Consider the following 225,688-nt stretch of genomic DNA (forward strand, 5'->3'; position numbering starts at 1 on the left):
AATCCACACCGAACCCGGAAGGCCCTCACTCGTTCAAGATCCCTCAGCCGAGACCTGCATCACCCGTCCACAACCTCCCTGGACAGAACACCTAGCTGTGCTTCGACTGTCCGGCAGGCCTGCACTGGAACCCGCGGATCAATGAATGCGACTACCCGGCCTCTGTCTGCGTCGACCCGCTGGAATGCGTGGATCAGCCCGCGGCCGCCGAGCCACGTCGCAGGGCTTGCGCGCTGGTCGTCGCGAAGCGCTGCCGGCGCCGGGTCGAGCGCCTGGTTGCAGTTCCGCGGCCCCACCGCACGCTGCGGGCTGGCGCGATCCGCGTTGGACAGGCCGGGCCTGATCAATTCTGCTGCCGGGGCAGGTGCCTGTCACGGATCATGGGCCATATGAGCATGGGCGAAGGACTCTGGGTGGCTGGGCATCAGATTCATCGGCTGCGAGACGGGTGGGGACCCGAGCTAGTGGCCGCCTTCACTGACGAGATGCTCTGCGCGCGGCATGTGTCGGCAGCCATGGTCTACGGGGAAGGCGCTGGTGACGACGCCTGGGTCGAGTACTCGCTTGAGGGGCCGGGCCCGGTCGTTTCGCAGCGATTGAGTCTGCTCGGATACACCAGGGCCGCAACGATGAGCTTCCTGGACGGACTGCTGGATGGAAGCTACTTGGCGTGGGGTATCCCCTCGTTCTTGGAGGAGGAACGCCAGCGGCAGGAGGCTGAGCGCACCCTGCTGGATACCAGCACTGCGGACGATTGGATTGCAGCGGTAGCGGCTGGTCCGGATGGTCTGTCTCCGCTGACACCGGGCGGATTCACCTGGTTCCTTCGCCTCCTCGATTACACGGAGCCCGGCTTTGCTCTGCAGGCTGCCCTCATGGCCTTTCCGGACGCCGAGGTGACGTTCATCCTGGACGCGGACGATCCCGACCTGGTGGGTGAAAATAGCGAGCTGAACAATATGTGTGTGGATGCATTGGATCAGGTACACCAAGCCTCAGCCGCGCACGCCCCTGTGATCGTCCTGACCGAGGGCAGCAGTGACGTGGCCATTCTGGAGCCAGCCCTCGCACTGCTCTACCCGCACCTGACAGACCTCGTACGCTTCATGAACTACGCCAATAACGCACAAGGCGGAGCCGGTTCCCTCGCCACAACAGTACGAGCCTTCGCTGCGGCTCACGTCGCCAACCCCGTCATCGCGTTGTTCGACAACGACACAGCGGCCGCTGACGCGCTTCGTCCCCTCTATCGTGACAGCGCTCTGCCGAGCAGCATCAAGGTGCTCCGATACCCGCCCATTGCGCTGGCCACCCGCTATCCCACCCTGGGGCCCCCTAGCGAGCAAGCCCCGGATGGACGGATCTCTGCAGCCGATGTCAACGGACTCGCCGGTTCGATCGAGCTCTACCTCGGTGAAGACGTTCTCGTAGGCTCTGACGGTGCGCTCCGCCCTGTGCAATGGAGCAGTTACAGCAAGGGCAGCAAGCAGTACCAGGGCGAGATCACCGATAAACGCGACCTCCAGGTGGCATACCAGACCAAGCTGGCTAAGGCCCGGGAGAATCCGGACATCATGAACGAGCAGGACTGGAGTGGAATACGCGCCATCCTCGACATGATCATCCGTGTATTTGACTAGGCAATGCAGCCCAAGGGTGCGTAGCCGTAGGCCGCCGTCAACGATCCTGATGCCGAGTCACCACAGTTGGCTCGAGCGCCGCGCCGGGGTCTGACGACTGTCAGAACGGTGGCTCGGTGGGGTAGGCCGATTGTGCAGCCCATGCGCCCTGTGGAAGTGGCAGGTTGGTGACGACGAACAGATTCAGAATGTCGTCGCGGTCCATGAAGATGATCTGGCTGCGCTTCAAGGCGTCAAGGTGGTTTCCGAGCCAGTTGCGGGCCGCCTTCGTGATCTCACCACCTGCGACGATGAAGGCGTGGTCGACGAGGACTCGCCTTCCGACCTCGGGGTCGAACACCTCGTGCCCGAGCATCATCGTCGCCTGATTCAGGATCTCGGCGACGTTGGCGTTCGAGCCCCGCGTGACCCCCGATGCGTCGAGCTTTCCCTTCTTCACCTGTATGCCGAAGTAGAGGACATGCTGCGTCGGCAGGGTGTATTTCATCCAGATGTCTTTGCCGTATTCGAGCGCCTTGTCTCGGTGGCCTGCCGCGGTGACGCGATGGAAGCCAAGTTGCCGGAAGAGGGGCAGCAGCACCTCTTCGATCATCGAATCCTCGGAGGCCGACTGCAAGTACGACAACAGCTGTTCGCGGCGTTCCTGCTCCGCCTGCGGGAAGGGGCGATGCGGGTTCGGAGATGGTGCTGCGATCATGCTCGTCGCTACGTGCCGCAGATAGCACTGCTGGTCCTCCGCGTAGAACGCTTCGAACCCTTCTCGGGCCAGGGCGGCGTTGAGCATCGCCAAGGCGCCTGGTCTGCCGGCTTCGTCGTTCAAGGCTTCCGACTTGTCCATCAGGCGGGTGATCACGCGGGCGAAAGAGTCGGGTACGGTTGTCGAGCTTGCGCGAGGCTCCTTCAGGACCAGGGCGAGCGTGTCCGCCACCCACTCCCTGCGGGTGGTGCCGTCGTGCCTGTAGTCGGTATCGGCCTCTTCGAAGAACTCCGTCAGGTACTTGCTGCTGCGGTAGACGAAATGGGACGTCTCCTCCGGGAAGTTGCCGCAGATCATGTCGCCGATCTGAGTAAGTGTTCGCCGCCTGAACTCCATCACACCTCTTTCGCCTGCGCGGATCCCGACTGTAGTCCTCACCACTGACAGTCGTCCGGGCTTCGCGTGGCCAAGCCTCAGTCTCGCGCTGCTCCAGCGCTACCACGCCGAGTACGCCCTCACTGCCCCCTGGGAGAACGACAGCACATCATGATCGCCTTGACCGATGCTCCGGAGAGCAACACACACCGATCCGCTGCGCAGCCCCGGTCACTGCCCAGATTCCTGGCAGCGCGCTGCTGCCGTTGCAGGCCGTACTGAGCAACGCCTCGTCCGTGGCGATCAAGCATGGTGGCTGGGATGCTATGCGGCCAGGCCGACGTCCAGGATCTTGGCGGCCTTGCCGATGGAGCCGGGCATGAGGTGGCGGTAGATCTTGAAGGTGATGTCGAGGCTCTTGTGGCCCATCCACTCGGCGACGTCGGTGATGGGGATGCCGTTGGTGAGGCAGTTCGAGGCGAAGAAGTGGCGGAGGCTGTAGATCACCATGCCCTCGGGGACATCGACCTCACCCGCGCGCTTGATGCGCTGCCACTGGTTCTGGAGGTAGTAGGCCAGGAACGGCCTCGTAGGGTCCATGGGGTGGCGGAGGAGGTAGCCGTCGACCGTGCCGTGTTTGTCGGCGTACCACTCGATCGTCTCGCGGACGCGGGCCGGGAGGGGGACGTCGCGGTAGTCGGTGGGCTTGCGGTGCTTGAGACGGCCGTAGGTCTTCGTGGTCTGGTTGACCTGCTCGGTGATGCGGTAGACGTCGCCGGCGACGAGGTTGTTGAGGTTGACGGCGAAGGCTTCGCCGTTGCGCATGCCGCAGCCGCTCATGAGGTCGGCGATGAGGAGGAAGCGGTCGTCGCCGGCGGTGCGTATGTCGCGGAGCTGGGCGGGGGAGGGGATGACCGCGCGTTCGGGGTCGTACTGCGGGGGCTTGACGCCCAGGACGGGGTTCTCGGTGTAGATGCCGAGGCGGTAGGCGTCGAGGAGGACGGACTTCACCTTGTCGAAGGCGTTGGACTGGGTGGCCAGGCCGGCACCGTTGCGCTCCATGGTCCGGATGAAGCCGTCGACGACCTTGTGGTCGAAGGTGCTCATCCGGCGGCTGCCGAGGGTCGGGAGGATGTGGTGCTCGAGCAGGGACTGCAGGGTGCGGAGCGAGGACTCGGCGAGGTCGCGCTGGCCGGCCTTCCACTCCGCGGTGTACTCGCGGAACTGCATCGCGCCGTACTTCTGGATGCGCTCCGCCTTGCTCTGGTTCCTGGGAGCGGCCTTCTTCTCCTGGTAGATGGTGGTGAGGCGGTCGATCGCCTTCTCCTGGGTGGAGAAGCCGGCCTCCTCGGTCTGCTTCCCGGCCGCGCTGCGGTAACGGATCGTGTACTCGTGCGGGCACTTCGACCAGCGGGACTGCGGGTGCTCGCAGTCCTTGTAGAAGGTGCCCATGCCATGGGCGAGCGACTTCGTTGCCATGCGGTGCGGGACTCCTCGGGCGCCAATGCTGACCTTTTGCTGACGCCGGAGGGTCCAATACGTTCCTGACCTGCACGAAGACGGATATCTCGTGTTACGTTCTGGAACTGGATCGGACGCTCCCAAGAGGACATCGCAGGCTTCCGCGAAGACTGGATGAACGGCACCCGCTACGGCGAGGTGAAGGGCTACGACGGTGCTCCGATTCCGGCTCCGGAACTCCCCCCAACTCGCTTGAAGCCCAGGGGTAGAACGCGCTGAACAGCGCTGATGTCATCAAAGGTGCGGGCTGCACGTGGCGGCTCGCATCGTTCCGCTTCTGAGGGCCCGGCGGGAGTCGACGCGATCTCGGCAGTGGCATTTTGATCTTGGCGCCGAGTCTCATGTGGATCAGGGTGTGGTCAGGTCTAGTCGAACGAATGCTGACACTTTGCTGACTCTACTGATGAGTAGTTAGATGTCTGTAGGGAGAGTCGGACGCTTCCTCGTTGCAGAGGCGCGTCACGCAGAGGTGCCGGTCGCGAACCGGTTGGCTGCCCCGGACAGGGCCGGTTCGCCCCCCCCTTCAGGGTCGAAGGCCGCAGTTGGCCCGCGGCGGAGGCGGCCTGCGAGGTTGTAGGCAGTCAACAAGGCGCCGTGCTGGAGCCGCCGCGGTCGCGCCGGCAGGGCCCCATGCCTGGGGGCGTGTTCAGCGGGTGCTCACGGGTGCGGTTTGGGGAGGTCCGGATGTGGCCGGCACGGGACGCCCTGGAGCGGCTGGAGGAGGCTGAATACGACGCCCAGTTCAAGAAAGGGCCGACCGGCCGGTTCAAGAACCTCATCTTCGCGGCGGACGGCCCGAAACCCAAGATCGTCTTGCGTGACGCGGTCAACAACGATGCGGAGATCGTCTCGAACGCCGACAACTGCCTGGTGTTCACTGATCCCTTCTCGCCGTACGGCCTCACATGGCGTGAGATGGTCACATGGTGGGCCGACCGGCAGCAGGCGGACCCGAACGACCGCCGTACCGCGCACGCGCTGTACGCGAGGCTCGCGGCGTCACTGGACTCGGAGCCCGAGCGGCTCCTGTTCCGCACCTACTGTGCGCGCTACGGCGCAGCGGGAGGTGATGAACTCCCCGCCCTCATACCGCAGGTCTACCTCCACTACGACCCCTACACGCGCAGGACTCCAGGCCACACCTCGGCCCTCGCGCGGCAGCGCATGGACTTCCCCCTCCTTACCCCGGACCGGTCGCGCATCGTCATCGAGGTCGATGGCGTGCAGCACTACGCCGACGCAACCGGGAAGGCGTCGCCCAGGATCTACTCGGAGATGGTCGCCGAGGACCGGCGGCTCCACCTCATGGGCTACGACATCTACCGTTTCGGCGGTCACGAGCTTGCTCGTCCGAATGCTTCCACCATGCTGCACTCGTTCTTCGGCGAGCTGCTCTCACGGCACAAGCGGCCCGGCGCTTGAGGCGGTTCGCGCTGCGCAGGCGGTCTCTCCTTCCGGGAGATTTCTCGAGGTGCGCGCCGCTGGTGTCCCACGCTGTACTCGGCTGACCAGCTCCGGAGACATCTCGGCGATGAGGCCCTCGATGAGCTTCTTGATTTCGTCGTGGATCGCCCGGACGGCCTCGACGCCCTGGGTGGCGGGGTCTTCGAGCTGCCCGTCGAGGTCGAGGCCGTTCGCGTGCCGTCTCGTCTTCAGGTCCGCGACGCCTCCCACCACGAGTGTCAGACGATACGGAGTATCGGTCTCGTGTCGGGTGAGCCCAGCAGGCAGCGGACGCGCTCGGGATGCCATCCCGACTCGTCGGCCGGACGGGGGATCGTGAGACCTTTCTCCCGCTCGGCGAGTTCGTATGCCTGACTGAGCAGAGCGGGCTGTTCGCCGGGGAACCCGTCCCGGTCGACCGGCTCGGGGGTGAAGCCGGGGCGAGATGTCGCGGTCGCCAGGGCCGCAATTCGCCGCACGCCGGCTCGGACTCATCACGCGCCGAGGTCAGCCCTCCCCAGCCGTACGGCTCCTGCGAACCGGGCTCCTCGCTGCAAGCGGAGCAGGTGTGCATGTGTCGAATGGTGGTCAATCTGCCGAATCGCGTTCAACTACGCCGTTCTCCTGCTTGTTCGCCCAGCACGATCTTCCACACTCGGGTCGCCACCTGGAGGTTGAGCCGGTCCTCGACGTTCGCGAGGTCGTTGCCGCTGATGTTGCGGATGCGCTGGAGCCGATAGCGCAGCGTGCTGCGGTGGATCGCGAGGGATTCGGCGGTCTCGTCGTAGTTGCCGCCGCAGTCGAAGTAGTGGGACAGCGTCTCCACCATGGCCGTGTGGTGCCGGGAGTCGTAGTCGATCAGCTGCCCGAGCCACTCGTGGACGAACGTCTCCAGTTCCCGGTAATCGTTGCCGGGTCCCAGGATGCGGTAGAGGCCCAGCTCGTCGAAGAACGTCGTGCCGTAGTGCTCGCGGGAGTGGCGGCGCACTTCCAGGGCGCGCTGCGCCTCCTGGTAGCGGTGGGGGATGTCGTCCGGGGAGTCGCAAGGGGCGCTCACCCCGATCGTCCCGGACCGTGTCCCGGTCTCCCGGACGAGCGCCTCGTACAGCGCGCGGGCGTGCGGCCTGTCGTCGGCGACCAGGACCACGTGGTCGGAACGCCGGGTCAGCAGCGAGTGCATGCCCACGGCAGAGGCCGCCCGGCCCACCGTCTGCGCGAAGGAACCGTCTGCGGTCTGGTTCGACCACTGCACCACGACGACGTAGTGGCGGCGGTGCAGGTCGTGTCCGACTGCCTCGGACCGGGCGTAGGCGCTCGCCTCGTCCGTCCCTGCCAGGAGGTCGTCGGCCAGCTCGCGGTGCAGCCTCGACTCCACTTCGGCCAGATTGCGCAGGTGCGCCAGCTCCGGGGCGAGCGACGCGGCGGCGTCTTCCAGCGCGCGCAGGGTGTGCTCGTCGGCCTCGCCCCGGACGTCGACCAGGGCCAGCACGCCCAGGATCTCGCCGTGCGCGCGGACCAGGGTGACCAGCCGGTCCTTCACCCGCACCGGCCCGGCCTGACGGGCGACGGCGTACAGCATTTCGTCCTGGCGCACGGGGTCCGGTTCGGGATAGGGGTCAGGGCGATCGGGACCGATCCAGGACCTCAGCCGACCGAAGCGGTCCTCGACCAGCGCGGGGAGTCCAGTGAGCCCGTGCAGTGCGCGGGTGAGGGCTTCCTCGCCGCCGCCCGAGGCGGCGACGTCGGCCATGAGCGCGTGAACAGCCTGCTGGTACCCCAGCTCGGCCACGACGGCAATCAGCCGACCCTGGAGGGCTGTCCGTTCCTCCCTCAGCCGGTGCAGCTCCAGCGGGTCCTCGCGTTGGCGGCGGTCTGCGAAGGCGACCGACAGTGCAGCGGCGGTGTGCCGGACGAGCGTGGCGAGCAGGGAGCGCTCGGCCTCGGTGGGCCGGGAGCGGGACGTCACCACGAGGTAGCCGTAGAGTTTCTCAGGCCCGCGTAGCCCCAGGGCCCGGCCCCAGGGCCAGCCGGGCACGGTCACAAGGCCGTCCGCCCCGGCCAGCTCCCGCACCCTCCGGTCCACGGCCAAGGCATGGACCTGCCCATTCCTCGGGCTGGGGACCAGGTCGCCGTCCACCTTGAGGTATCCGGCCTCGGCGCTGTACGGCCCTGCGGCGGCTATGTGGTCCATGGCCAGGCTCAGGATCTCCCCTTCGTCCAGGGTGTCGAACAGGGCGCTGGAGAGCACCATCAGTTCGTGGGGGAAACGGTCGGCCGGGGTTGGAGCGAGTGGGCGGGGCCCTCGCCGCGCGGCCATGAGGAGCCGCCCGCCGCTGCCCCGCGGAAGGCTGCGCTCCCGGTCGCAGCGGCGGTGGTACGGGTTGTGCGCCCGGCTGCTGGCCATGGGATCACTCCGTTCTCTTCGAGCCTACAGGCGAGCGGTGGTGCCTGCTCGGGCCGGCTCATCCGAGGTGTTCGGATCCTTCCTCTCGTACTCGTGGGGCGACCGGCCCCGTGCGTCTCTGACTCGCCAGGCGCAGGCGTGGAGCCACTCGGCCCGCCACCCTGGGAAGTGTTCGAAACCGTCCGTGCGCACCGGCAGGAAGGGCCGGGCGGTGACCGAGCAGCTACGCAGGCCGATTGCCTCGTACAAGACGTACCGGGAAGCCGGACGCGCCGTTGACCACCTCTCTGGCCACGGGTTTCCCGTGAAGAGGGCCCCGGCGTCCTGTTCGGCTGGCTGTTGTGCCTGGTGAACCGGCTCGACCCCGTCGTCTCCGCCCTGCTCCTCGTCCTGTACGGGCTGGTCTTCGGAGCGATCGTCGGCGCGCTGTCCGGCACGCTGCTGCACGCATTGCAGGGCGGTCGCCGGGATTTCGCCTCGATCCGCTCGATGCGGCCGAGCCGGTACGAGGTCGTGGTGGACGAGGAGGTCGCCGACGAGGCTGTACGGCTGATCGGCGGGCTGCAGACCACCGGCGCAGGTCCCACCCGTACCTGAACGAACGTGATTCGGAGAGTCGGCGCAGGCGCCGTACCGGGAGGAGTTCCCCATGGCCAAGGCAGTGGGCATCGACCTGGGCACCACGAACTCGGTGATCGCCGTGTGGGAGGGCGGCGAGCCGTCCGTCGTGCCCAACAGCGAGGGCAACCGCACGACACCGTCCGTGGTGGCCTTCACCGACACCGGGGAACGTCTGGTGGGCCAGCTGGCCCGGCGCCAGGCGATCCTCAACCCCAAGGGCACCATCTACTCGGCCAAGCGGTTCATCGGCCGGCACTTCGACGAGATCTCCGACGAGGCCAGGGCGGTGGCGTACGACGTCGTCGAGGGCGACGGCGGGGCCGCCCGCTTCAAGGTGCGCGACAAGTTGTACGCGCCTGAGGAGATCAGCGCACAGGTGCTGCGCAAACTCGCCGACGACGCCTCCAAGCAGCTCGGGGAGCGGGTCACGGAGGCGGTCATCACGGTCCCCGCCTACTTCAATGACGCCCAGCGCACCGCCACCAAGGACGCCGGACGGATCGCGGGACTGGAGGTGCTGCGGATCATCAACGAGCCGACGGCGGCCGCCCTCGCGTACGGCATGGACAAGAAGGGGCACGAGACCGTCCTCGTCTTCGACCTGGGCGGCGGCACTTTCGACGTGAGCATCCTCGACGTCGGCGACAGCGTGGTGGAGGTGCGCTCCACCGCCGGCGACAGCCACCTGGGCGGCGACGACTTCGACCGGCGTCTGGTGGATTACCTCGCGGACGACTTCCAGAAGGAGAACGGCATCGACCTGCGCAAGGACCCGCAGGCGCTGCAACGACTGTTCGAGGCGGCGGAGAAGGCCAAGACCGAGCTCAGTTCGGTGACGCAGACGCAGGTCAGCCTGCCGTTCATCACCGCAGACGCCTCGGGCCCCAAGCACCTCACCGACTCGATCATGCGGTCCACGTTCGAGCAGATCACCGGCGACCTGGTGGAGCGTTGCCTGGGACCGGTGCAGCAGGCGATGGCCGACGCCAAGGTCGGCGAGAGCGACATCGACGAGGTCATCCTCGTCGGCGGTTCCACCCGCATCCCCGCTGTCCAGACCCTGGTCCGCCGGCTGACCGGCGGCAAGGATCCCAACATGAGCGTCAACCCCGACGAGGTCGTGGCCCTGGGCGCCGCGATCCAGGCCGGGGTGCTCAAGGGCGAGGTCAAGGACGTCCTGCTGCTCGACGTCACACCCTTGTCGCTGGGCGTGGAGACACGCGGCGGAGTGATGACGAAGATCATCGAGCGGAACACCACCATCCCGGTGCGCCGCAGCGAGACCTTCTCGACCGCCGAGGACAACCAGCCGGCCGTCGACGTGGTGGTCCTCCAGGGCGAGCGGGAGCGGGCCGCCGACAACCGGGTGCTGGGCCGGTTCCAGCTCACCGACATCCGGCCGGCGCCGCGGGGCGAAGCACAGATCGAGGTCACCTTCGACATCGACGCCAACGGCATCCTCAACGTCAAGGCCCGGGACCGGGACACCGGCAAGGAACAGGGCATCACCATCAGCGAGAGCTCCAACCTGGACCGCAGTGAGGTCGAACGCATGGTCCAGGAGGCCGATCGCAACCAGGGCCAGGACAAGGCACTCCGCGAGGCCGTCGACGCCCGCAACGAACTCGACGCCATCGCGTACCAGGTCGAGAAGCGTCTCGCCGAACTGGGCGACACGGCACCCGCGCACGAGAAGGCACGCGCCGAGATGCTGGTGTCGGATGCCCGGGCGGCGGTCAAGGAGGAGGCAGGCGTGGAGCGGGTGCGGCCCCTGTCCTCCGAACTCCAGCAGGTGCTCGCCGGGCTGGCGGCCCATCAGGGCGCCGCCGCTACGGGCGGAGGTCCCGGCCAGGACGCCGCCACCGGCGGTCCCACGAGTGGCAGTGGCGGTGACGATGATGTCATCGACGCCGAGTTCGACAAGGGCTGAGGCGCGCCATGCCCACCTACCCCCAGGAACCCGACCGGGCCGCGTCGGATCCGGTCGAACCGGTCCCGGGAGGCGCCGGACGCCCTCCTCGCGGGGATCTGCCCCAACCGGGCCCGCCCCGGCCCGAAGCGGCGAACGGAGAACCGGGACCCGACGCCGCCGGCCCCGAACGTGCCGAGGACGAGTACACGACCGCGATCCAGGAACTGGAGGACCGTTGGCGGCGTGCACTCGCCGACCTCGACAACCTTCGCAAGCGTCACGCCAGGGAACTGGAGCGCGAACGGGCGGTAGAGCGGTCCCGCACGGCGGCCGCCTTCCTACCCGTCCTCGACAACCTCGAACTCGCCCTGACCCACGCGGGCGCCGATCCGGGCGCGATCGTGGAGGGCATCCGGGCCGTACGCGACCAAGCGGTGAACGTCCTCGAACTGCTCGGCTACCCGAGGCATGCGGAGACTGGCGTCGCCTTCGACCCGGCCCGGCACGAGGTGGTCGGCGTCGTCCAGGACCCCGACGCCCCACCGGGCACGGTCGTCGAGGTACTGCGCCCCGGCTACGGGGACGGCGAGCGGCAGCTCAGGCCGGCCGCGGTGATCGTTGCGAAGCGGGAGTGACCGGTCATGGCGCGGGACTTCTACGAGGTGCTCGGCGTGTCGCGGAGCGCGAGCCAGGACGAGATCCAGCAGGCATATCGCAAACTCGCCCGCAGACACCACCCCGACCTCAACAAGGACCCGGGGGCGGAGGAACGCTTCAAGGACCTCAACGAGGCATACAGCGTCCTGTCGGACCCGAAGACCCGGGCCCGTTACGACCGCTTCGGCGAGGACTTCCGCAAGATCCCCGAGGACTTCGACGAACGGGTCGCGGCCGGAGCGGGCGGCGGCTTCCGCGCTCGGAGGACAGCAGGCGGGGGCGGTCCTCGCGTTCGGTACACCACCGGCTTCGGCGATGACTTCGGAGCGGAAGGCATCGACATCGAGGACCTGCTCGGTTCCATGTTCGGAGCCGGCGCCGCCCGAGGCGGCGTCCCCGGAGCGGACCAGGAGGCCGAACTGCCGCTCACCGTCGAGGAGGCGTACCGAGGCGGCCGTCGCACCGTCACACTCGCCGGTCCCACCGGGCAGCCGCGGCGGTACGAGGTCGACGTGCCGCCGGGCGTCACCGACGGGCAGCGCATCCGGCTGGCGGGCGAGGGCGGCCAGGGCCGTGGTGACGCCTCCGCGGGCGACCTGTACCTGCGGGTGCGCATCCAGCCCCACCCCCGGTTCCGGCTGGACGGCCGCGACGTGCACGTCCAGGTCCCGATCGCACCTTGGGAGGCGGCCCTGGGTGCGACCGTGCCGGTGCCCACCCCCGGCGGTGGCACGGCCAAGGTCACGGTGCCCGCGGGCTCGTCCAGCGGCCGGCGGCTGCGGCTGCGCGGCGAGGGCATGCCGAACCCGCGCGGCGCAGGCGGCGACCTGTACGCCGAAATCCGCGTCATGGTGCCCCCCACCCTCGGCGACCGGGAGCGCGAACTGTTCGAGGAGCTCGCCGCCACCTCTTCGTACGACCCCAGGAGGACGCGATGAACGACCGACCCGCGGGAGCAGCAGGCATCGGCCGGGCCGGCATGGGCGACCGTCCGGTACGAACGGGCGCCGACGTCACCGCCTGGACGGCTGTCCGGTACGCGCTCGTGCCCGCCCCCAGGCTCTCCCTGGACGCCGCGGCCCGTCGCTCGGGCCTCCACCCCGATCTGATCCGCCGGTTCGTCGCCCTGGGCCTGGTCGACGCCGAGCGCGACGCCTCCGGAGAGCTGGTGTTCGACCCCGCGGCCCCGGCGGTCCTCGCCCGCATCCAGCGGCTGCGCTCCGGACTCTGCCTCAACTACGCATCCATCGGTCTGGTGCTCGACCTGCTCGACCGCATCAGCCTGCTCGAAGCCGCCCTGCGCGGCCGCGGCACGAGGAGTGAAACACCCCCATGGACATGAACCGTCTCACCCAGAAGTCTCAGGAAGCCCTCCAGGAGGCCCAGACCGCCGCCGGCCGCATGGGGCACACCGAGGTCGACGGGGAACACCTGCTGCTCGCACTTCTCGATCAGGAGGACGGTCTGATCCCGCGGTTGCTGCAACAGGCCGGCACCGAGCCGAAGGAACTGCGCGCGGCCGTGCGCGAGGAACTCTCCCGCCGCCCGAAGGTCACCGGCCCCGGCGCGGCACCCGGCCAGGTCTTCGTCACTCAGCGCCTCGCCCGCCTGCTCGACGCCGCCGAACGGGAGGCCAAGCGCCTCAAGGACGAGTACGTGTCAGTGGAGCACCTCCTGCTGGCTCTGGCTGAGGAGAGCTCTTCGACCGCCGCCGGGCGACTGCTCAACCAGGCCGGCATCACCAGGGACTCGTTCCTGAGCGCGCTCACCCAGGTCCGCGGCAACCAGCGCGTCACCTCCGCCAATCCCGAAGTGGCCTACGAGGCTCTGGAGAAGTACGGCCGCGATCTCGTCGCCGAGGCCAGGGCCGGCAGGCTCGACCCGGTCATCGGCCGGGATGCCGAGATCCGCCGTGTCACCCAGATCCTGAGCCGAAAGTCCAAGAACAACCCCGTCCTCATCGGCGACCCCGGCGTCGGCAAGACCGCCATCGTCGAGGGCCTCGCCCAGCGCATCGTCCGCGGCGACGTGCCCGAAGGACTCCGCGACAAGATCGTGTTCGCCCTCGACATGGGCTCCCTGGTCGCCGGCGCCAAGTACCGCGGTGAGTTCGAGGAACGCCTCAAGGCCGTGCTCAGCGAGGTCAAGGCCGCCCAGGGGCGCATCCTGCTCTTCGTCGACGAACTGCACACCGTCGTCGGCGCGGGCGCCGCCGAAGGGGCCATGGACGCGGGCAACATGCTCAAGCCGATGCTCGCCCGCGGCGAACTCCACATGATCGGCGCCACCACCCTCGACGAGTACCGCAAGCACATCGAGAAGGACGCCGCCCTCGAACGCCGCTTCCAGCAGGTCCTGGTCGAGGAGCCCAGCGTGGAGGACACCATCTCCATCTTGCGCGGACTGCGTGAACGCCTTGAGGTCTTCCACGGCGTGAAGATCCAGGACAACGCGCTGGTTTCCGCGGCCACCCTCAGCCACCGCTACATCACCGATCGATTCCTGCCCGACAAGGCCATCGACCTCGTCGACGAGGCATGCGCCCGGCTGCGTACCGAGATCGACTCGATGCCCGCCGAACTCGACGAGATCACCCGCCGCGTCACCCGCCTGGAGATCGAGGATGCCGCCCTCTCCAAGGAGACCGACCCCGCCAGCAAAACCCGCCTGGAGGAGCTGCGCAGGGAACTGGCCGACCTGCGCGGCGAGGCAGACTCCAAACACGCCCAGTGGGAGGCTGAACGGCAGGCGATCCGCCGCGTGCAGGAACTGCGCCAGGAACTGGAGCAGGTCCGCCACGAGGCAGAGGAGGCCGAACGCGCCTACGACCTCAACCGCGCCGCCGAACTCCGCTACGGCCGACTCCAGGACCTGGAGCGCCGACTCACCGCAGAAGAGGAACAACTGGCCGCCAAACAAGGGCAGAACCGGCTGCTGCGCGAGGTCGTCACCGAGGAGGAGATCGCCGAGATCGTCGCCGCCTGGACCGGCATCCCCGTCGCCCGCCTCCAGGAGGGCGAACGCGAGAAACTGCTGCGCCTCGACGAGATCCTGCGCGAGCGCGTCATCGGCCAGGACGAGGCCGTCAAGCTCGTCGCCGACGCCATCATCCGCGCCCGCTCCGGCATACGCGACCCGCGCCGCCCCATCGGCTCCTTCATCTTCCTCGGCCCCACCGGCGTCGGGAAGACCGAGCTGGCCAAGACCCTCGCCCGGACCCTGTTCGACTCCGAGGAGAACATGGTCCGCCTCGACATGAGTGAGTACCAGGAGCGGCACACCGTCAGCCGGCTCATGGGCGCACCGCCCGGATACGTCGGCTACGAGGAAGGCGGCCAGCTCACCGAGGCCGTACGCCGCAAGCCGTACTCGGTCGTACTGTTCGACGAGATCGAGAAGGCGCACACCGATGTCTTCAACACCCTGCTGCAGATCCTCGATGACGGCCGCATCACCGATGCTCAGGGCCGCACCGTCGACTTCCGCAACACCGTGATCATCATGACGTCCAACATCGGCTCCGAGCACCTCCTCGACGGCGCCACCGCCGAAGGTGAGATCAAGCCCGACGCCCGCGCCCTGGTGATGGGCGAGCTGCGCGGGCACTTCCGCCCGGAGTTCCTCAACCGCGTCGACGACATCGTGCTGTTCAAGCCGCTCGGTGAGCGGCAGATCGAGCGGATCGTGGAGCTGCAGTTCGACGAGCTGCGGCAGCGGCTCGCCGAACGCCGCATCACCGTCGAACTCACCGACGCCGCCCGGGAAGTGATTGCCCACCAGGGCTACGACCCGGTGTACGGGGCCCGGCCGCTGCGGCGTTACATCTCCCACGAGGTCGAGACGCTGGTCGGGCGCGCCCTGCTGCGCGGCGACGTCCAGGACGGCGCGACGGTGCGCGTCGACGCCGAGCACGGAGAGCTGGTGGTCACCTACGACCAGCAGGAGGGGGCCCGGGAAGCGAGGGCGGCGTGAACACCACCCGGACGACGACGGTGACCTGCCCGAACTGCGGGCGCGGCAACCGGATTCCCGTGGCCGCCGAGGGACGGCCCAAATGCGGCCACTGCAAGCAGCCCCTGCCCTGGATCGTCGACGCGGGCGACGACGACTTCGCCGAGGTCGCCGACAACGCCAGCCAGCCTGTCGTCGTCGACCTCTGGGCCACCTGGTGCGGCCCCTGCCGCATGGTCAGCCCAGCCCTCGAACAGGTCGCCCGGGACCTCGCCGGACGGATCAAGCTCGTCAAGGTCGACGTCGACAAGAACCCACGGCTCAGTCGGCGGTTCGAGGTGCAGGCGGTGCCGACCCTGCTCGTCGTGGACCAGGGCGAGACGGTCGCCCGGCAGGCCGGCGCGGCACCCGCGCACGTCCTGCGCTCGTGGGTCGAGCAGGCGATGGCGGGCCGGTAAACCACTGCTGGAGGGTGAACACGACGGTGCGATGACCTGGGAGCCCCACGAATCCGCAACCCCGGCATCGACCGGTCGCCGCGCTCGCTCAGCGGATCCATCGGCGGCCGCGGCCGATCAGGCCCGTTCAGGGAAGGAAAACCCTCATGGCCACGATTCCCGACCCGCACCTGGCGATGGTGCGCCCAGTGACGCCGCGTACCCCGGAGGGCTGCGAGGAGTGCCTCAGAGAGCAGTCCCCGTGGGTGCACCTGCGCCTCTGTCTCACCTGTGGGCACGTTGGCTGCTGCGACTCCTCTCTCCTCAAGCACGCCAGGCGGCATGCAGGGAGCGTCGGTCACCCCGTCGTGCAGTCCTTCGAGCCGGGAGAGGACTGGCGCTGGTGCTACGTCCACGAGGTCCTGGTCTGATGAGCACGGCCGAGAACAAGAATGGTGCGGTCCGCGAGACACCTGACCGGTACGGGGCGTTCCCGCGCCTCACGCCGGAGCAGCTCGAGGACCTGACCGCGCACGGTGAGCGCCGCAGGACCGCCGAGGGCGAGGTGTTGTACCGCGAGGGCGATCCGTTCCGGGAGTTTCTCGTGATCCTCAGCGGGACCGTCGAGATCCTCCACGACCAGGGCGGTCCCGACGAGCGGACGGTGGCGGTCCACGGACCCGGCAGGTTCCTGGGCGAACTCGGGCTGCTGGAGGGCCATGCGGCGTTCGACACCGCCGTGGTGCGCGAGGCCGGCGAGATCCTGGCCGTACCGGTGGAACGGCAACGTGCGCTGGTCGGCAGCGACCCCGTCCTCGGCGACCTGATCCTCCGCGCCTACCTGGGCCGCAGGTACCTGCTCATCGGCCTCGGTGCCGGCTTCCGGATCCTGGGGTCATGCTATTCACGGGACACGCTGCGGCTGCGCGAGTTCGCTGCCCGCAACCGGCTGCCCCACCGCTGGGTGGATCTGGAGAAGGACGAGGAGGCTGAGGCACTGCTGCGCCGGTTCGCCATCCGTCCCGAGGAGACACCGGTGGTCCTCTGGAAGGGAAAGCGGGTGCTGCGCAATCCGAGCAACGCCGAACTCGCCCGGCTCATCGGGCTGCCCGCCCCCGCCCCCGCCCCCTCGCCCGATGCCGGATGGTGCGACGTGATGGTGGTCGGTGCAGGCCCCGCGGGACTCGCCGCCGCCGTGTACGGTGCCTCCGACGGCCTCACCACGGTCACCGCCGACGCGGTGGCCACCGGAGGCCAGGCCGCTACCTCGTCACGCATCGAAAACTACCTTGGCTTCCCGTCGGGCATCTCCGGGGGCGAGCTCATCGAACGCGCGGTGCTCCAGGCGCACAAGTTCGGCGCCCGCCTCATGGTGCCGGCGGAGGTCAGCGCGCTCACCCCGCAGGACGATGATGAGTACGTCGTCACGTTCACAGACGGGTCCCGGTCCCGGGCCGGCGCCGTGGTGCTCGCCTCGGGCGTGCGGTACCGCAGGCTCGAAGTGCCCGGCATCGACCGCCTGGAAGGCATCAGCGTCTACTACGCGGCGACGGTCCACGAGGCCAGCCTCTGCCGGGCGGACCCGGTCGCCGTGGTCGGCGGCGGGAACTCCGCCGGGCAAGCGGCGCTGTTCCTCGCCGACCACGCGTCCAGGGTCCACCTCCTCGTCCGGGGCAGCGACCTCAACGCGGACATGTCGCGCTATCTGGTGGACCAGGTGGAACAGCACCCCAAGATCGAGGTGTCGCTCCACACCGAAGTCCAGGGCGTCGCTGGGGAGGAGCAGCTGGAGTCGCTGACGGTGGAGGACAACGCAAGCAATGAGCGCCGCGAACTGCAGGCCGCGGCGCTGTTCGTGTTCATCGGGGCCCGCCCGCGCACGGAATGGCTCAAGGGCGTGCTGGCCCTGGACGAGAGGGGCTTCGTCCTCACCGGCGCCGACGCCCAGGCGGTGGCCGACACGAACCGGTGGGCCTCGCTGGGCCGCGATCCGATGCTGCTGGAGACCACCCTTCCCGGGGTCTTTGCCGCCGGCGACGTCAGAAGCGGCTCGGTGAAACGGGTGGCCTCGGCGACCGGTGAAGGCGCCATGGCGATCCGCCTCGTGCACGAGCACCGGGAAAGGAGGGGAAACCTGCTCACCGTCGGCTCCGAGGGACGTCGGCCGGTAGCGGGCGGGTCCGTGTCCTCGCGCTGACCCTGCCCCTGACGGACCCCACAGGTGGCGCAACCCACCACCACGGTCGTCCTCCCAGCGGGCGCCCCGCGCACCGCGGACGGTTCCCCTGGACGGGATGAACCGGGGCGAGGGAGAGGTACTAGCCGACATGGGGCTGGTGCCCGCCGGGCGCAACGACGCCGGAGTGAGCAGCAATGCGCTGACATGGACGAGCACGAACAACGTGGCGTAGATATCGCCGGTCGATCGGTGCGTGGCCGTTTCGCTGCGGGGGCCGAGGGGGAGTCGGACGGCGCGCCGCCGGCCCTGCCGAGGCTCCGCTGCAGCGGGCCGGCGGCACCACCGTTCCACCTGAACCGGCTGAACGGCCCGCAGAGGCGTGCCGGAGCCACGGACTCCGTCGCACAACTTCCGGGAGTCGGGCGCCGACAGTGGCTGTGAATGCGTCGGCTACCGGGCACACGACCCCGAGGCACACGAGGACCCCAGCCTCATGCTCAACGGACGGATCGACTCTGGACCGAGGTGATCCTGGATCCGCACGGACCGGGGAAGGGGCACAAGCGGCGAGGGATCCGAGGGCAGGAGGCGGCGGCGTGGCCGGCGCGACCCGGCAGGGGGTCCGGCTAGGCTCCTATCCGTGACGTGGCTGCGGGCCCTCCGGGAAGTCGTGCGATCCGGGCTCACGATCGAGGAGGCGCGACTGGAGCCCCTGCTCGCGCTGCGCACTGCTGTTGGGGTGGCGATCGTCATCGGGTCGGCGCTGTGGCTGGTTTCCCCTGCGTACGCCGCGTCCGCCGCCCTCGGTGCCTACTCCGCGGGCGCAGCCACATTCCAGCGCACCTGGCGTCCACGCAAAGTGATCGCGCTCGGCGCGGGCGCCGGTCTGGCGCTCAGCACCTTCGTAGGCTACCTGGCGGCGGGGCGACTCGTGACGTTCCTCCCACTGCTGGCCGTATGGGCCTTTGCCGCGGGGATGGCGTGGGCCGTCGGATCGACCGCCGGGATCGTCGCAGCGACGACGGTCGGCAGCATGCTGGTGACCGTCACGCTGCCCACGAGCGTCGGGCGAGCCCTGGAGCACGCCGGGGTCATCGCGCTCGGGGGCGTGGCGCAGGCCGTGCTGATCTTGCTGTTCCCGATCCGCCGTTGGGGGGCGCATCGTGACGCGCTCGCCGACGCCCTGGCCGCCGTGGCGGACTACGCCCGCCGGCTGCGGCACGACCCGACCGCCCCGTTCGACCCGGAACCGTTGATGACGGCCCGGGACGCGGCCGCCGTGACGCCATCACAGGCCCGCACCCGTCCCCCCGTCCTGCACGGCCCCCGGGGACTCGCCGAGCGCATTCGGCCCGTCGTCGCCGCACTCGCCGACCCGGACGTCGGCGCCCCGGCGGAGGGACCCGGGCGGGACCGCGCGCGGGAGTTGCTCGACGCGGCCGCCGACGTCCTGGATGCGGCCGCCCGTGCGATCCGCCGCGGCATTCCCGCCGAGGTGTCGCCCGGAAGCACGGACGCCCTGCACGTCGACGAGGAGCACGAGGTGTTGGAGGGCCCCGCGCGGCAGGCAGCCGAGCGGCTCGTGGAACTGCTCGGCGAGGCGTTGGAGATCGCCGGGAGCGGCGGCGCGCGCGGGAGGACGCCCACGCCGCCCGGCCCCGCGGGCGCCCAGTTCCTGGTGCGCCCGACCATGTTCCGGCTGGTCCCGGTCGTAGTCCGGGCGGTCCGCCGTGAGCTCCGCCAGGACTCGCCCGTGTTCCGGCACGCCGTCCGCCTGGCGGCGGTGGCCACGCTCGGCTACCTGATCGCCGCCCGGCTACCAGTGGGCCACGGCTACTGGGCGCCCATCGCCTCGGTGATGGTGATGCGGCCGGACTTCCACCGGACGTACGCGCGCGCGGTGGCCCGTCTCGCCGGGACCCTGGCGGGGGTCGCGCTCGCCACCGGGATGGTGCAGGCTCTGGGCCCGGACGCCCATGTGTTCGGCGTGCTGGCGGTGGTCTCGGCGGGCCTGTCGTTCACGCTGATCCGTACCGGCTACGCCTACTCCCAGTGCTTCACTGCCGCGTACGTCGTCTTCCTGCTCGGCATGGGCGGCCAGGCATGGGAGCAGACGGTCCCGGAGCGGGTGGTGCTCACCCTGCTCGGCGGGGCCCTGGCAATGCTGGCGTACGTGGTGTTCCCCGCATGGGAGACCCCCCGGCTGCCGGGCCGGCTTGCGGACTGGCTCGCCGCCGACGGCCGTTACGCGGCCGCGGTGCTCCGCAGCTACGCCGAACCGACCCGGGAACAGTACGCCGACATGCGCAGGGCACTGCTGGCGAGCAGGGCGGCACGTGCCGCCTGGCAGGAGGCATACGACCGGGCGAGGCAGGAACCGGTCCGCCCCAGGGGCCTGACGTCACGCGAGGCGGAGGAGGCGCAGGAGGCGCTCAAGGGGTTCGGCCGGGCGGCGATGCTCATGGAGAGCCATGTCCCGCGGGCCGACAGCCGTTTCGTCCCCGAGGCGGAGCGGTTCGCCGAGGCCCTGGAGGCGGACACCGCGCAGGCGGCAGTGGACGTGCGCGAGCACAGGAATCCGGACTGGGGGCGCGTGGAGGAGGCGCTCCACGCGTGGGAGGGCGCCGCCGCCGGGGACCGGAGCCCGGTGGTGCGGCGCGGGGCGGAACTGCAGAAGCAAGCCTTGGAGGACCTCGCAACGGCCGTGAGCCGTACACCCCTGGAACGGGACGTCGGCTCCGCTCGCGAGGAGCAACGGGTGCGGGCGGCCGCGGCGGCGGAAGGTGACGGATCAGGACTCGCCCACCGGGGTGGGTGACGGCTCCGGCGACGGGGAGCGCCGCGCCTCCTGGAGCGGGAAGTAGTCTCCCGGCCGCGTCGAGCGACGCCACACGTACGCCGCTGTCGCCATCACGAGGATCAGCCCCGCCAGGATGAGCAGTTCGATCCCCTCGACGTTCCACCGGAAGGACTTCTCCGCCTCGGCCGTCACGATGAGCACCTTGCGGATGCCGGCAACCAGGCCGACGACGAGGAACGGCTCCGCGTCGAGGGTCTGGTTCCTGATGGTCAGGCGGACGGTGTGGAGCAGCTCGGCCACGATGAACAGCACAAGGCTGTTGTCCAGGGCGGAGAGAACGACCGTCTCCTCCCGGTACGGACCTTGGATCGACCTGACGATGTCCTGGACGACCCCGACGGTCAGGAGCCCCGCGAGCAGTACGAGCAGCGCCGCGACAATGAGGTGGATGCCGTCCTCGAGGAGCTGCAGGAGGCCCTGTACCCGGCCCCCGCCCTCGGTCTTCGGGAGTTTGGGTCTCACAGTCGGCATCCTAGGGGCGCCCCAGGCCAGCAGGCGCGGTGCGCTGTGCTGCCAAACGGGTGGACGAGGGGATTCCTCCCTGGTGGCAGCCTGGGGAAGGGGCGAGGTACGACATCACCGACCGAGTCCTACCCCGCGGCAGGAGAAGGCAGGGCCGAAGCCCGGCCTCGTTCCTCGCCGCCGCTGCGGCCCTGCACGCCACAGACGACGCCCTGCACGCCGCCGGGCAGGAGACCTCCGACACCCCCGCCGCCGGCCCGGGCGCGGAGCAGGCGGTGGCTTCCCCGCTGCTGCGGCAGGCCCGCGAGCAGCTCGCCGGACGGGAGACCGGCCTGATCGAAACGGCCAGGCACGCGGGAGCAAGCTGGGCCGCCCTCGCCCGTCCCCTCGGCGTTCGCCAGCCGCCAGGCCGCCGAACGCCGCTACCTGCGCGACCGACCGGGCCCCGCCGGAGCCACCGGCGAACAGCGCGTCCAGGCCACCCGCGACCGCCGCGCCGCCGACCGCACCCAAGCCGAATGGGCCCGCCGCAACGCCACCGACTTGCGCCGCATCGCCGGCCAGATCACCGCCCTCACCGACCTACCCACCGTCGCCCTCCACTCGCTCGACCAACTCCGCGCGGCCCTCGCCACGACGACCCCGCTTGACCCGCTGCCAGGGCGCCGACTCCCCGTTCGGTCTCGTGGACGGCCTCGACGTCGACCGTGACATCGACCATGGCGCTGACGACCACTCCGCCGCGGTCGACCACATCGTTCCAATTCACTCCGAAGTCATGCCGATCGATACGCGTCGTGGTGACGAAGCCGGCGCACCGCCTGGGCCCGAGGTTCCGCCCCACCAAGGGTGTCCCACGGTTCCAAGTACGTGAGGTCGAAGGTTACGGGGCGCGTCACGCCGCATACCGTGAGAACTCCAGTGACCTCGAACTCGGTTCCGCTCACCTGGTGAATGCGCGACCCGACGAACGTCCACGTCGGGTGGTGCTCGACGTCGAAGAATTCGGCGCTGCGGAGGTGGGCGTCACGCTGGGGCTGATCGGTGTACACCTGGGTCGCGTCGACCGTCGCCTCGACGCACACCTCCTCCGGCTTCTCGGGATCGGCCTCCAGCCAGCCGTGCACGTTCTGGGTCAGACGGTAGGTGCCGGTTGCGGTGAGCGCGGACAGGTCCACAGTGTGCACGGAAGCACGGTCGCCTTCGCGGGCCGAACGCGGAATCGAAGGGGCGGCAGTGCGTGGTAGGCACGAGCAGATACGGCGCCCCTGAACCTAAAGCGGTTCAGCCGGATCATCCCCAGGAACCGCCGGCCGGTACCGAAGGCAAGGGGGATGCCCTCGTCGCGGCTATCGCGGATGACTCCGGTGCGACCGGTTCGGGCTCTGCCGGGGGACGGAGTTGGCGATGACCAGGAGGTGGGCCGAGGCGTCGGCGAGTGCGGGGTGTGGGTCGGCGATCCGTGCTGCGGTGAGGGCCGCGTCGTACAGGTTCGCGCCTAGTAAATTGGTATCGGTGCACTCGCAAGGGCGTGAACGAAGAGGGGCGTGGAAAGCCTGCTTCGTGCGCCGCCGATGACCTTGTCGAAGGCGTTGGACTGGGTGGCCAGGCCGGCGCTGTTGCGCTCCATGGTCCGGATGAAGCCGTCGACGACCTTGTGGTCGAGACTGTAAGGCATGCCGCGCCGCGCTCCCGGGGCGTCGGCGACCTCACTCGCGAGGCCGTCTCGGGCGCGACGGCGCCATGGGCTCGGGTGGCGGCTTGTGGCGTCGTTTCGTGACGGGCGTGTAGCCCTCCGCTCTGCCGTTTCGTCGGCGGTTACTCGGTGTCCGGCGGCCAGGTGGCGCGGTCGCGGAGGTGGTGGAACTCCGTCAGCTCGGAAGCGAGGACGTCGAAGTGCGGGAGCGGGGCCCACAGGCTGCGCTCGCCGATGACGTAGAGGCGGCGTTTGGCGCGGCTCGCGGCGACGTTGAGCAGGTGCGGGGTGCGGGCCGCCCAGTCGCGGGCGCCGGGCCGGCCGCCGCCGAGCACGAGGACGACGACGTCGGCTTCCTTGCCCTGGGCCCGGTGGACGGTGGCGCAGCGCTCCTCGATCAGTTCGGACGTCCAGACGTCACGGCCGCGGCAGATCTTCTGGCATTCGGCGACGAGGGCCCGGAAGGGGGCGATGACGCGCACGCGTTCGACGGCGACGCCGTGCCGGTGCAAGTGGTCGAGGACGAACTCGAAGGCTCGGCGGTCGCGTTCGCCCCACGGCGCATCGGACGGCCGGGCCGGGTCGTCGGTGTTGAGCCAGCGGCTGGGTAACAGGCCGTCCCGTGCCACATCGGGGAACGCCTTGTGTTCGGTGCCGTGGACCATGAGGCCGCCGTACGCGACCTCGTTGCTGACCGTGAACATCGGCTCTTCGCAACGGCGGTGCACGCGCAGCGGCGAGCCCACCCAGACGTGCTCGTCGCCGGCGTCCGGGGCCGGCAGGTACGTGCCGTAGCGGTTGGTCCGGTCGGCGACGGCCTGGGCCGAGGTGGCCGAGGGCAGCCAGTGCTCGTCGACGCCGTAGGCGCGCAGCAGACGGCGCTGGAGGGCCTCGGGCATGGTGACGACGGGTTCGAGCTGGAGCGGATCGCCGACGAGAACGGCACGTCGAGCGCGCCACAGCGCGCCGACGGCGGCCTGCGGGGTGGCCTGCCCGGCCTCGTCGACGAGGACCCAGCCGATCGACTCACGGCCGAGGCGGGCGAACATGCTGCCGACGGAGGAGAACGTGGTCGAGACGACGGGCACCAGGAGGAAGAGGGTCTGCCAGGCGTCCTCGACCTCCTCGTCGGGGACGGGCCCGTTGGTGCCGGCCATCAGCTCCATGAGGACCTGGAGGTTGCCGCGGACCTTCTTCGCGGCCCCGGCGACGAAGGCGCGGTGCAGGTCGAGGGCGCGCAGGAACAGGTCGCTGCGCGCGGTGGACCACGCCTCGTCGGACCAGGGCGAGCCGAGTTCCTGGTCGGCTTCGTCGAGGTGAGGCCAGCCGAGGGGCAGGGACGGCAGCGTCCGGGCCGCCTCCCGCAGTTCGCGGTGGCGGCTGTCGAGTTCGGCTACGGCGCTCCGCAGGTCGCGGCGGGACGAGTCGGCGGTCTGTCGGGCCTGCCGGAGGGAGGTGGCTGCCGCGGACTCCCGTGTGCTCGCGGCCCGTTCGTAGGCGAGGGCGGCGCTGAGGCTGGCGGCTGCCTCGTCGACGGCGCTGCCGTGCCGGGCGTGCAGGTCGGCGGCCAGGGACTCGGCGCGCACGGCTGCGGCGACCTGCTCCAGGGAGTCCTCGAGCGCGGCGCGCTGCTGGACGAGCAGGTGCGCGATCTCGGCCTGGGTGTGCTCCTGCTGCCGTTCGGCGGCCTGCCGGTCGGCCGCGCTCCGCAGCAGGCGGCGCAGCCCGCCGCGCAGGCCCCGCTCGACGGCCGGGGGCGCGTCGTGGCGGGCGGTGAGCGCGGTCACGTACTCGCGGTGGTGCGCGGCCAGTTCACGGGCGGCCGACAGGTCCGCGCGGGCGGTGGCCAGCTCCTGGCGGGCCCGCGGTACGTGCTCGGAGGCCGTCCCGAATCCGGCCTCGGCCACCACCGTGGCCGTCCGGGCGGCGGAGGTGACGGTGGCGGCCCGGTCCAGGACCGTTGTGGCGGCGGCGACCTGCTGGTCGGCCCGGGACACGGCGGCTTCCAGGTCCGCGATCCGCTGCCCGGCCGACGGGGACTCGACGGCCGCCAGGACCCCGGTCAGCCGGGCGCGCTCGGCGCGCAGCCGCTCCACCTCGGCCTGGGCGGCACGGAACACCGCGATGGCATCGGTCCACGAGGGCACGGGTCGGGCGGGCCCGGCCGTCGCAGTCGGGGCCTGGCCCGCCGCGACGACCGCACGCCGGCCAGCGGTCGGGGGCTTGGGCGGAATCCAGTCGCGCAGGACGTTCTCCATGCCGCGCAGTGGTGGCAGTCCCGCGTCGGAGCGGGCCTCGGTCTCCTTCTCTGGCAGCCGGCCCCACCAGAACCGGTTTCCGAACTCCTTGCGGTTGGTTTTGTTGCCGAGCACCGCCGCGACCAGACCCCAGGCTGGCCCGCCGAGGAGCGCGGAGGCGAGGTCGGAGAAGTGGTCGGGGCCGCCGTGCCAGTGCTCGCCGAGCGCGCCCATGCCGGGCAGTTCGGCGGTGATGTTCTCCACGGCGCCGTTGTTGGAGGAGGTGACCACGATCTCGAACCCGGTCAGCCGCGGGTCGAGCCGCGACACGGTGCGGGGGTACGTGCCCTGGCGGTCCCTGCCCTGCCAGGCCGGACTGGTGAACGCCTTCTCGGGCCGGTCGAACGTGGCCAGCACCGCCGCTCGCTCGACGATCAGTGCGGCGACCAGGTCCCGCAGCATCGTTGTCTTGCCCGTGCCCGGCGGGCCGTTCACGGAGAACATCCCACCCGCGGTTCCCGCTCGGTCGGCGAGCATGCGGTCGACCGCGAACTGCTGGCTCAGCGCGAGCGGCTGATCCGCCGGTGCGGGCCAGCGGCCGTCCGGAACGAGGCCCGGAGCCACCCCGTCGAGGACGACCCCGCGCTCTTGGCGGACATCCGTCCGCGCCCCCACGGCGACGGAGTCGAGCTCGGTCAGGTACGCCTCCAGCGCCGGGCCGATGCCCTTGCCGACCGCCGCGGACACCCGGGCGAGGTCCGGAGGAAGCAGACTGTTCAGGAACGGCGCTGCGGCGGCGACCTTCTTCCGCGGGTCCGTCGGCCGGCGGACCAGCCTGCTGCGCACCCGGACCACCTGCGGCCGCAGGTGGTCCCGTACCCCGCACAGGTCGGCGATCTGCGCGGTCAGGGCGACTAGATCGGCGAACCCGAGCGCACGGGCACCGGCACCGTAATCCGCCTCGGTCGACATGTCAGGACCGTCGGCCGACGACTCCTCGGGGACGCCCCGGGTGCCGTCCGGCCCCCCGGACTGCACTTGCTCCTCGGCGGGGCGGCGGGCGGCGACCCAGTCCGCGGCGCGGCGCACCAGGGGTTCCGCCGCGCCCTGCAGGGCGGCGCCGGCGACCTCGCCGAACAGGGCCCCGACCGCCCCGACGGCAGCGCCGCCCAGGATCTCGGCGAGCAGCCGTTGCCAGCCGCCGCCAGCCGCGCCCGGCGCTCCCGCAGCACCCTCGGAGCCGGGCCACCGCTCGTACGCCGTTCCGGCGGCCGGTGCGGTGGGGCCGTAAGGGATCGCGGTGGCCGTGAGCTCGTCGATCGCCCCGCCGAATGCGTCGTCGAGCTCCTCGAATCCGTCCAGCCACCCAGGTGTGGACGGCCCCGGATCGAAGAGGCGGCCGGTCGCCCAGGCGCACGCAGAGATCACGGACGTGTCTTCGAGCGGTCGGCCCTCGTCGTCCAGGACCAGTGCGAACATCGCGCTCTGGCCCGACAGCACCAGCTCGGTCTGAGGCACGCCGGGGTCGGGATCGGTCCCCGCGGGCAGTACGGAGATCATTGCCTGGCGGAGCAGCTCCAGATCGAAGACCCCGCAGTAGACCTCGTGCCGCCACATACGTCCGTACGGTGCCCGCCGTGCCCCCGTCTCCGGATGGTCCGGAGCCCACGGCAGGAGCGGTGGTACCCGGCCCGGCTGCGGCGTCAGGTCGGTTACGTACTCGTCCCTCGGCCCGGAGCGGGCGGCGGGGCGTCGGCGGGGTAGCGCCGGGATGGTCGGCGGGCTGAACAGCTCGATCGCGCGCCAGCACTCCAGCAGGGCCTGCCGTCGACGGTCCTGCGCGTGTCCGTTCCGCACCCACTGCCCCCGTGTCGCACGCGCGGCATCCTGCCGCTCCCCTGAAGATCAGCCGTGTCGCCGAATCTACCGGACCGTCAGCGGGCCGAGTCCCGATCAGCGGGGGCCTACGGCGCCGGAACGCCCAGGGACACAGGGCCGGTTCGGCCGACTCGGGCCCGGGGCGGGAAGGCGCCAAGGGCGTGGTGGAACTCCTGTGGGCCCCGACTGTCGCGAGCAGTCAGGGTCGGTGCGTGCATGCCTGACGCGAGGGCTACTAGCGCCGACAGGACTGGGGGCTACGGCAGGACATGCTCTTCGCGCACCCCACGCCGGAGAAACTGGCCTCACACATCGCCCGCCTGTCGGGCTGACACCCGAGACACGACAACGGGGGACGGCCGGTGGGCCGGGGCACGGCCCACCGGCCCGCTGGCCGGGGAGAGCTCGCCGTCTGCCGCCGCCCATCGGTCGATCACTCCGGGGAAGCCGCGCCGTTCCAGGCTTCTGAGGTCGTCCTGCCGATCGGACCACCATGCCGCGAAGACTCCGGTCAACTGATACCGGTCCATGATCCCCAATGGCAGGAGTTCCTCACGGAAGGAAGCCATGAGGTGGGAGCGCCACTTGAACAGCTCGCCCCGCAGCGGCTGATCGAGCGGGTCGTGGGCCTCGACGAGGCGGAAGCTCTGCTGCCTGGCTTCGACCGGGCCTTCCCCGCCGGGATGACGATGATCGATCCGCTCCACGGCTGAATCCACGGCGGACGCGGCCGGGGCAGCGGGCGTTGCGGCGGGATTTGTACGGGTTGTCGGGTGATGATGGCGCAGTGCGACTTGATCACGTGTCCTATGCGGTGGCCCGCGACAGCTTCGTCTCGACCGTCCAGTGGATCGGATCGGCCCTCGGCGCCGGGTTCGTCGACGGGGGCGTGCACCCGCGATTCGGCACCCGCAATTTTATTCTCCCGCTGAGCGGCGGCACCTACGTCGAGGTCGTCACCACACTCGATCACCCCGCCGCCGACCGCGCACCCTTCGGCCAGGCGGTCGCGCGCCGCGCCGCCGAGGGCGGCGGCTGGCTCGGTTGGGTGGTCTCCGTCGACGACATCGCCCCGGTCGAGGCCCGCCTGGGCCGCACCTCGGCCGAGGGCCACCGTGTCCGCCCCGACGGGTTCGACCTGAGATGGAAGCAGATCGGCCTGCTGGAACTGCTGGAGGACCCGCAACTGCCCTACTTCCTCCAGTGGTCGGTCCCCACCGAGGAGCGCCCGAGCGCCGACCCGCGCACCTCCACCACCATCCACGGGGTCTCCATCGCCGGCGACGCCGCCTCCATCGCCGAATTCCTCGGCGAACCGGCCGACCACCCCCTCGAACAGATCGACGTCACCTGGGTCGAGGACGAGGAACCGGGCCTGGTCTCGGTCGAGTTCGCCACCGCCCACGGCCCGGTCACGATCTGACCAGGGACCGACCACCCCGCGGGAGCAGCCGGCTGGGGTCTCCTGGCCAGCGCGTGTCTCTTCGATGGGTTGGTCAGTTGATCGGATGTGTCTGCCCGATCAGTGATCACTGATGCGATGTGGGGCCGGATCGAGCCGCTGATGCCGGCCGATCCGGTCCGTGGACGGCGCTGGGCCGATCACCGCCGAACGCTCGAGGCCATCGCGTGGAAGTACCGCACCAACTCGCCCCGGCGGGACCTGCCCGACGAGCTCGGCCCGTTCCAGACCGCCCACAAACGGCTGATCAGATGGGCTGTCAACGGAACCTGACAGAACATCCTGACCGCCGTGCCGGCGGCCGCGGACGCCGGTGACGACATCGGCTGGACCGTCTCGGCCGACTCCACCGTCGTCCGCGCCCACCAGCATTCCGCCGGAGCACGCAAAAAGGGGCCGAAGGCCGCAGCGAGCCCGCCGACCACGCCCTCGGACGCTCACGCGGCGGCCTGAGCACCAAGGTCCACCTGGCCGCCGACGACCGTGCACGGCCCCTGGCCCTGACCGTCACCGCGGGCCACGCCGGCGACGCACCCGCCTTCGAAGCGCTCATGGCCCGTATCCGCGTGCCACGAAGCGGGCCCGGCAGGCCCCGAACCCGGCCGTTGGCCGTGCTCGCAGACTGGGCCTACTCCTCCCGTGCCATCCGGTCCCACCAGCGACGACGTGGGATCCGCGCGGTCATCCCGCAGCCGTCCGACCAGATCGGCCACCGCCTGCGGCGAGGACGCCGAGGCGGGCGCCCGCCCGGCTTCGACGCCGAGATCTACAAGCAGCGGAACAGCGTCGAGCGCTGCATCAACCGCCCCAAGCAGTGGCGCGGCCTGGCCACACGATGCAACAAACTCGCCATCGCCTACCAGGCAGCACTCCACCTCGCCGCCATCCTCATCTGGGCACGACGCTGACCAAAGAGACAGAACTTAAAGGGTGTTGCAGAAGGCTGAATCTTGGGCATTTTGCCTTTATGGGTGGGGTGTTGCGGGCTGAGCCGGTGTGGGTGGAGACGTTCACGGGCTTGCGGATCGAGCGGTCGCGAAGCTGGTGAAAGTGGTGCGGGAGCGGGGCGGAAACGGGCCCGGCGGTGGCCGCCCCTGGTGCCTGCCACTGCCTGACCGGGTGCTGCTGGTGGCGGTGTACTACCGGACGAACCTCACCATGCGCCGGCGCGCCCCGCTCTTCGGGATCTCCCCGGCCACGGTCTGCCGCATCATCCAGCGGCTGAGCCCGCTCCTCGCGCTGGAGCCGACGCCGCGGCCCGTCGCCGGCGTGGACCGGCTGTGGATCGTGGACGGCACCCTGATCCCGGTCCGCGATCGGACCGTTGCCGCGTCGTCCCGCAACTACCGGTTCTCGGCGAACGTGCAGGTCATCATCGAGGCGGACAGCCGACTGGTCGTCGCGAGGTCACGCTCCGGCGGATGAACAGGGAATGGTTCCCCGGTGTCGGGCGACGTGGTGAGTCACTACGTCGCCCGACACGCCTCGGGTGAGCGCTTCAGGAGCTCGAAGACTTCGGCTGGACCGACGTGGTCGAACTCGGGCTTCAAGTCCCTGCGCTGCCTCGCGATACCGATATGCCGAAGGATCGCTCAGGCGTGCCGCGTATGCCCTCCTGGCTGTTCGCCTACCCCCCCGGCGGCGAGGCCCGCGGCCTGTGGCTCGGGCTGCTGATCGGCCTCGCCACCACCGCACTCCTCCTCCTGCGCCGCTACGGCCGAGCCCTGAACCAGACCGCGCCCGTCCTGGCAGCGGCCGGCAACTGACCGCGCGCCCCTGGTCTATCCCCAGGAGTTGGCGATGAGGCGGGTGCGGAAGGTGACACCGTCCGAAGTGTCGTGAACGGTGATCGTGCCGCCGTGCAGAGCCGCGATGTCCAGGGCGATGGACAGGCCAAGACCGGTGCCGCCGTCGTCGCGGCTTCTGGCGTCGTCGATGCGTGTGAACCGCTCGAAGATCTTCTCTCGGTCGTCGGAGGCTATCGGGAGGCCGTCGTTCGCGACGTCCAGGACAGCGTCGCCGGTTACCGGGTCTGCCGTAAGCCGTACGGTGACGGAGTGGCGGGCGTGCCGCTGGGCGTTGTCCAGGAGATTGGTCAGGAGGCGGCCGAGCCACAGTGCATTGCCGGAGATGACGATGTTGCCGGACGTGTGGAGGGCGACCTCATGAGGGTCCGTTGAACGTGCTGCCACGGTGGCACGGACGAGTTCGGTGAGGTCGACGGGTTCGCCGGGCCGGCTCTGCCCGGTGGCGTCGAGGCGGGCGAGCAGGAGCAGGTCGGCGGAGAGCGCCTGAAGGCGTTCGGTGTCCTGGAGGGCGCCTTCCACCAAGGTGTCACGCACCTTCGGGTCGGGGTGGGTGTGCGCGACCTCGAGCTGAGTCCGGAGTACCGCGAGAGGGCTGCGCAGTTCGTGCGAGGCATCGGCGATGAACCGGCGCTGCCGGATACCCGCGGCTTCCAGTCGTTCCAGCATGGCGTTCATGGTCTCGGCGAGGCGGGCGATCTCGTCGTCGCCGCGCGGCGCGGGGACCCGGCGGTCCAGGCCGCGATCGCTGATCGCGGCGACCTCGGCGCGGATGGCCTCGACGGGCCGGAGCGCCCGGCCGGTCGTACGCCAGGTCAGGGCGCCGACGGTGAGGAGCAGCAGGGTGCTCAGGGCTGCGAGGGCTGCAGTGGTGATGTCCTCGGCCGTGTCGGCGGTGCGCAGCGAGGCGCCGACGTGAATGGTCACCGGTCCGGTGGGGGTGGCTGTGGTGACGGTGCTGACGCGCTGGTCGTGCTTCTCGCCGAGGGCGTCGAGGTTGTATGTCCTGTGGCCCTCGTGGGTGCCAGTGGGGGTGAGGGCGGGGCGGCCGGTGAGGTTCTGGCTCTGTGCGACCACCTTGCCGTGGGTGTCGACGACCTGGATGAAGTCCGTTCCGGGGCCGAGCGGCAGCTGAGGGGTGAGGTGACCGGCGGCGGCGAGGCGTGAAACGGCCTGGGTCTCCTTGCGCGCCCCGGTTTCGACGGTGCGTTCCAGGTTGATGCGCAACAGCATCTGGACGACGGCCGAGGCGGCGAGCATGACGACGGCGACGCTCACACATGCGGCGAGGGTGGTCCGGGTACGGACCGAGCGCGGCGCCAGCCGCTGGATCAGTGCAGCCGCCCTACGATGACCAGCCAGAGGGCGCAGGAGCGCACCGGCCCGGCGGCGTGCAGCGCGGAGGATCCCGGGGTGCCCCGGTTCGGGTGCGATCGTTTGCGGCTCAGCCACCGTCAGCCGCCAGCCGGTATCCGGCGCCTCGGACGGTCTGCACCGCGGCCCGACCGAACGGGGCGTCGATCTTGCGTCGCAGGGCGCTCACGTGGACTTCCACGGTGTTGGGGTCGCTGTCCGTGTTGCTGTCCCAGACCTCGTCCAGGATTTCGCGCTTGGAGACGGCCTCACCGGCTCTCCGTGCGAGGTGGTCCAGGACGGCGAACTCGCGCGGGGTGAGAGGGATGGACAGGCCACCGCGGCTGCACGTGCGGGCGGCGGAGTCGATGACCAGGTCGCCCAGGACGGTGCGCTGCGGGGCACGGCTGCCGATCCGGCGGGCCAGCGCGCGCAGGCGGGCGACGAGCACCACGAAGGAGAACGGCTTGGAGAGGTAGTCGTCGGCGCCGGTGTCCAGAGCCTCGGCCTCGTCCCACTCGCCGTCCTTGGCAGTGAGCATGAGGATGCCGACATTGCTGCCGCAGGCCCGTAGGCGCGAGCACACACGGTAGCCGTTCAGGCCGGGCAACATGATGTCGAGCAACACCACGTCGTAGGTGCGTTCCGTGGCCTTGGCGAATCCGGACAGGCCGTCGTGAGCGAGGTCCACGCTGAATCCCTCGGCGGTCAGCCCGTGCTGAAGCGCCAGGGCCAGCCGGCGCTCGTCCTCCACCACCAGTACACGCATGCCCCAAGAGTGGCACGCCGCCCGGCGCCGGAGCCGCCAAGCTGAAGGGGCCTTCAGGTCTTCAGCATCCCTTCAGCGTGCCCGGACCATGCTGTGCCCGGATGTCCGGGCACAGGGCCCCGGACCTTGCCAAGAGGTAGGGGTGGTCACAGTGAGTGAATCCGTGGGTAAGTCCGTGGGCGCCGACGAGTCGCAGGAGCAGACGGGTGAGGGTGGCTCCGGCACGACGGCTGAGAAGCTGGTCGGCGGGCGTCGGCCGCGTGGCCGCAGAGCGCGATGGGCCGCAGCCGGTGCGGCTGCCGTGGTGGTGATCGGCGGCGGCGCGGCTGCGGCGGCCATCCACCATCACGAGGAAGAGGGACGCGGCGAGCACAAGGTGGCGGCTGCGGGAGACCACGAGCGCGGCGACGATTCGCGCGAGGACTCCGAGGGCCGCGATGGCCGCGATGGCCGCGATGGCCGCGACGGGCACGACGGCCGGCACCGGGTCGGTGAGCGCGGCCCGCGCGCTGACGACTTCCGCGCCCCCTCGACCGACGGCGCCCCGGCCCCACTGCCTTCGCTTTCCGCAGCGGACGCCGTGGGCAAGGCAGCCACGGCGGTCAACGACGGCAAGGTCGAGTCGCTGGCACCGGTCACCGAGCAGGGCGGCGGCCGCGCCTGGCGGATCGTCGTCGTCGGCCCCGACGGAGTGCGGCACGCGGTGACCGTCGACGGCACCAACGGCACGCTCACCGGCAACACCGTCCTGGGCGGCTGAACCGGACCGACCCAGCGGCGCGGCCCCGGCCGCGCCGCGCAGAAAGGAGTGCCGCCGTCTTGGGCGCCACGACAACCCCTCGGGCGCACCGCCGCGCCCAGGCCCAGGCCGTTCGTTCCGCGGCAAGCAAGGTCCCCGAGGTGACCGCGGTGTTCTGGATCGTCAAGATCCTCACCACCGGCATGGGCGAGACCACCTCCGACTACCTCGCACGAGCCCTCGGGCCCGTCCCCGCGGTCGCTGCGGCTGGTCTCCTGCTGGCCGCCGCCCTGGTCACGCAGGCCCGCACACGCCGCTACGTCCCGGCCGTGTACTGGTCCGCCGTGGTCATGGTCAGCGTCTTCGGAACCATGGCCGCCGACGTCGCGCACGTCGCCCTCGGCGTGCCCTACACGGTGTCCGCGTCGGCGTTCGCCCTGGCCCTGGCCCTGGTCTTCATGGTCTGGCGGCGGACCGAGGGCACCCTCGCGGTGGAGACAGTGGCCGGCGGACGCCGCGAGGTCTTCTACTGGACCGTGGTCATGGCCACCTTTGCCCTCGGCACGGCCGTCGGCGACCTGACCGCGGCGACCCTGGGCTGGGGATACCTGCCGTCGGGACTGCTGTTCGCCGCTCTGATCGCCCTGCCGGTACTCGCTCACCGGCTGTTCGCGCTCCCGCCCGTGCTCGGCTTCTGGTGGGCGTACGTGCTCACCCGGCCACTCGGAGCCTCCTTCGCGGACTGGGCCGGCGTCGGCGCCGAGCGCGGCGGCCTCGGGCTGGGCACCGGGCCGGTCAGCCTGGTCCTCGCCGTGATCATCGTCGCCGCGGTCCTGTGGCTGAGCGCCGCCGACCGACGCGCGACACGGTCTCCGTCCTGACGCCCGGCCCCTGTCGCCGTACTCGACTGCGTGCACCACCGAGTACGGCGAGAGGGGCATCGCTGTCGTCATGCCCGGTGAGATGGTCAGGATGCGTTCAGGTTCCCGATGACACAGTCGGGCCGCATGACCTACGAAACGTCTGAGAGTCCCACGGCTCCAGGGGCAGCCGCCCACCCAGGAGACCAGCTGCGCATCGGCGAGAGCGTTCGGACGCCTGCCGGGCAGATGCTGAACAAGGTGCCCGAGGTCACGATCTGGTTCTGGATCATCAAGATCCTGTGCACCACGGTCGGCGAAAGCTTCGCCGACTGGATCAACATGAACCTGGGTGTCGGCCTGCTCAACACCGCTTTGATCTTCACCGGCGCCCTGGCAGCCGTCCTGGCCTGGCAACTCAGCACCGAACGCTACATCCCGTTCGCGTACTGGCTCACCGTCGTGGTGGTCAGTGTGACAGGAACTCTTTACACCGACATCCTCACCGACAGCCAGGGAGTGCCCCTCGCCCTGAGCAGTGGCGTGTTCGCCGGCGTGCTCGCAGTGGTCTTCGGCATCTGGTACGTGAGAGAGCGGACCCTGTCGGTCCACAGCATCACCACCCGGCCCCGTGAGCTCTTCTACTGGCTCGCGGTCCTGGTCACCTTCGCGCTCGGCACCGCCACCGGAGACTGGACCCTCGAGCTCACCGGCTGGACCGCGGGAGTCTCCGTGCTCCTGCCGCTCGGCCTGATCGTCGCGATCATCGTGGGCCGGCGCCTCGGAGCCAATGCCGTGCTCTCCTTCTGGCTGGCCTACATCCTTACCCGTCCGCTCGGTGCCAACCTCGGCGACTGGTTCGGATCGCCCAGCGGCGACGGCGGCCTGGGCCTTGGCACCGCTTTGACGAGCGTGATCTTCCTGGTAGCCATCCTCGCCACGGTCGTGTACCTCTCCCGCAGCCGGAGTGATGTCATCGAGACCCAGGAACCGACCCGCACCCCGCGGGCACTGAGCCCGGCACGTGAGCGGGGCATGCTGGTCTACTACGCCGTCGTAGCGGTCGCGGCCGCAGCGCTTCTTGTCTGGGCGAACCACCAGCCGCACGCCGCTGCGAGCGAAGAAGCGGACACCCCCGCGCCGGTGACCGGCCCCATCACACCGCAGGAGGCGACGGCGCCGTTCCCTCCGGCCAAAATCGCGAAATTCCGCGCCATCGCGGCCGACACGCTGGCGAAGGTCAACTCGGGTGATCAGCGAGCCGCGACCAGCCGCGTTACCGACCTGGAGACCGCGTGGGACGACGACCAGTCCACCCTTGAGCCCAAGAGCGAGAAGGCGTGGAGCTTCCTCGACGGCGAGATCGACCAGGTACTGAAGGCACTGCGCGCCCCACACCCCGACAAGGCCACCGAGGTCGACGCGCTCAACAGGCTCCTCGCCTCTCTCGGCTGAACAACCTGACGGACGGCGGACGCCCCGGCGCATTCCCATGCGTCGGGGCAGGCGGCCAGTGAGCAGTGCCTGCCGGGACGGGACCGCCTGCACACAGGGGGCCGGGTTCCCGTGGCTTGCCGGGCGAGTGAACTGGGCGTTTACCGTCGCCTCACCGTGAGCGGGCCGGACGCCAACCCGCCGCTGCCTAGCGTCAGAGGAGACCTCGTTCCGCTTCGTCTCCGGAAAGGCGCCATGATCATGCGACGTACCACCGCTCCCGCCCCGGTGCCCGCCGCAGACGGCCGAGCCACCCTTCCCTTCGGCACCATCGGAGCCATCGGGGCGGCCTACCGGGTCGACCGGCCGGGACGTCGAGGGGGCCTGCCGTGACCACCGCCGACCTTCGGCGCCACCGCGGGCGACTACCTCACCAAGCCCACCGCCAAGGGAGGCCTCGACCTGGGCACTGTCGGCTCCTCGGCGGTACTCCTGACGGTCCTCTTCGCCTTCATGGCCTACGGCCACTTCCGTGACCGGGCACGCGGCGGAGAGACGCAAGGCAACATCCCGCAGGCAGTGGAATAGCTGGTCGGTGGCGCGGACACCGGCCAGGGAAGCAACTCGCTGTGCCGGGTCGCTGAATGCACCTTCAGGTCTTCAGCGACCCTTCAGCCGAGTTCCGCCATGCTCGCCGTATCGCCCGGGGAAGGCCCGGGGCGGAGATCACACCACCGTACCTGGCCAGCCACGGCATCCCAGGGCCCCGGCCCGGCGACTTCACGAAGAGGGGAACTCCGTGCCACATCTCGGTGGTCCGACGGACCGGCGCGCGGCGAAGCCCACTCTCGTACACCAAGGCTGCAGAGACGGTCGGTTGCGTGTCAGCATCGTTTCCGCCTCGATAGGCGCCGGACACGACGGAGCCGCCGCCGAACTCGCCCGTCGCCTCACGGCCGATGGCCACACGGTGGACCGGTGGGACCTGCTCGACTTGTTTCCCGCCCGAGCCGGACGAGCCGCCAGCAGCCTCTACCACCGTCTGCTGGACCATGCGCCGTGGGCCTACCAGCGGATCTACACCGGCACCGAGCGCGCCGGGGGAGCGGGTCCGGCCGCCCGGGCCCTGCTGCGCACTGTGCAGAACCGGGTGCTGCGGGCCCTGCCGGCCGATACCGGGGCGGTTGTCTCCACGTACCCAGGGGCCAGCCACGTGCTCGGCCGCCTGCGGCTGGCCGGCGAACTCACGATCCCGGCCCTGACCTATATGACGGACTTCTCGGTCCACCCGCTCTGGGTGGCACGCGGTATCGACCAGCACCTGGCCGTGCACGAGGTGCCGGCCGCACAGGCACGCGCCCTTGGAGCGGCCGAGGTCCAGGTGAGCGGGCCCGTCACCGATCCGCGGTTCCGTCCGCCACGTGACGGCGAACGGGCAGCAGCTCGAGAGCAGTTCGGTCTCCTGTCGGGCGTTCGATACGCGCTGCTGGTTGCGGGATCCTGGGGGGTGGGGCCAGTGCGTCAGGTCGCGGCCGAGATCCGCGCCTGCGGTGTTGCGGTCCCGGTCGTGGTATGCGGCCGCAACCAGGCTCTGGCACGGCAGCTCGCCGCTGACGGCATCGAGCACGTTCATGGGTGGACGGACGATATGCCGAACCTGATGTGGGCCTGTGACGTGATGGTTCAGAACGCCGGCGGGCTGACCTCGCTGGAGGCGTTCGCGAGCGGCCTCCCCGTAGTCAGCTACCGGTGCATACCCGGCCACGGCGCAGCCAACCCCGCAGCCTTGGATGAGGCAGGGGTCGCGCTCTGGATCCGCGACGCGGCAGGTCTGCCCGCCGCGCTGGAGGACCTGATGGAGGGAAGGGCAGGGATCCGGCACAGGGCATCGGGCCTCTCGTTGTTCCCAGCCGACCCTGCGCTCGGGCCGGCCGCGGCGATCGCTGGCGCCCGCCTTTCTGCGGGGCGTCCAGCCGTGTCCGCTCCGAGGCCGGCGCCACACGCCCCGGGCAAGCCGGGCGCACCAGCTCGCCGACCCGTCGTTCGGCTCGCCGCCACATGCGCCGCCGCCACCGCCGTCTGGGCCAGTGCGGTCGGCACAGCCGTTGCTACTGGTCACCACGCTCCTGTGCTCCTGCGGGCCCTGGAGCACCGCATCGACCCAGACGCCCGGAACACCTCCGGGCCGGGCGGGGGTTCAAGCCGGGTGCGGATGCCGTGACGCCGTGGCCGGGGCCTCGCCCCCCTCTCCCTGGCTCGCCGCCGGACCCAGGTCATCACGAGGACGAGGGCCGCTGCTGCGCCGTACGCGATGTTGCTCAGCGACGGCTGGAAGTGGAGCGTCGGGGCGAGGACGTAGACGGCGGCGCCCGCGAGGGGGATGCCGAGCCATTCCCAGCGTCCGTCCAGGGCTACGAGGGCGATCAGGAGCAGCGCGTACCAGGAGTAGCCGGGGGTGAGGAGGACGAAGGACCAGCCGGTGACCAGGAGGGCGCCGCTCCAGGGGCGTCGCGGGTCTCCGCGCCACATCACGTACAGGGACACTGCCGCGACGATGACGAGTAGCACGGGGAAGGCCCAGGCGTCTGGCAGGACCAGGCGCAGGAGCGAGTAGCGGGATCCGGCCGAGGCGTCGTCGTAGCCCTCCTCCTCGACGTAGCCGCCGAGGTAGCCGAAGACCGAGCCGTGCGAGAGGAGGACGTACGGGAGGTAGGCGAGTACGACGATGGCAGCGGCGGGCAGCAGTACCGCTGCCGCGTCGCGGACGCGCCGGACCCCGGACAGTGCGCCGGGGAGGACGACGGCCGGCATCAGCTTCGTGGCGATGGCGGTGCCGATCAGCGCTCCGCCCGCTGCCCGCCGGGTCAGGGCCCGTGAGGCGACGAGACCGAGGGCGGTGACCGCGAGGAGCACGCCCAGGACGTCGGCGTGGGCGTTGTTGACCGCCTCGATGGGAACGGCCGGGCACCAGGCCCAGTACGCGGCTTTGCGGAGGTCGTCGCCGCGCCGTCGCAGGATCAGGAGGAGCGCGCCGGTGACGCCGAGGGAGAGCAGGGCGGCGCCGATCTGGAGCGGCTTGTGGCGGGAGTTGGCGGGGGAGAGGCGGTCGACGGCCAGGAAGTACGCCTCGGCGACGGGTGGGTAGATGGTGTGGACGGCGGGCCTGTTGAGGCGGGTGCAGTGGGGTGTGCTGCCGGTGTGGGGGATCGGGGCGAGGTCGGGGCCCGTGCAGGCGGCGCCGGTGGGGAAGAGCCAGGGGTCGCGGAGTCGGGCGAGCGCCGGGTCCTGTGGGGCGTGGTCGTACGGGGAGATGCCGGCGGACTGGACGCGGCCGTCCCAGGCGTAGCGGTAGGAGTCGGTACTGGTCCGCGGCGGCCCCATCAGCCCGGTCAGCGTGATGGTGACGGCCCCCGCAGCGATCAGCCACGCGGCGCGGCGGGCCGGGACCCGGCGCAGAGCCAGCAGCGCGACGGTGAAGAACACCCAGCAGGCCGCGTACCAGCAGAACAGGCCGACGGGGTCGCTGAAGTAGCCCCCGTACATGATGGTGTGGGCGAGGAGCGCCGTGAGTGCGGCAAGGGCGAGGGCGGTGAACAAAAGCGCGGTGCGAGGAGTGAGGGCGGTCGGGGGTTTCACCTGCGGAATCGTTCCAGGGATCAGCTCTCCTGTAGGCCGTGCCGTCGCGGATGTCCGTGCTTCGTAAGGTGTTCCGGCAGCCTGCGCGGGCCTCGGCGGGGGTGTGATGGGGGCATCCGTTTCACCCTGCCCGGGCCGCCCGTCAACTTCAAGGCGCGCCTGCACGATGCCCGTACCGCGACCGCGATCGGCCGCTGGCTCGGCCTGGCCATGGCCGTCTGCTGCGGGCGGACTTCCCGCAGTTCTTCGCCTGGCCGCCGGTGCGATCGGTCCTCCACGCGCTGGAGCGGATCTCGGTGGCGGCCCTGGTCGCGGCAGGACGGTTCGAGCTGTTCACCGGGCTGCTGAACACCTTCCAGTGGTACCCGTCGCGGGCTCCCTGACCGCGATCGCCCTTCCCCCGCTCCTGCGTCCGGGAGGCGTGGCCAACCCCACCGTCCTGCCGCTCGACTACCTGCGCAACTGGCTGCTCGCCCTGGCCGCCATCGCGCTGTTCGCCCTCGCGCACGTCGGTGTGCGTGCCGTGGCGCGCCGGGTGGGCCGGGAGAGCCGTCGAGCCTGATCGGGGCGCCGCTGCGGAGAAGCGGTCACTTTCGCCAGAACAGGTGGTGCGTCACCCCGCTCGGGCTGGGGACGACGTCCAGGTTGAACCGGTCGAGCAGCTCATCGGGCGACTCCCAGAGTCGTACGCCGGATCCGAGCTTCACCGGCGAGACCGCCACGTGCAGGGTGTCGACGAGGTCGGCGTCGAGGAACTGCCGGATGGTGGTGGCTCCGCCGCCGAGTCGGACGTCCTTCCCCTGCGCCGCGTCCCGGGCCTGCTCGAGGACCGCGGCGGGGTCGCCGTCGACGAAGTGGAACGTGGTGTCGGAAAGGGTGAACGAGGGGCGCTTGTGGTGGGTCATGACGAATACCGGGGTGTGGAACGGGGGCTCGTCACCCCACCAGCCCTGCCATTCATGGTTCTGCCAGGGCCCGCGCTGGGGGCCGAACTTGTTGCGGCCCATGATCTCGGCGCCGATGTTGCGGGCGTAATCCCGGGTGAGGTAGTCGTCCAGGCCCCGGCTCCCTCCGGGGGCGGTGCGCATGGGCCAGCTCGCCGTGGCGCCGGCCCACGCGAACAGCTTCTCGGGCTCGACGTGACCGAACGGCCTCTCGAGGGTCTGGTCCTCACCGGCACCGATGCCGTCACTCGAGACGTTGAAGTTCTGGACTCTCAGCAGCTGAGCCACGCGTTCCTCCTGTGATGGGAGCGATATCGGTAGTGAGACCTGCCGGGCCGGGAAAACTCATCGCTGCGTCCGCGAATGGTCCGAAATCGGGCCACTCAGACTCTCCCTTATGAGGTTCACGTGGCTTGGAAGGGCCCAAGCGGAGTCCGGCCCGCCGCAGGTGCCCTATCGAGGGTCAGCGACTCCGGGTGGGATCCTAATGCTGCGGATCCCACCCCGGCGGTTCGCCGCTCGGCAACCGTCAGTGCGTGAGGTGTACGAAGTGCCGGCCCGCCCTCTGCCAGCTGTCGTACGGGGTCCAGCCCGCGGCCCTCGCCTCGGCGCGCAGGGCGCGGGTGCCGAGCCGGGCCCACCAGAAGGGGGCTCCGCGGCCGCCGTTGCCGTCTTCGACGTAGACCTCGACGCGTTCGTCGACGTCGGCGGCGGCCACCTCGACCAGCAGGGAGCCGTCGGGTGCGGTCAGTTCGGCGGTCCGGCGCAGCAGGGCGGCGGGGTCCCCGCCGATGCCGATGTTGCCGTCTATGAGGAGGACCGTGCCCCAGCCGCCTTCGCGGGGAAGCGGGTCGAACACCGACCGGCACAGGGCGCTGCCGCCCGCCCGCTCGGTACGGGCCACGGCCTCGGGGGTGACGTCCACGCCGAGTGCCGTATGGCCGAGCCCGGCGAGGGCGGCGACCAGGCGGCCCGGTCCGCAGCCGATGTCGAGGACGGGCCCGGTACACCGGGCCAGGACCGTGTCGTCGGCCGCGTCGGCCTCGGCGCACCACCGCTCGACTTCGAGCGGCAGCAGCCAGCCGTCGCGCCGACGGAGGAACAGCGGCCCCTGCCCGGTACGGAGGGCGTCCGCGTACGGGTCCGCCTGCCAGGTACGGGTGGCGGGCTCGGCGAGCTGGGCGGTCATCGGGTCACCGCGCACAGGCCGTGGTGCAGGGCGGCGAAGCGCGTCCGCGGGGCTGCGGCCGCGACCCGTTCCGCGTCGGCGGGCGTGTCCACGTCGCAGAGCTCGGGCAGGTCCCGTACGGAAAGCCCGGCATCGGTCAGGCGCTGCCGCTGCACCTCGCCGGTGTGTGCCACGGACATGGGGACGCCGAGCAGCAGGGCCGGGTCGGCCTCGGCGAGGCCGAGGGCCCAGAACCCGCCGTCGGCGGCGGGCCCGAACCATGCGTCCGCCTCGGTGAAGTCGAGCCCGGGCGCGAGCAGGCCGGGGGTGACCTGCGGGGTGTCCATGCCGATCAGCAGGGCCGGTCCCTCGGCCAGGGCGAAGGCGGCGGCCAGCCGGACGTCCAGGCCGCCCGTACCCTGCGGGGCGACCTCGATGCCGTCCGGGATCCAGGGACCCGGCTGTCCGTCGAGGACCAGGACACGCCGTTCGGCCGGGGTCGCCAGGACCGCGGTGAGGGTGTCCTGGAGCGAGGCGAGGGCCAGGTCGGCTGCCTGCTGCGGGGTGAACTGTGTGGTCAGGCGGGTTTTCACACGCCCGGCGACGGGGGCCTTGGCGATGACGAGGAGGGTGCTCATGCGGAGATCCCCTCGGTCGGTGCGGGGCGGGCGCTCGGCGGCTCGGCCAGGACCCGCCGCATGTCCCGTACGGCGTGCCAGGTGCCCCGCCAGGTCCCGGTGACCTTGGACTTCCCGGATCGGGGGAGGTACGGGATGTCCGTCTCGGCCACCTTCCAGCCCGCGTCGGCGGCCCGTACGACCATCTGGAGCGGATAGCCGCTGCGCCGGTCGGTCAGGCCCAGGCCGAGCAGTGCCTCGCGGCGGGCGACCCGCATGGGGCCGAGGTCGTGGAGCCGCAGACCGGTGCGGCGGCGCAGCATCTGCGCGAGAGCGAGGTTCCCTGCCCGGGCGTGCACGGGCCAGGCGCCGCGGCCTTGGGGGCGGCGCCGGCCGAGCAGGAGGTCCGTGTCGCCTGCCGCGACCCGCTCGGCCATGGGGGCGAGCAGGCCGGGGTCCATGGACGCGTCGCAGTCGCAGAAGCAGACCAGCTCGGCGCGTGCGGCGAGCAGCCCGGCGTGGCAGGCGGCGCCGAAGCCGCGCCGGGTCTCGTGTACGACGGTGGCGCCGAGGGAGCGGGCGATGTCGGCCGAGCCGTCGGTGGAGCCGTTGTCGACGACGATGGCCCGCCACCCGGCCGGCACCCGCGCCAGCACCCAGGGAAGGGCTTCGGCCTCGTCGAGGCACGGCAGTACGAGGTCCGCGTGGGGCGGACGACAAGCAGAAGGAGTCACCCTCCACACCGTAGGAACCGAAGGGCGAAGAAAGGCGCCGGAAGACCTTACGAAACGCGGACACCGCGTCCCGGGGCGGCAGGCCCAGCTCCGCGCGGCACCGCGCGGCGTCACTCCGGCGGCATGGCATCCAGTAGCGAAACCGACCGCGGCCCGGCCTCCGGTGACGCCACGGGCCGGGTCCTGGTGGTGGACGACGATCCGACCGTCTCGGAGGTCGTGGCCGGCTATCTGGAGCGGGCCGGGTTCACCGTGCACCGGGCCGCGGACGGCCCGGCCGCGCTGGAGACCGCCGCCCGGCACCGGTCCGACCTCGTCGTCCTCGACTTGATGCTGTCCCGCATGGACGGCTTGGAGGTTTGCCGTCTGCCGTCTGCCGTCTGCCGTCTGCCGTCTGCCGTCTGCCGTCTGTCGTCTGTCGTCTGTCGTCTGCCGTCGGCTGCGGGCGCAGGGGGACGGGAGGCGTTCTGTGGCCGTGGTCATGCTCACCGCGCGCTGCGCCGCTGCGCCGACCACGGTCGTCGCGACGGCCGCCACCGTCTCGCTGGGCACGGCGCTGCTGCTGGGGCGTCAGGTCGTACGGCGCTGCCGGGAACTCGTCGTTGCGGCACGTGAGCACGGAGTGCGCCTGGCAGGTGCGGGCGTGGCCCCGCTGCCGGTCGAGGTCGACGGCGAGGAGATGACGCCGGTGCTGTCCAACCTGCTGGGCAACGCCATCCGCCACACCCCGTCCGACGGAACGGTCGCGATCGCCGCGGAACGCCGCGCGGACGCGGTGGTGTTGTCCGTCACCGACGCCTGCGGCGGCATCCCGGAGGAAGACCTGCCCAGGGTCTTCGACACCGGCCGGCGGGGCAGTCAGGCCCGCACCCCTCCCTCGGGTGCGGGCCTGGGCCTGGCGATCGTCCGGGGCATCGTCGAGGCCCACTCCGGGCGCGCGGACGCCCACAATGTGCCCGGCGGCTGCCGCTTCGAACTGACCCTCCCCGCACCCGCGCGGGCCGCGCGGAACCGGCCGACGACGTGGGCCGGTTCCCAGGATCAGCCGATCACACCCGCCGAGTCGCGCTGACCTGCCCGGGCGAACTCGGCCATCCCTTCGGCGAATCCGACCATCGGACGCCAGCCCAGCTCATCGCGCAGCCGGGCGGAGTCGGCGGTGATGTGCCGTACGTCGCCGAGGCGGAACTCGCCCGTCACCACCGGGGCGGGTCCGCCGTGCGCCGAGGCGAGCTCGGCGGCCATCTCGCCGACCGTGTGCGGTTCCCCGCTGCCGGTGTTGTACGCGGTCAGAGCCCCCGCCTGCCGGGTACCGACCGCCTCCAGCGCCACCGTGTTGGCCGCGGCCACGTCCCTCACGTGGACGAAGTCCCTTCTTTGAGCGCCGTCCTCGTAGACCCGAGGGGCTTCGCCCCGGGCGAGCGAGGAGCGGAAGAAGGAGGCCACCCCGGCGTACGGGGTGTCGCGCGGCATGCCCGGTCCGTACACGTTGTGGTAGCGCAGCGATACCGCACGACCCTCCACGCACCGGGCCCAGGATGCCGCCAGGTGCTCCTGGGCCAGCTTCGTCGTCGCGTACACGTTGCGCGGATCCGTCGGGGCGTCCTCGCCGACCAGACCCGGAGCGAGCTCGGCTCCGCAGTCGGGGCAGAGGGGCTCGAACCGGGCCGCCGCCAGGTCCTCGGTCCGACGCGGCCCGGGGCGTACCGTTCCGTGCCGTTCACACGTGTACCGGCCCTCCCCGTAGACCACCATCGACCCGGCGAGCACGAGTTTCCTCACCCCTGCGGCCGCCATTTCCGCGAGCAGTACCGCCGTCCCGAGGTCGTTGCAGCCGACGTAGTCGGGGGCGTCCGCGAAGTCCTTGCCGAGACCGACCATGGCCGCCTGGTGGCACACCGCGTCCACTCCGCGCAGCGAGGCCCGGACCGCGTCGGCGTCCCGTACGTCGGCGCGCACGAACTCGGCGTCGGGCAGGGGCGGTGTGCCGGGGTGGGCGGCGGGCAGCAGGGCGTCAAGGACGACGGGCTCGTGCCCGCGGGCCGTGAGGGCGGTGACGATGTGGGAGCCGATGAACCCGGCCCCTCCGGTGACGAGTACGCGCATGCTCCGGACGCTACGCAGTGCGGAGCCTGCGGAGGGTCTCCCACGCGTGCACGTAAGACTTCCGTCATACGTGAGCGCTGGAAACGGCGACGGGGCGTGACGGCCGGGGGCTTCGCACGGGAAGTCAGTGGTGACTGAGGTGGTCGTGGTCCTTCCAGATGCCGTTGCCCGGCATGTCGAGGCGGGCGGTGAGCGGTCGGCGCCACGGGGGAGTGGCGGTGGGTTCGCCCCAGTAGTCGGTGACCCGTACGGCCCGGCCCTCGCGGAGCTCGGCGATGGTGACGTTGCGGTAGAGGCGGCCGTCGCCGTAGTCGCAGGTCCATTCCACGACGATGACGTCGTCGTCGAGGCGCAGCCGTCGTCCGACTTCGAGCGTGAGCTCGGGGAAGTTCCCTTCGACCTTCCCGATGAGCTCGCTGCCGCGGACGACCTCGCCCATCTGGGGCCATTGCCGCTCGACCTCCGGGGCGAGCGGCACGCCGAGGATGTAGGCGAGGCGGGTGGGGCCGTTCGATTCCGGTGTCGGCTCGTTCATGGCCATCAGTCCTTCCCATGAGGTGGGCGGTGGTCAGTGGTCCGGATGCGGCGTGTGTCGCGGTGCGCCGGAGCCGTCGACCACGCTGCTGATGTGGAAGCGGACGCGGCGGCCGGTGCCGCCCCCATCGTCGTCGGAGCCTTCAGGAAACCACTCCAGGACCGCGGCGCCGGACAGGTGCACGGTGTGCCCCGTGACGAAATCGGCGAACAGCAGGGCCGCGGCGCTGTCGACGGCCGGATTGCCGAGGCTGTTGAACATGTTGTTGCCGGGATAGTCGGGCCACCACAGGCTGCCGCCCTCGACGCGGACGAATCCGGGCAGCCCACCGCGGTGCGAGGCGTCGTTGCCGCGTTGCGGGTGGGTGGTGCCCAGGAAGAAGGTGTCAGCGGCACGGATGAGGCGGGCTTGATCCGATGCCAGGGAGGTTGCATGGCGCACCGGGAAGCCGTCCCTGCCCTCGGCGGCAGCGGGTCCGGGTCGGAGGTGACGCCGCTGGATGTACGGGGGACAGTTGCCGTATGCCTGATCGACTTGGAGCGTGAGACCGTCCTCGTCCGCGGTGGTGAGCGTTCCGTTGATGCGGAAGCGACGCCGGGTGGCGCGCCGTGATCGCGGCGAGTGTGCGGTCGGCGAGGAACCTGGCCGCCCCGCCACGCAGGTCGGGCGGGCGGAGCATGCCGCAGAGCCGGGCGGCCTCTGCGCGCACGCCGGCCTGCTGCTGTACGGCGATCTCTCCTGGGTGGAAGCCCACGGGAGGCGTTTGCTTCGATCTGTTCATGACCGTCTCCTGATCGTGGCGGGACGGATTGCCGGTGGTACGGGGTGGCGGGTGTCCCGGCCCGCCCGTCCTGCCGGGAGGGCGGGCCGGGCTCCGCATCAGGCGACGTGCAGGTGCGGCGTGATGACAGGCCAGTCGTTCTCCACCCCTGCGAGCACGTTGAAGTAGTTCGTCAGGACGTTGAGCGCGACGTGGCCGACCACCTCGCCGATCTCGGCGTCGGTGACGCCCGCGTCCCGCGCCGCCTGCACGGCGCCGTCGTCCACCGCACCCCTGCCGCGGACGATGGCGTCCGACAGCGCCAGCAGGGCGGCGGTGTGGGAATCGGATGCCCCGGCTCGGCGGGCCAGCTCGAGTTCACCGGAGTCGACCTTGGCGATGTTCGCCCTGATGTAGGTGTGGGCGGACAGGCAGTACTCGCACCCGTTGTACTCGGCGGTGGCGATCGCGAGCTGCTCACGGACGCCTGCGGGCAGGGCGCCGGAGAGTGCCAGGTAGCCCTTGAGTAGGACCGGGCTGTTGGCCATCACCTTGGTCATGTTCGGGGTGAGGCCGAGGGACTTCTGCACCTGGGCGAGGAGCGGGCCGGACAGCACAGACCCCGGTACGAGCGCACCGCTGCTCGGCGAACCGCTCCCGATCGAGCTGATGAACACGATCTGGGCCGATCGGGAAGGCGTACACGACGCGATCGCCGACCCCGACCAGGCCGTCGCATGGCTGCGGGCCGTCGGCCCCCGACTGACACCCTCCGCTCCCGCGGTCGGTGCCTGGCTCGACGCCGAACGGCCTGCCGGAGCGGGAGAGACCGCTGCTCGGCTGCGCGACTTGAGGAACGCATTGCGCAGGCTCGCCGCCGAGGCGACCGAGGACCCGAGGCCGGACGCGCAGTCGGCCATCGCCACCCGGGACGCCGCACTCGCGGCACTGAACGAGGCGTGCAGCGCGACGCCGGTGTGGACGACGCTCCACTGGCCTTCCGGCGGGGACCCGACCCGCATCGTGCGCACCGGCGACCTCGCAGGGCAGGCGGTGGTCGCCATGCTCGCCGGACAAGCCGTCGACGTGTTCACCGGCGACATGCGGGCGCAGCTGCGTGGCTACCTGGCGCCGGGCTGCGTGCTCTACTTCGTGAAGCAGCACCCCCGCCGCGAATGGTGCTCGGCCGGTTGCGGCAACCGTGCCCGTGTCGCCCGCCACTACCAGCGCCACCGGGCCACCAGGACCAACCCCGAGTCCTGAGCGGAGGCTCTCCGATGAAGGTCGACGTGCTGACCGAGGCCGTGATCGCCGCCCCGTGCGACAGGGTCGCCGCCTACGCGGCCGACCCCACGCACGCACCCGAGTGGTACGCGAACATCACCTCCGCCGACTGGCAGAACCCGCCGCCGGTGGCGGTCGGCTCCAAGGTCGCCTTCGTCGCCCGTTTCCTCGGCCGGCGGCTGGCCTACACGTACGAGATCACCGCGTACGAGCCCGGGCGCCGGCTGGTGATGCGCACGGACGAAGGCCCCTTCCCGATGGAGACCACCTATACGTGGGAGCCGTACGGGGAAGGCTCGGACCGCACCCGCATGACCCTCCGCAACCGGGGCGAGCCCAGGGGATTCGCCTCCCTCGGCGCCACCGTGATGGCGGCGGCCATGCGCCGCGCCCAGCACAAGGACCTGGCGGCACTCAAGGCGCTGCTGGAGCAGTGAGTACGGATCTCACTTGGGCGGCAGCGTATCCGCGAACGCCACTGCCGTCGTGATCCAGTGGTCCAGCACGGCATCATCCGCCAGGGCCGGGCCGCTGACCGTCACCCAGCCGCGCATCGGGCGACCGGTGAAGTCCTTGGCGCAGTTCGCCGACCGCGGTCCCCGGCCACCATGTCCATCCCGGAGGTGATCCCTGCGCAGGTCCACAGCGCACTGGACCTGACGAAGATCGCATCGGAGTCCACGCTGATCTCCGGGTGCGCGTGGGCCGGTTGCGCGGCCGTGAGCCAGTGCGTCGTGGCGGACCGGCCGTCCAGCAGTCCCGCCGCGGCCGGCAGATGGGCGCCGGCGCACACCGACCCCGTGCACAACCCCGGACCGGCCACCTCGCCCCTCCCCGGAGGCGTACGCTCAACCGCCCGCAGCGGGGGGCCGTCGGCCTGGACCACCTTGCCGGTACCCGCGGCGGCACCGGCCACCCCCGCCGCGGCCGGCACCTCCTCGTCCGGCTCCGCCGTATCCGTCACCCGCAGCTCCCGCACCGCCGGCCGCTCCCCGCCCGCGTACCGCGCCCGCGCGAGCGGGACCCGCCCCAGCAGCCCGCCCCCCACCGAGCCAGGGACGCGGCCCACGATGGGCTGAGTACCGCGGGCGACGGGCGCCAGGAGCGTCACCCGCTCCTCGTAGACCTCCCGCAGCTCGGAGGCCGGCCGACGGGCCGGACCGTCGTCACCGCACACGACCATCCGCCGGTCGTGGCCCGGCTGTTGAGGCTGCGCCGATATCGAAGACACCGCCGAAGGATGCCCTGATGGGCAGGTTGCCCCGGCCCCCGCCACCCGGCCCGCACGCGGCGCGAGGCCGTTCGGGGGAATCAGCCGCCTGGAGGGGGCCACGGCCGGGGTGCGCGGCGACACATGAAGGATGACCGATCCTGAACACCGGGCCTGGAGCAGCGGTTCCTACGCGCGGGCGATCCACACTCCACAGCACACCCTGTCCTTGTGCGACGGGGAGGGTTGGTGCTTCCCCCTCGACCTGGAACGGTGGTGTGCCAGGGCGGACGAGGCCGACCGGACAGTGCTGCGCCGGTGCACCGGCGGGGTACTGGACATCGGATGTGGCGCCGGCCGGCTGGTCGAGGCGCTGACGGGGCGGGGCCGCCAGGTTCTCGGCGTCGACGTCTGTCCCTCCGCGGTGATCACGACCGTGTGCCGGGGCGGCTCGGCCTTGAGCCGGTCGGTCTTCGATCCGCTCCCCGAAGAGGGCCGGTGGGGAACGGCGCTACTGATCGACGGGAACATCGGCATCGGCGGTGACCCCCGACGGCTGCTACGCCGGGTCCGGGACCTGGTACACCGGGAAGGCCTCCTCCTGGTGGAGACCGCCGCTGCCGAAGTGGACGAGCGCCGCCGCGTCCGGATCCACGCCGGGCAGCGGCCCGTGAGCGCCGTCTTCCCGTGGGCCCTGGTCGGCACCGCCGCCCTGAGCCGCCACGCGGCCTCGTCGGGATGGATCGAGGCCGAGCGGTGGACCACCGCCGGAGGCCGTCACTTCGTCGCACTGCGCGCTTGCCGCTGAGGCCGGTTCCGGTTCCGGGTCCGGGTCCGGGTCCGAACGATGAGTACCGCTGCCGAGGCCGCGAACAGCGCGGCCGTGATCAGGAGCCACCGCGCGAGGAAACCGTCCGCGGGGAGGGCCGTCGCGGCCGTGTAGTGCCCCACCTGGCCCAGCACCAGCGGCCACCAGACCAGCAGCAGGACGCCGGAGACGAAGGCGGGCACCCGGACGTAGTTCACGCTCACCCGCGGCGCGGGCCGCTCTTGGTCCCCGTCTCGGCCCCGGGTGAACAGGAGCTGCATCGCACGGTCGGTCACCGAGTACAGGGGAAGCAGTACGAGGTCGTGCAGGAGGGCCGCCCCGACGAACCACACGGCCACGCCGACGGTGTCCCCCTCGAACAGGCGCACGCCGGCGTACAGCGCGAGGGCGAAGGAGGCCAGGACGAGGAGGAGGTGCAGCGGGGAGGCGCCGTAGCGGCGACGGAACGCGGTTGGAGCGTTCATGCCGGCTCCCCGAACGTCAGGCGGGTGACCCATTTGGTGTTGTGCACGCCGGGCGCCCCCGGGAGGATGAGCCGCGCTGGATAGCCGTGGTCGGGTGAGAGGACAGCGCCGTTGACCCGGACGGCGAGGAGCGAGCGGCCGTCGCGGACCTGGTGGTCGCTCAACACGGCGGAGCGGAACGAGCCGCCGCGCTGCACCGACTCCACCAGGACTTCGGGCGTGTGAATGCCGAGCCCGACGAGGGCGGCCAGATCGGTGAGCCGGACCCCACGCCACTGCTGGTCGGTGGTGGACCAGCCTTCCACGCAGGCGATGGGCAGGGCCGCCTCGCGTTGTGGCATGGCCAGCAGCTGCTCGTACGTCAGATCGACCTGCCGGCCGGCGCCGCGTACGGTCAGCCGCCAGGCGGGGCCGACGTCGCTGGGGCGGATGCCGACCGAGGCGGCGGTCTTGTTGATCTGGAATCCGTTCGGGCCCGGGCCCGGGTTCCGGCCGTGCGGTGCCAGCAGGGCGGTCCGCCGCCACCATCCGCCGATGCTCTGCCCCGCCGTGACCGCCAGCAGGGCCACCGACCCGAGCCCCACCATGGCCAGGGCGCCCCGGCGGGAGATGGTCGGCTCCGCGGGGCGCGGCGAGACCAGCCCGATCGCTTCCTCGGTACCCGCCGCCGGCTCCCCGAGCCGTGGTCGTACGGCCCGCAGGGCCCTGGGCAGTCGGAAGGCCACGTGCAGGACGAAGGCGCCGATGAACACCCAAGCCCCGTAGAAGTGCAGGGTGTAGAAGGAGCCGGGGAAGATGTAGTGGAGCTGGACGTTGAGGATGCCGGTGACGAACTCGAAGCCGGCGCCGCCGACCAGGAGGAGCAGGGACAGCCGCTCCAGAGCGTGGCTGATCGAGCGGATCGGCGGCCACTCGAACAGCTTCGGAATGACCGACCACAGCTTCGCCAGCAGTACGGGTACGAGGACGATGCCCAGCGTCACGTGGACGCCCTGCGTGAGCCGGTAGAGCCAGTAGGGAGAAGTCGGCCAGGAGAACAGGTAGAAGCCGAGCCACCCCTTGTTCGGAGTCTGGTCGTTGACCGCTGCCAGATCGGGGTTGTACGCCGCGTACGACAGCAGACCCGTCACGAAGAGCGCCGTGATCCCGAACAACAGGACCAGGCCGAACACCGCGGTCAGCCACGGACCGCGCAGCGGACTCCGCCAGAACTCCGGACGGGCCGGCCCCGGGGGCGGCCCCGTTCCCAGGGCCGTGCTCCCGACCTCTCGCAGCCGCGCCAGCGGACTGGACCGGGCCTTCGCCGGGACGGGCTTGCGGGCTCCGCCAACCCGACCGGGCGGAGATCCAGCCGCAGGCGGGGCGGCAGGCTTCCCCGGCTCCTTGCCCGTTGGCGGTGGCACGTCGTCCGGCTGGCCCTGCCCGATGCCACTCGCGCCCATCGGGCACCTCCATCGACCGCTGATTTCTACTATTTCTTCCTATTTCGCCAGCTAGAAGAACATGCCGCACCGGTGCCGCACCTGCTCCGGCGACACGCCAGGTGTGAGGAATCCCCGCCGAGCTCTCACGCGGCGAAGCCCACGTCGAGGGTGCAGTACGGGCGCAGGGGCCTGCGCGCCGACCTCCCCGGGGTCGTCTCCATGCTGCCCGAGCTCGTGACCCGGTGAGCCCTTCCGGTCACGGCACTCGCTCATGCGGTGGCGTCGGGGAGTCCGTCCAGGAGGGTGGCGGCTTCGGCGTGGCGGGGGTGGTTGAGCTCCGTCAGGGCTCGGTGGGCCGCGGCCAGGGTGGTACGGGCCTCCTCGGTGCGGCCGAGGTGGTGCAGGGCGATGCCCAGGTCGAGCCGGGCCGGTTCGCTCCAGGCCGGCATGTCCGCTGCCTCGAAGGCGGTGAGCGCCCGGCTCAGGGCGGTTTCCGCCTCGGACCAGCGGGCGAGTGCGGCCAGGTCGCAACCGAGGTGGTGGAGGGTGGCGGCGTGGTAGACGGCGAGCAGATCGGGTGACTGGCCCGGGATTCCCGCGCGGCAGATGGCCTCGCTGCTGCGGTGGATGGCGAGTGCCTGGCCCGCGTGGCCGCTCTCGCGCAGGACGACGCCGAGGGTGTTGAGGGTGGTCAGTTCGGCGAGACGGCCCTGGGGGGTGGTGTTGTCGCGGTGGCAGGCGGCGGAGTCGTGCAGCCAGGCGATGGCCTCGCCGGTGCGGCCGAGGCGTTTCAGCGCACCCGCCCCGTAGCCCAGGGCCCAGCCCGTCTGGAGCAGGTCACCGCGCTCACGGGCCGCGGCGAGGGCCGCGTCGGCGGTCTCCAGGGCGGCGTGGTGGTCGTAGGTGCACATGTTGTAGGCCCAGGCCAGATAGTTGAGGTGGACGGCCTCCTCCGCCCGGCTGCCCAGCGCGCGGGCCGCGGTGACGGCGAGTCGGAAGACCTCGACCCACTGCTCCCAGTGCTGGGTGCGGTCGGAGAACCAGTGCATGGCCTCGGCGGTGTCGATGACCTCCCGGTGCCATCCGGCGGCCTGGGCGTGGTGGAGCGCCCAGAGCCACTGGGCGCGTTCGGCTTCCAGCCAGGCCCGGGCCGGTTCGCGGCCGGTGGGGGCGGTCGCGGGGTCCGGGTCACCGTCGCGGGCCCGGCAGTGGTCCGCGTCGAAGTGGAGCGCCGCCGCCGTGGCCCGGCTCAGCATCCAGCGGGCGGTGCGGTGACGGGCGCTCACGAGGGCGGCGGGGTCGTCGTCGTCGGCGAGTTGCTCGGTGGCGAACAGTTTCAGCAGGTCGTGGAAGCGGTAGCGCTCGGTTTCCGGGTGGGGTTGGAGGAGTCCGCGGTCGGCGAGGTCCTCGATGCACAGCCGGGCCCGGCGCAGTGTGGTGCCCGCGAGCAGGGCCGCGGTCTCCGGGCTGAAGTCGGGTCCGGCGGCCAGGGCCGCGCGCCGCAGCACGGTGCCGGCGGCCTGGGGGAGACGACGGTAGGACAGTGCGAACGCGGCCCGCATTTCCAGGCTTCCGGCCCTCAACGCGTCCAAGCGGCTCTCCTCCCGGGTGAGTTGGGCGACCAATTTACCCAAGCGCTCCTGCGGTCGGACCGCCAGGCGCTGTCCGGCGATCCGGACGGCCAGCGGCAGGTGGCCGCACAGGTCGGCGAGGTCGCGGGCGGCCTTGGCTTCTCGGGCGACGCGCGGTGCGCCGATGATGCGGGTGATCAGCTCGACGGATTCCTCGCGGTGCAGCAGGGTGAGGTCGACGCGGTGGGCGCACTCCAGACCGGCCAGGGCGTGCCGGCTGGTGACGACGGTCAGCGAATCGCCGCGGCCCGGGAGCAGCGGGCGGAGCTGGTCCTCGTCAGCGGCGTTGTCCAGCAGCAGGAGCAGCCGGCGGGTGGCGGTGAGGGAGCGGAGCAGGCCCGTGCGGTCCTGGGTCTCGTGGGGGACGCCGCGCTCGCTCACGCCGAGGGCGCGCAGCAGCCGGGACAGCACCTCGCGCGGGTCGGCGGGCCGCTCGTCCATGCCGAGCAGATCGACGGCGAACTGGCCGTCGGGGTAGTGCGGGGCGAGGCAGTGCGCGGCGTGGACGGCGAAGGCGGTCTTGCCGAGGCCCGGTTGTCCGGCGACGATCGCGACGGGTGCCCAGTCTCCCGGGGGGCGTTCGGCCAGGGTGCGCAGGTGGGCCAGGGCCTCGGTGCGGGCGGTGAAGTCACTGAGGTCGCGCGGGAGCGGCAGCGTGCCCGAGGGTACGGCGGCCGGGCGTGAGCGGGGGCGGCCGAAGGCGGCGACCCTTTCCAGGTCGCCGCGGTCCGCGGTGTCCAGTGCGAGTGCGCGGGCCAGGGCCTGCACCGTACGGCGCTGCGGTCCGCGCGTACGGCCGCGTTCCAGGTCGACGAGGGTGCGGATGCTCACTCCCGCGGTGTGGGCGAGCCGCTCCTGGGTATGGCCGGCGCGCAGGCGCAGGCTACGCAGGAGCTCCCCGAACCCGTCTGGCGCGGATCCGCCGCCGCTCATGAAGGACCGGCCGCTGGTGGACGCCCGGTGACAGGGGCTCGGCAGGGCTGCCGCACGTGGAACGCTCCTCGTGGTGCTGCGCTCCCCCGGGCGCGGCGCGAGCTGTACGGCAGAAGTATGCCGGACTCAGTCCTGCGGGCTGAACCGCCTGGTCCGCGCTGCCGGGCGCGTGTTCGACTGGGTCCGGCCGCACCTGCCGGGGCACGACGTGCGCGACACGGCACGGCACAGCACGGCAGGCGTCCGGCCTCCCCCCCCCACACACACACCGCACGCCCCTCTCGCGATGCGGTGCGCCCACCTCATCGAGATCACCACGGCGGCACCACCTCATGGCCATAGCCATCGCCTTGACCACGGTGCCGGCCCGTGGAAGGACACACCATGACATCGAACCCCCTGTCCCTGACGAACCCGGATCGTCCGGCCGCCCGCTACACCGTGGAGGAACTCTCCCGGATCGTCGGCATGTCGCCGAGGAACGTCCGGGCGCACCAATCGCGCAAGCTGCTGCAGCCGCCGGTCCGCAGGGGGCGGGTCGGCTACTACGACGACACGCACGTGCGCCGACTGGAGCACATCGTTTCGCTGCAGCGACAGGGCTTCAACCTGGTGTCCATCGGCGCCATCCTCGGTGCGGAGGGCCGCGATGACGACCGGGAGCAGCTCACCACCGCCCTCCAACGCACGATCCGGGAAAGGCCGGGCGTCTTCCACTCCCTGAACCGGCACGGCGTGGTCGGCTGGGACGAGGAGGGCGCCGTGCGCATCGCCCGGCCGGGTGTCCTGCGCGCCGCCCTCGACCTCGTCCGGGCCGGGATCCCCGCGGCGGTCACCCTGCAGTGCCTGGCGCGGTTGTTGGACCGGATCGACGGCGCCGCGGCCGAGCTCATCAAGGTCGTCGGCTCCGACATCCTCTCGCTCGACCTTCCCGGCCGCCCGCGGAATGCGGTCGCCGGGATGGACGACCACAGCACCGGCACCTTCACCCAGGGGTTGGTGGAGCTGCTGGCGAGCGCCTTCCGTGCGGCTGCCGAGAACCACGGGCGGGAGCTGGCCGCGGACCTACTGGCGAGCAGTTACGGGGCTGCGCCCTGGGTCGAGGAATCCGTCGTCGTCGAGAACGGATGAGCAGGCCGATGACACGATTCCGTGCCGTGGTCGCCGCGGTGTTGGGCACGGGATCGATCCGTTCGCCGAGGACCGGACCCATCCGCCCTACGGTCGGTAGCGGCCGGTCCTTGCGCAGGAATTGCGGGACGGACGGCCAGCCCCCCGACTGCCGCGAGCCGCACGCCCCCGAACCGATCCGCCCGGATCCGCCCCTCCTCGCCCCGCCCGCCCACCGCACGACCGTCCCCGTATCAGGATCGTGAAATCCCATGAAACGCACCTCCCCGTTTCCGGGCGCCATCAAGGTCGAGAGCTATCGGCTGCGCGTCGACGCACGGTTGACCCACGAGCCGGGCGGGTCCCTGGTGTTGGAGCAGTCCCGGTACCGGCTGCGCCTTCCGGACCCGGAGGCCGGCCGGCGCGCGCTGCTCCTGCGCATGGCCGAGGGCTGGCTGAGCGACCTCCAGATAGCCCAGCTCGTCACCGGCCTGGAGGGCGAAGCCCGGATCCTGCCAGCCCAACTCCTGGTACGTCGCCTGCTGTTGCACTGCTGGCTGGAACGCCGCGTCTCCGCCGGGGCGCGGGCCCTGCTGGATGTGGTGCCCCGTGGGATCGGGGCACAGAGCGGCCCCGTCCGACGACTGCACGGCGCCGGGGTGGTCTACCGGCTGTCCCGCTTCGCGGTGCTGCGCACCGATCGGGGCCGGATGCTCGCCCATTCCCCGCTGAGCACCGTCGCCATCGCCTGCACGCACGCCCAGTTGGGCGCCGTCCTCGTCGGCGCCGCCGCGGACGGGGTCGGCCGGCTCGACGTGGCCAAGGCACTGGAGGTGGACGAGCCCACCGCCGGGTACGTGCTCGACGAACTGCTCTCCGCCCACGTGCTGGTGACGTCCGAGGAGGCCGAGGCAGAAGTCAGCACCGCGCCGATGGGCCTGTGGTCCCCGGAGGAACTGTGGCTGCACGACCGGACGCGGCCACAGCGCCACGCGGCGCCGATCGGCGCCACCAACCGCTTCCGCGGCGTCCTGGAGCCGGAGCCGGAGCCGGGCCCCGAGCCGGAAGCGGAGCCCGAGCCCGCACGGCCCGGCGGCCCCACCGCGCGTCGTACGATCGCGCTGCCCGGGCCCGCCCCACACCCGGCCGGAGCGACACCGGACTCGCTGGCCGCAGTCATGTCACGCCGCCGCAGCATCCGCCGCCAGGACGACGAGCGGCCGATCACCGCGGCCCAACTGGCCGAGTTCCTGCACCGGGTCCAGCGTCTGGGACCCGCCGCTACCGGTGGCGCAGCAGGCCCGGAGGGCGGCAGGCGCCCGTACCCGGGGGCGGGTGGGATCGGCGAACTGGAGATCTATCCGCTGGTCTCGCGCTGCGCCGGCCTGGAGAGCGGGCTCTACCACTACGACTCGGCGCGGCACCGGCTGGCGGCCGTCGCCGCCACGGGCCCCGAGACCGCGAAGATGCTGTCGTTCGCGCGCGCCACGGCCACCATGCCGGCCCCGCCGCAGGTGTTGTTCGTGATCACCGCGCGGATCGGGCGCCTGATGTGGAAGTACGAAGGCATTCCGTACGCCCTGGCGCTCAAGGACGCGGGAATCCTGACCGCGTGGATGTACCTGGTCGCCACCGACATGGGCCTGGCCCCCTGCGCGCTGGGGGCGGGGGACGTCGTCTCGTTCGCCGCGCTGTCGGGACTGGACACGCTGGTCGAACCCGCCATCGCCGAGTTCACCCTCGGCTCTTGCCCGCCCGACTGCGAGGAGCAGCCTTGAGATTCCGCAAACAAGCCCTTCGAAAGCTCGAATCGCCCGAGCAACTCGACGAGATCGCCCGACTGGCCTCGATACCCACCTGGTTGACGACGGTGGCGCTCCTGGTCGTGGTGCTCTCCATCGGCACCTGGTCGGCGTTCGCCACCGTACCGAAGACCGTCGACGCCCCCGGGGTGCTCACCCACGCGGCGGGGGCCGTCACCCTGGACGCCACCCGGCAGGGGCAGGTGGCCTCGGTCCTGGTGGCCCCGAACCAGCGGGTCGGCAAGGAGCAGCCGCTCTACACCCTGGTCGGTCAGAACGGCGTGACCGAGACGGTCACCGCGCCGTGGACCGCGCACGTGGTCAGTGTGCGGATCTCCGAGGGAGAGATGCTGCTGCCCGGGAGCAAGGTCGCCGTGCTGGAGCGGTTGGACACGCCCGGCGACCGGTTGGAGGCGATGGTCTACGTCCCGGCGGCCCACGCTCCGCTGCTGCGCGTCGGCATGCCGGTACGGCTGTCGACCGCGGTGGCGCCGGTGAGCGTCTTCGGCACGCTGTCCGGAACGGTTTCGGCCGTCGGCTCCCTGCCGGAGACCGAGGAGTCCCTGCACGCCTTCCTCGGCGCCGGCCGCGACGTGACGCCGTTCCTCACCACGGGTTCGGTGGTCGCCGTGACCGTCCGCCTCACCCCCGACACCGAATCCCCGAGCGGCCTGAAGTGGTCGCGCGCCTCCCCGTCGTTCGCGTTGAACTCGCAGAGCGCGGTGACGGCGACCCTGACCGTGGCTCAGGAGCGCCCGCTGAACTGGCTGGTGAAGCGATGAGCCTGACCCTCCCCAGGATGACCTTCCACAAGCGCGCCACCGACCGGCCGACCGCCAAGCGGGTGCGCACCCCCACCGTGATCCAGATGGAGGCCACCGAGTGCGGGGCGGCCTCGCTGGGGATCGTGCTGGCCCACTACGGGCGCCACGTCCCGCTCGAAGAGCTCAGGCAGGCCTGCGGGGTGAGCCGGGACGGATCCACCGCGGCCAGCGTCGCCAAGGCGGCGCGCCGCTACGGGCTGACCGCACGCGGGCGGCAGAGTCCCGTCGCGGACCTCGGCTCGGTGCAGCTGCCGGCCATCCTGTACTGGAACTTCGAACACTTCCTGGTGCTGGAGGGCCTGGGGCGCAAGGTGAGGCTCAACGACCCAGCCACCGGCCCCCGTACGGTGAGCTGGGAGGAGTTCGACGACGCGTACACGGGCATCCTGATCGCGGTGGAGCCGGGCCCCGAGTTCGAGCGCGGGGGGCACCCGTTCAGCCTGGTCCGCACGCTGCGCGAGCGGTGGCGCAACCTCGGCTCGGTCGTGCCCCAGACCGCGATCCTCGGCCTCCTCGTCGCTCTGGTCGGCATCGCGGTGCCCGCCCTCACCCGGGTCTTCGTCGACCGCGTGCTGCTCGGCTCGGAATCGGCCACCTCCGTCGCGCTGGTCGCGGCGATGGCCGTGGCCACCGTGATCACCCTCGTGGCCGGATGGCTCCAGCAGCGCCTGCTCGTGCGCGCCGAGACCGCGGTGGCCCTCGGCAGCGCGGCCCGCCTGGTGCGGCACATGCTCCGGTTGCCGTTGGGCTTCTTCAACCAGCGCATGGCGGCCGATCTGGCGCGGCGGGTCCGTACCAACGACGTGGTGGCCGACATCTTCACCCGGCGTCTGGCATCCACCGCGGTGGACATGGCGCTGGCCCTGTCCTACGCCGCGCTGCTGTGCCAGTACGACCTCGTCCTGGGGTTGTGCGCGCTGCTCTTCTCCGGGCTCAACGTGGTCGTGCTGCGCTGGTTGTCGACCATCCGCGCGACCGCCATCGCGGGCCTACAGGCCGAGCGCGGGCGGCTCTTCGCCGCCGTCTACACCACCATCTCGATGATCGAGACCGTCAAGGCCAGCGGGCAGGAGGAGTTGAGCTACCAGCAGTTCGCCGCGCGGCAGGCGGCGGTGACCACGGGACAGCAGAAGGCAGGCGTGCCCGCCGCCGTCGTGGCGGCGGTGCCCGCGCTGCTCGCCGCGCTGAACACCGCCGTGCTGATCGCGCTGGGCAGTCACCTCGTGCTGACCGGCACCCTGACCGTCGGAGTGCTCGTCGCCATGCAGGGCCTGGCCGTCGCGATGAACCGTCCCGTCACCAGCCTCACCACGGTCAGCGCCCAGGTCGAGGAGATCGGCGCGGACCTGCAGCGCCTCCAGGACGTGGAGCGCTATCCGCTGCCACCCGCACCCGCCGCCTGCGCCGCGCCCGCGCCGTTGGAGGGCCACGTGGTGCTCGACCGGGTCACCTTCGGCTACAACCCGCTGGTCCCGCCCCTCCTGCAGGACTTCTCGCTCGAACTGCCCCCCGGGGCGCGGATCGCGCTCGTCGGCGGCTCCGGCAGCGGGAAGTCCACCGTCGGCCGGCTGCTCGCCGGCCTGCACCAGCCCTGGAGCGGGCGGATCACCGTCGACGGGTGCGAGCCGCACGCGCTCGACCCCGGGCTGTGGGCCGCCACCATGGCGATGGTCGATCAGGACAAGATCATGTTCGAGGGCACGGTGCGGGACAACATCACCCTGTGGGACCCGACCGTCCCCGACGAGGACGTCGTGCAGGCCCTCAAGGACGCCTGCATCCATCAGGAAGTGGCGGCCCGCCCCGGCGGTCTGGCCAGCCCGGTGCACGAGGGCGGACGCAATTTCTCCGGCGGCCAGCGCCAGCGCCTGGAGATCGCCCGCGCCCTGGTCCGCAACCCCCGACTGCTCATCCTGGACGAGGCAACCAGCGCCCTGGACACCGAGACGGAGCGACTGATCGACTCCAACCTGCGCCGCCGCGGCGCCACATGCCTCATCGTGGCCCACCGCTTGTCCACCATCCGCGACTGCGACCGGATCATCGTGCTCCAGCACGGCCGGGAGGTCGAACGCGGCACGCACGACGCCCTGATGGAACGCGACGGTTCCTACGCGGCACTCATCCGGCACCAGGCGAAGGCAGCGGGGGAAACCACATGAGCAGCACCACCGTCCCGCCCCAGGACTGGGACCTGCTCGCCGGGCTGGCGGCCCCCGCCTCCACCACGACCCGTCGCATCGACGGGCGGCACACCGTCTACCTGGTCGAAGGCGGGCCGGCCGACATCTTCGCGAGCCGCCTCGTACCGGACGGCGACACCTCCCGGCAGCACTTCGTCGCGCGCTGCCCCGCCCACAGCGCGATCCCCTCCTCGACCGCGACCGGCGAATGGCAGCTCACCGTGGTGCCGCTGCCCGGCGGGCGGCTGCGCGACGTCGACCACGACCAGCTCTCCCGGCTGGTCCGCCGGGTCCAGCCCGAGGAGCCGGACGGCGGCCGGCCGCCCGGCCGTGACGACCGGATCGCCGATGTGATCAGCGACGCCCTCGACCGGGCGCTCCAGGCCGTCTCGGACGCCGTACGCTCCACCAGCGCCCCGCGGGACGCCGAGGTCCTGCGCTCCCGGCAGATCGTCTCGCTCGCGCGCGGCCGTACGGTCGTCGGCGGCGGGCGGCCGTGCTGGATCCGGTTGGCGGACGGCCGCATGAGCAAGAACGGCCTGGCCGACCACGTCGTCTCCGCCGGACGCGAGGCGCTCTTCCTCGGTCTCCAGGACTGGACCCGTGCGGAATCGGACTGTCTGGTCGAGCTCCTGAACACCCCGGACCTCCTGCGCTCCGGAGCCCTCTTCGAAGCGGTCGACCAGCAGATGGCCCATCTGGTGCGGTCGCTCGGCGACCGCGCCCTGGCGACCGACAGCGCGTTCCTGCACGCCCTCGACGTCCGCAAGCGCGCCGCCGAACAGATGGTGGCGGCGAGTGCCCGGCGGGCCCTGGGCGTGCTCGGCGCGAACAGCGCCCGCGGCGGGCGGCTCGCCACCGACGGCGCCCAGGACGCCCGGGCCTGGGCGGTGGAGACCTTGCAGGTGGTCACCGAGGGCGCGGACATCGCCGTGACCGAGCCGCCCACCCATACGCCGGGGACCAGCAACCACGGTGACGAGCTCCGGGCGGTCGCCCAGAGTTCGGGGCTCCACCTGCGTCAGGTCCGCCTGTCCACGAAGTGGTGGCACAACAACGTCGGACCGCTCATCGGTTGGTGCCCGGCCCCGTCGATCGGCCCGGCATCCGCAGACCGGCCGACGGACCCCCCGACCGGCACGGGCACCCCCGCCACCGGCACCGCCGCGGCCGGAGGGTCCGGCGACGACGCGGCCGGCGGCGAGGCCAACCTGATCCCGGTTCCGCTGCTGTTCGCCCGCGGCCGGTACTGGATGGTCAACCCGCACACGCGGGCGCGCACCCCGGTGGACCGCAGGCGCGCGGACACCTTCGGCCAGAACGCCACCCTGGCCCAGCTGCCCCTGCCCGCCGACACCAGCCTGCGACAACTGCTGCGCCGGGGGGCCTTCGGCACCGCGGCGGAGTTGCGTTCCATGCTGGCCACCGGAGTCGCCGTGGCGTCGCTGAGCCTGGCCACCCCGCTCTTGATCGGCCGGGCGCTCAGCTCCCTGACCTCCGGAGGCCTCCAGGACCTGCCCTGGGCCACCGGGCTGTACCTGGTGAGCGCCGTCGCGGCGGCCCTGTTCACCGCGCTCCTCAACCTGCACGCGCTGCGGCTGGAGGACCGGCTGGAGTCGGGGATCCAACTCGCGCTGTGGGACCGGCTGATGCGCCTGCCGTCCGACTTCTTCACGCAGACCACCAGTGGCGTCCTTGCCAGCAAGATGCTGGGCACCGCCTACGCCCGCCAGGCCCTGAACGGCCTGGCGACCCGGACCTTCCTCGCCCTGCTGACCGCGGCGGCCGGGCTGGGCCTGACCCTGACGATCAACCCCGTCGTCGGTCTGTACACCCTCGTACTGCTGGCGGGCACCAGCGGCCTGGGCGTCCTCTTCGGTGTGGTGGTGATCCGCCGTCAACGCCAGGCCCTGCCCGCAGAACACCACGCTGCGGCCGTGACCAACGAGATCTTCGGCGGCATCATGAAGATCAGGCTGGCCGCTGCCGAGAACGCCATGTTCAGCCGCTGGGCGCAAGCCACGGTCGTGGCCCGGGCCCGGCTGCAACGGGTGCACCGGGTGCAGGGAGCTCTGACCGCGGTCGCCGTCACCGTCCCCATCGCCGGACAACTGATCCTCTTCGCCCTGCTGGCCGGCCCCTTGCGGGGGCAGGTACCGGCGAGCGGCTTCTTCACGCTCAACGCGGCCTTCGCCCTCCAACTCCAGTCCATGATCCTCCTGGTGACCAGCGGCGCCGAGTTCGTCGCCGTACTGCCGCGCCTGCACGGCCTCGCCGAGGTGCTGAGCGCGCGGGCCGAGCGCGAACCCAGTCACGTCCAACCGCTGGAACTCCGGGGCGAGATCGAGATCGTCAACGCGACCTTCGGCTACCCGGGGCTGGACACCCCGGTGCTCGACAAGGTGACGCTGCACGCCCGGCCCGGCCAGTTCGTCGCGATCGTCGGTCCCAGCGGCTCCGGCAAGTCCACCCTCCTGCGCTTGCTGCTCGGCTTCGAGCGCCCGCGCAGCGGCTCAGTGCTCTACGACGGGCAGGACCTCGCCGAGCTCGATGTGCAGGCCGTTCGCCGCCAGTGCGGCGTGGTCCTCCAGGACGGGCGGCTCTTCAGCGGCACCATCCGGGAGAACATCTGCGGCGCCCAGCCCTACTCCATCGAGCGGGTATGGGCGGCCGCCGCCATGGCGGGGCTCGACGAGGACATCCGCCGGATGCCCATGGCGCTCAACAGCCTGCTGTCCTTCGGCGGCGGCGCCCTGTCCGTCGGACAGCGGCAACGCGTCCTCATCGCACGGGCGTTGATCTCCAAACCGCGCGTCCTCTTCTTCGACGAAGCGACCAGTGCGCTCGACAACCACACCCAGGAGATCGTCACCGCGAGCACCCAGCAACTCGCCGCGACCCGGATCGTCATCGCACACCGGCTCTCCACCGTGATCAACGCGGACGTCATCCTGGTCATGGACCAGGGCCGGATCGTCCAGAGCGGCACCTATCACGAGTTGCTCGCGGACACCGGTGGACTGTTCCACCGGCTCGCCCAGCGCCAGCTGTGGGCGCAGCCCGCGCACCCGAGCGGCGCCGCCCACTCTCCCGCTCCTTGACCGAAAGCGAAGGTCCGCACGATGGAAGAAGCCGAGCGCAGTGAATTCGCCGCGCGCTACCACGCGGTGGTCGCGGCCACCTGGTCGGATCCCGACAAGGAGCGGATGCTGCTCCGCGATCCCGGGGCCCTGCTCGCCGAACACGGCATCGGCGTGCCGACGGGCACCGTCATCGAGGTGGTCCGCGACCGGCCCGTGACGTCCGAGGCCCTGGACTCCCAGATCCGGGCCTGGGAGGCGATCGCCGACGGCGGCGCCCTCAGGCTCCTGGTCCCATACCCGGAGCGGTTCGAGGCCACCGACCTCACCGAGGAGGAGCTCGACTCCCTCGTCGCCGGCCTCGGCCATCCCGCACTGTCCGACGTTCCCCGCTGAACGCCGTCGCACATCAGCAATCCGAAACCCGCAGGAAGCACAACAGAGGAGAAGGACCGTGAACGAGGAAGACGAGACCTACGCCGCCGATCTCTCGGACGACGACCTCCAGGCACTCGTGGCAGGACTCAAGGGCCTGACCGTCACGACCGACGAATAGGCACCACACCATCCGGAGCCCACGGCGGCCGACGGGGAGGACGTACCGCGTCCTGCCCGTCGGCCGCCGCAGCACTTTCCGGCGTCGCCACCAACGCTCGCGGACCGCAGCCCGCGAACGACAGAACGACAGAACGACAGAACGACAGAACGGCCGCGCCGCCAGCGGCACGACCGTTCCTCACGCCCGCGCCCGCGCGGGGTTCCTGCTCCTCAGCCGTCGAGAGCGGCCGCCAGCGCCGCCAGCGAGGGCGCCACCGGCGCGTCCGCCACCGGGTCGCCCGGAGCGTCGGCGCCTGGCCTGCGCACCGTCAGCGACAGGTGTACGGACAGACCGCCGCTCCGGCCGACGGCCGAGTGCGGTGCTCCGCGCGGGATGTAGAGCACCTGCCCGCGCTCCACCGTGGTCTCCAGTGCCACCGGCCCCGGTTCCGGCGCGTATCCGACCTCCCACGCGTCGTCCCCCGGGACGCCGTGCACCTGCCACCGCTTGCTGCCGTGCAGTTGTACGACGAAGACGTCCGCATCGTCGCGGTGTGAACCGAGCCCCTGTTCCCCCGAGGGCGTGACGAAGACGAACGCCTCTACGGGACGGCCGAGTTCAGCGCCCAAATGATCGGAGAACGCGGCGACCCCCGGATGCCAGTGCTCGACGTTGCGCATCAGCAGGGTGGCTCCCGCGGAGATCCTCCGCAGCACCTTGTCCGGGTCGGCGTAGCCGGGGAACTCGTGTTCACCGACCCTTCGCGGGGTGGTGAAGTCACCTAGTTCCAGGTTCCGCCCGCCGTGGACCATTTCCAGATAGGGCCTGCGGAGCAGGCCGCCGGCCAGTGCGGCGTCCAGGTCGGCCAGCGTGACCGGGCGGGCGTACGGCACGCCCGGACCGAACACGCGGGCCTCACGTCGCCACGCGGCCGCGAGGAACGGCTCGGGGTCTCCCACCAACGAGCGGAGGGTGTCCATCAGGGGCTCACTTTCTCTCACGAAACACTGCGGAGGGGACGGGACTCGGCGCGCAGCGCCGCCACCGCGGCGATCACCGTGGAGCGCAGGTCGCCGTGGACCTCCAGGCCCGGCCGCGCGCAGCGCAGCTGCGCCAGGACGTCCGGGCGGCGCCGGTACCCGTCCTCGACGCCCACCGCGATCATCCGCCCGGTGGCGGCTGCCGCTCCCAGTTCGTAGAGCGCGATGGGCTGTTCCGGCCGCGCGGCATTTCCGCTCGGAAACCAGAAGAGCACCAGGTCCGCCAAGGCCAAGTGCCGGTGCTCCCAGGTCACCATGGCCTCGTTGAAGCCGGACGCGTCGGAGATGACCCGGCGCGGACTGAGGAGGGCCAGTGAGCACCGGTCGGCGCCGGCGCCGGGCCAGGTCCGACGGAAGGCGGATATCGCGTCGTGGCGCCAGTCGGGGCAATTGTGCATTCCGCCGGCGAGGAAGATCCTCCTCTCCTCGGCCCGGGGCGCGTATTCCTGCATGGACTCGATGACTCGCACCTGTGCGGCCTTCATCATGCGCTCTCTACTGGTGGCGGGGACGCGGGGAATTCAGGAAGGGAAGCCCTGCCCGCACCACGGCACGCAGGGCCCAAACGGAACTGGTCGTGTACCCGCGGCACTCGCCGCCGGTACACGACCAGGAACGTGACGGTCAGATGACTTCCAGACCGCCCGAAAGCGCCTCCAGGTCCTCGTCGTTGACCTCGGGGGAGGTCTCCTGCGACGCGGTCTCAGGCGTGATCTTCTGGGTGTCGCTCATGTCTTTCTCCTTCTGACGGGAAGAGCATGCTGAATTCCGAAGAATCAGTTCTCTCGGGTGGGATGGGTTGAACTTAAGGGCGTCCTGAAGTGGCCGACAAGGCCTTTCCGACAGTTACTCCATTGCTTGCACGGCCATGGCTCCACCGTTTCACCGATCCGTGCAATTGCCCCGGCCGCCTCGGACGGATGCGCTGCCCTTCTCCCGGAAAGCCCGGTCGGCCGGCGCTCCCGGCCTAGGCTGCGGGCCCAGCGGCAGTCCCCGATCGACGGGGCGCCCGTCCGCCAACCACCAGCCCGTGACCCGCTCTTCGAGAGGAGCTCCCCGATGTTCCTCGGCATGGCCATCGACGCGACCGGCTGCCATCCGGACTCCCGGTGGCATTCCCCCGGCGACCCACTGGACCCCGAGCGCCAACGACGGCTCGCACAGCAAGCCGAACGCGGTGGTCTCGACTTCGTGACGCTGGACGACTCCATGGTGATCCCGGAGGGGCCCTGCGCCGCCCTGGGGCGCCCGGACGCGGTGACCGTGCTCGCCGGAATCGCTCCGCTGACCACCACCATCGGCCTGCTGGCCACGGTGACGACCACGTACTGCGAACCCGTCCACGTCTCCAGGGCACTGGCCACGCTCGACCACATCAGCCAGGGTCGGGCAGGTTGGCGCCGGCGCGTGGTCACCGCGGCGGCGGAGGCCGCGCACTTCGGACCCGAATCCGCGGCCGGGGCGGATGAACTCCACGCGGAACAAGCCGAGTTCACCGATGTGGTCACCAAACTCTGGGACAGCTGGGAGGACGGTGCGGAGATCAGGGAGGTGGCCACCGGGCGCTTCCTCGACCGGTCCAAGCTGCGCCACATCGAACACGCCGGACCTCACTTCCGCATCAAGGGCCCGGCGAACGTACCGCGGCCGCCGCAGGGCCATCCCGTCCTCGCGGTCGACTTCGACCCGCGCGGACACCGGGCCCCCGCCCCCGAAGCCGACATGGTGTTCGTCGAGGTCCCGGACGCCCGGGAAGCCCGGGCACGGGTCGGAGCGCACACCCTGGTCATCGGCGAGCTGGAGGTGCTGTTCTCCGGCGACCACGGCGTGTCCGACTGGGACGGTCGCACCGGGGACGCCGCGTCGCGCCGCTCCGGGTTCGCCGGCACGCCGGTCGAACTCGCCCAACTGCTCGGTGACATGTGGGATTCCGGGGACGTCGACGGGTTCCACCTGCGCCCCGCGTTCCTGCCCACCACGCTGTCCCGGTTCGCCGCGGAGGTCGTCCCGGTCCTGCGTCAGCGGTCCTGGCTCCGCCCGCACCGGGGAACGACCCTGCGCGCGCGGCTCGGCCTGCCCGCCAAGGCCCCGAACGTGTTCTCGGCCTGAAAGGTGGCCCCTCGATGAACAAGCCAGTCAAGCAGGTGCACCTCGCCGCGCTCTTCCCCGTCAACCACATGACCACCTGGCGCGATCCGCGCGCCGGGAGCCAGGTCGATTTCGCTTCGTACTCCCACCTGGCCCGCACCGCGGAGCGGGGCAAGTTCGACGCCTTCCTCCTCGCCGACTTCCCGCGCCTGGTGGAGCACCGCGGCCAGGTCTCCGACGTCGGCGTCGCGGGTCAGCTGGACCAGATCACCGTGCTGTCGGCGCTGGCGTCCGTAACGGACCGGATAGGGCTGGCCGCCACCGTCAACGCCACCTTCAACGAGCCCTTCGACGTGGCCCGCAAGCTGGCCACCTTGGACCATCTCTCCGGTGGTCGGTGCGGCTGGAACGTCGTGACCACGCCGGACGCCTGGACGGGCGAGAACTTCCGCCGCGGCGGCTATCTCCCGCACGCGGACCGCTACCTGCGGGCGGCGGAGTTCGTCGACGTCGCCAGGACCCTGTGGGACGGCTGGGGGCCGCGCGGGGCCACCCGGTTCCACCACGAAGGGCCGCACTTCCGCATCGAAGGACGCTTCACCGTACCGACCTGCCCCCAGGTCCACCCCTTCACCATCCAGGCGGGGGACTCCGAGCAGGGCCGGGAGTTCGCGGCCGCGACGGCCGAGATGATCTACAGCCGTCACCTGGGGCTGGCCGGTCAGGCCTTCTACGCGGACGTCAAACGCCGAGTGGCCCGCCACGGTCGCGCCCCCGAGCACGTGAAGATCATGCCCGGGGTGTCGTTCGTCCTCGGCGACTGCGACGAGGACGCCAGGGCGAACGCCGCGCTCGCGCAACGCCGGGCGGTGAGCCCGCAGCTCGCCGTCTGGTACCTGGAGCGCACCTGGGGACGCGACCTGTCGGCGTACGACCCCGACGGACCGCTGCCGGACATCGACCCCGATCCCGAAGCGGCGCCGCCCGAGTGGCCGGGGCTGGCCGACGCCGCGGTGCGCTCGCGCCGGGCGGAGAAGTGGCGGGCCCTCGCCGCCGAGCAGAACCTGGGCATCCGGGAGCTCGTGATGAAGCTGACCGCGGGCCGGCCCTTCATCGGCACGCCCGCCCGCGTGGCCGAGCAGATGAACGACTACGTCCAGTCGGACGGCGCCGACGGGTTCGTCCTGGTGCCCCGGTACGCCCCCGGCGGACTGGACGAGTTCGTCGACCGGGTCGTGCCCGAGCTCCAGGACCGCGGCGTCCTGCGCACCGAGTACTCGGGCCGCACCCTGCGCGGACACTTCGGGCTCCCGGCGCCCACCGGGCATCAGCCCAGCAGTATCTTGTCGACCATCCGGGTGGTCGACCGCCCGTCGACGTAGGGCAGGATCACGGTCCGGCCGCCCCAGCCCTCGACCAGGGCCGCCTCGGGCAGGTCGTCCACCCTGTAGTCGCCGCCCTTGACGTAGACGTCGGGCCTGATCCGGCTCAGCGCCTCGGCCGGAGTGGACTCCGCGAAGACCACCACCCCGTCCACGGAGGCCAGCGAGGCCAGCACCGCCGCCCGGTCCGAGGCCGTGACGACCGGGCGCTGCGGTCCCTTCAGCCGACGGACGGAGTCGTCGTCGTTGAGGCACACCACCAGGCAGTCGCCCAACGAGCGGGCGCTTTCGAGGAGGGCCACGTGGCCCGCGTGCAGCAGGTCGAAGCAGCCGCCGGTCGCCACCACCGTGCCGCCCGCGGCGCGCACCCGGGCGACCACCGCCAGCGGGTCGGCCGGTTCGGCGTCCGCTCCTGCGGCCGCGGCACCCGCCGTCCAGGCGGCCGCGCCGCCTGCCGCCACGAACTCCCCGGCGGCCCGGACCGCGCCGGTCACCGCCTCCGAGAGCAGCGCGCCGCCCGCGAGCAGTGCGGTGGCCGCTGCGGCGAAGCAGTCGCCGGCACCGCACGTGTCGGCCCCGGCGATGGGCCGCCCGGGTACGGCGAGGGGCGAGGACTTCGCCGAGTCCAGCAGGAGGGCGCCGTCCGCTCCTCGGGTGACGGCGACGCCGACGGCCCGCCAGAGGTCGACGAGCCGGCGGCCGCGGTCGATGTCCGACCCCACGTCCGTGCCCGCCGTACCGGGAGCGAAGCCGCTCGCCTCCCTGCGGTTCGGCGTGACCAGCCGGGCGCCGGGGACGGGCCGGGCACCGCGCGCGTGCGGGTCCCAGACCATCGGCGTCGCGGGAGCGGCGGCGGCGAGGGCCGCCCGGACGGAGGCGTCCGCGGTGATGCCGCGCCCGTAGTCCGAGACCAGGACGGCGCTCGCGCCGACCACCAGGGCGCGCTCCTCGTCCGTGAGGGTGCGGCGCAGCGCGGGCCCGGCGTCGGGGGCCTGGCTGATCATCAGCACCGTCCGCCCGTCGGCCCGGACCCGGCTCTTCACCGGCGTCGGCCCGGCGAGGCCGAGGTCGACGACCCGGACCCCCGCCTCCCGTAGCAGCCCGCCCAGCTCCCGCCCCTCCCGGTCGGCGGACAGGGCCGTCACCAGGGTGACCGGCCGCTCGCCGCGCGCGGCGAGCACCGCGGCGAGCGCGGCGCCGCCGGGCCGCGCGCGGACCTCGACGTGGTCGACGACGACGACCGGTGCCTCCGGGGATACCCGGTCCACCCTGCCCACCAGGTCCCGGTCCAAGAGCGCGTCGCCCACCACGACCAGCCCGCCCGGAGTCGCAGGGGTGTCCGGCGCGGGGGTCAGCGGCGGGCAGACGCCGAGCGCGATGTCGACGCTGGCGCACAGGACGTGCACGGCCACCAAGTGGCATTCCTGCACGGTTGCGGTAGGACCGTGCGCGCGGACGGCCTCGTCGGCGAGTTCGCCGAGCGGGTTGGGTGCGGCGCCGGTGAGGGCCCAGACGGTCATGCCCCGCTCGCGGGCCGCCCCGGCCGCCCGCAGGAGGTTCCCGCTGCGGCCGGACGTCGACAACAGCAGCAGGACGTCGCCGGGGCGGCCGTGGGCCCGTACTTGGCGGGCGAAGACCTCGTCGTACCCGTAGTCGTTGCCGATGGCCGTGACCGCCGAGGTGTCGGCGTGCAGGGCGATCGCCGACAACGGCTGGCGGTCGTCCCGCAGCCGCCCGACCAGCTCCGAGGTGAGGTGTTGGGCCTCGGCCGCCGAACCGCCGTTGCCGGCCGCCAGCAGGCGCCCGCCACGCTGGAGGCGCACGGCCAGCTCGCTACCCCACGCCTGGAGCCGCTCGACCTCCAGCAGGCCGAGCGCCCGGTGGAGGTGCTCGATGTGGTCGGTGCCGTTGGCGAGCGGCTGCGGCTGGACTTCGGGCGCGCCTGTCACTGGGGATCTCCAAATCGTTCGGACGGCGACCGCTTGGGGCGGAGCGGAGCGGAGCCGGGTCGGGGCGGGGGCGGGGCCGGTGCGGCCGGTGGCGTCGGTGGTCCTGCCCGGCCGACACGTCCTTCAGGAGTGGATGTACCGGGTGCGTTCCGGGGCCTGCGCGACCTCCAGGCGCTGGACCACAGGGTTGCGCTTGCCGCCCGCGGTGAGCACGAACCCGGCCTCCGGCCGGTGCCGGAGGCGGAACCCCCCGCAGGTCCCGAAGTGCTCGCCGAGCCGCGCGTTCACCGATCGCGCCGTCACCGCCGCGTCGGCCCGGGCACCCACCGTGACGAGGTCGAGCAGCCCGGGTTCGTGCTGCACCACCTGGAAGTCCGGCAGCCCGGCCGCACAGAGCGCGGCGAGGAGCGCGTACGGCGAGTACGCCGCCCCGTCGATCCCGACGAGGCTGCTCCCGGTCCGGCCGAGCAGGCCGTCGGTCACCGTCCCCGGGAGTCCGCAGTCGCAGCTGGTGGGCCGGGGCGCCAGGTCGCCCGTGACGTATCGGATCACCGGCATGGGGGTGGAGAGCAGCTGGGTGAGGACGATCTCGCCCGCCTCGTCGTCTCCCGCCGGAGTGATCTCCGGCAGGACGAAGTCGTCCTGGAAGTGCATCCGCCGCTGCCCGCATTCGAAGGCCGCGTATCCGGTCTCCGACGTGGCGTAGAGCATCGTCACCTTGCAGTCGAGGGTCTCCTCGACCAGGCGGCGGCCGCTGTCGGGCATGTGCTCGTAGGTGGCGACGACGCCCTGCGGCCGGAGCCTGATGCCGCGGTCGGCGCAGTAGCGCGCCAATGCGATCACCCGGCTCGACGAACCGGTGACCAGGTCGACCGGCAGCCGGCCCACCACGGCCTCGTAGTCGGCGACGATCCCGGGCGAATCGGGGTCGAAGCCACCGAGGTTGCACTTGACGTAGGGGCGCGGCAGCATCATCGGTTCGAGCAGCGGCGTGCCGCCGAAGAGCAGTCCCACGTTGAGGACCGTTCCGCTGTCCGGGAGGCCGAGGTGGGCGCTGAAGCGTTCCCGGACCACGTCGTTCGAGAGGCCGCCGGTCTCCGCGGTGGAGAGCAGGGCGACAGGCTGGCCGGTGCTGCCGCTGGTCTGGGTGAGGAAGAAGCGACCGGGCTCCATCAGGCCCGTCGCGTCACGGCTGATGGAGTCGAGGAAGTGGGCGCGCAGATCGCTCTTGCGGGTCAGCGGGAAGTCGCTCAGCTCCACCTGCTCCCGGTCGCGCAGCGCACGGTAGCGGGGCACCCGCTCCTGGGCGGTGGCCAGCAGCCGGCCCAGGCGCTCGGCGCCCCGGTCCCGGTCGTACGCGGCCAGCTCCGATATCTCCTGACGCTTCTCCCGGAACCAGGAGGATCGGGTTTTGCGCGCCATCCGTGCACGCATGTCCCGTACGTCGTGGACGAGGTCGTTCGGCGAATTCAACGCGGCCCTCCAAATAGGTTCTTCGCGAATTCGTCTCTCGGCGAGACGAGCCGAACCTAGGCCGCCCGGGGAAGCGTCGACAAGGTCCTTCTCGCACTTGCTCCGGAGCGTGCCGCACAACGGGAGGAACATGTCATCGATTCATGCCAAGGATGCCCGGACGAGGCCCTGGACGAGGCCCTGTTTCGCCGCCGACCCGACCGGGCGATGGGTCAACGGCTCGTGCACGGCGACTCCGTAGGGGAGGTGGTCGCGTGGATCGGACTGCCCCGTGTCCAGGAACTTGCGGAAGGGGCCGCCCGGTTGGGCCCACAGGACGGCGGTGACGCGCGGGTTCGCCATGAGCATCGGGCATTCCACCCGCTGCCAGGTGTTTCCCCTCCTGACGGCGTCGCCGAAGACGATCCGCACCTCGCCCTGCGCGGCCTCGGAGAATCCCACGGAGGCGCGCCGCCAGAAGGCCGCGGCCCTTTCGGAGTAGTCGCAGTAGTACGGGGTGGGCAGGCCGAGCTCTTCGATGAGCATCATCATCGTCCGCCCGCCGTACTTCTCGGCCGTGGCCTTCGCCACCCCTTCGACCGACTTCCCCCGATAGGTACCGCTGTAGTACCACAGGGCCGTGGGGTCGCCGCGTTCCACGGCGCACCGCATCTGTTGTCTCGTCACCCATCTGGAAACGTCGTCGGTCTGCCCGGGAAGGACGACGCCGCCGCCGTTGGTCGGCCCCTCGTGCGCGAAGGGAACCGACTCCCCGACCGGCTCGGCCCAAACGGCCCGGGTGTCACCGCGGGCCATTACAGATAGGCCGAACGTTCGGGAGTGTCCGGCAGTTGCAATTGCTGCACCACGGGGTTGCGCTTGCCGCTCGCGGTGAACCGGAAGGCGTGGTGCGGTCGGTGGCACAGGCGGAAGCCCCGCCGGGCACCGAAGTGCGCGTCGAGCCCCCTGTTGACGTCCCGCACGCAGGCCGCGGCGGCTTCCACCGGGCCGACGGTCACGAGGTCGAGCATGCCGGGTTCGTGCTGGACTACCTGGAAGTCCGGCAGGCCGGCGGCGGCCAACGCGGCGAGCAGCGCATAGGGCGAGTAGAGCGATCCGTCGAGGCCGACCAGGCTGCTTCGGGCCCGACCCAGGAGGGCGTCGGTCGCGGTGCCGGGCAGGCCGCACCCGCAGTCGACGGGCCGGGGCGCGAGGTCGCCCGTCACGTAGCGGATGATCGGCATGGGGGTGGAGAGCAGGGACGTCAGGGCGATGGAGCCCGCCCCCTCGTCGCTGACCGGCTCGATCTCGGGCAGGACGAGGTCGTCCTGGAAGTGCATCCGCCGCTGCCCGCATTCGAAGGCCGCGTATCCGGTCTCCGACGTCGCGTACAGCATGGTCACCGGACGGCCGAACGCTTCCTCGATGATGCGGCGGCCGCTGTCGGGCATGTGCTCGTAGGTGGCGACGACGCCCTGCGGGCGCAGGGTGATGCCCCGGCCCAGGCAGTACCGGGCCAGGGCGATGACGCGGCTGGAGGAGCCGGTGATCGCGTCGACCGGGAAGCGACCGACCGCGGCCTCGTAGTCCGCGACGACGTCGGGCGCGTCGGGATCGTAGCCGCGCAGGTTGCACTTGACGTAGGGGCGGGGCAGCATCACCGGTTCGAGGAGCGGGGTGCCGGGGAAGAGCAGCCCCATGTTGAGGACGGCCCCGGTGTCCGGTAGGCCGAGGAAGGCACTGAACCGCTCGCGGACCACCCTGTTCGAGAGGCCGCCGGTCTCCGCGGTGGACAGCAGGGTGACGGGCTGGCCGGTGCTGCCGCTGGTCTGGGTGAGGAAGAACGCGCCGGGGGCCATCAGACCCGTCGCGTCGCGGCTGATGAAGTCGACGAAGTGCGCGCGCAGATCTTCCTTGCGGGTCAGCGGGAAGTCACCCAGACTCAGCCGTTCGCGCTCGTGCAGGGCGCGGTAGTACGGGACCCGCTGCGCGGCGGTTGTCAGCAGGTGGTCGAGGCGCTCGCGCCCCCGATCGGGGTCGTAGGGGGCCAGGTTCTCGATCTCCTGACGCTTCTCCCGGAACCAGGCGGACGACGCCTTGCGGGTGATGCGCTCGCGCAACTCCTGGAAGTCGCGCGCCAGATCGCTCGGCAGGTTCGACACACGGTCCTCCTTGCGGACGAGGGCCGGGTGCCGGCGGCGTGCGCCGGCACCCGGCCCGGACGGACGTCAGATGCGCTCGAGGCCGCCCGAGACGACCTCCAGGTCCTCGTCGCTGACCTCGACGTCGAATTCGTCCGACGTGGTCGCCGCATCGGCCTTCTGGATGTCGCTCACGATTCCTCCAAGCAGGGTGACAGGTGAATTCCGATGGAGACCGTTCGGGTGTGCGCCGCCCCGGCCCGTTGGAATTTCGTCTCTCGGTCGAGACGATTCGAAGCTAAGGCGCCCGGCGCAATGCCCACAAGAATTTCCTGACGCTTACTCAGGAACGTGTACGGACCGGCCCGGAGCGTTTCACCGATCCGTGTCATCGCCGTCGACCTCGATCTCCGGCTGGAGTACCAGAGTTCCGTCACCGCCTGCCGGGCGACGCGAGCGGCGTGGGCCGTCAGGTAGAAGTGGGCGCCATCGTGGACCTCGCTGGAGAAGGGGCCCGTGGTGGCCGTGGCCCAGAGGGCGGCCTGGTCCGGGATGATGCGGGATGGGCGTCGCCCGAGAGGGCGAGGACCCCCGCGCGCGGCGGCGGGGTGCCCGGGTTGCGGCGGTAGGCGTCGATCAGGCGGTGTCGTTGCGGATGACCGGGAGCGGGATCTCGCTCAGCTCAGCGTCCTGCCGGACCTCTGCGTGCGTCCCGCCCAGGGCCTTGACCGAGGCGATCGGTTCGGCGTCCGTCACCTCGCCGGCGCCGACTGGGGCGCGTCCAGGGCGCGTCCCGGAGCGCAGAGCCGGGTGAAGTGCGTGGCACCCGAGGCTTCCAGGAGCAGGAGGGTCTCGTAGGCCACCACCGCCCCCATGCTGTGCCCGAACCGCACGGTGGGCAGCAGGGGTTCGGCCGGCAGCTCGCGGAGCTGGTCGGGGAGGGGATGACCGCGCGTTCCGGGTCGTACTGGGGGGCTTGACGCCCAGGACGGGGGTTTTCGGTGTAGATGCCGAGCCGGTAGGCATCCAGGAGGACTGACTTGACCTTGTCGAAGGCGTTGGACTGGGTGGCGAGGCCGGCCCCGTTGCGTTCCATGGTGCGGATGAAGCCGTCGACGACCTTGTGGTCGAAGGCGCTCATCCGGCGGCTGCCGAGGGTGGGACAGGGTGCGCAGGGAGACTCGGCGGGGTCGCGCTGGCAGTTGCCATGCGGTGCGGGACTCCTGGGGCGCCGATGCTGACCTTGCTGACGCAGGAGGGTCCAATACGTTCCTGACATGTACGAAGACGGATATCTGTAGTGTTACGTTCCGGAACTGGATCGGCCGGAGCAACGAGGCCTGGATGGAGGGCACTCGCTACGGCGAGGTGAAGGGCTACGACGGTCCTCCCGTCTGACCAGGTGGGGTCAGCTTTGCCAGGAGCAATGCTGACCCGATGCCGACCTTGGTGACGGTTCGTCAAGTCATCTTGAGCTTGGTGGCGGTGAGCTCCGTGGGCCGACGCTAGATGCGCCGACGACGGCCCACGCGAGGTGTGACGGCCGCGGCCACGACCGCGGTCTTCGCAATAGGCGCGTTGCGTCCAGGTGTGACGGCCGCGGCGACTACCGCGGTCTTCGCGACGGGCGCGCCGATGACACCGACCCTTCCAACACGTGCAGGTCGCAACGGCATTTTCAGTCTCCTACGGTTTCATTTGCTACGTCGGCCTCGATCGAGGCGATAATCGCCTGGATCGGAATACGCCCATTGGCGATCAGCTGGCCTCCCGAGTGCCGCACCGCTGATGCGAACGGTGCCGCCCACAGGTTCTCCCAGATGAGCACTCCAGCCGTGCTTCCCGGCTCCATGGCGGCGGCAAGATGCCCGACGTCCTCCTCGGCCAGGAGCTCTGCGAGCTGGGCCTCGATGGCCTCCAGCTCCCCGAGACCGTCCATGTCGGAGAGTTCTGACGCCTCGACGGTCCCATCCTTGTCCTTGGTGAGGATCAGGACATCGATCACGCGAATCGTGCCGGATTTTACCAATTCTGCAAGCGCTGTCGCCATTTGGCCCGTGAAATTGCTTGCTCCTGCCGGGAATTCGACAACGAGATAATCGACGGGACCCAGTTCGTCGAGGGATGCATCTGTCATCATCGGTCCCCTTCCTCAGCCAAACTGAGTGGTCTCGGCTTGAAATATCGGGACCTTCTCAGCGTATCCCCGACTCCTGCACGGCGGCGCGCCGACGACCGGGCGGGCGGGGGCGGGAGGCCCAGGACGCTGCGCGTGAGAGGCGCCAGGACGCGGCGAGGCGCGGTGTGGACCTGCGACTGTGCCCCGCTGCACAGCGACGATTGCGGGGTGTGATGGCTGCCGAACACGTCGAGCCCGGCCTCGCTGTCGCGGTGTGGTCTTGCGGACCGCGGCTCGTTGGAGGTGCCCCGCAGACCGCCCCCGGCGAGTAGCCGCCTCGTTGCGTCGTTCGAGGGGCACCGCTGCTCCGAATGGCCGCGCGGGGCGAGCCGCCCGCGCTCGCGCAGGTCGACACCGAGGAGTGTTGCCCCCGGGGCCTGCTTGCGGCCGGCGACGGGAGAGATCAGTGAGCTCAGCTGTGGACGAGGGGCGACGGCCGGTGCCGGCGATTCTCCGGGGCCAGAAGGCGCTGGTGACCGGGGCGAACTCCGGCATCGGCAAGGCGACCGCGATCGGGCTGGGCCGGGCGGGCGCCGACGTGGTCGTGAACTACGTCTTCGGCCGGGAGGCGGCCGAGGAGGTGGTGAAGGAGATCGAGTCCTTCGGCGTGCGGGCCTACGCGCATGAAGCGGACGTCTCCCAGGAGGACCAGGTCGTCGCGATGGTCGACCGGATGGTCGAGGAGTTCGGCACGATCGACATCATGGTGGCCAACGCCGGGCTGCAGCGGGACGCCGCCGTCACCGAGATGACCGTCGCGCAGTGGCAGAAGGTGCTGGACGTCAATCTCACCGGCCAGTTCCTGTGTGCCAGGGAGGCGGCGAAGGAGTTCGTCCGCCGCGGCGTCGTACCGGAGGTGTCCCGCTCGGCAGGGAAGATCGTCTGCATGAGCTCGGTCCACCAGATCATCCCTTGGGCGGGCCACGTGAACTACGCCGCGTCCAAGGGCGGTGTCCTGATGCTGATGCAGACCCTGGCGCAGGAGCTCGCGCCGCAGGGGATCCGGGTGAACGCGGTGGCGCCCGGCGCCATCAGGACCCCGATCAACCGCAGCGCGTGGGACACCCCGGAGGCCGAGGCCGACCTGCTGCGGCTGGTGCCGTACCGCCGGGTCGGCGACCCCGAGGACATCGCCGACGCGGTGACCGTCCTGGCCTCCGATCTGATGGACTACGTCGTCGGCGCCACCCTGTACGTCGACGGCGGGATGACGCTCTTCCCCGGCTTCGCCACCGGAGGCTGACCGCACCGTGGACGATCACGTCACGCCCCGCCGGGTGGTGATCCTCGGCGGTGGCTTCGCCGGCCTCTTCGCCGTGCGGGCTCTGCGCAGCGCCCCGGTCGCGGTCACCCTGGTCGACCGCTGCGCCCACCACCTGTTCCAGCCGCTGCTGTACCAGTGCGCCTCCGGCATCCTCTCGGAGGGGCAGATCGCCCAGCCGCTGAGGGCGGTTCTGCGTCGCCACCCCCAGGTGCGGTGCGTGCTGGCGACGGCCACCGGCGTGGACGCGGCCGGGCGGGTCGTCCACGCGCTGAAGCCTGACGGCGGCGCGCTGGAGCTGCCCTACGACGATCTGATCGTGGGGATCGGCGTGCGGCAGTCGTACTTCGGGCACGACGAATTCGCGTCGTACGCGCCCGGTATGAAGACGCTGGCGGACGCGCTGACGGTGCGTACGAAGATCTACCAGGCCTTCGAGGCGGCCGAGGCGAGCGAGGACCCGCATGAGCGGGCGCAGTGGCTCACGTTCGCCCTGGTGGGCGGCGGCCCCACCGGGGTCGAGCTGGCCGGGCAGATCCGGGAGATCGCCGGCCACACGCTCGACCGGGAGTTCCGGGCCGTGGACCCCGGTCGGGCGCGGGTGCTGGTCTTCGAAGGCTCGGACGGTGTGCTCGGCGCGTTCGGCCCGGTGCTCTCACGCCGGGCCGCCCGCACGCTGGACGCCCTCGGCGTCGAGGTTCAGCTGGGGTCGATCGTCACCCAGGTCGACGACCGGGGTCTGACGGTACGCCGCAAGGACGGTGGCACGGAACGGGTGGAGGCGCGCACGGTGCTGTGGACGGCCGGGGTCGAGGCACCACCGCTGGCGACGGCACTGGCCCGGGCGACCGGCGCCGAGCAGGACCGGGCGGGACGCATCCGCGTCGAGCCCGACCTCACCATCGCCGGGCATCCGGAGATCCGGGTGGTCGGCGACCTGATGAGCCTGGACAAGCTGCCCGGACTCGCCGAGGTGGCCATGCAGAGCGGCGCCTACGCCGGACGCCGGATCCGCCACTCCGTCGAGGGACGGACCCGCACACCGCGCCCCTTCCGCTACCTGGACCTGGGCAGCGCGGCGTACATCTCGCGGGGCAAGGCCGTCGTGAAGATGGGCCGCTTCCACGCCTCGGGGCTGATCGGGTGGCTGATCTGGCTGTTCATCCACATCGTCTTCCTCACCGGTTTCCGCAGCCGGATCGGCGCGCTGGTCAGCTGGGCGGTGGTGTTCGCCTCCGGTTCGCGCCGGGAGCGCGCCTTCACCCCGACGGTCTCGGACAGCCCCGTCGCGCAAGCCGTCCCCCCGTCCGGTCCACCGGCTGACCCCCTCATCCGCCACGAGCCACCGAGGCCCGCATGAACACCGCAGCACAGCTCCTGGCGGACGCCCCCGCGCAGCTGTTGCCCGCCCGGGAACTCATGGCGTTCACCCTGGCCTCCCACATCATCCTGGTGCCGCTCGGGGTGGCATTGCCCTTCATCACCCTGGTCATGCACTACCGGGGCCTGCGGAAGAACGACCCGGTCGCGCTGCTGCTGGCCCGCCGGTGGTCCGCGGTGATGGCCGTGCAGTTCGCCATCGGCATCGTCACGGGCACGGTGCTCTCGCTCGAATTCGGTCTGCTGTGGCCGGGCATGATGGGCCGCTGGGGCGACGTCTTCGGACTCGGCTTCGGCGTGGAGGCCTGGGCGTTCTTCCTGGAGGCGATCCTGATCGCCATCTACCTGTACGGCTGGCGCAGGCTGAACCCCAGGACGCACTTCTGGCTGGGCGTCCCGATGCCGTTCGTCGCCCTGATGGGCGCGTTCGGCATCATCGCCGCCAACTCCTGGATGAACACTCCGCGGGGCTTCACCCTCGACGCGTCGGGCAAGCCCGTGAACGTCAGCGTCCAACAAGCGGTCTTCACCCCGATGTTCGGCCCGCAGTACTGGCACTTCGCGGTGGCGATGTTCCTGACTGCGGGCTACGTCGTGGCCGGCGTCTATGCGGTCGGCTGGCTGCGCGGGCGGCGCGACCGCTACCACCGCCTGGGCTTCACCGTGCCGTTCACCGTCGCGGCGATCCTCACGCCCGTGCAGTTCGTGCTCGGCGACAACATCGCAAGGCAGGTCTTCCACAAGCAGCCGGTCAAGTTTGCCGCCGCCGAGCTGGTCTGGGACACCGACACCCACGTGCCCGAGTACCTGTTCGGCCGCCTCCAGGAGGACGGCACCATCAAGGGCGGCCTGAAGATCCCCCAACTCGACTCCATCCTCGCCGGGTTCAGGCCCGACACCCAGGTCACCGGGCTGACCTCGGTACCCGCGTCCGACCGGCCCACCGCCACCCAGGCCACCATCGCCCACTGGGCGTTCGACATCATGGCCATCTTCGGCAGTGTCCTCATCCTGCTCGCCCTCTGGTACGCCTGGTGCTGGTTCCGCCACCGCGACCTGCCCCGCTCCCGGTGGTTCTTCCGGTGCGCCGCCCTCGCCGGGGTCGCCAGCGTGATCACCGTCGAGTGCGGCTGGATCACCACCGAGGTGGGCCGCCAACCCTGGATCGTCTACGAGAACATGCGGGTCTCCGAAGCGGTCACACCCACCGCTGCCTCATCGTTGTGGACCATGTTCGGCCTCGTCGTCGCGGTCTACGTGCTCGTCTTCGGCGCCTTCCTCGCCGTCGTGCTGAAAATGCGCACCGGCTGGCGCCTTGCCGACGCCGGCTCCGCCCGGGCGCTTGCCGAGGGCCCCGAGACGGACACCCCGTACGGCCCGCGCCCGGAACCGGCCGTCGGCCCCGGTCCCCGCCGGGCGCCCGGGAGCGAGCTGTGACCGCGGACATCGTCGCCTTGATCCTGCTGCTCGCGATCGCCGCGTACGCCTGCGGCGGCGGCGTCGACTACGGCGCGGGGTTCTGGGACCTCCTCGCAGGTGGCGCCGAACGCGGGAAGCGCCCGCGGTGGCTGGTCGACCATGCCATGGCACCGGTCTGGGAGGTCAACAACGTCTGGCTGATCTTCGTCCTCATCCTGATGTGGACCGGCTTCCCGGTCTTCTTCCAGACGGTCTTCACCGCCCTGTGGCTCCCGCTTGCGCTCGCGGCCGTCGGCATGGTGCTGCGCGGCGCCGGGTTCGCCCTGCGCAAGCCCACCAGGCGGCTCGCCGCACGCCGGTTCTACGGCGCGGTGTTCGCCGTTGCCTCGCTGCTCACCCCGTTCTTCCTGGGCACGGTGATCGGCGCGGTGGCCTCCGGGCGAGTCGCACCGGGCACCACCGCTTCGGCGGACGCCTGGGCCAACACCACCTCGATCATGGCCGGACTGGTCGCCGTCGCCGCCGTCGCCTTCCTCGGCGCGGTGTTCCTCACTGTCGACGCCCGCCGCTTCGACGCCCCCGACCTCGTCCGGTACTTCCGGATCCGCGCCTGGGCCGGCAGCGCCGCCCTGCTGGTCGTCAGCGTGATCGGTCTGACCGTGACCGACCCGCACGCCTCGTACGTCCACCAAGGGCTCACCCACGGCGCCGGGCTCGGCCTCCTCCTCGCCTCCCTGGTGGCGCTGGTGGTCACGGCCTGGCTGGTCGCAGGCCAGGCCGCCGGATGGGCGCGGTACAGCGCGGTCGCCGTCGTGGCGCTGGGGGTCGCGGCCTGGGGCTTCGCCCAGCACCCGTACCTGGTGCCCACCTCGCTGACCGTCCAGCAGGGCGCGGGGGCGAGCGCGCCGCTGCAGTGGATGCTCATCGTGGCCGCCGTCGCCCTCGTACTGATCGGTCCTGCCCTCGTCGTCCTCTACCGCCTCGACACCCACGGCGTGCTGGAACCCCTCACCGACGAGGACGTCAACCGGTAGCGACCCTCTGGCGAGTCGGCAGGAGGACCCGCCAACTCGCCGGGTAGGACGGTCTCCACGGAAGGGCCGCAATGACATCGAGTCAGATCCTGATCGGCGCCGGACTGATCGTGGCCCTCGCCGTCGGCTCCCAGCTGGTCGCAAGCCTGCTGCGCGTCCCGGCGATCCTCCTGCTGCTTCCGGCCGGGTTCATCGCGGGCACGCTGACCGACGACGTCAACCCCCAGAAACTGCTCGGTCCCGCATTCTCCCCACTGGTCTCCCTCGCCGTCGCGGTCATCCTCTACGACGCAGGCCTCGGACTCGACCTTCGCCACCTCAAGGGCCACACCCGCACCGTCGTGGTCCGGCTGGTCTGGCTCGGGGCCCTGGTCACCTGGGTGTCCGCGGCCCTGCTCGCCGTCCCCATCATCGGCATGTCGCTGAGCGCCGCCGTGATGCTGGGCGCGATCCTCGTCGTCAGCGGTCCGACCGTCGTCGGGCCACTGCTCAACTTCGTCCGCCCGACGGAGCGCCTGCAATGCGTCCTCGTCTGGGAGGGCTCCCTGATCGACCCGCTCGGAGGCATCCTCGGAGCGTTCGTCTTCCACGGCGTCCTGGCCAGCGGACAGCACGGCCTCGCCGGCCAGTTCGCCATGTTCTGCGGCAGCGCGGCAGTCGGGCTCGCCGGCGGCGCCGTCGGAGCCGCTCTGCTCTGGCTGCTCCTGCGCCACCTCACCCTCGACGAGGTACTCGGCACGACGGTGCAGCTCGCCGCAGTGGTCTCGGTGGCAGCAGCCTGCGACGCCTTTCGCGACGACACCGGCCTGATCGCCGCCGTCGTCATGGGGGTGGCGCTGGCCAACCTGCCCGGTCTGGACATGCCCGCCCGCCGACCCTTCTTCGAGGCGCTGGTCTCACTGATCATCGGCCTGCTGTTCATCTCCATCTCGGCCACGGTGACCCCGCAGTCCCTGCGCCACGTGGCGCTGCCCACCCTCGGCCTGGTCGCCGCCCTCGTCCTCGTGGTCCGGCCTCTGGTGGCGATGCTCTCCACCGCCCGAACCGACGTTCCCTACCGGGAGCGCTGGTTCATCGGCTGGATGGCGCCGCGCGGCATCGTCGCCGCGGCCACCGCCTCCACCTTCTCCGTCTCGCTCGTCCAGGCCGGCATCGGCGGCGCACAGAAGATCCTTCCCGCCACTTTCATGGTGATCGTCGCCACCGTCATGGTGTACGGCCTGACAGCGATCCCGGTGGCCCGTCGGCTCGACGTCCGCCGCTCGGCCCGCTCGCGACCACTCCTGGTCGGCGGCGACCCCTGGGTGATCGAGCTGGGGCGCGCCCTGCGCTCCGCGGGCCTGGACGTGCTCATGTGGGCCGGCCCCGACGGCCAACGCCGCAGCATCACCAATGCCGACCTCGACCTGGCCCCCGGTGAACTGCTCGCCGCCGCCACCGGCGCCGGCGCCGAACGCGAGGGCATCACGGACGTCCTACTGCTCACCGACGAGGACGACTTCAACGCCCTCGCGTTCATGACCCTCAAGGAGACTGTGGAGAGACCCGTCCTCTGCCTGGCGCCGCCCACCCGCAGCCACGGCGTCGCCGCCCCCTGCACGGGCAGCGAGGCGCTGTTCGGGGATGGCCTCAACCGGCCCGAACTGGCCCGCCGGTACGCGGGCGGCGCCCGCATCGTTGTCCACCGGGTCGACGAGGGCGTCCCGGCCGGACACGACATGCTGTTCCTGGTGCGGCCGGACGGACAGCTCACCGCAGCCACAGAGACCGGCGCGCCGACGCCGGGCGGCGGCGACATCGCCATCCTTCTGACACCCGCGGCCAAGTCCCCGCCGTAGGTACGGCCACCGTCAGCCCCCGGCCGAGGCGGACTTCGACCGCCACCCGAGCCGTACGGGACGGTCCGGTTCGCCGGTTCGCCGGTGCGCCTGCACGGCCCCTGCTCCCAGGGCCGTCTCAGCCGCGCTGGCGGTCGAGGGCTTCGTCCAGGGTGCACGCCGCCATGATGAGCGACAGGTGGGTGAACGCCTGCGGGAAGTTGCCGAGTTGCTCGCCGGTGGGGCCCACCTCCTCGGCGAAGAGGCCGACGTGGTTGGCGTAGGTGTGCATCTTCTCGAACGTGTAGCGGGCGGGCCGCAGGCGTTCGGCGCGGGCGAGTGCGTCCACGTACAGGAAGGTGCAGAGGCTGAAGGTGCCCTCGGAGCCGCGCAGGCCGTCGGGGGAAGCGGCCGGGTCGTAGCGGTAGACGAGGCTGTCGGAGACCAGAGTGCGGTCCATGGCGTCGAGGGTGGAGAGCCAGGACGGGTCTCTGGCCGCGACGAAGCCGACCCGGGGCATGAGAAGAAGGGAGGCGTCGAGGACGGCGTCGCCACCGTAGTGCTGGACGTAGGCCTGGCTGGACTCGCTCCATCCGCGCTCCATGACCTGCTTCAGGATGGCGTCGCGGGTCTTCGTCCAGCGGTCGGTGTCCGCGGGCCGGCTGAACTCGGCGGCCAGCCGCACGCCGCGGTCGAAGGCGGCCCAGCACATGACCCGGCTGTAGGTGAAGTCCTGGCGGCCGCCGCGAGTCTCCCAGATTCCCTCGTCGGGACGGTCCCAGGAGTCGGCCAGCCAGTCCAGCGTCCGGGCGAGCACCTGCCAGCCCCGGTAGCCGGACTGGATCGCGATCTCGCGCCCTTCGGACAGCGCGTAGAGGGCCTCGCCATAGATGTCCAGCTGCAACTGATCGGAGGCCGCGTTGCCCAGCCGTACCGGCGCGGAACCCCGGTACCCCTCCAGATGGCCGAGGATCTCCTCGGTCAACAGCGGTTCGCCGTCGACCCGGTACATGATCTGGAGCGGTTCGCCGCCCTTGCCCGCGGACTCGCGCAACCGGTCGCCGAGCCAGCGCGTGAAGTGGGCGGCCTCCTCGACGAATCCGAGGTCGAGCAAGGCGCGTACGGAGAGCGAGCCATCGCGTACCCAGGTGTAGCGGTAGTCCCAGTTGCGTTCGCCGCCGACCTGCTCGGGCAGGCCCATGGTGGCCGCGGCGACCGGCGCGCCGGTGGGTGCGTAGGTGAGGAGCTTGAGGGTGATGGCGGAGCGGTTGACCATGTCGGGCCAGCGGCCACGGTAGTTGGAGGCGTGGACCCAGTGTTGCCAGAAGTCGGCCGCATCCCAGAGCTGCTGGGTGATCCCGTCGACGGTGGGCGGTGGCGGGGCCTGGCCGTCGGCGTCGCAGACGGTGAAGATGACTGCTGCCGATTCGCCCACGTTCAGCGTGACGGAGCCCCGCAGGTCGTCGCCGTCACGCTCCACCGGAAAGGTGCTCTGGAGGTGCGCACAGACTCCCGGCGCCCGGAAGACGGCGCCCTCGGGGCGCAGGTCGAGGTCATGGGAGGCCCGGCCGTAGTCGAACCGGGGGCGGCACTCCATGTCGAACCGGACGGTGCCGCGGACGCTGCGCACGGTCCGGATCAAGGTGTGCCGGTCGGTCGGGGTGCGGATGGTGTTCGGCGGCATCCAGTCGATCACCTCGCCCACCCCGTCGGGGGACATGAAGCGGGTGACCAGGATGGCGGTGTCCGGGTAGTACAGCTGTTTACAGCTGGCCTCCGGGTCCTGCGACGCGAGCCGGAAGTAGCCGCCGCGGTCGTGGTCCAGCAGGGCGGCGAAGATGCTGGGGGAGTCGAAGCGGGGCGCGGCGAACCAGTCCACGACGCCGCGCGAGGTCACCAGCGCGGCGGTCTGCAGGTCGCCTATGAGGCCGTGCTCGGCGATGGGCGGATAGCGGTCCATGAGTCTCCCCAGGTCAGCGTAGTCCCTTTGGGATCACTATCGGCCAGGACCGCCGGTGGTGCCCGTCGAGGCGGGCGCGGCCGGCCGACGGCCCGGTCTCTGCGGGCCCTCGCCGGATGCCGGCACCCGACGCGCGGCGTTGCCGTGGATGAGCGGTCCGTATGAGCGATCCTGCAGAGGCCGGCGGCCGGCCGGGATCCCGTAGGACGTGGAGGTTCACGATTGGACATGATCCATGTCCGCGCGGTGAGCCCGCCGGACCTCACCGGCCGGGTCGTCGATCTCCTTTCGGGTGACCCCTCGGTCCTGAACCTGATCGTGCAGCCCGGCGCAGTGCGTCACCCGGACGGCGACGCACTCGCCTGTGACGTGCTGACCGGCGCGGCGAACGACGTGTTGCGCGCCCTGCGCGCGCTGCACCTGGACAGTCGCGGCTCCATCGTCATCGAACCGGTGGACATGGCCTTCGTCGGCGAAGGTGCTGACGCCGGGGCGGGCGGGCACGGCGCACTCACCCACGCACCCGTCTGGGAGCAGGTCGAGGCACGGATCCGGGCCGAGGGGACGTATGCGCCGAGCTTCTACCTCTACCTGGTCGTCGCCGGACTCATCGGTGCGGTCGGAATCGTCACCAATTCCCAGATCCTCATCGTCGCCGCCATGGTCGTCGGCCCCGAGTACGGGGCCATCGTCAGCATCGCGCTCGGTCTCGACCGCAGGAACCGGTCCCGGGTCCGGCAGGGGCTGCGGGCGCTGCTTTCGGGCTTTTTCCTGGCCATCGTCGTGACCTTTCTTTTCAGCCTGCTGATCCGCTGGTGCGGCTTCGAGTCGAAGGCGTTCAGCCTGGGCATCCGGCCGGTTTCCCATCTGATCTACTCGCCCGACTTCTTTTCGTTCGCCGTGGCGGGGTTGGCCGGCATCGTCGGCATCGTCTCCCTCACCGAGGCGAGAACGAGTGCGCTGCTGGGGGTGTTCATCTCGGTCACGACCATTCCGGCCGCCGCGGACATCGCGGTCTCCTCCGCTTTCGCGAGCTGGAGCGAGGCCCGTGGCTCGTTCATTCAGCTGGTCGTCAACATCGTGGTGCTGATCGTGGTGGGCACGGGCACGCTCCGCTGCCAGCGGGAGATCTGGCGCCGGGTCGGTGCACGGCGCGCACTCGCAGCCCGGCGGTAGGGGTGCTCCCCGGGGAACGGTCGTGGAGGCAGCCGCCGCCACCCGCCTTCACCTTCGAGGAGCCGCAGATGAGCGCGACATCATGGGCGACCGCCGCCTCACTCGCGCGAGAGCATGGCGGCGGCTTCGCGTTCGAGGTCGACGAACGCCGCGCCACTGACGTCGACGACCACCCGCTCGATCCTTCCGCCGGTGAAGGCCCAGGGGCGGGTGCCGGAATAGTCGTCGGTGACGGCGTCGCCGCCGTCGCGGCCGATGTTGAGGCCCTCGCCCGCGACGCTGAACTTCCCCGGCTGGGTCCTGATCCGGCGTTCACCGACCTTGCGCTCGCCGTAGTAGAGGCTGAGGGTGCCGTGGGAGGTGCCGGGCGGGTCCTCACCGTCCTTGTCGAAGGACGCCGCGAGCAGCAGATCGCGGCCGGTCGGCAGGTCCTCGGCCGCGCTGATCCGCTGCTCCTCGCTGCCAAGGAAGTTGTAGACGTAGTGCAGCCGGTTGTCCTTGACGTAGAGGGCGTGGCCGCCGAAGCGGCCACCGTGCGAGAACAGCACACCGGACGCGCCCGGGCCGGGCAGGTCGACCAGCGCGCCGATCGAGTAGGAACGCCCGCGGATGGAGACCGCGACCGACTCGGGCACCTCCGCGCCGCCGGGGCGGTACACGTAGCGGTCGCGCGGCGGTGCGAGCTGCGGCCGAGGGTTGGTGATGATCTCGACGCCGGAGCGGTCGTCGAGCGGGAACGCCTGGTGGGCGCCCGCCTCGTGGAACCACAGGCCGATGAGTTCGGCGAGTTTGCCGGGCTCCTCCGCGGCGAGGTCGTGGAGTTCGGCGCGGTCCTCCATCGTGTTGTAGAGCTCCCAGGTGTCGTCGGGGAAGTGGCTCCATCCGCTGAGCGTGGGGTGGGTGGTGACGGCCTTCCAGCCGTCGTGCCAGATCCCCCGGGAGCCGAGCATCGAGTAGAACTGGGTGTGCTTGGCGGTCGGGATGCTGCCGGTGTCGAAGCTGTAGCGCATGCTCACACCCTCGATGGGGTGCTGGGTGTGGCCCTTGACCGTCTCGGGGAGTTCGATGTCCAAGCAGTCCAGCAACGTCGGGACCAGGTCGACGGCGTGGTGGTACTGGTCGCGTGTCTCGCCGCGGGCCTTGATGCCGGCCGGCCAGGAGATCACGCACGGGTCGCAGGTCCCGCCGTTGAACGAGTAGCGCTTCCACATCTTGAACGGGGCGTTGAAGGCCATCGCCCAGCCGTTCGGGTAGTGGCCGTAGGACTTGGTGCCGCCCAGCTCGTCCAGCATGGCCAGGTTCTCGGCGAGGTCGTCCGGGACTCCGTTGGCGATCTTGTTCTCGTTGACCGAGCCGTTCGGACCGCCCTCGCCGCTGGCCCCGTTGTCGGAGACCACGACGATGATGGTGTTGTCCAGCTGCTCGGTGGTCTCCAGGTAGTCGAGCAGACGGCCGATCTGGTCGTCGCAGTGCGAGAGGAACCCCGCGTACACCTCGGCCATGCGGGCGAAGAGGCGCTTCTCGTCGTCGGACAGGGTGTCCCAGGGCCGGGTGAAGTCCAGAGGCGGGAACGGTTCGCCACCAGGGCCGGTGCGGGTCTCGGGGGTCCCGATCGGGTTGAGCGGAGGCAGCTCGGTGTTCTGCGGGATCAGGCCCATCTCCTTCTGCCGGGCCATGGTCTCTTCCCTCATCGCCTCGTAGCCGGCGTCGAACCGGCCCCGGTAGCGCTCGACCCACTCCGACGGCACCTGGTGCGGCGCGTGCGCGCACCCGGGTGCGTAGTAAAGGAACACCGGACGCTCCGGAGCGATCGCCTTCACGTCGCTGATGAACTCCAGGGCCTTGTCGGTGATGTCGACACCGAAGTGGTAACCGTCCTCGGGCGTGGACGGCTGCTCGACGGGGTGGTTGTCGTGCACCAGGTCCGGATACCACTGACTGGTCTCAGCCCCGAGGAAGCCGTAGAAGCGTTCGAATCCCCGGCCGATCGGCCAGTTGCGTTTGGTGGACGCCAGGTTCATCTCGTCCTCGGCGCACAGGTGCCACTTGCCGACCAGGGCCGTGCTGAATCCCTGCTCGACGAGGATCTCCGCGAGCGTGGCGCACTCCGGGGGAACGTGTCCGTTCGCGCCGGGGAAACCGACCGCGCACTCGCTGATGCAGGCCATGCCGTTGGTCGTGTGGTTGCGGCCGGTCAGCAGGCACGAGCGGGTCGGGGAGCACAGCGCGGTGGTGTGCCACTGGCCGTAGCGCAGGCCATTCGCCGCGATCCTGTCGATGTTGGGCGTCTCGATGGGGCCGCCGTAGCAGCCCATGGCACCGAAGCCCACGTCGTCGAGCACGATGTACAGCACGTTCGGAGAGCCGGCCGGGGCCTTGGGTTGCTCGTAAGGTCCCCAGTCCGGGACCGAGTCGCGGATGTCGAGGTTGACGACACCGCGAAATGGCTTGGCCATGGCAGGTCTCCTCACGCTGGTCCTTTGCCCAGCGTCAGTGACCGTCCCGATGCCTGCAACCGGTGATGGCTGCTGGCGGCAGGCAGGTCGTCGTTGGTTCCTGAGGGCCTCCGGACACCCCCTAGGGCTCGGGCGGCCCGGCGCAACGGAAGCCGATGTTGCCGGTGGAGGAGTCGGGGGTGTTGGCCATCCGTGCGGAGACACGGTAGCGGCGGCAGTAGGAGGCGTGGCAGAGGTAGGAGCCGCCGCGCAGGGAACGGGCGGTGCCGGTGGGCGGGCCGGTCGGGTCCTGTCGGGGGCCGGTGGCGTGCCAGGTTGGGTGGAACCGGTCGGCGGTCCACTCCCACACGTTGCCGGTCATGTTGTGGAGGCCGTACGCGTTGGGTTCGAAGGCGTCGACGGGACAGGTGCCGAGGTAGCCGTCCTCGCGGGTGTTGTGCCCCGGGAACGTGCCATTCCAGACGTTCATCCGGTGCTGGCCGTCGGGCCGCAGTTCGGCGCCCCAGGGGAAGGGCATGCCCCGCAGGCCGCCGCGTGCGGCGTACTCCCACTGTGCCTCGGTGGGCAGGCGCCGCCCGGCCCAGGCGCAGTAGGCGGCGGCGTCGTTCCAGGAGACGTGCACGACGGGGTGGTCGTCCCGGCCGGTGAGGTCGGAGTGTGGGCCCTCGGGGTGGCGCCAGTCGGCGCCGGGGACCTCGCGCCACCACGGCGCGGCCGCGACCGCCCGTGTCGGCGGGAAGGTGTCGGGGAGCAGTCCGCCGAACACGAACGACGCCTGGTAGCGCTCGGCATCGGTGACGTGGCCGGTGGTGTCGGCGAAGGACCGGAAGCGGGCGTTGGTGACGCAGTGGGGGTCGATGCTGAAAGGGCTGAGTGTGACCTGCCGTACCGGTCCTTCGCCGTCCTCGGGGTAGGCGAGGGCGTCGGCGCTGCCCATGGCGAAGGTGCCGCCTTCCAGGCGGACGGCCGGTCCGCAGAAGCCCGCGGCGACCGCGGGTGCGGGTGTGTGCCGGGTCGCGGCGTTCTGTGCGTGCTCGGCGCGGCCGGGGGTGCAGCAAGCGGGCCTGTCGTGCTTCATCCTGGGCGACTCTCTGACTGGGGGAGCGCCCGGCCCGAGTACGGGGGCAGGGCACATCCGCGCTTGCGGATCATCGTTCGGGCTGGGCGTCCTCTACCAGGGATTGTCCGTCGGCAGCCGGTTTCCTTCCGGCCGGACGCGCGCTCACCGGCGTACGCGGCGAGAGCGACGCGAAGCAGATCCGCGTCCACGAGCAGGGGCATCCTGGCTTCGTTGATCTCTACGGATCTCGATGAGAAACGACGGCACTGTCGTGTCCACGAACGTGGGACGGCCGGCCTCTCGTCAGAGCGGCTGGCCGTCGATGGGGCCGCCGGAGCCGGGCTTGAACGTCGTGCCGAGGTCGTACTGCGCGATCCCGAAAGGTTGGAAAACGGCATCGGCAAGGATGCGGTAGAGGAACTCAGAGGTGGACATGTCGTACCGGTGCCATCCGCCGACGTCATTGGACCGCGCAAGGACGGGGTACTCGCCCGGCCGCTCGGCATCGATCAGCCAGAAGTACTCGTCGGCCCATTCGGTGGAGCCCCACTCAACCAGCCCCTTGCCGCCCGGCGCGTAGATCGCATAGGGATCGACGGCGGAGACGCTTCCGAGCCTGCTGCCCTGGTCGGTCGACAGGGAGACCCGCCACTGTGTCAGGAAGTCGAACGAGATGCCCTCGTCGCGCCCCAGAATGTAGACGCAATCACTGAAGACGCCGCCGCTGAACGCCTCGTAGAGCTCCTTGTAGTCCGCCGGCAGCGGAACCCCCAGCTCTCCCTCGATCGCCGCCCAGTCGACGGAGATCCCGAGCGGCTCCCACCCGGTCAGTTCGATCACTCGCTGAACCCACATACAACAATCTTTTAGCACCGGTCTTCGTTCCGATGTCCCTCAACCCCCTCTTCGCTCACGTCAAGGCGAGGGTGTAGCCGATGCGGTAGCCCAAGCGCCCTTCAGCCGTGGCTCCGGACCGCTGCGCAGGTGTCGCGGACGGGTGAGCTGATTGGGCTGCGGGCTCGTTGCCCTCTCGTGGTTACCATGGGCTTTTGATCGGTCGCGTGCTGTAACGGAGGCCTCATGCGCGGTCCATTGCCCGGAGCGGAGTTCGAGCGGGGGGTTCCCCCTCTGGGACTCGACGAGATCACCTCGCGGCCCACGGTCTTGAAGTGCATGGGCCGCAGCTACAGCGCGGCGAGAGCCGACGGCGCGATCGTCATCCAGGACGTCACGGACATCACCCACCCGCTCCCCCTGGGCAGGGCCGAGCAGTGTTCGGGCGCCCTCTGGAGCGTTCACACCCCCCGGGGCCTGCTCGCCGGTCGCACGGACGGGATGCTGCACGCGATCGCGGCGCTGCGGGAGGTGACCTGGCCGCCCCGTGACCCCGGCCCGCAGGGAGGGCAGGGCCACGGGGCCGACGACGCCGCGGCAACGCGCTGCTGACTCGGCGGCCGCTCAGCCGGCTCGTGCTGCCTCCCGGTAGCCGCGGGGGGCCAGTCCGGTGGTGCGCTTGAAGGCGTTGCTGAAGGCGTTGCCGAAGGCGCTCTCGGTGCTGTAACCGGGGGATGAGCCGATGACGGACACCGGGGTGTCCCCGCGGCGCAGGGTGTGCCGGGCCAGGCGCATCCGCCAACCGCAGAGGTAGGTGAGGGGCGGTACGCCCGTCACCTCCTTGAAGGGCTGCGCGAAGCTGGTGCGGACATGGCGGCGGCGCGGGCGAGTTCGGGCAGGGTCCCGGGGTGGGCCGGGTCTCCGTGCGTGAGTCGTAAGGCGGGAGCGATACGTTCGTCGGCGAGGGCCCGCCGCCATCCGGTGGGGTAGGAGTCGGAGTTCGCGTCGGTCGGGAAGGCGCGCAGGACCTGGACGAAGAGCAGCTGCGCGAGGTGGTCGGCGGCGAAGGTGGCCCCCGGGGCGTCCGACCGCATCTCGCGCAACGGCTGGTCCATGAGCCAGCAGGCCGCCGGCGCCTCGGCCGTGGTGGCTCTGACGTGCATCAGTGGCGGGAGGGCGCTCAGCAGGAGGTCCCTGCCGGTGGTGTTGAGGTCGATGTGCCCGCCGATCGTGACGGTGTCCCGTCCCGCCGCGTCCACCGTGTGGAGGAAGGACTCGGTGCTCGCCTTGAGCAGGGGCAGCGCGTCAACGGGTGGCAGGGCCGGGTCGCTCGACAGGGTGTAACTCCGGTCGCCCGCGAAGACGGCGATGTCTCTCGCCTCCAGGCGTACCGGTTGGTGGCCGATGCCCTCTATCACCAGCCAGACGACACTCCGGAGCACTGCCTGGATCTTGAGCGACCCGGCGCCGGGAAGGCCGGGCGGCCGTGCATCCAGTTGGCGTCGGGTCACCGGTCGGCCTGCCCGGGCCCGGGCGCGCCTGCTGGCGCAGGAATCGGTTGCGGCCTCTCCTTGATGGGTCATCACTCCAGTGGGGCCGCCCCGTGACTTTGGCCGTGCGGTCAAGGCATCACCGAACAGAGGGAGCAAACGCATCGTGAGTACTGCTTCGGAAGCAAGGAACGTCGTCCTCGTCCACGGCGGATTCGTCGACGGATCGGGCTGGAGGGGGGTGTACGACCTGCTGCGCGCGGATGGGTACGCCGTCACCGTCGTCCAGAACCCCACCCTCTCCCTCGAAGGCGACGTCGCCACGACCACGCGGGCACTCGACGCCCAAGACGGCCCCACCGTCCTGGTCGGACACTCCTACGGCGGCGCCGTGATCTCCGAGGCCGGCAATCACCCGAACGTGACGGCGCTCGTGTACGTCGCGGCGTTCGCGCCCGACAAGGGCGAGTCCGTGAACACCCTCATCGCCGACCCGCCGCCGGGAGCCCCCGTCCCGCCGATCCTGCCGCCCGAGGGAGGGTTCCTCTTCCTCGACCGGGAGAAGTTCGCCGCGGCCTTCGCCGGAGACCTGCCGGCCGAAGACGCCCGGTTCCTCGCCGACTCCCAGGTGCCGTGGGGCCTGGAGGCGCTGGGCGGGCCGGTCAACCAGCCGGCCTGGCACACCAAGCCGAGCTTCTACCTCGTAGCCACCGACGACCACATGATCCCGCCCCCGGCCCAGCGCGCCATGGCGGAACGGGCAGGAGCGACGGTCACCGAGACCGGCGGCAGCCACGCCGTGTACGTGTCCAAGCCCGGCGAGGTCGCCGCGCTCGTCAAGAAGGCCGCGGCCGGAGCCACCGCATGAGCAACGCCCGCAGGCGTTCGTACGCCGTGCTCACCGCATTGTGCTGATCCCTGCGCCCGCGGATCCCGTGCCCGCCACGGGATCCGCGGGGGACCCCACGACGCCCCTGGAGTTCCGACGGTCGGTTCCTTCCGATCCTTCCGATCCTTCCGATGCGCGCGGTGGCGCTGAGCCTGCTCGGGTACGGGCCCGACGCGGAGGACGCGGTGCAGGAAGCCGCGTTGATCGCGCTGCGGCGCATCGGCGACGTACGGGACCCCGCGGCCGAAGGCCTGCGCATCCCCGGCGGCCACTTCGCCGTGCTCGAAGGCCGCCTCGACCTCCCGGGAGTTGGACACCCCGTTCCCGTACACACTCGCCCTGCCGCAGGCCCGGACCGAGGAGCTGCTGGAGGGACGGGCGCTCGCGCTGGGCGCCCGGATCGTGCGCGGACACCGCGTCACGGGGTTCACCGAGCAGGCGGAGTCGGTGACCGTGCGGGTGCAGGGGCCGGACGGACCGTACGAGCTCGGTGCGGCGTACGTCGTCGGCTGCGACGTTTCCCGCAGTACGGTGCGCACCGCGGCCGGCATCGAGTTCCCGGGCACTCCCTCCGCCGTGCTCGGCTGGCTGGGCGACGTCGCCCTCGACCGGCCGCCCCGGCCCGGTTTCAGCAGCGCTTGCGGCCGTAGCGGTCGGTCAGCCCCCCGCCGGGGATCATCAGCGCGGCCATGACGAGCAGGAAGATCGTGATCGCGATCAGCCCGCCGACCGCGAGCACCTCGTCCAGCGCCGGCCGGCCTGGGCCCGTCCGTAACCCGCGGAAGTGCGCAGCCTCCGGCAGGGTGCTGCAATGGCTGTGGTGGGCTGTCCGTCGCCGTGTGTCGTGGCGTGCACCCCTTGACCAGGGGCTGTGGGCACGGCCCGGACTGCAATCCGCTCGTGAGGAGTGGCCATGAGCGTCGACATCGAAGACATGGGTCCCATCGACTACCTGATCGTCGAGTTCCGGGGCAACCGCATGACGGGCGAGGGCCTGCCCCTGCTCGTCGACCTCGTCGAACGCGGCCTCATCCGCATCCTGGACTTGCAGTTCGTCCGCAAGGACATGGACGGCTCGGTCGTCGCGGTCGAAATCAGGGATCTCGGGGACGAGGCCGATCTGACCGTCTTCGAAGGTGCGTCGTCCGGACTGCTCGACCAGGGCGACTTCGACGAGGCAGGGGCAGCGCTGGAGCCCGGCAACTCCGCCGCGATCCTCGTGTACGAGAACGTGTGGGCCGCCCCCTTCGCCCGGGCCCTGCGGCGCAGTGGTGCGCAGATGGTGGCAAGCGGACGCATCCCCGTACAGGCCCTGCTGGCCTCGCTCGAGGCGGGCGAGTCGACGTGACGGCCCCCGGCGGTCCGGCAGCCGCTCGAAGACCCGGGCCGTGCCATCAGGTTGCTCCGGCCCACCCGTACACCCCTGGGAGATGAACGAACATGCCCGGACTTCTTCGTGGCGTCGCCCGTACAGCCGTGGTGGCCGGAACAGCCACCGCGGTGTCGAACCGCGTCTCGCGGCGGCAGGCGGGCCGATGGGCACAGCAGAACGAACCGCAGCAGGCGGCTCAGGAGCCGCCCCCGCCCCCGCCCGCCCCGGCGCCGCCGCCCGCCGCAGCCCCCGGCGACGACATGAGCACCAGGATCGAGCAGCTCAAGCAACTGGGCGACTTGAAGGCCCAAGGTCTGCTGACCGACGAGGAGTTCGCGGCCGAGAAGGCCAAACTCCTCGCTTGACACGGACGTCCGGAACCGAGACGGGACACACCCCATGACGCCGTCGGATCCACACCCGGCAGGGCCGTCCGTAGCGACACAGCCCGAAGAGGCGGACCGGCTGCGTGAACTGCTGCGCAATCCCGGCTACTTCAAGGCACTCGTGTTCTGCGCCCTCATCGGTATTCCGGTGTCGCTGGTCGCGTTCTGGTTCCTGGTCGCACTCCACGAGCTGGAGCACCTGATGTGGGGCGGCTTGCCGCAGGCTCTGGGGTGGAACGTCCCGCCCTGGTGGTGGCCGTTGCCGTTGCTGCTCGTGGCCGGCACGACCGTCGGGCTCGTGGTCACCCGCCTGCCCGGCGCGGGCGGCCACGTCCCCGCCTCGGGACTCCACACGGGCGGCATCTCGCCCGGAGCCCTGCCCGGCGTGATCCTCGCCGCGCTGCTCAGCCTTCCCCTGGGCGCCACGCTCGGACCGGAGGCCCCGTTGATCGCCCTCGGCGGCGGTTTGGCCCTGCTCTTCAGGGACCTGGCGCGGGTGCCGGCGACCCCCCAGAGCACGGCACTCCTGGGCGCGGCGGGAGCAGCGGCAGCGGTCGCGGTGATCTTCGGGAGCCCCCTGGTCGCGGCGGTGATCCTCATCGAGGTGGCCGGGGTGGGCGGGCCGCAGCTGTTCGCGGTCATGCTGCCCGCGCTGCTGTCGAGCGGAGTGGGCGCACTCGTGTTCACCGGCATCGGCCGCTGGACCGGCTTCGATGCGCCCACCCTTTCCGTGAAGGTGGGCGTGCCGGTTCCGCAGCTGGATGTCGCGGACGTGTTCTGGGCGGTGCTGATGGCCGTGGCCATCGGTGTCCTCGTACATCTGATCATGGAAGGCGGGCGGCTGATCGCGCGGTTCGTCGCGAAGCACACCGTCGCCCGCACCACCCTGTGCGCCCTGGCGGCCGGCGTCTGCTCCGCCGTGTACGCGCTCACCACCGGCCGGTCGCCCGCGGATGTGGCGTCCTCCGGCCAGCACACGCTGAGCGAGCTGGCGGCCGATCCGCACCAGTGGGGGGTCGGGGCCCTGATCGCGGTGGCGCTCTGCACCAGCGGCGCCTATGCCCTGTGCCTGGGCAGTCTGCGGGGCGGCCCCGTGTTTCCGTCGCTGTTCCTGGGTGCCGCCGTGGGTGTGCTGCTCGCGCCCCTGCCGGGCCTGGGGGTCGTACCGGCAATGGCCGCGGGCATGGCGGCCTCCACGACCAGCGCTTTGCGGCTGCCGGTCAGCAGCATCGTGCTCGTCGTCCTGGTGCTCGGCAGCGTCGCCATGACCCCCGTGGTGATCCTGGCGGCCGTCGTGGCCTTCGTGACGACCCAGTTGCTGCCCCGCGGTCCCGCGGGCGCGCCCGCGGAAGTACCCGGCCGGCGGCCGGACGGGTCCGTTCGTACTGTGTGAAGGAGGCCGTATGGCGCGTCACCACGCGAGGGCTGAGCCGCAAGCCCGCACGGCGGGAGCGCCGGCATCCGTGGTGCTCGTGACCGGCGTGGCGGGGTCGGGGAAGTCCACGGTGGGGCTGCTGCTGGCCGACCGGCTCGGCTGGGCCTACCAGGACGCGGACGATTTCCACACACCGGTGAACCAGGCCAGGATGGAGGCCGGCGAGGCCCTGTCCGAAGAGGACAGACGCCCGTGGCTGGCTGCGGTCGCGGCATGGATCGACCGGCGGATAGCTACGCGGGAACCCGCCGTCATCGCCTGCTCCGCGCTCAAGCGCGCCTATCGGGACCAACTGGCCGCAGGACGCCCCGCAGTACGGCTGGTGTACCTGCACGGTTCACGGCAACTCATCCGGTCCCGGCTGCTGTCCAGGCGCGGCCACTTCTTCCCCGCACAGCTGTTGGACAGCCAGTTCGCCGATCTCCAGGAGCCGGAGCCCGACGAGCACGCCTGCGTCGTGGATGTCGACCAGCCCCCGGAAGCCGTGGTCACAGCCGTCGTCGCACTGCTCGGCACCGGCACCGGCACCGGCACCGGCACCAGTACGGACGCCCCTTCGGATCCTCCACCCAACACCGCGGCGGCCTCCCCCGCCGCACCGACCGAGGAGCCACACATGCCCCCCACGGCATCAGGAGAACAGTGGCGGCTGCGCCACGGCGCGCACGAGGCGGTGGTGGTCGAGTTGGGCGGTGCTCTGCGCCACTACGAGGTGGCCGGGCGGCCGCTCGTCGACGGATTCGCCGCCGACGAGCAGATCACCGGCGGTCGCGGGCAGCTCCTCGTGCCCTGGCCGAACCGGGTGGCCGGCGGGCGCTACCGGTTCGGAGGCGCCGGGGACCTGCAACTCCCGCTGACCGAACCGGAGAACGACAATGCGATCCACGGCCTCCTGAGGTGGGTTCCGTGGCGGCTGCTCGCCCGCAGCGAGGATGCGGTCACGGTGGGGACCACCCTCTTCCCGCAGCCGGGATATCCGTACCGGCTGGAGGTCCGCGCCGAGTACCGGCTGGGCCCGGAGGGGCTGGAGACCACCGTCACCTCCACCAACCCGGGAGACACCGCCGCGCCCTACGGCGTGGGCCAGCACCCCTATCTGACCGTGGGCACCGACCTGGTGGACACCGCACTGCTGACCGTGCCGGCCGGCCACCGGCTCAGCACCGACGAACGCGGCCTGCCGATCGGTGCGGAGCCGGTCGAGGGCACGGCGTACGACTTCCGCACCGCCCGGCCCATCGGCGAGCAGCGCCTGGACACCGCGTACACGGGGCTCGACCGGGACCCCGCCGGCCACTGCGCCGTACGGCTCGCGCACCCTTCGGGGCGTCACGGCATCGACGTACGGCTCGTCGAGGGCATCCGCTACGTGCAGGTGTACACCGGGGACACGCTGCCGGAGCCCGGGCGGCGTCGGCGCGGTGTCGCCATCGAGCCGATGTCCTGTCCGGCCGACGCCTTCCGCAGCGGCACGGCGCTCACCGTCCTGCAACCGGGCGACAGCCACGTCTTCCGGTGGGTCCTGGCCCCGTGGGGATCCTGGTGACCCCGCACACCGGGCCGTCGAGGCCGCGGCGCATGACCGGTGACGCCTTTCGCGCGTTGTACGAGGAGCTGCGCGAGCGCAGCCCCCGCGCCCCCGACGACCGGCGCGGTGCGCTCGGCCACCTGACGCCCGAGCGCGTCGTGGCCGCCGCCGCCGAGGTCCGCTCCGGACGTACGGTGTCCCTGTCCGCGCCCATCGAAACCCTGCCCGGCCCGGACAATCCCGACCCGGCACGCCACCGGATGATCGCGCCCGCTGCCGGTGAGACCGGTGAGACCGGCGGCGACGGGCTGCACTTCGCACGCGACCGATTCTCGATGAACGTGCACGGGGACGCGGACAGTCATCTCGACGCGCTGTGCCACGTGCTGTTCGACGGGGAGCTCTACAACGGCGTGCCGGCGAGCAGTGTGACGTCCGAGGGCGCCGGTGCGCTCTCCGTCGAGGTCGTCCGCAACGGCATCGTCGGCCGTGGCGTGCTCCTGGACGTTCCGCGGCTGCGCGGCGTGCCCTGGCTGGAGCCCGGAGAGCACGTGCGCGCCGCCGACCTCACCGCGGCGGAGGCGGCCCAGGGGGTCCGGGTCGGGCCGGGGGACGTGCTGTTCGTACGGGTGGGGCACCGCCCTCGGCGCCAGGAGCGCGGGGCGTGGAACGCCGCGCAGGCCCGGGCCGGCCTCCATCCCGAGGCCGTACGGTTCCTGGCCGATCGGCAGGTCGCCGCGCTGGGGTCGGACGGCAACAACGACACCGCGCCCAGCGCGGTGGCCGGCGTCGACTTTCCCGTGCACGTGCTGGCGGTGCACGCCATGGGACTGCATCTGATGGACTACCTGCAGTTCGAGGAGTTGACCCGGGAGTGCGCCCGCGAGGGCCGGTGGTCCTTCCTGTGCATGGTGGCGCCGCTCAGGCTCCCGTCGGCCACCGGCTCGCCCGTCAACCCGATCGCCGTCCTGTGACGGCCCCGTACGGGCCGCCCGCACGGTCGCTTCGTGCGGTCGCCGTACCCGGGATGGAGGGATACGTTCGAAGGGGTGGGGTGGCTGCCGTGTCCCGGCAGCGCGCAGAGAGAGGACCCGGTGACAGGGCGGGCCCGCGAGCGCAAGGACGGTGGTCGCCGTGGGCGACTCCCCGCACTACGACGTCGTCATCATCGGCACCGGCGCCGGCGGCGGTACGCTCGCCCACCGGCTCGCCCCGTCCGGAAAGCGGGTACTCATCCTCGAACGCGGTGACTACCTCCCCCGCGAGCGGGACAACTGGGACTCCACCGCGGTGTTCGTGAAGGGCAAGTACCGTGCCCCGGAGTTCTGGCTGGACAAGCACGGCGACGAGTTCCCGCCCGAGGTCAACTACTACGTCGGCGGCAACACCAAGTTCTACGGCGCCGCCCTCTTCCGGCTGCGGCCCGAGGACTTCGGGGAGCTCCGCCACCACGACGGGCTGTCGCCTGCCTGGCCGATCCGGTACGAGGACCTGGAGCCGTACTACACCGAGGCCGAGCACCTCTACAAGGTGCACGGACGCCACGGGGAGGACCCGTGGGAGGGTCCGTACAGTGCCCAGTACGCCTGTCCGCCGGTCGAACACGAGCCGCGGATCCAGCAGCTGAGCGACGACCTGGAGAAGCGCGGCCTGCACCCGTTCCACCTGCCCATCGGCGTCGACCTGAGCCAGGACGAGAACGGGCGGGCGACCAGCTCCAGCGTCTGTATCCGCTGCGACCGGGTGGACGGCTTCCCCTGCCTGGTGCGCGCCAAGTCGGACGCCCAGGTGATCTGCGTGGAGCCCGCCCTGCAGCACCCGAACGTCGAGATGATCACCAATGCCCGGGTGGTCCGGCTGGAGACCGACCCGACCGGACGCAGCGTCAGTACGGTCGTGACCCGGAGCGAGGACGGGGTCGAGACCCCCTATTCCGCGGACATCGTGGTCGTCGCCTGCGGGGCGGTCAACTCGGCGGCGCTGCTCCTGGCCTCGGCCAACGACCGCCACCCCGGCGGGCTGGCCAACAGCTCCGACGTGGTCGGCCGGCACTACATGCGCCACAACAACCTTGCGCTGATGGCCATTTCGAAGGAGCCCAACGGTACGAAATTCCAGAAGACCCTGGCCCTGCACGACTGGTACCTCGGCGCCGACGACTGGGACTACCCGCTGGGCGGCATCCAGATGCTCGGCAAGTCGGACGCCGACCAGATCCACGGCCAGGCGCCCCGCTGGGCGGGCGCGGTGACCCCCGACATGCCCTTCGAGGTCATGGCCCACCACGCGGTCGACTTCTGGCTGTGCGGCGAGGACCTTCCGCTGCCCGACAACAGGGTCACCGTCGAAGGCGACGGCACCATCCGTCTCGTGCTCGACGAGAAGAACAACATCGAGGGGCTGAAGCGCCTGCGGCACAAGCTCCAGGGCATGCTCGGCCATCTGGGGATGCACGAGCACCATCTCCTGTCGCGCAGCCTCTACCTCCACAAGGGCATGCCGATCGGCGCCACGGCGCACCAGGCCGGCACCGTACGGTTCGGCGACGACCCGGCCACCTCCGCCCTGGACGTGAACTGCAAGGCCCACGACCTCGACAACCTGTACGTGGTCGACACGAGCTTCTTCCCGAGCATCGGCGCGGTCAATCCGTCCCTCACGGCGATCGCGAACGCCCTGCGGGTGGGCGACCACCTGGTGGAACGGCTGGGCTGACCCCGCAGGTTCCTCCGACCGGGCGTCGGTGCTCGGCCGCGTGGCCCAAGACCGTCTCGCCCGGGACGCCGATCTCCCCGAGGGGTGCTTTGGTGGCGTTCGGGCCCTGCCGGGCCGCGGTCCGGCGCACCGGACCGGGCATTCGAGGAGGCAGTCGATCGTGAGTTCCACCGAGGGTGTACCGCGGGGAATGATCCCCGCTCACCTGCTCAGGGGCCAGAAAGCACTGGTCACCGGCGCCAACAGCGGGATCGGAAAGGCCACGGCCATCGGCCTGGGCCGGGCCGGCGCCGATGTGGTCGTGAACTACGTGGCGGGCAAGGAGGACGCCGAGAAGGTGGTCGAGGAGATCACCTCGTTCGGCGTGCGCGCCGCCGCGTACGAGGCGGACGTGTCCCAGGAGGACCAGGTCGTGGCCATGATGGACCGGATGGTCCAGGAGTTCGGCACGATCGACATCCTGGTCGCCAACGCCGGACTGCAGCGCGACGCCCCGATCGAGGAGATGACCCTCGCTCAGTGGCAGAAGGTGCTGGACGTCAACCTCACGGGCCAGTTCCTCTGCGCGCGGGAGGCGACGAAGGAGTTCCTGCGGCGCGGCGTCGTCCCGGAGGTGTCCCGGGCGGCCGGAAAGATCATCTGCATGAGCTCCGTCCACCAGATCATTCCCTGGGCGGGGCACGTGAACTACGCCTCCTCCAAGGGCGGCGTGCAGATGATGATGGCGACCCTGGCCCAGGAACTCGCGCCCAAGAAGATCCGCGTGAACGCGATCGCTCCCGGAGCCGTCAAGACGCCGATCAACCGGAGCGCGTGGGAGACGCCACAGGCCCGGGAGGATCTGCTCAAGCTGATCCCGTACGTGCGCATCGGCGAGCCCGAGGACATCGCCCACGCGGCCGTGGCCCTCGCCTCCGACCTCATGGACTACGTCGTGGGCACCACGCTCTACGTGGACGGCGGGATGACCCTCTTCCCCGGCTTCGCCACCGGCGGCTGAGCGCCCTCCGAGCCTCGTCGCCGTGCTGCTCGTCGCCCCGGCCGTCTTCCTCCTCTACTGGCTGGACACCCAACCCCTCGCCGAGTCCGACCTGCGACGGGCCCGATCGGCGCCATCCTGTTCGGCGGCTCACTCGTCGGACACGTCCTGGCGGCACGGTACGAACAGGGCGCCCGGTTCCTGGTGCGGCCCGCCTCCGATCCCGTTCCGCCGGGGCACGAAACGCTGTTCGTGGTCACCGCCGGCGGCCGGCTGGATCCGGTCGACGAGACGCAGCCCGTGACCCCGCACGACGCCGACCTCCTCGTCCTGCTCAGCCCCGTTCCACGGCCTAATCACGGCCCTGTTGCAAGCGGTTCAGTGTCCCGTCCAGCGTGATGGCCGCATCGATGAGCGCGAGATGGGTGAAGGCCTGCGGGAAGTTGCCGAGCTGGCGGCCCGTCAGGGCGATCTCCTCGGAGAACAGGCCCAGGTGGTTGGCGTACGTCATCATCTTTTCGAACACCAGCCTGGCCTGATCGGCCCGACCGGCCCGCGCCAGGGCGTCGACGTACATGAAGGTGCACAGGGAGAAGGTCCCCTCGGATCCTCGCAACCCGTCGGGAGAGGCCTCGGGGTTGTAGCGGTAGACCAGGCTGTCGGTGACCAGCTCCCGGTCCATCGCATCCAAAGTGGACGTCCACATCGGGTCCTCGGGCGTGATGAACCCGACCGTCGGCATCCGCAGCAGCGAGGAGTCGAGCACATCGCTCCCGTAGTGCTGGACGAACGCCTTGCGGCCCGGGTCCCAGCCCTTCGCCAGGACCTGCTCGTAAATGTTGTCGCGCTCGGCGGCCCAGCGGCCGCTCTCGGCCGGCCGGCCGTGGGCGACCGCCAGCCGCAGCGCGCGGTCGAACGCGACCCAGGACATCACCCGGCCGTAGGTGAAGTGCTGGCGCCCGCCGCGGGTCTCCCACAGCCCCTCACCGGCCTGGTCCCAGTGGTCCACGAGCCATTCGAGCAGCGTGCGCAGCGATGACCAGCCGTGGACGTCCAGGTGGATGCCGTGCTGGTGGGCGAAGGAGATGCTGTCGAGTGCCTCACCGTAGATGTCCAGCTGCAGCTGTGTCGCCGCCCCGTTGCCTATGCGCACGGGGGCGGATCCCTGGTACCCCTCCCAGTGCTCCAGGGTCTCCTCGTAGAGATCGGAGGAACCGTCCACCCGGTACATGATGTTCAGCGGTCCCGTGTCGGTGTCGCGACCGGCTTTCTCCTTCACCCGGTCACTGAGCCAGCCGATGAACGCCCTCGCCTCACCGGTGAACCCGAGCCCCAGCAGGGCGTACACGGAGAAGGACGCGTCACGGATCCAGGTGAACCGGTAGTCCCAGTTGCGCTCGCCGCCCAATTGCTCCGGCAGCCCCGCCGTGGGGGCCGCCACCAGGGCGCCGCTGGGTGCGTACGTCATCAACTTCAGCGTCACGGCGGAGCGCTCCACGGTCTCGCGCCACCGGCCCGTGTACCGGGACTGGCGCAGCCACGACCGCCAGTACTCCCGGGTTTCGGCGAAGAGCTCCTGGAACTCGGCGACCTGGATCTCGCGCGGCGGCCCGTCCGCCGCCGACTCCATGACCAGCCCCCGCTGCTGTCCGGCCACGAGCCCGAGCTCGACGCGCAGGTCATGCTCGCCGGTGACGGTGTGTACCAACCGGTCGTCCTCGGGCTCCCGCACCACGCTGAGGGTGAGTTCCAGGTCCTCCGAGGCGAAGACCGCCCCGTTCTCGGTGACGTGCAGCGTGTGGGGCTTACGGCCGTAGTCGAACCGCGGTGCGATGTCGACCTGGAAGGTCATGCTGCCCCGTACGCAGCGGAGCATACGGACCAGGCGATGGCGGTCGGTGGCTGTCGTCCCGGTCACCGGCATGAAGTCGACCACCTCGCCGGCACCGGTCTCGGTCATGAACCGCGTCACGAGAACCGCGGTGTCCGGCAAGTACAACTGCTTCGTGGTGTACGTGCTTTCCGTCGGCTTGACGGTGAAATGGCCACCCTTCTCCCAGTCGAGAAGAGCACCGAACACGCTGGGCGAATCGAAACGCGGACAGCAGAACCAGTCGATCGTTCCGTCCGTGGTCACCAGTGCCGCAGTCTGCAGATCACCGATCAGGCCATGGTTTTCGATCAGCGGGTAGTCAGCCATGGGGGAACCCCTTCCGACGCCACCCCATCAGCGTAAGCACAGGATTCCGCGAGAGCCTCCCGAGCGGTCGGCCTCTGTACCCGCCGGGAAGCGGCCTTATCGTCGGAACGCACGAACTGGCTGTTCAGGCCGCATCGCACCGCCGAATCCGGAGGCTGGAGACCCAGTCGGCCGGGCGTCTGCCGGCCGTACCGGCACGGCATCGGCGGTGGGCGGCGTCCCCGGAGCGAACCCTCCCGATGAGCCGGCCGTTCGCTCGTTCGGACGCGCAACGCTCGCGCCCGGCCGCTCCGCGAGGTCCGCTGCAATGTGAACCCTCATGGGCAGGAGAGGACGTGTCATGACGGACGAAGGTGCCACCGCCCCCGGCGGGGAGCCCACACGCGAGCCCGGCGCGGACGCGGAGCGCTCTGAACTCGAACGGCTGCGCACCCGGGTGGCGGTGCTGGAGGCCGACAAGGCGGCCCGCGCGCCCCATCATCGGTGGAAGTCGTTCTTCGCCGCCCTGCTCATCGTCATCGGCTGTGTGCTCGCCCCGCTCGCGGCCGTCGCGGCGTGGACGTCGAGCGTGGTCGGCGACACGGACCGCTACGTGGCGACGGTCGCCCCGCTCGCGTCCGACCCGGACGTCCAGGCCGCGGCGGCCAACCGGGTCACCAACGCGGTGATGGAGCACATCGACCTCCCGGCCCTGCTGGAGGGCGTGGGGCCCGACGACCGGCCACTCGTGGAGAAGGCACTCGGCAAGCTCGGCGACTCGCTGGAGAACGCAGTCCGCAGCTTCGTCCACGACAAGGCGCAGGACGTCATCGCCTCCGAGACCTTCGAGCGGATCTGGACCGAGGCCAACCGCCGTATCCACACCGCGGTGGACAAGGCCCTCACGGGCAGCGGCGGGGGCGCCGTGAAGATCAACAACGACTCGGTGACCGTCGACCTGGGCCCGGTCGTCGAGCAGGTGAAACAGCGCCTCGTCGACGATGGAATGAAGGTGGCCGCGAAGATCCCCGCGGTGCACACCGACTTCACCGTCCTGCGGGCGGACGACATCGGCAAGGTCAAAACCTATTTCCGCCTCCTGCAGATCGCCGGCAACTGGCTGCCGGTGCTCTCGGTGCTGCTGATCGCCGCCGGTGTGCTCCTCTCCCGTCACCGCCGCCGCGTTCTCGTGACGGCGGCACTCGCCTTCGCCTTCGCCGTCCTCATGCTCGGCGTCGCGCTGACCATCTTCCGCGTGGTGTACCTGAACGCGCTGCCGGACAGCGTCTCGCAACCCGCGGCCGGAAGCGTGTACGACGCGTTGACGCACTACCTCCGTACGACGGTCCGGATGGCCGTGGTGCTGGGCGTGGTGATCGCGCTGGCCGCCTGGCTGACCGGCCCCGGCCGCTGGGCCACGTTCGTACGGCAGATGTGGCACTCGGGCATCGGCGCCGCCCGTTCCACGGCGGACCGCGCGGGCCTGCGGACCGGCCCGGTGGGCCCGTTCGTCCACCGCTACCGCAAGTGGATCACGTGGATCCTGGTCGCCGCGGCCGTGCTGACCTTCGTGCTGTGGAGCTACCCGACCGGCTGGGTCATCGTCGGCATCGCACTCGTGTTCCTCGTCGTGATGGCGCTGGTGGACTTCCTCGGGGAGAACGGGAGCGACAGGCCCTCCGGGCACGCGGCATGACTACAGTCCGAAGAGCGCGGACAGGGTGCCGGCGGCGAGTTCTTCCGGAGGTTCGTCCATGCCGAAGCGCTGGTGGGGCTGACGCAGGCTGAGCACCGCCAGGCCGTGCAGGGTGGCCCACAGGGACCGGGCCATCAGCTCCGGTGACGGCTTCGCGGGAATGAGCGCGGCCGCCTGGGCGTCCACGACGGCCCGCAGGAGTACCTCGAAGGAGTCATGGCCGACCGGGTCGGCGCCCGGCTGGCTGCGGAACATCGTGACGAACAGATCGGGATGGTCGTGCGCGAAGCGCACGTACGCCCCGGCCAGACGCAGCAGCCGCTCGCGCGGCCCTGCCGTGTCCGCGACCGCCTTCTGGAGGGTGTCGAGCAGCGTGGCGTAACCCTGCCCGGCCACCGCGTCCAGCAGCTCGTCCTTGCCGCTGAAGTGACGGTACGGCGCGGCGGTACTCACGCCGGCCCGCCGAGCCACCTCGTTGAGGCTGAACTGCTCGTGCCCCCGTTCGGCAAGGATCTCCCGGGCTCCGTCGATCAGCGCCTGCCGCAGTGCCCCGTGATGGTACGTCGCGCGTGTCACCTGCTGTCCTTTCCTGCCGCCTCCGCGGGCCGGGAGCACCTCCGAGGCGGTACTGCCGACTGCGGCCGATTTCATGTTACCGATTCTAACATTCGCTGTTATGTTAGAGCCGTTCACATCGGCGCGGCATGAGGACATGAGGACTTCGGATGACTTCCATCGCACCCCCCGCACCCGTCAAACGGCCTTCCGGGAACAGACGTTCGCAGTGGAGCTGGGCCTGGGTGGTCCTCTCCTCACTGGCGATCACCGGGTATTTCGTGGGCCAGTACGCCCAGGGCACGCTCGACTCCCTGGCGCAGCAGCACGTCGGGCTCGCCGACACCTACGCCTCCCGGGCCCTGCCGATCCGCATGGCCTTCTACGTCCACATCGTGTCCGCCGGGCTGGCGCTGGCGCTGGGCCCCTGGCAGTTCTCCCAGCGGCTGCGCCGCCGCATACGGGTCCACCGCGGCATCGGCCGCGCGTACCTGGCGAGCGTCGCCGTCGGCTCGCTCTCCGCCCTCGTGATGTCCTTCTTCAACTCGGTGGGACTGCTGGGCTTCTTCGGCTTCGGTGCGCTCGCAGTGCTGTGGGGGTGGACGGCGTGGCGCGGCTACAAGGCCGTCCGCGAGCGTGACATCCGCAGCCACCAGGCGTGGATGATCCGCAACTTCGCGCTCACCTACGCGGCGGTCACCCTCCGGCTGTGGTTCGGAGTGCTGATACTCGCCCAAGTGCCCTTCGCGCACGGCCCGGACCCGTTCGACGCCATCCTGGCGCAGGCTTACGCCCCGCTGCCCTTCCTGTGCTGGCTGCCCAACATCGTCATCGCCGAGTTCATGATCCGCCGCCGCGGCCTGCCGGCGCTGCACCTCATGACGCCTCCCGCGACCCGGCATGCAACGCCCTGAACCAAAGCTCGGACCCGCCCCATGCCCTCGTACTCCGAGGACGTCACCCTTCCGGGAGAAGCCATGACCGTCTACACCGTCAAGAACGTCGCCTCGTCCGCCTTCCTCGTCACCGACGGGAAGGGGGCCATGATTGTGGACACCGGCGTCGCCGGGCGAGCCCCCGCGATGCTCCGCCAGATCGCCGACGCGGGCCTGCGCCCGGCCGATGTCAGACTCATCCTGCTGACCCACCACCACGCCGACCACAGCGGCTCCGCGCTCGAACTGCGCGAGGCCACCGGAGCGCCCGTCGCCATCCACCGCGACGACGCCGACCAGCTCCGACGCGGCGGCCGCGTCGATCTGCGGCCCACCAGCCTGGTGCCCCGGCTCATGAAGGTCATGCTGGCCAAGGCCGAAATCCCGGCCATCGAGCCCGACATCATCCTCGGCGACGAAGAGGACCTGACCCGGCACGGAGGAATCGGCCGGTCCTTCGTCACCCCGGGCCACACCCCCGGATCCACCTGCGTCCTGCTCCCCGACAACAGCATCCTGGCCGGCGACGCCCTATCCGGAGGCATGATGCGAGCGCGGATCGCCCGCAAGCCGATGTTCGCCACCGACCCGGACGCCGCCGCACGCAGCATGCGCGTCATCGCCGGCCACGCTCCGGTCACCGTCTACGTCGGTCACGGCGGACACCTCACGGCCTCCTCCGTCGGGGCGCTCCAGTGCCCCTGAGGTAGCCGCCCCGGGAGGGGCGGCCGCCTCACGTGCGGGCGACGTTCGCTGTGATCAGGCGGAGTAGGTGTTTGGCGGTGGCGTCCTGTTCGGGGGTCAGGTTCATGGCGTCGCCGATGGCGAGCGGGACGGTGTGGGCCCTGTTCTGGAGCTCCGCACCCGCCTCCGTGAGGTGGACGGCGACCGAGCGCTCGTCGTCGGCGCGCCGCTCGCGCAGGACCAGGCCGTTCGCTTCGAGGCGCTTGAGGAGCGGGGAGAGCGTGCTGGACTCCAGCTGCAGCGCCGCGCCCAGGTCCCGTACGGAGAGGGAGTCCCGCTCCCAGAGGGCGAGCATCACCAGGTACTGCGGGTAGGTCAGGCCCAGCGCGTCCAAGAGGGGCCGGTAGCGCACCGTGACCGCACGCGAGGCGGCGTAGAGGGCGAAGCAGAGTTGGTCCTCCAGCCGGAGCGAGCCGTAATCCGGGTTCTCGGTCGCCGCGTTCCGCATACGCCGTCCCTCTGCTCGTTCCGCTGCCGCCGCCGGCGGACTACCGGCTCCTGATCCTACCTCTCAGGTTGTGCGCGACCGTAGCGTGCGCGATTAAGTTGTGCACGACTTAGTCGTGCAGTACGTTTCTGGTACGCCCTGCCGGACGGCGGGTACTGCGATCGTCGAGGACTGCCGCCTGCCCTCGACGTCCCACGAACTGGAGAGCCCGACATGACCGAGAAGAGTGCCCCTCCTGTCCTGGAGCCCGCTGCGACCGCGCTCGCGGAGGCCACGGCGAAGCCGCCGTTCCTGTTCCAGCTTCCGCCGGCCGAGGGCCGCAAGGCCGTGGACGACATCCAGTCGGGTGAGATCGCCGAGCCCGAGGTGCACGAGGAATGGGTGACCGTCCCCGGCGGCCCCACCGGCGAGGTCAAGACCCGGATCGTCCGCCCGGCAGGGGCGTCCGGCGCGCTGCCGGTGATCGTCTACATCCATGGCGCCGGCTGGGTGTTCGGCAACGCCCACACCCACGACCGCCTCGTCCGCGAGCTCGCGGTAGGAACCGGCGCCGCCGTGGTGTTCCCCGAGTACAGCCTCTCGCCCGAGCACCGCTACCCGGTCGCGATCGAGCAGAACTGGACCGTCGCCCGCTGGGTCGTCACCGACGGAGCGGCGCACGGCCTCGACGCCACCCGGATCGCCGTCGCAGGCGACTCGGTCGGCGGGAACATGAGCATCGCCCTGACCCTGATGGCCAAGGAACGCGGGGGACTGGACCTGCGTCAGCAGGTCCTCTTCTACCCCGTCACCGACGCCGCCTTCGACACCGGCTCCTACCAGCAGTTCGCTTCGGGCTACTACCTGCGCCGCGACGGCATGCAGTGGTTCTGGGACCAGTACACCACCGACCCCGCCGAGCGGGCCCAGATCACCGCCTCCCCGCTGCGCGCCACCACCGAGCAACTCACCGGCCTGCCCCCGGCCCTGGTCATCACCGCGGAGGCCGACGTCCTGCGCGACGAGGGCGAGGCCTACGCCGACAAGCTGCGCAGCGCCGGCGTCCCCGTCACCGCCGTCCGCCAGAAGGGCGTCATCCACGACTTCGTCATGCTCAACGCCCTGCGCGAGACCCACGCCGCCGAAGCCGCCATCAGCCAGGCCGTCAAGACCCTGAGTACCGCACTCGGCACCGCCTGATCAGTCCGGATCGCGCCCGGCACACCGTTCGCCGGGTTTCCGGTCCGGCGGGGCAGCCCTGGACGGAGGGCCGCCCCGGGGGAGGGGAGGGGAGGGGCTTACTGGCCGGGCTTGCGGCCGTGGTTGGCGCCCGTCTTGCGGCGTGACCTCTTCTTGCGTGCGCGCTTGGACATGGAGGTACGGGATCCCTTCAGGCGGTGTGGCCGACGAGGAGGTCGGCGAGCTTGTTGAGGCGCTTGACCGTGCGGTCCTCCGTGGCGGCCGGGGCCGGGGCGACGCGCCGGCCCCGGTCGTAGTACGCGCCGTTGACGATCTCGGTCGCCGGGTCGCAGAGGCGTACGACGTGGGCCGCGCCCTCGGCGGCCGGCGCGCCTTCGTGTCCGTAGAGGGGGAGAAGGCCGGTCTCGCAGATGCCCGGGTTGACGGAGACAGCGGTGACGCGCGGTTCGGCGGCGAAGACGGTCAGCGCGAGCTGCGACTGCGCGTACGCGGCGAGGCGGGCGTAACGGCGGATGCGCTGCGGGTCGTTCCACTGGATCGCGCCGGTGCGGTGGAGCGAGGAGGAGACGTTGACGACCCGGCCGCCGGGGTCGCCGGTCAGCGCCGGCTCCAGCAGGTTGGTGAGGAGGTAGTGGGCCAGGAAGTTGACCTGGAAGGCGATCTCGTTGCCGTCGGTCGTGAGCGTGTGCCGTTCGGGGGCGGCCATGGCCGCGTTGTTGACCAGCGCGTGCAGCAGGGGGTGGCTCCGTACGACCGCGTGGGCCATGTTCTCGACCTCCGCCAGGCGGGAGAAGTCGGCGGCGAGCGGGTGCAGGAGAGCGCCGTCGATGCCCGCGGTGGCGATCAGGCGGTCGGCGGCGGCCCGGGCCTCCTCGGGGGTGCGCCCGTGGAGGAGGACGCAGGCGCCGCTTTCGGCGAGCATGCGGGCGGCTTCGAAGCCGATGCCGGAGGTGGCCCCGGTGACGAGGACGGTACGGCCGGACAGGGTGGAGGACATGTGTGATTCCTGGATGCAGGCATGACGGATGCGCCCGGCACCCGGCGCGGAGCGCGGGGCGTGGGCTCAGGCCATGCGGGGAAGGGGTGGAAAGACTCCTGTGCCGCTGTCGCTACGGGCTTCATCGCCCCGCAGTCAGGCACGTGGAGTGGATGACGCGCGGCCGGATTCAGACGGCCGGGCGGGCAGCGGGCGCTGCCGGCTGCACCGGATTCGGTGGCCGGTCCTCGTGGCGCGGACCGCTGTTCATGGACCCATCCCAGCGCATCGCCATGGCTCCGGGCAAGAAGCCGAGCCCGGCTTTGACGGGCTTCTGACGGGCCCCTGACGTGCGGTGATGCCGCAGGCAGGTGGCCTCGTTTGACCTTGACACGGTGACAAGGTCTTCATTGAGGTCGGGTGCGGCCCCGCAGGGCCGGCCGTGAGGGGAGCAGGCGTTGCTGATCGGTGAGGTGGCCAGGCGGTCGGGGGTCAGCGCCCGCATGCTCCGGCACTACGACTCGCTGGGCCTGGTGCGGCCGACGGGGCGCACCGGGTCCGGGTACCGGGAGTACTCCGACGAGGACATCCGGCGGATCTTCCACGTCGAGAGCCTGCGCTCCCTCGGCCTGTCGCTGCGCGACGTCGCACGCGCGCTGGACGACCCGGGCTTCCGGCCCTCGGACCTCGTGGGCGACCTCATCCGCCAGACGCGGGAACGCATCGCCGTCGAGACGGCGCTGCTCACGCGACTGCGTCGGATCGGCGCCGCGGAACCGGCCGGCTGGGAGGAGGTTCTCCAGACCGTCGCGCTCCTGCACGCGCTGGGATCGGAGAGTGCCGGGAAACGCCAGCGTGCGGCGCTGGCTTCGGCCGAAGCGGCGCCGCTGCCGGTGGAAGCCCTCGTCGAGGCGGCGCTCGGCGAGACGGATCCGAACGTCGCCGGAGCCCTTCGCTGGGCCGTGGCCCAATCGGGCGATGGCGCGTTGGAACTGCTGGCGCAGGGCCTGGCCTCGCCCGTGGCCGAGGTACGGGAGCGGGCGGTCCGGTCCATCGCCGAGATTCCGGGCGAACAGGCGATCACCCTGCTGCAGGGCGCCCTCACGAGCTCCGACGCCACGGTCCGCAGGCATGCGGCCCTCGCGCGGGGAGCAGCCGGAGCAGCCGAGGCGATCCCCGCACTCGTCGACGTGATCGTCGAGGGCACGAACGACGTCGATGCGGCCGACGCGCTGAGCGCGCTGGCCGGCCGCCCCGAGTTGGCCGATCAGATCGCCACCGCACTCGTTGCCCGCGTCCCGCACGGCCCCGACGCATCACCCGCACGCCGACGACTGACCCAGGCCCTCGCGGACATCCCGGGAACCACCGCCACCCGCGCCCTCACCGACCTGTCACGCGACGAGGAACCTGCCGTCGCGCTCACCGCGGCGTACATCCTCACCCTCCGTGCCGCGCGATGACGGGCCGTGCGCAGCCGCATCGATCCGGTCACCCTGGCGGGCCGTCCGGTAAACCGAGAGTGGCTGCGACCTGGGCGGCAGGCGCGGGAGGTCGCGTCGCGCCGGTCGACGCACCGCGCTCCTGCAGGGCGTGGGCCTGCGGCCCCCCGGCGGGAGCGGTGCGAATACTCCCCACGTAACCGATATCCGAACGAACTGTCCGTAAATCGATCGCCGATGTGCGGCAGACCTTCATGCCTGGCAGGCTCGGCCCCAGTTGAGCGCTGCATGAAAGCCGTAGCGCACCAGGAAGCCTTCGATTCGAAAGCGAGTCTTGTTATGCGTCACCGCTTAGCCACCGTCTCCGCCGCCGCACTCCTCTGCTTCGCCGGTGCCACGGGCGTGGCGGAGGCGAGCCCTGCGAGCCTGTACGCCCCCTCCGCCATGGTCTTCACCGTCACCCAGGGGGACGACGCCGCCACGGGTACGGTCCTGCGGGCGACCGTCCTCAGCTGCGCCTACGCCGCCGAGGGCACGCACCCCGCCCCCAGGGCCGCATGCGACGCCCTCAATGCCACCGGCGGCGAGTTCAACCGCCTGCTGGCCGCCCCGGATCCGGACCGGGCGTGCCCGATGCACTACGACCCCGTCACCGTCACCGCGGACGGCGTATGGCGTGGTGCCCATGTCGCGTGGAAGCACACCTTCTCCAACGCGTGCGCGATGTCCGCGACCCTGAACGGCAACCCGGTCTACGCGTTCTGACGGGCGAGGGGACGGCGGCCGCGCGCCGGCGCCCGGGGGGACGGGACGCCGGCGCGCGGCCGCCGATCTCGGCGGGTTGCCGCCCCGCTCGAAACGGCAACCCGCCGATGTTCACGCGTATGGCCCGTGACCGAACGCTCAAACACGAAGGCCCGGGAAAATGTGGAGCCCGCCCGGCGTCAGGCCGGCGCCTTCCGGGTGTCCGTGGCAACCGCAGGCTCCGCCGCGCGCGACAGTCCGGTATCGCCTAGTTTGGGCACCGTCGAGATTTCATTCCCACACCAAGGAGTTCACCATGGCTGACAAGGGAAAGATGGACCAGGCCAAGGGCAAGGCCAAGGAGACCGTCGGCAAGGTCACCGGCGACGACCGGATGAAGGCCGAGGGAAAGATGGACCAGGCCAAGGGCAAGGCGAAGGAAGCCCTGAGCGAGACCGAGGAGCGTGCCCGCGGCATCCAGGACTCGCTGCGCGACAAGAACGACAGGACCTGACGCCGCCCCGCGAGCCCCTCGCGGCTCGCGGGTGAGCCAGGAAGCGGCCCCCGGCGCCTCGGCGTCGCGGGGCCGTTCTCGGACCCCGGCCACTGCGAGGGGAGCGGCCCTCAGCACGGGGTGCGCGTTTGTTCAAAGATCGACTGACCCGGCCGGGCAGCACGATGCTGGTGACCTGCCCGGTCACCCGGTCGACCCCGGCCGGGCCGGGCAGGTCGGCACCGCGCTCCGACCGGAATTGTCGCGGCGAGCGCCCGCTCATCGCCTTGAGCTCCCGGTTCATATGGGCCTGGTCGCTGAACCCGCAGGCCGCGGCCACGTCCGCGAGCGGGCGGCCGCCGTGGTTGACCAGCCACAGGGCGCGCTGGAAGCGCAGCACACGCGCCGCGGTCTTCGGCGTCAGACCGATCTGCTCCCGGAAGAGGTACTCCAGCCGCCGCTTGCCGCGGCCGGTGCGTACCGCCAGCTCCCCGACGGGGAGGCTGCCACCGCTGCGGACCAACTCCCCCCACGCATGGCGCAGCGGCTCGGCGGCACACGCATCCGTCGCCTCGGTCCAGGTGCGGAGCGTGTCGTCCAGCAGGGCGAAGCGGGGCTCCCACTCGACCGCGTCGTACAGGGCCTCGGCCAGCAGATCGGACCGCCGGCCGAGGAGTTCGCCCGGCTCGGCCATCCGGTCGGCCAGGTCGCTCATGGGCTGCCCGAGGAGTCCGAACGCCGCCCACGGCGCGAGGAGCACCTCCACGCCCTCCACCCGGCCGGCGTGTTCACCGAGCGTGGGCCGGGTCTGGAGGCCGGAGAGCAGCGCGGAGTAGGGGCGGGCGGTCGCGTCGCGCTGCGTGCCGAGCGTCACCCACACCGGGTCGGCGAGGTTGAAGACCAGCGAGACACAGGCGTCCGGCACCTCCAGCCGCCGTCGCCCGTACCCGAGGTCCATGCGGTAGCCCCGGTATCCGCGCACACCCGGCCGGAGCCGCGGATGGGGCAGGCCGCGCACCACTTCCCACGTGCCATGCGGGCAGGCGTCCCCGGCGAGGGCCCGGGACGGGGGAGGTGAGCCGGACGGCATGTCGCGCCTCCTTCGGCCCCGGGGCCATTCGGTGGGGCCCGGTGAATCGGTCTGTCTCGTACGCAAGGTGCACGCGGGCATCGGTGCCCCGCCACCCGCCGCTCCATGCGCCGCGCCCCCGGAAGGGCTCGATCCCGACGCGACGTGCCGTTCGGCATGCGTTTACGGGACAACCCGTCGGGCGACGGCGGGCGTTCGGGGTCGGCCGGGACCCTCGTGTGGCCCCAGCCCCACTCCCACTCCTCCCGGGACGGTCACCGTGCTCGAAGCAGGCACATCCCAGGGGCGTCTTCGCCCCGCCCCGCTCCACCTCGCCGTCGCCGGGTGCATGCTGGCGGCCGGCGCGCTGCTGTTCGCGCTCGCGGCACACGCGGCCCCTGCCGACGACATCCGCATCAACGAGGTGGTGACGACCGGCAGCATCGACGACTCGATCGAGCTGTTCAACAAGGGCACGGCCACGGTCGACATCTCGGGCTGGATCCTCAAGGACGACGACAAGAGCTCGAAGTTCAAGATCCCGTCCGGGACGGTGCTCGCCCCCGGGGCGGCCCGCGCCTTCGACGTGGACGCGGCGTTCGGCCTCGGCTCCAGCGACAAGGCCCGCCTCTACCTCCCCGACGGCGCCACCCTGGTCGACAGCTTCAGCTGGAGCAGCCACTCCAGCCCGTCCTGGTCGCGCTGTCCCGACGGCACCGGCGCCTTCGCCAAGGCGGCCCTGACGCTCGGCGCACCGAACGACTGCGGCTCAGGGGACGGCGGCGGTACGAACCCGGTGGCCTGGCCCGGCGGCAGCTCCGTGGCGACGGCCGACGGTTCGAACGTCTTCGGCCAGGACCTCAGCGGCCTGTACCAGGAGGGCTCCGTGCTGTGGGGCGCCCAGAACTCCGGCACGCTGTGGCGGCTGGTCCGCGACGGCTCCGGCGGCTGGCGCCCGGACACCGCGAACGGCTGGTCCTCCGGCAAGACACTGCGCTACCCCGGCGGCGCCGGCAGCCCGGACAGTGAGGCCGTCACCCTGACCGCCGCGGGCGCGGCGGGCGGCGCGTACGTCGCGAGCGAGCGCAACGGCGACGCGTCCGGCACCAGCCGCCTGTCCGTCCTGCGCTACGACGTCACCACCGGCGCGGGCAGCGCCCTGACGGCCACGAAGGAGTGGAACCTGACGGCCGGCCTGCCCGCCGCCGGCTCCAACCTCGGCTTCGAGGCGATCACCTGGATCCCCGACACCACCCTGACGGCGGCCGGCTTCAAGGACGAGTCGACCGGCGCGGCCTACGACCCGAACCGGTACGGCGCGCACACCGGCGGCGTCTTCTTCCTCGGGGTCGAGGGCACCGGCACCGTCTACGGCTACGTCCTGCAGGACGGCGGGGCCGCGAGCCGCCTCGCCACGATCGCCAGTGGCATGTCCGGCGTGATGGAGCTCCAGTGGGAGCCGCAGGCCGCGCGGCTGTGGCTGGTCTGCGACGACACCTGCGACGGCCGCCACCGGACCATGAAGATCGGCGCCTCCGGCACCTTCACCCTCACCGCCACCTACGACCGCCCGAGCGGCATGCCGGACCTCAACAACGAGGGCTTCGCGCTCGCCGGAGGCGACGAATGCGTGGGCGGCGCCAAGCCCGTGTACTGGTCCGACGACAGCAACACCGGTGGCCACGCACTCCGCAGGGGCACCATCGCCTGCTGATCCCGACGGCCCCCGCGGGCCTGGTCCTCCTCCTCGCCGGCACACGCGACCCGTCTTCACACGCGACCCGTCTTCACACGGGATCTGACGGCAGAGGGGGCGCATCGGGCCCGTGGAGGCGGGGAGCCGGCGGCGGCGTGCGACCCTTCAGTCATGGATGTGATCTTTGCCGAGAACGAGAGTGCCGTACGCCGCTGCTGGCCCGTCTTCTCCCAGCTGCGGCCCCACTTGGACGAGGACGGGTTCGCCGAGCGCTGGCGGACGCAGACCACGGAGGGGTACCGGATCGTCTACCTGGAGGAGGACGGCGAGGTGTGCGTCGTCGCGGGCTTCCGCGTCATGCACACGATGATCTCGGGCCGCATGCTGTACCTGGACGACCTCGTCGCCGACGAGGCCCTCCGCGGCCGGGGCCTCGGCAGCCGGATGCTCACCGCCCTGAAGGCCATCGCAACGGACGAGGGGTGCGAGGAGTTCCACCTCGACACGGGCCACCAGCGCCACGCCGCGCACCGGACCTACCTGCGCAACGGCTTCCGGATCGACGCCCATCACGTCTCCATGAACCTGCGCTGACCGCGGCCCCGACCTGCCACACCCCGCCCGGGCCCTCTGGCCCGGGCTCAGGTGCGCCCGTACCCTCTGCCCCATGATCGATTCACGTACCCATGTCCGCGTCGCCCGCCCCTCCCTCGACCTGAAGGCCGCCGAGCGGTTCTACGTCGACGGGCTCGGCCTGGAAGTGCAGTGGCGCAGTGCCGAGCGCGCGCCCGGTGAACACGACCTCCTCATGGTCGGGCCGGCCGCGGGCGGATGGCACTTCGAGCTCACCCACGACCCCGAGAACCCGATGGTGCCCGCCCCCACCGTGGACGACCTCTTCGTCGTCTACCTGGGCGACGCGCCCGACGAGGAGTTCGTCCAGCGGCTCGTCGAGCACGGCGGCACGCGCGTGGCCGCGCACAACCCCTACTGGGACGAGCACGGAGTCACCGTCGCCGACCCGGACGGCTACCGGCTGGTGCTCTGCTCCCGTACCTGGCCCTGACGCGGCCCCGGGAAACCGGGGATCCCGGGGACGTGACGTTCTCTTACCCGGGCTCTCCGGCCATGACCGGTTTTCTATGCACCATGTCTGCCATGACGACGAACGACGATGCCACGGCCTGGCAGGGCGGCAGCCTCGACCTGGATGCGTACCTCCGGCGTACCGGCTATGACGGAGAGCTCGTGCCCACCCTCGACGTTCTGCGGGCGCTGACGCGTGCGCACATCACCTCGATACCCTTCGAGACTGTCGAGATCGCGCTCGGCCGGCCGATCTCCCTCGAACTGCAGGACCTCCAGGACAAGTTGGTCCACGGCCGCCGCGGCGGCTACTGCTACGAGCACACCGTGCTGCTCGCGGCGGTGCTGGAGCGGGTCGGCTTCCGGGTGACCGGGCTCGCCTCGCGGGTCCGCATCGGCTCAGAGGGGGTGGTCCGTGCGGCCACGCACGCGATGCTGCGCGTGGAGACGGCCGAGACCCCAGAGACCGGCAAGGTGTGGGTGTGCGACCCCGGTTTCGGCCGCAACCCCATCGAGCCCATCGAGCTGGTGGACGGCGCCGAGACCTCATTCGGCGGCTGGGGCTTCCGGCTGGAGGGTTCGACCACCGAGACGGGCGACCGGCTGTACGCGATGCGGACGCGGGGCGCCGACGGCTGGTACGACCTGCACGCCTTCACCCTCGACCAGCGGTATCCGCAGGACTGGATCGTGGCCAACCACTTCCTGTCCACGCATGCGCGTTCGCCGTTCGCGGGCCGGCTCCTCGTCCAGCAGATGCGCGAGCGGGAGCACGTCTTCCTCGACGGCAGCGTCCTCACCCGGACCCAGCCCGACGGCACGGCCACCGCGCAGACCTACACCCCGGAGGAGATCCCGGGCCTCCTGCGCGACCTGTTCGGCATGGAGGTGCCGGAGTCCGACCGTGACGAGCTCATCGCCCGCGTGTACGTGGCCCGTCAGGCCGTGGCGATGTACCCGACGACCGTGCAACCGTCGACGCTGCCCCTCCAGCAGCCGCGGGCGCACCGCGCCGGACGCAGGAGGGTGACGCCGGTCAGCTGAGCCCCGGGGCGCGCCCGGCCGGCTCCTCGGGGCCCCGGGCGGGCCGTTGCCCCTGCTGCGCGGCGGGTTCGGGCCAGGTGCGGCGGATCTGGGCGTCGGTCATCGCCGAGGTGTGCGCTGCCGGTGCCCGGTCCAGGCCGAAGCCGATCAGCAGGGCCTCGGCGTAGCGGCGCCAGGCTTCGGGGTCGATGTCGTGGGTTCGGTCGGCGACGGCGCCGATCATGTACAGGAATGCGTACACGTCGGCGCCGGCGAAGTCCTCGCGGACCGCGCCCGCCGCCACGGCCCGTTCCACCAGGCCTTCCACGTGGACGCCGAGGTCGTCGCGCATCCGGGAGATCGGCCCCGCCTCGATGGTCGCGTGGCCGAGGATGACCTCCAGTGCGCGGTCCCGGGCCCGCCACCCCGCCGCCTCCAGCAGGTAGTGGCGCAGTGCCTGCCCCGGGTCCGACTGCGCTTCGGCCGCTGCCGCGAGGTCCAGGAAGGTCGTGAAGCGTTCGGTGAACAGGGCGTCGATCAGCGCCTGCAGGTCGGGGAAGCGCCGGTAGACCGTGCCGACCCCGATGCCCGCCTCGCGGGCGATCTCGTTGAGGGTGACGGCGGCGCCCCGCCGCGCGAACATGCGGTCGGCCGTCTCCATGATGAGCTGGCGATTTCGTTCCGCGTCCGCTCGCAGCGGGCGTTGCGTTTCCCGGGTCACACCGGGACATTCTCCATCACGGCCGGGGCGCGTACGTACCTGGCCAGGAGCGCTGCGCCCGTCACGACGCTCCACAGCAGCCATGAGTAGACGCCGCCGCGCTCGAACACCCCTGCCGTACGTGCGGACATGCCGGCCAAGGCCTCGCTCAGCAGGCCCAGTACGCCGACCGCGATGCTGAAGACGCGGTAAGCGGTCGGCAGTTCGAGGCTCCGTAGTGAGCCCGCCATGATGGCGACCGTGTTGGCGCACAGGATGCCGACCGCCGCGCCTCCGACGTGGATGGCCAGGCTGTAGCCCGGGGCATCCGCCATGCCGTGGAACAGGCCGACCAGGACGAACGCCACGCCGTGCGCGATCGCGAGGGTGAGGGCGACGCGCCGGGTGCGGCCCTCGACCAGGCGGGCCAGCAGGACCACCGCCGTCGCGAACAAGATCCCTGGATCGCGAACGACGCGTTCATCAGCTGATGCGCCGGCGAACAGATGTCGCGCCCCTGGAGCCGCGTACCGCAGTCGGGCACGCCGAGATCGCTGATGTAGTTCGTCGCGTAGCTGTACGTCGGATCGGTCCAGGCCGCCGCGGCGATCGCTTCGGCGATCACCCACTGCGCCGCGTTCACGATCAGGACGACCGCTGCCAGTGGCAGCCAAACCCTGCGCGGCATAGGGACCCCTCTTCCTCTTCCTCGTTCTCTTCGCCGACGAGCGAGCCCTCACCGTAGCAGTAACTGGATAATTCAATCCACTTAACCAAACTCGACAAGTAACTTGGCGAAGTTGCTTGTGGAGTTCTACGGTGGGGGCATGACCACGAATCCCGGGCCACAGGGGTCCGCTGCGACCGCGCAGCGGCTCAACGATGCGATCAAGCGGCTGCGCGCCCGCCTGCGCACGGAATCGGGGCAGGACGCGACCGGCCTGACCGTCACGCAGCTCACCGTCCTGGCGAGTGTCGTACGGGAGGGCCCGGTCACCGCGGCCCGGCTCGCTTCGCTGGAGCACGTCAGTCCGCAGTCCATCGCGCAGAGCCTGGCGGTCCTCAAGGCCGCAGGCCTGGTCCATGGCGAGCCCGACCCGCAGGACGGCCGCCGGAAGCTGATGAGCGCCGATCCCGCCGCCACCGAGCTGATCGACAAGCTGCTCGCGGGTCGCGCGGCCTATCTGGCCCGTGCCATCGACCGGCTCGTCCCGCCGGACCGACTGGCGGAGGTGGAGAAGGCCGTCGAGCTGCTGGAGCGACTGGCCGCGGCAGACCTGACCGGCCCGGCCGACCCGAGCGACGGCAGCATATGAGGACCGGTACCCGCCGGGCCGCCGCGACGGCATCCGGCCTCGCCCGCAAGCCGTTCGCGTGGACGTTCACCGCCCCGCTCTACGTGGGCTCCAGTCTCAACGCCATCAACAGCTCCATCATCGCGACCGCCCTGGTGCCGATCGCCGCCGAGCTGCACGTCCCGGTGGGCAGCACCGCCGTGCTGATCACCTCGCTCTACCTGGCCAGCGCCGTCGCCCAGCCCGCCGCGGGCAAGCTGGCGGAGGTCTTCGGCGCGCGCCGGATCTTCCTCGCCGGCATCGTCCTGGTGCTGTTGGGCGGCTCGGTCGGCGGCCTCGGCCGGAACCTGGCGATGCTGACCGTCGCCCGCGTCCTGGTCGGCATCGGCACCTCGGCCGCCTTTCCCTGCGCGATGGTGCTGATCCGGCGCCGTGCCGACGAGGCCGGCCTCGACACCCCGCCGGGCGGGGTGCTCGGCGGCCTCGCGATCGCGGGCATGGCCACCGCCGCCGTCGGACCGCCGATCGGCGGCCTTCTGGTCGGCACCGCGGGCTGGCGCTGGGCCTTCCTGATCAACATCCCGGTCACTGTGATCGCGATGGCGGTGGCCGCGCGCTGGCTGCCCAAGGATCCCGTGCTGCCCGGGAATCCCGTGCTGCCCGGGGATCCCGCGAATCCTGCGCTCGGCCGTGGGCAGAACCGTTTCCTTGAGCTCGCCGGCCGGATCGACCTGCCCGGCATCCTCGGCTTCGCCGCGTCGATGAGCGTGCTCGTCGTCTTCCTGACGGGCCTTCCGCAGGTCCGGTGGGCCGCGCTCGCCGCCTTCGTGCTGGTCGCCGTACCCACCGTCATATGGGAGCTGCGGAAGGCGTCGCCGTTCTTCGACTTCCGAGGTCTCGCCGCCAACGGCGCCCTCGCCCGTACGTACCTGCGCCAAGCACTCATCCTGCTCGGCGTCTACTCCGTGATGTACGCAATGACCCAGTGGATGGAGGCCGCACACGGGCTGTCCACCCTGGAGGCCGGACTCCTGCTGCTGCCGATGGGGGCCGTGTCCGCGCTGTTCTCTCGCCCGCTCGCCCGCCGCAACCTGGTGCGCGGACCGGTGATCGCCTCGGCACTGACCATGCTGGTCGGCTCGGTCGGCATCATGCTGCTCACCTCCCACAGCCCCGCGATCGCCATCGTGCTCGTCACCCTGGTCTTCGGCATCACGACCGCCACCACCACCGTCGGGAACCAGACCGCTCTCTACCTCGCGGCGCCGCCCGACCAGATAGGCACCGCCTCCGGGCTGCTCCGGACCTGCGGATACCTCGGATCCATCACCTCCGCCGTGATCGGCAGACTCGTCTTCCGCGACGGGGCGAGCGACCACGGCCTGCACGTCCTCGGCCTCGTGCTGGTCGTCGCGGGCCTCGCGGCCCTGCTGCTGGCCGTGTTCGACCGCCGGCTGATGGCCCGCGGGACGAGCCGTCCGGCCGCTCGTACCTCCCGTACCCCTAACGCCAAGGAGACCCCCGCGTGAACGCCACCGCCCTCCCGACCCTCGTACCCGAGCGGACCGCCCTGCTCGTCATGGACTTCCAGAACGGGATCGTCGCAAGCACACCCGAGCCCGACGCGCTCATCGAGAGGGTCAAGGAAGCCATCGCCGGCGTCCGCGCCGGCGGCGGAACCGTCGGCTACGTCCGCGTCGCCTTCACGGAGGAGGACTGGGCAGCGGTTCCGGAGGCCAACACGACCTTCAGCCCGATCGCCGCGGCGAAGCAGTTCCACCACGAGGACATCGCAACCCGGATCGACGAGCGGATCGCTCCCGAGGACGGCGACATCGTCGTACGCAAGGTCCGCATCGGCGCGGGCTCCACCACAGACCTCCACCGGCAGCTGCGCGACCGCGGTATCGACACGCTCGTCCTCGCCGGGATCAGCACCAGTGGTGTCGTCCTGTCCACGCTCGTCGACGCCGCCGACCGCGACTACCGCGTCTACGTCCTGTCCGACGGGGTCGCCGACCGCGACCCCGAGGTCCATCGGGTGCTGCTCGACAGGGTGTTCCCGGCCCGGGCCCATGTCATCGACACCGTCGGGCTGCGCGCTCTGCTGCCGTCCGGCGGCTGACGCCTCGGCCGGCCATCGGGGGGCACCCGTCTCAGGCCCGGCTCTCGGCCCTGGCCTTCAGGCGGTGCAGCCAGGTGTCGAGCGAGGCGTCGAGGGCCTGCTGGAGGGCGGGCGTGTCGGCTTCGACCGGGGCGCCGGACCAGGACTCCTCCGTGTGGACGCGCACCCCGTCCTTGCACGGCGTGAAGGTCCACACGTGGACCGCGGTGATCCCCTGCGCCGGTCCGCCCCAGGCGATGCGGCGCTGCGGCACGACCTGCTTGACGGTGGAGTCGATGTCGGCGAGGCCGTGGACGGACCAGCGGAACACCGACCCGGCCCGCAGCGGGCCGGGCGTGAGCACGGTCGCCTCGATGACCTCGGGCTGCCAGGCCGGCCAGCCCTCGACGTCGGTCTGGATCTTCCAGATCCTGTCCAGCGGCGCGTGGATGACGATGTCGTCGCGGGTGATGACCGGGGCATCGCGGTCGATCTCCACGGGGTGGTGCTGGGCCGTCCCGGAGATGCCGATCGTGAAGGCGACGGGCAGGGCTGCGGCCTTGGCGAGCAGGGTGTTGAGCATGACGGGTCTCCTGGAGTCGTAGTAGTGGGCGTGGGCGTGGGCGTGTGGTCGGGGATGGTGCGGTGCGCGGCGCGTTGCCGGATCAGGGGACCAGGACCACCTTTCCGGCGACCGTGCCCGACTCGGCCAGGCGCATCGCCTCGGCGGCGCGGGCCAGCGGGATCTCGGCGGCGACCTTGGCCGTGATCTCGCCGCGCTGCAGGGCCGTGAACACCTGGGTCAGGTCGGAGCGCAGGCGCGCCCGGAAGCGGTTCTTGGCGTAGGCGCGCCCGGCCCACACGTTGAAGAAGTACGCGCGGCGGCCGTTGGGCAGCGCGTTCCACACCCACACCCGGCCCAGCAGCTTGAGCACAGGCCACGAGCCGGAGCCCTGGTCGTCGCGGGTGGCGGCGGTGCCGTACGAGACGAGGGTGCCGCCGGGGGCCAGCAGCCGCCAGGATCCGACGACGCCTTCCCCGCCGACGTGGTCGAACACGGCGTCCACCCCGCGGGGCGCGAGGGACCTCACCTGCGCGGGGACGTCGCCGGAACGGTAGTCGACGGGTGTCACCCCGAGTGCGCGCAGCGCCTCGTGGTGACGGGCGGACGCGGTGCCGATCACCCTGGCCCCCGCGGCGAGCGCCAGCTGGACCAGGATCGAGCCCACGCCGCCGTTGGCGCCGTGGACCAGGACGGTCTGGCCGGCGCGCACCCGCGCCTTGCGGTGGAGCATCTGCCAGGCGGTGATGCCGTTGACGACCGCCGTCTCGGCCTCCACCGCGCCGACGCCGTCGGGTACCTCCACCACGTCGGCGGCGTCGAGCGCGATGTGGCTCGCCCAGGCTCCGGTCTTCGTCAGGGCGGCCACCCGCCGGCCGAGCAGGCCCGAGCCGACGCCTTCGCCCACGGCCAGCACCGTGCCGACCAGGTCGTATCCGGGGACGAAGGGGAACGGGGGCTGGTCGTAGTACCGGCCGCGGCGCATCTGCTGCTCGGCGAAGGAGACCCCCGTCGCCTCCATCGCGACGACCACCTGTCCGGCCGCGGGCGCCGGGACCGGGCCCCGGTGCAGCTCCAGGCCCTCGGGCTCGACCTTGCCCGGCAGAACGATCTCGACGCGCTCGACGGTGTTCACCATGACCTCCAGGGGTGTTGTCTCGGTCTTGCTGTTTCGGCTTCTCGTGTTCGTTAGAAGCTGTAACCAGAATGAGCGGGTGTATCGCGGATGTCAAGCGAATCGTTCGTCCGATCGTGAGGGGACTTGCCGATGGTGATAGCTTCTAACTGATTGGTGGCATGGCGGGCGATGAGAGGTGGCGGGCATGGGCACGACCGGACGTACGGAGACCCCTCGCGAGCGGTACCGGCAGCAGGTGCGCGAGGAGGTCAAGGAGAAGGCCTGGCAGCAGATCGCCGGCTCCGGCGCCTCAGCGCTGTCCCTCAACGCCATCGCCAAGCAGATGGGCATGAGCGGACCGGCGCTGTACCGGTACTTCGCCAACCGCGACGAGCTGATCACCGAGCTCATCCGGGACGCGTACCGCAGCCTCGCCGACGCCTTCGCCGCCGCCGGTGACGGGGGAGCGGGCCGGCCCGGCCTCGCCGCACTGGCGCGGGTGCTGCGCCGCTGGGCCCTGGAGGACCCGCACCGCTACTTCCTCGTCTACGGCACCCCGGTACCGGGCTACCACGCGCCGCAGGACACCACCGCGATCACCGCCGAGATGATGTCCGTCCTGCTCGACGCCTGCGTGGCCGCCGCCCCGGGGGCGGCGACCGGCGCCTTCGAGGAGCACCTCGCCGGCCACCGGGACTGGGCCGGCGGCCACCCCGACGCCCCGCCGTCCGCCCTGCGCCTGGCGCTGGCCTTCTGGAGCCGCCTGCACGGCGTGCTGTCCCTCGAACTGGCAGGCCACTTCACGGGCATGGGCCTGGACCCCGCCCGGCTCTACGCGTCCGAGGTGGACGCTCTGACCACCGGCTGACCGCAGGGTGAGCGCAGGCAGGGGGCGTCCGGCCCTACCCGAGCCGCGCTCGCGTGTCATTCCGGAATGTTCCGGATCCCCTGGTCCCGGGCCGTTGCTACGTTCCCGTACGTCCCGGCTCGACGACCCAGGGGGAGGAACGTCACGTGGTTCTCGGCATTTCGCGACGCGCGTTGGGGCTGGTTCTGGCGGCGACGGCTGCCGTACTGCCGCCGCTCGTGGCCCCGTCCACGGCTGCGGCCCGGGCCGCCGGCTTCGCCGCCTCGTGCCCGAATTCCGGTTGGATAATCCAGCACTACAGCCAAGAGCACAACGGCATAGACATCGCGAGCGGCTACGGCACTCCGATCTATGCCGTGGGCGACGGAGAGGTGCTCATCTCGGGTCCCGCAGACGGCTACGGCCAGTGGATCCGCATCCTGCACGGCGACGGGACGATATCCGAGTACGGGCACATGCAGCGGCGGGACGTCGCCACCGGTGACCATGTCCGGGCCGGGCAGCAGATCGCGCTCGTGGGCAGCGAAGGCCAGTCCGAGGGGCCCCACCTCCACCTGCGGATCTGGGGCGACCCGAACGCGAGCGTCCGCACCGACCCCGAGCCGTACCTCGCGGAACGCGGGGTGACCTTCCCCTGCGTGCCGGGCCAGGGCCCCGGACCCGGGCCGGCACCGGTGGTGCACCCGGTGGAGTCGGGCCGGGTGGTGTCGGCCCGGTCGGCGGACGGACGGCTGGAGGTGTTCGCGGCGGCCGCCGACGGCGTGCACCACGCCTGGCAGACCGCCGCCAACGGCGGCTGGTCCGCCTGGGAAGCCCTCGGCGGCCCCGGCAACGCCGAACTGGCCATCGCTCCCAACGCGGACGGCCGACTCGAACTGCTCGCCCTCAACGGCACCACCTTCCAGCACCGCTACCAGACCGCGGCCTCCGGCGGGTGGTCGGGCTGGGAGTCCTTCGGCGGTGGCGGCCGCGACATCGCCGCCGGCACCAATGCCGACGGCCGGATCGAGGTGTTCGCCTCGGGTCCGGCGGGGATCTTCCACCGGTACCAGAACGCGCCCAGCGGCGGCTGGTCCGAGTGGGAGCCCACCGGCGGCGGGCCGGCGCAGGGGCGGATCGAGATGGAGAAGTCTCCGGACGGACGGCTCGAGGTGTTCGCCGTCAACGGGGACACCTTCCAGCACCAGTACCAGACGGCCGTCAACGGCGGTTGGTCCTCCTGGGACAACTTCGGCGGTGGCGGACGCGATCTGACCGTCGACCACAACGCCGACGGGCGGCTGGAGGTCTTCGCCTCGGGTCCTGTGGGTGTCTTCCACAAGTACCAGACGGTTCCGTCCAGTTGGTCCGAATGGGAGCCCTCCGGCGGGCCCGCCGACTCACAGCTGACGAGCGAACGCACCGCCGACGGCCGGGTCCAGGTCTTCGCCATCAACAACAGCGTGGCCATGCAGACCTGGCAGACGGGCCTCAACGCCCCGTACAGCCAGTGGGCCGAGTTCGGCGGCGGCGGGACCGAAGTCACCGCCGCCACCAATGCCGACGGGCGCATCGAGGTCTTCGGTACGAGCGGCGCCGGCGTGTTCCACAAGTGGCAGACCGGATTCTCCACCTGGTCCCCATGGGCGTGGGTGACCGACACCGCCGGTCCCGCCGTCAACTGACCCGAGCTCACCGCCCTGCACCCAGCACGCCCGAAGGGGGAAGCAGTTGTCCAGAACCCAGCGCTCCTTACCCACCGGAACGACGCCGTCACCGCGGAGCCGCGCCGCCCGCCGCCTGGCCGCACCGGCGCTGGCCGTGCTGCTCGGCGCGGCGGGACCGGTCGCCGGGGCCTCGCCCGCATCCGCCGCGTCGAGCGATCTGTGCGCGCAGACCGGCTACAACGCGGGCTTTCGCGGCGACGGCCTGGTGACCGCCGTCGCCGTCGCCCTCGCGGAGTCCAGCTGCAACCCGTCGGCCACCAACGTCCAGAACAACCAGCCCCCGTCCAGGGACCGCGGCCTGTGGCAGATCAACGACTACTGGCACTCCGAGGTCGACGACACCTGCGCCTACGACGCCCAGTGCAACGCGAACGCCGCCTTCAAGATCTCCGCCGGGGGTACGAACTGGCAGCCCTGGTCCACGTACACCGCGGGCGTGCACTGGCGGCACATGGACGAGGCCCGGGCCGCGGTGGACCGGCTCGGTCACCACGAACCCGGACCGGGCCCGCTGACGTATCCGGCGGAGTCGGGCCGGGTGGTGTCGGCCCGGTCGGCGGACGGCCGGCTGGAGGTCTTCGCGGCCGGGGCCGACGGCATCCACCACGCCTGGCAGAACACGGTGAACGGCTCGTGGTCCGAGTGGGAGGCACTGGGCGGCCCGGGCGGTGCGGAGCTGGCGATCGGCCCCAACGCCGACGGCCGGCTGGAGTTGTTCGCCATCAACAACAACACCTTCTCCCACCGCTACCAGCTCCAGCCCTCGGGCGGCTGGTCCGGCTGGGAGTCCTTCGGCGGGGGCGGCAAGGACATCGCGGTCGGCGCGAACGGCGACGGGCGTCTGGAGGTGTTCGCCTCCGGTCCGGTCGGGGTGTTCCACAGGTACCAGAGCGCGCCGAGCGGCGGCTGGGCCGAGTGGGAGCCCGCCGGCGGCGGTCCGGCCAACAGCCGGATCGAGATGGAGAAGTCCCTCGACGGGCGTCTGGAGGTCTTCGCCCTGAACGGCGACACCTTCCAGCACCTGTACCAGACGGCGGTCAACGGCGGCTGGTCGGCCTGGGAGGACTTCGGCGGGGGCGGTAGCGACCTGACCGTGGACCACAACCAGGACGGCCGCCTGGAGGTCTTCGCCTCCGGACCGGTCGGCGTCTTCCACAAATACCAGACCGGTGCGTCGGGTTGGTCCGGCTGGGAGCCCACCGGGGGCCCGGCCGACTCCCAGCTCACCAGTGAACGGTCCCCGGACGGCCGCGTCGAGGTCTTCGCCGTGAACGCGACCACCGCCCAGCACATCTGGCAGAGCGGGGTCAACGCCCCGTACGAACAGTGGGCCGAGTTCGGCGGTGGTGGTACCGAGATCGCCGCCACCGCCAACGCCGACGGCCGCATCGAGGTGTTCGGGACCAGCAGTGCCGGCGTCCACCACAAATGGCAGACCGGATTCACCGACTGGTCCGAATGGGCTTGGGTGAGCGGCACCTCCGGCCCCGCCGTCAACTGACTCCGGAGGGGCCTGTGCATCCGATCAGCAGACGACGCGTGTTGCGGGGTGCGGCCGCCGCCGCGGGCGCGCTCGCGCTGCCGGGGACGCGCAGCGCGGCCGCGGCGGGCCCACCGCACCGGTGGATCGGGGCCGGGCCGTTCATCCACGTCCACGATCCGTCCGTCCCCGGCCGGCAGCGGTACCTCAACGACCACACGCTGATCAAGGCGTCCGGGCGATGGCACCTGTTCAGCATCGTCGGCGACAGCGCGCGGCCCGGTGAGTCCCCGGACAGCGCGGCCGAGGTCACCTTCGCCCACGCCTCCGCCCCGGATCCGTACGGGCCGTGGACCACGCACGCCGACGCGCTGACCGCCGACCGGTCCTACTTCGGCGAGGAGCACCTGTGGGCCCCGCACGTGGTCGAGGCGGGCGGGACGTACTGGATGTTCTACGCCGCCGGCGGCCGCAGCGGCGCCGCGATCAACCTCGCAACGTCCACCGACCTGTTCACCTGGACCCGCGTCCCGTCCGGCCCCCTCTTCCGGGGGCTCGCGGCACGCGATCCGATGGTGCTGCGGGTCGCCGACGAGTGGGTCATGTACTACACCGAGCTGTCCGCCCCGCACGGCCGCCACATCGTGGCCGTACGGCGCTCCGCCGACCTGGTGCACTGGAGCGCGCCGGAGACCGCCTTCACCGACGTGAGCACCGACGCGACACTCTCGGTCACCGAGTCGCCGTGCGTGGTCGAACGGGACGGCTGGTACCACCTGTTCATCGGACCCCGGGGCGGTTACGAGGGTACGGACGTGTTCGCGTCCCGGGACCCGTTCCGCTTCGGCCAGGACGGTTACGCGGGCCATGTCCCCGGCCACGCCGTCGAGGTGGTCTCCGACGGGCAGGACTGGTACGCGAGCGCCGCGGGCTGGTTCCGCCAAGGCCTGTACGTGGCACCCCTGCTCTGGCGGGACGACGCGCCGCCGCCGTGGCAGAGCATGGACAACCCGGTCGCCGGACTCGACGTGGACGGCCGGCTGACGGTGTTCGCGCTCGACGCCGGTGACCGTTCGATGCTGCGGCGCGTCCAGCTCGACCCGGAGTCCGACGCGTGGTCGCCGTGGGAGTCCTTCGGCGGGCCGGCCGGGGCGGTCCCCACCCTCGGCCGCAACGTCAACGGCCGGCTGGAGGTCTTCTCCCTCGCCCCGGACGGCGCCAACCTGCACCACCGGGTGCAGCGGCCCGACGGCGGCTGGTACGAGTGGGAGGAGTTCGGCGGCCCGGCGGGAGCCGCCCCCGCCGTCGCCCGGGGCGCCGACGGCCGGCTGGAGGTCTTCGCGCCGGCTCCCGGCGGCGCCTCCCTCGCACGGCGGCGACAGTGGTCACCCGGCTCGCTGACCTGGGACGCGTGGGACGGGGGGTTCGGCGGACCGGTCGGCGCGCCCCCGGCCGTCGCCGCCAACGCGGACGGCCGGCTGGAGGTGTTCGCCCTCGCGCCGGGCGGCTCCGCGATCCACCACCGCTGGCAGGAGGCCCCGGGCGGAGCATGGGCCGCGGGATGGCAGGCGTTCGGTACGGCGGCCGGCGGCGCGCCGCGCGCGGCACGGGACGGTACGGGCAGGCTCACCGTCGCCGCGATCGCCCCCTGCGGCCTGGCCACGTTCCACCGGCGGCAGACCGTACCCAGCGGCGGCTGGGGCGACTGGCAGCACCTGTTCGGCTGGTCGGCGGGGGCCCCGGCGCTCGCGCCCAGCGCCGACGGCAGGCTGGAGGCCTTCGCGCTGTCGCCCGGCGGTTCCATGCTCGGCCACCGCTGGTACGCCGACTCCGGCGGGACCTGGGCTCCGGCCGAGGAGTTCGGCGAGCCCGGAGTGCCGCTCGCGCTCACCCCCACGGCCGCGGCCGACGCCACCGGCCGCATCCACGTCTTCGCCGTCACCGCCGATGGCCGGATCCGTACCCGCGTCCAGGACCGGCCCAGTGGCGGCTGGGGCGCGTGGAACGCCTTCGGGGAACGCCTGGTGGCGCCGCTCCCGGCAGGCTCTCCCGGGTACTGAGGCCGCGCTCGCGGGGCCCCGGAAATGGCCGGAGTACCACCCTGCGGTCAGGCTGCCAACCGGTAACGTTCCCTGTACGACGTCTTGTCAGCACGTCGTACAGGGGGAGTGGTGAGCGGCATAGTCGTCCATCTGCCGCAGGGGAGCGGCGGCGGCGCCGACGGGGAGCCGGGCGGCGGCGCGGTGACGTTGCGGCTCGGGCCGGGCGAGGTCGCGCGGTTCGGGCGCGGTTCGTCGGCGACCCCGGTCGAACTGCGGCTCGCCGACGAGGCGATCTCCCGGCTGGCCGGGGAGATCCGGGTCACCGACGACCACTGGCAGCTGACCAACCACAGCACCACCCAGAGCTATCTCGTGGAGAACCCGGAGGGAGCCGGCGAGTACCTGCGGGTGTCGCCGCGCCGGGCCGGGGCGCCCATCCCGTTCGAGTTCTCCCGGGTGGTGCTGCCCACGCGCCGCGGCACCACCGTCTCCTTCCAGGTGTTCGCGCCCGACCACGTCTACCTGGACCCGCCCGGCGCGGGCGGCTCCTGGGCGAGCCGCACCGTCACGGCGTACTCCCTGGACGAGACGGCCACGTACTTCCTGGTGCTCGTCGCGCTCTGCGAACCCTGGCTGCGCGACCGGTCGCCGGTCTCGGTGCCCACCACCCCGCAGGTCGTCGAGCGGCTGCGGGGCCATGCCACCGGCGGCAGGCTGACGGCGCGCGCGGTCAGCTCGCACATCGACTACCTGGCCGACGAGAAGCTCCGCATCGGCGTTGCGGCCGCCGCGCCCGAAGCGGGTGCGGGCGGCGGTGCGGGTGGTGCGGACCGCCGCAACGGCAAGCGGGACGCGGTCGTCGGGCTCGCGCTGAAGTTCGGCATCGTACGGGAGGAGCACCTCGCGCTGCTGCCGCCCCGGGCCGAAGCGGGCGCGCGGGGGCGGTAGGCGACGTGATGCGGGTGCAGGGTCCGGACGGTCCGGGCGCCTCGTGGGACAGCAGCCACACCGAACTGCTGCCCACGGGCCACCGGGTGGGCGACTGGGTGGTCACCGAGCCGATCGGCTCCGGGGGTTGGGCCACCGTGTACGCGGGCCGGCCGGCCGACGGGCGCGCGCTGCGCGCCGCCGGGCGAGGGCGGGGCGCGGCGGTCACGGAGCCCGCCGAGGTGGCCCTCAAGATCATGCCGACCTCCGGACTCGCACCGCGCCAGGCCCGCAGCGTGGCCGAGGCGGCCCGGCGCGAGGTCGAGATCGGGGTACGGGCGGGGCATCCGCGGCTCATCCGGCTGCTGGACAGCACCGTCCTCGGCGCACCGGACCACCCGGCGCTGGACGGCGCGATCGTCCTGGTCATGGAGCGGGCGAGGGGCAGCCTGCGCGATCTGCTCGACGCCGGGGTGTCCGAGGCCGAAGGCGCCCGGCTGATCGCCGGGATCTGCGAGGGGCTGGCCCATCTGCACCGCGCCGGCTGGGTGCACGCCGATCTCAAGCCCGAGAACGTCCTCATCGGCGAGGACGGTTCGGTCAAGCTCTCGGACTTCGGGCTCGCCGCCGAGCTGACCACCGGTACGCACGGGCACGGGCCCCCGATGGGCACCTTGGACTACCTCCCGCCCGAGCGCTGGAGGGCCCCGCTGGGGGAGTTGGGCGTGGAGATCCGTCCGAGCGCCGACATCTGGGCCCTGGGCATCGTGATCCACGAGGTGTTCGCCTCGGGTGCCCCGCTGTTCTCCGGCGCCACGCCGGTGGCGCGGGGCGCCGCCGTACAGGAGTACGCGGCGGGGCGCGCGCCCCTGCGCATGGCCAACGGGGTCCCGGAGTTCTGGCGCGCGCTGGCCACCGACTGCCTCGCCCCGACGCATGCCGCGCGCGCCGCGCACACCGCCGAGAGCCTGCTGGAGCGCATCGCGGACCGGCAGGAGGGTCGGACCGCCGCCCCGACCCGGACGCGCCGCCTTCGGCGGGCCACGCGGATCGCCCTCCTCGCCCTCGCGGCGTGCGGCGCGGTCGGTTTCGCGATCTGGTCGTTCGCGGGGCACGCGGGCTCGGAGGGGGAAGTCGCCGCGCAGGTCGGCACTGCCGAACCGCCGCTCCAGGTGCGTGTGTTCAATGCCGAGAAGGCCTGCCAGGAGCGTACGGACCGGGACCCGCAGTGCAGTCTGGGCCTGGCGATCGACCCCATGCGGCCGTACATCGCCGGGAACGTCGTGCCGACCCGCGTCTGGCACGCCGATGTTCTCGACGCCGACTGCCAACTGCTGCGCGGCGAAGTGGTCATCGACGAGTCGGACACGCGCTCCACGCACTGGTTCCGGGTCCGGCTGCCGAGCGCCGACCCGGGTGCCATCGCCTGGCTGCCGGCCGTACGCACGAAGGACCGCCCGTCGCTCCCGAGGTGTCCGGCCCCTGCGGCCGCTCGCTGACCCGGACGCAGGGAAGTCGTCGAGTGGCTGACAACTTCCCGTGCAAAGTTGAGAATTGGGCAGGCTGACGTCGGGGGGCGGTCATGGGTCGGACATCGCGGGCATCACAGGTATCGCGGGCACTGTGGGTGGGGATACCCGTTCTTCTGGCGGGGCTCTTCTTCTGGTGGGCCTCGTACGCCACCACGATCATCGTCTGGGAGGGCCGCAAGCTCCTGTCCTGGCTGGCCGCGCCGCTGCTGCTCGTCGCCCTCCTCCTGCTGGCGGGGCTGGCGGTGAAGCTCGTCCGGCGCAAGAGGGGCGCGGGCGGTGGGAGCGCCGCGGTGGTCCTGGGATGGCTGGGCGCCGTCCTCGGGCTGGGCATCGGGATCTGGTGGCTGGTGTACGGGTCGTACCTCCAGGACCGGGCGTACATGCAGAGCGTGCAGATCGTGAGCGGGCCGGTGCCCGAACTGGCGGCCCGCGCACCCTATGTGGTCGGCAAGGCGCAGGCCGCCCCGCACCTCGGCGATGTCACCGGCGAGATCTCCGACATCACCTACCTGCCCGACTCGGACCGGTTCGCGACCCTCGTCGAGCGGCGCGGCTGGCTCTCCGGGTACGAGGTCGGCCTTGAGCAGGACATCCCGCTCGGCGGCAACAGCCGTAGCCAGCAACGCTGTTCGTTCGACATCGACAAGGCCGACGCGCGGATCGGCGGCTGGTTCGGCCACAACCTCGGCCGGATGATCTCGGCCCGGCAGCGCTGGGTGCGCTTCGACGCCGACGACGCGTACGTGACCTGCTCGGGCGACACCCCGATCGTGGTCGTCCCCCTCAAACGCCAGACCGGGATCCTGGTGGTGACCGAACGGCCCGCCGGACTCGCGCTCTACAACGGGCGGACCGGGAAGCTCACGATCACCACCGATACTGCCGAGGTCCCCGGCCCGTCCTATCCGCTCAGTCTCGCGGCCCGGCAGCGGGAGGGAACCGCCGCCGTCGGCAGCTTCAGCGACTGGTGGTTCGAGCGCAGCGGCTGGGACGCCTCCGAGGACGGGGCCAACGCGGGCAACGAGTCGGAGTTCACCCTCCAGTACCGCGACGCGAGCGGGCGCAGCGCGTACGTCACCCCCCTCACTCCCCAGGGGGAGGCCAGCTCGGTGGTCGCCGTGTCGACCGTGCCGACCCGCCACCAGGGCGGCGGACTCGCCCCGATGACCGTCCACCGGCTCGATCCGACGTGGTCGTCGCCGCAGGCGCTCGTCGCGCTGATCAAGGCCGAGTACCGGGACGTCTGTTGCTACAACGACGACCAGGTGTTCGAGGTCGTGCCGACCGGCGGCAGCACCTGGACCGCCACGATCGGCAGCGCGCAGAACATCCGGTACCGGGTGGAGGGCCGGGGCCAGGTGGCCGGACGCGAGGCGACCTGCCTGAAGGCCGCGGACGGAGCCCTCATCAAGTGCGCGTACGCGGCGCCCGGATCGCCGGAGGAGCAGGAACTCCAGCGCAGGGAGCAGGAGAAACAGAAACAGCAACAGGCGGGCCAGAGCCCGGGCGGCGCCGCGAAAGACCCGGGCGATCTCACCGCGTACACCCCCGGGCAACTCGCCGACCTCCAACGGCGCGTGTCCGACGAGGTCATCCGCCGGCTGAAGGGCGGCGGATAGGGCCGGGGCAGGAGCTTCGGAGCCCCGCCCCGGCAGCGGGTCAGGCGGCGGCCGGAGCTTCGGCTTCGGCGTCCGTGAGGAGCTCCACGAGCGAGGTGCGGGCGCGCGCGACGCGGGAGCGGACCGTGCCGATCGGGCAGCCGAGCGCGCTCGCCGCCTCGGCGTACGGGAGCCCCAGCACCTGGGTGAGGACGAAGACCTCGCGGCGCTCGGCGGGGATGGTTCCCAGCAGCTCCGCGAGGGCGATCCCGTCCTCGAAGCCGGGCAGATCGCGCGGCTGGGCCCGCTCGGCCGCGGTCTGCCAGTCGTCCCGGTCCGAGATCTTGGGGCGGACCGCCTTGTGGCGCAGGCTGTCGATGACCGTGCGCCGGGCGATCGAGAGCAGCCACGTACGGGCGGAGGAGCGGCCCTCGAAGCGGTGCAGGCTGCCCAGGGCGCGCAGGAAGGTCTCCTGGGTCAGGTCGTCCGCCGCCTGCGGATCGGCGCTGAGGTAGGCCACGTAGCGCCGGACGTCGCGGTGCAGGGCGCGTACGAAGCGGTCCACCGCGTCGGGGTCGCCGTCGCGCGCGGCGAGCGCCAGCAGGGTCGTCGACTCGTCCGGGCCGCCGGTGTGGCGTGCGGGTGCCGTCTCGGCGGCGGCCGGACGGGGAAGCAGGGCAGGGGTCATCGCCTGATGTCCTTCTGGGAATCCGGGATCCGGATCCGGCGCCGCGTGCGCAGTGCATGGCAGGGCGGGCCGGTGAGCGGGCCGGTGAGGGGTACGGCCCGCCGGACGGCGAGGCCGATGACCGAGGCGCGCAGCGGTGCGGCGTCGCGCGCGTCGGTGAGCCGGCTGTCAGATGACAGCGGTCCCGGGAGGCGGACCCCGTGAGGTGATGGCGTGGACGAGCAGGAGCCCGCGCAGCGGCCGGGCGCGGAGGTAGGGGCCCACGCGCGCGTGCGGCCGGTCGGCGGGCAGGGGGAGCCGGAAGGTCCACCGCAGCGGTACGAGCAGCAACCCGGCCAGGGCGCGCAGGACGCGGAACGCGGCCTGTTCCCCGTACGCGAGCCAGAGCCCGCAAAGCAGGGCGGCGAGGAGGTGCGCGGCCAGCATGCCGGTCGGTGACGTGGAACCGGTGTCGTGGCCGGCGGCGGGCATCGGCATGTGCATCTGCACCTGCGTCTGCATGGTCACGCCGCTGTCGGCCATCGCGTGCGCGGCGTGGTGGGCGTGCCCGCCCGTGCCGGGCGGCGGTGGCCGGTCCATCGACGGGCGGGCCGCTGCCTGGGCCAGTGCGAACCCGGTGTGCAGGGCGGTCTGCACGGCGACGGTCGCGGAGGTGACGGCCAGGAGGCCGCGTTCGCGCTCGGCGAGGATCCACGCGACCGCTCCGGTGGCCGCCACGGCTGCCGCCATCGCCCACCAGGGGACGGTCGTCCCCGACATGAGGAGGTGGCCGAGGGACGCGAGCAGCACGCAGATGGCCGCGAACAACGCGGCCCTGAATGCGCGGCAACATCGACCGGGAGTCATGGCGGGCTCATCGTCGCACCCCTCTCAAGACGGCCACAGAGGGGCGCCGGGAATTGGCACGACCGGACAAAACCACATGTGTCGTACGCCACAACAGGGCCCGGGAACCCACTGGTTCACCGCTCCGACTCCTGCCCTGGACCGAAATGGCGGCCATGGGAACGGAGTCGGTGGTGGGGGAGCGGACGGCATCGGAGAAGACCGCCGGGGTGGCGGCGGACGGCCGTCTGACGGCGCTGCTCACGAGTGCGATGGCCTTCTCGATGCTCCAGCTCTTCCTGCTCGGTGCGTTCGGCCCGCGCCTCGTGGACGAACTGGGGGTCTCACCGACCGTCCTCGGCCTGACGACCACGATCGGCTTCGGAACGGCGGCCGTGCTCTCGCCGGTCGGCGGCCGCATGGTGGACCGGACGGGCCCGCGCCGCTGCCTCGTCGTCCTGCTGCTGGTGTCCGCGGCCGCGCTCGCGCTGATCGGCGCAGCGCCCGGCCCGGGGTTCCTCCTCGCCGCCGTGGCGCTGGGCGGACTGCCGCAGGCGCTCGCCAATCCGGCGACCAACAAGGCGATCCTGGCCGCCGTTCCGCCCGCCCGGCGCGGATCGGTGACCGGGATGAAGCAGTCCGGCGTGCAACTCGGCGCGTTCGCCGCCGGGTTGCCGCTGGCGGCGCTGGCCGGAGGCGTCGGCTGGCGGGGCGCCGTATGGACGGCCGCCGCGGCGGCCGCGCTGGCCGCCCTCCGGGCGCACCGCGCCCTGCCCGCAGATCCGCCGGCGAGGGCCGCGGCGCCGGGCGCTTCGCTCATCCCGAGAGGCGCCATCGCCTGGCTCGCGGTCTTCTCCCTCTTCCTGGGCTGCGGAATCGCCTCGGTCAATACGTACGTGGCCCTCTTCGGCGTCCGGAAGCTCGGCATGGGGCCGACCGAGGCCGCGGCCCTGGTGGCGGTCCTCGGTGTCGCGGGCATCGCCGGCCGGGTGGGCTGGTCGAAGGCGGCCCGGCCGGGGCGCGCCGAGTGGCTGCCCGGCGCGCTGGCGGCAGGCGCCGTACCGGCCGCCTGCCTGCTGGCAGCCGCGCTGTACGCGCGGCCGCTGGTCTGGGTCGCGGCCGTCGCCGTCGGGGTCTTCGCCGTCTCCGGCAACGCCGTCTCGATGGTGCTGGTGATGCAGCGGGCCGCGCCGGGCCGGGCCGGCCAGGACTCCGCGCTGGTCGCCGCCGGGTTCTTCGCCGGATTCGCGGTCGGGCCGCCGCTGTTCGGACTGCTGGCGCAAGCGGGCCGGTACGGGCCGGGCTGGCTGCTGGTCGCCGCCGAGTTCACCGCGGCCGCCGCCGTCGCGACGGCCTGGGCCGTTCGGGAACGGCGGCGCGGCCTGCGTACGGAGGTCCCGGCGTGACCCCGGCGAACTGGGCAGGGCGGGCGCTGGCCGACGTACTCGACCGGGCCGCTGCCACCCGTACCGAGACCGGAGACCGGTTCCCGCTGTACGCCGACCCGGACACCGGCCGCTGGACGACCACCGGCCGCGGGGCGTGGACCGGCGGGTTCTGGGCCGGGCTGCTGTGGCTGCGGGCCCGGCACACCGGGGACGCGGAGGACCGGGCGGCCGCGGCCGCGTGCACGGAACGGCTGGCCGACTGGGTCGAGGCCGACACCGCGACGCGCGGGCTGATCCTCTGGTACGGGACGGCGCTCGCCGGCGGTGACGCCGGTGCGCGGGAGCTGCGGACCCGGGCGGCCAAGGCCGCGCTGGCCGCGCTGGACCCCGAACTCGGGCTGGTGCCCTGGGGGTCGGCCTTCGGCGGCCCCCGGCTGCTGGCCCGGGCCGACGGCGTACCCGGCATGGTGGCGCTGCTCGCCGCAGCGGGCCCGGACGGCGAACGGGCCGCCGCCTCCCACCTCCACCGGCATCTCGACCTCTGCCTCGGCGCGGGCGGACGCACCGTACCGGCCTGGGAGTTCGACGCCGAGGCGGGCTGGCGGGCGTGCGGGGAACCTTCGGCCGGCTGGACCCGGGGCAGCGCCTGGCTGCTGCTGGCGGTGGCCGACGCCCTGCACCGCCCTGAGATCGCCCGGAGCGCCCCGGACCGGCTGGAGGCGGCGGCGCAGCGGCTGGCCGACGCGTGGACGCGGCCCTGCACCCCGTTCGTTCCCCTGGCGGACGAGGCGCGGCCCGCCGGCCCCCTGGACACCTCCGCCGCCGCCATCGCGGCCGTCGCCCTGCTGAAACTCGCCCGGGTGCCGGGCTACCCGGCCGCGTCGCAGTACGCGTACCGGGCCGCCGCGATCCTGGAGCGCCTGGTGGGCGAGCACCTGACCCGGGGCATGCTGCTGGACGGCTGCTACGACGCCGGGAAGGGCATTGCGGTACGGCACGAGCTGGTGTGGGGCGACTTCTTCCTGGCGCTCGGCCTGGCGGCGCTGACCGGGCTGGTCGAGATCGGGGACGTCTAGAGGGCCCTACGTCCCGTACGTCCCGTACGTCCCGTACGCCTCGTACGCCTCGTACGCCTCGTACTTCTCGTACGTACGGAGTACCCGGCGGGCCACCGAGGTGATGTGGAGCTCGTCCGGGCCGTCGAGGATGCGGGCCGCGCGGCCGGTGCGCAGGAGCGCCGGCAGCGGGGTGTCGGGGCCGAGCCCGGCCGCGCCGTGGACCTGTATGGCCGCGTCCGCGACCTGCTGGAGCATCCGGGCCGCGGCGACCTTGGCCAGCCCCACCTCCACGTGTGCGTCCAGGCCGGCGGCGATCTTCGCCGCTGCCTCGTGGACCAGCGGGCGGGTGGTGCGCAGCGCGAGCAGCGCCTCGAAGACGTGCTGTTGGACGAGCTGGTGGCCGGCCAGCGGACCGCGGGATCCCGTACGGGAGTTGGCGCGTGCGCACATCAGGTCGAAGGCGCGCTGGGCCTGGCCGAGCCAGCGCAGGCAGCGCAGGGTGCGGCCCAGCTGGAGCCTTTCCGCGGCGATGGACAGGGCTTGTCCACGCCGGCCGAGGAGGTGGTCGGCAGCCACTCCGACCTGGTCGAAGTCGATCTCCCACTGGCCGGAGGCCCCGAATACGGGCAGTTCGCGTACGACGCGGAAGCCGGGGGAGTCGGTGGCGACCAGCAGGAGGGACAGGCCCTCGCGGTCCCCCCGCTCCCCGTCGGTCCGGGCGAGGACGGTCACCAGATCGGCGCCGGCCGCTCCCGAGACGAACCACTTGCGGCCGCTGACGCGCCAACTGCCGTCGGGCTGTTCCTCGGCGCGGGTCGCGGTACGGAACGGATCGGTGCCCGGGGTGTCCGGTTCCGTCATGGCGTAGCAGGCGCGCAGCTCCCCGGCGGCCAGCCGTCCGGGGTACCGGTCGCGGACCCGGTCGCCGCCGTGCTTCCACAGCATGGTCGCGTCGAGCAGGGGCGCGGAGCCGAGAGCCGCAGGTCCGTGGTCGCTCGCCCCTTCGGCCTCGGCGAGCAGTGCGTACTGCGCGAAGGGGAGCCCCTGGCCACCGAGTTCGGCGGGGAGCGGCAATGCCCAGAGGCCCTCCTGCTTCGCCTGCGCCTGCAACTCCCGCAGGGCCGCCGCGGCGCGCGGGCCGCCCGCGTCGAGTACGGGCTCGCAGGGCATGACCCGGCTCCGGACGAAGTCCGCGACCCGATCCCTCAACTTGCCATCCATCAAAGGGAGTTCGGAATGGGTCTGATTCGTGTCTCCGTGGCTCTGCACCACTTTCCTCCAACGTGCCGGGAACCGGTGGGAACGACAGTCCGACTGCCTCCCCGAGGAACTGGTCGGGTGCGCACCCGACCCGGTTCCCGCGTTCCGCACATCCGAGAAGAGGAGAGGCATGGCTTCACCAGCCGTCACCCGCACGGTCCGGCCGCTCGAAGGACTGCACCTCGCCGCCTCGGGACCGCCCGGGCTGACCGGCCCGGCCCTGGAGCACCTGGTGCTCCTCGGCGCGAGAGCGGAAGCGGGAACGGGAGCGAGACCGGAGCCGGCCGATCCCCGTGACGGCCGTACGGCGCGCATCTCCTTGTCCGGCGGCGACTTCGACCGGCAGGACGCGACCGTCAGCTGGTCGGCGCACCGGGCGAGCGGTATGACCGACGAGGCCACCGTCCAAGCGGCCACCGGCATCATGGCCGTGCACGGGCGGCGCGACGGCGCGCCCCGCGGCCTGGCCGTGGACTACGCCGCCACCGCCACGGGCGTACTCGCCGTCCAGGGGCTGCTCGCCGGACTGCTGGCCCAGGCCCGGGGCGGCCGGGCCGCCGGGGTGACCACGAGCGCCGACCGGGCCGGGCTGCTGGCGGTCTCCCAGTACCTCGCCGCGGCCGGGGCCGACGAGGGCGAAGCCGCCGAACTGGCACCCGGTGGGCCGCCGTTCACGTCCGCCGACGGCATCCTCTTCGAGCTGGAGACCCTCGACCCGGGTGCCTGGGCCGCGTTCTGGCGGGCCCTGGAAGCCCCCTTCGACGCCGTGCGCGCCGGGTGGCGGCCGTTCCAGTTCCGGTACGCCACCGCCTGCGCACCCTTCCCGACGGCCCTGCACGGCACGGCCCGTACGCACACCTGGCGACGGATCGAGGTGGCTGCCGCGGCCTCCGGCGCCGAGGTCTGCCGACTGCGGACCCTCGCCGAGCGCGCGGCCGAACAGGACGGCGCCGCGCCCTGGACCCTCGCCCCGTACGGATTCGGCCACCGGCCCCGCGCCACGCACCGCAACCCCGTCGCTCCCGCCCCCGCCCGGCCGCTGGCCGGGCTGACCGTGCTCGAAGCGGGCCGCCGGATCCAGGCCCCCCTCGCCGCCCACCTGTTGGGCCTCCTCGGCGCCGATGTGGTCCGGATCGAGCCCCCGGGCGGAGACCCGCTGCGCGGAATGCCGCCCGCCTGCTCCGGGATCTCCGCCCGCTGGCTCGCGCTGAACCGGGGCAAGCGGGCCGTCGAGGTGGACATCAAGTCCGCCGCCGACCGGCGCCGACTGCGCCAGATGGCCGCCGGCGCCGACGTCTTCCTGCACAACTGGGCCCCCGGCAAGGCGGCCGCGCTCGGACTCGACTCCGTCCACCTGGCCGCCGTGAACCCCGCGCTCGTCTACAGCTACACGGGCGGCTGGGCGGGCCGGATCCCCGGCGCCCCGATGGGCACGGACTTCATGGTGCAGGCCCGCACCGGCGTCGGCGAAGCCGCCCGCCCGCAGGACGAGGCCCCGGCTCCCTCCCTGATGACCCTGCTCGACGTACTGGGCGGACTCCTGGGCGCCGAGGCCGTACTGGCGGGACTGCTCCTGCGCGAGCGGAGCGGCGGAGCGGGCGTCCGCGTCGACTCCTCGCTGCTCGGAGCCGCCGACGCGCTCACCGCCCCGGCCCTGCGCCGGGCGCGGCGCGGGGAGGACCCGCGCCGGGCGGCCGGCTTCCGGCGGCCGCTGCGCACCGCGGACGGCTGGATCACCCCCACCGACACCTGCGCGCCCGCGGCCGCCGCGTACGACCTGCGCGAACTGCCCAACGCGGAGGCCCTGGCGCAGCTGCGCGCCCACGGCCTGTCTGCGACCGCCGTCACCGCCGATCCGGCCGCCCTGCACCACGACCCGCGTTTCCCCGGCTCGATCAGCCGCGACGCGCACGGTGCCCCTGCCGTTCCCGACCCCTGGAGCTTCTTGTGACCGTCGCCCTGCACGACCTGCTGCCCGCCGGCCTCCGCCGCGGCTGGGCGGTCGACGGGACCTGCCCCGACCTCGACCTCTACAGCCTGTTCCGGGCCCGGCAGATCGCCGACCTGCACGCCACCGCCGTCGTCGACGCCAAGGGCAAGCTCTGCTACACCGCGCTGGACCGCAAGGTGCGATGTCTGGCCGCCGGCCTTGCCGGCCTCGGCATACGCCCCGGCGAGGTCGTCGGCGTCCAACTCCCCAACGGCCGGGGCGCGGTCATCGCCGATCTGGCCCTGGCCGCCGTCGGCGCGGTGGCGCTGCCCTTCCCGGTCGGCCGGGGGAGCCTGGAGGCGCAAGCCCTGCTGCGCCGGGCGGAGGCCGTCGCGGTCATCGCCCCCGTCGAACACCGGGGCAGCCACCCTGCCACCGAGCTGCGGGCCCTGGTCCCCGCCCTGCCGGAGCTGCGCCATGTCATCGCCGCCGGGCGGGCCGGCAGCGCGCCTGAAGGAACGATTCCGCTCTCCGGATTGCTGCGCTCCGACCCCGCCGCGTTCGTGCCCGCCCGGCCCGACCCCGACAGCGCCGCCCGCATTCTCGTCTCCTCCGGCTCGGAGGCGGAGCCGAAGATGGTCGCCTACTCCCACAACGCGCTCGCCGGGGGCCGGGGCAACTTCCTCGCCTCGCTCATCCCCGACGGGACCCCGCCGCGCTGCCTGTTCCTCGTACCGCTCGGGTCCGCGTTCGGGTCCAACGGCACCGCCGTCACGCTCGCCCGGCACGGCGGGACGCTGATCCTGCTCGACCACTTCACCCCGGAGGCCGCCCTCGCGGCCGTACGCGAGCACCGGCCGACGCACATCCTCGGCGTCCCGACGATGGTCCGCATGATGCTGGACCGGCTGGAAGGCCGACGGGAACACGGGCCGGAACACGGGCCGGAAAGCCGCGACCCGGGCGCGGGCGAACTGCCCGCGCCCACCGCCCTGGTCCTCGGCGGCTCGGCCCTGGACGAGACCACGGCCGAGGACGCCGCCCGCGCCTTCGGCTGCCCGGTCGTCAACCTCTACGGCTCGGCCGACGGGGTCAACTGCCACACCGGGCTCGGCCACGAGGCCCCGGAGGCCGAGGCGAGCGCCACGGGAGTGGTGGCCGGGCGCCCCGACCCCCGCGTCGCGGACATCCACATCACCGACCCCGACACGCACGAACAGCTCCCGGACGGCGAGATCGGCGAGATCATCGCGCGCGGTCCCATGACCCCGATGTGCTACGTGGCCTCCCCGGAGCTGGACGCCCGCTACCGGACCCCCGAGGGCTGGGTCCGTACGGGAGACCTCGGCCTGATCGACAAGGACGGGGTCCTGCACCTCGTCGGCCGCCTCAAGGACATCGTGATCCGCGGCGGGGCCAACATCAGCCCCGCCGAGGTCGAGCGGGAGCTCGCCGCACATCCCCGGATACGGGACGTGGTGTGCGTCGGCATCCCGGACCGGCTGATGGGCGAGCGCCTCGCGGCCTGCGTCGTACCGCGCGGGCCCGAGGCCCCCACGCTGGACTCGCTCGGCGAGCACCTCACCCGCCGCGGGCTCGAACAGCGCAAGCACCCCGAGCGCCTGCTGGTGCTCGCGGAACTCCCGCTCACGCCGGCCGGCAAGCCCGACCGCGCCGCCCTGCGCGAGCGGCTGGCGCAGCCCGTGCGCACCGCCCCCACGCCGGCCGCCCCTGCCCCTCCGCTCGCCCACGCGGGCTGACGCGCCCGCGGACCGGCGACGCCGGGCGCACGAGGAGGGGGAGAGCAACCGGAGTTGCTCTCCCCCTCCTCGTGCGCCACCTTCCCGTGTGCCGCGCGCGTCAGGAAGCGCCCGCGGCCTTCTTCAGCTCGGCCGCCGCGTTGCGGTAGACGGGCAGCAAGTCGAGGTCCGTGCCGGGGTAGTTGACGATCTCGATCTGCCGGGCGCCCGAATCTGGCAGGACGGTCCCGGTCGACATGTGGGCGTTGTCCAGCACCAGGGCGGGCTTCTTCCCGGAGAGTTCGGCGAGTTGCGCCGGGGTGACCGCCTCGGGGCCGTACGTGCCGACCGGCGCGGCCCCGGCCAGTTTCGCGGACCAGGTGGTGAACACCTGGCTGACGAGCGCCGGGCTCTTCCCGCCCGGCCAGGACCCCTGGACGTCCTTCGACAGCTTCGCGTACTCGGCGTCGAACGACGCCGCCCACCGCGCGGCGGCCTCCTCGGTGCCGAACAGCTTGCCGAGCTTGGCCACTTCGGCCTTGACCTTGTCGGCGTCGTTGTCGAGGTTCACCTCGACCAGTTCGGCCTTCGAGCCGGCCGCGTCCTTGATCTTCGCCGCGTACGGCTCGAAGGGCGCGTAGAGCACGAAGTCGGCCTTGCCGACGGCGGCGAGGTCGGAGGGCTTGGGGTCGTAGTCCGGGGCGTGGTGTACCGACTGCGGCACGATCACCTTGACGTCCTCGGCGCCGGCGGCCTTGGCGAAGGCGCCCTCCCAGGTGGTCGTGACCACCACGACCGGTTTCCCGCCGTGGTGGCCGGGCGCGGCGTCCTTCGAGGAGGTGTTGCCGTTGCTGTTGCCGCAGCCGGTGACGAGGGCCGCCAGTGCCGCGGTCAGTGTGAGGAGGGAAGCGAATCGGACGCGGGTGCGCGCCATGTGCTGATGCTCCGTTCGGGGATGAGATGGACCACGAGGACGAGCGCCCCCGCGGTGAGGACGAGGACCGGCCCCGGCGGCCAGTCGAGCCGCAGGGCGACGAGGAACCCGGTCAGGTTCACGGCCACCCCGATGCCGACCGCCCACAGGGTGATGGACCGCAGCGAGGTGCCCAGGCGGCGTGCCGCGAGTGCCGGCAGCAGGGTGAGGGCGTCGACGAGCAGTGCGCCGGTGAGCTTGATCGCCCCGGCGACCGCCACGGCGACCAGCACCAGCAGGACGACGGTCAGCGCCTGGACGGGGACGCCCGAACACTGGGCCAGCTCACGGTCGTACAGCAGCAGGGCCACATCGCGCCGCCGCCACCAGAACAGCCCCGGTACGAGCGCCGCCAGCGCGCCGAGCACCACGAGGTCCGCGGTGCCCACGGACAGGATCGAGCCCCACAGCAGGGCGAACGCACCGGAGGCATTGACCCCCGACACGGCCAGGACGAGCAGCGCGGCCGCGATGGCCAGGCTCATCAGCAGGCCCATCGCCCCGGACAGCCCGTCCGGGGTACGGGCGAGCGGTGCCACCCCGGCCCCGGCCAGGGCGCAGGCGACGAGCGCGCACAGCATCGGATCGAGCCCGGTCAGCAGCCCGACCGCGATGCCCAGCAGGGCGACGTGCATCATCGCGAAGCGCACCGGCATGATGTCGAGCCCGACGATGACCACGCCGATCACCGGCAGGCCGATCGCCGCCAGCAGCAGGGCGAAGCCCGCCCGCTGCACGGGGACCAGCTGGAGCAGTTCGCCGAGGTCGGCGCCCGCGAGGATCACGCGACCTCCCGCAGCCGGCCCGCGGCCATCTCCAGCACGCGGTCACAGCGCTGCGCGAGCGCCCGGTCGTGCGTCACCACGACGAGGGTCACCGGCAGGGCGGTCAGGACGTCGGCCGCCTCCTCCTGGCCGTCGAAATCCAGTGCGGCGGTCGGCTCGTCGGCCAGGAGCACCTCGGCCCCCGCCGCCACTGCGCCGATCGCCCGGGCCAGGTACATCCGCTGCAACTGCCCGCCGGACAGCGTGTGCAGCGGCCGGCCGAGCAGTGCGCCGACGCCCAGTTTCCTTGCCGCTTCGGCCGCTTCGGCCGGTGCGCCGCCGCTGGCCAGCAGCTCGTCCCCGAGGAGCGGGAACCGGCCGGCCGCCGGCTTCTGCGGGATCCAGGCGCAGGAGCGCCGCCGCCACGCCCATTCCGCGGCCGAGCAGGTGCCGCGGCCGCCGACCAGAATGCTGCCGGACACCTGGCGGTGCAGCCCCAGGACCGCGCGCAGCAGCGTGGTCTTGCCCGAGCCGTTGGTCCCGGTCAGCGCGACGCGCTCGCCCGCCGCGATCTCCAGGTCCACGTCGGCGACCGCCTCGACCCGGCCGTGGCGGCAGGCGACCCCCCGCATGCGTACGTCCAGCCCGCCCATCCGTCGCCCTCCCGTCGTCCGGTGCCGGGTGGCTCCCGGCACGCGGAGTTGGTCGGACGGAGGCCGGTTCCGGTTCCGGCGGAGGGCGTATTCCCTTCGCTTCGGGTCAGGTCAGGCCGAGTCAGGCCAGGTCAGGTGATGCCGCCGGGTCCGAGGCCGGGGCGGGTGCCGGGTCGGTGCCGCCCTGGTCGAGCCGGAACGGCGGGTACTCGTCCGTCATCAGCGCGGCGTACGCGGCGACGCGCAGCACCCACCGGTGCAGCCCCACGATGAGGTCGAACAGGCCACGCGGGTACGTCGCGGTGAAGGCGAGCGCCACCGCCGCGATGAGGGCGAGCAGCGTGATCAGACCGCCGCCTCCGCACCAGCCGTGGCGCATGCCGCCGATGAAGAAGGCGATGATCAGGTAGTGCGGGATCGCCAGCAGCCACCACTTCACCAGGACCAGCGGCCGGGACAGGCGCTCCGGGTAGGCGATCTCCAGGCGTGCCGGGTAGCCGGGCTCCGGGCCCAGGCTGAAGGGCGGGTACCGGTCGGTGCCCAGGGCGCCGTACGCGTAGAACGAGACCCGCCACGACCAGCGGAGCACGCCGACGTTGAAGTCGAACAGGGCGCGCGGGTAGTGCTCGGTGAACAGGATCGCGAAGAAGGCGATCATGCTGACCAGGATGAAGGCGATCCAGAGGAAGAACAGCACGATGTAGTGCGGGATCGCCAGGATCCACTTGACCAGCCAGAGCCAGCGCGACAGCGGGCTGTCGAGGTCGGCGTTCACCCTGACCGAGCGGTGGTACGAAGCGTTCGCGGACATGATTGCGTCACCGTCCCGTGTCCGGCGTCGTCGAACCCCCCGGACCTTGTGCCCCTCCATCATCCGCGCCGCACGCGGCAGGCTCCAGTCGGCGTTCCGCGGTGTCCGGATGTGACAGACAACCGTCATTGCGGACACCTGCCCGTCCGGCCAGGATGGACACATGTCCACGCCCCACCGCGTCGTGATCGCGGTCTTCCCCGATGTCGACCTGCTCGACGTCACCGGCCCCGCCGAGGTCTTCGCCCTCGCGAGCCGGGAGGCCGGACGTCGGCTGTACGACGTACGCCTGGCGGGCCCGGACGGTGGCCAGGTCACCACCTCGGCCGGCGTCCGGCTGGTCACCGACCTCTCCTTCCCGGAGGTCGGCGCCGCCGTGGACACCCTCGTGGTGCCCGGCGCCGTCGAGCTCGCGCAGGAGGGCCCGGTCGCGCGGGTCGACGAGGCGGTGGTGCGGTGGATCGCCGCCACCGCCCCGCACGCCGGGCGCGTGGCCTCGGTGTGCGTCGGCGCCCACCTGCTGGCGGCGGCCGGCCTGCTGGACGGGCGCCGGGCCACCACCCACTGGTCCACGGCCGGCCAGCTGGCGGCCGAGCACCCGCGGGTCGAGGTCGACCCGGACCCGATCTTCGTCCGGTCAGGCCGGGTGTGGACCGGGGCCGGGATCAGCGCCTGCATGGACCTGACGCTGGCCCTGGTGGCCGAGGACCACGGCGAGGAACTGGCCCTCGCGGTCGCCAGGCAGCTGGTCATGTACCTCAAACGGCAGGGCGGCCAGAGCCAGTTCAGTGTGCCGCTCAGCCGCCCGGCGGCCTCCCGCAGGGACATCGACGCCCTGGGGGCCTACATCACCGAGCACCTCGGCGCGGACCTGTCGGCGGCCGCGCTCGCGGCCAGGATGAGCCTGAGCGAGCGCCATTTCGCCCGTACCTTCCGCAAGGAGCTGGGCACCAGCCCCGCCGCCTACGTGGAGGCCGTACGGGTGGAAGCCGCCCGCCGGCTGCTGGAGACCACCGACCAGCCGCTGGAGCAGGTCGCCGCGGCGACCGGCCTGGGTTCGGTGGAAACCCTGCACCGGGCCTTCCGCAAGCAGATCGCGACGACCCCGGCCGCATACCGCCGCCGCTTCCGCACCGCCCACTGACCGCACCGCCCACTGACCGCTCGGCGCGATGGCGCGCCGAGCCGCGGCTTCACCGTGCCCGTTTCCCAAGAGAAGGACGCCTTCACCATGTCTGCACCCACCGCACCCACCGCATCCGCCGCATCCACCGCACCCACCGCATCCAAGACGCTGCGCGATGTGATCGGCCTGCCCGGCACGCTGCCCCGCCTGGCCGAGTCCGTCCTGATCATGGTCGACTTCCAGAACACCTACCGCTCCGGTGTGATGGCCCTGGACGGCGCCGAACCGGCCGTGGCGGCGGGCGCCCGGCTGCTGGCCGCGGCCCGGGCCGCCGGCACGCCGGTCGTGCACGTCGTCAACGACGGCGGCGAGGGGACCCCGTACGACATCCGGGCCGAGATCGGCGCCATCAGCGCCGAGGTCGCGCCGCGCGAGGGGGAACCGGTCGTCGTCAAGCAGTTCCCGGACGCCTTCCACGCCACCGAGCTGGAGAAGACCCTGCGGGAGCTGGGCGCCGGACCCGACCTGGTGATCGCCGGGTTCATGACGCACATGTGCGTCACGTTCACCGCCCAGGGCGCCTTCAACCTGGGCTACCGCCCGACCGTCGTCGCCGAGGCCACCGCGACGCGTACCCTGACGGCGCCCGACGGCACGCTGATCCCGGCCGCCACCCTCCAGTCGGCGAGCCTCACCACGATCGCCGACCTCTTCGCCCCGGTGGCCCCGACGGTCGACTCCTTCCCGGCCTGATCCGGAGCCGGCGTCAGTGGATGACGCTGAAGCTGCGCCAGGGGAGGCTGACCGGGGCCGTCACGTTGGAGAGCGTCGTGGCGACATAGATGCCTTTCGCCCCGGCGGGCTCCATGCAGTTCTCCGTCCGGTACAGGACGATGTCGACGAGCGTGTTGTTCTCGACGTGCGTGGCGCCCTTCGGGAGGGCGATCCTGTGGCATCCCGTCACCGGCGTGTTGGAGTAGCTCAGCTCGGCCGGCGAGTCGTGGCTGCGGAAGGTCAGCATGCCGACGGTGCTCCGGCCCAGGCCCGAGCAGGCGGTGGCGGTCAGCAGCAGTGCTGCGGCCGCGGTGATGACGCCGATACGCCGGCTGTGGGACATGGCGCGGTCCTCGTCTGTGCGGTGGTGACTGCCTTGCCCACAGCCTGCCCCGGCCGGGCGCGGGCGGCATCCGGTGCTCGGCCGGGCGGATGAACGCGGCCGGGCCGGGAAGGGACTCCGCCATGACCACCGACCTTCGCATCGGCGTCCTCGGATACGGGCTCCGCGGCAGCATCGCGCGTACGGCACACAGGCCCGGCCGCGGCGCGACCGTCACCGCCGTCGCGGATCCCGATCCGCGGGCCCGGGCGGAGGCCGCCGCGGCCTTCCCGGGCGCGTACGCGACCCCCGATCCCGCCGCCGTGATCGAGGATCCGGACGTCGACGCCGTCCTCGTCCTGACCCCCGACCACACCCACGCCGACCTGGCCTGCCGGACGCTCGCCGCCCGCAAGCCCGTCTTCGTCGAGAAGCCGCTCGCCATCACCGTCGACGGCTGCGACGAGATCCTGCGCACCGCCCGCGCGACGGGCACCCGCCTGTACGTCGGGCACAACATGCGGCACATGCCCGTCGTGCGGACGATGCGCGAGCTGATCGCGGACGGTGCGATCGGGCGGGTCAGGACCGTCTGGGTCCGGCACTTCGTCGGCTACGGCGGCGACTGGTACTTCAAGGACTGGCACGCCGAACGCCGCCACACCACGAGCCTGCTGCTCCAGAAGGCCGCGCACGACATCGACGTACTGCACTGGCTGGCCGGCGCCTACACCGACGACGTCCAGGCGATGGGCGACCTGCTCGTCTACGGGGACAACCCGCACCGGCGCGCTCCCGGCGAACCCAAGGCCGACGACTGGTACACGCAGGACGGCCACTGGCCCCCGCACACCCAGCGCGGACTCAACCCCGTCATCGACGTCGAAGACGTCTCGCTGCTCAACCTCCGCCTCACGGGCGGGGTGCTCGCCGCCTATCAGCAGTGCCATTTCACCCCCGACTACTGGCGCAACTACACCGTCATCGGCGACGCCGGCCGCCTGGAGAACTTCGGCGACGGCCCGGGCGCCGAGGTCCGGGTCTGGAACGCCCGGCGCTCCGGCTACCGGGCCGCGCCGGACGCCTCGTACTTCGTCCCCGACGCGGAGGGCGCGGGCGGGCACGGGGGCGCCGACCCGCTGCTGATCGACGAGTTCCTGCGCTTCGTACGCCACGGGGGAGCGACGGACACCTCGCCGGTCGCCGCCCGGATGGCGGTCGCGGCGGGCTGCATGGCGACGGAATCCCTGCGCGACGGGGGCACGCCCCGACGGGTGCCGCCGCTCGATCCGGACCTGGCGGCCCACTTCGACCAGGGCCAGGGCGCGTCGCGAGGCCGTTGAACCGCCACGCCGGTCCCGGCATTTGCCCAAGAGTTCCCCAAGGGCGGGCCCGCCTCCGGGTCCCCGGCCGCGCGGGGCCTAGCTTGGGCCCGCATGAGCGTCCTTGCCGAGCAGCACCGGGCCGACGGGACTCCTGGGCGGCGTCGCCTGGTACGGGGCGCCCTCACCGGGGCTGTGGCCCTGTGCGCCGGACTGGCGGCCGGCGGCGGCTCCACCGGCCGATCCACCCGGACCGGACCGAACGGTCCGCGGCCCGGCACGCCGGAGGCGGCGCTGCGGGAGCTGTCGGCCGGCAACGCCCGCTGGCGGACCCTCCACGAGCGGCATCCCGATGCCACCCGGACCGTACGCCAGGCGCTGGTCGGGGGGCAGCATCCGTTCGCCGTCATCCTGGGCTGCGTCGACTCCCGCGTCCCGCCGGAGCTGGTCTTCGACCAGGGTCTCGGCGATCTGATGACCGTACGGTCGGCCGGTGAGGTACTGGACGACGCCGTGCTCGGAAGCATCGCGTTCGGGGTCGTGGAGCTGGCCATTCCGCTGGTGGTGGTCCTCGGGCACCAGTCCTGCGGGGCCGTGACCGCCGCGGTCCGCGCCGCCGAGGGGCTGGAGCAGCTGCCCGGACACCTGCGCTACCTGGCTGAGCAGATCCGTCCGGCAGTCGACCGCACGCTGAGCAGGGACGCGCGCGTCGATGCGGCGGTCACCCAGAACGTCCGGCTCGTCCGCTCCCGGCTGGCGGCGGAGCCCGATCTCGCCGCCCGGGTCGCGGCCGGAAGGCTGGCCGTGGTCGGAGCACGGTACGAACTCACCAGCCAGCGGGTGCACCGGATCCGCTGAGCAGATCTCCAGGTCCACATGTGCGGGGCTCCTGTTTGTTTTGCCAGGCATCTGCCAACTGATTTACGCGAGTGACCTTGCAGATGCACTATGGGGGAAGCCACCGCCCGGGCGGCAACGCTCCGACTCCTGCTCACGAGGCGAGGTATGGATCCATGGATGTACGCAGCTGGGACGGCAGCGCCGGCGATGTCGACTACGGCGCCATCGGCTCCGGCTACCCGGACTTCCGGCGCCCCGACCCCCGCATCGCCCGGTTCATCGCCGACGCGCTCGAAGGGGCCCGCACCGTCGTCAACATCGGCGCCGGGGCCGGATCGTACGAGTCCGCCGCCACCGCGGTGACTCCCGTGGAGCCGTCCCTGTCGATGCGGGCCCAGCGCTCGGAGGCCCTGCCACGGGCGGTGGACGCCGTCGCGGAGGACCTGCCGTTCGCGGACGGGGAGTTCGACGGGGCGATGACCCTGTTCAGCGTGCACCAGTGGAGCGACGTCGAGGCGGGCCTGCGCGAGATGCGCCGCGTGACCCGAGGCCCGGCGGTCGTGCTGACCTGCGACCCCCACCGCGTACGCGACTTCTGGCTGTACGAGTACGCGCCCGAGGTCCTCGACACCGAGGCCCGCCGCTACCCGCCGCTCGAGAAGATGGCCGCGGCCCTCGGCGGCACCGGGACGGTCCGGACCGTACCCATCCCGCTGGACTGCACGGACGGGTTCAACGAGGCCTACTACGGCCGTCCCGAGATGCTGCTGGACCCCGCGGCCCGGCAGGCCTGCTCCGCCTGGAGCTTCGTCGACGACGGGGTGCGCGAGCGGTTCACCACCCGGCTGCGGGACGACCTCGACTCCGGTGCGTGGGACGAGCGCTTCGGTCACCTGCGCAGCCGGCCGTTCTACGAGGGGTCGCTCGTCATCGTGCGCGCGATACCCGAGCACCAGACGGAGGAGCACCACGATGGAGGTACCTGACCGCATGGACGAACAACTCCGCGTCCTGGGTCTGGTCGAGGCCCAGCGCAAGGCCGAGGCCCTGTTCGCCGAGATCGAGGCGCGGGGGCTGGTCGCGCCCGGCGCCGCGGAGCGGGAGGTCAGCGACCGGATCCGGGACCTGGCCAACGAGATGTTCGGGACCACGAAGCACTGGCACAAGCGGATCGTCCGCTCCGGCCCGAACACCTTGCTCCCGTACCGGGAGAACCCACCGGACCGGGTCATCGGCGAGGACGACATCGCGTTCGCCGACTTCGGTCCGATCTTCGAGGAGTACGAGGCGGACTTCGGCCGCACCTTCGTCTTCGGGGCGGACCCCGTCAAGCACCGGCTGAGGGACGACCTGGCCACGGTGTTCGCGGCGGGTCGCGCCGCCTTCCGCGCCGACCCCCACATCACCGGCAAGCAGCTGTACGCGCAGGTGGAGCGGCTCGCGGCCGAGGAGGGCTGGACGCTGGGCGGGTGGCACGCCGGCCACCTCGTCGGGGAGTTTCCGCACGAGACGATCGACGGCGCCCGGGCGGAGTCGTACATCGCACCGGACAACGACACCCCGCTGCGCCGCACCGACCGGGCCGGGTGGCGCTGCCACTGGATCCTGGAGATCCATCTGGTCGACGAGCCGCACGGATTCGGTGGTTTCCACGAGCAGCTCCTGGACCTCGCCTGACTCCGAGGGGGCATCCGGCGGACCGGGGGACCGGGGGGGCCCGGCCCGGTCACGCCGGGTCGGTTCCCTCCGGGTCCGGCAGCGACTGCTCCGACCAGATGACCTTGCCCTCCGGCGTGTAGCGGGCTCCCCAGCGGCGGCTGAGCTGGGCCACCAGGAAGAGGCCGCGGCCCCCCTCGTCCGTGGTCTTGGCGTAGTGCAGCCGCGGCGAGCTGCTGCTGCCGTCGAAGACCTCGCAGGTCAGCACGCGGTCGTGCAGGAGCCGTACGCGGACCGGCTCGGCGCCGTGCCGGATCGCGTTCGTGATCAGCTCGCTCAGCACCAGCTCCGTACCGAAGGTGAGCTCCGACAGGCCCCACTCCTCCAGCTTCTCCATGGCGACGGCCCGCATGGCCCCGACCGCACTCGGCTCGAACGGGACCTCCCACTCGGCGATGCGGTCCGCCGGCAGCGCCGACGTCCGCGCGACCAGCAGGGCCACGTCGTCGCGCGGGCGCACCGGCAGCAGCTCCGCCAAGACCTCCCGGCAGGTCTCCTCCGGGCTGCGGTCCGCGTGCGCCAGGGCCGAGCGGAGCAGTGCGAGCCCCTCGTCGATGTCGCGGGCCCGGTCCTCGATCAGCCCGTCGGTGTACAGCACCAGCTGGGTGCCCTCGCTCAGGTCCAGCTCCGCCGACTCGAAGGGGAACCCGCCGAGCCCCAGCGGCGCGCCCGCGGGCAGCTCCGGGATCTCCACCGTGCCGTCCGGGCGGACCACCGCCGGCGGCATGTGGCCGGCCCGTGCCACCGTGCAGCGCTGGGTCACCGCGTCGTACACGGCGTACAGGCAGGTGGCCCCGATCAGGCCGCCCTCGGCGCCGTCGCCGCCCGCCACGCTCTGGTCGATGTACTGGACGAGGTCGTCGAGGCGGGCCAGGAGCTCGTCGGGCGGCAGGTCCAGGGACGAGAAGTTCAGTACGGCCGTACGCAGCCGGCCCATGGCCGCGGCGGCGTGCAGGCCGTGCCCGACGACGTCGCCGACGACGAGGGCGACGCGGGCGCCCGGGAGCGGGATCACGTCGAACCAGTCGCCGCCCACCCCCGACTGCGCGGGCAGGTAGTAGTGCGCCACCTCCACGGCGCTCTGCTCGGGCAGATCGCGCGGCAGCAGGCTGCGCTGGAGGGTCACGGCCAGGGCGTGCTCGCGCGTGTAGCGGCGCGCGTTGTCGATGCTGACCCCGGCGCGGGCGACGAGCTCCTCCGCCAGCGACAGGTCCTCCTCGTCGAAGGCCTCCTTCTCCGAGCGCCAGAAGTTGACCAGGCCGAGGACGACCCCGCGGGCCTTGACCGGGGCCGTGATCAGGGAGTGAACCCCGAACTCGACGATGGCCCGGGCCCGGGGCGGGTCCTGCGCGTGCCACCCCGGCGCGTCGGCCAGATCGGTCACCATCTCGGCGCGGCCGCTGTTGAGCCCGCGCGCCTGCGGCGTGGAGGGCACGAAGTCGATCAGCCGGCCGCGCGGGTAGAGCGGGACGTCGTCCCGGATGCCGCTCACCCCGGTGCGCCGCAGGTCGGCCTTGAGGGCGGTGGGCTCGTCGCCGAGGAGGACCGGTTCCGCCAGGTCGACGGTGACGTAGTCAGCGAAGCGCGGTACGGCCACGTCCGCGAGCTCCTGGGCCGTCCGCTCCACGTCCAGGGTGGTGCCGACGCCGACCCCCGCGTCGTACAGCAGCCGGAGCCGTTTGCGGGCCGCCTCGGCCCGGGTGCTGAGCACCTGCATCTCGGTGGAGTCCCGGATGGTGACGGCCGTGCCCTCGGACCGGCCGCGGGTGCGGGTCGGGCGCTGGTTGACGACCAGCAGCCGGTCCCCGGCCTCGTGCACCTCGTCGGTGGCCTCCCGGCCGGACAGCAGGAGGTCGGCCATCTGCCGGTCGAGCCCCGACAGCTCCCGGATGTGCTGCCCCTCGGCGTCGGGCGGGAGCCTGAGCAGACGTTTCGCCTCGTCGTTGGCGAGGAGGAGCCGGCCGCCGCCGTCGGTGATCAGCACGCCCTCGCGTACGGAGTGCAGCACCGCGTCGTGGTGCTCGTACATGCGGGTCATCTCAAGGGGGCCGAGCCCGCGGGTCTGGCGGCGCAGGCGCCGGCTGATCAGCGCCGCGCCGGCGGTGGCCAGGGCGAGGCCGATCGCGCTGGTGCCGAGGATGAGGGGCAGTTGCCTCTGGAACACACCGGTGACGTTCTTCACCGTGAGGCCGGCCGACACCAGCGCCACGACCGGGCCGCCGTCCTTGTAGGGGTCGGCGAAGACGGGCACCACGGCCTGGATCTCCTGGCCGAGCGGTCCCTTCACGCTCTCGGTGTACACCTGGCCGGCCAGTGAGGGAGCGATGGTGCCCACGAACTGTTTGCCGATGCGGTCGGGGAGCGGATGGGTGTAGCGGATCCCCTGGTCGTTCATCACGACGATGAAGTCCACCCCGGCGTCCTTGCGCGTCACCTCGGTGAGCGGCTGGAGGATCTTGGAGGGGTCGGGGGCGAGGAGGGCCTGGCGCAGCCCGAGCGAATGGGCGAAGGTCTGCGCGACCGCCACCGAGCGGGTCCGGGCCTCCCGGTCCACGTCGTGCCGGGACTGGAGTACGAGGGCCAGTACCGCGCCGGCGGCGAGCAGCACCACGATCGCCACCTGAAGGACGAATACCTGTCGGGCGACGCTGCGCGGGCGCTTTTGCCTCAGTGACCGCACCGACGTCCCCGGCACGGGTTGCAAGGATGGGTCACGAGACCATTTGTAGCACTGTCGGTGGTCCGCAGCCGGGAGAGCCGCGAGCGCCGTCGGGGCGCGCCGTCAGTCGGCCCGGCTCTCCCGCCAGGTCCCGAGCACCTCGTCGACGTCGAATTCCTTGAGGTGGAGGGGCGGACCCGGCGGCGGGCGGCGCAGGGCCGCACGGATCTTCTCGTTGATCCCGGCGAGAATGTCACGCGCCTGGCGTTCCGAGCGGGCGGCGTGGACCGCCTCCAGGGCGTCCTCGGCCTCCTTGCGCAGGGCGAGCGCGGGCGGCAGGGCGGCGAACCCCTCGCGGTGCATCTTGTCCTTGATCCACCACAGCTCGTCGTACGGGGCGTCGATCGAGGCCAGGGGCTTGCCGTAGCCCGGGAGCTGCTCGAACTCGCCGCGCTCGGCGGCCTCCCTGATCTGCCGGTCCACCCAGGACTCGAAGCTGACGCCCGGTGGCTTGCGGTCGGTCACGACTGCTCCTCTCGTCCGTGCGCCCAGCCTATGTGGCGGGGGCCGCGGATTTATCTTGACGTCAAGATTAATTTCGGGCAGGCTACCGCGAGGTATCTCGATATCGAGATACTTTGGCGGGGGATGCGGAGGCCCGGAATGATCTGGCGGCGCGGCGTGGGGAAGCGGAAGGACCTGAAGGAACGGGGGGTCCGGAAGGACGGGACCGGGCTGCTCGCGCAGTTGCGCCGTCCGCCCGGCGGGCGGGACGCCCGGATCATGCTCTTCGCCCAGCTGCTGGACCGCACCGGGACCGGGGTGTGGGGCGCGTCCTGCGTCCTCTTCTTCACCTTCGTGGCAGGCCTGGACGGGCGGCAGCTGGGCGTGCTGCTGGGTGCCGCCGGTGTGGCGGGCATCGCGGGCTCGCCGCTGGCCGGCCATCTGGCCGCACGATTCACCGTACGCACCCTGCTGATCGGCTGTCACCTGCTGCGCCTGGCCGCGATCTGCGCTCTGCTCGTCTTCACCCGCTTCGAGGTGCTGCTGCTCGTGGTCGCCCTCACCTCGCTCGGCGACCGGGCGGCCAAGATGCTGGAGATGCTCTTCGCCACGCGGGCGGCGGGCGAGCAGCGCGGCACGTACCAGGCGCTGTCGCGCAGCGTGGCGAACGCCGGGTACGCGCTCGGCGCGGGCCTCGCCGCCATCGGCCTCGCGGTGGGCACGCGCGAGGCGTACCAGGTCCTGATCCTCGGCAACGCGCTGTCGTTCGTCGTGGCCGGGGCCCTGGTGTGGCGTACCCGGGAGCAGCCGCACGGTCTCGGTGGCGGGGCGGCGGCCGCGGCGGCCGCGGCAGTCGCGGAGGCCGCGGACGCGCCCGAGGCGGACCGCCCGGGCCACGAGAATCCGTGGCGGGACCGCGGATACCTCCGCTTCGTCCTCCTGGACATCCCGCTGTGCCTGGACGACTCGATCCTGGGGGTCGGGCTGCCGCTGTGGCTGATCGGGCACACCGACGCCCCGCACGCCGTGGTCCCGGCCTTCCTCTTCCTCAACACCGTGCTCGTCGTCGCCCTCCAGATGACCGTGTCGGCGAGGGTCCAGCGGCCGCGCCAGGCCGCCGGAGCGGCCCGGCTGTACGGGCTGACCCTGCTCGGATGCTGCACGCTCCTGGCACTGACCCCTGAACACGGGGCCTGGGCCGCATCGTTCGCCCTGCTGGCCGCCGCCGTGCTGGCCACGGCCGCGGAACTGCTGCGCTCGGTGAGCTCCTGGGAGCTGGCCGTCTCCCTCGCGCCCCGGGAGGCGAGGGCCTCGTACCTGGGGGTGGCGGGCATGTCCCAGTCCATCCAGAAGTCGGCCGGGCCGCTGCTGCTGACCGGCGTGGTGATGGCGGCCGGGCCGGCGGGCTGGCTGGTGCTCGGGGCGGCCGTCGCGGGGGTATCGGTCGTCCAACGGCGGACCGGTCTACGGCGGTTGGACTCCATGGAGCGGGCGGAGGCCGCGGCCGCCGTACCCGCCGGTTCCCGTACCGCGACGGGGAGTGATCCCGCGCCGGTGTCCTGACACCGCGGTTTCCCCGCTCACCCCTTCCCCACCCAGATTCCCCACTCGACGGGACAAGTTCCCCTATCTCTCGGGAACGGCAGAAATCTAGCCTCGCTACTGCCTGTCCGCGACTGGGATCACTGGGTTCGAGGGGGAAAGCGTGGCTGTTCGGGAGGTCGGTGTTCTGGCGATCGGTGCCGGTCCGGCGAATTTGGCGCTCGCGGTGGCCATCGAGGAGTCGGGTTCGGCCGAATTGGCGGACGGAACCCTGTTGTTGGAGCAGAGTCCGGACGTCAAGTGGCAGCGCGATCTGCTGATGCCGTGGGCGCGGAGCCAGGTGTCCTTCCTCAAGGACCTGGTGACGCTGCGGAACCCGTCGAGCCGGTTCACGTTCCTCAACTTCCTGCACGAACAAGGCCGGTTGGACGAGTTCGTGAACCTGGGAACCTTCCACCCCTTCCGGTGGGAGTTCTCGGACTACCTCCAGTGGGTCGCGAAGTCGTTGGAGCGGGTGGAGATCCGCTACGGCGCGCGGGCGGCGCAGGTGGATCCGGTGTGCGGGGCGGACGGCTCGGTGTCCGGGTGGAGCGTGCTGCTGACCGACGGGGACGAGATCCGCTGCCGGGACCTCGTCGTCGGCGGCGGCCGCGACCCGCGCGTACCGGAAGTGTTCTCCGCTCTTCCGGACGACCGGCTGATTCACAGTGCGCAGTACCGGACGCGGATCGCGGGGATCGCGCGGGACGAGCCGGTGCGGGCCGTGGTGGTCGGCGGGGCGCAGAGCGCCGCGGAAATGTTCTACGCGCTGCACGAGAATCTCCCGAAGAGCCGAGTGACGATGCTGGTGCGGTCGATCGGCCTGCAGACCTACCAGACCAGCAAATTCGTGAACGAGTTGTTCTTCCCTTCTTTCGTGGACGAGTTCTACGACAGTCCGGCGGAAGTCAGGGCGCAGCTGCTGGACGAAATGCGGTTCACGAATTACGCCGGTCTGGCGCCGCCGTTCCTCGACGAGCTGTACACGATGCTGTACCGGCAGAAGGCCCTGGGTCCGCAGCGGTCCGAGGTCCGCGCCATGACCGAGGTCGTCGGGGCTCGGGTGCAGGACGGGGAAGTGGTCCTGGACCTGCGGGACCGAATGAGCGGCAAGACCGAGCCGCTGCGCTGCGACCTCGTACTCCTCGGCACCGGATACGACCCCCGAAAGCCCGCCCTCGTACGGGAGTTGGCGGCGCGCGTCGGGATCGACGAGGTCGCCGTCAGCCGGGCCCACCGGGTGGAGCTGGGCGAGTCCGCCTGGGGCGCCGTCTACCTCCAGGGTGTCAACGAGGAGACGCACGGCATCGCCGACTCCCTCATCAGCGTCCTCGCCCACCGCTCCCGGGACATCCTCACCGACCTGCTCGCCCGTCGCGCCGGCGGCACCGAATCCAGGAGCGCCTGATGGAGCGGACACTGGTCATCGCCCCCGGCCCGACCGCCAACGGGGATCTGCACCTCGGACACCTGGCCGGCCCCTTCCTCGCCGCCGACGTCTGCGCGCGGTACGCCCGCGCCGCGGGCCACGACGTGCTGTTCGGCACGGGCGTGCACTTCACGCAGAACTACATCGTCACCACCGCCCGCCGACTGGGCGTACCGCCGGAAGACCTGCGCGTCCGTTCGGCCGGCCAGGTCGAGGAAACGCTGACCGCCATGGGCATCCTGCCCGACGGGTTCGTCCGGTTCGGCGACCGGTACGTCAAAACCGTCCGCACCTTCTTCGAGCGCCTGCACGGCAGCGGCAAACTCCGGCTGCGGGGCGTCGTGTTCCCGTACGCGCCGCGCACCGGCGAGTTCCTCACCGACGCGTACGTACGCGGGGGCTGCCCGGTGTGCCTCGCCGACGGCTGCGCCGGGCTCTGCGAGAACTGCGGCCACTGGATCGCGTCCGGCGACCTGATCGACCCGCACTCCACCCTGCACCCCGAGGACCCCGTCGAACTGCGCGAGCAGCAGGTGCTGGTACTGCCGCTCGAAGACCATCGCGAGGCGCTCGTCGCGTACTTCGCCCGGCAGCGCGCGACGATGCGCCCGCGCATGGCGCAGATGATCGAGGAGATCCTCGCCCGGCCGCTCCCGGACTATCCCGTGACCCTCCCCATCGCCTGGGGCATCCCCGCGCCCTTCCCCGAGGTCGCCGGCCAGGTGATCTACGCGGATGCCGAGACCATCGCCTGGAGCATGCACTGCACCGCGCTGGCCGCCGAACAGCGGGGCGAAGTACTGGTAGCAGAGGACGAGTTGTGGTTCTCCGAGACCGGCAACAAGGTGGTGTACTTCTTCGGGTCCGACGCCGGCTTCGCCTTCGCGGTCGTCGGGGCGGCCATGCTGGAGGCGCTGGGCGGCTACGTCCTGCCCGAGCACTTCGTCACGAACGAGTTCTACGAGCTGGACCACGACAAGTTCTCCACCAGCCGCGGCCACGTCGTCTCGGGCCGGGAACTGGCCGCCGAGGTGCCCCGGGACGTCATCCGCTTCTACCTCGCCGCGACCAGCCCGGACTTCCAGCGCACCAACTTCACCCGCGAGGCACTGGAGCGGGTGGCCGGCGAACGGCTGGTACGGCCGTGGAACCGGGTCGCCGACAAGATCGACCGCTGGGCGGGCCGGGGCCAGGGCCCGCTGCCCGTGTCCCAGCGGTCCCGGGACGCGGCCGCACGCCTCCTGGAGCGCTTCGCCGCCGCGTACGACGTCCGCCGGTTCAACCTGACCGCGGCCGCCTTCACCCTGTCCGAGCAGCTGGCCCGGCTGGACCGGTGGGAGGCCGGACCGGCCGACGCCGGCGACTTCTGCCACGAGGCCGACGTGTTCCTGCGCTGCGCCGCTCCGCTCCTGATCGACCTGGCCGAGGCGGCCCTCCCGGACCGCGCGATCCCCGCCGCGCCGCACGCCACGGAGTTCACTCCCGTACGCCTGCCGCGCCTGGCGGAGCCGGGACGGTGAGCGCGGCGGCGGTCGTGGTCGTGGGAGCGGGCGTCACCGGGCTGCTGACCGCGGTGGAGTGCGCGCTGGCCGGCCATCGCGTGACCGTACTGGACAGGGGCCCGATCCCCAACCCGCGGTCCAGCTCCCACGATCAGCACCGGGTCGTTCGTACGTTCAGCCCGGACGACGCGGAGGCGACGCGGCGGATGGCCACGGCCCGCCGCCGCTGGCGGGAACTGCAGACCCTGTTCGGAACCCGCATGTTCCGACCGGTCGGGGTGGTCTCCACCTGGCCCCGGGAGCGCCTCCCCGCGCTCGCCGCCTCGGCCGCCGGGGCGGGGGTCCGCGTACGGACGGTGGAACCGCGGGCGCTGCCGCACCTGGAGTTCCCGCCGGACTCGGCGGGCGTACTGGACACGGCCGCCGGGGTGTTGCTCGCGGAGCGGGCCCTGGAGGCCGCGGCGCGGTGGCTCGGCGCGCATCCGGCGGTGACCCTGCGGCCGTACCGCACGGTGACCGAGGTCGACACGGACTCCGGCAAGGTGCTGGTCTCCGGCGGGGAGCGGCTGGGCGCCGACCTCGTCCTCGTCGCGGCCGGGCCGTGGACCCGTGATCTGGTCGGGCGGCAGCCGGTCGTACTGCACCGCCAGACCGTGGTCTACCTGCATCCGCCCGCGGACGCCGCGCGGTGGTGGGAGCGGGCGCCCGCGGCCGGGGGCCTCGGCCCGGACGGCCGGGGGTGGGCGGTGCCGCCCGGAGACGGCACGCTCCTGAAGATCAGCTCCGACGCGGTCTGCCGCGCGGTGGAGACCACCGCGGACGGCGACGCCGAGGACCAGGCGCCCTGGGCCGAGCGGCTGGCCGCCGCGGCGCCGCTGACCGGCCTGCACCGCTACACCGTGGCCGCCGTGAAGTCGTGCCACTACGCGGCCGACGCGGAGACCGGCGGCGCGCTGCTGACCCGCGCGGGTCCCGCCGTCTGGGCGCGGGCGGCGTGCGGCGGCTCCGGATTCGCTTCGGCTCCGCTCGTCGCGGGCCACATCGTCGAAGTCTTGAGTGACTTCAGGGAAGGGGCGGCATGACGGACGATGCTCCGGTCCGGGTGTTCGATGCGCTGAAGGCGACTCCGACACCGGTCCGCTATCTCCTCGGCGGCGTACTGGTCAACCAACTCGGCGCGTTCGTCCAGACGTTCCTCGTGCTGTACCTGACCTTCCGCGGTGCGTCGGTCAGCGTGGCGGGTCTGGCGCTCGTCGCCTACAGCATCGGTTCGATCTTCGGCACGATGCTGGGCGCCGAGATCACCCACCGGTTCGGCCCGCGGACCACGATCATGACGGCCATGGCGGCCTCGGCCCCGCTGGTGGGCTCGATCTCCTGGCTGAGCGGGCCGGGGATGCTGTGGCCGCTGCTCGTCGTGGTCGGGCTCGCGGGCCTGTTCACCCAGGCGTACCGGCCGGCGGCCGCCGTGCTGCTCAGCGACCTGATGCCGGAGCGGTACCAGGTCATGGCGTTCTCGATGATGCGGATCGCGCTGAACATCGGCGCAGCCCTGGCCCCGCTGATCGCCGCCGTCGTCATCCTGGTCGACTGGGACCTGCTCTTCTGGATCGACGGCGGGACCGCACTGGTCTACGCGCTGCTGGCCTTCGCCCTGCTCTCCAAGCAGGCTCCGGAGGCGGAGGCGGAGGCGGAGCGGGAGGAGGCCGAGCCGGCAGCCCGTACGGAAGCCCGTATGGAGGCCGAGACCGAAGCCGCCGCCTCCGCGCCGGCCGCCGACAGCCGCTCCGCGTACGCCGCGATGCTCCGCGACCGGAAGTACCTGCTCTACCTGGGCGCCATCCTGCTCGGCTCGCTCACCTACGCGCAGGGCCACATCGCCCTGCCGCTGGAGCTCGCCGCGGACCACTACCCGACCAGCTTCTACAGCACCGTGCTCACGGTGTCCTCGGTCGTCCTGATCACCTGCGAGCTCAAGATCACCGCGTACCTCAGCAGGCTGCCCAAGCACGTGCGGGTGATCACCGGCCACCTGGTGGAGGCCGTCGGCCTCGCCGTGTACGGACTGTCCTCCCGGTCCGGCGCGTTCACCATCGCCGGCGCGGTCCTGGTCGTCTTCGGGATCATGATCGCCGCCCCGAGCATGTTCGCCCACCCGGCGACCTTCCCCGCGGCGGTCAAGGCCCGCTACATCGGCACCATGCAGGCCGTGGGCGGGGCGGCCTCCGCCCTCGCACCGCTGTTCGGCGTCTTCCTCTGGCCCCGGCTCGGCGGCGGGTTCTGGCTGCTGTGCGGGATCGTGACCGCCGCCGCCGGACTCCTCGCCCTGGCCGGTGTGCGACAACCGCCCGAACCGCCCCCGGCCAAGGACGCTGACCCCCGCCCCAAGGGCGAACCCGAGGCCGTCGGAGGCACCTCATGAGCGAGCAGCCACAGCCGCAGCCGCAGCCGAGGCCGGCCACCGGGCCGGTGCTGATCGTGGGGTTCGTCGGCGTCACGCTCGCCGCGATCGGGGAGTTCCAGCCGGACGGCTCGGTGATCTACATCGAAGAGCCCGACGTCGTCCGCAAGCGGCACGTGCACGAGCAGCTCGACGGGGTGGCGTTCGTCCGCGGCCTGATCGAGTGGGAGTACCACCTGGCCGGCAAGGCCGACGAGTTCCACAACGCCCACCCCGACCTCGCCCCCGTCGCCGTCGTCCCGGCGATCGAGTACGCGACTCCGTTCGCCGCGCGCCTCGCCGAGCGCTACGGCCTGCCCGGTTCCGGCCTCGGAGCCGCCCAGATCCTGCGCGACAAGGCCCTGCTGCGCCGGGTCAGCGCGGCGGCCGGGATCGCCAACCCCGCCGGCGTCCGGGTGAACGGTCCCGCCGACGTACGGGAGTTCCTGCGCGGCCAGGACGGACCCGTCGTACTCAAGCCCGCCAACCGCCAGGCCGCCGTGGGCACCCGGGTGATCCAGGGCCCGGACGAGGTCGAACAGGCCTGGGCCGACTGCCTGGTCCAGGACGAGGGCGTCTTCGTGCCGGACCGGCCCATGGAACTGTCCATGCTCGCCGAACAATACGTCCAGGGACCGGAGTTCAGCGTCGAGATGCTCGTACGCGAAGGACGCCCGCTGTTCGTCAACATCACCGGCAAACAGCTCTTCCCCGGGCCCCACCCGGTGGAGATGGCGCACCTCGTGCCGGCCGACATCCCGCAGGAGCTCGCGCAGACGCTGGGCGCGCAGACGGAACGCGTGGTCGCGGCCGTCGGCTTCCGCGACGGGATCGTGCACTGCGAGTGGATCGTCTCGGACGGTGTCCCGTACCTCGTGGAGTGCGCGGGCCGGCTCGCCGGCGGCGGCATCGTCGACACCATCCAACTCGCCTACCCCGTACAGCTCATGCGCAGCTACTACGAGGTGCTGAAGGGCGAGGCGCCGCCCGCCGAACTGCCCCGGCGGGCCAAGGGCGGAGCCGCCGTACGGTTCCTGGCCGCCGGACCGGGCCGGGTTGCGGCCGTGCACGGCGTCGATGCCGCCCGGCGGGTCGACGGCGTGTTCCTGGTCGCGGTCACCGCCGAGCCGGGGGACCGGTTCACGGGGCTGCGCCATTCCTGGGACCGGGCGGGGATCGTCATGGCCACCGCCGACAGCTCTGCCGAGGCACTGCGGCGCGCGGAGGCCGCCGCGGCCGAGGTCCGGATCGACATCGAGGAGGAAGCGTGACGGTGCGGGAGGTCGGGGTGCTGGCGATCGGCGCGGGCCCGGCGAATCTGGCGCTCGCGGTGGCCATCGAGGAGTCGGGCTCACCCGAACTGGCGGACGGAACACTGCTGTTGGAACAGAGTCCGGACATCAAATGGCAGCGTGACCTGCTGATGCCGTGGGCGCGCAGCCAAGTGTCCTTCCTGAAGGACCTGGTGACGCTGCGCAATCCGTCGAGCAGGTTCACGTTCCTCAACTTCCTGCACGAGCAGGGACGGCTGGACGAGTTCATCAACCTGGGCACCTTCCACCCGTACCGGTGGGAGTTCTCCGACTACCTCCAGTGGGTCGCCACCTCGCTGAAGCGGGTGCGGATCCGGTACGGGGCCCGGGCCGCGCGGATCGACCCGGTGCCGGCCGCGGACGGCTCGGTCTCCGGGTGGAGCGTGCTGCTGACCGACGGGGACGAGATCCGCTGCCGGGACCTCGTGGTCGGCGGCGGCCGCGACCCGCGCGTACCGGAGGTCTTCGCCGGCCTGCCGGCCGACCGGCTGATCCACAGCGCCCAGTACCGCACCCGGATCGGGAAGATCCCGAAGGACGAACCGGTCCGCGCCGTGGTCGTCGGCGGGGCGCAGAGCGCCGCGGAGATGTTCTACGCGCTGCACGAGAACCTTCCGCAGAGCCGGGTGACCATGCTGGTGCGGTCGATCGGGCTGCAGAACTACCAGACGAGCAAGTTCGTGAACGAGCTGTTCTTCCCCTCGTTCGTGGACGAGTTCTACGACAGCCCGGCGGAGGTCCGGGCGCAGGTCCTCGACGAGATGCGGCTGACGAACTACGCCGGTCTGGCGCCGCCGTTCCTCGACGAGCTGTACACGATGCTCTACCGGCAGAAGGCCCTGGGCCGGCAGCGGTCCGAGGTCCGCGCCATGACCGAGGTCGTCGGCGCCCGCGTCGAGGACGGGGGCGGGGACGTCGTACTCGACCTGCGGGACCGGCTGAGCGGCAAGACCGAGCCCCTGCGCTGCGACCTCGTACTCCTCGGCACCGGCTACGACCCCAGAAAGCCCGCCCTCGTACGGGAGTTGGCCGCCAGGGCCGGGATCGACGAGGTCGAGGTCAGCCGGGCCCACCGGGTGAACCTCGGGGAGTCGGCCCGGGGCGCCGTCTACCTCCAGGGCGTCAACGAGGAGACCCACGGCATCGCCGACTCCCTCATCAGCGTCCTCGCGAACCGCTCGCACGACATCCTCACCGACCTGCTCGCCCGCCGCGGCGCGACCACGGGGGGTGCCCGGTGACCGCCGACACGGGAACGCTGCTGGTCATCGGCAGCGGGCTGAAGGTGTACCGCGAGTACCTCGTCGCGCCGATCCGCCGCCGCGCCCGCGCGGCCGGCCTGGACATGGTGCTGCTCAACAACCTCAACCCCACCTGGCAGCACGAGTACTTCGACGAGATCATCGTCGCCAACGTCTTCGACTCCGAGGCGATGGGCGCGGCGGCCCGCGAGGTCGCCGCACGCCGCCGCATCGTCGGCCTGATGTGCTGGGACGAACCGCTGGTCCTGGACGCCGGGCTCCTCGCCGCCGAGTTCGGGGTGCCGGGGCTGTCCGTGCCCGGCGTACGCGGCTGCCGCGACAAGCAGCTCACCCGGGCCGAGCTCACCGCGGCGGGCCTGTACCAGCCGGGGTTCGAGCTGACCACCACCGCCGCGCAGGCCAGGGCGGCGGCCGAACGGATCGGCTACCCCGTCGTGGTCAAACCGCGCGCGATGGGCGCCAGCATCGGCGTCGTGTTCGCCGCCGACGGGGCCGAGCTGGACGCGGCCTTCCGGATCGCCCTGGCCGCCAGCGAGGTCGACCCGGGGCCCTACCGGGCGAGCGCCATCGTCGAGGGGTACGCGCCCGGGCCGGAGATCAGCATCGACGGCGCCGTCCACAAGGGCGAGTACCTCCCGCTGTTCGTGGCCCGCAAACACAGCAGCGACCAGCCGTACTTCGAGGAGGTCGGGCACCTCGTCGACGCGGCCGACCCGCTCATGGCGGACGCCGAGCTGATGCGCACCCTGGCCCGCGCGCACCAGGTGCTCGGCATCAAGGACGGCATCACCCACAGCGAGGTCCGGCTGACCGACCGCGGCCCGCTGATCATCGAGGTCAACGGCCGGCTCGGCGGGGACCTGATCCCCTTCCTCGGCCGCACCGCCACCGGCATCGAGCCCGGCGAGGTGCTGTTCGACGTGGCCACCGGGCAGCGGCCGGACACCCGGCCCACCCGGCGGGCGGTCGCCGGCATCCGGTTCGGCTACCCCGAGCGGGACTGCCTGCTGCGCTCGGTCACCGTGCCGGCCGAGGCGCCCGGCCTGGTCGCCGCCGCGCCGATGGCCGAGCCCGGCACCACCCTGCGGCTGCCCCCGGGCGGCTACCTAGCACGCCACTCCTTCGTGGTGTGCGAGGCCGACGACACCCGGGCCTGCCTGGACCGGCTCGACGCGGCGGCCGCGCTCGTCGAGCTGGACGGGGAACCGATCGGCCCGCCGGATCCGGACGCGCCGTTCGAGATGCCGGCCGGCCTGCTCGACGTAGACGAATGACCACCACGCACCCGAGGGGGAACGCATGAGCACGACCCGGAACCCGGGCACCGAAGCACCCACGACCGCAGCAGAGATCCTGGAGCGGGCCAAGGCCCTGGCTCCGCGGTTGCGGGAACGGTCGGCGGAGATCGAACAGGCCCGGCAACTCCCGCCGGACGTCGTGGACATGCTGCGTGGCACCGGAGTGTTCCGGATGTGCTTCGGGCCCGAGTGGGGCGGTCCCGAGCTGACGTCGGTGCAGCAGGCCGAGGTCGTGGAAACGCTGGCCTACGGGGACGCCTCGGCCGGCTGGTGCGCGGCGATCGGCGCGATGACAGGCGCGATCAGCAACTTCCTGGACCCGGCCGTGGTCAAGGAGGTGTTCCCGAGCCTGGACATGATCACCGCCGGGCTGATCGCGCCGGCCGGGCACGCCGAGCGGGTACCCGGCGGCTTCCGGCTGACCGGCCGGTGGTCGTTCGGCAGCGGGATCACCCATGCCGACTGGGTGACCTCCGGGGCGTTCATCTACCAGGACGGCAAGCCGTGGGCGAGTCCGGACGGCAGCAACGCGCACGCGTCGCGCCAGTTCCTGGTGCCGGCCCACGAGGTCGGGGTCGTCGGGAACTGGGACACCACCGGCCTGTGCGGCAGTGGGAGCAGCGACTACACGATCACCGACGTGTTCGTGCCCGAGGAGCACACCTACACCTTCTACAAGGTGCGGGGCCGCACCGACACCCCGATCGCCCAGCCCGACTCCTTCATGCGCAGCCTGTGTGCGGTGCCGCTCGGGGTGGCCAGAGCCGCCCTGGACCACGCCCGCGAGACCGCGCTCACCCGGGTGGACAAGATGACCGGCACGCCGTGGGCGGACACCTTCCGCGTGCAGGTCACCCTCGCCGAGTGCGAGGCGGAGTTCAACGCCGCCCGCAGCGGCGTCCACAGCAGCTCGCAGCGGCACTGGGACGTACTGGCGGCAGGCGGCACCCTGGACGACCTCACCGCCACCGAGCGGGCCGCGTCCTCGCTCGCCTGGGTGCACGCCTTCCGTACCTCGCGGGCGATCGTGAACCGGCTCTACGACCTGCTCCAGGCCTGGTCCATCAACCGGTCCTCGCCGATGGACCGCTGGATGCGCGACACCGCGACCATGTGCCAGCACGTCGCCGCCTCGGACCTGATCCTCGAATCCGGCGGTGCCTACCTGCTGGGCAGGCCGCCCAAGTTCCGGATGAGCCTCGGCATCGTCAAGTAGGGCCAAGTGAAAGGCGATCACATGACCATGACCGGGACCCCGGGGGCCCAGGTGCCCGCCGCGGCGGCGGAGCTCCTCGCCCGCGCGAAGGAGCTGGCGCCGCTGCTGCGGGAGCGGTCGGCGGAGATCGAAGAGGCGCGGCGGCTGCCGGCGGACGTGGTGGACATGCTGCGCGACGCCGGGGTGTTCCGGATGGCCTTCGGCCGTGAGCTGGGCGGCCTGGCCCTGACCACGGTGGAGCAGACCCGGGTCGTCGAGACGCTGGCGTACGGGGACGCCTCTGCGGCCTGGTGCGCGGTGATGGGCGCGAGCGGCGGCGTCTTCAGCGCCTTCCTCGACGAGAGGGTGGCCAAGGAGATCTTCCCGACCCCGGACACGATCATGGCCGGGCTGCTGCAGCCGACGGGTCACGCCGAGCGGGTTGCGGGCGGCTTCCGGCTCTCCGGCCGCTGGTCGTTCGGCAGCGGGATCACCCATTGCGACTGGGTGACCTCGGGTGCGTTCGTCTACCAGGACGGCAAGCCGTACGCGAGCCCGGACGGCAGCAATCCGCACGAGTCGCGGCAGTTCCTCGTGGACCGGGCCCAGGTGGAGGTCATCGACAACTGGCACACCATGGGGATGCGCGGCACCGGCAGTTGCGACTACACGATGGACGACGTCTTCGTCCCCGAGGAGCACACGTACAGCTTCGGCAAGGTACGGGGCCGGCCCGGCCCCCTCGCCCAGCCGGACGCGTTCACGCGCAGCATGTGCGGCGTGGCGCTCGGGGTGGCCCGGGCCGCCCTGGACCATGCGCGGGAGATCGCCCGGACCCGGGTCGACCGGATGACCGGCGTGGCGTGGAAGGACCACTTCCGGGCCCAGGTCACGCTCGCCGAGTGCGAGGCGGACTTCCTCGCCACCCGGGGCGCGGTGTACGGGAGCCAGCGGCGCCAGTGGGAGGTGCTGGCCGCCGGGGGCACCCTGGACGACCTCACTCCCGAGGAGCGCGCCGCGTCGCCGCTCGCCTGGGTGCACGCCTTCCGTACCTCGCGGTCGATCGTCGGCCGGCTCTTCGACCTGCTCCAGGCCTGGTCGATCCACCAGTCCTCGCCGATGGACCGCTGGATGCGCGACACCACCACCATGTGCCAGCACGCCACCGCGCAGGACCGCATTCTCCAGTCGGCCGGCGCCTATCTGCTCGGCTCGGAACCCGAATTCGGCATCTGCCTCGGCATCGTCAAGTAAGGGGAGAAGAACCGATGGGCAGAGGTCTCGTGTCACTGGTCAATCCCAACAAGGTGCATCCGCCGATCGCGCCCTACGCGCTCGACGTGCTCACCACCTCGTTGGAGGCCGCCGACTTCGACGTCGAGGTGGTCGACCTGACGTTTCACCGGGAGGACTGGAAGTCGTACCTCTGCGAGTACTTCGGGGCGCGCAGCCCCCTGCTCGTGGGCGTCACCATACGCAACACCGACACGGTCTACGCCTTCGAGCAGCGCCCCTTCATCGGGGAGCACAAGGAGATCATCACCGAGATCAGGCGGCTGACGGACGCGCCGATCGTCGGCGGCGGCATCGGCTTCTCCTCCATGCCCTTCGCGCTGGTCGACTACTTCGGGATCGATTTCGGCGTCAAAGGCCCCGGCGAGCAGATCATCTGCGATCTCGCCGACGCGCTGGTCACCGGCCGCGACACGGGGACGGTGTCCGGGCTGCTGCGCAACACGGGGGAGGGGGTCACCCGCGTACCGCCGCCGGCGCTCACCCCGGCGCTCACCCAGGCACTCACCCCGGCACCCCGGCGCACCGCGCCGCCGCTGCCCGGCGGGCAGTTCGAGGACCGGGTGTGGCAGGTGGACCGGGCCGGGACGTACCGGCGCCGCTCCGGCACGCCGCACAAGGTGGACAACCTGCTGTACTACCAGCGCGGCGGGTTGGCCGGCATCCTCACCAAGAACGGCTGCACCTACCGCTGTTCGCACTGCGTCGAGCCGGATGCGAAGGGCACCCGGTTCGGCCGGCGCGACATCGCCGCCGTGGTCGACGAAATGCAGTCGCTCGCCGCGCAGGGAATCCTCGACCAGCACACCACCGACAGCGAGTTCAACCTGTCCATCCATCATGCGAAGAACCTGCTGCGCGAGATAGTCCGGCGCAAACACGCCGACCCCGGCAATCCGCTGAACGAGCTGAGGCTGTGGGTCTACTGCCAGCCCTCGCCGTTCGACGAGGAGTTCGCGGAGCTGCTCGCGGCCGCGGGGTGCCGCGGGGTGAACGTCGGCTCCGACCACGTGCGCCAGGACATGCTGCGCGGCTGGAAGGTCACGGAGAAGGGCACCACGTACTACTCCTTCGCCGACACCGAGAACCTGGTCCGGCTGTGTCACGCCAACGGCATGATGACGATGGTCGAGGCGTTGTTCGGGATGCCGGGCGAGACCGCGCAGACCATGCGCGAATGCGTCGAGGCGTTCATGGCGCTGGACGCCACCGTGACCGGGTTCTCGCTGGGGCTGCGGCTCTTCCCGTACACGCCGCTCGGCATCGCGATCGCCGAGGAGTGCGACGGGGTGCGGACGGTGCCGGGACTCCAGTCGAATACGGCCACCGAGCCGATCGTGCTGAAGCCGCTCGCCCGGTGTTCGGGACCGGTGGAGTACGAGCGGCAGTTCATGTTCGACGCCTCGGGGAACTTCCGCCTCGTCTGCTACTTCTCGCCGGATCTTCTGGAGGACGCCGAAACGGTCGACGACCCGTCCGGGCTGCGGCGCCGCTCCGTGGAACTGCTCTGGGAGCTCGTCGACCGCTCCGACCACCACAGAGTCATGCTGCCGACGCTGGCGGGCATGAGCGAGCACGACAACAACTATGCGGACAATCCGTTCCTGACCAGTCTCAGCGGACTCGGATACACCGGAGCGTTCTGGGCGCATTGGCGGGACCGGGAAGAAATTCTCCGCCAGGCACAAGAGGTAGAAATGGCAGAGTCCGCAGAAAAGTGACGTGGCCGGATGTGAATGTCGTTGCCGACATGGTTATCGCGCCATACGGATATCCCCCCGACCGTTGCGGTAAGGCTGGCCCGTGCACCATTCTGGTAACGGCCGGTCGGCCTTGAGCCACCGCAAAAGATCGAGTCGGGGGGAAGGTAGAAATGCATCAGACGACAGACATCAAGGGGCTGCTCCGGCCACTCTCGTCACAGGGTGAGACGCGAAGGGACTTCGCCGGCCGGGGGTGGCCCGAGGGGGACCTCGCGGTCGTCGCCAGACCCCTCGCCACCATCACCGTCGTCCTCGCCGACGCGCAGCCGGCGATCCGCCACGGGGTGCGTTCCGTGCTGGAGCGGTCCGGAGGGATATCCGTCGTCGGCGAGGCCGCCACGGCGGACGAGGTGATGGCGGAGACCTCCCGCTGCCGGCCCGATGTCCTCGTGGTCGACCCGCTCATGGACGAGCGCGCCGGGACGCGGGTGATATCCGAGGTGCTGAGATTATGGCCCGAAACGGGCATCCTCGTCTTCAGCTCGGTCGACGACGACCGGGTCATCACCGCGGCGCTCCAGGCCGGTGCGCGCGGCTACCTGTTCAAATTCGCCGACGCGGACCAGATCCTGCGCGGTATCCAGGCCGTGGCGGCCGGTGAGGGCATCGTCGACAAGTCGATCGCGAACCGGCTCGGGGCGCTGATGGGCCCGGCGCCCGCCGGGCAGTACGGCTACCCCTTCCCCCAGCTGACCAACCGGGAGCGGGACGTCCTGGAACGCATCGCCGCCGGCAAGTCGAATGCCGCCATCGCCCGGGAGCTCGTTCTCGCGTCCAAGACCATCAGCAACCGAGTCTCCGCGATATTCGCAAAACTCGGTGTGGCCGATCGGTCCCAGGCCATCGTGCTCGCCCGGGACGCGGGTCTGGGGCAAGGCTGATCCGGCAGATTCCCTTTCGACTGGGGAACAATTCCCCTGTCGGAGGGGAATCACCTGCTCCTAACCTGGCCGACGTCGCCCTCACCGGAATGCGGAAATTCTTGAATTTCGGTGCACCCGGCAAACAAAGACGTCGATCGGAGCGGAAAGTTGACCGACCGGGAACAGCCCGACGTGGACATCCGCACAGCGGAGCCGGAGCAGCTGCTCCGGGAGCACGGCCTGGACCTCAAGCTCCTGTACCCGTGGCCGGGTCTGGAAGCACCGTTCCGCGGAGCCTGGTGCGTCCTGCGCCCCGGCGACGTGTCCGAGGCGCACGCCCACCACGAACGCGAGATGTTCATCGCCATGGCCGGCCGCGCCGAGGTGGTCTGCAACGGCCGGCGCAGGCAGCTCGCCGCGGGGGACATCGCGCTGATGAAGGGCGGAATCGAGCACCACATCGTCAACGGACACGACGAGGACTTCTCCTACTACGCGATCTGGTGGGGCCGGAGCATGTCGGCCGAGTTCCTCGCGGCCACGGGCGATGCCACGTGATCGACTACGACGGCCGCAGGTTCCGCAAACCGCAGGGCGACGTCCGGACCGTCGCCGTCTACCACCAGCAGGGCGACCTGGTCTGGGGAGAGGTCCTCGGCGGCGAGGTGCGGCGGGGCTGGACCGTCGGCACCTGCACCCCCGACGGCACCCTCTCCATGGGCTACACCCTCGTGTTCGCGACCGGCGAGGTGGTCTGCGGACGCACCGTCAACACCCCCGAGGTGGCCGAGGACGGCCGCCTGCGGCTGCGCGAGGTCTGGGAGCGCTACGGACCGCACGCCGCGACCGGGATCTCCTACATCGAGGAGGTCCGGTGAACGGCGCGTCCGAGGCGGACTGGCAGCGGCTGGAGAAGACCGTGGCGGGCCGCGTCCTGCGGCCCGGCGACGCCGGCTTCCGCGCCGCCGGCGCTCCCTTCAACACCCGCTTCGCCTCCACCACCCCGCAGGGCGTCGTGTCCGCGGCGAACGAGGCCGACGTACGCCGCGCCCTCGCATGGGCCCGCGACACCGGCGTCGGCCTCGTCGCCCGCAGCGGCGGCCACAGCTACGCCGGCCACTGCGTCTCCACCGGCCTCGTCGTCGACCTCAGCGCGCTGAACTCCGTGTCCGCCGACGGCTCCACCGGGCTCGTCACGGCCGCCGGCGGGGCCCGCATGGCCGAGGTCTACGCCGCGCTCCAGCCCCACGAGATGGCGTTCGCCCTGGGCAACGGCGCCTCGGTCGGCATCGCGGGCCTCACGCTCGGCGGCGGCTCCTCCTCCACCTCGCGCAAGCTCGGCCTCACCGCGGACGCCCTCGTACGCACCACCCTCATGACGGCCGACGGACAAGTGCTGACCTGCGACGCCCAGGAGAATCCGGACCTGTACTGGGCCTGCCGCGGCGGCGGAGGCGGGAACTTCGGCATCAACCTCTCCTTCACCTTCCGGGCCACCGCGGTGCCGGACGTCTCCACCTGCCTGCTGCTGTGGGACGGGGCCGACGCCCTCGCCGCCTTCGCCGCGGTACAGCGGGCCGCGGGGCACGCACCGGACGAGTTCTCGGTCCGCCTCGGCGTCAGCACCGCCGCCGGCGAGGACCCCGTCGTGTCGGCCGTCGGACTGCACCTCGGCCCCGCGAGCGAGCTGCGGGAACTGCTGGCCCCCGTCCTCGCGGCCACCCGGCCCGTGCGCGAGGACATCGCCGACCGCACGTTCTGGGAGGCCAAGGACTACCTGCTGCACGAGACCTCGGCCGGGGCGTTCGCCGTACGGACGAACTTCGCCGCCGGGCCGCTGCCCGCCGAGGCCGTGGCCGCCGTCCTCGCCCGGCTCGCCCGCTGGCCGGGCAGCGACAACCCGGACGGCTGCGGACTGGCCCTCTACACCTGGGGCGGCGCGATCAACCGGGTGGCCCCGGCCGACACCGCTTTCGTCCACCGGGACGCACAGTTCCTGGTCAGCATGGACACCTCCTGGGCCGAACACGACAGCCCGGCCACCGTCGCCGCGAACCTGCGCTGGCTGGCGGAGCTGCGGGAGGCGCTCGCGCCGTACGTGGGCGAGGGCGCCTACCAGAACTTCATCGACCCCGACCTGCCGGACTGGCGCACCGCGTACTACGGCGCCAACTATCCGCGGCTCGTGGAGATCAAGAAGTGGGTGGACCCGGAGGGCTTCTTCTCCTTCGGCCAGGCCATCGGATCATGAAGGCACGGTGTTTTCTCCCCCGGCCTGGGTAGGCGGCCCGCATGAGCGAGGACACCCGCACGCTGATCCTCGGCGGCGGGACGCGGAAGGCCGTCACCCGGTGCCGGGACTTCACCCGGCGCGCGCTGGCCGAATGGCAGTGGATCACGGATGCGGACGACGCGGAGAGCCCGTACGACCCGGACCGGCAGGAGGCCGCAGAAGACGTCCTCCTCCTGGTCTCCGAACTCGTCGGCAACGCCTGCCTGCACGCGGGCGGCCCCAGTGAACTGGTGCTGCGCCGCACCCCCGCGCGGCTGCGGATCGAGGTCGGCGACGGGAGCCCCGAGCACCCCCGTCGCCTGCGGACCGCCGGATCCGCCCTTCCCGGCGGCCACGGCCTGCTCATCCTGGACCGGCTCGCCCGGAGCTGGGGCTGCGAGCCCTACGGCTACGGGCGGACCGGCAAGACGGTGTGGGCGGAAGTCCCGACGCCGCTCACGGCTGCGCAGGCCCCTCCGGCGGATCCTCCAGGAGGCCTGTCCGCAGACCGGCCAGCGTCCGGTTGAGCAGCCGCGAGACGTGCATCTGCGACAGCCCCAGCCGCTCGCCGATCTCGGACTGGGTCAGCCCGTCGCCGAAGCGCAGCGAGAGCAGCGTGCGCTCCCGCTCGGACAATTCGGCCAGGAGCGGCTTGAGCGACTCCAGACACTCGATCGTGTCGTACGCCGTCTCCTCCGCGCCGAGCGAGGGCCGGTCGGCGTACGTGGTGCGGTCGCCGTCCTCCTGCGCGGGCGCGTCCAGAGAGCGCGCGGAGTACGCGTGCGCCGCCTTCTGCCCCTCCACGAGCTCCTCGGGCGTGACGTGCAGACTCCCCGCCATCTCGGCTTCCGTGGGCTCGCGGCCCAGGTCCTGCTCCAGGGCGTCATGCGCCTTCGCGGCGTCGATCCGCAGCTCCTGGAGCCGCCGGGGCACCTTGACGGCCCAACTGGTGTCGCGGAAGAACCGCTTGATCTCGCCGACGATGGTCGGCATCGCGAAGGTCGTGAACTCCACCCCGCGCTCCGGGTCGAACCGGTTGATCGCCTTGATCAGGCCGATCGTCCCGACCTGGACGATGTCCTCCATCGGCTCGCTCCGGCCGCGGAAGCGGCGGGCGGCGTATTTCACCAGGCTGAGGTTGAGCTCGACGAGGGTGTTGCGGACGTACGAGTACGCTGCGCTCCCCTCGTCCAGGCTCCGCAGCCGGTGGAACAGTGCCCCCGACAGCGACCGGGCCTCGCCGGTGCTCACACTCAGCGGGTCCTGCGGAATGCGTTCGGTGACCTCTGCGTACCTCATCTCGGCTCCTCCGACGGGTGGTCGCGCCACTGCGGTGCGGCCGTCTCGTGAGCTGTTCTCGGTACATATACCCCCCTCCCGGCCGGATGAAGCCGCTCGATCGGGGAAGCGGGAAGCGCAGCTCAGAGCCCTGCTTCCGGGGACCGCAGCGACTGGCGGACCGCCCAGACGACAGAGACCAGCGGTACCGCGACCACCGCGCCCAGCACGCCCGCGGCAATGGCCCCCGCCACCACCGACAGGGCCACGACCACCGGGTGCAACCGCACCGCCCAGCTCATCAGCATCGGGTGCAGCACATGCCCCTCGATCTGCCCGATGATCACGATCAGGGCGACCACGAGCGCGGCGATCAGCGGCCCCTTCGCCGCCAGCGCGACCACCACGGCCACCGCGAGGGCGACCGGGGAGCCGATCAGCGGGACGAACGCGGCGAAGAACTCCAGCAGCGCGAGCGGCACGGCCAGCGGGACGCCCAAGGCATACAGCGCCACCCCCACCAGAATGGCGTTGGTCGCCGCGACCAGCACGATCCCGTGGGTGTACCCGGTGAACGTCCGCCACGCGGCCCGGCCCGCGACCGAGATGCGCTGCTGCGCGCCCTTCGGGAACTGGGAGCACACCCAGCGCCACTGCCGGTCACCCGAGTAGATGAAGAAGACCGAGCAGAACATCGACAGCGCCACCACGGTCAGGGCCTGCACCAGGCGCCCCGCACCGCTCACGGCCGTGCTGAGCAGGCTCGCCCGGTGGCTGGAGAGGTAGTCGCCGATCCGGTCCCGCAGATCGCCCAGCGCGTGCGGGCTCAGCCGCAGGGGCGGCCGCTCCAGCAGGGGCTCCAGCCGGTCCAGCCCCGCCCGGAACTCCGCCACCAGGGAGTTCCACTCCGCGGCGATCGTCTCCCCGACGAAGGCGAGCGCGCCGAGCGCGAGCACGATGCTGCCGAGGAGCGAGCAGGCCACGGCGAGGGAGCGGGGGATCCACCGGGCCAGCAGATCGGCCACCGGGCGCAGCAGCGCGGACGCGACCAGGCCGAGGAAGACGGCCACAGCGAGCTCGTGGAACCGCCCCAGCACCATGAACACCGTGTACACGACCGCGCCGACCACCAGTAGCCGCCAGGAGTACGCCGCGGCCGTCCGCAGCAGGGGCGACACGGACGCGTACGGCCGCTCCACCGGCCTCCCGCCCGGGCGGCGGCCGAGGGCCCGGGCGCGCCGGACGGCCACCCGGGAGCGCGGTGCCCCCGTAGGCGCCCCACCCGTACGCTCCTCGCCCGGACGGGACGCCGGCCGGCCTGCGGATCGCCTGGTCATGTACCGCCTCTGCCGATGGCCCGATGGGTGCATTTCCCTGTGAACTGCCACGCTGGAATCGGCACCCCACGTAACCGGAGCCAGATTCGCCCGAAGGAACCGCCGAATGCCCGCGCCCGAAGCGGGGTGGCCGCCCCTGCATGAGGCCGCCCCGCCCGGGCAGACGCAAGGCCCACGGACCGGACCACGAAGGACCGCCGCCGTGGGTGCCGTGGGTGCCGTGGGCGCCGGGGATTTCAGAACTCGAGGCAGGAGTCCGACGCGACATGATCACGGTCGGGGTTGAGGAGGAGTACGTCCTGCTGGATCCGATCACCCATCTGCCCGTGTCCCGGGCGGAGGAGGTGCGGACAGCGGCCGGCCTGGGCCCGTTCGTGGACGCCGGCGAGGTACAGAACGAGCTGCTCCAGGCCCAGATCGAGGTCGCCACACCCGTCTGCACGGACCTGGACGAGGTCGCCGGCCACTTGCTGAGGCTGCGGCACGCCGTCGGTTCCGCCGCCGAGGAGTACGGCTGCCTCCTCGCCACCTCCGCCGCGGCCCCGCTGCGGGACGCGGAACCGGTCCCGGTCACCCGCAAGCCCCGGTACCTCCGGATGCGGGAGGAAGCCCGCCGCCTCGTCGACGAGCAGCTGATCAACGGCATGCACGTACACGTCGGAGTACCCGACCGGGAGACGGGCGTGGCGGTCCTCAACCGGCTGCGGGTCTGGCTGCCGACCCTGCTGGCCATGTCGGCGAACTCGCCGCTGTGGGACGGGCGCGACACGGGCTTCGCCAGCTGGCGCACGATCGTCTTCGGCCGCTGGCCGGTCAGCGGCCCGACGCCGTGCTTCCGTACGCTCGCCGACTACGAGGAACGCGCCGATGCGCTCGTGGACGCGGGGGTGATCGCCGACCGGGGCCAGCTCTACTGGCAGGCCAGGCTGTCCGAGCGCTATCCCACGGTGGAGGTGCGCTGCCTCGACGTACAGCTGGACGCCACCGACGCGGTGCTGCTCACGGGGATCGTCCGAGCGCTGGTCAGTACCGCGATCGCCGAGGAGAAGGCGGGAGCCGCGCCCGTCGCGTGCTCGCACGAGCTGCTCCAGGCGGCCATGTGGCACGCGGCCCGGCACGGCCTCGACGGGGCCCTGGTGGACCCGCACGGCCGTCGGCGCAGCGCCGGAGACGTGCTGTCGCTGCTGATGGGGCACATCACGCCCGCCCTGGAGGAGGCCGGGGACCAGCGCGAGGTCGGCTCCCTGCTGCACCGGCTCCTCAGGGAGGGCACGCCCGCGGACCGCCAGCGCCGGGCCCTCGCGGACGGGGGCATCGCGGCCCTCGCCGATCTGATCACCGGGCAGGGCGCAGGGAGCGGCCGCTGAGCAGGCCGCGGCGGTGCCCGGCCGACGTGCGGGGCGGTGGCCCCGACGGGACGATGGGCTGGACGAGGGACGGAGCGTGTGTGGTGGAGATTTCTACGAGGGAGGTCTTCGGCGCGCCGTGCTGGGTCAGCCTGATGGCCCGCGATCTCCAGGGAACCCAGCAGTTCTACGGCGCTGTCCTCGGCTGGAAGTTCCGGCCCGCCCGGCTGGGCGAGGGCTGGACCGTGGCCGAGCTGGACGGGGTGCCGGTGGCCGGCGTCGGCACGCTGACCTCCGACCTGCCGGTCGCCGCGGCGTGGACCCCGTACTTCGCCGTCGACGACGCCGACGAGGTCGCGGACCGGATCCGCGAGCGCAGCGGCACCGTCGCGGTCGGCCCGGTCTCCTTCCCCTCCGGCGGCCGCGGCGCGCTGGTCGCCGACCGGGACGGCGCCGTCTTCGGGATCTGGGCGGGCGGGGTGTCCGCCGACTGGCGGGTGGGCCGCGGCCCGGCACCGGCCTGGCTGGAACTGCGGACCAGGGACGCCTTCGAGGCGGCGATCTTCTACGGCGAGGTGCTGGAGTGGGCCACCGGCCGTCCCGGGTGCTGCGAGGTCTCGTACGAGGACGACCAGGTCGTCCTGCGTCAGGCGGGCGACCCCGTGGCCCGCCTGAACGGCGGGATCACCGAGGCCACGACGCACGCACCGCAGACCAGACCCCGCTGGCACGTCTACTTCCGCGTACCGGACCTCGACGAGGCCATCGAGGCGGCCACCACCTCCGGCGGGGCCACGCTGTCGACCATCATGTCGAGCGCCACCGACCGCTGGGTCAGCCTCCGCGACCCCGAGGGCGCGATGTTCACGCTCACCACGACCCGCCCGGAACCCGAGACCCCCTGATCACGCCCCGGCGAGCCGGAACGCCTCCGCCGGGGTCACCGGATCGCCCACCGCGACCCCGTGCAGGACGTGCGCCAGGACCTCCGCCCCGCGCACGACCCGGGGGCCCGGCCGGTTGAAGTACGCCGGCCCGTCGAGCACCCACACCTCCCCGGCCCGTACCGCGGGCAGCTCCGCCCAGCCCGGCAGCGAGGTGAGCAGCTCCCGCTCCCGCACGGTGCGCTCCGGGCTGAACCCGCAGGGCAGCAGGAGCAGCACGTCCGGACGTGCCGCCCGGACCGCCTCCCAGTCCATGGGCCGGGTGTGCTCGCCCGGCGCGGCGATCAGCGCCTCGCCGCCCGCGGACGCGATCTGCTCAGGCACCCAGTGCCCGGCCGGCCAGAGCGGATCGAGCCACTCGACGGCCACCACCCGCGGCCGCGGCCGGCCCGCGGTCCGGGCCCGTACGGCCTCCAGCCGGGCCACGAGTGCGGCCCGGCGTTCCGTCGCGGCCTCCCGTACGCCCAGCAGCTCGCCCACGGTGACCAGGCAGTCCAGTACGTCGCCGAGGGTGCGCGGTTCGAGGCTCAGCACCCGGGGCCCGCCGTCCAGCACGCGCACCGCCCGGCTCACCCCCGCGTACGAGACGGCGCAGACGTCGCACAGGTCCTGGGTCAGCACCACGTCGGGCGCGAGGGCGCCCAGCGCCTCGGTGTCGAGCGTGTACAGGGAGGAGCCGCTGTGCGCGGCGCCGCCGACCGCCGCGGAGATCTCCCGGCTGCTCAGAGCGTCCGAGGAGAACTCGGCGGCGGTCACCACCGCCGCCCCGGCCACGGCGCCGGGCGGCCAGTCGCACTCGTGCGTACGGCCCACCAGATCGGCGGCCAGCCCGAGCTCGGCCACGATGTCGGTGGCGGCGGGAAGCAGGGAGACGATGCGCATGCCCCGAGCCTAAGGGGGTGTCCCGTGCGTCCGTACGGGTGCGCCGGGTCAGACCTGGGCGGCTCCGCCGTCCACGAACAGTTCGATGCCCGTGATGTAGCTGCTCTCCTCCGAGGCGAGGAAAAGCGCCGCCGCGGCCACTTCCTCCGGGCGGCCGGTCCGGCCCAGCGGGACCCCGGACGTGACCTCCTCCAGGATCGCGGCGGGCGCCCGCGCCAGTGCGGGAGTGTCGATCGGGCCCGGGCTGAGCGCGTTCACCCGGATCCCGCGCCCCGCGAGCTCCAGCGCCATGCTGCGCGCCATCGACCGTACGGCCGCCTTCGTGGCGCCGTAGACGCCGAACCGGGTGGACCCCGACGAGCCGGCGGTCGAGCCGACCAGGATGACCGAGCCGCGCTCCCCGAACAGCGGCAGCGCCCGCTGCACGGTGAAGAACGTCGCGCGGAAATTCAGGTCCGAGACGATGTCGAACTGCTCCTCGGTGAACTCGGCGACGCCGCCCGCCCTTCCACCGCCCGCGTTGGTCACCAGGACGTCGATCGCCCTGCCTTCGGCGGCGACCGCCGCGTACAGCCGCTCCAGGTCCGCCGACCGGGTGACATCGCCCGGGACCCCGACCGCGCCGCTCCCCAATTCCTCCACCGCAGCAGCGAGTTCGGCCTCGCGGCGGCCCGTGACGAACACCCGGGCGCCCTCCCGTACGAACCGGTGCGCCGTCGCCAGTCCGATGCCGGCGGACCCGCCGGTGACCACCGCGACCTTGCCGTCGAGCTGTCCCATGACCGCAGAGGGTCGGGCAGTGCCCCGAGGAAGTCAAGGCACGGGCGCGGTGCACGTGGCTTGGGCCGGGTGGCCCACCGCGCTCGCGGGCCGCGGCCCGGCGGTGTCCGCTGGCAGGGTGAAGCAGGCGTTCCCCCTGCCCGGCCGCTGGTGGTGGACGGGACTCCCCCCGGCCGCGGGCGCCGCCGTCATGGCCGCCGGCATCCTCTCCGTAGGCCTGCACCTGATCGGGTTCGACGGGCTGTCCCTCGCCGCGCTGGTCCTCGCCGCCGCGCTGTGGCTCGTACTCGCCGCCGACTTCACCACCCGGCTCGTGGGCGACCGGGGCCGCTTCCAGGCCGAGGCCGACACCCCGGCCGCCCTGGCGGCCGTGGCCGCCACGACCGTGCTCGGCACCCGGATCTCCCTGCTGGGGTGGCAGGGGCTCGCCGCCGCCCTGCTGGTGCTGGCGGCCGTGCTCTGGCCCGGACTGCTCATCACCGTCGTACGGCACTGGGAAAGGCGGGTGCCCGGCGCCGCGTTCCTCGTCTGCGTCGCCACCCAGGGTCTCGCCGTCCTGGCCGCGACCCTGGCCGCCGCCGTCCACCGCGACTGGCTCGCCCGGGCGGCGCTGGCCGCCTTCTGCCTCGGCCTGCTGCTGTACGCGGTCGCCCTCGTACGCTTCGACTTCCGCGAGGTGCTGCGGGGCGCGGGCGACCACTGGGTGGCCGGCGGCGCGCTCGCCATCTCGGCGCTGGCGGGATCGAAGCTCACGGCATCACCGGTATGGACCGGTTCGGCGCACACGGCGCTGCGCATCGCCACGCTGGTGACGCTCACCCTGTCCCTCGGCTGGTACGTGCTCCTGCTCGCCGCCGAGCTACGCCGGTGGCGGCCGCACTACGACATCCGGCGCTGGGCGACCGTCTTCCCCCTCGGCATGACGGCCACCGCCTGCCTCTCGGCGGCCGGCCCCACCGGGGTCGGCTGGCTGCGCCCGCTGGGCGAGGTGCTGCTCTGGATCGCGGTCGGCGCCTGGCTGCTGACCTTCGCCGCCCTGGCCGCCACCCGCCCGGGCACCCCCTAACGGGTGTGGTGTTCGGCCGCCCTCAGGGCGCCCGCCAGGGCGATCCCCAGGAGCAGGGCCACCGCCAGGGCCAGGGCCCAGCGCGGTCCGTGGTGGATCGTCAGCAGCCCGCCCGCCAGGGCCCCGCAGAACAGGACCGCCACCGAGACCACCCTTCGTACGGCGGCCCGGTCCCACGGGTCGGACGCCAGGCCCGTCAGCGTCCGGGTGACCACGGTGGTGGTCAGATCGGGCACGCCCAGCCGGAGCACGACGGCGTTCTGCAGGCCCATGCCGAGCGCCAGCAGCCCCACGACCGGCAGCGCCCCCGCCCCGCCCGCCGACAGGGCGAGCGCCCCGGCCACCAGTACGGTCTGGGCCGCCACCAGCGGAGCGAACATCCGCGCCGGCTCCCGGCCGCGGCGCAGCCGCCCGGCGGCCGTCGCACCCGCCAGGAAGGCGCCGAGCGCCAGCAGGGAGGCCGCGGCCGACAGTTGGCGGTCCCCGGCGAGCGCGAACCCGAGGAAGACCACATTGCCGGTCATGTTCGCGACGAAGGTGTGGTCGAGCCCGAGGTAGCTCACCGCGTCGACCACCCCGCTCACGAAGGTCAGCGCGATCAGCAGCGCCGGCAGCACCCCGTGCGGCCCGCTCCCGCCCTCCGGCCCCGGCGGGAAGAGCAGCCCGGCCAGCGGCCGCAGGATCCCGCGCCGGGCGAATTCCATGCGCCAACCCCGTTCCGAAAGGGAGTTACGGCGCAAACCGTACCCGCCGAACGAGCGGCATCGAATGAACGACCCGGAATCCCAGGACGCCTTCCGAGGCCGTTGTCGGTGGTCCTCAGTAGGGTCCCCCTCATGGCATACACATTCCAGGTGACGATCGATTCCGCCGACCCTCACCCCCTCGCCGACTGGTGGGCCGACGCCCTCGGCTGGGAAGTGGAGGCCACCGAAGAGGAGTTCATCCGCAAGATGGTCGCCGAGGGCCGGGCCACCGAGGAGGACACCACCACCCACCGCGGAGCCCTCGTCTGGAAGGTCGGCGCGGCCATCCGCCACCCCGAGGGGATCGAGCGCGCACCCCGCGTCCTCTTCCAGCTCGTCCCCGAGCCGAAGACGGTCAAGAACCGGGTCCACCTCGACGTCCGCACCGGCTCCGACAACCCGCGGGAGGTCGTCGAGCGCCTGATCGCCAAGGGCGCCCGGCACCTGCACGACAGCAGCCAGGGCCCCTACACCTGGACCACACTCGCCGATCCGGAGGGCAATGAGCTCTGCGTCTCGCACTGACGCCTTTAGGCTGCGCATGTGAACGTCATCCTCTTCGGCGGAACCGGAATGATCGGCCGGGGTGTTCTGCGGGAATGCCTGCGCGACGACTCCGTCACGGCCGTCCTCTCCGTCAGCCGCACCCCGCTCGGCGTCTCCCACCCCAAGCTGCGCGAACGCATCCAGGACGACCCGTCCGACCTCTCGGCCCCGGCCCCGGCCCCGGCCCTGGACCTGGCCTCCTTCGACGCCTGCTTCTTCTGCCTCGGCGTCTCCGCCGTCGGCATGAAGGAGCAGGAGTACCGCCGCATCACCCACGACCTCACCCTCGCCGCGGCCCGCCCGCTCGCCGCCGCCAACCCGCGGCTGACGTTCGCGTACGTCTCCGGCGAGGGTACGGACAGCACCGAGCAGAGCCGCACCATGTGGGCCCGGGTCAAGGGGGAGACCGAGAACGACCTGCTCCAGCTGCCGTTCCAGGCCTACATGTTCCGCCCCGGCCTCGTACAGCCCGTCCGCGGCATGCCCTCCAAGACCCTCCTCTACCGGGCCGGCTACCTGGTCACCGCACCGCTCTTCCCACTGCTGCGCCGCTTCGCGCCGAACCTCGTCACCACCACCGAGGCCCTGGGCCGCGCGATGATCGCCGTCGCGAGACCCGGCGCCGGTGTCCGTACCCGGATCCTGCGGCCCCAGGACATCAACCGGCTGGGCCGGAGCCCTTCGGACCAGCGATAATTCGGTACCGGGCCACCCCTCCCGCACGTGAGAATGAACCATCTCGAACCGGGAGGAACCCATGGGCCACAACCAGGCCTACCCGACCCTGCACGACCTGCTGCCGCAGCAGGAGCTGGCGGCCGCCATCGACGCCGGACTCGTGACCCGCAAGGCGCACCCCGAACTGCCGCTGTCCATCTACACGTACACGCGGACGGCACAGTACGAGCAGGTCTGGAACCGCATCACCATGCGCTGCCGCGGACTCGTCGCCGACGACGCCACCGGCGCGATCGTCGCGCTGCCGCTGCCGAAGTTCTTCAACGTGGGCGAGCACGAGTCCGGCCGGCCGTACGCACCGGCCCTGCCCGACGAGCCGTTCGAGGTGTACGACAAGGTCGACGGCAGCCTCGCGGTGGTCTTCCACTACGCGGGCTGCTGGCGCGTCGCGTCCAAGGGATCCTTCATCAGCACCCAGGCCACCTGGGGCCAGCGCCACCTCGACGGCCGCGACACCTCGGCCCTCGTCCCCGGCGTGACCTACCTCGCGGAGATCCTGTACCCGCAGAACCGTATCGTCGTCGACTACGGCGACCGCCGGGACCTGGTCCTCCTCGCCGCGTTCGGCCTGGACGGCACCGAGGTCCCGCTGGCCGAGGCCGCCGGCCACTGGCACGGGATCGGATCCGTCGTCACGGTGTGGCCCGCCATGGCGCTCGCCGAACTCCTGGCGCTGGCCGAGTCGAACACCCTGCCCGGCGGCGAGAACGCCGCGGGCACCGACGCCGAGGGCTTCGTGCTGCGGTTCGCCTCCGGCGTGCGCGCGAAGGCCAAGCTGTCCGAATACGTACGCCTCCACAAGCTGGTCACCGGCGTCACCGAGCGGGACATCTGGCGCAGCCACGGCATCGAGCGCTTCGCCGGACTGCCCGCCAAGGAGCTGGCGCAGGGCCTGAACTGCACTGTCGCCGACATCGAGGCCTCGGGCGGCAAGCCCCTCGAAGCGCTGCTGGAGCAGGTGCCGGACGAGTTCGACACCTGGGTGCGCGAGGTGGTCGCCCGCATCGAGGACGCGGCGGCGCAGCGCGAGCGCGCCATCGACGAGGCGTACGCGCGGCTGGCCCATCTGGCGGGCGACCGGGGCGCGTTCGCGCGCGCCGCCAAGGCGCTGCCCGACCGCTGGATCCGCGCCGCGGTGTTCCTGCGCCTGGACGGCCGGTCCACGGAACTCGTCGTATGGCGGCACGTGCGGCCCGAAGCGTCCGACCCCTTCACGACCGATGAGGAGAACTGACCGGTGTCCGAAGACCCCGCACGCCCCGTCGTCCACGTCATGACGGGGTTGCCGGCCTCGGGGAAGACGACGGCCGCGCGCGCCCTGCAGGCCGAGGCCGCGGGCCGGATGCGCCGCGTCAACCTGGACGACCTGCGGGCCATGCTCGACCTGCCCGACCCGGAGCGCGGCCGCTCGTACCGGCACGAGCAGACCGTCCTGGCCGTGCAGGACGCGGCCGTGCGCGCGGCCGTCGACGACGGCTTCGACGTGGTCGTCGACAACACGCACCTGACCTCGCACATCCCCAAGCGGCTCAAGGCGGCGGTCGCCGGGCTCGCGACCTTCGTCGTGCACGACTTCACCGACGTGCCGGTGGAGGAGTGCCTGCACCGGGACGCCGCGCGGGAGCGGCCGGTCGGCGAGGAGATCATCCGGATATTGAACGACAAGCACATGAGCGCGAAGAAGGGCGGCTGGCGGCTCACCGCGGAGTGGCTGAACGACCAGCCCGTGGTCGTACCGTACGTGGCCGACCCGGCGCTGCCCTCCGCGGTGATGTGCGACATCGACGGCACGCTCGCGCTCACCGGCGACCGCAGCCCGTACGACTTCTCGCGCTGCGAGATCGACGCGCTCAACGAGCCGGTGCGGTACGCGCTGGACGCCTTCCGGCGCGCCGACGGCGACACCATCGTGCTGCTGTCCGGGCGCGGCGAGGAGCACCGGCCGCAGACGGAGGCGTGGCTGCGCCGGCACGAGGTGCCGTACGACGAGCTGTGGATGCGGCCGCTCGGCGACACGCGCCGCGACGACGTGGTGAAGGCGGAGCTGTTCGACGCACACGTGCGCCACCGGTACGCGGTGCGGGTGTCGCTGGACGACCGGGACCGGGTGGTCGCGGTCTGGCGCCGGATGGGCCTGGCGACCTGGCAGGTCAACTACGGCGACTTCTAGCGCGGGCGGCTGCTGGATTTCCTCATACTGGGGCCATGAGCGTGTTGATCGTCGACGCCGCGAACGTGGTCGGCTCCGTACCGGACGGCTGGTGGCGGGACCGGCGGGGCGCGGCCGAGCGGCTGCGCGACCGCCTCGCGGAGCGGGACCCGGCCGCGGGCGGTGAGATCGAGGGGATCGGGGCGGTCGAGGAGATCGTCCTCGTCGTCGAGGGCGCGGCCCGGGGCGTCGAGTCCGTGCCCGGAGTACGGGTGGACCCGGCGCCCGGGAGCGGTGACGACCGGATCGTGGAACTGGCCGCCGCCTACGCGGAGCGCGGCTGCGTCGTGGTCACGGCGGACCGGGAACTGCGCGAGCGGGTCCGCGCGTACGGAGTGCGGTGCGTCGGACCGCGTACCGTACGCCCGGCGGACTGACCGCCCGGTGCGGGGACAGGAAGGTCAGTCGCACCACTTCACGTGGTGGAGGTTCTTCACGTAACGGGCGGTGACCCAGGCGTCCTTGCGGTCCTTGCGGTCCTTGCCGTCCTTCCCTTCCATCGCGTCCGCCCCGTTCTCCGGGTTCGAGACCGTGGACTCCTCCATGGACTCCTTCATGGGCTGCTGTCCGTCCTTCTCCTTGACGTGGAGGAGGTACCAGACGTTGTTGCCGTCGACCGACTCACCGCGCGCCTTGCACACGATGGCGACCTTGTGGTCCGGCTTCACGTGTCCCACGGACTTGGAGCGGCTGGTCGGCTTGGAGCGGAGCTTGAGCGGTCCGCGCGAGACGACCTTGCCGACGGAGTACTCCTTGCCCTGGTAGGTACCGGCCTGGTCGCCGTCCGGTTCGAGAACGACCATCTCCTGCGACGGGCCGTCGGTCGTCGGACCCTCGTCCGCGACGGCGGCGCCCGCCCCGACCCCGCCGAGCACCAGGCTTGCGGCGGCGAGAGCGAGGATGGTCCTGGTGGGCTTCCGCATGTGCAGGCTCCTCTGCGAAGACTTCCGCCCGGCCGCGGTGAGCCGCGGGCCGGGGCGGCAGCCAGTCGGCTGCCACGGTCGACTATGGCGAGGGCGGGTCGAGCAGCCCCGGTGACCCACCGCCGTTTAGCCCGAAATGCGCAATAAGCGCCCCACGGCCTCGGGGTCGGATCATCGGGATATCGCGCAGTCGAGGCACCCATTCGAGGGACTCCCGTGCCCCGTACATCTGGCTAGCATTTCTGTCATGCAGATCGACAATGGCGTGGTGGCCGGCGCGATTCCCGGCGTGGTGTGGGTCAAGAGCAGTGCCAGCGTGGGCAACGGCAACTGCGTGGAAGTCGCCGCCCTGGCGGGCGGCGGCGTGGCAATGCGGAACTCGCGATTCCCTGACGGGCCGGCGCTGGTGTTCACGGCCGCCGAGATCGAGGCGTTCCTCCGCGGCGCCAAAGACGCGGAATTCGATCACCTGACCGGATGACGGCTCGATTCGAGGCCAGAGCGTGAGGGGTGGACCGATGGGCAGGGATCGGGTCCGGGCGGCGGCCGACCGCCTGCTGGGGCGGGAACTGCGCAGATGCCGTGAGGCCCGGGGCCTCACCCTGCGGCAGGTGGCACCGGTCATCCGCGGCTCGGTGTCGAAGATCAGCCGGCTGGAGCGCGGCGAGACCCCGCCGAGACCGCGCGACGTACGGGACCTCGCCCGGTACTACGGCGTCGACGCCGACGAGATGCGGGCGATAGAGCGGCTCCTGGAACATGCGCGGGACTCCGAGTGGTACGAGCAGTTCAGGGATGTCACCCCCGACTTCCTCAAGCGCCTGATCCAGCTGGAGGGCGACGCCGAGGAGATCTGCGTCTACGAGAACCTCGTCGTCCCCGGCATCCTCCAGACCCGCGCCTACGCCCGGCACATGGTGCGGGCGGTCATGCCCGGCGCCGACCGGGAGGAGGTCGACCGCGTCGTCGAACTCCGCGCCGAACGGCAGCTGCGGCTGATGAACGGTCCGCTGCCCCGGGTGACCGCCCTGCTGGAGGAAGGCGTACTGCACCGCCGCTGCGGGGACGCGGCCGTGATGGACGAGCAGCTGACCCACCTGCTGCGGGCTGGGGGCACCGGAAAGGTGAGCATCCGCATCCTCCCGATGGCCCGCGCGTACGGGGCCACACCGCCCTACCCGATCACCCACCTGCGGTTCCGCGACGGGGAGCACGCCGAGCTGGCGTACGTGGAGCACATCAACGGCGCGAACTACGTGACCAGGCCGCGGCCCCTCGACGACTACCGCAACGCCCTGACCAACCTGCGTAACGCGGCGGCCTCCGAGGACGAGAGCGCCGACCTGATCCGCACGGCGCAGCGCCAGTTCAGCGCCGAAGACCTCCGGGTGGGCTGAGCGCCCGGAAGGCCCGCGCCCGAGGCGGCCGCGTGCCGCGTGCCGCGTGACCTCGTGACCGCCTTCACCCTCGGCCACCACCACCACGTCGTCGCCGTATGCGGCCTGGCGCTCGCGCCGTACGCTGTCGCCTCGCTCCGCGACCGGCGAGTCTCGGCCAGATGCCCGGCCGGTGCACTGCTCGTCCTGCTCCGGGGGACCCGGCTCGCCGCCGGGACCCGGCCCGAGGTGGTCCCGATGGACATCCGGATGCCGGCACCGACGGCATCGCCGCCACCGTCAAGACGCACGTGCACCGCTGCATGAGCAAGCTCGGGGCGTCCAGTCGCGTCCAGTCGCGCCCAGGCCGTGGTCCTGGCGCGCGAGTCGGGTCTCGCCGCCCGGCTGCCCTGAAACCCGCTGAGAGACGGCCGGAACCGGTTCCCTCCGGATGCGCGGGGCCGCGCGCGGCGCCAGAGTGGTCGCCATGGGTATCGAAGATTACAGCGGCGGCCCGGGGGCCCAGCAGACCGGCGTTCTGGTCGTGACGACGAACGACGTCCCCGGGTACCGGGTCGAGCAGGTCATCGGCGAGGTCTTCGGCCTCACCGTCCGCTCCCGCCACCTCGGCAGCCAGATCGGCGCGGGCCTGAAGTCGATGATCGGCGGCGAGCTGAAGGGCCTGACCAAGACCCTGGTGGAAACCCGGAACCAGGCCATGGAACGGCTCATCGAAGCGGCGAAGGCCCGCGGCGGGAACGCGGTCCTGATGATGCGCTTCGACGTGACCGAGGCCGCCGACGTCGGGACCGAGGTGTGTGCGTACGGGACGGCCGTCGTGATCACCCCCGCCGCCTCCTGATCCCCTCCATCCACTTCCGTAAGTCCAGGACGGGGCTCCGCTTTGTCCATGGGCCTGCGGCGGCGCGGTCCGCAAGCTGACAGGTCAGTGAGCGGACCGCGCGCCTCCGTGCCGTGCGGTCTTCCGCCCAGGAAGCACCGACTCCCGGAGGCCCGATGCGCACCCCCCTCTGGCCGACCGCCGCCGCGGTCGCCGGTCTCCTCGCCACCCTCGTCGTCTCCGTGCCGACGGCCTCCGCGGCGGATGCCGCCACCGCCGCCGCACCCGTGACGATCAGCTCGCCCGAGCTGTCCGTCAGCGTCGACAGCGGCTTCCCCCGGGTCGTCAGCTACACCCGGCGCGCCACCGGGGACGTGCTGAACGGCAACGAGGACGCCCTCTCCGCGATCGTCGTCAACGGCACCACGTACACCCCCACCGTGACCTCGACGCCCTCCGCCTCCGCCGTGGACTACGCGCTCTCCTTCTCCGGGGTGACCATCAGATCCCGGCTCTCGGTGACCGGTTCGGTCGTGGAGTTCAAGGTCACCGCGATCGAGGACACCGCCGCCCTGCGGGTACGCAGCCTCGCGATCCCCGACCACACCCTCGTCAGCGTCCGCAGCGACCAGCCCGGCGCCGCGCTGGCCACCGCGAACATGTACACCGCCACCACCGGAACCGGGGACACCTTCACCCCCGTCACCGCGAGCACCCCCGTGGACTCCGCCGCGACGACGGTGATGTACGGGCTGGCCGGCACCGCCAAGCTGGCCGCCGCCATCGACTCCAACTCCCTCTACGACACCCCCTCCGGCGGCACCGCCCGGGAGAACGGCCGGATCAGCAAGCGCGTCACCGACAAGGGGGCCTACCGGCGCGCCGGACTGTGGAGCGGAGCCTGGCTCTACCGGGCCGCGGGCGCCGCCGACACCGACACCGAGCCGCTCCCGTACGCGCGGATCGCGATCACCGGCGACCGCAACGGCGATGCGACCGTCGACTGGCAGGACGCCGCCGTCGCCTACCGGGACATCTGGACCCCTCCCACCGGCTGGCAGCAGACCGCCGACCGGGTGGTACAGCGCATCCCCTTCAACTTCGCCTCCCAGGCCACCCACCCCTTCGCCGAGACCCTCGACGAGACCAAGCGCGTCAGCCTCGCCACGGACGGCCTCGGCCAGTTCGTCCTCCTCAAGGGGTACGCCTCCGAGGGCCACGACTCCGCGCACATGGACTACAAGAACATCGGCTCCAAGCTGGGCGGGGCGGCCGGCCTGAACGCCCTCACCACCGCCGGACACGCCTACAACGCCGACTTCGGCGTCCACATCAACGCCACCGAGGAGTACCCGGTCTCCGCCACCTTCGACCCGGCCCACCAGAGCGGCGGACCGGGCTGGGACTGGCTCGACCAGTCGTACTACGTGGACACACGCAAAGACGGCCAGTCCGGCGAGCGGCTGAAGCGGCTCCAGGACCTCAAGGCGGCCGCTCCCGGGCTCGACTTCCTGTACGTGGACGTCTGGTACGGGGACGGCTACGTGTCACGCAAGCTCCAGCGCGAGATCGGCGGCCTCGGCTTCCAGCTCGCCACCGAGTTCCCCAACACCCTGACCGAGCAGTCCCTCTGGCACCACTGGGCGGCCGACGTCAACTACGGCGGCAGCGACCTGAAGGGCATCAACTCCACCATCGCCCGCTTCATCGGCAACCACACGAAGGACGACTGGATCGCCGCGAACCCGCTGCTGGGCGGCGCCGAACTCGCCGCGTACGAGGGCTGGCAGGGCAAGAAGGACTACACCGCCTTCCTGAACACCACCTTTGGCGTCAACCTGCCGACCAAGTACCTCCAGGAATCCCCGATCGTGAAGTGGACCTCCGACACGGTCACCCTCGCGAACGGGACCACCACCGCCACCACCGCCGGCGGAACCCGGAAGATCACGACCGGCGGGCGCACCGTCCTCAGCGGCGGCAGCTACCTGCTCCCGCGCGACGGGAAGCTCTACCACTGGAACGACAAGGGCGGCTCCACCACCTGGACCCTGCCCGCCGGCTGGTCCGCGCCCAAGCTGTACAAATTGACCGACACCGGCCGGCAGCTGGTCGGCGACCTCGCCGTCAGCGGCGGCCAGGTCACGGTCAACGCCACCGCGAAGACCGCCTACGTCGTCACCAACGGCGCGGCGCCCGCCCAGGCCGACCCGAAGTGGGGCGAGGCGACCCCGGTCAAGGACCCCTCCTTCTACGCGGGCGACCTGAACGCCTGGACGGTCACCGGGACCGGCGCCGCCGTCACCCGCAACGCACAGGGCCAGAACGAACTCACCCTGGCCCCCGGGACCGCCCCCGCCGTCTCCCAGCAGCTCACCGGCCTGGCCCCCGGCACCTACGCGGCCTCCGTCTGGGTCTCCACCCCGACGGGCCGCGCGAGCACCCTCACCGTCACCCCGGCCGGCGGCGCCGCCGCCGCATCGGTGTACGCCGACTCCTCGACGCTGACCGACAACCTGGGCGGCAGTGAGAAGAACGGCACCAAGATGCAGCGCATGAAGGTGCTCTTCGACGTACCGGCAGGGCAGTCCACCGCCACCCTGAAGCTCTCCGCCGCGGCGGGCTCCGGCACCGTCCACCTGGACGACGTACGGGTCGTCCGCTCGGCCCGTACCCCGCTCGCCGGCCACTGGTTCACCGAGGACTTCGAGAACGTGGACGCCGGCTGGGGCCCCTTCGCCTTCGGCGGCGCCGGCGGCTCGGCCACCGATCCGCGTACGCACATCGCCCAGCGCAACGCCCCGTACACCCAGGCGGGCTGGAGCGGCAAACTGGTCGACGACGTGATCTCCGGGCAGAACTCGCTCAAGTCGCACGAGGAGCGCCAGGGCCTGGTCTACCGCACCCTCCCGCAGACGCTGCGTCTGGTGCCGGGCCACGCGTACAAGGTGACCTTCGGCTACGAGAACGGCTTCTCCGGCGACTACCAGTTCGTCACCGGCTCCGGCAGCACCGAGACGGCCACCGCGCTGAACCAGGCGCGGACGGCCACCACGTTCACGAAGACCTTCACCGCCGGGAACGACGCCTGGATCGGCATCCGGAAGGCCACCGCCGAAGACTCCCACAACGAGGCCGACTTCATCCTCGACGACCTCGCCGTGGACGACCTCGGGCCGGTCGGCGGCGGCGAACTCCTCGTTCCGCAGGCGCAGATGAGCGTGAAGGCCGTCGACAGCCAGGAGACCACCGGCGAGAACGGCAGCGCCGCCAACGTCCTGGACGGCGACGCCGCCACCATCTGGCACACCGAGTGGTACGCCGCCACCGCGCCGATGCCGCACGAGATCACCCTCGACCTGGGCGCCTCGTACAACGTCTCGGCGCTGCACTGCCTGCCCCGGCAGTCGCAGAGCAACGGCCGTATCGCCGACTACCAGGTGTTCACCTCCACCGACGGGGTGACCTGGGGGACGGCCGCCGCCGCGGGGACCTTCGCGAACACCACCGCCCAGCAGGACGTGCCCTTCACCGCCAGGACCGCCCGGTACGTCAAGCTCAAGGCGACCAGGGAGGTGGGAGGCAATCCCTGGACCTCGGTCGCGGAACTCAACGTCGGCTACCTGCCATGAGGTTGTGGTATCGACTGCTGCGGTACCGACTGCTGCCGGCGGAAGCGGACGGGCGCCATGCCCACCCGGCGGCTGAACAGCCTGCTGAAATACGCCGGATCCTCGTAACCGACCCGCCGGGCGACCCCCGCGACCGGCAGGTCGGTCCGGGCCAGCAGCTCCTTCGCCCGGCTGAGCCTGATCCCGAGGAGGTACTCCTTGACCCCCTCGCCGGTGCTGCGCCGTACGGCCGCGCGCAGCTCGGGCAGGGGTATCCCGAGCCGGGCCGCGTGCTCGGCCACCGAAATGGGCAACAGCGCGTCCCGGGCCAGGGCGTCCATCACCGCGTCCCCGTGCCGGGACACCTCGGCGCGGGCGTAGCGCAGTGCCACGAGCAGTCCGTGCACCGCCGCGGCGGCCTCCACCTCCAGCAGCGGGCCGCCGCGCCGGGCCGCCCGTACGATCCCGTCGATCACGTGCCGTACGCCCTCCGTCCCGCTCAGCGGCACCAGCGGGCGGTCCGGGGTGACGTAGCCGAGGTCGGTGTACGCCTCCACGCTGCGGCCCGCGAAGTCCACGAAGCACTCGTCCCAGCCGGTCTCCGGGTCCGGGCCGTAGTGGTGCTCCACGCCCGGCACCAGCCACAGCAGGGCGGGCGCGGTCACCTGCTGCGGCGGGCGCCCGCCGTGGCTGAACCAGCCGCGCCCCCGGGCGACGACCACCGCGACGTGGTGGTCGAGGGCCCGCGGGCCGACCACCGGCAGCAGGCCTTCCTGCACCCCGACGCCGAGGCAGACCAGGCCGAGTCGCCGGTGGTTGGCGGTGGGGGAGAAGTACCGCATCCAACTGCTGTACGGGGGCTTCGGCATCTGCGGATTGTGATCCACGGGGCCGGTCGCCCTCAAGGGGACGCGGGCGACCGCTCCTTGCGCGGCCGCGGCTCCTTGCGTACGGGCCCTCGGCGCGGGGCGCGGAGCCCGGCGGCCAGCCCGGCGACCACCACGACCAGGCCGAGCCAGACCGGCGGGCCCGGCATCCCGCCGCCGGAGAGTGCCCCGATGGCGGCTGCGGCGAGGGGCGCGATCCCGGTCAGCAGCCCGGCCCGGCCGGCGCCGACGGCGGCCACCGTGCGGTACCAGAGGAGGAAGGCCACCGCGGTCACCATGACGGCCAGGTACCCGGCGGCAGCCCACTGGGCCGGTCCGAGGGTCAGCAGATCGGCGGGGTGCTCGGTGAGCAGCGTCAGCGCCGCCAGCATCACGGCCCCCAGCCATACGGCGTGTACGGAGACCCCCCACGGCCCGTGGCGCCGCAGTACGGGTACGGCGAGCAGGGTGAAGGCGGCCTCGCAGGCCAGCGCGAGGGCGGCCCAGGCCACCCCGGCGGCGTCGGTCCGGCCGGTCCCCTCGACGAGGACGGCTCCGGCGACGACCACGACGGCCGCCACCAGGATCCGAGTGGTGGGACGGCGGCCCTCCAACAGCGGGCCGAGCACCCCGAGGAGGACGGGTACGGAGGCCACCGCGACGGCGATGACGGCCGGTTCGGCGTGCGCGACCCCGCGGACGACGGCCACGTTGAACAGTACGAGCCCGGTGGCCGCGATCCCGGCCAGCCACAGCCACTCCCGGCCGCGCGGGCGCAGGATCGGCACCCGGGCGGCTCGGGCGAACGCGATCAGGAGGAGGGCGGCGGCCGTGTAACGGACGGCCTGGGTGGCGAACAGCGGGGCGTGGACCAGGGAGCGCGAGACGGTGACGCTGCTGCCGACCAGCACCATGCCGAGGGCGCCGGGGGCGAGGGGAGCGAAGGTGTTCATACGACCCAGCCTCTGCGAGCATTGGCCCCATGGGCAGTGCCGAACCGCATCGATCCAAGGGGTCCAAACCGGTCGAGCCCGCAGGCGGCTCGGACTTCCTCCAGCTGGACCGGCGGGCGGCGCCGCCGGGCGGCCGCACGCAATGGCTGACGGCCCGCATCCGAGCCGCCATCGCCGACGGCACGCTGCCGGTCGGCAGCCGTCTCCCGTCGAGCCGGGTGCTCGCGGCGGAGCTCGGCGTCTCCCGCGGCCTGGTCACCGAGGCGTACCAGCGCCTGGCGGACGCCGGCCAGGTCCAGGGCCGCGGCCGCTCGGGCACGACGGTGGTCGCCGCCCCCCTACCCCCGCCGGCCCCGGCCGACCGGAACGGGCCGGGCGGACCGCCGGCGCCAAGTGGGCCGGGTGGCCCGGGTGGCCCGGGTGGGCCGGGTGGGCCGGGTGGGCCGGGTGGGCCGGACGGGCCACGTAGGCCGGGTGGGCCCGGTGGGCCGTTCGGGCCGGGGGCTGCCGGGGCGCTTGTCGATGCTCTGCGGGCCGTGCCGTGCCGGATCGATCTCTCGCCGGGGGTGCCCGACCTCACCGCCTTCCCGCGTACCGCCTGGCTACAGGCCGAGCGGCGCGTGCTCGGCGCGCTCACGCCCGCCGACTTCGGCTACGGGAACCCGCAGGGCGTGCCCGCGCTGCGGACGGCGGTCACCGGCTGGCTCGCCCGCAACCGCGCAATCCGCGCCGACCCCGACGAGGTCGTCATCGTCGCCGGCGTCGCCCAAGCGCTGGCCCTGGTGGCCCACGTCCTGCGCGAGGGCGGCGTACGGAAGGTCGCCGTGGAGGACCCCGGCTCGCTCGGGGCCCGGCAGCAGCTGGAGTACGGCCGGCTGGAGACCGTACCGGTACCGGTGGACGAGGGCGGGCTGGACACCGCCGCCCTCCGGGCGAGTGGAGCCCCGGCGGTGCTGCTCACCCCGGCGCACCAGTTCCCGACCGGGGTCGTGCTCGACGGCGAGCGCCGCCGGGAGCTGCTCGGCTGGGCGGCGGCAGGGGGACTGGTCGTCGAGGACGACTACGACGCCGAGCACCGCTACGACCGCGCCCCCGTCCCCGCGCTGCGCGCCCTGCTGCCCGAGGGCGTCTGCTACGCCGGAAGCGTGTCCAAACTGCTCGCCCCCGCGCTGCGCCTCGGCTGGCTGTTGGTCCCGCCCCGCCTGCGGGACGCGGTGGTGGCCGCGAAGCGCTACGCCGACCTCGGCAATCCGGTCCTCGCCCAGCTGGTGCTGGCCCGGCTGATGGACTCGGGCGAGCTGGAGCGCCACCTGCGCTTCGTCCGGCGCCGCCACCGCCGCCGGCGGGACGCCATGCTCCGGGCGATCGCCGCGCACCTGGCGGGCGCCCGGGTCCACGGCGCGGCGGCCGGCCTGCACCTGATGGTCACCTTCGACGGCGCGGCCTTCGAGGACACCGCCCTCGCGGCCGAGGCCCTGGCCCTCGGTGTCAAGGCCCACCCGCTGTCCTGGCACCGCATCCGACCTGGCGCACCCGGCCTGGTCCTCGGCTACGCGGCGGGCCCGCCGGGCGAACTGGAAGAAGGCATCGCGCTGCTCGGCCGTGCCCTGCACCGACTCCGCTGACCCGCCCCGTCCCGCCTTGCGGGGCACCCCCTCCGGAGTCGGAGAAGCGGAACTTTATGCTCAGGTGCATGCACCGCGCGTCCGTCCCCGACATCACCGTGATCATCGCCGTCTACAACGCGATGCCCTACCTGAACGAGTGCCTCGACTCCGCGCTCGGCCAGAGCCTCGGGGCCGAGCGCCTGGAGGTCATCGCGGTCGACGACGGCTCCACGGACGGCAGCGGCGCCGAGCTGGACCGCTACGCCGCCCGGTACCCGCAGGTCCGCGTCCTGCACCAGCCGAACTCCGGCGGCCCCGGCGCCCCCCGCAACAGGGCCCTCGACCTGGCCCGCGGCCGGTACGTCTTCGTCCTCGACGCCGACGACTACCTCGGCCCCGAGGCGTTGGAGCGGCTCCTGGACATGGCCGAGACCCAGGGCAGCGACGTCGTGCTCGCCAAGCAGGTCGGGCTCGGCCGGACGGTGTCGGACAAGGCCCACCGGCACGCCGAGGAGGCCGCCCTCCACACCTCGGAGGTCTACCGCTCGCTGCACTCGGCCAAGCTGATGCGCCGCCAGGTCATCGAGGACGCCCGCCTGCGCTACCCGGAGGACCTCTGGTACGGCGAGGACCAGGTCTTCGTGACGGAGGTGTTCCTGGCCGCCGGGAAGATCTCGGTCGTCGGCGACTACGACTGCTACTTCCTGCGCCGCCGCGACGACGGCCAGAACATCACCGCCCGCCCCCGGACCGCCGGCGAGACGGTGGCGCACATCGAGCGCGTCATGGCCCTGGTCGCCGAGCGGGTCCAGGACCCGGTGGGGCGGCGCCGGATGCTCGGCCGGCACTTCCGCAGCCTGCTGCGCACGGCACTGCGACCGGCCGTCGAGGCCCGCCACGAGAACCCCGGCTTCACCGGCGAGGTGTACGACCGGGCGCGGGCGCTGGTGCAGACGTACTGGCGGCCGGACATGGGCGGCGAGCTGCCGCCGATCGACTGGATCCGGCTGTACGCGTTCGCCTGCGGCCCGCTGCCCGCCTTCGAGCAGCTGATGGAGTACGACCCGGCCCTGGAGCCGGCGCCGCAGGAGATCGTCGACAACGGCCGCGTGTACCGCTGCTACCCGCTGTTCCGCGACCCGGCGGCGGGACTGCCGGACGTGCTCTTCGACGTGACCGACAAGCTCAAGACGCAGCACCGGCTCACGTCGCTGACCTGGCAGGGCGGCCGCGTGCTGCTGACCGGCCACGCGTACATCCAGTCGCTCGGGACCGGCCGCATGGAGAGCGAGCTGCTGCTGAGGGCGCGGGAAACGGGAGACGAGCACCTCGTACCCGCCCAGCCCCGGCCGGCGCCCGAGCTCTCCGAGCAGAACCCGGAGCTGATGATGGCCGGCTTCCTGGCGGAGGTCGACCTGGCCGAGCTGGCCGGCGGGGATCCGATACCGCCGGGCACCTGGGACTGCTTCCTGAACGTACGGGCGGACGGGGTCACGCGTACGGTCCGGCTGGGCCGCCGGCACGCCCCGGAGCTGGACCGCACGGCCCGCCGGGCCAAGGTCCTGGCCCGCGACCCGGGCAGTGCCACGGAACTCACGGCCGCCGCCTTCTTCACCTCGTACGGAAATCTGAGCTTCGAGGTGGTCCGCAGGATCCCGCTGCCCACCGCCTGAAGAAAATTCTTCCGGCCTGAGAAAAATTCTTCGGAATCGGCGGCAACCTCGCGGGGGGTCGCGCGTCGTGCGGGGGTGAAGGGCGGCATTCCGAGCCCTGCACCGACCGTGACCCGACCGTGGAGAACCACTGTGATGAACCTGAAGCGCGTCCCCTCGACCGTCCGCCGTGCGGCCGTCACCGCTGCCGCCGCCGGGGCGGTCCTCGCACTCGCCGGGCCCGCCTTCGCCGCACAGGGGGCCTCGGCCACCCCGTCGCCCGTCCCCAGCACCCCGTCTGGCGCGACGCCCACCCCTTCGCGCAGCCTCCCGCCGACCTCGGCGCCGAGCGTCCAGCCCACGCCCTCGCGCAGCGTTCCGCCGACGGGGGCGCCGAGCGTCCAGCCCTCGCGCAGCGTTCCGCCGACGGGGGCGCCGAGCGCGGCGCCCAGCGCCGCCCCTTCGCAGGCCGGTGACGAGCTCGCGAAGACCGGCTCCTCCGCCACCACCGCCGCCATCGGAGGCGGGGCCGCCGCGCTCATCGCCGCCGGCGCCGGCACCCTCTACGCCGTCCGGCGCCGCGCCAACGGCTAGGCACCCAGGAACCCGGGAATCCAGTGGTCCACCTCGTACCACCCGCACCTTCCGCACGCCCCCTCACGCTCGGCTTCGGCCGGGCGTGGCGGGGCTCGTGGTCGTGGTCGTGGCGGGGCTTGTGGTCGCCGGTGCTGCGCCGCGAGCGCGCCACCCCGCCGCCGCCCGCCCTGCCGTACGGGCACGCCTACGGTCAGGGGGCCGCGTACGGGGCGGGGTCCGCGTACGCCGGCGACGCGTACGCCGGCGGCCCGCGCGCCGACGCACCGCAGCCCACCGTCACCGAGCTCTACCACGCGCACCGGCTGCGCATGGTCCGGCTGGCGGTGCTGCTCGTCGACGACCTCGCCACCGCCGAGGACGTGGTCCAGGACGCCTTCACGGCCCTGTACCGGCGCCACGGGGAGCAGATCAGCGAGGTCGACAACGCGCTCGGCTACCTGCGCACCGCCGTCGTCAACACCTCCCGGTCCGTGCTGCGCCGCCGCCGCACGGCCCGCGCCTGGACCCCGCCCGCGGCGGCCGACATCCCGTCCGCGGAGGACCACGTCGTCCTCGACGAGGCACACCGCGAGGTCCTCGCCGCACTCGGCCGGCTGACCCCGCGCCGCCGCCAGGTCCTCGTACTGCGCTACTGGGCCGAACTCAGCGAGGCGGAGATAGCGACCACCCTCGGAATCAGCCGGGGCGCGGTGAAGTCGAACGCGAGCCGCGCCCTGGACGCGCTGGAACGGATTCTGGAGGGACGGATATGACGTACGGCGAACGCCCCGTCGAACGCAGGCTGCGCCAGGCCCTCGACGCCCGCGCGGCCGGGATCACCGTCCGCGAGCTGCGCCCCGCGGATCCGCCGGCTCTGCACGTCCGGCGGCTGCCCGCCGTGCGGCTGCGGCTGAACCTGCGCCGGTTCGCGCTGCCGCTGGCGGGGCTGGCGACGGCTGCCGCCGCCGTGGCCGGGTACCTGGTACTGGGCCCGGACCCGTCCCCGGCCCGGCCGGTGCCGCCGGCTTCGCCGCCCGAGATCACCGGACCCGGGCCGACCTCGGATTCCCGTACGGGGACCGGCAGTCCGCACCCGTCGGTGGTGCAGTCGTCCCCACGGCCCCCCGCGGCCCCCGGGACCCGCTCGCCGCAGCCGCCCCAGCCGACGCCGACCCCGTCGGGCGCGCGCTCCGCCGCCCCGCCGTCGAGGTCCGTGCCCCCGTCCGCCACCCCGTCGTCCACACCGCTGCGGTCCTCGCCCTCCCAGAGCGCGGGACCGTCCAAGGGCTAGGGGTCTTTCGGGTCAGGCGCTCAGGCGCGGGTGTTCTCCACCGCCGCGACCAGCGGGGCGAGTTCGGGGTTGCGGCCGGCCTCGGCCAGCGCCTCGCGCAGCGCGGTGTCGTTGGTCGGCCGGGCGGAGGCCAGCAGGGCCAGGCCCGCCTCGCTCACGTCGGTGTAGATGCCCCGGCGGTCCGTGTCGCAGATGTAGCGGTTCAGCAGCCCGCGGTCCTCCAGCCGGCTGACCAGCCGGGTGGTCGCGCTCTGGCTCAGCACCACCGAGTCGGCCACCTGGTGCATCCGCAGGTGCCCGCCCGGGCCGCTGTGCTGGCGGCTCAGGACGTCCAGCAGCGAGTACTCGCGCACGCTCAGCCCGTGGCCGGCCTGCAGGGCCCGCTCGATGTGCGCCTCGATCCGGCCGTGCAGCAGGGAGAGGGCGCACCAGCCCTGGGCGAGGCCGGTGAGTGCGCTGTCGGTGGCCGTCATGGCTGCTCCCTGCTCGTTCCTCGGGTGTCCTCCCAGGATAGGCCACTACCGCAATAGCCCGCGCTTGCAATTAGCCCGCGTCTGCAATTAATGTGGACGCATGTAAGCGGCGACGGCAAGTGTCGCGGACTGCACCACCACCTCCCCTTGAAGGACCCCTCCTCATGCCTCTCGCACTCCTCGCCCTGGCCATCGGGGCCTTCGGGATCGGCACCACCGAATTCGTGATCATGGGCCTGCTCCCCGAGGTCGCCGCCGACTACGGCACCTCGATCCCCACCGCAGGCTTCCTGGTCACCGGATACGCCCTCGGCGTCGTCCTCGGCGCCCCGCTCATGACTGTCCTCGGCACCCGTGTCCCCCGCAAGCGCATGCTGATGCTGCTCATGGGCCTGTTCATCGCGGGCAACGTGATCTCCGCGCTCGCCCCCGCCTTCGGCGTCATGCTCGCCGGGCGCGTCGTCGCCTCCCTCGCCCACGGCGCCTTCTTCGGCATCGGCTCGGTGGTCGCCGCCGGGCTCGTCGCCCCCGAGAAGAAGGCCGGCGCGATCGCCATGATGTTCACCGGCCTGACCGTCGCCAACGTCGTCGGCGTCCCGCTCGGCACCCTCGTCGGCCAGACCCTCGGCTGGCGCGTCACCTTCCTGATCGTCGGGGCCCTCGGCATCCTCGGCCTGCTCGGCATCGCCAAGCTGGTCCCCGAGCTGCCCCGGCCCGAGGGCGTCCGGATCCGCCACGAGCTGGCCGCCTTCCGCAACGTCCAGGTGCTGTTCGCGATGGCGATGACCGTCCTCGGCTTCGGCGGCGTCTTCGCCGCGATCACCTACATCACGCCGATGATGACCGACGTCGCCGGCTTCGCCGACACCTCGGTCACCTGGCTGCTCGTCCTCTTCGGCCTCGGCATGGTCGCCGGGAACCTCATCGGCGGCCGGTACGCCGACCGCGCGCTGATGCCGATGCTGTACGTGTCCCTGGGTGCCCTGGCCGTCGTCCTGGCCGCGTTCACCTTCACCGCCCACCACAAGATCGCCGCCGCCGCCACGATCGCGCTGATCGGCGCGCTGGGCTTCGCGACCGTGCCGCCGCTGCAGAAGCGGGTCCTCGACCAGGCCGCCGGCGCCCCCACCCTGGCCTCGGCCGTCAACATCGGCGCCTTCAACCTCGGCAACGCGCTCGCCGCCTGGCTGGGCGGCCTCGTCATCGCCGCCGGGCTCGGCTGGACCGCCCCGAACTGGGTCGGCGCCGCGCTCGCCGCCTCCGCCCTGGTCCTCGCCCTCGTTTCCGGCGCGCTGGAGCGGCGTACGGGCGCCCGCCCGGGCGCCGATGGCCGGGTCGTCGCGGCCGGAGCCCCGGCCGCCGCCCCCGTGACCGTCCACCACTGATCCACGACCCCCGTTACGCCACCCGTCGTACGACATCCCCCGCACCACGATTCAGGAGAACCCGCATGTCCGCCGCCGCCCCCACCCCCACTCGTACCACCGTCGCCCCGCTGACCACCGAGGACGCCGAACGCCTCCTCTCCGCGGCCCGCACCGCGGCCGAGCAGGCAGGGGTCACGGTCAGCGTCACCGTCCTCGACGCCGGCGGGCACCTGCTCGCCTTCCGCCGCGACGACCGGGCCGTGCTGATCTCCGGCGAGACCAGCACCCGCAAGGCCTTCACCGCCCTCCAGCTCGACGCCCCGACCGCCCACCTCGTCGACGCCGTCCAGCCCGGCGCGCCCTTCCACACCCTGCCCACCGCCCTCGACCGGCCGCTGCTGTTCATCGCGGGCGGGCTGCCGGTCCACCGCGACGGCCGCCTCATCGGCGCCATCGGCGTGGGCGGCGGCGCCCCCGACCAGGACCACGGCTTCGCCGCGGCCGCCCTCGACGCGCTGGTCTGACGCTCCCGCCCCGGCCTCCGGGTCGCGCGCCCCGGTCCCCCGTGCCACGTTGGTACGGGGGACAGGGGTGCATGATGCGAGAGTCCAGGCAGGTCCGGTCGTCCAGGCGGGTCAGGCAGGTCAGGCAGGTCAGGCAGGTCAGGCGGAGCCACGTCATCGCGACGGCGGTCGCCGCCGCGCTGGTCTCCCTCGCCGTGCCGGGGTGTACGGCCGCCTCCGACGAGGGCCGCGGCCCCGGTGACGGCAGCACCGCCGGATCCGCCGCCCCCGCCACCACGGTCTCCGCGCCGACGGCCCCGCCCCCCTCGCCGACCCCGTCGTACGCGCTGTCCACGGCCCCGCGCACCATTCCGGCCGTACGGGAGCACACCCCGGCCCGCGGCCCCGGCTGGAAGCCGGCCGCCGCCGGGCGGGTCGTCGTACCGCCGGGGAACGCAGCCGCCCTCGCCGACGAGGGCAAGCTGCTCGCCGGCGAACTGCGCATGGGCTTCGCCGAGACCACCGCCCCGCGCCCCGGTGACGTGGAACTGGCCCTCGGCGCCAAGAACTCCGGACCGCCCGAGTCCTACACGCTCACCGTCCAGGGCGGCCGCGTCCGGGTCACCGGCCCGGACGAGGCCGGGGTCTTCTACGGCACGCGCACCCTCAAACAGGCGGTGAAATCCGCCGGTTCGGCCCCCGAGGGCACCGTGCGCGACGCCCCGGCCAAGCCCCAGCGCGGGCTCAACCTCGACATAGCCCGCAAGAACTTCACCGTCGGCTGGATCGAGGACGAGCTGCGCCGCATGGCGGATCTCAAACTCAACCAGCTCGGCCTGCACTTCTCCGACGACCAGGCGTTCCGGATCCAGTCCGACACCCACCCCGAGATCGTCTCCACGCCCCACCTCACCAAGGCCGAGGTCCGGCGGATCACCGCGCTCGCCGCCCGCCTGCACATCACGGTCGTCCCCGAGCTCGACTCGCCCGGCCACCTCGGCGCCGTGCTGCGCGCCCACCCCGCCCTCCAGCTCCGCGACGTACAGGGCAGGGCCGTGAAGGGCGCCGTGGACATATCCGACCCGGCCGCGGCCAAGCTGATCGACGAACTGCTCCGCGAATACCTGCCGCTGTTCCCGGGCGGGTTCTGGCACCTGGGCGCCGACGAGTACCAGGCGCTGGTCTACCGCGACCCGCAGGCCTCCTTCCCGCAGCTCGCGCGGGCGGCCCAGCAGAAGTACGGACCCAAGGCGCACATCCAGGACCTGGCCGAGGGCTGGCTCGACGACCGTGCGGACGTGGTGCGTCCGGCGGGCAAGGTGCCCAAGGCGTGGAACGACGGCTTCTTCACCGGAGGCGTGGTCCAGGCGGCGAAGGACATCCAGGTCGAGTACTGGACGGGCAAGGAGACCGGGGCCCGGCCGCCGCTGGAGTACCTGCGGGAGGGCCGCAAGCTGGTCAACCTGAACGACGAGTACCTCTACTACGTGCTCGGCCAGCCGAACCAGTTCACCTATCCCACCGGCAAGCGGATCTACGAGCAGTGGACCCCGCTCGTCCTGCGCGGTACGACCCCGGTGCCCGCCCGGTACGCGGCGCAGGTACTCGGCGCCCGGCTCGCCGTGTGGTGCGACCTGGCCGGCTCCCAGACCCAGGCCCAGGTCGCCGAGGGGATACGGCTGCCGCTCGCGGCGCTGGCCCAGAAGGTCTGGGACGCCCGCCCGCCACAGCCCGCCTGGGCCGAGTTCAAGGCACTCGCGGACCGGCTCCAGCCGCCGGGCTGACCCGGCGTACGGCCGCCCCGCCCCGGATATTCGCTGGCCCGACCGCCGCCCGCGTTGCTTGGATGCCGGGATGAACAGTGAGCTGCCGGACGGCTACGAGTTGTCCACCGACCCCGCCCGACTCGACGCCGAGCTGATCCACCGCTGGCTGTCGCAAGACGCGTACTGGGCCCTCGGCCGGAGCCGGGAGAAGCAGGACCGGGCCATCGCGGAGTCCCTGAACTTCGGCGTCTACGACACGGCCTCGGGCGCCCAGCTCGGCTACGCCCGCGTCGTGACCGACCGGGCCACCTTCGCCTGGCTGTGCGACGTCTACATCGACCGCGCCGCACGGGGCAAACGGCTGGGGACCGGCCTCGTCGCCGCGATCCGCGACCACCTGGCCCCGTACGGGCTGCGCCGGGTGATGCTCGCGACGGCCGACGCGCACGGCGTCTACGCCGAGGTCGGCTTCGAGCCCCTGGCGGACCAGGAGAAGTGGATGCTGCTCGGCGAGCAGTAGGGAGTGGCGGCTACGGCCCCTGGAACCCCTGGAACCCCTGCAACCCCTGCAACCCCTGCAACCCCTACGACCGCTCGGCGTGCTCCCGGCGCTGCCAGCGGCGGCGGATCCACTGGCCGAACAGCGGCAGGGCCAGGACCACGGTCAGGGTCCAGGCCGCGGCGAATCCCCAGATCAGCGGGAGCGACACGGTGATCGCGGCCGCCACCAGCAGGGCCACGGTCACCGCACCGAGGAGACATGCGGCCACGGTGCGGTGCCGCGGACGGGTGTGCGCGGAGCGCAGGATCCGCTGGAGAGAGCGGTCCGCTTCGAGATCGGCCTCGATCGCCGAGAGGGCGCGCCGCTCGTGGTCGGACAGTCCGGCTCCGTCCATGACGACCTCCATCGGCCGGCGTCACCGGGCGGCGCGCACCACAGCCTCTGGCCTGCGCATACCCGACCAGGGGCGGCCCAACCCTCGTGGGCCGTCCCCTGGCTGCCGGGGGAGGGTCACCAGATGGAGTTGACCCACTCCGGGTGGTCGATGAACGGGTTCCGGTTGTGCTGGAACGTATCGAATATGACCTGGTTGCGGCGCTGCTCGAAGGCGTCCGGCGGGTCCTGCTGGTTCCACTGCTTGAGCACGCTGATCCGGCCGATGGCGGGGGCGCTGCCGTTGTTGACCTTGTCGTTGACTTCCAGGTCCGCGAAGCCGTCGCCGCCGTCGTAGCGCACGGCCATGTAGAGCAGCATGCGCGCGACATCACCCTTGACCGCGTCGCGCGGCTCGAAGGAGTCGGAGTCGGTGAAGCTGCCGGGGGCCTCGGAGACCGGGCTGCCGCCCATGTCGAAGTCCTTGTTGCCGCGGGTGCTGTTGACCGTGACGTCCTCGGGGCGCAGGTGGTGCAGGTCCGTGCCCGGGCCGGTGGCCGTGCCGAAGTCGCCGTGGCTCTTGGCCCAGACGTGCTCGCGGTTCCAGTCGTTGGCGCCGCCGCCGTTGGTGGACTTGGACTGGGAGCGGCCGGAGTAGACGAGGATGACGTTGTTCGGGTTCGCCGGGTCCTGGTCGGTCACCTTCAGCGCGTTCCACACGCCTTCGTAGGTCACCTTGGACTGGGTCTTGATGATGTTGTGGAGCGCGGTCTTCAGCGCGGCTCCGGTCTTGCCCTCGGCGGCCGCGTAGTAGGCGTCCACGGAAGCGGTGGCGGTGGCCGTGGTGGCGGCGGCCGCGTCGGCGTGGGGAGCCGCCGTGCGCTGGGAGCCGGCCGACGCGGTGGCCGGAAGGAGGGCCAGGGCCGCTACGGCGAGGCCGGTGACCCATGGGGTGCGTGGGGAGATTTTCATGGTGTGGGGGATACCTCTTCGCAGGCACCGCCCCCGCCAAGGCAGTTGGCGGGGCGTCAGGTGGCAGAGCAGAGGCTCACATTGTCATGTGCCCTACAGGTAAAATCCATGTGTCGGAAGGCTGGATTCTGCCCCCGGCGACCACTGGGCCGAACGGGCGAGGGCCTCTTGGCAGATCGCTCCACCGCGGGCACGGTGGCGGTGGCCCCGACCGGGGCCGCGCGGACGGTGCACACCGTGAACACCCCCTACCGGGAGCAGCCCATGGCAGTGAAGATCCTCATCGTGACCGGCGACGCGGCGGAGTCGCTGGAGGTCCTCTACCCGTACCAGCGCCTGCGGGAGGAGGGATACGAGGTGCACATCGCGGCGCCGGCGGTCAAGAAGCTGCGGTTCGTGGTGCACGACTTCGAGGAGGGCTTCGACACCTACACCGAGAAGCCGGGCTACACCTGGCCCGCCGATGTGGCGTTCGCGGACGTGGTGCCGGAGGAGTACGCGGCCGTGGTCGTCCCGGGCGGCCGGGCGCCCGAGTACCTGCGCAACGACCCCGAGGTGCGGCGGATCCTGGCCGCCTTCACCGGCTCCGACAAGCCGGTCGCCCAGATCTGCCACGGCCCGCTGATCACGGCCGCGAGCGGCGGGCTGGACGGCCGCCGGGTGACCGCGTACCCGGCGCTGGAACTGGACATGAAGGCCGCCGGGGCCACGTACGAGGACTCCGAGGCCGTGGTCGACGGCACCCTGGTCTCGGCGCGCGCCTGGCCCGACCACTCCGCCTGGATGCGGGAGTTCCTGAAGGTGCTGCGCGCCAAGGCCCCGCTGGCCTGACGTACGCAGTGGCGGCGGTGGCCCGTGGCCGTGTGCGGGGCGGCGGTGAAGGGGAGGCTCCGCATTCCCTTGTGAAGTGTCCGGATCCGGGACTGACGGGGCGGCTGCGGTGTGCTGAGGTGGCAGGGTCAAGCGATGCTGTTCAACCACCGCTGTTCGTACGGCAGTTGAAAGGACACCACCGTGACTGGACCCTTGGGCCGGCGCAGTTTGCTCGGCGCGGCCGCAGCCCTCGGCGGCGCCGCGCTCGTAGGGCCGCTCGCACCGCTCGCCCGGGCCCGGCCCGCCGCGTCCCGGCCGGACACCCTGCACACCCCGCCCGGATTCCAGCCCGAGGGCATCGCCGTCTCACCCGGCGGCCTCGCCTACACGGGCTCCCTGCTCGACGGGTCCGTCTACCGCGTGGACCTCGCCACCGGGGCCGGGCGGATCATCACCCCGGCGCTGGGCCGGGGCGAGGCCTCCGTCGGGCTCAAGCTCGACGGGCACGGCAGACTGCTCGTCGCGGGCGGTGCGAGCGGCCGGATCCGCGTCGTGCACGCCGGTGACGGCCGGGTGCTGGCCACCCACCGGGCGGCCACCGGGACCGCCTTCGTCAACGATGTCGTCGTCGGCTGCGGCGGAGCCTGGTTCACCGACTCCTTCAACGACGTGCTGTACTTCCTGCCCGCCGGCCGGGCCCCGCGCGCCGTGGCGCTCTCCGGGGAGTGGGCGCCCACCCCGCCCGGCGGCCAGGTCTGGGGCGCCAACGGCATCGAGCGGACCCCGGACGGCCGGGCGCTGCTGGTGGTCAACGACAACGTGCAGGCGCTGTTCCGCGTCGACCCGAGGACCGGCGCCGCGACCGAGGTCGAGCTCGACGGCGGATCGGTGGCCAACGGCGACGGGCTCGTCGTCCACGGCCGCACGCTGTACGTCGTCCGCAACCGGGACCAGGCCGTCGACGTGTTCACGATCGCCGCGGACGCCCGCCGGGCCGGGTTCGTCCGGCGGATCACCGACCCGCGCTTCGACGAACCCACCACGGCGGCGGTCCACGGCGGCCGCCTCTACGTGGTCAACGCGGCCTTCGGCTCCGACTGGTCGGATCCCGCCACCGCGTCGACGATCGTCAGTTGCCCGTCGTGATCTGCGGGGCCGGCTCGTTCCTGTAGTTGGCCGGTCCGAAGTTCTTCTTCACCGCGGCCTCCCAGGAACCGTCCTGGACCATCTTCTGCAGGGCGGCGTTGATCTTGCCCTGGAGGTCCTTGTTGCCCTTCTTGACGCCGATGCCGTAGTTCTCGTTGCTCAGGCTCAGCCCGACCAGCTTGAACTTGCCCGTGTTGGCCTTCTGGGCGGCGTACCCGGCCAGGATGGAGTTGTCCGTGGTGAGGGCGTCGACCAGACCGTCCTGGAGCGCGACGACGCACTCCGAGTACCCGTCGAGCTCCAGGACGCTGGCCTTCGGCGCGAGGGTCTTCTTGACGTTCTCGGCCGAGGTGGAGCCGGTGACCGAGCAGAGCTTCTTGTTGTTGAGGTCCTCGGCCTTGGTGATGGTGGTGTCGTCGGCGCGGACCAGCAGGTCCTGGTGCGCGAGGAAGTACGGGCCGGCGAAGTCGACCTTCTCCTTGCGCTTGTCGTTGATCGAGTAGCTGGCCGCGACGAACTTGACCTCGTTGTACTGGAGCAGCAGCTCGCGGTCGGAGCTGTCGACCTTCTTGAACTCGATCTGCTCCGGCTTGTAGCCCAGCTCCTTGGCGATGTACGTCGAGACGTCCACGTCGAAACCGGAGAAGGTCCCGCCCTGCTCACGCAGCCCGACACCCGGCTGGTCGAACTTGATGCCGATCGGGAGGTTCCCCGTGGGGCCGCTGTCACCGCCACACCCGGAGGCGGTCAGGGCGAGGCCGACCACTGCGACCAAAGCACCGGCCTTGGGAACCTTCATGCTGCACTCTTTCCTAGGGGCCGCGGGATGCGCTGCGGGGATCGCCGGCAGCGGGGGGAACCGCGGGTTCGTACGAAGCGTCAAGAAGAGTCGAGACGCGTGTACGAGGAAGCTAGGAAGGCGCCCGGCGCGATGTCACTGCAATTGAGCAAAACTTGAGGTAACGATCCGGCGCGACCGGCGTTTCTCCGGCGAATTGTGTTGTGAACGGCATAAAGGGGGCTGGGTGCATGGCGGATTCGGTGCGGGTGGCAGGAAATGCGCTGCTATTGGGCGAAGGGGTGCGGATCCGCTTTATCCGTACATTGCGCCTGCCCGAATCCGGCTCCCACCCGCTGCCGCCGGGGCTGGGTGAGTTCCCGCTGCGCCGGGTCGAGGACCATCCGGACACGGCGCCGCCCGAGTGGCTGGCCAAGGGCGGGGTGATGCTGCCCGTGTACCTGCGCGAGGCGATGTGGCTGAGTTTCGGGCGCAGCGGACGGGAGCCCGCCGCGCTCCAGGTCGGCGTCGGCAAGGTGTGCGCCGTCTCCGGCGAGCGCTGGACGGGCCGGCTCGGCAGGGACCCGCAGAACTATGTGGTGCTGCCCCGGCAGCCGTGGCTGGACGGGATCAACTCGGGCGACGGGACGGTGCGCCAGTTCGTCGCCGTACCGCTCGGGCTCGGCGCGACCGTCGAGGGGCAGGTCACCGGAGCGGAGACCGCCGGCGGGGTGCAGCTCCAGGCCTTCCCCCTGGCCGGGCCGGCTCTGGAGCGGTGGCGGGAGGCGGAGGCCGAGCGCGTGCGCCGCGAACGGCTGACCGGGGAGGCCCGCAGGCGGGGCCCGGCGGCCCCCGGGGGCTACGGCGCGGGGCCGATCGCGGCGGCGGCTCCGGCCATGGCCCGCCCGGGCGGCGGACCGGTGCCCGCGCCCGCCCCGGCGATGGGCCTGGGCGCCGGCGGATCCATGCGCCAGGAGGTCTACCGGGACGAGCGGCCGCTGTCCGACTGGGCCGGGGAGGCGGCCGGACGCGTCTTCGTCCACCTCGTGCCCCCGCCCGCGTGGAGCCGTATCACCGGGGAGCCCGCCCCGCCCTCGCCGGTCGACCGGGCCGCGTACACCAACGCCGGGCTGCCCTGGTTCGACCACTACGACGAGAGCGGCACCGACCTCGCGCCCTCCGGCACCCTGGCCGGGGTCAAACCGGTGGGCGACTGGCTCGGCGACGACCACGATCCGTGGACCCCACCCGTCCCCGGCCAGGTGAAGCCGCTGGGGAACGCTCCGCGGCCGGGCAAACCGGTGCAGGACGGTACATGGTGACGGTCTGACACCCGGGCCGGTCGCGTACGGCGACCGGCCCGCAACCGTTCAAACTGGTGATCGAGTTCAAGCCTGCGGATGGGTATGATCTCCCGCAGCAAGGCCGTAGCGCAGAGGTCGTCGCGCCCACGCATCGAGCTGGAGGACGTCGGTTCGAATCCGACCGGTCTTGCGTCTTCTTTCATGCGTTTTCCCATGTCGTTGTGGACGCCGGGCACCGGCGAAGGACCGGTGGAGTGGTGATGACACAGCCGACACCCGTACGGTGCCCCGCGATCGAGCACCCCGACCTGCCGATCGCCGACCCGGCCGGGCTCGACCCGCTGCTCGCGCGGCTCGCCTCCGAGGACGCCGTCGGGGCCGACGAGGCCTTCCCGATCGGAACCCTGCGCGCGGACGGCCGCGTCGACCTGTGCAAGCAGGGGCTCGGACCGGCCGGCGCCGCCCGGGTGGCCGCCGTCGCCGCCGGCTCCGCCCACGCCCGGCACCTGCTCCTCGGCACCAACTCCATCGGCGACGAAGGAGCCCGCACGCTCGCCGGCGCCCTCACCGACGGACACGGACTGCACACCCTCTACCTGGGCTGCAACCGCGTCGGCCCCGACGGCGTGGCCGCCCTCGCCGACGCCCTCGCGGACGACACCCGCGTCAAGGCCCTGTGGCTCAAGCGCAATCCGGTCTTCGAAGACGGCGCCCGCACCCTCGCCGCCCTGCTGCGCCGCAACCGGACCCTGCGCACCCTCGACCTGGTCAACACCGGCATCGGAATCGACGGCGTACGCCTCCTCCTCGACGCCCTGCGCGCCCGCGAGGCCCCGCTCGAACGGCTCTTCCTCGGCGGCAACGGCCTCACAGCCGAGGCCGCGCCGCTGCTCGCCGCCCTCATCCGGGAGGCCGGGGTGCGCGAGCTGTACCTCCCGGCCAACCACCTCGGCGACGAGGGCACCGCCGTCCTGGCCGCGGCCGCGGCCGCCGACCCCGCGCGGCCGGTCCGGCTCGGCCTCGGCGGCAACGGCATCGGCCCGGCCGGCGCGCGCGCCCTCGCCGAGGCCCTCGGCGGGATCGAAGCCCTCGACCTCGGCCGGGCCATGTCAGAGCGCAGCCTCGGCTCCGCCGGCAACGACACCGGCGACGAGGGAGCGTACGCCCTGGCCGCCGCCCTCCCCGGCAGCCCGCTGCGCCGCCTCGAACTGCGCCACACCGGGCTCACCGGGCGCGGAGCGAAGTGCCTGCTGGCCGCGGTGCCCGAAGACTCCCCGCTGGAGTACGTGGGCCTGGGCCCCGGTCTGCCCCGCAAGGTGAAGCGGTCCTTCACCGCCCGGCTGCGGCCCGCCCGGCCCGCCCACCCCGACCTCGGCGCGATCACGAGCGTGTACCGGTGAGCGGGTACACCGAGCACGGCGCGCTGCCCGGGGGCTTCCGGGCCGAGGACGGCGCGGCCTGGCAGCGGATCCGCCGCTACGCCGTACCCGGCTGGATGATCGAGCGCGCCACCGCGCACCGGCTGGCCGGCGACTGGCGGGCTGCCTGCGCGGCCGCCGCCGTGGACGTCACCTTCGACCTGCCCGGACTCGCCGGCCGGTACGGCGCGCCGGTCGCCGCCGCGGTGGTTGAGGACCTGCGCCACCTCGCGCCCGACCTGGTGCGCTGGCACCTGCCCCGGGTCCTGGGCGGCCGTACGACCGTCGAGCCCGACGTGCGCGTGCTGCTCGCCCGCTACGGCGGCGGCGCCGATGCGCCGGTGCTGTCCGTGGCCACCGGCCCGATGATCGAGGGGCCGCAGCGGCTGCGGCTGGACTGCGAGCCGGTCGAACCCCCGCCGCGCCACCGCACCTTCGGCGGCGCCCACCGGCTGCGCCCCGAGGACTGGACCGCGGCCCGCCCGCTCTGGGACGCCCGGCACACGGCCGCGCTGCGCGAGCACTTCAGCGGCGGCGGCGAACGGCTGCCCTTCTTCCGCCCGGACGGCACCCCGCTGCCCGCGGACGAGCTGCCCACAGGCGATCCCGGCACCGCCGATCCCGGCACCGCCGACCCGGCCGGGCGCGCCGAGTGGGTCGCCCTGCTACAGGCCCGCGGAGACTTCGCCGAGGCCTACGAGGCCGCGGGGATCGAACGCGACCTGACCAAGCCCGCGGAGAACCCGCGGTACGGCACCATGGCGGACCCGGAAACCCTCATGGCCACGTCCTCGGCCGACCTGGCGCGGCTGGGAACGGAGGTGCGCCGCCTCGCGGCGGCCGGCGCGGGCGAACGCTTCCGGCTGGCCGTCGACTGGCGCGGCAGCCTGCTGGTGGAACTGGTGGAAACCGCCGGCTCCGGTCCGGGCGATGGGCTGCGGGTCCGGGCGGCGGGCGCGGACGAGCTGAGGGAAGTGCCCCCGCTGCCGCTGTTCGCCTGGAAGCGGCTCCCCGACCTCGAACTGGTCCGCACGGGCCGGCTCACCCCGCGCGAGCTGCACCCGCTGGTCGCCGCCGCGCTGTTCCCCGGGGCCGGCCCCGCCGCCGGTCCGCCCGGCCCCGCCGAGGCGCAGTCCGTACGGGTGCGCTGCCGCGGCGAGTGGCACGAGGTCCGCTCCCAGGGCGGCGTACTGGACCTGCTCCCGCACAGCCCCGAGGAGCAGCGACGCGAGCGCGCCATGCGGGCGTTCGGCGGCGCGATCCAGGGCTGCTTCGCCGTACAGCAGATCTGGACCACGGGTGAGGGGCGGCTGCCGCGCGCCCTGCGGGCACAGCGCCAGGACCTGTTCCTGCGCGTCCAGCACGGGGACACCCCGGGCGTCGTCGCACTCCTCGACGCGGGCACGGACCCCCGGGTCCGCGACGCCCGCGGGTACACGCTGCTGCACGTCCTGCACCTGCTCGACCACGAGGTGCTGCTGCCGCGGCTGCTGGCGGCGGGCCTGGACCTGGAGGCCCGGGACAAGTCGGGGTGCACCCCGCTGCAGGTCGCCGTCGAGCGAGGGGCCCGCGTCGGTCTGGTCCGGGCGCTCCTCGCGGCCGGCAGCAGGATCGACGTCGTCGACGACGCGGACCTGTCGCTGGGCCAGGTGATCCGCCGCCACCAGCGCACCGATCTCGCCTTCCTGCGCAGCCGGGTGGAGGAGGAGTTCCCCGACATCGGCTCCGAGTGGTTCGACGAGTACCTGGACGAGCGCGAGTCCGACGAGGAGTACGAGGACGCATGAGCACCGAGCCGCCGCGCGTGCCGCGGCCACCGTCGCAGCCCGGCCCGGACCGGGACGGGCAGCCCTCGCGGGCCCTGGCGGCCGCCGACGCCCTGGGCGCCCGGCTCCGCGCCACCCGCACCGAACCGGCGACCAACCCCCAACTCGAAGCGCTGGCACTGGCCGTGACGGCCAATCAGCCCGTCCTGCTGTGGGGCGAGCCGGGCATCGGCAAGTCCGCCGGCATGCAGCAGCTCGCCACCGCCCTCGGCGTCGAGCTGGAGACCGTCATCGCCAGCGTCCACGAGCCCTCCGACTTCGCGGGGCTGCCCATCGTCGGCGACGACCCCGCCACCACCGGCGTGCCCATGGCCCCGCCGGACTGGGCGGTCCGCCTCGCCCGCACCGGCCACGGACTTCTGTTCTTCGACGAGCTGTCCTCCGCCCCGCCCGCCGTGCAGGCGGCCCTGCTGCGCGTGGTCCTGGAGCGCCGGATCGGCAGCCTCGTCCTGCCCGAGTCCGTACGGATCGTCGCCGCGGCCAATCTGCCGTCCAGCGCGGCGGACGGCTGGCACCTCAGCCCGCCGCTGGCCAACCGCTTCGTCCACCTCGACTGGACCCACAGCCCGCGCACCGTGGCCCGCGGCCTGGCCGGCACCTGGCCCGAGGTGGCCATCCCGGCCGTCGACCCCGCCCGCGCCTCCGGGGCCGTCGCCCGCGCCCGCGGCGTGATCTCCGGCTTCCTGACCGCCAGGCCGGGCCTGGTCCACCACATGCCGAACGAGGCCGAGGGCCGCGGCCGCGCCTGGCCCTCCCCGCGCACCTGGGAGATGGCGCTGCGGCTGCTGGCCACCGGGTACGCGGCCGGCGCCGGCCGGGAGGCCCTGGCCGCCGCGCTCACCGGGGCCGTCGGGGACGCGGCCGGGATCGAGCTGCTCTCGTACGTGGAACACCTCGACCTGCCCGACCCGGACCGGGTGCTCGCCGACCCGGACGCCTTCGCCCTGCCCGAACGCGGCGACCGGCAGCTGGCCTTCCTCATCGCCGTGGTCGCCGCCGTCCAGGGCGAGCTCACCCGCCCCCGCTGGGAGGCCGGCTGGGCGGTCCTCGCGAAGGCGGTCGACGCGGGCGTGCCCGACGTGGCCGCGCGGGCGGCCACCGACCTGGCCGCCATGCGCGACCTGGACTGGCCGGTGCCCGCCGGGATCGACGCGTTCGTCGAACTGCTCCAGCTCTCCGGCGCCCTGCCGGGCGGCGGCTGACGGGCGGGTGAGCGTGCCCATGGACGGCCCGACGGGCGCGCCCGAGGACGGAGCCCCCGCCGCCGCCCGCCTGGACCGGGCGAAACTGCTGGCCGCCCGGTACAAGGCTGCCGAAGCCCGGCCGTACCTCGCCTCCGCCCTGTACGCGCTCACCGTGGTCCCCTCGGCCGGGGTCCCGACGATGGGTGTGGACCGGCACTGGCGCTGCTACGTCTCGCCCGCGTTCGTCGACGCCACGCCGGTCGCGGAACTGGCCGGGGTGTGGATCCACGAGGTGGCCCACCTGCTGCGCGACCACCACGCCCGCGCCGACCGGCTCCCGGCCGCCGACCAGCGCGACCGGCGCCGCGTCAACATCGCCCAGGACTGCGAGATCAACGACGACCTCCTGGCCGACGGACTGGCGCTGCCCGAGGGCCGGATGGAGCCCCGGCTGTTCGGTCTCGCCACCGGCGGGATGTTCGAGACGTACCTGCCCGCGATCCCGGCCACCCCGCCGCACGCACCGGACTGCGGCTCGGGGGCCCACGGCACGCCGATGCCCTGGGAGCTCGGCGAGGCGGCGGGTCCCGCCCGGATCGGCCCGGTCGAGGCGGAGGCGCTGCGCCGGCAGACCGCCCAGGCGATGCGCGCCCACCAGCGCACCCGGGGCAGGCTCCCGGCCGGCTGGCAGCGATGGGCGCAGGAGCTGCTGGAGCCCACCGTCGACTGGCGCCGCGCGCTGTCCGGGGCGGTACGGGAGGCCGCGGCCTGGGCGGGCGGCGCGGTGGACTACACCTACCGCCGCCCCTCGCGGCGCACTCCGGCGCTCGGCGGCCGCGTGGTGCTGCCCAGCCTGCGCCGGCCGCTGCCGCGGGTCGCGATCGTCATCGACACCTCGGGGTCGATGGGCGAGGACGAGCTCGCCGCCGCGCTCGGCGAGGTCACCGGCGTGCTGCGGGAGGTGGGGGTCCGGGGCAACCGGGTCGCCGTCCTGGCCTGCGACGCGGACGTGCACACCGTGGCCCGGGTGACGAGCGTCGAGCAGGTGACCCTGGCCGGGGGCGGCGGCACCGACATGCGCGTCGGCATCCGGGCCGCGCTGGCGGCGGCGGACCGGCCGAACGTCGTCGTCGTGCTGACCGACGGGTACACGCCGTGGCCGGACGAGACCCCGTCCTGCCGGCTGATCGCCGCGCTGATCGGGGCCGACGCACCGCAGCCGCCGGGCTGGGTGGAGACCGTACGCGTCCCGTCCGGGTCCTGAGCGGCAGACGGTATCCGGCTCAACTGGCCGGGAACGTACGCTCGTCCGGACCGGCGGGGCCGCCGCATGACAGCATGGTGGGGCAACACCCGGCAAGCGGAGGGGGAGTTCGGTGAGTTCGGTGAGCACTTCGACGAGCGGAGTACGCAAGGGCCTGGCCAAGGTGGAGATCGCACTGCGGTGGGATCCGAGCCCCGCGGGCACGCCCGCCCACGACCTGGACATCATCGCGGCGGTGTTCGGCGCAGCGGCTCCCCACGGGGAGCCGGTCCACCTCGTGCACTTCGGCAGCCGTTCTCCCGACGGCACCATCACCTTGAACCGCGACAGCCACACCGGCCAGGGCTTCGGCTTCGACGAGGTGATGACCCTCGAACTCGACCGGATGGCAACCGAGTTGGGGCGTGTGGTGGTCGGCGTGGTCATCCAGGACACCGGGCAGCGGGGCGCGCGTACGAAGACCTTCGCGGCCATAGGCGGTACGGGCGTCCGGATCCGGGAGGGCTACACCGACCTCGCGGTGACCGACTTCGCGGGGGTCCCGGACGCCACGGCAGCCACGATCGCGGAGTTCACGCGCGACGGTTCGGGGGCCTGGTCGCTGGACGCCGCCGTACGGGGCTTCGACGCGGATCCGGAGGAGTTCGCCCGGACCATGGGCGCGCCGCGGCCCTGACACGAGCCTGTGACGTGGGGCCGCACAGACCGGGCGGTGGTCACTCCCTCGAGTGAGTGACCACCGCCCCGTCCGGGTGGCGCGCTGCCGCCGTCCCCACGAGGCAGCGCGGGCGGGTCGCCGTCCGGTCATCGGAGACGGCGGCCCACCGGTTCAGGGGGCCTCGGCCCGGTCCGGGTCCGGGGCGGGGGCCGGGACGGATGCCAGGCCCAGGGCGGGCAGCAGGGCCGCGTCGACGAACCGGACCAGGTAGTCGGCGTCTGCGTACTGACCCTCCAGGACCGGCCGGATGCGCAGGACGCCCATCAGCTGCGCCGGCAGGAACTCCACGGCCGGATGGCCCGCCGCGATCTCGCCGCGCGCCACGGCCCGCGCCACCATCGCGTCGAACGCGGCCAGTTCCGGCTCGACCAGCGCCTCGCGCAGCGCCGCCTGCAGCTCCTCGTCGCTGAGCACGGCGTGCCCGAGGGCCTGGGTGAGGCGGGTGTCGCGTCCCGAGTTGCCGGCCGCGATCCGGGCCGCCTCGCGCAGGTCGCCGGCGAGCGTGCCGGTGTCCACCCCGGCCAGCGTGCCCTGCCGGTTCGCACGCAGGGCCGCCGCGACCAGCTGGGGCTTGGTCTTCCACTGCCGGTAGAGGGTCGACTTCCCGCAGCAGGCCCGGGCGGCGACGCCCTCCATGGTCAGCGCCTCGTATCCGTGCTCGCGCAACTGCTCCAGGACGGCGTCGTAGAACTCCTGCACCCGTTCCGGGGTGATCTTGGAGCGGCGCGCGGCGGGCGCTGTCGGCGTCATAGTGAGCGGCTCTCCTCGGGGGCTCCGCAGCTGGTGTATCCGTGAGGAAAGTGTACGGGAACGCAAGCGTATCGGTACACCCGCGTATCGATACGCAAATGTATCGATACACTGGCGTGTCGATGTCCGCGTACAGGCGGCGCGCGAGCACAGAGAAGAGAAAGCGGGGGAAATGAGCTCCCACACCACACCCGCCGGGCCGGTCGACGGCCCGATACCGGGACCGAGGCGCCGACTCATACGCGAGCTGCTGCTCGTCGCGGGCCTGTTCGCCGTCTACAAGGCCGGCCGGATGCTCTCCACGGACCGCACCGACGAGGCGTTCCGCAACGCCGGCCGGATCTGGGACGCCGAGCGCACCCTGCACCTGCCGGGCGAGGGCGCGATCCAGCGGCTGCTCCTGCACGGGGACGCCCTCGTGCACACGGCGAACACCTACTACGCGGCCGTGCACTTCCCGGCGACCGTGCTCTTCCTGATCTGGCTGTACGTGCGCAGGCCCGGCCACTACCTGTGGGCCCGGCGCGTGTTGGCCGTCCTGACCGGCGCCGCCCTCGCCCTGCACCTGGCCTTCCCGCTCGCACCGCCGCGGATGCTCGGCGCCGCGCACCTCGTGGACACCGCACAGGTCTACGGGCCCTCCGTCTACCGGGCCTCGCCCGCCACCGACACCATGGCCAACCAGTTCGCCGCGATGCCCTCGCTGCACTTCGGGTGGGCGCTGATGCTGGCGCTCGGCATGATCGCCGCCACCCGGTCCCGCCTGCGCGTGCTGTGGCTGCTGCACCCGCTGGTGACGCTGCTCGTGGTCGTCGGCACCGCCAACCACTACTGGCTCGACGCGATCGTGGCCACCGTGCTGCTCGGCGGGGCGCTGCTGATCGTGCCGCGCCCGCGGGTCCGCTCCGGCTCGCTCGCCGTCGTACGGCATCTGCCGCGCCCGCGCAGCACCGCCGTGGCGGCCGAGTCCGTGGGGTCCGGCCGATGAACGACACCCTCCTCGCCGTCCTGCTCTGCCTCGCCTCCGCCGTGGCATACGCGGCCGCGGCCGTGGCCCAGGAGCGGCTCGCCCGCGCGGCCGTGGCCCGCAGCGCCGGAGCCCTGCTCGGCAACGGGGCCTGGTGGTGGTCGGCCGGGCTGAACGCCGGCGCCGCACTGCTGCACGCGGCCGCCCTGCGCTACGGGCCGCTCACCCTGGTGCAGCCGCTCGGCGCCCTCACCCTCGTCGCCGCCGTCCCGCTCGGGGCGCACGGCGCCGGCCGCCGGGTCGCGGCCACCGAATGGCGGGGCACCCTGGCCACCGTCGTCGGGCTCGGGCTGCTGCTGCTCCCGGCCTCCGGACCGGCCCCCGACGACACGCTCACCCTGGCCGAAGCGCTCGCCGTGTCCGGGGCCACGATCGCCGCGATCACGCTGTTGACCGTACGGCGGGACGTGAGCTCGGGGCTGCGGCACGCGACGGCGTCCGGGCTCGCCTCCGCCGTGGCCTCCGCCCTGACCCAGACGGTGGCCGTCGCGGGCGGCCGCGGCGGGGCCCTGCTCAGCGTGCGGGTCGTCGCCGTCGCCCTGCTCGTCGTGGTGTTCGCGGTCGGCGGGATGCTGCTGTCGCAGCGGGCCTACCGGGGCGGGCTCGGGGCGCCGCTCGCCGTGGTGAACCTGGCCAACCCGCTGGCCGCGGCCGCCATCGGCATGATCCTGCTCGGCGAGCGCCTCCAGGGCGGCGCGGTGGGACTCCTGCTCGCCGTGGCCGGCGCCTTCGTGGCGGCGCGGGGGGTGCTGCTGCTGACGCGTACGGCGCCGGGCGCGGCGCCCGGGTCCGGCCCCGGACCCGCGTCCGCACCCGCACCCATGTCCGCACCCGCACCCATGTCCGCACCCGCACCCATGTCCGCACCCGCACCCATGTCCGCACCCGCACCCATGTCCGCAGCTGCACCCACGTCCGCAGCTGCCTCCGCTGCGGCGCCGGACGCGGTACCGGCCGCCGCGCCGATCGGCCGTGTGGCAGCATGACGCCCATGGCTGACGGATCGTTCCTCTCGCTCTGGTCCAGGAAATCGGTGCTGTCCATCGGATCGGTGGGTTCGGTCCTCTCCGTAGGCTCCGTCGGCAGCGTGCTGTCGGTCGGCTCCGTCGGCTCCGCCTTCTCGATCGGCTCCGCGGGTTCGTGGCTGAGCACGGGCTCCCTGCTCTCCGCGCAATCGGTCTGCTCCGTGCTCTCCGCACAGTCGCACCGCTCCGTGCTCTCCCACCGGTCGACCCGGGCGATCCTCGCGCGGCGCTCGCGCGGCGGCCTCGCGGCGGCCGCCGTCATGGTCGCCGGCGTCGCGCTCGTACGGGCCCGCCGCAGCTGAGAACCGTTTCGCCGGTCTGCGCGTCCTCCCCGGTGAGAACGCGCACACACGGAACACGAGCGAAGCGGAGTGAACGAACATGGGGATCGTCAGCTGGATCGTCCTGGGGCTGCTGGCCGGCGTCATAGCCAAGGTCCTGCTGCCCGGCCGCGACCCCGGCGGCCTGATCGGCACCACGCTCATCGGCATCGCCGGAGCCTTCATCGGCGGCTGGCTCTCCGCGAAGTTCCTGGACAAGCCGATCGGCCACGACTTCTACGACCCCGCCACCTGGGGCTCCGCGATCGCGGGCTCCCTGGTCCTGCTCATCGGCTACCGCATCCTCTTCGGCAACTCCCGGGACTGAGCCGCCCCGAGGCCACCGGTCAGGCTCGGGCCGCACGGCGCGACGTACGAGCTGCGAGGAGCCTTCGAGACCCATGAGCCTCACCCCTGCCACTCCCGTCACCCCCGTCCCCACCAGCGACCTCTACGACGAGCACGGCGAGGGCCTTGCCCTCTGCACCACGCAGTTCCGCCAGTTCGGCGGGCGGCGGCTCTTCGCGGGCCCGGTGCGGACCGTCAGCTGTCACGAGGACAACGCGCTGTTGCGCGAGCTGGTCAACACACCGGGCGGGGGCGCGGTGCTCGTCGTGGACGGCGGCGGCTCCCTGCGCACGGCCCTCACCGGCGACCTCATCGCCGGAGCGGCGCAGCGCAACGGCTGGGCGGGCCTGATCATCAACGGCGCGGTCCGCGACAGCGTGGCCCTCGGCGGACTCGACCTCGGCATCAAGGCACTGGGCACGGTCCCCCGCAAGAGCGGCAAGACGGGCGCGGGCACGGTGGACGGGCCGGTCACCATCGGCGACGTGACGTTCCGCCCGGGGGACACGGTCCACGCGGACGACGACGGAACGGTCATCCTCCCCACCGCCTGACCTGGGGGGCGAAATCCGGCCAGGGGCGGGCCGGGGCCCCTGGTGCCGGGCCCGTGGAGCGGGATTCACTGCGGGGCCATGACACGACACAGGATCATGGGCCTGCTCGGCGCGCTCGCGCTCGCCGCGGGCACCCTGGCCGGCGCCGCGGGACCCGCGGCCGCCGCCGACCCGACCGCGCGCGAGAGCGGGCTCGGCGGCGCCGCCGCCGAGCGGCGGACCGAGCCGCCCGCGGAGTTCGGGAGCGACTGGCACGACCCCCTCACCGCCGCCCCGCCCGTCGCACGGCCCGCGACCCGGTCCTGCGAGGTGACCGTCGCCGAGGCGCAGTTCCGCGACTACACCCCGTACGTCGGGAGCTACGCGCCCCCGGCCGCATGCGGCGGGACCTGGGCCAAGGTCGTCCTGCGCCTCGACGGCAAGGTCAAGGGCCGCCAGTACGACCGCCTCGGCCACCTCTCCCTCGGCGGCGTCGAAATCCTGCGCACCTCCACCCCCGAGCCCTCGCCCGACGGCATCACCTGGTCCGTCGAGAAGGACGTCACCCGCTACCGCGACACCCTCAGCCGGCCGCAGCCCGTCGAGATGCTGATCGGCAACTTCGTCGACGACACCTACACCGGCGTCATCGACGTCAAGGTCACCCTGACCTTCTACGCCGCCGACGGGGACCGGCACACCGGCGCCCCCGACACCCCCGACCGCGTCCTGCCGCTGACCACCCCCACGCTCACCACCCCGCGCAACACCGAGCGGCTCCTCGCCGAGGTGTACGCCACCGGCTCCGGCGGCGGCTGCGAGGAGTACTGGTACCTGACCACCCCCGACGCCGCCCCGTACTCCTGCAAGGCCGCAGACGGCCCGTACCGCGAGGTCCGCATCTCCGTCGACGGACAGCTCGCCGGCATCGCGGCCCCCTTCCCGACCGTGTGGACCGGCGGCTGGTCGAACCCCTTCCTCTGGTACGTCACCCCCGCGCCCCGCGCCTTCGACGTCCAGCCGGTCGTGTACGACCTCACCCCGTACGCCGCCCTCCTCAACGACGGCCGCCCGCACCGGATCGAGGTGTCCGTCGCCGGCGTCCCGGCCGGGCAGAGCGGCTGGAGCACCCCGACCAACCTGCTCCTGTGGCAGGACGAGGGCCGCGCCGTCGTCACCGGCTCCCTCACCCGCCACGAGGAGGGCGAACCGGCCAACTCCACCCGCTGGACGCCCGCCACACCCGGAACGCCCGCCGGGCAGCACCGCCTCGACACCGAGGGCGGCCACCGGCTCACCGTCGCCGGCCGGCTCGACACCTCCCACGGCCGGGTCACCACCACCGTCACCCGCGCCGTGCACAACACCTCCGTGCACCGCTGGACGGAGGGCGAGAACCAGGACGCCCTGACCGCGAACTGGACCGACGAGGAGAGCGTCACCCGCGGCTCCACCACCGTCCGCACCGCGCGCACGTACACGATGGACGGCGAGACCACCCTCGGCGCCGGGGACCGGCTGCGGACCGTCATCGCGCTCGGCGACCGCGCCGAGACGACCACCCTGCGCGGTGGTCGCACCGTGGACCGCACCTGGCTCGACGACCGGTACACGGGCGACGCGAGCTACACGGCGAACGTCCCGCGCGAGCAGCGGCACGCGGTCGGCACCGGCTCCGAGCACTACCAGCTGTACGGGTCGGACGCCGGACGCGGCTGCTACGACCGTACGGTGTCCACCGCCCAGGGCACGGTGACGGTGGACCGCCGACGCTGCTGACACTGCCTGCGCCTACGATGACCGGCCATGGACATGAGTGAGGCCGGCAGACAGCTGGTCGACGGCCGCTTCGAACTGATCGCGCCGCTGGGCGCCGGCGGCATGGGAACGGTGTGGCGCGCCCGCGACATCGCACTGCACCGCGACGTCGCCCTGAAAGAGGTGCGCCCGCCGGACCCGGCGACCGCCGCCGCCCAACCCGGCCTCACCGAACAGCTGCGTGAACGCGCCATCCGCGAGGCCCGCGCGCTCGCCCGGCTGGCGCACCCGCACGTGGTGACGATCCACCACATCGTCGAGCCCGCCGCCGGCACGGACGGACATCCGTGGATCGTGATGGAGCTGGTCAAGGGCGGCTCCCTGCACGACAGGCTGGAGTCGGGGCCGATGCCCGTCGCCGACGTGCTGCGGCTCGGCCTCGACGTGCTGTCCGCGCTGCGGGCCGCCCACGCCGAAGGGGTGCTCCACCGCGATGTGAAACCGGCCAACGTGCTGCTGCGCCCCGACGGCTCGGCCGTGCTGACCGACTTCGGCATCGCGGCCCTGCACGACTCGACCGCCCTCACCTCCACCGGCGTGCTCATCGGCTCGCCGGAGTACATCGCCCCGGAGCGGGCCCGCGGCGAGGAAGGCCTGGCGGCCTCCGACCTCTGGTCGCTCGGCATGCTGCTCTACGTGGCCGCGGAGGGGGCCCATCCGCTGCGCCGTGCCACCACCCTGGCCACCGTCGTCGCCGTGCTCGACGAGCCGATCCCGGCTCCGGTGCGCTCCGGCCCGCTGGGGCCCGTACTGCAACGGCTGCTCGTACGGGACCTGTCCGTACGGCCCGACGCGGCGCAGCTGGAACAACTGCTCCGGGATGCGGGCAGCGCTCTCGGCGGCGGTGCCCCGCCGGCCGCCCCGCCCGTCGCACCGCCGACGGTCCTGGGCCAGTACGGGCCGCCGAGCCCGCAGCCCTACGCGCCGTCGGCGCCGTTCACCCCGGGGGGCGGCTCCCCGTACTCCGTCACCACGCCCGTCCCGGCGGCGCACACCCCGCGGCGCCGCCCGGTGCTGCTCGGCGGCCTCCTCGCGCTGGCCTTGGCCGGTGGCGTGATCGGGCTCGTCAAGTGGATGCCCGACGGCAATTCCGGCGGCCGCAGCGGCGAGGCGAAGGGCGGCGGCACCACCGCGAGCGCCGGCCCCTCCACCACCCCCGGCCCCAAGCAGAGCCTCCCCAAGTCGGTCGGCAGCCCGGTCACCGCGCCCAAGGGCAGCCTGCTCACCCCCGCCAACGTGCGGACCGCGATCGAGGCCTTCAAGCAGAAGACGGGCACCACCCAGTTCGTGGAGATGAACATCTACGAGGAGTACGTGCTCGCGTCCATCCCCACCGCCCCCGGAGCCAAGACCTACGACCGCTACCAGTACCGCGACGGCGAGGCGAAGCGCACCGGCCCCGGCAGCACCATCAAGGCGGACGAGCCGCTGATCGACATGGGAGCCGTCAACTGGGACGCCCTGCCCGGCCTCCTCGACCAGGCCAAGCAGGAACTCGGCGTGGCCAACCCGACCTCCCGCTACGTCATCGTCGAACCCTGGCTCCTCGACAACACCCCGTCCATGCGGCCCTACCTCACCGACGAGTACGGCCAGGGCGGGTACGTCTACGCCGACACCCAGGGCAAGGTGAAGAAGGTCTACCGCTCCTGACATCGTGTGTCCGTACGAGCGGTACGAGCGGTTCGATTCGGGGAGTCCCACCACCATGCCCAGCTGGCGCACCACCCTCACGGCGGCCGGTATCACCGGCCCCCGGCTGCGCGACGACTACACGTACGTCGCCCGCCGGGTCCTGCGCCGCGAGCCGGCCCCGTACGTGACGCTGCGCCTGCTCGCCGCGCCGCCGCTGGTGCCCTGGCTGACGGCGGGGGTGGCCTTCATGAACCTCGTCGACGACGTGGCCGAGACCGGCACCCTGCAGGAGCGTTCCGCCGGTCTGGCCGCGCTCGCCGGGCAGGCGCGGGCCGCGCTCAAGACCGGCGACAGCCCCGACCCGCTGCTGCGCGCGTACGCCCACGCCGTCGCCACGCGCGGGCTGCCGGAGCACTGGGTCTCCCGGTTCCTGGAGGGCGCGGCCACCGCCGAGGCCGGCTTCGACGGCTTCGACACCGAGGAGGACTTCCAGGCCTACCTCGACGCCTATGCCTGGCCCGGGGTGCTGGTCTTCACCGGACTCCAGTACCAGGGCGGCCCCGACGAGGAACAGGCCGCCGGGTGGCGGCGGTTCGTGGACGCCGCCCAGCGGGTCGACTTCCTCGCCGACCTCTCCGGAGACCTCGCGGACGGCCGGCTCTGCCTCCCGCGCGCCCGCCTCGCCGAGCACTCGGTCACCCGGGCCGACCTCGAACAGGCCCGCGACACCCCGGCCGTACGCGCCCTCCTCGCCGCCGAAACCCGGCGTGCCCGAAGTGCCCTCGACGCCACCGACGGCATCCTCGACCTGGTCGAGCGGGGCCTGCGCCCCGTGATCGCCGCGATGACGGAGCTCATGGGACACCAACTGGCCGCCGTGGAACGGGCCGGCGTCCAGGCGCTGCGCAAGGACGTCGGCTACGGCTTGGCGGCCCCCGTCCGCACCCTGCTGCGCGCCCGCGCCGGCGCCGGCAGGTCCCGGCTCCGGCCGGCGGGATAGCTGCCCGGCAGCGGCGGGGTAGCGGCCGGGACATTTGTACTGGTGGGTTCCGTACATGCGGATCTGCCGGGGGACCCGCCCCGATTCGTAGCGTGGTGGGCATGACGAAGACGGTTGAGCCGACGCGGTCGGCGCAGACGACGAGGACGGCGAAGCCGCCGCACGAGGAGCCCGCGGTCCGGTTCCGGCACGCCACCAAGTCCTTCGGCGCCGTCCGCGCCGTCGCCGGCATCGACCTCGACGTCCGGCGCGGCGAGACGGTCGCCCTGCTCGGCCGCAACGGCGCGGGCAAGTCCACCGCCATCAGCCTGCTGCTCGGCCTCAACGAGCCCGACGCGGGCAGCGTACGGCTCTTCGGCGAGACCCCCGACCGGGCGGTCCGGGCCGGCCGGGTGGGCGCCATGCTCCAGGAGGGGCGCGCCGTACCGCGGATCACCGTGCGCGAGCTCATCGGCTTCGTGGCCCGGACCTACCCCGCCCCCATGCCCGTCGCCGAGGCGCTTGAACTCGCCGGGCTCACCGAGCTCGCCGGCCGGCGCATCGACCGGCTCTCCGGCGGCCAGGCCCAGCGAGTCCGCTTCGCCGTCGCCCTCGCCGGGAACCCGGAGCTCATCGTGCTCGACGAGCCGACCGCCGCCCTCGACGTGGAGGCCCGCCGCGCCTTCTGGGAGTCCATGCGCGGCTTCGCCCGGCGCGGCAACACCGTCCTGTTCTCCACGCACTACCTGGAGGAGGCCGACGCCCACGCCGACCGCATCGTGGTCGTCGACGCCGGCCGGATCGTCGCCGACGGCACCGGGGAGCAGCTGCGCCGTGCCGCCGGCGGGTCGCTGGTCTGCGTCGATCTGGCCGGGCGCCCCACCGAGGGGCTCGACGAGCTGCCCGGGGTGGTCTCCGTAGAGGTACGGGGAGACCGTGCGCGGCTGCGTACGGAGGACCCGGACGCAACGGTCGTCGCACTCGCGGGCCTCGGCGCCGTCCGAGGGATCGAGGTCACCGCGCCCTCGCTCGACGAGGCCTTCCTCGCCCTCACCGACAGCCACAACCAAAACCCCACCCACACCACCAGCCCCAACCCCACCCACACCGCCGCCGCGGGGAGCGCCCGATGATCACCGCCTACGTCCGCCTCGAAATCCGCCGGACCCTGCGCGACACCTCCTTCGTCGTCTTCGGCATCGGCATGCCGGTGCTGATGTACCTGCTCTTCACCAACCTCGGCACCGACGCCGACACCGGCGGGTGGAAGACCGCCTCCATGGTGGCCATGGCCGCGTACGGGGCCCTGGGCTCGGCCCTGGGGACCGGCTCCGGAGTCGCCGAGGACAAGGGCATCGGCTGGCTGCGGCAGCTGCGGGTCACCCCGATGACCCCCCGCCAGGTGGTGGTCGGCCGGGCCCTGACCGGCTCGGTGACCGTGCTTCCCGCCGTGGCCGCCGTGCTCGCGGCCGGCGCGTTCGTCAACGGGGTCCGGCTGGAGGCCTGGCAATGGGCCGCCGTCGCCCTCGTTCTGTGGCTCGGCGCGCTCCCCTTCACACTGCTCGGCATAGGCAACGGGTACCGGCTCACCGCCCAGTCCACCGGCGTGGTCAACGTCGGGTGCAGCCTCGCGCTCTCCATCGTCGGCGGACTCTGGTTCCCGGTCGAGCTGTTCCCGGACTGGCTGCGCTCCCTGTCCGGCTTCACCCCGACGCGCCGCTTCGCCGAGATCGGCCAGTCCCTCGCCGAAGGTGCGGCCCCCGGCCTGGCCGCGGTCGCCGTACTCGCGGTATGGGCCCTCCTGTTCGGCTCGTACGCGGTGCTCTCGTACCGTCGGTCCGCGAGGACGGTGTAACGCATGGAGCAGGGACCGGGAATGAAGACGCAGGGCAGGCAGGGGACCGAGCAGGACCGGAAGGCCGACTGGAAGGCCGATTTCAAGGCCGACTGGGCGGTCCGCAAGGCCGAATGGCGGGCGCAGGAGAAGAGACGCAAGGCCTGCGGCGAGGCCCCCGACCACGGCCGCGGCCCGATGGGCCCGCCCAACGCCTTCACGCTGCTGCCGTGGCTGCTGCTGGGCATGGGAGCCATCTCCAACGTCATCAAGGGGGAGACCCCCAACCCCTGGATCGGCGCCCTCGGCCTGCTGCTCTTCAACTCCCTCTACATCACCCTGGTGTTCCGCGCCTTCGACCGGCGGGCCCGGGAGGCCGCGAGCACCCGCTGGTGCCTCGCCGCTCTCGGCGCGGTCACCTGCGCCCTCGCCTTCGCGTACGGGGGCAACTGGCTGCTGTTCTTCCCGCTCTGGGGCCTGGCCACGGGCGCGGTGGTCCGCGGCCGCAAGCTCGGCCCGGTGATGTTCGCCGTCACCGGCCTCGCCGGGGCGATCGCGGGACTCGACGAGGGCTGGGACACCCTCGGCATCGTCTACGGGACCCTCGTCTCCGCCATGGTCACCGCGGCCATCCTCGCCCTGTCCGAGACCGTGAAGGAACTGCGCGAGACCCGGCAGGAGCTGGCCCGGGCCGCGGTGGACCAGGAGCGGCTGCGGTTCTCCCGCGATCTGCACGACCTGCTCGGCCACACCCTGTCGGTGATCGTCGTGAAGTCGGAGGCCGCCCGCCGGATCGCCCCCCGGGACATGGACGCGGCGCTCGCCCAGGTCGCCGACATCGAGTCGGTCGGCCGCCAGGCGCTCACCGAGATCCGGGAGGCCGTCACCGGCTACCGCGAGGCCAGCCTCGCCACCGAGCTGGACCGGGCCCGCGGCGCGCTGACCGCCGCCGGGATCGAGCCCGTAGTACGGCAGTCAGGGCCCCCGCTGCCCCCGCAGGCGGCGGCGCTGCTGGGCTGGGTGGTGCGCGAGGCCGCCACCAACGCCATCCGGCACAGCG

Annotated in this window: 203 protein-coding genes and 14 pseudogenes (1 of these 217 cut by a window edge); 146 read left to right on the plus strand and 71 right to left on the minus strand. The window is 72.1% G+C overall.

From position 1 onward, the window contains the following. Positions 1–389 precede the first annotated feature (389 nt). Positions 390–1,640: a hypothetical protein gene (locus ACIQU4_RS05250; protein WP_403726023.1), complete on the plus strand. Its 1,251-nt coding sequence runs from the start codon at positions 390–392 to the stop codon at positions 1,638–1,640. Positions 1,641–1,740: 100 nt separating this feature from the next. On the opposite strand, the gene ACIQU4_RS05255 is transcribed toward ACIQU4_RS05250, so the two are convergent. Together ACIQU4_RS05255 and ACIQU4_RS05260 are read right to left on the minus strand one after the other, a co-directional pair. Beyond that, positions 1,741–2,733, minus strand: a complete 993-nt coding sequence (locus ACIQU4_RS05255) for a hypothetical protein (protein ID WP_403726026.1) — start codon at positions 2,731–2,733, stop codon at positions 1,741–1,743. Positions 2,734–3,036: 303 nt separating this feature from the next. Then, complete coding sequence (locus ACIQU4_RS05260) at positions 3,037–4,191, minus strand: tyrosine-type recombinase/integrase (protein ID WP_403726028.1); 1,155 nt, start codon at positions 4,189–4,191, stop codon at positions 3,037–3,039. Between the two features lie 93 nt (positions 4,192–4,284). On the opposite strand from ACIQU4_RS05260, the pseudogene ACIQU4_RS05265 reads away from it, so the two are divergent. Both ACIQU4_RS05265 and ACIQU4_RS05270 read left to right on the plus strand, forming a co-directional pair. Beyond that, positions 4,285–4,452: pseudogene (locus ACIQU4_RS05265) on the plus strand (pirin family protein); the annotation flags it as partial. Between the two features lie 375 nt (positions 4,453–4,827). Beyond that, positions 4,828–5,655, plus strand: a complete 828-nt coding sequence (locus tag ACIQU4_RS05270) for a hypothetical protein (protein WP_403726030.1) — start codon at positions 4,828–4,830, stop codon at positions 5,653–5,655. Between the two features lie 90 nt (positions 5,656–5,745). Here the strand turns inward: ACIQU4_RS05270 and ACIQU4_RS05275 are convergent. Beyond that, a pseudogene (locus ACIQU4_RS05275) lies at positions 5,746–5,856 on the minus strand (phosphotyrosine protein phosphatase); the annotation flags it as partial. A 427-nt stretch (positions 5,857–6,283) separates the two neighbouring features. Next, on the minus strand, positions 6,284–8,080 hold the full coding sequence (locus tag ACIQU4_RS05280) for a PucR family transcriptional regulator (protein ID WP_403726033.1): 1,797 nt from the start codon (positions 8,078–8,080) through the stop codon (positions 6,284–6,286). Between the two features lie 348 nt (positions 8,081–8,428). Between ACIQU4_RS05280 and ACIQU4_RS05285 the strand changes: the two genes are divergently transcribed. The 10 genes from ACIQU4_RS05285 to ACIQU4_RS05330 all read left to right on the plus strand — a co-directional run bounded on the left by ACIQU4_RS05285 (position 8,429) and on the right by ACIQU4_RS05330 (position 20,655). Next, the gene (locus ACIQU4_RS05285; RefSeq protein WP_403726036.1) at positions 8,429–8,677 is read left to right on the plus strand and encodes a hypothetical protein; all 249 of its coding nucleotides are present in this window, start codon (positions 8,429–8,431) and stop codon (positions 8,675–8,677) included. Between the two features lie 52 nt (positions 8,678–8,729). After that, positions 8,730–10,631 (plus strand): molecular chaperone DnaK, encoded by a 1,902-nt coding sequence (gene dnaK, locus ACIQU4_RS05290; protein ID WP_403726039.1) that lies wholly within the window; start codon positions 8,730–8,732, stop codon positions 10,629–10,631. An 8-nt stretch (positions 10,632–10,639) separates the two neighbouring features. Beyond that, complete coding sequence (locus ACIQU4_RS05295; RefSeq protein WP_403726042.1) at positions 10,640–11,248, plus strand: nucleotide exchange factor GrpE; 609 nt, start codon at positions 10,640–10,642, stop codon at positions 11,246–11,248. A gap of 6 nt (positions 11,249–11,254) precedes the next feature. Then, positions 11,255–12,208, plus strand: coding sequence for a DnaJ C-terminal domain-containing protein (locus ACIQU4_RS05300; RefSeq protein WP_403726045.1), 954 nt, complete (start codon positions 11,255–11,257; stop codon positions 12,206–12,208). Continuing rightward, a complete protein-coding gene (locus tag ACIQU4_RS05305; RefSeq protein ID WP_403726047.1) occupies positions 12,205–12,612 on the plus strand; it encodes a chaperone modulator CbpM in 408 nt (135 codons plus the stop codon). Before ACIQU4_RS05300 ends, ACIQU4_RS05305 begins: the two co-directional genes overlap by 4 nt. Beyond that, complete coding sequence (gene clpB / locus ACIQU4_RS05310) at positions 12,603–15,242, plus strand: ATP-dependent chaperone ClpB (protein ID WP_403726050.1); 2,640 nt, start codon at positions 12,603–12,605, stop codon at positions 15,240–15,242. The genes ACIQU4_RS05305 and clpB overlap by 10 nt, the downstream gene beginning before the upstream one ends. Further along, on the plus strand, positions 15,239–15,679 hold the full coding sequence (gene trxA / locus ACIQU4_RS05315; RefSeq protein WP_403726052.1) for a thioredoxin: 441 nt from the start codon (positions 15,239–15,241) through the stop codon (positions 15,677–15,679). Before clpB ends, trxA begins: the two co-directional genes overlap by 4 nt. 146 nt (positions 15,680–15,825) lie before the next feature. Beyond that, on the plus strand, positions 15,826–16,089 hold the full coding sequence (locus ACIQU4_RS05320) for a UBP-type zinc finger domain-containing protein (RefSeq protein WP_403726054.1): 264 nt from the start codon (positions 15,826–15,828) through the stop codon (positions 16,087–16,089). After that, positions 16,089–17,855: an FAD-dependent oxidoreductase gene (locus ACIQU4_RS05325; protein ID WP_403726057.1), complete on the plus strand. Its 1,767-nt coding sequence runs from the start codon at positions 16,089–16,091 to the stop codon at positions 17,853–17,855. The genes ACIQU4_RS05320 and ACIQU4_RS05325 overlap by 1 nt, the downstream gene beginning before the upstream one ends. Before the next feature lie 622 nt (positions 17,856–18,477). Continuing rightward, positions 18,478–20,655, plus strand: coding sequence for an FUSC family protein (locus tag ACIQU4_RS05330; RefSeq protein ID WP_403726060.1), 2,178 nt, complete (start codon positions 18,478–18,480; stop codon positions 20,653–20,655). On the opposite strand, the gene ACIQU4_RS05335 is transcribed toward ACIQU4_RS05330, so the two are convergent. Then, positions 20,629–21,168 (minus strand): phosphate-starvation-inducible PsiE family protein, encoded by a 540-nt coding sequence (locus ACIQU4_RS05335; protein WP_403726063.1) that lies wholly within the window; start codon positions 21,166–21,168, stop codon positions 20,629–20,631. The genes ACIQU4_RS05330 and ACIQU4_RS05335 overlap by 27 nt on opposite strands. 104 nt (positions 21,169–21,272) lie before the next feature. On the opposite strand from ACIQU4_RS05335, the pseudogene ACIQU4_RS05340 reads away from it, so the two are divergent. Continuing rightward, positions 21,273–21,828 (plus strand): annotated as a pseudogene (locus ACIQU4_RS05340) (type III effector protein); the annotation flags it as partial. On the opposite strand, the gene ACIQU4_RS05345 reads toward ACIQU4_RS05340, so the two are convergent. The 4 genes from ACIQU4_RS05345 to ACIQU4_RS05360 form a co-directional block, all read right to left on the minus strand. Further along, positions 21,734–22,003: a YceI family protein gene (locus ACIQU4_RS05345; protein WP_403726066.1), complete on the minus strand. Its 270-nt coding sequence runs from the start codon at positions 22,001–22,003 to the stop codon at positions 21,734–21,736. The pseudogene ACIQU4_RS05340 and the gene ACIQU4_RS05345 overlap by 95 nt on opposite strands. Next, on the minus strand, positions 21,936–22,346 hold the full coding sequence (locus tag ACIQU4_RS05350; RefSeq protein ID WP_403726068.1) for a YceI family protein: 411 nt from the start codon (positions 22,344–22,346) through the stop codon (positions 21,936–21,938). Before ACIQU4_RS05350 ends, ACIQU4_RS05345 begins: the two co-directional genes overlap by 68 nt. A 311-nt stretch (positions 22,347–22,657) precedes the next feature. Further along, positions 22,658–22,837 (minus strand): hypothetical protein, encoded by a 180-nt coding sequence (locus tag ACIQU4_RS05355; protein WP_403726071.1) that lies wholly within the window; start codon positions 22,835–22,837, stop codon positions 22,658–22,660. A gap of 140 nt (positions 22,838–22,977) precedes the next feature. After that, a complete protein-coding gene (locus ACIQU4_RS05360; protein ID WP_403726073.1) occupies positions 22,978–26,949 on the minus strand; it encodes an AAA domain-containing protein in 3,972 nt (1,323 codons plus the stop codon). Positions 26,950–27,542: 593 nt separating this feature from the next. On the opposite strand from ACIQU4_RS05360, the gene ACIQU4_RS05365 reads away from it, so the two are divergent. The 5 genes and pseudogenes from ACIQU4_RS05365 (at position 27,543) to ACIQU4_RS05385 (ending at position 30,198) form a co-directional block, all read left to right on the plus strand. Further along, a complete protein-coding gene (locus tag ACIQU4_RS05365) occupies positions 27,543–27,683 on the plus strand; it encodes a hypothetical protein (RefSeq protein WP_403726076.1) in 141 nt (46 codons plus the stop codon). Positions 27,684–27,757: 74 nt separating this feature from the next. Next, entirely contained in the window at positions 27,758–28,393 is a 636-nt protein-coding gene (locus ACIQU4_RS05370) for a VOC family protein (protein ID WP_403726079.1), read from the plus strand. 87 nt (positions 28,394–28,480) lie between these two features. Next, a pseudogene (locus tag ACIQU4_RS05375) lies at positions 28,481–29,340 on the plus strand (IS5 family transposase). Between the two features lie 59 nt (positions 29,341–29,399). Beyond that, positions 29,400–29,845, plus strand: a pseudogene (locus tag ACIQU4_RS05380) (transposase family protein); the annotation flags it as partial. 185 nt (positions 29,846–30,030) lie between these two features. Next, complete coding sequence (locus ACIQU4_RS05385; RefSeq protein WP_403726082.1) at positions 30,031–30,198, plus strand: hypothetical protein; 168 nt, start codon at positions 30,031–30,033, stop codon at positions 30,196–30,198. Between the two features lie 15 nt (positions 30,199–30,213). On the opposite strand, the gene ACIQU4_RS05390 is transcribed toward ACIQU4_RS05385, so the two are convergent. Continuing rightward, on the minus strand, positions 30,214–31,515 hold the full coding sequence (locus tag ACIQU4_RS05390) for an ATP-binding protein (protein ID WP_403726085.1): 1,302 nt from the start codon (positions 31,513–31,515) through the stop codon (positions 30,214–30,216). Positions 31,516–31,681: 166 nt separating this feature from the next. Continuing rightward, entirely contained in the window at positions 31,682–32,359 is a 678-nt protein-coding gene (locus ACIQU4_RS05395) for a response regulator transcription factor (RefSeq protein ID WP_403726087.1), read from the minus strand. A gap of 163 nt (positions 32,360–32,522) precedes the next feature. On the opposite strand from ACIQU4_RS05395, the gene ACIQU4_RS05400 reads away from it, so the two are divergent. The 5 genes and pseudogenes from ACIQU4_RS05400 (at position 32,523) to ACIQU4_RS05420 (ending at position 37,613) form a co-directional block, all read left to right on the plus strand. Further along, positions 32,523–33,119, plus strand: coding sequence for a hypothetical protein (locus ACIQU4_RS05400; RefSeq protein WP_403726090.1), 597 nt, complete (start codon positions 32,523–32,525; stop codon positions 33,117–33,119). A 59-nt stretch (positions 33,120–33,178) separates the two neighbouring features. Next, the gene (locus tag ACIQU4_RS05405; RefSeq protein WP_403726093.1) at positions 33,179–33,979 is read left to right on the plus strand and encodes a hypothetical protein; all 801 of its coding nucleotides are present in this window, start codon (positions 33,179–33,181) and stop codon (positions 33,977–33,979) included. Positions 33,980–34,105: 126 nt separating this feature from the next. Beyond that, positions 34,106–35,413, plus strand: a complete 1,308-nt coding sequence (locus tag ACIQU4_RS05410) for a hypothetical protein (protein ID WP_403726096.1) — start codon at positions 34,106–34,108, stop codon at positions 35,411–35,413. A 393-nt stretch (positions 35,414–35,806) separates the two neighbouring features. Further along, a pseudogene (locus ACIQU4_RS05415) lies at positions 35,807–35,980 on the plus strand (hypothetical protein); the annotation flags it as partial. Positions 35,981–36,269: 289 nt separating this feature from the next. Next, positions 36,270–37,613, plus strand: a complete 1,344-nt coding sequence (locus ACIQU4_RS05420; RefSeq protein ID WP_403726099.1) for a glycosyltransferase — start codon at positions 36,270–36,272, stop codon at positions 37,611–37,613. Here ACIQU4_RS05420 and ACIQU4_RS05425 read toward each other — a convergent pair. Further along, positions 37,508–39,028: a glycosyltransferase family 87 protein gene (locus tag ACIQU4_RS05425; protein ID WP_403726102.1), complete on the minus strand. Its 1,521-nt coding sequence runs from the start codon at positions 39,026–39,028 to the stop codon at positions 37,508–37,510. The genes ACIQU4_RS05420 and ACIQU4_RS05425 overlap by 106 nt on opposite strands. Positions 39,029–39,154: 126 nt before the next feature. On the opposite strand from ACIQU4_RS05425, the pseudogene ACIQU4_RS05430 reads away from it, so the two are divergent. Further along, positions 39,155–39,396, plus strand: a pseudogene (locus tag ACIQU4_RS05430) (molybdopterin-binding protein); the annotation flags it as partial. Between the two features lie 53 nt (positions 39,397–39,449). Next, a complete protein-coding gene (locus ACIQU4_RS05435; protein WP_403726105.1) occupies positions 39,450–39,590 on the plus strand; it encodes a hypothetical protein in 141 nt (46 codons plus the stop codon). Positions 39,591–39,615: 25 nt separating this feature from the next. Here the strand turns inward: ACIQU4_RS05435 and ACIQU4_RS05440 are convergent, their stop codons facing one another. The 4 genes from ACIQU4_RS05440 to ACIQU4_RS05455 form a co-directional block, all read right to left on the minus strand. Beyond that, complete coding sequence (locus ACIQU4_RS05440) at positions 39,616–40,260, minus strand: dihydrofolate reductase family protein (protein ID WP_403726108.1); 645 nt, start codon at positions 40,258–40,260, stop codon at positions 39,616–39,618. A gap of 241 nt (positions 40,261–40,501) precedes the next feature. Continuing rightward, positions 40,502–41,161, minus strand: a complete 660-nt coding sequence (locus ACIQU4_RS05445; RefSeq protein ID WP_403726111.1) for a class I SAM-dependent methyltransferase — start codon at positions 41,159–41,161, stop codon at positions 40,502–40,504. Then, positions 41,158–41,778 (minus strand): DUF2064 domain-containing protein, encoded by a 621-nt coding sequence (locus ACIQU4_RS05450; RefSeq protein WP_403726114.1) that lies wholly within the window; start codon positions 41,776–41,778, stop codon positions 41,158–41,160. The genes ACIQU4_RS05445 and ACIQU4_RS05450 overlap by 4 nt, the downstream gene beginning before the upstream one ends. After that, entirely contained in the window at positions 41,775–42,491 is a 717-nt protein-coding gene (locus ACIQU4_RS05455) for a glycosyltransferase family 2 protein (protein WP_403726116.1), read from the minus strand. The genes ACIQU4_RS05450 and ACIQU4_RS05455 overlap by 4 nt, the downstream gene beginning before the upstream one ends. 123 nt (positions 42,492–42,614) lie before the next feature. Between ACIQU4_RS05455 and ACIQU4_RS05460 the strand changes: the two are divergent. Then, positions 42,615–42,857 (plus strand): annotated as a pseudogene (locus ACIQU4_RS05460) (response regulator); the annotation flags it as partial. A gap of 241 nt (positions 42,858–43,098) precedes the next feature. Continuing rightward, positions 43,099–43,563, plus strand: a pseudogene (locus ACIQU4_RS05465) (sensor histidine kinase); the annotation flags it as partial. Here the strand turns inward: ACIQU4_RS05465 and ACIQU4_RS05470 are convergent. From ACIQU4_RS05470 to ACIQU4_RS05485, 4 genes are all read right to left on the minus strand, one after another. Further along, positions 43,533–44,597, minus strand: coding sequence for an NAD-dependent epimerase/dehydratase family protein (locus ACIQU4_RS05470; RefSeq protein ID WP_403726119.1), 1,065 nt, complete (start codon positions 44,595–44,597; stop codon positions 43,533–43,535). The pseudogene ACIQU4_RS05465 and the gene ACIQU4_RS05470 overlap by 31 nt on opposite strands. A 124-nt stretch (positions 44,598–44,721) precedes the next feature. Beyond that, positions 44,722–45,132, minus strand: a complete 411-nt coding sequence (locus ACIQU4_RS05475; RefSeq protein WP_403726122.1) for a nuclear transport factor 2 family protein — start codon at positions 45,130–45,132, stop codon at positions 44,722–44,724. A 33-nt stretch (positions 45,133–45,165) separates the two neighbouring features. Beyond that, positions 45,166–45,573: a pyridoxamine 5'-phosphate oxidase family protein gene (locus tag ACIQU4_RS05480; RefSeq protein WP_403726124.1), complete on the minus strand. Its 408-nt coding sequence runs from the start codon at positions 45,571–45,573 to the stop codon at positions 45,166–45,168. Between the two features lie 438 nt (positions 45,574–46,011). After that, positions 46,012–46,569, minus strand: coding sequence for a carboxymuconolactone decarboxylase family protein (locus ACIQU4_RS05485; protein ID WP_403726127.1), 558 nt, complete (start codon positions 46,567–46,569; stop codon positions 46,012–46,014). On the opposite strand from ACIQU4_RS05485, the gene ACIQU4_RS05490 reads away from it, so the two are divergent. Continuing rightward, positions 46,562–47,155: a CGNR zinc finger domain-containing protein gene (locus tag ACIQU4_RS05490; protein WP_403726130.1), complete on the plus strand. Its 594-nt coding sequence runs from the start codon at positions 46,562–46,564 to the stop codon at positions 47,153–47,155. The two genes, ACIQU4_RS05485 and ACIQU4_RS05490, sit on opposite strands and share 8 nt — an antisense overlap. Before the next feature lie 14 nt (positions 47,156–47,169). Beyond that, complete coding sequence (locus ACIQU4_RS05495; RefSeq protein ID WP_403726133.1) at positions 47,170–47,613, plus strand: SRPBCC family protein; 444 nt, start codon at positions 47,170–47,172, stop codon at positions 47,611–47,613. 101 nt (positions 47,614–47,714) lie between these two features. On the opposite strand, the gene ACIQU4_RS05500 is transcribed toward ACIQU4_RS05495, so the two are convergent. Continuing rightward, entirely contained in the window at positions 47,715–48,407 is a 693-nt protein-coding gene (locus ACIQU4_RS05500; protein WP_403726135.1) for a hypothetical protein, read from the minus strand. 130 nt (positions 48,408–48,537) lie between these two features. Between ACIQU4_RS05500 and ACIQU4_RS05505 the strand changes: the two genes are divergently transcribed. Next, the gene (locus ACIQU4_RS05505) at positions 48,538–49,194 is read left to right on the plus strand and encodes a methyltransferase domain-containing protein (RefSeq protein WP_403726138.1); all 657 of its coding nucleotides are present in this window, start codon (positions 48,538–48,540) and stop codon (positions 49,192–49,194) included. Here ACIQU4_RS05505 and ACIQU4_RS05510 read toward each other — a convergent pair. The 3 genes from ACIQU4_RS05510 to ACIQU4_RS05520 form a co-directional block, all read right to left on the minus strand. Continuing rightward, a complete protein-coding gene (locus tag ACIQU4_RS05510) occupies positions 49,164–49,679 on the minus strand; it encodes a hypothetical protein (protein WP_403726141.1) in 516 nt (171 codons plus the stop codon). The genes ACIQU4_RS05505 and ACIQU4_RS05510 overlap by 31 nt on opposite strands. Next, complete coding sequence (locus ACIQU4_RS05515) at positions 49,676–51,121, minus strand: molybdopterin-dependent oxidoreductase (RefSeq protein ID WP_403726144.1); 1,446 nt, start codon at positions 51,119–51,121, stop codon at positions 49,676–49,678. Before ACIQU4_RS05515 ends, ACIQU4_RS05510 begins: the two co-directional genes overlap by 4 nt. A gap of 251 nt (positions 51,122–51,372) precedes the next feature. After that, a complete protein-coding gene (locus tag ACIQU4_RS05520; RefSeq protein WP_403726147.1) occupies positions 51,373–53,667 on the minus strand; it encodes a helix-turn-helix domain-containing protein in 2,295 nt (764 codons plus the stop codon). Between the two features lie 384 nt (positions 53,668–54,051). Between ACIQU4_RS05520 and ACIQU4_RS05525 the strand changes: the two genes are divergently transcribed. The 6 genes from ACIQU4_RS05525 (at position 54,052) to ACIQU4_RS05550 (ending at position 63,062) form a co-directional block, all read left to right on the plus strand. Further along, positions 54,052–54,798, plus strand: a complete 747-nt coding sequence (locus ACIQU4_RS05525) for a MerR family transcriptional regulator (protein ID WP_403726149.1) — start codon at positions 54,052–54,054, stop codon at positions 54,796–54,798. A gap of 251 nt (positions 54,799–55,049) precedes the next feature. Then, positions 55,050–56,555: a SagB family peptide dehydrogenase gene (locus tag ACIQU4_RS05530; protein WP_403726152.1), complete on the plus strand. Its 1,506-nt coding sequence runs from the start codon at positions 55,050–55,052 to the stop codon at positions 56,553–56,555. Further along, complete coding sequence (locus tag ACIQU4_RS05535) at positions 56,552–57,361, plus strand: HlyD family efflux transporter periplasmic adaptor subunit (protein WP_403726156.1); 810 nt, start codon at positions 56,552–56,554, stop codon at positions 57,359–57,361. The genes ACIQU4_RS05530 and ACIQU4_RS05535 overlap by 4 nt, the downstream gene beginning before the upstream one ends. Positions 57,362–57,378: 17 nt before the next feature. Next, entirely contained in the window at positions 57,379–59,565 is a 2,187-nt protein-coding gene (locus ACIQU4_RS05540; RefSeq protein ID WP_403726158.1) for an NHLP family bacteriocin export ABC transporter peptidase/permease/ATPase subunit, read from the plus strand. Further along, positions 59,562–62,687 (plus strand): ATP-binding cassette domain-containing protein, encoded by a 3,126-nt coding sequence (locus tag ACIQU4_RS05545; protein ID WP_403726161.1) that lies wholly within the window; start codon positions 59,562–59,564, stop codon positions 62,685–62,687. Before ACIQU4_RS05540 ends, ACIQU4_RS05545 begins: the two co-directional genes overlap by 4 nt. Before the next feature lie 21 nt (positions 62,688–62,708). After that, a complete protein-coding gene (locus ACIQU4_RS05550) occupies positions 62,709–63,062 on the plus strand; it encodes a hypothetical protein (RefSeq protein WP_403726164.1) in 354 nt (117 codons plus the stop codon). Positions 63,063–63,434: 372 nt separating this feature from the next. Here ACIQU4_RS05550 and ACIQU4_RS05555 read toward each other — a convergent pair whose 3' ends face one another. After that, a complete protein-coding gene (locus tag ACIQU4_RS05555) occupies positions 63,435–64,184 on the minus strand; it encodes a JmjC domain-containing protein (RefSeq protein ID WP_403726167.1) in 750 nt (249 codons plus the stop codon). Between the two features lie 17 nt (positions 64,185–64,201). After that, a complete protein-coding gene (locus ACIQU4_RS05560) occupies positions 64,202–64,732 on the minus strand; it encodes a nucleoside 2-deoxyribosyltransferase domain-containing protein (protein ID WP_403726169.1) in 531 nt (176 codons plus the stop codon). A 571-nt stretch (positions 64,733–65,303) separates the two neighbouring features. Between ACIQU4_RS05560 and ACIQU4_RS05565 the strand changes: the two genes are divergently transcribed. Then, on the plus strand, positions 65,304–66,353 hold the full coding sequence (locus tag ACIQU4_RS05565; RefSeq protein WP_403726172.1) for an LLM class flavin-dependent oxidoreductase: 1,050 nt from the start codon (positions 65,304–65,306) through the stop codon (positions 66,351–66,353). A 14-nt stretch (positions 66,354–66,367) separates the two neighbouring features. Beyond that, the gene (locus ACIQU4_RS05570; protein ID WP_403726175.1) at positions 66,368–67,714 is read left to right on the plus strand and encodes an NtaA/DmoA family FMN-dependent monooxygenase; all 1,347 of its coding nucleotides are present in this window, start codon (positions 66,368–66,370) and stop codon (positions 67,712–67,714) included. Here the strand turns inward: ACIQU4_RS05570 and rfaE2 are convergent. From rfaE2 to ACIQU4_RS05590, 4 genes are all read right to left on the minus strand, one after another. After that, a complete protein-coding gene (gene rfaE2, locus ACIQU4_RS05575; protein WP_403726178.1) occupies positions 67,660–69,663 on the minus strand; it encodes a D-glycero-beta-D-manno-heptose 1-phosphate adenylyltransferase in 2,004 nt (667 codons plus the stop codon). The genes ACIQU4_RS05570 and rfaE2 overlap by 55 nt on opposite strands. 123 nt (positions 69,664–69,786) lie before the next feature. Beyond that, entirely contained in the window at positions 69,787–71,136 is a 1,350-nt protein-coding gene (locus ACIQU4_RS05580) for a phenylacetate--CoA ligase family protein (RefSeq protein WP_403726181.1), read from the minus strand. A gap of 141 nt (positions 71,137–71,277) precedes the next feature. Then, on the minus strand, positions 71,278–71,802 hold the full coding sequence (locus tag ACIQU4_RS05585; RefSeq protein ID WP_403726184.1) for a hypothetical protein: 525 nt from the start codon (positions 71,800–71,802) through the stop codon (positions 71,278–71,280). Between the two features lie 128 nt (positions 71,803–71,930). After that, positions 71,931–73,277 carry a hypothetical protein gene (locus ACIQU4_RS05590; protein ID WP_403726186.1) on the minus strand — a complete coding sequence of 449 codons (1,347 nt, stop codon included), beginning with the start codon at positions 73,275–73,277 and terminating at the stop codon, positions 71,931–71,933. A gap of 1,281 nt (positions 73,278–74,558) precedes the next feature. Here ACIQU4_RS05590 and ACIQU4_RS05595 point away from each other — a divergent pair. After that, positions 74,559–74,654 (plus strand): annotated as a pseudogene (locus ACIQU4_RS05595) (pirin); the annotation flags it as partial. Between the two features lie 280 nt (positions 74,655–74,934). Here ACIQU4_RS05595 and ACIQU4_RS05600 read toward each other — a convergent pair. Further along, a complete protein-coding gene (locus ACIQU4_RS05600; protein WP_403726189.1) occupies positions 74,935–75,396 on the minus strand; it encodes a DUF6325 family protein in 462 nt (153 codons plus the stop codon). A 487-nt stretch (positions 75,397–75,883) separates the two neighbouring features. On the opposite strand from ACIQU4_RS05600, the gene ACIQU4_RS05605 reads away from it, so the two are divergent. The 5 genes from ACIQU4_RS05605 to ACIQU4_RS05625 all read left to right on the plus strand — a co-directional run bounded on the left by ACIQU4_RS05605 (position 75,884) and on the right by ACIQU4_RS05625 (position 82,367). Beyond that, complete coding sequence (locus ACIQU4_RS05605; protein ID WP_403727691.1) at positions 75,884–76,678, plus strand: SDR family oxidoreductase; 795 nt, start codon at positions 75,884–75,886, stop codon at positions 76,676–76,678. A gap of 7 nt (positions 76,679–76,685) precedes the next feature. Further along, positions 76,686–78,056, plus strand: a complete 1,371-nt coding sequence (locus ACIQU4_RS05610) for an NAD(P)/FAD-dependent oxidoreductase (RefSeq protein ID WP_403726191.1) — start codon at positions 76,686–76,688, stop codon at positions 78,054–78,056. Further along, positions 78,053–79,513, plus strand: coding sequence for a cytochrome ubiquinol oxidase subunit I (locus ACIQU4_RS05615; RefSeq protein WP_403726193.1), 1,461 nt, complete (start codon positions 78,053–78,055; stop codon positions 79,511–79,513). The genes ACIQU4_RS05610 and ACIQU4_RS05615 overlap by 4 nt, the downstream gene beginning before the upstream one ends. Then, positions 79,510–80,529, plus strand: coding sequence for a cytochrome d ubiquinol oxidase subunit II (locus tag ACIQU4_RS05620; protein WP_403726194.1), 1,020 nt, complete (start codon positions 79,510–79,512; stop codon positions 80,527–80,529). The genes ACIQU4_RS05615 and ACIQU4_RS05620 overlap by 4 nt, the downstream gene beginning before the upstream one ends. A 71-nt stretch (positions 80,530–80,600) precedes the next feature. Next, on the plus strand, positions 80,601–82,367 hold the full coding sequence (locus tag ACIQU4_RS05625; RefSeq protein ID WP_403726197.1) for a cation:proton antiporter: 1,767 nt from the start codon (positions 80,601–80,603) through the stop codon (positions 82,365–82,367). A 118-nt stretch (positions 82,368–82,485) separates the two neighbouring features. On the opposite strand, the gene ACIQU4_RS05630 is transcribed toward ACIQU4_RS05625, so the two are convergent. After that, on the minus strand, positions 82,486–84,306 hold the full coding sequence (locus ACIQU4_RS05630; protein WP_403726199.1) for a glycoside hydrolase family 15 protein: 1,821 nt from the start codon (positions 84,304–84,306) through the stop codon (positions 82,486–82,488). A 222-nt stretch (positions 84,307–84,528) separates the two neighbouring features. Here ACIQU4_RS05630 and ACIQU4_RS05635 point away from each other — a divergent pair, with 222 nt between their 5' ends. Next, positions 84,529–85,482: a DUF389 domain-containing protein gene (locus ACIQU4_RS05635; protein ID WP_403726202.1), complete on the plus strand. Its 954-nt coding sequence runs from the start codon at positions 84,529–84,531 to the stop codon at positions 85,480–85,482. Positions 85,483–85,580: 98 nt separating this feature from the next. On the opposite strand, the gene ACIQU4_RS05640 is transcribed toward ACIQU4_RS05635, so the two are convergent. The 3 genes from ACIQU4_RS05640 to ACIQU4_RS05650 all read right to left on the minus strand — a co-directional run bounded on the left by ACIQU4_RS05640 (position 85,581) and on the right by ACIQU4_RS05650 (position 89,838). Next, positions 85,581–87,938, minus strand: coding sequence for an arylsulfatase (locus ACIQU4_RS05640; protein WP_403726205.1), 2,358 nt, complete (start codon positions 87,936–87,938; stop codon positions 85,581–85,583). A gap of 121 nt (positions 87,939–88,059) precedes the next feature. Further along, a complete protein-coding gene (locus ACIQU4_RS05645) occupies positions 88,060–89,016 on the minus strand; it encodes a formylglycine-generating enzyme family protein (protein ID WP_403726208.1) in 957 nt (318 codons plus the stop codon). Positions 89,017–89,301: 285 nt separating this feature from the next. Further along, the gene (locus ACIQU4_RS05650) at positions 89,302–89,838 is read right to left on the minus strand and encodes an SMI1/KNR4 family protein (RefSeq protein WP_403726211.1); all 537 of its coding nucleotides are present in this window, start codon (positions 89,836–89,838) and stop codon (positions 89,302–89,304) included. A gap of 240 nt (positions 89,839–90,078) precedes the next feature. Between ACIQU4_RS05650 and ACIQU4_RS05655 the strand changes: the two genes are divergently transcribed. After that, positions 90,079–90,444: a hypothetical protein gene (locus ACIQU4_RS05655; protein WP_403726213.1), complete on the plus strand. Its 366-nt coding sequence runs from the start codon at positions 90,079–90,081 to the stop codon at positions 90,442–90,444. Positions 90,445–90,456: 12 nt separating this feature from the next. Here the strand turns inward: ACIQU4_RS05655 and ACIQU4_RS05660 are convergent, their stop codons facing one another. Further along, positions 90,457–90,669, minus strand: coding sequence for a helix-turn-helix domain-containing protein (locus tag ACIQU4_RS05660; protein ID WP_403726216.1), 213 nt, complete (start codon positions 90,667–90,669; stop codon positions 90,457–90,459). Beyond that, positions 90,666–91,487, minus strand: a complete 822-nt coding sequence (locus ACIQU4_RS05665; RefSeq protein ID WP_403726219.1) for a cupin domain-containing protein — start codon at positions 91,485–91,487, stop codon at positions 90,666–90,668. The genes ACIQU4_RS05660 and ACIQU4_RS05665 overlap by 4 nt, the downstream gene beginning before the upstream one ends. Before the next feature lies 1 nt (position 91,488). On the opposite strand from ACIQU4_RS05665, the gene ACIQU4_RS05670 reads away from it, so the two are divergent. The 10 genes and pseudogenes from ACIQU4_RS05670 (at position 91,489) to ACIQU4_RS05715 (ending at position 100,647) form a co-directional block, all read left to right on the plus strand. Next, positions 91,489–92,190 carry an alpha/beta hydrolase gene (locus tag ACIQU4_RS05670; RefSeq protein ID WP_403726221.1) on the plus strand — a complete coding sequence of 234 codons (702 nt, stop codon included), beginning with the start codon at positions 91,489–91,491 and terminating at the stop codon, positions 92,188–92,190. Between the two features lie 152 nt (positions 92,191–92,342). Continuing rightward, positions 92,343–92,462 (plus strand): annotated as a pseudogene (locus tag ACIQU4_RS05675) (sigma factor); the annotation flags it as partial. A gap of 58 nt (positions 92,463–92,520) precedes the next feature. After that, a pseudogene (locus tag ACIQU4_RS05680) lies at positions 92,521–92,757 on the plus strand (FAD-dependent monooxygenase); the annotation flags it as partial. A gap of 367 nt (positions 92,758–93,124) precedes the next feature. Next, a complete protein-coding gene (locus ACIQU4_RS05685) occupies positions 93,125–93,559 on the plus strand; it encodes a DUF6325 family protein (protein WP_403726223.1) in 435 nt (144 codons plus the stop codon). A gap of 92 nt (positions 93,560–93,651) precedes the next feature. Then, a complete protein-coding gene (locus ACIQU4_RS05690; protein WP_403726225.1) occupies positions 93,652–93,948 on the plus strand; it encodes an SHOCT domain-containing protein in 297 nt (98 codons plus the stop codon). 34 nt (positions 93,949–93,982) lie between these two features. After that, entirely contained in the window at positions 93,983–95,362 is a 1,380-nt protein-coding gene (locus ACIQU4_RS05695; protein ID WP_403726229.1) for a chloride channel protein, read from the plus strand. A 70-nt stretch (positions 95,363–95,432) separates the two neighbouring features. Next, positions 95,433–96,950 (plus strand): gluconokinase, GntK/IdnK-type, encoded by a 1,518-nt coding sequence (locus tag ACIQU4_RS05700; RefSeq protein WP_403726232.1) that lies wholly within the window; start codon positions 95,433–95,435, stop codon positions 96,948–96,950. Positions 96,951–96,982: 32 nt separating this feature from the next. Further along, positions 96,983–97,906, plus strand: a complete 924-nt coding sequence (locus ACIQU4_RS05705; protein ID WP_403726234.1) for a cyclase family protein — start codon at positions 96,983–96,985, stop codon at positions 97,904–97,906. Positions 97,907–98,066: 160 nt separating this feature from the next. Continuing rightward, complete coding sequence (locus tag ACIQU4_RS05710) at positions 98,067–99,647, plus strand: GMC oxidoreductase (protein ID WP_403726237.1); 1,581 nt, start codon at positions 98,067–98,069, stop codon at positions 99,645–99,647. Between the two features lie 190 nt (positions 99,648–99,837). After that, positions 99,838–100,647, plus strand: a complete 810-nt coding sequence (locus ACIQU4_RS05715; RefSeq protein WP_403727692.1) for an SDR family oxidoreductase — start codon at positions 99,838–99,840, stop codon at positions 100,645–100,647. Positions 100,648–100,776: 129 nt separating this feature from the next. Here ACIQU4_RS05715 and ACIQU4_RS05720 read toward each other — a convergent pair whose 3' ends face one another. Together ACIQU4_RS05720 and ACIQU4_RS05725 are read right to left on the minus strand one after the other, a co-directional pair. Next, positions 100,777–100,938: a hypothetical protein gene (locus tag ACIQU4_RS05720; protein ID WP_403726240.1), complete on the minus strand. Its 162-nt coding sequence runs from the start codon at positions 100,936–100,938 to the stop codon at positions 100,777–100,779. 40 nt (positions 100,939–100,978) lie between these two features. Beyond that, positions 100,979–102,826 (minus strand): glycoside hydrolase family 15 protein, encoded by a 1,848-nt coding sequence (locus ACIQU4_RS05725; RefSeq protein ID WP_403726243.1) that lies wholly within the window; start codon positions 102,824–102,826, stop codon positions 100,979–100,981. A 340-nt stretch (positions 102,827–103,166) separates the two neighbouring features. On the opposite strand from ACIQU4_RS05725, the gene ACIQU4_RS05730 reads away from it, so the two are divergent. Further along, positions 103,167–104,501, plus strand: coding sequence for a hypothetical protein (locus tag ACIQU4_RS05730; protein ID WP_403726245.1), 1,335 nt, complete (start codon positions 103,167–103,169; stop codon positions 104,499–104,501). Here the strand turns inward: ACIQU4_RS05730 and ACIQU4_RS05735 are convergent, their stop codons facing one another. Then, positions 104,502–105,077: a TetR/AcrR family transcriptional regulator gene (locus ACIQU4_RS05735; protein ID WP_403726248.1), complete on the minus strand. Its 576-nt coding sequence runs from the start codon at positions 105,075–105,077 to the stop codon at positions 104,502–104,504. 149 nt (positions 105,078–105,226) lie between these two features. Between ACIQU4_RS05735 and ACIQU4_RS05740 the strand changes: the two genes are divergently transcribed. Together ACIQU4_RS05740 and ACIQU4_RS05745 are read left to right on the plus strand one after the other, a co-directional pair. Beyond that, positions 105,227–105,970: a DUF2306 domain-containing protein gene (locus ACIQU4_RS05740; RefSeq protein ID WP_403726251.1), complete on the plus strand. Its 744-nt coding sequence runs from the start codon at positions 105,227–105,229 to the stop codon at positions 105,968–105,970. A 63-nt stretch (positions 105,971–106,033) separates the two neighbouring features. After that, positions 106,034–106,696 (plus strand): MBL fold metallo-hydrolase, encoded by a 663-nt coding sequence (locus ACIQU4_RS05745; RefSeq protein WP_403726253.1) that lies wholly within the window; start codon positions 106,034–106,036, stop codon positions 106,694–106,696. A gap of 28 nt (positions 106,697–106,724) precedes the next feature. On the opposite strand, the gene ACIQU4_RS05750 is transcribed toward ACIQU4_RS05745, so the two are convergent. Further along, positions 106,725–107,183 (minus strand): MarR family winged helix-turn-helix transcriptional regulator, encoded by a 459-nt coding sequence (locus ACIQU4_RS05750; RefSeq protein ID WP_403726256.1) that lies wholly within the window; start codon positions 107,181–107,183, stop codon positions 106,725–106,727. A gap of 213 nt (positions 107,184–107,396) precedes the next feature. Between ACIQU4_RS05750 and ACIQU4_RS05755 the strand changes: the two genes are divergently transcribed. Beyond that, positions 107,397–108,362: an alpha/beta hydrolase gene (locus tag ACIQU4_RS05755; protein WP_403726259.1), complete on the plus strand. Its 966-nt coding sequence runs from the start codon at positions 107,397–107,399 to the stop codon at positions 108,360–108,362. Between the two features lie 98 nt (positions 108,363–108,460). Here the strand turns inward: ACIQU4_RS05755 and ACIQU4_RS05760 are convergent, their stop codons facing one another. Together ACIQU4_RS05760 and ACIQU4_RS05765 are read right to left on the minus strand one after the other, a co-directional pair. Next, positions 108,461–108,535 carry a 50S ribosomal protein bL37 gene (locus ACIQU4_RS05760; RefSeq protein ID WP_403727693.1) on the minus strand — a complete coding sequence of 25 codons (75 nt, stop codon included), beginning with the start codon at positions 108,533–108,535 and terminating at the stop codon, positions 108,461–108,463. Between the two features lie 17 nt (positions 108,536–108,552). Beyond that, entirely contained in the window at positions 108,553–109,359 is an 807-nt protein-coding gene (locus ACIQU4_RS05765) for an SDR family NAD(P)-dependent oxidoreductase (RefSeq protein WP_403726262.1), read from the minus strand. A gap of 437 nt (positions 109,360–109,796) precedes the next feature. Between ACIQU4_RS05765 and ACIQU4_RS05770 the strand changes: the two genes are divergently transcribed. From ACIQU4_RS05770 to ACIQU4_RS05780, 3 genes are all read left to right on the plus strand, one after another. After that, positions 109,797–110,801 carry a MerR family transcriptional regulator gene (locus ACIQU4_RS05770; RefSeq protein ID WP_403726265.1) on the plus strand — a complete coding sequence of 335 codons (1,005 nt, stop codon included), beginning with the start codon at positions 109,797–109,799 and terminating at the stop codon, positions 110,799–110,801. A gap of 318 nt (positions 110,802–111,119) precedes the next feature. Continuing rightward, positions 111,120–111,545 (plus strand): subtilase-type protease inhibitor, encoded by a 426-nt coding sequence (locus ACIQU4_RS05775; protein ID WP_403726268.1) that lies wholly within the window; start codon positions 111,120–111,122, stop codon positions 111,543–111,545. A gap of 295 nt (positions 111,546–111,840) precedes the next feature. Next, a complete protein-coding gene (locus ACIQU4_RS05780; RefSeq protein WP_403726270.1) occupies positions 111,841–112,038 on the plus strand; it encodes a CsbD family protein in 198 nt (65 codons plus the stop codon). Between the two features lie 289 nt (positions 112,039–112,327). Here ACIQU4_RS05780 and ACIQU4_RS05785 read toward each other — a convergent pair. After that, a pseudogene (locus ACIQU4_RS05785) lies at positions 112,328–113,188 on the minus strand (helix-turn-helix domain-containing protein); the annotation flags it as partial. Positions 113,189–113,435: 247 nt separating this feature from the next. Here ACIQU4_RS05785 and ACIQU4_RS05790 point away from each other — a divergent pair. The 4 genes from ACIQU4_RS05790 to ACIQU4_RS05805 all read left to right on the plus strand — a co-directional run bounded on the left by ACIQU4_RS05790 (position 113,436) and on the right by ACIQU4_RS05805 (position 116,912). Next, positions 113,436–114,800, plus strand: coding sequence for a lamin tail domain-containing protein (locus tag ACIQU4_RS05790; RefSeq protein WP_403727694.1), 1,365 nt, complete (start codon positions 113,436–113,438; stop codon positions 114,798–114,800). Positions 114,801–114,953: 153 nt separating this feature from the next. Then, complete coding sequence (locus tag ACIQU4_RS05795) at positions 114,954–115,376, plus strand: GNAT family N-acetyltransferase (protein WP_403726272.1); 423 nt, start codon at positions 114,954–114,956, stop codon at positions 115,374–115,376. A 73-nt stretch (positions 115,377–115,449) separates the two neighbouring features. Next, a complete protein-coding gene (locus ACIQU4_RS05800) occupies positions 115,450–115,848 on the plus strand; it encodes a VOC family protein (protein ID WP_403726275.1) in 399 nt (132 codons plus the stop codon). A gap of 92 nt (positions 115,849–115,940) precedes the next feature. Then, complete coding sequence (locus ACIQU4_RS05805; protein ID WP_403726277.1) at positions 115,941–116,912, plus strand: arylamine N-acetyltransferase; 972 nt, start codon at positions 115,941–115,943, stop codon at positions 116,910–116,912. Here the strand turns inward: ACIQU4_RS05805 and ACIQU4_RS05810 are convergent. Continuing rightward, positions 116,905–117,552 carry a TetR/AcrR family transcriptional regulator gene (locus tag ACIQU4_RS05810; protein ID WP_403726280.1) on the minus strand — a complete coding sequence of 216 codons (648 nt, stop codon included), beginning with the start codon at positions 117,550–117,552 and terminating at the stop codon, positions 116,905–116,907. The two genes, ACIQU4_RS05805 and ACIQU4_RS05810, sit on opposite strands and share 8 nt — an antisense overlap. Positions 117,553–117,608: 56 nt before the next feature. Next, a complete protein-coding gene (locus tag ACIQU4_RS05815) occupies positions 117,609–118,046 on the minus strand; it encodes a hypothetical protein (protein ID WP_403726282.1) in 438 nt (145 codons plus the stop codon). 372 nt (positions 118,047–118,418) lie between these two features. Here ACIQU4_RS05815 and ACIQU4_RS05820 point away from each other — a divergent pair, with 372 nt between their 5' ends. The 3 genes from ACIQU4_RS05820 to ACIQU4_RS05830 are packed head-to-tail and all read left to right on the plus strand — an operon-like array spanning position 118,419 to position 121,011. Continuing rightward, positions 118,419–118,907: a MarR family winged helix-turn-helix transcriptional regulator gene (locus tag ACIQU4_RS05820; protein WP_403726284.1), complete on the plus strand. Its 489-nt coding sequence runs from the start codon at positions 118,419–118,421 to the stop codon at positions 118,905–118,907. Next, positions 118,904–120,415: an MFS transporter gene (locus ACIQU4_RS05825; RefSeq protein WP_403726287.1), complete on the plus strand. Its 1,512-nt coding sequence runs from the start codon at positions 118,904–118,906 to the stop codon at positions 120,413–120,415. The genes ACIQU4_RS05820 and ACIQU4_RS05825 overlap by 4 nt, the downstream gene beginning before the upstream one ends. Then, the gene (locus ACIQU4_RS05830) at positions 120,412–121,011 is read left to right on the plus strand and encodes a cysteine hydrolase family protein (RefSeq protein ID WP_403726290.1); all 600 of its coding nucleotides are present in this window, start codon (positions 120,412–120,414) and stop codon (positions 121,009–121,011) included. The genes ACIQU4_RS05825 and ACIQU4_RS05830 overlap by 4 nt, the downstream gene beginning before the upstream one ends. Before the next feature lie 31 nt (positions 121,012–121,042). Here ACIQU4_RS05830 and ACIQU4_RS05835 read toward each other — a convergent pair whose 3' ends face one another. Beyond that, a complete protein-coding gene (locus ACIQU4_RS05835) occupies positions 121,043–121,573 on the minus strand; it encodes an SRPBCC family protein (protein WP_403726293.1) in 531 nt (176 codons plus the stop codon). An 82-nt stretch (positions 121,574–121,655) separates the two neighbouring features. Next, positions 121,656–122,690 (minus strand): medium chain dehydrogenase/reductase family protein, encoded by a 1,035-nt coding sequence (locus ACIQU4_RS05840; protein ID WP_403726295.1) that lies wholly within the window; start codon positions 122,688–122,690, stop codon positions 121,656–121,658. A 184-nt stretch (positions 122,691–122,874) separates the two neighbouring features. On the opposite strand from ACIQU4_RS05840, the gene ACIQU4_RS05845 reads away from it, so the two are divergent. From ACIQU4_RS05845 to ACIQU4_RS05875, 7 genes are all read left to right on the plus strand, one after another. Continuing rightward, positions 122,875–123,537: a TetR/AcrR family transcriptional regulator gene (locus ACIQU4_RS05845; RefSeq protein ID WP_403726298.1), complete on the plus strand. Its 663-nt coding sequence runs from the start codon at positions 122,875–122,877 to the stop codon at positions 123,535–123,537. 146 nt (positions 123,538–123,683) lie between these two features. After that, positions 123,684–125,201, plus strand: coding sequence for a peptidoglycan DD-metalloendopeptidase family protein (locus tag ACIQU4_RS05850; protein ID WP_403726301.1), 1,518 nt, complete (start codon positions 123,684–123,686; stop codon positions 125,199–125,201). A gap of 46 nt (positions 125,202–125,247) precedes the next feature. Continuing rightward, entirely contained in the window at positions 125,248–126,744 is a 1,497-nt protein-coding gene (locus ACIQU4_RS05855) for a hypothetical protein (RefSeq protein ID WP_403726303.1), read from the plus strand. A gap of 14 nt (positions 126,745–126,758) precedes the next feature. Continuing rightward, a complete protein-coding gene (locus tag ACIQU4_RS05860; RefSeq protein ID WP_403726305.1) occupies positions 126,759–128,783 on the plus strand; it encodes a family 43 glycosylhydrolase in 2,025 nt (674 codons plus the stop codon). Between the two features lie 111 nt (positions 128,784–128,894). Continuing rightward, entirely contained in the window at positions 128,895–129,713 is an 819-nt protein-coding gene (locus ACIQU4_RS05865; protein ID WP_403726308.1) for a serine/threonine protein kinase, read from the plus strand. An 8-nt stretch (positions 129,714–129,721) separates the two neighbouring features. Then, on the plus strand, positions 129,722–131,191 hold the full coding sequence (locus ACIQU4_RS05870; protein ID WP_403726311.1) for a serine/threonine-protein kinase: 1,470 nt from the start codon (positions 129,722–129,724) through the stop codon (positions 131,189–131,191). Between the two features lie 128 nt (positions 131,192–131,319). Then, a complete protein-coding gene (locus ACIQU4_RS05875) occupies positions 131,320–132,843 on the plus strand; it encodes a hypothetical protein (RefSeq protein ID WP_403726314.1) in 1,524 nt (507 codons plus the stop codon). A gap of 40 nt (positions 132,844–132,883) precedes the next feature. Here the strand turns inward: ACIQU4_RS05875 and ACIQU4_RS05880 are convergent, their stop codons facing one another. Together ACIQU4_RS05880 and ACIQU4_RS05885 are read right to left on the minus strand one after the other, a co-directional pair. After that, positions 132,884–133,510 carry a sigma-70 family RNA polymerase sigma factor gene (locus ACIQU4_RS05880; protein WP_403726316.1) on the minus strand — a complete coding sequence of 209 codons (627 nt, stop codon included), beginning with the start codon at positions 133,508–133,510 and terminating at the stop codon, positions 132,884–132,886. 168 nt (positions 133,511–133,678) lie between these two features. Then, positions 133,679–134,317 (minus strand): hypothetical protein, encoded by a 639-nt coding sequence (locus ACIQU4_RS05885; RefSeq protein ID WP_403726319.1) that lies wholly within the window; start codon positions 134,315–134,317, stop codon positions 133,679–133,681. Positions 134,318–134,511: 194 nt separating this feature from the next. Here ACIQU4_RS05885 and ACIQU4_RS05890 point away from each other — a divergent pair, with 194 nt between their 5' ends. Further along, positions 134,512–135,741: an MFS transporter gene (locus ACIQU4_RS05890; RefSeq protein ID WP_403726322.1), complete on the plus strand. Its 1,230-nt coding sequence runs from the start codon at positions 134,512–134,514 to the stop codon at positions 135,739–135,741. After that, the gene (locus ACIQU4_RS05895) at positions 135,738–136,799 is read left to right on the plus strand and encodes a sugar ABC transporter permease (RefSeq protein WP_403726324.1); all 1,062 of its coding nucleotides are present in this window, start codon (positions 135,738–135,740) and stop codon (positions 136,797–136,799) included. Before ACIQU4_RS05890 ends, ACIQU4_RS05895 begins: the two co-directional genes overlap by 4 nt. Before the next feature lie 6 nt (positions 136,800–136,805). Here the strand turns inward: ACIQU4_RS05895 and ACIQU4_RS05900 are convergent, their stop codons facing one another. Beyond that, complete coding sequence (locus ACIQU4_RS05900) at positions 136,806–138,002, minus strand: acyl-CoA dehydrogenase family protein (protein ID WP_403726327.1); 1,197 nt, start codon at positions 138,000–138,002, stop codon at positions 136,806–136,808. A 169-nt stretch (positions 138,003–138,171) separates the two neighbouring features. Here ACIQU4_RS05900 and ACIQU4_RS05905 point away from each other — a divergent pair, with 169 nt between their 5' ends. Both ACIQU4_RS05905 and ACIQU4_RS05910 read left to right on the plus strand, forming a co-directional pair. Then, entirely contained in the window at positions 138,172–139,992 is a 1,821-nt protein-coding gene (locus ACIQU4_RS05905; RefSeq protein ID WP_403726329.1) for a CoA transferase, read from the plus strand. Next, positions 139,989–141,731 carry a class I adenylate-forming enzyme family protein gene (locus ACIQU4_RS05910; RefSeq protein ID WP_403726332.1) on the plus strand — a complete coding sequence of 581 codons (1,743 nt, stop codon included), beginning with the start codon at positions 139,989–139,991 and terminating at the stop codon, positions 141,729–141,731. The genes ACIQU4_RS05905 and ACIQU4_RS05910 overlap by 4 nt, the downstream gene beginning before the upstream one ends. A 100-nt stretch (positions 141,732–141,831) precedes the next feature. Here ACIQU4_RS05910 and ACIQU4_RS05915 read toward each other — a convergent pair whose 3' ends face one another. The 4 genes from ACIQU4_RS05915 to ACIQU4_RS05930 all read right to left on the minus strand — a co-directional run bounded on the left by ACIQU4_RS05915 (position 141,832) and on the right by ACIQU4_RS05930 (position 144,911). Beyond that, positions 141,832–142,644, minus strand: coding sequence for an ABC transporter substrate-binding protein (locus ACIQU4_RS05915; protein WP_403726335.1), 813 nt, complete (start codon positions 142,642–142,644; stop codon positions 141,832–141,834). Then, the gene (locus ACIQU4_RS05920) at positions 142,602–143,468 is read right to left on the minus strand and encodes a metal ABC transporter permease (RefSeq protein WP_403726338.1); all 867 of its coding nucleotides are present in this window, start codon (positions 143,466–143,468) and stop codon (positions 142,602–142,604) included. The genes ACIQU4_RS05915 and ACIQU4_RS05920 overlap by 43 nt, the downstream gene beginning before the upstream one ends. Then, positions 143,465–144,100, minus strand: a complete 636-nt coding sequence (locus ACIQU4_RS05925; RefSeq protein WP_403726341.1) for a metal ABC transporter ATP-binding protein — start codon at positions 144,098–144,100, stop codon at positions 143,465–143,467. The genes ACIQU4_RS05920 and ACIQU4_RS05925 overlap by 4 nt, the downstream gene beginning before the upstream one ends. 121 nt (positions 144,101–144,221) lie before the next feature. Then, the gene (locus ACIQU4_RS05930; RefSeq protein ID WP_403726344.1) at positions 144,222–144,911 is read right to left on the minus strand and encodes a DUF4389 domain-containing protein; all 690 of its coding nucleotides are present in this window, start codon (positions 144,909–144,911) and stop codon (positions 144,222–144,224) included. A 163-nt stretch (positions 144,912–145,074) separates the two neighbouring features. Here ACIQU4_RS05930 and ACIQU4_RS05935 point away from each other — a divergent pair, with 163 nt between their 5' ends. Both ACIQU4_RS05935 and ACIQU4_RS05940 read left to right on the plus strand, forming a co-directional pair. Then, entirely contained in the window at positions 145,075–146,055 is a 981-nt protein-coding gene (locus ACIQU4_RS05935; RefSeq protein ID WP_403726347.1) for a GlxA family transcriptional regulator, read from the plus strand. Positions 146,056–146,142: 87 nt separating this feature from the next. Next, positions 146,143–146,790 carry an isochorismatase family protein gene (locus tag ACIQU4_RS05940; RefSeq protein ID WP_403726349.1) on the plus strand — a complete coding sequence of 216 codons (648 nt, stop codon included), beginning with the start codon at positions 146,143–146,145 and terminating at the stop codon, positions 146,788–146,790. Positions 146,791–146,803: 13 nt separating this feature from the next. Here the strand turns inward: ACIQU4_RS05940 and ACIQU4_RS05945 are convergent, their stop codons facing one another. Then, complete coding sequence (locus tag ACIQU4_RS05945; RefSeq protein ID WP_403726352.1) at positions 146,804–147,154, minus strand: hypothetical protein; 351 nt, start codon at positions 147,152–147,154, stop codon at positions 146,804–146,806. Between the two features lie 122 nt (positions 147,155–147,276). Here ACIQU4_RS05945 and ACIQU4_RS05950 point away from each other — a divergent pair, with 122 nt between their 5' ends. The 4 genes from ACIQU4_RS05950 (at position 147,277) to ACIQU4_RS05965 (ending at position 150,972) form a co-directional block, all read left to right on the plus strand. Beyond that, entirely contained in the window at positions 147,277–148,476 is a 1,200-nt protein-coding gene (locus ACIQU4_RS05950; RefSeq protein ID WP_403726355.1) for a Gfo/Idh/MocA family protein, read from the plus strand. A 93-nt stretch (positions 148,477–148,569) separates the two neighbouring features. Beyond that, positions 148,570–149,313, plus strand: a complete 744-nt coding sequence (locus ACIQU4_RS05955) for a carbonic anhydrase (protein WP_403726358.1) — start codon at positions 148,570–148,572, stop codon at positions 149,311–149,313. Positions 149,314–149,468: 155 nt separating this feature from the next. Then, the gene (locus ACIQU4_RS05960) at positions 149,469–150,281 is read left to right on the plus strand and encodes a class I SAM-dependent methyltransferase (RefSeq protein ID WP_403726361.1); all 813 of its coding nucleotides are present in this window, start codon (positions 149,469–149,471) and stop codon (positions 150,279–150,281) included. Further along, positions 150,268–150,972 carry a M24 family metallopeptidase gene (locus ACIQU4_RS05965; protein WP_403726364.1) on the plus strand — a complete coding sequence of 235 codons (705 nt, stop codon included), beginning with the start codon at positions 150,268–150,270 and terminating at the stop codon, positions 150,970–150,972. Before ACIQU4_RS05960 ends, ACIQU4_RS05965 begins: the two co-directional genes overlap by 14 nt. A gap of 49 nt (positions 150,973–151,021) precedes the next feature. On the opposite strand, the gene ACIQU4_RS05970 is transcribed toward ACIQU4_RS05965, so the two are convergent. Together ACIQU4_RS05970 and ACIQU4_RS05975 are read right to left on the minus strand one after the other, a co-directional pair. Continuing rightward, positions 151,022–153,682 carry a SpoIIE family protein phosphatase gene (locus ACIQU4_RS05970; protein ID WP_403727696.1) on the minus strand — a complete coding sequence of 887 codons (2,661 nt, stop codon included), beginning with the start codon at positions 153,680–153,682 and terminating at the stop codon, positions 151,022–151,024. A 111-nt stretch (positions 153,683–153,793) separates the two neighbouring features. Next, positions 153,794–154,195: a DUF1992 domain-containing protein gene (locus tag ACIQU4_RS05975; protein ID WP_403726367.1), complete on the minus strand. Its 402-nt coding sequence runs from the start codon at positions 154,193–154,195 to the stop codon at positions 153,794–153,796. Positions 154,196–154,351: 156 nt separating this feature from the next. Between ACIQU4_RS05975 and ACIQU4_RS05980 the strand changes: the two genes are divergently transcribed. The 16 genes from ACIQU4_RS05980 (at position 154,352) to ACIQU4_RS06055 (ending at position 172,912) form a co-directional block, all read left to right on the plus strand. Continuing rightward, complete coding sequence (locus tag ACIQU4_RS05980; protein WP_403726370.1) at positions 154,352–155,737, plus strand: MFS transporter; 1,386 nt, start codon at positions 154,352–154,354, stop codon at positions 155,735–155,737. A 142-nt stretch (positions 155,738–155,879) separates the two neighbouring features. Beyond that, positions 155,880–157,163 carry a lysine N(6)-hydroxylase/L-ornithine N(5)-oxygenase family protein gene (locus ACIQU4_RS05985; protein WP_403726373.1) on the plus strand — a complete coding sequence of 428 codons (1,284 nt, stop codon included), beginning with the start codon at positions 155,880–155,882 and terminating at the stop codon, positions 157,161–157,163. Continuing rightward, positions 157,163–158,704, plus strand: coding sequence for a class I tRNA ligase family protein (locus tag ACIQU4_RS05990; protein WP_403726376.1), 1,542 nt, complete (start codon positions 157,163–157,165; stop codon positions 158,702–158,704). Before ACIQU4_RS05985 ends, ACIQU4_RS05990 begins: the two co-directional genes overlap by 1 nt. Next, on the plus strand, positions 158,701–159,768 hold the full coding sequence (locus ACIQU4_RS05995; protein ID WP_403726378.1) for an FAD-dependent oxidoreductase: 1,068 nt from the start codon (positions 158,701–158,703) through the stop codon (positions 159,766–159,768). The genes ACIQU4_RS05990 and ACIQU4_RS05995 overlap by 4 nt, the downstream gene beginning before the upstream one ends. After that, complete coding sequence (locus ACIQU4_RS06000) at positions 159,765–161,108, plus strand: MFS transporter (RefSeq protein ID WP_403726380.1); 1,344 nt, start codon at positions 159,765–159,767, stop codon at positions 161,106–161,108. Before ACIQU4_RS05995 ends, ACIQU4_RS06000 begins: the two co-directional genes overlap by 4 nt. Further along, the gene (locus tag ACIQU4_RS06005) at positions 161,105–162,397 is read left to right on the plus strand and encodes an ATP-grasp domain-containing protein (RefSeq protein ID WP_403726383.1); all 1,293 of its coding nucleotides are present in this window, start codon (positions 161,105–161,107) and stop codon (positions 162,395–162,397) included. Before ACIQU4_RS06000 ends, ACIQU4_RS06005 begins: the two co-directional genes overlap by 4 nt. Next, positions 162,394–163,680: a lysine N(6)-hydroxylase/L-ornithine N(5)-oxygenase family protein gene (locus tag ACIQU4_RS06010; RefSeq protein WP_403726386.1), complete on the plus strand. Its 1,287-nt coding sequence runs from the start codon at positions 162,394–162,396 to the stop codon at positions 163,678–163,680. Before ACIQU4_RS06005 ends, ACIQU4_RS06010 begins: the two co-directional genes overlap by 4 nt. Beyond that, positions 163,677–164,975, plus strand: a complete 1,299-nt coding sequence (locus tag ACIQU4_RS06015; RefSeq protein WP_403726389.1) for an ATP-grasp domain-containing protein — start codon at positions 163,677–163,679, stop codon at positions 164,973–164,975. The genes ACIQU4_RS06010 and ACIQU4_RS06015 overlap by 4 nt, the downstream gene beginning before the upstream one ends. A gap of 25 nt (positions 164,976–165,000) precedes the next feature. Next, positions 165,001–166,215, plus strand: a complete 1,215-nt coding sequence (locus ACIQU4_RS06020; protein WP_403726392.1) for an acyl-CoA dehydrogenase family protein — start codon at positions 165,001–165,003, stop codon at positions 166,213–166,215. 21 nt (positions 166,216–166,236) lie between these two features. Further along, positions 166,237–167,448 (plus strand): acyl-CoA dehydrogenase family protein, encoded by a 1,212-nt coding sequence (locus ACIQU4_RS06025; RefSeq protein WP_403726395.1) that lies wholly within the window; start codon positions 166,237–166,239, stop codon positions 167,446–167,448. A 14-nt stretch (positions 167,449–167,462) separates the two neighbouring features. Continuing rightward, the gene (tsrT, locus tag ACIQU4_RS06030) at positions 167,463–169,208 is read left to right on the plus strand and encodes a tryptophan 2-C-methyltransferase (protein ID WP_403726397.1); all 1,746 of its coding nucleotides are present in this window, start codon (positions 167,463–167,465) and stop codon (positions 169,206–169,208) included. Between the two features lie 152 nt (positions 169,209–169,360). After that, positions 169,361–170,131 carry a response regulator gene (locus ACIQU4_RS06035; RefSeq protein WP_403726400.1) on the plus strand — a complete coding sequence of 257 codons (771 nt, stop codon included), beginning with the start codon at positions 169,361–169,363 and terminating at the stop codon, positions 170,129–170,131. A gap of 150 nt (positions 170,132–170,281) precedes the next feature. Further along, positions 170,282–170,671: a cupin domain-containing protein gene (locus ACIQU4_RS06040; protein ID WP_403726403.1), complete on the plus strand. Its 390-nt coding sequence runs from the start codon at positions 170,282–170,284 to the stop codon at positions 170,669–170,671. Further along, positions 170,668–170,991 (plus strand): hypothetical protein, encoded by a 324-nt coding sequence (locus ACIQU4_RS06045; RefSeq protein WP_403726406.1) that lies wholly within the window; start codon positions 170,668–170,670, stop codon positions 170,989–170,991. The genes ACIQU4_RS06040 and ACIQU4_RS06045 overlap by 4 nt, the downstream gene beginning before the upstream one ends. After that, the gene (locus ACIQU4_RS06050) at positions 170,988–172,364 is read left to right on the plus strand and encodes an FAD-binding oxidoreductase (protein WP_403726409.1); all 1,377 of its coding nucleotides are present in this window, start codon (positions 170,988–170,990) and stop codon (positions 172,362–172,364) included. The genes ACIQU4_RS06045 and ACIQU4_RS06050 overlap by 4 nt, the downstream gene beginning before the upstream one ends. 41 nt (positions 172,365–172,405) lie before the next feature. Then, positions 172,406–172,912, plus strand: a complete 507-nt coding sequence (locus tag ACIQU4_RS06055; RefSeq protein WP_403726412.1) for an ATP-binding protein — start codon at positions 172,406–172,408, stop codon at positions 172,910–172,912. Here ACIQU4_RS06055 and ACIQU4_RS06060 read toward each other — a convergent pair. Together ACIQU4_RS06060 and ACIQU4_RS06065 are read right to left on the minus strand one after the other, a co-directional pair. Beyond that, the gene (locus ACIQU4_RS06060; protein ID WP_403726414.1) at positions 172,842–173,684 is read right to left on the minus strand and encodes a SigB/SigF/SigG family RNA polymerase sigma factor; all 843 of its coding nucleotides are present in this window, start codon (positions 173,682–173,684) and stop codon (positions 172,842–172,844) included. The two genes, ACIQU4_RS06055 and ACIQU4_RS06060, sit on opposite strands and share 71 nt — an antisense overlap. Before the next feature lie 122 nt (positions 173,685–173,806). Then, positions 173,807–174,913 carry an AI-2E family transporter gene (locus tag ACIQU4_RS06065; protein ID WP_403726417.1) on the minus strand — a complete coding sequence of 369 codons (1,107 nt, stop codon included), beginning with the start codon at positions 174,911–174,913 and terminating at the stop codon, positions 173,807–173,809. Positions 174,914–175,266: 353 nt separating this feature from the next. On the opposite strand from ACIQU4_RS06065, the gene ACIQU4_RS06070 reads away from it, so the two are divergent. Both ACIQU4_RS06070 and ACIQU4_RS06075 read left to right on the plus strand, forming a co-directional pair. Next, positions 175,267–176,367 carry a glutamate--cysteine ligase gene (locus tag ACIQU4_RS06070; protein WP_403726420.1) on the plus strand — a complete coding sequence of 367 codons (1,101 nt, stop codon included), beginning with the start codon at positions 175,267–175,269 and terminating at the stop codon, positions 176,365–176,367. Between the two features lie 134 nt (positions 176,368–176,501). Next, complete coding sequence (locus tag ACIQU4_RS06075) at positions 176,502–177,251, plus strand: VOC family protein (protein WP_403727698.1); 750 nt, start codon at positions 176,502–176,504, stop codon at positions 177,249–177,251. Here the strand turns inward: ACIQU4_RS06075 and ACIQU4_RS06080 are convergent, their stop codons facing one another. Both ACIQU4_RS06080 and ACIQU4_RS06085 read right to left on the minus strand, forming a co-directional pair. Then, entirely contained in the window at positions 177,252–178,172 is a 921-nt protein-coding gene (locus ACIQU4_RS06080; RefSeq protein ID WP_403726422.1) for a cobalamin-binding protein, read from the minus strand. A gap of 48 nt (positions 178,173–178,220) precedes the next feature. Next, on the minus strand, positions 178,221–178,952 hold the full coding sequence (locus ACIQU4_RS06085; protein WP_403726424.1) for an SDR family NAD(P)-dependent oxidoreductase: 732 nt from the start codon (positions 178,950–178,952) through the stop codon (positions 178,221–178,223). A 118-nt stretch (positions 178,953–179,070) separates the two neighbouring features. On the opposite strand from ACIQU4_RS06085, the gene ACIQU4_RS06090 reads away from it, so the two are divergent. Further along, complete coding sequence (locus ACIQU4_RS06090; RefSeq protein ID WP_403726426.1) at positions 179,071–180,018, plus strand: tellurite resistance/C4-dicarboxylate transporter family protein; 948 nt, start codon at positions 179,071–179,073, stop codon at positions 180,016–180,018. On the opposite strand, the gene ACIQU4_RS06095 is transcribed toward ACIQU4_RS06090, so the two are convergent. Continuing rightward, entirely contained in the window at positions 180,015–180,722 is a 708-nt protein-coding gene (locus tag ACIQU4_RS06095) for a YoaK family protein (RefSeq protein WP_403726429.1), read from the minus strand. The two genes, ACIQU4_RS06090 and ACIQU4_RS06095, sit on opposite strands and share 4 nt — an antisense overlap. 132 nt (positions 180,723–180,854) lie before the next feature. On the opposite strand from ACIQU4_RS06095, the gene ACIQU4_RS06100 reads away from it, so the two are divergent. The 5 genes from ACIQU4_RS06100 to ACIQU4_RS06120 all read left to right on the plus strand — a co-directional run bounded on the left by ACIQU4_RS06100 (position 180,855) and on the right by ACIQU4_RS06120 (position 184,634). Beyond that, positions 180,855–181,289 (plus strand): VOC family protein, encoded by a 435-nt coding sequence (locus tag ACIQU4_RS06100; RefSeq protein ID WP_403726430.1) that lies wholly within the window; start codon positions 180,855–180,857, stop codon positions 181,287–181,289. 18 nt (positions 181,290–181,307) lie between these two features. Further along, positions 181,308–182,006, plus strand: coding sequence for an epimerase (locus ACIQU4_RS06105; RefSeq protein ID WP_403726433.1), 699 nt, complete (start codon positions 181,308–181,310; stop codon positions 182,004–182,006). A gap of 61 nt (positions 182,007–182,067) precedes the next feature. Then, a complete protein-coding gene (locus ACIQU4_RS06110) occupies positions 182,068–183,282 on the plus strand; it encodes an RNA ligase (RefSeq protein WP_403726435.1) in 1,215 nt (404 codons plus the stop codon). A gap of 3 nt (positions 183,283–183,285) precedes the next feature. Then, positions 183,286–184,218: an AAA family ATPase gene (locus tag ACIQU4_RS06115; RefSeq protein ID WP_403726437.1), complete on the plus strand. Its 933-nt coding sequence runs from the start codon at positions 183,286–183,288 to the stop codon at positions 184,216–184,218. 35 nt (positions 184,219–184,253) lie between these two features. Next, positions 184,254–184,634 carry an NTP pyrophosphohydrolase gene (locus ACIQU4_RS06120; protein ID WP_403726439.1) on the plus strand — a complete coding sequence of 127 codons (381 nt, stop codon included), beginning with the start codon at positions 184,254–184,256 and terminating at the stop codon, positions 184,632–184,634. A 24-nt stretch (positions 184,635–184,658) separates the two neighbouring features. On the opposite strand, the gene ACIQU4_RS06125 is transcribed toward ACIQU4_RS06120, so the two are convergent. Beyond that, a complete protein-coding gene (locus ACIQU4_RS06125) occupies positions 184,659–185,180 on the minus strand; it encodes a hypothetical protein (protein ID WP_403726442.1) in 522 nt (173 codons plus the stop codon). A 247-nt stretch (positions 185,181–185,427) separates the two neighbouring features. Between ACIQU4_RS06125 and ACIQU4_RS06130 the strand changes: the two genes are divergently transcribed. The 5 genes from ACIQU4_RS06130 (at position 185,428) to ACIQU4_RS06150 (ending at position 191,029) form a co-directional block, all read left to right on the plus strand. Continuing rightward, positions 185,428–185,661: a DUF397 domain-containing protein gene (locus tag ACIQU4_RS06130; protein WP_403726443.1), complete on the plus strand. Its 234-nt coding sequence runs from the start codon at positions 185,428–185,430 to the stop codon at positions 185,659–185,661. A gap of 37 nt (positions 185,662–185,698) precedes the next feature. Next, a complete protein-coding gene (locus ACIQU4_RS06135) occupies positions 185,699–186,577 on the plus strand; it encodes a helix-turn-helix domain-containing protein (protein WP_403726446.1) in 879 nt (292 codons plus the stop codon). A 39-nt stretch (positions 186,578–186,616) separates the two neighbouring features. Continuing rightward, positions 186,617–186,883 (plus strand): hypothetical protein, encoded by a 267-nt coding sequence (locus ACIQU4_RS06140; RefSeq protein WP_403726448.1) that lies wholly within the window; start codon positions 186,617–186,619, stop codon positions 186,881–186,883. Between the two features lie 160 nt (positions 186,884–187,043). Beyond that, the gene (locus tag ACIQU4_RS06145) at positions 187,044–187,418 is read left to right on the plus strand and encodes a YbjQ family protein (protein WP_053689141.1); all 375 of its coding nucleotides are present in this window, start codon (positions 187,044–187,046) and stop codon (positions 187,416–187,418) included. A 155-nt stretch (positions 187,419–187,573) separates the two neighbouring features. Further along, positions 187,574–191,029, plus strand: a complete 3,456-nt coding sequence (locus tag ACIQU4_RS06150) for an endo-alpha-N-acetylgalactosaminidase family protein (RefSeq protein WP_403726450.1) — start codon at positions 187,574–187,576, stop codon at positions 191,027–191,029. Here the strand turns inward: ACIQU4_RS06150 and ACIQU4_RS06155 are convergent. Together ACIQU4_RS06155 and ACIQU4_RS06160 are read right to left on the minus strand one after the other, a co-directional pair. After that, positions 191,017–191,877 carry a helix-turn-helix domain-containing protein gene (locus tag ACIQU4_RS06155; RefSeq protein ID WP_403726453.1) on the minus strand — a complete coding sequence of 287 codons (861 nt, stop codon included), beginning with the start codon at positions 191,875–191,877 and terminating at the stop codon, positions 191,017–191,019. The genes ACIQU4_RS06150 and ACIQU4_RS06155 overlap by 13 nt on opposite strands. 32 nt (positions 191,878–191,909) lie before the next feature. Then, positions 191,910–192,827 carry an EamA family transporter gene (locus ACIQU4_RS06160; RefSeq protein ID WP_403726456.1) on the minus strand — a complete coding sequence of 306 codons (918 nt, stop codon included), beginning with the start codon at positions 192,825–192,827 and terminating at the stop codon, positions 191,910–191,912. 29 nt (positions 192,828–192,856) lie between these two features. Between ACIQU4_RS06160 and ACIQU4_RS06165 the strand changes: the two genes are divergently transcribed. From ACIQU4_RS06165 to ACIQU4_RS06185, 5 genes are all read left to right on the plus strand, one after another. After that, on the plus strand, positions 192,857–194,452 hold the full coding sequence (locus ACIQU4_RS06165; RefSeq protein WP_403726460.1) for a PLP-dependent aminotransferase family protein: 1,596 nt from the start codon (positions 192,857–192,859) through the stop codon (positions 194,450–194,452). A gap of 68 nt (positions 194,453–194,520) precedes the next feature. Then, positions 194,521–196,107 carry a glycosyltransferase family 2 protein gene (locus ACIQU4_RS06170; protein WP_403726462.1) on the plus strand — a complete coding sequence of 529 codons (1,587 nt, stop codon included), beginning with the start codon at positions 194,521–194,523 and terminating at the stop codon, positions 196,105–196,107. Positions 196,108–196,242: 135 nt separating this feature from the next. Next, entirely contained in the window at positions 196,243–196,680 is a 438-nt protein-coding gene (locus ACIQU4_RS06175) for an LAETG motif-containing sortase-dependent surface protein (RefSeq protein WP_403726463.1), read from the plus strand. Between the two features lie 131 nt (positions 196,681–196,811). Further along, positions 196,812–197,435 carry an RNA polymerase sigma factor gene (locus tag ACIQU4_RS06180; protein ID WP_403726466.1) on the plus strand — a complete coding sequence of 208 codons (624 nt, stop codon included), beginning with the start codon at positions 196,812–196,814 and terminating at the stop codon, positions 197,433–197,435. Continuing rightward, positions 197,432–197,953, plus strand: a complete 522-nt coding sequence (locus ACIQU4_RS06185) for a hypothetical protein (protein WP_403726469.1) — start codon at positions 197,432–197,434, stop codon at positions 197,951–197,953. Before ACIQU4_RS06180 ends, ACIQU4_RS06185 begins: the two co-directional genes overlap by 4 nt. A 20-nt stretch (positions 197,954–197,973) precedes the next feature. On the opposite strand, the gene ACIQU4_RS06190 is transcribed toward ACIQU4_RS06185, so the two are convergent. Next, on the minus strand, positions 197,974–198,426 hold the full coding sequence (locus ACIQU4_RS06190) for a MarR family winged helix-turn-helix transcriptional regulator (RefSeq protein ID WP_403726471.1): 453 nt from the start codon (positions 198,424–198,426) through the stop codon (positions 197,974–197,976). A 164-nt stretch (positions 198,427–198,590) separates the two neighbouring features. Between ACIQU4_RS06190 and ACIQU4_RS06195 the strand changes: the two genes are divergently transcribed. The 4 genes from ACIQU4_RS06195 (at position 198,591) to ACIQU4_RS06210 (ending at position 202,582) form a co-directional block, all read left to right on the plus strand. Beyond that, complete coding sequence (locus ACIQU4_RS06195; RefSeq protein ID WP_403726474.1) at positions 198,591–199,811, plus strand: MFS transporter; 1,221 nt, start codon at positions 198,591–198,593, stop codon at positions 199,809–199,811. A gap of 65 nt (positions 199,812–199,876) precedes the next feature. Next, on the plus strand, positions 199,877–200,317 hold the full coding sequence (locus ACIQU4_RS06200) for a heme-binding protein (RefSeq protein WP_403726476.1): 441 nt from the start codon (positions 199,877–199,879) through the stop codon (positions 200,315–200,317). Positions 200,318–200,388: 71 nt separating this feature from the next. Beyond that, positions 200,389–202,080, plus strand: coding sequence for a glycoside hydrolase family 20 protein (locus tag ACIQU4_RS06205; protein WP_403726479.1), 1,692 nt, complete (start codon positions 200,389–200,391; stop codon positions 202,078–202,080). Positions 202,081–202,150: 70 nt separating this feature from the next. After that, positions 202,151–202,582 carry a GNAT family N-acetyltransferase gene (locus ACIQU4_RS06210; RefSeq protein WP_403726482.1) on the plus strand — a complete coding sequence of 144 codons (432 nt, stop codon included), beginning with the start codon at positions 202,151–202,153 and terminating at the stop codon, positions 202,580–202,582. A 64-nt stretch (positions 202,583–202,646) separates the two neighbouring features. On the opposite strand, the gene ACIQU4_RS06215 is transcribed toward ACIQU4_RS06210, so the two are convergent. Both ACIQU4_RS06215 and ACIQU4_RS06220 read right to left on the minus strand, forming a co-directional pair. Continuing rightward, positions 202,647–202,958, minus strand: a complete 312-nt coding sequence (locus ACIQU4_RS06215) for a DUF3040 domain-containing protein (RefSeq protein WP_403726485.1) — start codon at positions 202,956–202,958, stop codon at positions 202,647–202,649. Positions 202,959–203,074: 116 nt separating this feature from the next. Continuing rightward, a complete protein-coding gene (locus tag ACIQU4_RS06220) occupies positions 203,075–203,908 on the minus strand; it encodes an endonuclease I family protein (protein WP_403726487.1) in 834 nt (277 codons plus the stop codon). 264 nt (positions 203,909–204,172) lie between these two features. Here ACIQU4_RS06220 and ACIQU4_RS06225 point away from each other — a divergent pair, with 264 nt between their 5' ends. Continuing rightward, positions 204,173–204,739 carry a DJ-1/PfpI family protein gene (locus ACIQU4_RS06225; RefSeq protein ID WP_403727700.1) on the plus strand — a complete coding sequence of 189 codons (567 nt, stop codon included), beginning with the start codon at positions 204,173–204,175 and terminating at the stop codon, positions 204,737–204,739. Positions 204,740–204,922: 183 nt separating this feature from the next. Further along, complete coding sequence (locus tag ACIQU4_RS06230; RefSeq protein WP_403726489.1) at positions 204,923–205,867, plus strand: SMP-30/gluconolactonase/LRE family protein; 945 nt, start codon at positions 204,923–204,925, stop codon at positions 205,865–205,867. On the opposite strand, the gene ACIQU4_RS06235 is transcribed toward ACIQU4_RS06230, so the two are convergent. Then, positions 205,851–206,666: a glutamate ABC transporter substrate-binding protein gene (locus ACIQU4_RS06235; protein WP_403726491.1), complete on the minus strand. Its 816-nt coding sequence runs from the start codon at positions 206,664–206,666 to the stop codon at positions 205,851–205,853. The genes ACIQU4_RS06230 and ACIQU4_RS06235 overlap by 17 nt on opposite strands. A 230-nt stretch (positions 206,667–206,896) precedes the next feature. Here ACIQU4_RS06235 and ACIQU4_RS06240 point away from each other — a divergent pair, with 230 nt between their 5' ends. The 7 genes and pseudogenes from ACIQU4_RS06240 to ACIQU4_RS06270 all read left to right on the plus strand — a co-directional run bounded on the left by ACIQU4_RS06240 (position 206,897) and on the right by ACIQU4_RS06270 (position 214,317). Continuing rightward, positions 206,897–207,967, plus strand: coding sequence for a hypothetical protein (locus tag ACIQU4_RS06240; protein ID WP_403726494.1), 1,071 nt, complete (start codon positions 206,897–206,899; stop codon positions 207,965–207,967). A gap of 99 nt (positions 207,968–208,066) precedes the next feature. Then, a pseudogene (locus ACIQU4_RS06245) lies at positions 208,067–208,139 on the plus strand. Positions 208,140–208,209: 70 nt separating this feature from the next. Then, positions 208,210–209,349 carry a gala protein gene (locus ACIQU4_RS06250; protein ID WP_403726496.1) on the plus strand — a complete coding sequence of 380 codons (1,140 nt, stop codon included), beginning with the start codon at positions 208,210–208,212 and terminating at the stop codon, positions 209,347–209,349. Further along, complete coding sequence (locus ACIQU4_RS06255; protein WP_403726498.1) at positions 209,346–211,154, plus strand: ankyrin repeat domain-containing protein; 1,809 nt, start codon at positions 209,346–209,348, stop codon at positions 211,152–211,154. The genes ACIQU4_RS06250 and ACIQU4_RS06255 overlap by 4 nt, the downstream gene beginning before the upstream one ends. After that, positions 211,151–212,395, plus strand: coding sequence for an AAA family ATPase (locus ACIQU4_RS06260; protein WP_403726500.1), 1,245 nt, complete (start codon positions 211,151–211,153; stop codon positions 212,393–212,395). Before ACIQU4_RS06255 ends, ACIQU4_RS06260 begins: the two co-directional genes overlap by 4 nt. 19 nt (positions 212,396–212,414) lie before the next feature. Beyond that, positions 212,415–213,641, plus strand: coding sequence for a VWA-like domain-containing protein (locus ACIQU4_RS06265; protein ID WP_403726502.1), 1,227 nt, complete (start codon positions 212,415–212,417; stop codon positions 213,639–213,641). Positions 213,642–213,762: 121 nt separating this feature from the next. Continuing rightward, on the plus strand, positions 213,763–214,317 hold the full coding sequence (locus ACIQU4_RS06270) for a TerD family protein (RefSeq protein WP_403726504.1): 555 nt from the start codon (positions 213,763–213,765) through the stop codon (positions 214,315–214,317). A 153-nt stretch (positions 214,318–214,470) separates the two neighbouring features. Here the strand turns inward: ACIQU4_RS06270 and ACIQU4_RS06275 are convergent, their stop codons facing one another. Then, positions 214,471–215,109, minus strand: a complete 639-nt coding sequence (locus ACIQU4_RS06275) for a TetR/AcrR family transcriptional regulator (protein WP_403726506.1) — start codon at positions 215,107–215,109, stop codon at positions 214,471–214,473. Between the two features lie 172 nt (positions 215,110–215,281). Here ACIQU4_RS06275 and ACIQU4_RS06280 point away from each other — a divergent pair, with 172 nt between their 5' ends. From ACIQU4_RS06280 to ACIQU4_RS06330, 11 genes are all read left to right on the plus strand, one after another. Beyond that, positions 215,282–216,097, plus strand: coding sequence for a phosphatase PAP2 family protein (locus ACIQU4_RS06280; RefSeq protein WP_403726509.1), 816 nt, complete (start codon positions 215,282–215,284; stop codon positions 216,095–216,097). Then, a complete protein-coding gene (locus tag ACIQU4_RS06285; protein ID WP_403726512.1) occupies positions 216,094–217,122 on the plus strand; it encodes a hypothetical protein in 1,029 nt (342 codons plus the stop codon). The genes ACIQU4_RS06280 and ACIQU4_RS06285 overlap by 4 nt, the downstream gene beginning before the upstream one ends. A 5-nt stretch (positions 217,123–217,127) precedes the next feature. Next, on the plus strand, positions 217,128–217,463 hold the full coding sequence (locus tag ACIQU4_RS06290; protein WP_403726514.1) for a hypothetical protein: 336 nt from the start codon (positions 217,128–217,130) through the stop codon (positions 217,461–217,463). 79 nt (positions 217,464–217,542) lie between these two features. Continuing rightward, entirely contained in the window at positions 217,543–217,809 is a 267-nt protein-coding gene (locus tag ACIQU4_RS06295) for a GlsB/YeaQ/YmgE family stress response membrane protein (protein WP_403726516.1), read from the plus strand. Positions 217,810–217,882: 73 nt separating this feature from the next. Further along, a complete protein-coding gene (rraA, locus tag ACIQU4_RS06300) occupies positions 217,883–218,383 on the plus strand; it encodes a ribonuclease E activity regulator RraA (protein WP_403726519.1) in 501 nt (166 codons plus the stop codon). Between the two features lie 78 nt (positions 218,384–218,461). After that, complete coding sequence (locus tag ACIQU4_RS06305; RefSeq protein ID WP_403726522.1) at positions 218,462–220,141, plus strand: peptide-N4-asparagine amidase; 1,680 nt, start codon at positions 218,462–218,464, stop codon at positions 220,139–220,141. Positions 220,142–220,168: 27 nt separating this feature from the next. After that, positions 220,169–221,833 carry a serine/threonine-protein kinase gene (locus ACIQU4_RS06310; RefSeq protein WP_403726525.1) on the plus strand — a complete coding sequence of 555 codons (1,665 nt, stop codon included), beginning with the start codon at positions 220,169–220,171 and terminating at the stop codon, positions 221,831–221,833. A 55-nt stretch (positions 221,834–221,888) separates the two neighbouring features. Continuing rightward, positions 221,889–222,815 (plus strand): squalene/phytoene synthase family protein, encoded by a 927-nt coding sequence (locus tag ACIQU4_RS06315; RefSeq protein ID WP_403726528.1) that lies wholly within the window; start codon positions 221,889–221,891, stop codon positions 222,813–222,815. A 101-nt stretch (positions 222,816–222,916) separates the two neighbouring features. After that, positions 222,917–223,927: an ATP-binding cassette domain-containing protein gene (locus ACIQU4_RS06320; RefSeq protein WP_403726531.1), complete on the plus strand. Its 1,011-nt coding sequence runs from the start codon at positions 222,917–222,919 to the stop codon at positions 223,925–223,927. Continuing rightward, on the plus strand, positions 223,927–224,649 hold the full coding sequence (locus ACIQU4_RS06325) for an ABC transporter permease (protein WP_403727702.1): 723 nt from the start codon (positions 223,927–223,929) through the stop codon (positions 224,647–224,649). The genes ACIQU4_RS06320 and ACIQU4_RS06325 overlap by 1 nt, the downstream gene beginning before the upstream one ends. Positions 224,650–224,652: 3 nt before the next feature. Continuing rightward, on the plus strand, positions 224,653–225,688 hold the 5' portion of the coding sequence (locus tag ACIQU4_RS06330) for a sensor histidine kinase (protein WP_403726532.1). Its footprint extends 239 nt past the window's final position; 1,036 of the gene's 1,275 nt are visible here — the first part of the coding sequence; its start codon is at positions 224,653–224,655; its stop codon lies beyond the right edge, outside the window.

The sequence above is a fragment of the Streptomyces sp. NPDC090741 genome (genome assembly GCF_044769045.1).
Lineage (GTDB): Bacteria > Actinomycetota > Actinomycetes > Streptomycetales > Streptomycetaceae > Streptomyces.

What these genes read in the sequence shown, in the direction of transcription:
- ACIQU4_RS05810 (WP_403726280.1), bottom strand. Translation starts at nt 117,552, where the DNA reads ATGGAGACGGCCGACCGCATGTTCGCGCGGCGGGGCGCCGCCGTCACC.
- ACIQU4_RS06190 (WP_403726471.1), bottom strand. Translation starts at nt 198,426, where the DNA reads ATGACGGCCACCGACAGCGCACTCACCGGCCTCGCCCAGGGCTGGTGC.
- ACIQU4_RS05800 (WP_403726275.1), top strand. Translation starts at nt 115,450, where the DNA reads ATGATCGATTCACGTACCCATGTCCGCGTCGCCCGCCCCTCCCTCGAC.
- ACIQU4_RS06075 (WP_403727698.1), top strand. Translation starts at nt 176,502, where the DNA reads ATGGCCCGCGATCTCCAGGGAACCCAGCAGTTCTACGGCGCTGTCCTC.
- ACIQU4_RS05935 (WP_403726347.1), top strand. Translation starts at nt 145,075, where the DNA reads ATGTCCACGCCCCACCGCGTCGTGATCGCGGTCTTCCCCGATGTCGAC.
- ACIQU4_RS05955 (WP_403726358.1), top strand. Translation starts at nt 148,570, where the DNA reads ATGAGCGTCCTTGCCGAGCAGCACCGGGCCGACGGGACTCCTGGGCGG.
- ACIQU4_RS05690 (WP_403726225.1), top strand. Translation starts at nt 93,652, where the DNA reads ATGCCCGGACTTCTTCGTGGCGTCGCCCGTACAGCCGTGGTGGCCGGA.
- ACIQU4_RS06250 (WP_403726496.1), top strand. Translation starts at nt 208,210, where the DNA reads ATGACACAGCCGACACCCGTACGGTGCCCCGCGATCGAGCACCCCGAC.
- ACIQU4_RS06260 (WP_403726500.1), top strand. Translation starts at nt 211,151, where the DNA reads ATGAGCACCGAGCCGCCGCGCGTGCCGCGGCCACCGTCGCAGCCCGGC.
- clpB (WP_403726050.1), top strand. Translation starts at nt 12,603, where the DNA reads ATGGACATGAACCGTCTCACCCAGAAGTCTCAGGAAGCCCTCCAGGAG.
- ACIQU4_RS06305 (WP_403726522.1), top strand. Translation starts at nt 218,462, where the DNA reads ATGACACGACACAGGATCATGGGCCTGCTCGGCGCGCTCGCGCTCGCC.
- ACIQU4_RS05795 (WP_403726272.1), top strand. Translation starts at nt 114,954, where the DNA reads ATGGATGTGATCTTTGCCGAGAACGAGAGTGCCGTACGCCGCTGCTGG.
- ACIQU4_RS05280 (WP_403726033.1), bottom strand. Translation starts at nt 8,080, where the DNA reads ATGGCCAGCAGCCGGGCGCACAACCCGTACCACCGCCGCTGCGACCGG.
- ACIQU4_RS05555 (WP_403726167.1), bottom strand. Translation starts at nt 64,184, where the DNA reads ATGGACACCCTCCGCTCGTTGGTGGGAGACCCCGAGCCGTTCCTCGCG.
- ACIQU4_RS05600 (WP_403726189.1), bottom strand. Translation starts at nt 75,396, where the DNA reads ATGATGACAGATGCATCCCTCGACGAACTGGGTCCCGTCGATTATCTC.
- ACIQU4_RS05325 (WP_403726057.1), top strand. Translation starts at nt 16,089, where the DNA reads ATGAGCACGGCCGAGAACAAGAATGGTGCGGTCCGCGAGACACCTGAC.
- ACIQU4_RS05840 (WP_403726295.1), bottom strand. Translation starts at nt 122,690, where the DNA reads ATGGTGAACACCGTCGAGCGCGTCGAGATCGTTCTGCCGGGCAAGGTC.
- ACIQU4_RS06315 (WP_403726528.1), top strand. Translation starts at nt 221,889, where the DNA reads ATGCCCAGCTGGCGCACCACCCTCACGGCGGCCGGTATCACCGGCCCC.
- ACIQU4_RS05965 (WP_403726364.1), top strand. Translation starts at nt 150,268, where the DNA reads ATGGAGGTACCTGACCGCATGGACGAACAACTCCGCGTCCTGGGTCTG.
- ACIQU4_RS06035 (WP_403726400.1), top strand. Translation starts at nt 169,361, where the DNA reads ATGCATCAGACGACAGACATCAAGGGGCTGCTCCGGCCACTCTCGTCA.
- ACIQU4_RS05655 (WP_403726213.1), top strand. Translation starts at nt 90,079, where the DNA reads ATGCGCGGTCCATTGCCCGGAGCGGAGTTCGAGCGGGGGGTTCCCCCT.
- ACIQU4_RS05645 (WP_403726208.1), bottom strand. Translation starts at nt 89,016, where the DNA reads ATGAAGCACGACAGGCCCGCTTGCTGCACCCCCGGCCGCGCCGAGCAC.
- ACIQU4_RS05320 (WP_403726054.1), top strand. Translation starts at nt 15,826, where the DNA reads ATGGCCACGATTCCCGACCCGCACCTGGCGATGGTGCGCCCAGTGACG.
- ACIQU4_RS05705 (WP_403726234.1), top strand. Translation starts at nt 96,983, where the DNA reads ATGACCGGTGACGCCTTTCGCGCGTTGTACGAGGAGCTGCGCGAGCGC.
- ACIQU4_RS05805 (WP_403726277.1), top strand. Translation starts at nt 115,941, where the DNA reads ATGACGACGAACGACGATGCCACGGCCTGGCAGGGCGGCAGCCTCGAC.
- ACIQU4_RS05475 (WP_403726122.1), bottom strand. Translation starts at nt 45,132, where the DNA reads ATGAACGAGCCGACACCGGAATCGAACGGCCCCACCCGCCTCGCCTAC.
- ACIQU4_RS05900 (WP_403726327.1), bottom strand. Translation starts at nt 138,002, where the DNA reads ATGGATGGCAAGTTGAGGGATCGGGTCGCGGACTTCGTCCGGAGCCGG.
- ACIQU4_RS06070 (WP_403726420.1), top strand. Translation starts at nt 175,267, where the DNA reads ATGATCACGGTCGGGGTTGAGGAGGAGTACGTCCTGCTGGATCCGATC.
- ACIQU4_RS06110 (WP_403726435.1), top strand. Translation starts at nt 182,068, where the DNA reads ATGGGCCACAACCAGGCCTACCCGACCCTGCACGACCTGCTGCCGCAG.
- ACIQU4_RS06020 (WP_403726392.1), top strand. Translation starts at nt 165,001, where the DNA reads ATGAGCACGACCCGGAACCCGGGCACCGAAGCACCCACGACCGCAGCA.
- ACIQU4_RS05255 (WP_403726026.1), bottom strand. Translation starts at nt 2,733, where the DNA reads ATGGAGTTCAGGCGGCGAACACTTACTCAGATCGGCGACATGATCTGC.
- ACIQU4_RS05755 (WP_403726259.1), top strand. Translation starts at nt 107,397, where the DNA reads ATGACCGAGAAGAGTGCCCCTCCTGTCCTGGAGCCCGCTGCGACCGCG.
- ACIQU4_RS05750 (WP_403726256.1), bottom strand. Translation starts at nt 107,183, where the DNA reads ATGCGGAACGCGGCGACCGAGAACCCGGATTACGGCTCGCTCCGGCTG.
- ACIQU4_RS06130 (WP_403726443.1), top strand. Translation starts at nt 185,428, where the DNA reads ATGCAGATCGACAATGGCGTGGTGGCCGGCGCGATTCCCGGCGTGGTG.
- ACIQU4_RS05490 (WP_403726130.1), top strand. Translation starts at nt 46,562, where the DNA reads ATGAACACGATCTGGGCCGATCGGGAAGGCGTACACGACGCGATCGCC.
- ACIQU4_RS05730 (WP_403726245.1), top strand. Translation starts at nt 103,167, where the DNA reads ATGACGGACGAAGGTGCCACCGCCCCCGGCGGGGAGCCCACACGCGAG.
- ACIQU4_RS05300 (WP_403726045.1), top strand. Translation starts at nt 11,255, where the DNA reads ATGGCGCGGGACTTCTACGAGGTGCTCGGCGTGTCGCGGAGCGCGAGC.
- ACIQU4_RS06025 (WP_403726395.1), top strand. Translation starts at nt 166,237, where the DNA reads ATGACCATGACCGGGACCCCGGGGGCCCAGGTGCCCGCCGCGGCGGCG.
- ACIQU4_RS05335 (WP_403726063.1), bottom strand. Translation starts at nt 21,168, where the DNA reads ATGCCGACTGTGAGACCCAAACTCCCGAAGACCGAGGGCGGGGGCCGG.
- ACIQU4_RS06310 (WP_403726525.1), top strand. Translation starts at nt 220,169, where the DNA reads ATGGACATGAGTGAGGCCGGCAGACAGCTGGTCGACGGCCGCTTCGAA.
- tsrT (WP_403726397.1), top strand. Translation starts at nt 167,463, where the DNA reads ATGGGCAGAGGTCTCGTGTCACTGGTCAATCCCAACAAGGTGCATCCG.
- ACIQU4_RS05625 (WP_403726197.1), top strand. Translation starts at nt 80,601, where the DNA reads ATGACATCGAGTCAGATCCTGATCGGCGCCGGACTGATCGTGGCCCTC.
- ACIQU4_RS06060 (WP_403726414.1), bottom strand. Translation starts at nt 173,684, where the DNA reads ATGAGGTACGCAGAGGTCACCGAACGCATTCCGCAGGACCCGCTGAGT.
- ACIQU4_RS05820 (WP_403726284.1), top strand. Translation starts at nt 118,419, where the DNA reads ATGACCACGAATCCCGGGCCACAGGGGTCCGCTGCGACCGCGCAGCGG.
- ACIQU4_RS05940 (WP_403726349.1), top strand. Translation starts at nt 146,143, where the DNA reads ATGTCTGCACCCACCGCACCCACCGCATCCGCCGCATCCACCGCACCC.
- ACIQU4_RS05950 (WP_403726355.1), top strand. Translation starts at nt 147,277, where the DNA reads ATGACCACCGACCTTCGCATCGGCGTCCTCGGATACGGGCTCCGCGGC.
- ACIQU4_RS05495 (WP_403726133.1), top strand. Translation starts at nt 47,170, where the DNA reads ATGAAGGTCGACGTGCTGACCGAGGCCGTGATCGCCGCCCCGTGCGAC.
- ACIQU4_RS05825 (WP_403726287.1), top strand. Translation starts at nt 118,904, where the DNA reads ATGAGGACCGGTACCCGCCGGGCCGCCGCGACGGCATCCGGCCTCGCC.
- ACIQU4_RS06005 (WP_403726383.1), top strand. Translation starts at nt 161,105, where the DNA reads ATGAGCGAGCAGCCACAGCCGCAGCCGCAGCCGAGGCCGGCCACCGGG.
- ACIQU4_RS06235 (WP_403726491.1), bottom strand. Translation starts at nt 206,666, where the DNA reads ATGAAGGTTCCCAAGGCCGGTGCTTTGGTCGCAGTGGTCGGCCTCGCC.
- ACIQU4_RS06150 (WP_403726450.1), top strand. Translation starts at nt 187,574, where the DNA reads ATGCGCACCCCCCTCTGGCCGACCGCCGCCGCGGTCGCCGGTCTCCTC.
- ACIQU4_RS06295 (WP_403726516.1), top strand. Translation starts at nt 217,543, where the DNA reads ATGGGGATCGTCAGCTGGATCGTCCTGGGGCTGCTGGCCGGCGTCATA.
- ACIQU4_RS05740 (WP_403726251.1), top strand. Translation starts at nt 105,227, where the DNA reads ATGACTTCCATCGCACCCCCCGCACCCGTCAAACGGCCTTCCGGGAAC.
- ACIQU4_RS06145 (WP_053689141.1), top strand. Translation starts at nt 187,044, where the DNA reads ATGGGTATCGAAGATTACAGCGGCGGCCCGGGGGCCCAGCAGACCGGC.
- ACIQU4_RS06220 (WP_403726487.1), bottom strand. Translation starts at nt 203,908, where the DNA reads ATGAAAATCTCCCCACGCACCCCATGGGTCACCGGCCTCGCCGTAGCG.
- ACIQU4_RS05520 (WP_403726147.1), bottom strand. Translation starts at nt 53,667, where the DNA reads ATGAGCGGCGGCGGATCCGCGCCAGACGGGTTCGGGGAGCTCCTGCGT.
- ACIQU4_RS05925 (WP_403726341.1), bottom strand. Translation starts at nt 144,100, where the DNA reads ATGGGCGGGCTGGACGTACGCATGCGGGGGGTCGCCTGCCGCCACGGC.
- dnaK (WP_403726039.1), top strand. Translation starts at nt 8,730, where the DNA reads ATGGCCAAGGCAGTGGGCATCGACCTGGGCACCACGAACTCGGTGATC.
- ACIQU4_RS06080 (WP_403726422.1), bottom strand. Translation starts at nt 178,172, where the DNA reads ATGCGCATCGTCTCCCTGCTTCCCGCCGCCACCGACATCGTGGCCGAG.
- ACIQU4_RS05515 (WP_403726144.1), bottom strand. Translation starts at nt 51,121, where the DNA reads ATGGGCGCGAGTGGCATCGGGCAGGGCCAGCCGGACGACGTGCCACCG.
- ACIQU4_RS06160 (WP_403726456.1), bottom strand. Translation starts at nt 192,827, where the DNA reads ATGAACACCTTCGCTCCCCTCGCCCCCGGCGCCCTCGGCATGGTGCTG.
- ACIQU4_RS06225 (WP_403727700.1), top strand. Translation starts at nt 204,173, where the DNA reads ATGGCAGTGAAGATCCTCATCGTGACCGGCGACGCGGCGGAGTCGCTG.
- ACIQU4_RS05295 (WP_403726042.1), top strand. Translation starts at nt 10,640, where the DNA reads ATGCCCACCTACCCCCAGGAACCCGACCGGGCCGCGTCGGATCCGGTC.
- ACIQU4_RS05790 (WP_403727694.1), top strand. Translation starts at nt 113,436, where the DNA reads ATGCTGGCGGCCGGCGCGCTGCTGTTCGCGCTCGCGGCACACGCGGCC.
- ACIQU4_RS05615 (WP_403726193.1), top strand. Translation starts at nt 78,053, where the DNA reads ATGAACACCGCAGCACAGCTCCTGGCGGACGCCCCCGCGCAGCTGTTG.
- ACIQU4_RS05880 (WP_403726316.1), bottom strand. Translation starts at nt 133,510, where the DNA reads ATGACCCCTGCCCTGCTTCCCCGTCCGGCCGCCGCCGAGACGGCACCC.
- ACIQU4_RS06195 (WP_403726474.1), top strand. Translation starts at nt 198,591, where the DNA reads ATGCCTCTCGCACTCCTCGCCCTGGCCATCGGGGCCTTCGGGATCGGC.
- ACIQU4_RS06135 (WP_403726446.1), top strand. Translation starts at nt 185,699, where the DNA reads ATGGGCAGGGATCGGGTCCGGGCGGCGGCCGACCGCCTGCTGGGGCGG.
- ACIQU4_RS05260 (WP_403726028.1), bottom strand. Translation starts at nt 4,191, where the DNA reads ATGGCAACGAAGTCGCTCGCCCATGGCATGGGCACCTTCTACAAGGAC.
- ACIQU4_RS06275 (WP_403726506.1), bottom strand. Translation starts at nt 215,109, where the DNA reads ATGACGCCGACAGCGCCCGCCGCGCGCCGCTCCAAGATCACCCCGGAA.
- ACIQU4_RS05470 (WP_403726119.1), bottom strand. Translation starts at nt 44,597, where the DNA reads ATGCGCGTACTCGTCACCGGAGGGGCCGGGTTCATCGGCTCCCACATC.
- ACIQU4_RS06280 (WP_403726509.1), top strand. Translation starts at nt 215,282, where the DNA reads ATGAGCTCCCACACCACACCCGCCGGGCCGGTCGACGGCCCGATACCG.
- ACIQU4_RS06000 (WP_403726380.1), top strand. Translation starts at nt 159,765, where the DNA reads ATGACGGACGATGCTCCGGTCCGGGTGTTCGATGCGCTGAAGGCGACT.
- ACIQU4_RS05395 (WP_403726087.1), bottom strand. Translation starts at nt 32,359, where the DNA reads ATGCGTGTACTGGTGGTGGAGGACGAGCGCCGGCTGGCCCTGGCGCTT.
- ACIQU4_RS06095 (WP_403726429.1), bottom strand. Translation starts at nt 180,722, where the DNA reads ATGGAATTCGCCCGGCGCGGGATCCTGCGGCCGCTGGCCGGGCTGCTC.
- ACIQU4_RS05640 (WP_403726205.1), bottom strand. Translation starts at nt 87,938, where the DNA reads ATGGCCAAGCCATTTCGCGGTGTCGTCAACCTCGACATCCGCGACTCG.
- ACIQU4_RS06290 (WP_403726514.1), top strand. Translation starts at nt 217,128, where the DNA reads ATGGCTGACGGATCGTTCCTCTCGCTCTGGTCCAGGAAATCGGTGCTG.
- ACIQU4_RS06210 (WP_403726482.1), top strand. Translation starts at nt 202,151, where the DNA reads ATGAACAGTGAGCTGCCGGACGGCTACGAGTTGTCCACCGACCCCGCC.
- ACIQU4_RS05305 (WP_403726047.1), top strand. Translation starts at nt 12,205, where the DNA reads ATGAACGACCGACCCGCGGGAGCAGCAGGCATCGGCCGGGCCGGCATG.
- ACIQU4_RS05525 (WP_403726149.1), top strand. Translation starts at nt 54,052, where the DNA reads ATGACATCGAACCCCCTGTCCCTGACGAACCCGGATCGTCCGGCCGCC.
- ACIQU4_RS05780 (WP_403726270.1), top strand. Translation starts at nt 111,841, where the DNA reads ATGGCTGACAAGGGAAAGATGGACCAGGCCAAGGGCAAGGCCAAGGAG.
- ACIQU4_RS06100 (WP_403726430.1), top strand. Translation starts at nt 180,855, where the DNA reads ATGGCATACACATTCCAGGTGACGATCGATTCCGCCGACCCTCACCCC.
- ACIQU4_RS05905 (WP_403726329.1), top strand. Translation starts at nt 138,172, where the DNA reads ATGGCTTCACCAGCCGTCACCCGCACGGTCCGGCCGCTCGAAGGACTG.
- ACIQU4_RS05765 (WP_403726262.1), bottom strand. Translation starts at nt 109,359, where the DNA reads ATGTCCTCCACCCTGTCCGGCCGTACCGTCCTCGTCACCGGGGCCACC.
- ACIQU4_RS05445 (WP_403726111.1), bottom strand. Translation starts at nt 41,161, where the DNA reads ATGACCGCCCAGCTCGCCGAGCCCGCCACCCGTACCTGGCAGGCGGAC.
- ACIQU4_RS05945 (WP_403726352.1), bottom strand. Translation starts at nt 147,154, where the DNA reads ATGTCCCACAGCCGGCGTATCGGCGTCATCACCGCGGCCGCAGCACTG.
- ACIQU4_RS05715 (WP_403727692.1), top strand. Translation starts at nt 99,838, where the DNA reads ATGATCCCCGCTCACCTGCTCAGGGGCCAGAAAGCACTGGTCACCGGC.
- ACIQU4_RS05505 (WP_403726138.1), top strand. Translation starts at nt 48,538, where the DNA reads ATGACCGATCCTGAACACCGGGCCTGGAGCAGCGGTTCCTACGCGCGG.
- ACIQU4_RS06165 (WP_403726460.1), top strand. Translation starts at nt 192,857, where the DNA reads ATGGGCAGTGCCGAACCGCATCGATCCAAGGGGTCCAAACCGGTCGAG.
- ACIQU4_RS06055 (WP_403726412.1), top strand. Translation starts at nt 172,406, where the DNA reads ATGAGCGAGGACACCCGCACGCTGATCCTCGGCGGCGGGACGCGGAAG.
- rraA (WP_403726519.1), top strand. Translation starts at nt 217,883, where the DNA reads ATGAGCCTCACCCCTGCCACTCCCGTCACCCCCGTCCCCACCAGCGAC.
- ACIQU4_RS06285 (WP_403726512.1), top strand. Translation starts at nt 216,094, where the DNA reads ATGAACGACACCCTCCTCGCCGTCCTGCTCTGCCTCGCCTCCGCCGTG.
- ACIQU4_RS05775 (WP_403726268.1), top strand. Translation starts at nt 111,120, where the DNA reads ATGCGTCACCGCTTAGCCACCGTCTCCGCCGCCGCACTCCTCTGCTTC.
- ACIQU4_RS06200 (WP_403726476.1), top strand. Translation starts at nt 199,877, where the DNA reads ATGTCCGCCGCCGCCCCCACCCCCACTCGTACCACCGTCGCCCCGCTG.
- ACIQU4_RS06125 (WP_403726442.1), bottom strand. Translation starts at nt 185,180, where the DNA reads ATGCGGAAGCCCACCAGGACCATCCTCGCTCTCGCCGCCGCAAGCCTG.
- ACIQU4_RS05930 (WP_403726344.1), bottom strand. Translation starts at nt 144,911, where the DNA reads ATGTCCGCGAACGCTTCGTACCACCGCTCGGTCAGGGTGAACGCCGAC.
- ACIQU4_RS05685 (WP_403726223.1), top strand. Translation starts at nt 93,125, where the DNA reads ATGAGCGTCGACATCGAAGACATGGGTCCCATCGACTACCTGATCGTC.
- ACIQU4_RS05450 (WP_403726114.1), bottom strand. Translation starts at nt 41,778, where the DNA reads ATGAGCACCCTCCTCGTCATCGCCAAGGCCCCCGTCGCCGGGCGTGTG.
- ACIQU4_RS06175 (WP_403726463.1), top strand. Translation starts at nt 196,243, where the DNA reads ATGAACCTGAAGCGCGTCCCCTCGACCGTCCGCCGTGCGGCCGTCACC.
- ACIQU4_RS06215 (WP_403726485.1), bottom strand. Translation starts at nt 202,958, where the DNA reads ATGGACGGAGCCGGACTGTCCGACCACGAGCGGCGCGCCCTCTCGGCG.
- ACIQU4_RS05745 (WP_403726253.1), top strand. Translation starts at nt 106,034, where the DNA reads ATGACCGTCTACACCGTCAAGAACGTCGCCTCGTCCGCCTTCCTCGTC.
- ACIQU4_RS06170 (WP_403726462.1), top strand. Translation starts at nt 194,521, where the DNA reads ATGCACCGCGCGTCCGTCCCCGACATCACCGTGATCATCGCCGTCTAC.
- ACIQU4_RS06085 (WP_403726424.1), bottom strand. Translation starts at nt 178,952, where the DNA reads ATGGGACAGCTCGACGGCAAGGTCGCGGTGGTCACCGGCGGGTCCGCC.
- ACIQU4_RS05540 (WP_403726158.1), top strand. Translation starts at nt 57,379, where the DNA reads ATGACCTTCCACAAGCGCGCCACCGACCGGCCGACCGCCAAGCGGGTG.
- ACIQU4_RS05545 (WP_403726161.1), top strand. Translation starts at nt 59,562, where the DNA reads ATGAGCAGCACCACCGTCCCGCCCCAGGACTGGGACCTGCTCGCCGGG.
- ACIQU4_RS05915 (WP_403726335.1), bottom strand. Translation starts at nt 142,644, where the DNA reads ATGGCGCGCACCCGCGTCCGATTCGCTTCCCTCCTCACACTGACCGCG.
- ACIQU4_RS05510 (WP_403726141.1), bottom strand. Translation starts at nt 49,679, where the DNA reads ATGAACGCTCCAACCGCGTTCCGTCGCCGCTACGGCGCCTCCCCGCTG.
- ACIQU4_RS05665 (WP_403726219.1), bottom strand. Translation starts at nt 91,487, where the DNA reads ATGCGTTTGCTCCCTCTGTTCGGTGATGCCTTGACCGCACGGCCAAAG.
- ACIQU4_RS06265 (WP_403726502.1), top strand. Translation starts at nt 212,415, where the DNA reads ATGGACGGCCCGACGGGCGCGCCCGAGGACGGAGCCCCCGCCGCCGCC.
- ACIQU4_RS05845 (WP_403726298.1), top strand. Translation starts at nt 122,875, where the DNA reads ATGGGCACGACCGGACGTACGGAGACCCCTCGCGAGCGGTACCGGCAG.
- ACIQU4_RS05560 (WP_403726169.1), bottom strand. Translation starts at nt 64,732, where the DNA reads ATGATGAAGGCCGCACAGGTGCGAGTCATCGAGTCCATGCAGGAATAC.
- ACIQU4_RS06205 (WP_403726479.1), top strand. Translation starts at nt 200,389, where the DNA reads ATGATGCGAGAGTCCAGGCAGGTCCGGTCGTCCAGGCGGGTCAGGCAG.
- ACIQU4_RS05570 (WP_403726175.1), top strand. Translation starts at nt 66,368, where the DNA reads ATGAACAAGCCAGTCAAGCAGGTGCACCTCGCCGCGCTCTTCCCCGTC.
- ACIQU4_RS06320 (WP_403726531.1), top strand. Translation starts at nt 222,917, where the DNA reads ATGACGAAGACGGTTGAGCCGACGCGGTCGGCGCAGACGACGAGGACG.
- ACIQU4_RS05835 (WP_403726293.1), bottom strand. Translation starts at nt 121,573, where the DNA reads ATGCTCAACACCCTGCTCGCCAAGGCCGCAGCCCTGCCCGTCGCCTTC.
- ACIQU4_RS05695 (WP_403726229.1), top strand. Translation starts at nt 93,983, where the DNA reads ATGACGCCGTCGGATCCACACCCGGCAGGGCCGTCCGTAGCGACACAG.
- ACIQU4_RS05410 (WP_403726096.1), top strand. Translation starts at nt 34,106, where the DNA reads ATGACCTACGAAACGTCTGAGAGTCCCACGGCTCCAGGGGCAGCCGCC.
- ACIQU4_RS05630 (WP_403726199.1), bottom strand. Translation starts at nt 84,306, where the DNA reads ATGGACCGCTATCCGCCCATCGCCGAGCACGGCCTCATAGGCGACCTG.
- ACIQU4_RS05250 (WP_403726023.1), top strand. Translation starts at nt 390, where the DNA reads ATGAGCATGGGCGAAGGACTCTGGGTGGCTGGGCATCAGATTCATCGG.
- ACIQU4_RS05725 (WP_403726243.1), bottom strand. Translation starts at nt 102,826, where the DNA reads ATGGCTGACTACCCGCTGATCGAAAACCATGGCCTGATCGGTGATCTG.
- ACIQU4_RS05990 (WP_403726376.1), top strand. Translation starts at nt 157,163, where the DNA reads ATGGAGCGGACACTGGTCATCGCCCCCGGCCCGACCGCCAACGGGGAT.
- ACIQU4_RS05870 (WP_403726311.1), top strand. Translation starts at nt 129,722, where the DNA reads ATGCGGGTGCAGGGTCCGGACGGTCCGGGCGCCTCGTGGGACAGCAGC.
- ACIQU4_RS06185 (WP_403726469.1), top strand. Translation starts at nt 197,432, where the DNA reads ATGACGTACGGCGAACGCCCCGTCGAACGCAGGCTGCGCCAGGCCCTC.
- ACIQU4_RS05530 (WP_403726152.1), top strand. Translation starts at nt 55,050, where the DNA reads ATGAAACGCACCTCCCCGTTTCCGGGCGCCATCAAGGTCGAGAGCTAT.
- ACIQU4_RS06120 (WP_403726439.1), top strand. Translation starts at nt 184,254, where the DNA reads ATGAGCGTGTTGATCGTCGACGCCGCGAACGTGGTCGGCTCCGTACCG.
- ACIQU4_RS05355 (WP_403726071.1), bottom strand. Translation starts at nt 22,837, where the DNA reads ATGCCTTACAGTCTCGACCACAAGGTCGTCGACGGCTTCATCCGGACC.
- ACIQU4_RS05550 (WP_403726164.1), top strand. Translation starts at nt 62,709, where the DNA reads ATGGAAGAAGCCGAGCGCAGTGAATTCGCCGCGCGCTACCACGCGGTG.
- ACIQU4_RS05960 (WP_403726361.1), top strand. Translation starts at nt 149,469, where the DNA reads ATGGATGTACGCAGCTGGGACGGCAGCGCCGGCGATGTCGACTACGGC.
- ACIQU4_RS06240 (WP_403726494.1), top strand. Translation starts at nt 206,897, where the DNA reads ATGGCGGATTCGGTGCGGGTGGCAGGAAATGCGCTGCTATTGGGCGAA.
- ACIQU4_RS05565 (WP_403726172.1), top strand. Translation starts at nt 65,304, where the DNA reads ATGTTCCTCGGCATGGCCATCGACGCGACCGGCTGCCATCCGGACTCC.
- ACIQU4_RS05890 (WP_403726322.1), top strand. Translation starts at nt 134,512, where the DNA reads ATGGGAACGGAGTCGGTGGTGGGGGAGCGGACGGCATCGGAGAAGACC.
- ACIQU4_RS06155 (WP_403726453.1), bottom strand. Translation starts at nt 191,877, where the DNA reads ATGCCGAAGCCCCCGTACAGCAGTTGGATGCGGTACTTCTCCCCCACC.